Raw genomic sequence first — 230,686 nt, 5'->3', positions numbered from 1 at the left:
GATATTTGTATTGTCTGGATTTAATGCAATAGAAGTTAAAGTTTCTAAGTTGGCAACATCTAAAAAGGTTGGATTTCCATCTTCATCGGTGTAAGTTAATGTTCCGTCGTTGTTGTCGACTAAAGTTGTTAAAGCTTCTAGGTTTGCTACGATTGCCGATAAATCTAATTGTGTAATCACACCATCTTCATCGGTATAATCGATATTTGTATTATCTGGGTTTAATGCAATGGAAGTTAGTGTTTCCAAGTTTGCAACGTCTAAAATAGTTGGGTTTCCATCTTCATCGGTGTAGGTTAATGTTCCGTCGTTGTTATCTACTAAAGTTGTAAGTGCTTCTAAATTTGCTACAATTGCAGATAAATCTAATTGTGTATCAACCATCTCATCGGTATAATCAATATTTGTATTGTCCGTTTAAGCAATGAAGTTAGTTTCAGTTGCAACTCTAAAAGTTGGTTTCCATCTTCATCGGTTAGGTTATGTTCCGTCGTTGTTATCTACTAAAGTTGTAAGTGCTTCTAAATTTGCTACGATTGCCGATAAATCTAATTGTGTGTAACCATCTTCATCGGTTAATCGATATTTGTATTATCTGGTTTAAGCAATGAAGTTAGTGTTTCCAGTTTGCAACGTCTAAAACGGTTGGGTTTCCATCTTCATCGGTTAGGTTAATGTTCCGTCGTTGTTGTCGACTAAAGTTGTTAAAGCTTCTAGGTTTGCTACGATTGCCGATAAATCTAATTGTGTAGTAACACCATCTTCATCGGTATAATCGATATTTGTATTGTCTGGGTTTAATAGTATGGAAGTTACTGTTTCTGCACTATTTGTGTCGATGGTTGTAACTGTCCCGTTTTCGGAAGTGTAAGTGAAAGTCCCGTCTGCATTATCTAAAAGAGAAGTAATAGTTTCCAATGCAGAGACGTCTAATGTTAGTGGAGCGCCATTTCCGCTATCAAATGTAAAAGTTCCATCACCATTGTCTGTAAGTGCTGATTTAATAATGGCAGTAACGGTTCCTTCTTCGTTTGTATAACTTATAGAACCATCATTATTGTCTATCAATGTAGTTATGGTCTCATTTGCCATTACATCTACACATAAGCTTGTCCAAGAAGAATTATTGTATTGGTATAAGCAATCTTCTTCTGTATTATAAATTATTGCTCCATTAATAGGAGTAATAGCATTCATCTGTGCACTTGTTATTCTAGTAACCACAAAGACTTTTTCTGTGCTTTCTAATTCTAAAATAGAATTATTGTCAATCGCGTTAGGATTGTCTCCAATTTTAACTTGAGAAAATAAACTAGAAGAAAGTAGGAAAGTAAATAATATTAGGGCATTTTTCATTTTATAGACTTTTAATTCAAAAAACAAAAGTATTTGATGAAGCCCTATTTGTGTGATTTAGAGCATTAAAACAATATTTTATCGATGAAAGGTTATTTATTCTCGACGAAAAACATGATATTTTTTTTGAAAAAGCTTTTTTATATGATAAAAATAGTTACTTTTGCCATCCGAATGCGAGAGTAGCTCAGTTGGTAGAGCGTCAGCCTTCCAAGCTGAATGTCGCCAGTTCGAACCTGGTCTCTCGCTCAAAAGCTTCATCTAACGATGAGGCTTTTTTGTTTTATATGGTTTTAGGTATTGAAGATTTAAGGTGAGAAGTTTATGCTGAGCGTAGACGAAGTAAACCTGGTCTCTCGCTCAAAAGCTTCATTTAACGATGAGGCTTTTTTGTTTTATATGGTTTTAGGTATTGAAAATTTAAGGTGAGAAGTTTATGCTGAGCGTAGACGAAGTAAACCTGGTCTCTCGCTCAAAAGCTTCATCTAACGATGAGGCTTTTTTGTTTTATATGGTTTTAGGTATTGAAAATTTAAGGTGAGAAGTTTATGCTGAGCGTAGACGGAGTAAACCTGGTCTCTCGCTCAAAAGCTCCATCATTAGATGAAGATTTTTCGTTTTATAGTGTTAAAGCTTGATCTAATGATGAGGCTTTTTTATTTTAAATCACTAAGATCTGTATTTGTATCTACCTCATAAGGAGTTTGATTGTGTTCAAAGATTCTTGCAGGTAATTTTCCTTTTAAAGTTATGGTGTTTCCTAATACTTCTAACCAACTTCCCTCCCTTAAACCAACCACAGGTTGTGAGTTATAGGCATGAAATTCTTTAATTCTGGTTTCTCGAGTTTCTCCTTTATGTGTAGAGTTTGGGATAGGGTCTAAATAATGCGGATTGATATTAAAAGGTACCAAGCCTAGCGTTTTAAAACTTGGCGGTTGTATTATTGGCATATCATTAGTCGTGTTCATGGTTAGGCCACAAATATTACTTCCAGCACTTGTACCTAAATAGGGCGTACCGTTTTCTACCACTTCTTTTATAATAGAAAGTAGTTTGTTTCTATGTAACTGACTTACTAATACAAAGGTGTTTCCGCCACCAACAAAAATAGCTTCGGCATTATTAATGGCTTCCGTTAGGTTTTTAAATGTATGTATACCAGTGATTTGTTTGTTTATTTTTAAAAAGGCTACCCTTACTTTTTGGGTGTATTCGTCATGCGAAATGCCGCCAGGTCTTGCATAGGGGATAAATAAAATAGTAGAGACATTATTAAAAAAAAGAGCTAATTCTTCTAAAAGGTATTCTAAATAATCGCTGTCATGTATGGTAGAAGTACTGGCTATAATTATGTTTTTCATCGTGGTTTTTCTAGGAATAGAAATCGTTTTAATTCCATTAATTTATTGTAAATTTAAGTAATAAAGAGTTTTAACAAAAGTTTAATTGACTCTTGTGTTTTTTTTAAGATTTGAATTCCTTTCTTTAACTCGATAAAACCATATACTATGAAGCATTTATTACTATTATTTACTTTTTTATTTTCTATTTCCTATACTGCATTCGGTCAAGTCCTAGATCGAATTGAGATAAACGGAAAGGTTATTGTTGAAATTAACGAGATAGAAGGTTTAGTGGTTTACAATAAAACTTCAAACAACCGTACTTTAACAGATGGCAATGGTGAATTTAAAATACATGTTGCTTTAAATGATGAAATAGAAATATCCGCTTTACAGTTTAAAACCTTTATGGTAAGCATTAATAAAGATATTATTGCTTCTAAACAACTTACTGCTTTTTTGGTAGAACGTATAAATAATTTAGATGAGGTTGTTATTTTACCCTTTGGGCTCTCGGGTAACTTAACTACAGATTTAAATAAGCTAAGAGCTTTTAATTTAGATATGGATGCCATTTATTCTGATGTTGAAAATTTAGAAGACTTTCAATATACAGAACGACAATATGCTGCAGTTGAAAATATGATACTTAAAAAAGATCAGTTTTATAATGGGGTAGATTTTGTAAAAATTACTAATTGGTTAATTAAGCCAAGATTAAAATCTAAAAACAGTAAGGATAAAAACGACCAAAAGTTTTCAAATTTTAATAATTTAATGACTGGCTACACACATGATTTTATAAGTGAAAATTTTGAAATACCAAAAGAAAAAGTAGAAGCCTTTATTGTTTTTGTTGAAAAAAATAATACAGATAAAAGGCTTTTAGATGCTGGAAAAGATATACAGTTAATAGAATACTTAGTAACCCAAAGTCAATTGTTTTTAAATGAAGAAAAAAACAGGAATTAAGCTTATTTTTCTTTTAATTATTTGTTTACAAACCTCTTGGGCACAAACCGTAGAGATTCAAGGTAAAATAGTTTCAGAATCTTCAGATTTAGAAAATATCAATGTGTACAATAGTACTTCAAAAAAAGGAGTCATTACAAATGTAAATGGAGCATTTACTATTGCTGTAAAACCAAAGGATATTTTGGTTATTTCTGCTATTTCGTTTAAAGAGGTGAAAGTAATTATTAGTGAGGAAATAATTAAAAATAAAGCAGTTATCATTCTAGTAAAAGAAGAGGTGAATACTTTAGATGAGGTTGTTATTCTAACGCATAATTTATCGGGAGAATTAGTTGTAGATGTGGACAATGCAGATTATTTTCAGCCTATTCCTATTAGTATGGGAAATATGGATAATTTGGACTTTGAGGATATTAGAATGAATAAACCAGATAATGTTTTAGTAAAGAAAGGAGAGCTTTATAATGGGTTTGATCCAGTGGAAATATTAAAACTATTTGGTGTTTCCTTTAAAAAGAAAAAGAAACTCACTTACGAAGAGTTAAAAGCAAGAGATGCTAAAAAAATATATGATTTAGCAGATGTATATGCACCAAAGTATATTAGTGATAATTTTAATATTCCATTGGATAAAGTGGAAGCTTTCTATGCCTTTTTAGAAGTAAATCAATTGGATTATGAATTGCTTAAAAAAGAAAACGAAGTACATCTTTTAGAGTTTTTGCTAACGCAAAGTAAGCTGTTTTTAAAAATGCTAAATGAAGAGGATTAAGAATATAATTTTATTTGTTTTTAGCCTGTTTAGTATTTGTGTTTCTTGGTCACAAACCATTGAAATACATGGTGAAATTAAGAGCATAGACGATGTAGAAAATATCCATATCATAAATAAAACTTCGCAAAAGTTCACCATTACAAATGCAAAAGGAAAGTTTGTAATTCCTGTAAAACGGAATGATACGTTGATCGTTTCCTCTATTCAAAACAAATTAGAAACTATAGTAATTGGTATAGAGCATGTTTTGTCTAAAAAAATCACCATTACACTAGAAGAGCAAGTCAATGAGCTAGATGAAGTGGTAATCGGTAAAATGCTAACCGGTGATTTAATGACAGATTTAAATGCTGTGGAAGGAAGGCCTGTAACGTCGTTAAGCCTTGGTATACCAAGTTATCAAGGACCACGAATGACACAAAATGAAAGAATACTTTATGATGCTGGAGATTTTAAACCAATTCATTTATTAGGTATTTTGGCTGGTGGACTCAATTTAAATCCTATTTTAAATGAAATTTCAGGAAGAACAAAAAAATTGAAAAATATTGTAAAAATAGAACGTAATGAAGCGTTAATGTATCAAATGAAAACTAAATTCTCTAAAGATTTATTTGTCGAAAACCCATTACACGAAGATAAAATCATGGATTACTTTTATTTTGTTTCAGAGGATACTAATTTCACCAAAATTTGTAATGGGAAAAGCGATTTAGAAATATTGGTTTTTTTGAAGGAAAAATTAACGGCTTATAAATTAATGATGAATAGCAAAGAAGATTAAGTTGCTTTGGAATGCTTTTTGAAACCTAGTTCATCTAAAAAATAATTACTTTTACGTTTAATAAAAAAGATTTCCGTTTTACGCCATCGTAATAACTTCAGCGCAAGCGGACACAATAATAAATATGAAGAATCTAAAAATCGCCTTACTATTTTTCGTGCTACCTATGCTGGCATTTACAACAGTGCATAAATACTACGTAAGTGTAACAAGTGTAGAATATGTAAAAGAAAAAGAAGCAATACAAATCACTTCTAGAATTTTTATTGACGATTTTGAAAGATTACTTCGGGAACGTTACGATGCAAAAATTACATTAGATGTTGAAAATGAATTATCTACAATAGATATGTATGTAGAACGATATCTAAAGGAAAAAATACAAATAGCAATAAATGGAGAACTTATGCCTTTTCATTATCTAGGTAAGGAATATGAGGATGAAATTATTTTTGTCTACCTTGAAATGGAAGGTGTTAAGGAGGTTAAGAGTTTTGAAATAACTAATAAAGTCTTAATGGATCTATTTGCAGAGCAAGAAAATATTATTAGAACCAACATTAATGGTAAAAATAAAAGTCTTCTATTAAGAAAAGGAAATGCCAAAGGCGTGTTAAACTTTAATTAAAAAAAGGTTAATATTTTTAAAATTTTACTAATTTGGGCATGATTTCTAACCAAATTTTATCCAATGAATAAATTAAAGTACGTATTCCTTTCCGCTTTATTTCTTACTGCTGGTGTGTTCGCACAAGAAGAAGAACCTGTAGAAAGAGAGCAAGGCCACACAAACAACAACAAATTTAAACAACTCTATGATGAGTTCTCTACACCTAATATGTATAGAACCGCATCTGGAGCTCCAGGTGCTGCTTACTACCAGCAGCAGGCAGATTACAAAATGGATCTAGTATTAGACGATGTAAATGCTAAATTATCTGGTTATGAAACCATAACATATACTAACAATTCTCCAGACGTATTAAAATATCTTTGGGTACAGTTAGATCAAAACATGAGAGCTAAAGACTCTAAAACACCTTTAATTAGTGATGACGCTTCACAGCCAGCAGAAACACCAGGAAGTTTCGCAAATAAATACTTAACAGAAGCATTTGATGGCGGATTTAACATTCAAGAAGTAAAAGATACCAACGGTCGTGCATTACAGCACATGATAAACCGTACAATGATGCGTGTAGAGTTACCAACTCCATTAGCAACCGGACAAAAATTTTCGTTCTCTATAAAATGGTGGTACAATATTAACGATCACGTAAACGGAAGAGGAAGATCTGGTTACGAGTACTTTGCAGATAGCGATAATAGAAACTACGTTATAGCCCAATTCTACCCAAGAATGGCTGTGTATAGCGATGTAGAAGGATGGCAAAACTCACAGTTCTGGGGAAGAGATGAATTTGCTTTACCTTTCGGAAACTTTGAAGTAAATATTACCGTTCCTGCAGATCATATTTTAGATGGTACAGGAAAACTTACCAACAGAAAAGAAGTCTTTTCTAAAGAAATGATGAAACGTTATGAGAAAGCAAAAAAATCTTATGATGAGCCTGTTGTAATTGTAACGCAAGCGGAAGCAGAAGCTGCCGAAAAAATGAAATCTACCAAAACAAAAACGTGGAAGCTATACGCAGAAAACGTTCGTGACTTTGGTTTTGCTACTTCAAGAAAGTATATTTGGGATATGATGGCTGTTAAAATTGGAAACAAAGATGTAATGGCTGTTTCTTTATACCCAAAAGAAGGAAACCCACTTTGGGAAGATTGGTCTACTAAAGCAGTAGCAAGTACATTAAAGTCGTATTCTCGTATGACTTTCGATTATCCATACCACAAAGCAATTTCAGTTCACGCAAAACAACAAGGTATGGAATACCCAATGATTTGCTGGAATTATGGTCGTCCAGACGCAGAAGGTAACTATAGCGATAGAACAAAATTTGGTATGATGTCTGTAATCATTCATGAAGTTGGTCATAACTTCTTTCCAATGATTGTAAACAGTGATGAAAGACAATGGACTTGGATGGACGAAGGTTTAAATACTTTTGTACAATACGTAGCAGAACAAGACTTTGGTAAATGGTATCCAGCAGCACTTTCAGAAGGACAAACAGCATATCCTTCTCGTCGTGGTCCAGCCGCTAAAATTGTAAACTATATGGGAGGAGATCAAGATTTTATTGCTCCAATCATGACCAAAGGATTAAATACCTACCAATTTGGTAACAATGCGTATGGTAAGCCAGGAACGGCTCTTAACATTTTAAGAGAAACCGTAATGGGACCAGAATTATTTGATTATGCATTTAGAGAATACTCAAGAAGATGGATGTTTAAACACCCTACACCAGAAGATTTCTTTAGAACAATGGAAGATGCTTCTGCATTCGATTTAGATTGGTACTGGAGAGGTTGGTTCTATACAACAGACTACGTAGATATGGGAATTAAAGATGTGAAAAAATATTACGTTTCTAATGAGCCAAATGCAGAAATTAAAAAAATTGCAGAACAAAGAGGAATGCAGTTAAGTGACTTGCCACCTTTAGTGTTTTTCGTAGAAGAAGGAAGTGAAGATTTTAATGATGCATTAAAAGGTAAATCTGCTTTAGAAAACTCTCCTACATTAAATGAGTATGTAATGGATAACTTTACTCCAGAAGAAAGAGCAAAAATAAAAGAACCTAAATTCTTTTATAAAGTAACTTTCGAGAAACCAGGAGGATTGGTAATGCCTATTATTGCAGAATATACCTATGCAGATGGTACATCTAAAACAGTAACATATCCTGCGCAAATTTGGAGATTAAACGATAAAGAAGTTAGCAAAGCTATCGCTTCAGAAAAAGAAATTGTATCTATTAAAGTAGATCCAAATCTTGAAACTGCAGATGTAGATACTTCTAATAATGCTTGGCCAAGAGAAGTAACGGAAAGCAAATTCGACAAATTTAAAAAAGAAGTAAAAAACTAATTTTAAAATATTTTTTAAAAAGCCGACTTTTAACAGTCGGCTTTTTTTATTTCTAATAAACATCTCACTATATTTGTACCGTGATACTACAAACAACATTTTTATTCATTAGCAGCCCAGAAATAGTCTTAATACTATTTGTTGTGGTAATGGTATTTGGTGCAGATAAAATACCAGAAATCGCTAGAGGTTTAGGTAAAGGTATGCGCACACTTAAAGACGCAACCAATGATATTAAGCATGAAATAACTAAAAGTGCAGAGAAAAATGGTATCGACACCAGCATTACCAAAGATGTGGATGATGAGCTTAAAAAAGTAAAAGAAGATCTAGAAGATTTTACTGGTTCTGTACGTCGTAAATTATAAATTAATTATTTGGGCGTTACCACAAGGGTCGCGTCATACATTATATCTTTTTTTGCCATATATGAAAGCAAAAAAAGGATGCCATTTCTACCGCTAACGCAAATTCAGAACTATTATTAAACTTCAAATGCACAAGCATACATATGTGTATTTGTTATTATTAACACGGTTTATTTGTCAGTTCTCTATTTATTTTATTTTTTTTTAAGAATAATCCATATATTTAAGGACTAACCTTAAATTATATAAAATGAAAAAACCATTACTTAAGCTATCTATTCTTTTGGTAGCCTTTACTTTTTTTAATGCCTGTCAAAATGAAGACTATTTAGAAAATAAAGAAGAAAGCATAATCCTTGAAGAACAAAAAGAAGCGTTAACCATTTCAGAATTAAACGCTATAATAAATGAAAGCCTAACTGCCACAGGAACATTTGACTGGAAAGATGTGGATGAGCATACGCTTTGGAGTGCCGTAGTTAGAGGAAATAATATTTTAACAATTGGTTACGGACAAGAAGGTGAAAGTTTTGCAGAGTTAAAAACAGATCGGTTAAAGTCTACTTTAGAAGATGTTTTGCAAATAGTCGAAGACAACGAAGGCTACACCAGAAATAGAGAATCCGTTGTAGAGCATGATATTATTAATGTGGTAGATGTAAAAGTAGAGCACTTAGAAACTATCAAACAATTATTTAATAAAGAAGGTGTTCGTTATTTAGAACCAAATGGTTATAATCACTATGAAGTTGTAAATAACGCACGTTCTAGTTCTGGATGTGATAAAAACGGAGCTTATATTGATCCGGCACATTACACAACAATAAGTCCAAATAATGCACAAGTTTCGTGGCATTTTCACCAACATAATATTCCACAAGCATGGAACTATAGCACCGGGTCGGGTATTACTATAGGTTTAATAGATACCGGTGTTTCGGCATCCCAGCCTTTATTGAATTCTTCAGGGATTAATGACGGATATTCTAGTGGACGTTTTGTGCAAAAATACGGTACGTTTATAGATTCTAATTGGTGGTGGTCCAGTAATTATGATGGACCGGATGATAAATGTGGACATGGTACAGCTATGGCTTCTACAATGGCTGCTCCTCGTAATGATAATGGTATGCCAGTTGGTGTTGCTTATAATGCTAATTTAGTAGCGTATAGAGCAACCGAAGATGTTTTATTAAATGATTATCACGAACGTAAAGGTGTCTCTTCTGCATTAACAGCGTTAGGAAATAGAAGTGATGTAAAAATAATCTCTATGTCTATTGGTTATTTATGGTCTATTGGTAATATTAAAGATGCCGTAAAATATGCAAATAGCAAAGGGAAATTAATTTTTGCAGCAGGAGGAACTTCCACAAGTTTTACCAATGGTTATGGTGTTATTTTTCCAGCAACAATGAGTGAAACTGTTGCGGTAACAGGAGTAGACGATGGATCCAATTATGAGAGATGTGAAGTGTGCCATAGCGGAAGTAAAATTGATTTTACTATAATTATGGAAGGGGATAATAATACAAGTAAAGCGCCTCCAGTTTTAGGATTTTATAATGGAGATAGACGTTATACTGGTGGTTCCTCTGTAGCAACAGCAACTACTGCAGGTATTGCAGCCTTAGTTTGGGCAAAACACCCAACTTGGACAAAGACACAAGTGCTAAACAAATTAAAACAATCTGCAGAATTTTACCCTAATAAAAATAGTAGTTTTGGTTATGGTAATATTGATGCTCTACAAGCGGTACAATAAAATATAGACTGTAGCATAATATGAAAAAAAGCCCTTCTATAAATTAGAAGGGTTTTTTTATATGATGCTTTTTCAAACATATTTAAATGTAAGTGTAGTCCAAAATAGTGCTTGTAAAATGGTTAAGCATATTCAATATAAAATAAAAGAGTAGGAGTCGTATTACACGTAAATCACTGATATTTTGCAGATAAACTGATTTTTATGTAGTTTTATCGATTTTTTATTTGGTATTCCATTTCCCTTTTGATATATTTGGCACCACCCAAATTAACTAAAATTGAAAAATCACCTACATATATTTTTCTTCTTTTTAGCGCTTAACTCTTTATTCAGTCAGAATGAAAGGGCTATCATAAGTAAAATAGATAGTTTGAATACTATTGGAACAGAGTTGTATGATAATGATAAAATCATACAATCTATTGATTACTTTAATGTTGCAATAAAGCTATCTGATTCTATAGATGATAATTATGGTAAAGCAATAGCTAATAGTACTCTAGGTAATATTTATAGTAGGATGGATGAAAATGCAGATGCGGAAAAATCGTATTTAAAAGCATTAGAAGCAGCATTGCGTATTGACGAAAACTATCTAATAGCAAATGCATATTTAAATATTGGTAAGGTATATTCTCAAGGTTTTCTTAAAAAAGAAGAAGCCATGAATTACTACCAAGAAGCTTTAAGTTTTGCCGAAAAAATAGAAATATTAGCCGAAAAAGATAAGAGAGAAAAAATACATACCATTTCCAATATTCTTTTAAGTATTAGTTCTATCCATTTAGATTATAATGAAACGGATCAAGCTTTTAAGTTGATGCTAAGAGCTAAAGAATTACAAGATTCCATAGAGGTTTCACCAATAGAAAAAAGCCAAATGTTGTTTATGTTTGGTAAATACTATGCACAAAAAGAAGCACTATATAACTCCATTGTTAATTTTGATAATGCTTTAATCATTCTAAAAAAGTTAGATGAAACCAATAATCAAAGAAATTTATTAATTTCAAATATCTATAAAGAATATGCTGCCTCATTAGCAAGCTTAAATAAAAATGAAAGGGCCTATGCTGCGCTATTAAAACATAATATATATAGAGAAAAGGTTATTAATAAAGAAAAGGTTAAACAATCTAAATTCGCTAAAATAAAGTTCGATATAGTAGATTATAAATTGGATGCTACTGTTGCAAATAAAGAAAAAGACGAATTAGTTAAAGTAACAGAAAAAACCCAAAAAGCTAATACCATTTTTGTTGTAGCACTCGTGTTTTTGGTTATTAGTCTAGTTGCATTATTCATAAATTATTTATCTAAAAGAAAATTAAGTACTATTCTTCAAATAAGAAACCAAGAATTAGAAATAGCAAAAAACCAGGCCGAAAAAATTTCTAAATTAAAATCGGGTTTTATTTCTAATGTGAGTCATGAATTGCGTACACCTTTATATGGTGTTGTAGGGTTGACCTCCTTACTGTTAAAGGATAATGGATTAAATAAACAGGATCAAAAATATTTAAAGTCGTTAAAATATTCAGGAGATTATCTCTTAAATTTAATTAATGATGTATTACAAATTGGTAAGATTGAATCCAAAAAAATAGAACTGCAAAACAATTCATTAAACTTAAAGAAAATGGTTGTTAGTATAACCGATTCCTTTGAATATCAGCTAGAAGAAACAGCGAATAAGTTATATTTAGAATATGATAATAAGATACCGCAATTCATCTTTACAGATAATATTCGATTAAGTCAAGTTATCATTAACCTGTTGGGGAATAGCTTAAAGTTTACAAACAAAGGACACGTTTTTTTAAAGCTCATATTATTAAAGAAAAATAATAATTTAGCAAACATACGTTTTGAAATTATTGATGACGGACCAGGAATACCTATAGAACAACAGAAAATGATTTTCGATAACTTCTCCCAGTTAGAAAGAAATCACAATGAAAATTACCAAGGAACAGGTTTAGGGCTTTCCATCGCTAAAAACCTAGTAGATTTATTTGGAAGTCAAATAGAATTAGTAAGTGGGGAAGGTTTAGGTTCTAAATTTGCTTTTAATATTACTTTTAAAATAGATAAAGAAGCCAAAGCTAAAGAAGAGAAAAAATCTTTTAAAGAACGTTTGTTAGAAAACGGAGGAAGAAGCATTTTAATCGTGGAGGACAATAAGATTAATCAAATAGTTACGCAGAATATTCTTAAAAAAGAAAACTTCATAAGTGATGTTGTAGAAAACGGACTTCTAGCAGTCGAGGCTGTGAAAGAAAAAGATTATGATTTAATTCTTATGGATTTAAACATGCCTGTAATGGATGGTTTTCAGGCAACCAAAGCGATTCGAGATTTTAATAAAGAAATACCAATTGTTGCACTTACAGCTTCCAATATTGAAGAGGTTAAAGAACAAGTGTTTTCTAATGGGTTCAATGATATTATTATAAAACCCTATGATGATTATGAATTCTTTAAAACGATTATAAAGAATCTAAACGAAAGAATTATTCCTAGTATAATGCAATAAAATTTTTGTTCCTGCTATTTTAATGCGTATTTATGTAACTTTAAAAATCAATAAGTTACTGTTGATTAGATGAAAATTAATAACCTTGTTCTTGATTTGTATTAATTATCTTGCGCAAAATTAAACGAAACCAAATTGAATATTTTTAAATATATAGCGTTTGCTATACTCGTATCTTCTTTTGCTAAAATTCAAGCGCAATGTAATTTAGAAGAAACCATAATTATTTGTGAAATGACACAAATAGATGGTAATAATGATGGCACTTTAGATGGCATTATAAATCTGTATGAAGAATACACAAATTTAACAGGAAATACAATTCAGCCAGGTACTTGGTTTGACCCTGGATTTAATTTTGCGTTAGATAATAGTACAGGAGACCTTTATTTGTGGGATTTAGATAGTGCTTCAGAAACAAATACAGATTATCAGTTTCAACTTACAAACGCAACCTGCGGTACAGATGACATTGCATTAACCATAAATGTGGTTTTAGGGCCTTTTTCTGGTTTTGCAGTTCCTACAGTAGGAAGCAACGATGTTAATGTCGAAATTTGTGATGAAGGAATAGATCCATGCGGGTCAACAACCATGTTCGATTTAAATCAAGCACTCTTATCTATACCAAGCGCACATACAAATGGAGTTTGGTCTTATGAAGGTTCTAGTCCTAATTTTCTAGGAATAGAAGGGAGTACTTTTCTAGCAGATGTACCTTACCAACCAGGAGTTCCTTTGGTAGATGAAGAAACTTTTGAGCTAGTATATACCGTTCCAGGTATTAGTCCGTGTACGAGTCCTTTGGCAGAAACACGAGTTAAAATTTCTGTTATTCGAGAAGTGTTTTCCGGAGCAGCAAATATTTTTAATATTTGTGAAACAGAATTGATTGCTGGTAATTATGGGGTTATAGATTTACGAGATGATGCCTATTTAGTAAATGAAGACATTGAAGGTATATGGTTAAACGGAGAGGATCCTACAGGACAGCTTTCTGGTCCGGGAGATTCTATTATAGATCTAAGTGTCCTATACAATGATCTATACCAAAGCAATCAACGATTTGGATGTGAAACTTATGATTTCTCCTATTTTGTGGAAAGTCGTTCGCCCGTTTGTACCGATAAAACAAGTACGGTAAGTTTTACTTTTTTCGAGTATATAAGACCTTTTTCACAAGTAGAACCAACGCCAGAATTTTGTGTTGGTGACGAAAGTATAAACACTTTTAATCTATATAGTTTGCTAGGTTTTACAACCGAAAACGGCGTGTTGTATGATTACCCTAATGATGTAGGTGTTACTTGGTCTTTAGTTTCCGGACCTTCACATTTAGGTTTAAATGATAACATAGATAGCCCTTGTGGTGCGTATGCTGTGAATACTTCTTCGGGAACTATTTGTTTGTCCGATTTAACCAATGCAGATGCAGGAACATACACCTTTGAATATTCGGTTTCATCAGACTATAATTGTCCAGTTGGAACACCAGAAACAATTTATGTAACACCAGATGGTTGTGCTTCATCAATGGATACAGCACATCCTTGTCAGTCAGAAACAGCACAAGTAACCATAATTATTCATCCAAAAAATTATGCAGGAGAAGATACAGGGGTTTTAGAGTTTTGCGAGTCTAGCATTACTAGTCCTATAGATTTAATAAGCTTATTAACTACTAATGGTATTGATGATCCTATTTATGTAGGTGATTTAGGAACCTGGCTAGATGCAGATTCAGGAAATCCTATTGCTAATCCATTTACAGTTCCAGAAATTAACGGACAACAAACTTTTAATTTGGTATACAATACTACCACCGAAAATAATTGTGAGGATACCGCAGATTTATCTTTTCTAATTTATGAAGAGTATCAATCCGGAATTGGTGCAACTTTAGATATATGTAACGATAGTACAGCGTTTAATTTATTTGATACATTAACAGGAAACCCAAACACCAACGGAACTTGGTCTGGACCAAACGGATTTTCAGCAACAACAAACAATGTGAATTTTGATCCTGCTACTTTTGAGGTAGGAGATTATATCTATACCGTTCCTGATAATGGAAATGGTGCTGACGTTATTTGTCCCGGGAATCAAGCAATAGTTACCGTTAATATTACCCAGAATGCGAACGCAGGAAGTGCTATGCAAGCCACTTTGTGTCGATCTGATTTACAGATAGATCTTTTAGATTTATTAGATCCTTTGGCAGATTTAGGCGGAACGTTTATAGATACAGATAATACAAATGCGCTAAACGGTAGTATAGTAGATGTGTCTAATTTTAATGTTGGTTCTTATAATTTTGAATATCAAATTCAAGGAAGTCCCGTATGTACTGTCGCTACAGCAAACATCATGTTAAGTATTATTGATGTGGATGCACCTTCTGCTCAAAATCAAGTATTCTGCCTTATTGATGCAGCTAAAATCACAGACCTAGAAATAGATAGTTCTGGTTTTGATTTTAATTGGTATGATACCGCAACCTCTACAATAATTTTGTCGGAAGACGAATTATTAATAAATGGAGAAGATTACCATGTCTCTGTAGTAGATGCTAATGGATGTGAATCTAGAAGAACTCCAATTACAGTTTCCTTATTAACACTTAATGATCCTTCTTGTGACGATTGTATTATCAATGACGGAATTTCAGATAATGATGATAATGAAAATGAAGTACTAGATTTATGTAATCTACCGGAAGTATTTCCAGATTATGAAATTGAAATATTTAACCGATACGGAACAATAGTTTTTAAAGGAAATAAAAATACACCTCTTTTTGACGGAACATCTAATGTGTCACTAACCTTAGGCGATGCTTTACCATCGGGTATTTATTTCTATGTGTTTAACCCTAAAGATGGTAATACCGAGCCTTTTCAAGGAAACGTTTATTTAAGTAGATAATTTATATAGCATGAAATTAAAAATATATATCATAATGTTGTTATGTAGTGCATCTCTTTACGCGCAACAAGAACCGCATTATACGCAGTACATGTACAACATGAATATTATAAATCCTGCGTATATGATTAACGAACCGGGCCTAGTTGAAGTTGGTGCTTTGTATCGTACACAATGGGTTGGTATCGATGGTGCGCCAAAAACAGGAAATGTATTTGCTAATATTCCGTTAAGCGATAGAATAGAAATAAGCATCAACTATCTAAATGATGAGATTGGACAAAGTATTAAACAAACAGAAAATGTGTTTAATGTGGATGCTGCTTATAAAATGAAAATTAATGAAACCTTAGATTTATCCTTTGGTATGAAAGCTGGTTTTGATCATTTAAGTACTAGTTTTAACGAAAGTAATGTAAGTGGTGATCCTTTGTTTGCCAATACGAAGAAGACAGTGCTTAACATAGGTGCAGGAGTATTCCTTTTTCAAGAAAAATACTATGTTGGGTTGTCTGCACCAAATTTACTTCCTAATGAAATAGATGCCAATGAGGAAGTGCAATATCAAAACAAAATGCACCTCTTTTTAATTGCTGGTTATGTGTTTGATATTAATGACGATTTAAAACTAAAGCCTTCCACTGTTATTAAGCAAACTGCGGGTGCGCCTTTATCCTTTGATATTTCTGCAAATGCATTATTTAAAGAAAAATTCGAATTAGGGGTTTCTTATAGATACCAAGATGCTATTACTGCAATGGCGGGAATTGAAGTATTACAGGATTTAAGAATCGGTTATGCATATGATTTTAATACGAGTGCATTAAAAACGTATAATAATGGCAGTCACGAGTTCCTATTATCCTATAGGTTTGATGTGCTCGGTTTAAGTAAAAAATATTCATCTCCTAGATTCTATTAATATGCTGAAGAAAATAGTTATACTAATGACTTTGCTACTTGTAGCACAAACGTCATTCTCGCAACAAAAAACAAGAGCAGATCGCTTTTTTGAAAAAGGAGATTATACCAATGCTGCTAAGTATTATGAAGAAGAATTAGCAAAAGAGTATCATAAAAAGGCCTTAGAAAATATTTCGGTTGCTTATTATAATACTTTTCAATATCGCAACGCTTCCCGGTATTTAAAACAACTGGTAAACGGAAAGTTCGGAGAAAAAGATAAATCTTATGACAACGAATTTAACTTTAAGTTATACCAAGTTTTATCTGTTTTAGGGGATTATGAAACAGGTCTAGATTATTTCAAATTATATAAAGAAAATCTATCTGCTTCCCTTAATAAAGCCGAAGCAATTGAAACTATTGAGGCTTTCAAATTAATGAATGCCGACTATACCATAAAGTTAGCTTCTTTTAATTCCCCTGCATCCGATTTTGGTGCTGTAAAGTTAAAGGATGAGGTGTATTTTACTTCCGATAGAGATAATAAGCAACTGCTACCAAAAAAATATAAATGGACACACCAACCGTTTTTAGATATCTATGCGGTTTCCGTATCCGATAAAAATGAAATGCTAGGTGAGGTGAGATTGTTACCAGAGCACATTAATTCTAAATTACACGAAGGGAATTTTTGTTTTAGTAAAGATGGTGCTACTATATATGTTTCCAGAAGTAATTTTGATGATGGTAAAAAGGAGTTTGATGACAATGTGAACAATAACATTCATTTATATGTTGCAACGCGTACAAATGGAGAATGGTCTGCATTAGAAGAACTAGATTTTAATAAACCTGCATTTTCATACCAACATCCAGCTTTAAGTCCAGATGGTAAAAAGCTGTATTTTTCTTCCAATCAAGAAGGTGGTTTCGGAAGCTTCGATGTATACTATGTAACCGTAAATGTAGATGGTACTTTTGGTGAACCTGTGAATTTAGGCGAAACCATAAATACTGAAAACAGAGAGCATTTTCCTTTTATTTCAGACGATGGTAATTTGTTTTTTGCTTCTAATGGACATTTCGGACTAGGATTATTAGATAATTTTGTTTCCGAATTGGTAGATGGTACATTCAGCAAACCTATAAATTTAGGAGCTCCAATTAATTCCCAATACGATGATTTTAACCTAAACTATTACAATGAAACGGAAGGTTTTTTCGCTTCGAATAGAAATAGATTAGACGATAATATTTATAGTTTCAACCAAATAGGAGAAATTTTTATTAGAGAATATATCAACCTGTTTGAAATTAGAGATAAAGAAACCAAGGAATTCATTCCTAATGCTATGGTGACCTTATTAGACAAAAAAGGAAATGAAATATACACGAATACTTTAGATAGTATAGCGAGTTTTAATAAAAACCTATTAGCAGGTAATTATGTGCTTAAAGCAGCAAACGATGCTTATGAAAACGGCGTAATTAACGTGAAGGTATTAGAGGAGCAAGACCAGAAACATGTTTTGTATTTAACCAAATTACCTCCGGTTTTACCACCAGAACCGCCAAAGCCATTAGATCCTGTGGAGGTTTTAATTGCGGAAAAAGGAATCGATAAAAACTTAAAAGAAGAAGATCCTAAGCGTTTTGAATTACTTACCGATGTTGAAGGCCCTCCAGTTATAGAAAAAGACGGAAAGTTATTTTTTCAATTAGAACCTATTTATTTCGATTTTGATAGGTGGAGTATTCGTGCAGATTCTAAACTAGTTTTAGATGCACTTGCTGCAAAATTAGAACGCTATCCAGATATTCATTTAAAAATTAGTGCGCATACCGATAGTAGAGGAACGGTTCGTTACAATCAGATTTTATCCGAAAGACGTGCCGAAGCAACCAGGAATTATATCGCATTAGAAGGCTTTATAAATGCCAGACGAATGAAATTTCAAGGGTTTGGAGAGTTGTCTCCAATTGTGCCTTGTCCGATGCTAAACTGTACTGATGAAGAACATCAATTAAATAGACGTAGTGAATTTGAAATTTTAGAGTATTAAGCTATTCTGAAGGATTATAATTCCTTTTAAAAACAAAAAAAACCGAAGCAGATTTGCTTCGGTTTTTTTTATCTACTGTGTTGTAAGACGTTTTTATTTTAAATGTCTTTTTATTGCTAGCTCAAATTCTGGATTACTTGGTCTTAAATCCGAATTACTTAAAATTTCTCCATTTGGCGAAATGATTACATATTTTGGAAGTCCCATTAATACCATTTCATTAGCATCACCCATTTTGTGTTTTGAATATAATAAAGAGAAAAATGGTTGGTCCACTTGCATACCAAACCAATAATTTTTTCCTTTCCAACTTTTTTCTAAAATATAGTTTTGCCAATCCAAATAGTCTTGGTCTACTGAAATTGAAATAAATTCCGCATTGGAATTTTTATAACTTTCGGCTATTTCTTTAAAAATCGGTGCTTCTTTTATGCAAGGTGCACACCAAGTAGCCCAAAAATCAATAATTAATAGTTTTCCTCTAAAATATTTTACATCGATTGTAGATTCGTTGATGTCTTTTAAAATACCGTTCGGACTTGATTTTCCTTCAGAAACAATCTCCATTCTTTCTGATTTGGTAAGCGAGGAAATATTTATTTGCATTGATTTTTCTTCCGTAATTTCCGTTTTATTTTTGCAATTAAAACAGACTATCATCAGTATAAAAATTCTAAATTTCATATGGTTTTGGTTAACTGGTTTCTAACGGTCTTGTATATGATACGTTGCGTGTATAAGTAATTAATTTAGTAAATAAAAACCGAATAGAATATTCCGCAGGAATATTCGTAAATAGGCTAGAACTAGCAATGGATTATCTACTTTGTTGTAACACTTTTTTATTCTATTCCAAATGACTTAAGTTCACTATGAGTGAATTTTTTTTGGACGATAATTATTTTAGAATCAGAAATGTCTTTTGGATTATATTCAACCTTATAATACTTGCCTATTATTGGTTCTTCTTCTCTTACATATTTTGGAAATGCTGGGTTTTTAGGGTCTAGTCCATTAATCCATTTTCCATCAACCAAAAATTTAAACTTGATATTTCCTCCTTGTTTATAGCGATAATAAACGTCTGTTACTTTTCCGATTGTTACTTCTTTTGAAGAATCAAATTTTTTATCAATAAACTTTTGATTTATAACAATAATCACAATTGCAAGAAGAATTGCTGGCAAGAAAAGATGTCCTCTTAAATTATTTTTAGATTTCAATTTCGTTTATAAAATTCTGACTAATGTCAATTTTTAATTCATGAAATTATATAAAATTAGCTTGTTAGCCAAAGAAATTAATTCCGTTTTAGTCATACTGTGAATGTGTTACAACATATTATAAATTAAACACCGCTATCAAATCTTATTTCCTTCTACTAATAGTCAATCCATCACGAATTGGCAACAACACCGTTTCAATTCTATCGTCATTTCTAAGAAGCGTGTTAAAGTCTAAAACAGCCTTAGTAGAAATATCTTTATCATTAAGAGGTTCTACCACTTTACCATGCCATAAAACATTATCTGAAAGTATTATTCCTCCTGGGTTTAACTTATCAATCACTAAATGAAAATAGTTGCTATAATTCGGTTTGTCGGCATCAATAAAAACCAAATCATAGGTTTTATCTAAAGTAGGAAGTATATCAATAGCGCTTCCTAAATGCTGCTGTATTTGCGAACCATAACCAGACTTATCAAAATATTTTCGTTGAAAGTCTAGCAACTCTTCATTAACATCAATGGTATCGATCTCTCCTTTTTGTTGTAAGCCTTCCGCTAAACATAAAGTCGCATAACCCGTAAAAGTACCAAGCTCTAAAATAGATTTCGGACGAATTAGTTTAGAAAGCATACTTAATACGCGTCCTTGATACGGACCACTAAGCATAATAGGTTGCAGTATTTTTTGATACGTTTCGCGGGTTAGCGCTTGCAATAATTCCGGTTCTTCTTGCGAATGAGCAACAACGTATTCGTCTAGTTTTTCTGGTAAAAAATACATTATCCTAAAATACGTTTTACTAGTTTGTCTTTAGCGTCTTGGTCATCACCACACAACCATTGTATCACATTGTTTTCCCAAATATCATCACGTTCGGTTTCTGTAATAATGTTTCTTTCTATGGCTAAATCTAAAATTTTACCTGGATACGAACTTTGTTTTTCACTTTCCATTTCTCCTAGCGGATATGGATCATCTAATCCCATGATAACCTGTTTAGATCCTTGGTTTTTTAATAATAAATCTAATCCTCCAGTATCATGAACTAAGGTGTCAAAAAAGATGTTTTTATGTCCAACCGCTTTTCTTGGGTGACTTTTACCTTCAAATAAATCGGGTCTTCCATCAAAACCTTGAATACGTCGTCCTAAGTTTATTTGTGCTAATTGTCCGCCATGCGCAAAACAAGTTCGCATATTCGGATATTTATCTTGGTACCCATTTAAAGTTAGAAAGTGATAGGCATCTGCACATTGTGCAAGCATCCAAATTAAGTGAAAACGCCAAGAAGTATTTTCTAATTTTATAAATTTTTCTCCATCATAAGGATGAATTTCTACCGCTAAATTATACTTGTTTGCCAATTCAAAAATAGGCTCGTTTTCTTCATCAAAAATACAACGCCAAGTACCAATAGTATCCATGTAATGCGTAGGTAAACATAATAAGCGTAAACCTAACTCTTCTACACAACGTTCAATTTCCCAACAAGCACCACGAACAAAACCAGGATGAACCACAAAACCACAGGTAAATTTACTTGGATTTTCACGCTGTACTTTGGCATTAAAATCATTCTGAAATTTTAGCGCTTGCTTCATTTCTTCTACACGCAAACCATTTCCATATAATTGCGATAAGTTTAAAACAACCGCATGGTCAATTTTAAAACGCTCCATCCAAGCTAGCTTTTCATCTAAAAAGAAACTAGAATCTGTAATTGGTCGGTTCCAATCTTTTTGAAGCATAAATTTTCGGTCTTTATCTACCCAAAAAATCTCTTTGTCTTGCATAAACTGAGGGATTTCTTCAGGATATGGCAATAAGTGTGAGTGACCGTTAATTCTAAGTTTACGTTTTTCCATTTTGTCTTTCCTGCGGAGGCAGGAATCTTATTAATGTCTTCTGTCTTATTAAACAGATTGCCACGCCAAAAGGCTTGCAATGACTGGTTTGTTTTTGTTTAATCTAATGTTACTTTTTTTGGTGGTTGCATTACTGCGCTACAATTCGGGCAGCTACGCTTTTCTTCATCACCATAATATTTGTCAAATATTTTAGGCATATCGGTTTCAATATTTTCGACTGTAAAATCTTCCTCATATAATTTGGTAGTGCAGTTTTCGCAAAACCAAAGCAATGCATCTTGAACTCCTTTATCTCTAGGATATTCAATGACTAATCCAACCGTATTTGCGCCACGTTGCGGAGAATGCGGGACTTTTGGAGGTAACAAAAAGATTTCACCTTCCTTAATATGAATATCTTTTGGTGTGCCTTTATCAATTACTTTTAAGACCATATCTCCTTCAATTTGATGGAAAAATTCTGGTGTTTCGTTATAATGATAATCCTTTCTACTGTTTGGTCCACCAACAACCATAACAATAAAATCACCATCTTTCCACACCACTTTATTACCAACTGGTGGCTTTAAAAGATGTCTGTTTTCTTCAATCCAAGCTTTAAAATTTATAGGCGGAAATAATTTACTCATGGTTTTGTATTTTGGGCGTTACACTACTTCGCAATAGCTTCGTAGTGTCAGGCTTTCGGCAGTCGCTCTTTGCAAGGAGCTCCAACAATGCCTCTATCCTTAACGCAGATTCATCAATGCAATAAAATTAGGAATAAAAAACGAAATAAAGAATTATAAAGACTTCGTTCTTCCTCCATCTACCGGAAGATTAATTCCGTTAATATAAGCAGCACGTGCACTCGCTAAAAAGGTAATCGCATCTGCTAATTCTTCAGGTTTTGCAAAACGTTTTGCTGGTACAGCACTTTTCATAGCATTAGCAGATTCTTCTTCTGTGTTGCCAGTTTTAGCCGATTTGTTTTTAATAATCTCTGCCAAACGATCCGTTCCTGTTGCTCCCGGTAACACATTGTTTACGGTAATACCAAACTGACCAAGCTCATTCGCTAAGGTTTTACTCCAATTGGCAACAGCACCACGAATGGTATTGCTCACACCAAGTCCGTCTAAAGGTTGTTTCACCGAAGTAGAAATGACATTTATAATTCTACCATATCCTTCACTTTTCATAAACGGAACAACAGCTTGTGCCAACACGTGATTACATTTTAAATGTTGTGTAAAAGCACTTTCAAATTCTTCTAGGTCTGCCGAAAAAACAGGGCCTCCTTTTGGTCCGCCAGTATTATTTACCAATACATGAAAACCATGATTTTCTTTTACATAGGCCGCTACTTTTTCTTTTAACTCCTTCGGATTAGAAAAGTCAGCCACAATATAATCGTGATTTCTATGCTGAGGTAACTCGGCTAACGTTGCTTTTAATTTGTCTTCATTTCTAGCAATAAGGGTTACTTGTACACCTTCTTCCGCTAAAGCCATTGCTGTTGCTTTTCCTATTCCTGCTGTGCTTCCGCAAACTAATGCGTATTTGTTGTTAAGTTGTAAATCCATATTTCTGTCATCCTGAACTTGATTCAGGATCTATTTAATGTGATTCTGAAATAAACTCAGAATGACGTATTATTAATAATTTCGTTTCAATTTATGAGATTCTCACTTTCGTGGGAACTAGTATTTTATACAAACATTCTTAGCTTCGGTAAAAAAGCGTAAGGCTTCAAAACCACCTTCACGTCCAACACCAGAAGCTTTTACACCTCCAAATGGCGTTCGTAAATCGCGCATCATCCAAGTATTCACCCAAACTATTCCTGCTTGTAATTGGTTACTCATTTTCATGGTGCGTTTTAAGTTGTTCGTCCAAAGGGTAGCCGATAAACCATACTTCACTTTGTTAGCCATTTTTAAGACTTCATCTTCGGTATTAAAAGGCATGATAGTTACTACTGGTCCGAAAATTTCTTCTTGATTCACGCGACATTCGTCGGTTGGTACTTCAATAACGGTTGGTTCTAAATAGTAGCCGTTTTCATAGCCTTTTACCGTAACTTCTTTTCCGCCACAAAGCACTTTTCCGTTTTCTGTTTTGGCTATTTCTATATATTCTTTTACTTTTTCTAAATGGGCTTTAGAAACTAATGCTCCAATATTTGTGGTTGCTTCCGATGGATGACCGACTTTTAAAGCCTTTATTTTTTCGACAAAATCTTTCTTGAATTTTTCATAAATTGAAGCTTCTACAAAGATTCTGCTTCCGCATAAACAAATCTGACCTTGATTCGCAAAAGACGAACGAACTGTGGTGTCCAGCATATCGTCATAATCGCAATCTGCAAAAATGATATTTGGGTTTTTTCCACCTAATTCTAAGGATAGTTTTTTAAACATTGGAGCGGCTACTTTTGCAATATGTGCTCCTGTTGCTGTTCCTCCTGTAAAACTAATCGCTTTGATATCTTCATGTTCTATAATGGCTTGTCCTGTAGAACCGCCAAGTCCGTGAACAATATTTAAAACACCTTTTGGGAGACCTGCTTCGTTACAAATTTCACCTAATAAATAAGCGGTCATTGGAGTTACTTCACTTGGTTTGGCAACTACGCAGTTTCCTGCAGCAATTGCTGGAGCGATTTTCCATGTAAAAAGATAGAGTGGAAGGTTCCAAGGAGAAATACAACCGACAACACCAATAGGTTGACGTAAGGTGTAATTTATGGCTTGTCCGATGCTTTCATGACTTTCACTTGCAAACTGTGTGATCGCATTTCCGAAAAAACGAAAGTTGCTTGCAGCTCTTGGTATATCTACTGCTTTTGCTAAGCTAATCGGTTTTCCGTTGTCTTTACTTTCTGCTTCTGCAAAACGCTGTAAGTTCGCTTCTAGTAACTCTGAAATTTTTATTAATATTCTGCTACGTGCTTCTATACTGGTTTGTGACCAACTTGGAAAAGCCGCTTTTGCAGCGATATATGCGTTTTCTACATCTTCTTTGGAGGAGTTTGGTATTTTTCCGTACACTTCTCCGTTACTAGGATTGTAGTTGTCTATCCACCCATTAGCAATGGGAAGCATAAATTTTCCGTTTATGTAGTTTTGAATGTTCATTGTTTAGCGATTTGCGAATAGAGTGAGCAACTTGTGCCTTTTAACTTTTTACTTTTTTTTATAAGCCATCACCTTTATCTCAACCACTAAATCTGGATGTGGTAATTGATGTACAGCAACGGTTGTTCTGGTTGGTCCTGTTTCTTTTTCAAAAAACTCTGCGTAGGCTTTGTTGTAACCTGCAAAGTCATTCATGTTTACTAAAAAGGAAGTAACATCTACCACGTCTTTTAAACTTGCTCCAACTTTTTTTAAGTTCGTATCTATGTTTTTTAAAACCTCACGTGTTTGTACTTCAGCGTTTAAACGTTTGGTTCCCATTTCGTCAATAATATCTACTCCAGCAATGCTGTTGTCTGCTCTACGTGAACTGGTTCCGGAAACGAAAATGAAATCGCCAACTTGCTTTACATGTGGATATGCTCCTCTTGGTGTTACCTTTGTTCCTGCAGAAGCAGAAATCTCGTTTTTATTGTCACTCATCTTTTTATTTTTTGTCATCCTGAACTTGATTCAGGACCTAGTATTTATTGGTTTTCTTTTATTGTAAAATGTCACACGGAGCGCAGTCGAAGTGCTTTTTTACTTCTCCTTTTTTTGCTGTTTCAAAACAAATCAAAAAAAGATATTCAGGCCAAGGAATTTTCTAAGTTATTGTCTCGTCATTATCCTTTCTTTCTTTCTTTCTTTCTTTCTTTCTTTCTTTCTGTTCATTTTAGTTCATGGTTTTCTATTTTGTTAAATAGGTATTCATGAATGCTTTGCATTTGTCTTGATACACTATTGATATTAAAATGTCTGGTAGACATTTTAATATCAATACAAAACCAAACCAAACCTGCCTACCGGCAGGCAGGAAATCACAGTCAAGTCAAGGAATTTTCAGTTTTGCAAACGGAAACCGATTTGAAAACTCCGTGTCGTCCAGCCTAAAAAGTCTGCACTCCTGTTTTCGGAGCTTTTCTTCATCTATTCTTTGTCTTGACGCTCAATTCTTCCGAATTGATTTGGGACTTTTATTTTTCTTTTGTTCTTGTTTGTCCCAAGTTGTTTTCATTTTTGCTGACTGCTGACTGCTGACTGCTGACTGCTGACTGCTGACTGCTGACTGCTCACTGCTCACTATTTCAGTCCTGCAATTCTATCATCTTTCAAAATCGCCTCGGTTTCTAGTTGTACTTTTTTAAAGATAGTATTTAAATCTTCGTTGGTATCAATTTCTTTATTTGCTATTAGGTTTAGAATCGCTTTGTCTTGCGCTCTTCCTTTGGTCATTGCTGTGTGATACGGAATATCTTCTTTAAAAGTTACCATCGAGTATTTTGAAAAATAGTCATTTGGAAATTCTTTCTCTAAAGCCATTTCAATAGCACGTTTTACTTTAAAAATAGGATTGGCAACATGATCACGCATTTCGTAATAATTGTCGATAGCTAAATCTGCAATAGCGTCGGTATCTGCTTTTCTCGTTTTTTCGTATACTTTAAAAATGGTTTCCCAATCGCCTTCGTGTTGTTCTAAAATAGCATCAAAAACGGTAACATCTTCAAAGGATGCGTTCATTCCTTGTCCGTAAAACGGAACAATAGCATGTGCGGCATCTCCTAATAAAACATTTTTATTTTGGTAATGCCACGGCGAACATTTTACGGTTCCTAAAGCGCCTGTTGGGTTGTTGGCAAACTCTTCTGCTATATTCGGGATTAATGCTAATGCATCCGGAAATTGCGTAGCGAAGAATTCTTTTATGGTTTCTTCTGTTGTTAGATTTTCGAAATTGTATTTTCCTTCTTCGTAACTTAAAAATAGGGTTACTGTAAAGCTTCCGTCTAAATTAGGAAGCGCAATTAACATATAATCACCTCTTGGCCAAATGTGTAAATAATCTTTATTTATAAGGTGTTTTCCTTCCGCGGAAGCGGGAATCTCTAGCTCTTTATAACCATGCGTTAAATAATTTTGTGAATAACTGAATAGGAATTTACGCTCTAAATAATAGCTTTTTCTAAGAGAAGATCCTGCGCCATCGGTACCAAAAATAACATCTCCTGTAACTTCTAATTCGGTTTTGGTTTCGTAATCGTATAAACTAGCCGTGTTGTTTTCGATATCAATTCCGTTGCATTTTTTGTTGAAATGAATGGTAAGGTTATCGTATAAATCGGCTTCAGTTAAAAGCAATCCATTTAGTTCGCCTCTAGAAATGGAGTTGATATATTCGTTATCTCTTCCGGAATAGTTTGAGGGAAAGGTGTTTCCTTCTATATCATGCATTAATCGGCCATACATGGGAATGCAAAGCGGTTTTACTTTGTCTTCAACTCCTGCTAATCGCATAGCTTTTAAACCACGATCGGAAAGGGCTAAGTTTATAGAACGGCCTGCAGAAATATCTGTAGTGCGTAAATCAGGTCTGCTTTCGTAAACGTTTACGGTGTAACCGCGTTGTGCTAGACGTAAAGCTAGGAGGGAACCACAAAGTCCAGCTCCAATGATTAGTATGTTGTCTTTTTTATTACTCATATTTTTTATTTCCGTGAAGGCGGAAATCTCCTTTTTTTTATTTCTGTTCATTTTGTCTTGATACAAAACGAACCAAAAGATCAAGGTCAAGCCAAGGAATTTTCAGTTTTGCAAACTGAAACCGATTTGAAAACTCCGCGTCGAACTACGTTCTCCTGTGTTTCGGAGCTTTTCTTCATCTATTCTTCGCCTTGACTTTCAATTCTTCGAATTGATGTAGGGCTTGATTATTTGTAATGTTAAAGTTTATTTAAAATTAATTTTCATTTTGATAACATCTTCTTTGCTTCTTTTTGCTCATGAATGTTATTCGTTCCTTTTACCGTTTCTTAAATTAATTCCTGTGTACAAATAGGCTTTTAGAGAACAGGAGAAATCTGTCCAACCTTGTGTTTGTTGCATCACTTTTTTTATGCCTTCATCATCTTTGTTAAAGGATTTTTCAGTGATAACAAGTGCTGTTTTATTTTCTTCTACTGCTTTAAAAAGTATTTCTACTTCTGTTTGCGCGTTGTTTCCTTCCCAAGTAAAAATTATCTGTTTGTTGTTTTCCACTTTTATAACATGGACAACAGAACTTGCATTAAAATCTTTCCATTCCCAAGCTATTTTAGCTCCTTGCGTTATGTTGTTGTCGGCATGCGTAACAAAATATTTTGTTATTTCATTTTTGTCTACAATGGCATTAAAAACAGTGCCGATGTCTTTATAGATAATGTCTTTTACTTTTACGTCTAGTTTCATAATAAGGTTTTTAAAATGCTAACCATTCTAAACACATCTTCAAAGGTGTTGTATAATGGAATTGGAGCACAGCGTATTACATCTGGTTCGCGCCAATCGGTTATAATATGTGCTTCCGTTAATTTTTTATGTAAAGTTTTATCTGCATCTTTTACTTGAATAGACAATTGACAACCACGTTCTTTAGGATTGGAAGGTGTTATAATTTTAATCTTATCGTTATTCAGATCGTTAATTAAAAATTCGAAATAGCCCGTTAGTTTTTCAGACTTCTCCCGAAGCGCATCCATTCCTACTTCATTAAACATATCTAAAGACGCTTTAATTGCCGCCATGGATAAAATTGGAGGATTACTAAGTTGCCAACCTTCGGCACCAGGAATCACATCTAATGGTTGTCGCATATTAAATCTAGTCGATTTATTATGACTCCACCAACCAGCAAATCGCTTTAAATCTTTATTATGTGCGTGTTTTTCGTGGACAAATAGTCCGCCTAAACTTCCTGGTCCAGAATTTAAATATTTGTACGTACACCAAGCGGCAAAATCTACACCAGAATCATGTAATTCGGGTTGTATGTTTCCTGCGCCATGTGCTAAGTCAATACCAACCATACAGTTTTTGGCATGCCCTAATTCTGCTATTTTTTTGATATCTAAATATTGTCCGGTGTAATAATTTACACCTCCAATAAGTAATAAAGCGATTTCATCTCCTTGTTCTTCTAGAATGGTTTCTAAATCTTCTATGTTAAGAAGTTCTTCACCTTTTCTAGGTTTCCATTCTATAACACCTTCGTTAGCATCAAAACCATGAAAATCTAATTGTGTTTGTACTGCATAACGATCACTTGGGAACGCATCACTTTCGATTACAATTTTATATTTCTTTTTAGTAGGTTGGTAAAAACTTACCATTAGCAAATGCAAGTTGGTAGTTAAGGTATTCATGATAACTACTTCAATTGGTTTTGCACCTACCACTTTTGCCATCGATTCGGTTAAGAACTCATGATATGGCATCCAAGGATTTTTTGCTTCAAAATGACCTTCTACTCCAAAATTAGCCCAATCTTCTAGCTCTTGCTTAATATATTCTTTTGTAGCTTTTGGTTGTAAGCCTAAAGAATTTCCTGTAAAATATAACCAATCGTTTCCGTCCTTGTCTTTAGGAATGTGAAATGCATCTCTATACTTAGAAAGCGGATCGTTTTGGTCTTGTTGCTGTGCGTAACTTAAAGTGGTTTTATTCATTTTTTAAAGTAAAAAAGTCTTTTTGGATTTGAAAAAAATCTAAAACGTTTCATTATATGAAACACTGTTTCAAAAATAAACATTATTTTTGAATAATGAAATGAATTTCCTAAAAGATAATAAAGGAATTCGTTCCTGTTTTATAATAGTACTTAAACGGTTAGAAGTTTATGAATGAAGATGTTAAAGATCTCAATTTATCTGTGGTGAAAGCTTTTACGCTGTTGGATGCCTTTACTATGGATAAGCAAGAATGGGGTGTTCGCGAACTAGCAATAAAAAAAGGCTATAACAAAAGCACCACATATAGATTATTGAACACATTAGAATCCTTAGGGGTATTGCAGAAGAATGATAATGATAAATATCTTTTAGGACTGAAGTTATTTGAATTAGGAAACTTAGTAGCGATACATAAAACGTTACGAAAATATTCTAGAACACCGTTAGAAAATATTGCTAGAGAAATTAAGGAAACCGTGCATTTTGGTGTTTTGGATAAAAACCAGGTGCTTTATTTGAATAAAACCGAAAGTCCGCAAGGACTTAAAGTAAGCACGCAAATAGGTTCTTATCAAAAAGCATATTGTACTGCAATAGGAAAAGTGCTTTTGGCTTTTTTACCGGAACAAAAAATAGCAGAATATTTAAAAGTAGTTTCTTTAGATGCATGTACCGAAAATACCATTACAAATCCCGAAACTTTACAGAAGGAGTTGCAAAAAATAAGAGCGCAAGAATATGCCTTAGATATGGAGGAATTGGAATTAGGTCTTATTTGTATCGCCATGCCTGTTTATAATAATAGAGGTGAAGTTATCGCTAGTATTAGTGTTTCTGGTCCGTCGAGTAGGTTTAAGCTTGAAAATATTGAGAGTTATATATCCATAATTAAAAAAGGAGCACAAGCTATTGAAGCGAATATGCACTAAAAAAAGAATTATTCGTTTAGAAATAAATCTCGAAATGAAGTACAAAAAACGCCTTGTAAAAAGTATTACAAGGCGTTTTTTTCAATTTATATATAGACGCAATACTAATATTGCGGAGGGTATAATATATACGTGTAGAAGATTCGTTTTAGATGTTTTATTTTAAAACTAATTTGTATCTACTTGGATATTAGTAAAGTTAAGGTTCCAATTTTCTCCTTTTTTAATATGCTCTAAGGCAATCTTAAGACCATTAAAATCTTTTTGACTTTCAAAAGAAGTAATCATAGAAGCTTCTCCTGCATTCCCTCTTCTATAAATCCATTCTTTAATCATATAATTATCATCATAATAAAAATCATACGCATCACCAGGAGTATAGCCGCCTTCATTAGCATATACTAGTGTGATTTTATTTAAAAGCGTTTCACTAATTGGTGCTTTTTCCTTTGTCGGTTCAGTAATCGTTGTGCCACTATCCCAAACCAATTGAAAAGGTGCAAGCAACCAGAATTTATCATTAATAAAGCCTTGATCTGCTTTAATGGAAATACTATCTACGTTTTTTCTATTGTAATAAATAGTGTCTAGATTGCTAATTAAGCGCACATCATTTGTTTTGGGTTTCCAAGTCCAAGATCTTTCAAAATGCGTACTGTCTTTGTCTACATTAAAAGTGAAAGCTATTTCTGAAACCTTATCCCAGTTTTCAAAGCCGTGTGCATTTGCAATTTTTTCTGCTACAGATAATTCTTTTATTGCTTCTTTTTTTTCTTCTTTTTTACAAGAAATTAAAGTTATAAGCGCACAGAGTACAAGGAATGTGTTTTTCATTTTTCTAATTTTCAACAAAGATAAAGAAGATTAGTTGAGAAGTTTTATCTTAGGCATTCAATTTAGTATTATGGATAAGAATCAAGATTATTTTAAGGCGAATAAAGCAACATGGAATGATAAGGTAAAAGTGCATTCTAAAAGCGATATGTATAATATGCAAGCTTTTAAAGATGGTAAATCTTCTTTAACGTCATACGAAACGGAAGCGCTTGGTGATGTTTCGGGAAAGTCTCTTTTGCATTTGCAATGTCATTTTGGACAAGATACATTAAGTTGGTCTAGGCTAGGAGCAACTTGTGTTGGTGTAGATTTAAGTGATGGCGGAATTGCTTTAGCGCAAGAATTAAATGATGAATTAAAGCTAAATGCCAAGTTTGTTTGTTGTAATGTTTTAGATACTTCAAAACATGTAAAGGAAACTTTTGATATTGTTTTTACCAGTTATGGTGTTATTGGTTGGTTGCCAGATTTAAAACCTTGGGGAAAAATGATTGCCGAAAAGCTAAATACTGGAGGAACCTTTTATATGGCAGAATTTCATCCCATTGTTTGGATGTTTGATTATTTAGAAGAGCAGCCTATTATGAAATATGGCTATATGCAAGACGAAGTTATTTATGAAGAATACGAGGGTACGTATGCGAATCAAGAGTCCAAAATGGTAAGCAAAGAGTATGGTTGGAATCATGGATTAAGCGAAGTGATTAATGCGCTAACCGAAGCTGGTTTGAAAATTGAATACCTAAACGAACATGATGAGTCACCGTATAATGTCTTGCCGGGTCTAGAAGAAACAGCATCTGGAATGTATGTTACAAAAGATAAATTGTATCCTTTGATTTTTGAGTTAAAGGCAACAAAGATTTAACGTGTTATTTGTTTTATGTGGTTATTCTAGCTAGCGGTCTAGTTAGAATGTGTTTTAAAGGAGTTTTGCTTCTCATTTCTCTCTGTTATCCGTTATTGTATTAGATAAAAGTATCAATATCTCCATAAACTAAGTGGATATTTTTAGTAGAAATTCTGTCATCAAAACTTTTTGCACCAATATGCCAAGAGTCCAAACTTTGAATACTCTTTTCCATTAGTATTTGGTTGGGAGTACCTTCCAAAAGTTGAATATAAAGTTTTTGTATTCCTAATTCTTTCAGCGCTTGCTTTAGTGTCTTTAAAAATTTAGGAACATTTGTATTTGATGTGAAATTTATAGCACCTAAATGCCCTTCATTTTTTAATTTAAGCCAAATGGAGTTGCCATCTATGTCAAGGAAATAGTGATTTGATGGTAGGTTGTTAAAAAAGTTGTCCTCTTTAACGATGTAGCACGTGTTTTTTGTAATAGGCTTGTTTTCGTATGTAGAGATTAACAAATGGTTAGCTAGTTTTTTTTGAACATAACTATTGTGCCAGTGTTCTATGGACTTTATTTTGCTAAAAAATTTATACCATGGAATATTACTGCCTTTGATGGTATAGCGCCTCATATTTCCAATAATTTCCCAATCTAATTTCTTTTTGTAAGCCCAATAGGAATGCTCATTTAGAAAAGCATAATGAAAAACGATATTGTGATTTAATGCATACTGCTCTAATGCTTTAGATACTTTATGGAAAACTCCTTTTCCTGACCAATTATGCAGGGTCATAGTGTCGCAAAACTGCATTCCTTTAAATGCATAATCATTAAAAGACATATTACAAGGGATGCCTCCACAAAAGGCTATTGGCTCGGAGTTAATATATGCAAAGAATCCGCTGTATGAGGGTAACGAATTAGAAGGAGTGTATTTTCTTTTGAGATATTCAATAGAATGTTCAACATTAAAAACTAATTTAAACAGTTTAGCCAGATCAGCTAATCTACTTTCACTAAGTTTTATTATGGTTATTTCTGTGCTCAATTACTTAATATTTATTATTCAATATAGCCCAAGCTTGATGTGATAAATTGGTGAAAGGGTTAAGGGTAAGTCTGGAATGTATTCTAGAATCGTTAACATCTTCAGGGAATAGATAGTCTACTGCATATTGATTTTTTAAACCTATTTCGGAACAATATTGAACTAGTTCTCTAGTATATGATCCATCTGGATATGCAATGTTTTTAATTTCGCGTTCCAGTAAATTTTCTAAATATGTTTTAGACTTACTAATTAATTTAATAGCTTCTTCATGAGTGCAAACCCCAAGATTTTCATGATAATAGCCATGTAATTCTACAGATGCATAATCTGATTTATCGAGTTTAATGATTTCTTCATCAGATAAATTTTTCCAATAAATCTCCCATTTTTCTTCGTTAATAAAATCTTTTATTATCGGAAAAGCAGAATAGACCTGCTTTTTAAAAGCCCAATTATGTGTTTTACACATGTTTTTTAAGCTTACACCATCTGGGTTTTGATAAGTTCCATTTTTCTTATTATAAGTAACACCTGCTACAACTATATTTCCAGTGTTTAAGTTAGATGCGAGATCTAAATAGTCTGCCCAGAGCATTGGTTGTTGGGTGTCGTTAATTGCTGTAACAAAAAATGTTCCGTGTATTTGCTTTTTTTCTAGTATGGGTAATGCAAGTTGTAAATTGTTTCTATATCCATCATCAAACACAATGGCAATATTCATTCGGTTTTGGTCGGTTTTATTGGATAACAAATCAGATAACGAAACAAGGTTATAGTGTGTTTGTAAAAAATCTAATTGCTTCTCAAAGAGCTGTGCCGAAATGAAACGTCCATTGATATCGGTCTGTCCTACATAATCGATACCATGATATAGTAAAATACATTTTCCAGGTCGATCACGCAATAGCCAGTTGTTTCCTAAAAATCGAGAGATAACATCAATGCCTATTCTACGAACATGGTAACTTATTTTTTTATGTAATGTAGTTATCATAATAAGGATTCATCTATGAATTTGTGCTTTGTTGATTTTTGTTTGAAACTGGGTTTTTATGTCTAGTCCTGAAATACGGTTACAGGTTATAATTGATTTTACGCTGATAATTTGCCCACCTGCCGAACGGGCAGATATACCATATTTGATGTTTTATAGTCTAAAGATAAATGTAATCTTCCTTCATTGTATAAAATAATAGCACTTTTTGCAGCTCTCTTTGCGTGTGCTTTATTTTCAAAGGTTTGATCGAGATAAAATTCTTCTTTTAGTATTCCGTTTACGCGTCTTGCTATCTTGTTTTCTTAGCAATGATTTTCTTCAGTCCGACTAATGTCTACCTTTTTTTTTCGTTTTATAAAATCATATTAAATAGAAATCCTGAAAAGATAATAGCGATTGTAATGACTCCAAAAAAGATAGCGATTAATCGTAATGACATTACTTTTTTTAGCAAGGTAGCTTCGGGAATGGATAAGCCTACGGTTGCCATCATAAAGGCAATGGCAGTACCTAGCGGGACTCCTTTTGCAACAAATACTTCAATAACAGGAACAATTCCCGCGGCATTAGCATACATAGGTACAGCAAGAATTACTGCAAGCGGAACAGTCCACCATTCGCCACCACCAAGATATTGATTAAAAAAGTTTTCTGGAACATAGCCATGCATAGCTGCGCCAATGGCAATACCTATAATCACATAAAGAAGAACACCTCTTACAATGTCCCAAGCACCACGAGTGATTTCTGGTAAGCGTTGGCTGAAAGTTTGTTTTTCTTCTTCATATTCTGCTTGTTTCATTTTATTATCTAGAATCTTTTTTACCCAATCGGAAAGTAAAGGTTCCAAATTGAGTTTGCCAAGTAGCCATCCACCAATAGTTCCTAATAAAATACCTGAAACAGCATAAATTAGCGTAGCTTTTACACCAAACATTCCAAGAAACATTGCAATAGCAACTTCATTTACTAAAGGGGAAGTGATTAAAAAAGAAAAAGTTACCCCTAGCGGAATTCCTCCTTGAACAAAACCAATAAATAAGGGAACGGAAGAGCACGAACAAAAAGGGGTTACCGCACCAAAAACAGCGGAGAAAAAATATTCTAATCCGTAAAGTTTCTTTTTATTTAAATAATTTTTGAGTTTTTCAATAGGGAAATATGCATTTACAATTCCCATTAAAAACACAATAAAAAATAGAAGTATGAGGATTTTAAGTGTATCATACACAAAGAAATTCAGGGATGTACCCAATTTAGTTTCCGCAGCAATCCCAAAAACGGAATAGATTAACCAATCGGCAATATGCTGTAACCAATCAAACATTTTCAATCGTGCTAATGGTCCCTGAAATGGTGCAAGACAATTTTACCGTATTATAGATTGTACCAAACTTTTCAATATTCTTTTTAAGTAATTCTTTATTGAGTTTTTTATCGTTGCTATAAATGGTCAAATTATACAGGATGTTTTCCATCCTTGGCGGATTTTCAAGACGAGTAGCATTTACTTCTATTGCAGCTTTGGAATAGGTGAATTTCATCATCGTTGAAAAACGTTCTACATTTTTCAATATGCAGGAAGCAAAAGAACCCAAGAATAATTCGGCAGGATTTGGCAAGGATTCGGCAGTTTTTGAAGTGGTTCCAAAATCTATATTCGATTGCTTTATATGAAGAGTAGCATCTTGCTTTACAATGGATGAAGCCTGGATATGATAATTCATAGTTGGATTGAATTAGTTTAAAAGTGCCAATACTTCCTCTTTAGAAGGTACTCTGCCTTTTATTTTAATCACATTATCTATTACTAAAGCAGGTGTTGTCATGATATTGAATTTCATGATTTCCATGATGTCTTCTACTTTTTCAATGGTTGCATCTATGTTGTTTGCAGCAACGACATCCTTAACAACAGCTGTCATGGATTGGCATTTTGGGCAACCTGTCCCTAAAATTTTAATTACTTTGCTCATAATATTTGTATTTGTCTATCGGCAATAAGCGATGTGATTATAAAAAAATATCAATCAAAAAATTGTTGAAATAAAGTTTTTGCAATTTTCCAGTTTTCAGGATGAATACAATACTTTATTTTTGGTGGTTTCAATTCCCCTTGAATTAAACCTGCGTTTTTTAATTCTTTTAAATGCTGGGAAACTGTGGATTGAGAAATGGGTAATACATCTACCAAATCTCCCGTAAAACAGCAGGATTGATTTTCAAGATATTTTAGAATGACAATGCGAGTAGGATGTCCTAGCGCTTTTGCAAATTTAGCCAAAGACTCGGTGTCTTCCTTGTACTCTATATGTTCTAAACTTCTTTTCATATTCTCTATCGTAAATGTACGATTGGTTTTTAAACTGAAATATGATAATTGTCATATCCAGCCTATCTTTTATTTAGAATAAGCACCTGAAGAATAGGTAAGCTCATAGCTATGCGTATAGATTTCAAATACAATTCCAAATGGATCTTCAACATAACACATTTTGAAAGGTTTGTCCTTTGGATAGTATTCTCTAATTGGCATTCTTTGCTTTCCTCCATAGTCCAAAATTTTAGCGATAAGTTCTTCAATATTTGGATCTTGAACGCAAAAATGAAATAGACCAGTATTGAAAGGGTTAAATTCAGGAGCTTCTTTAATACCATTCGGAAAAGAAAATAATTCTATTCCAATTCCGTCGGAAGTAGCTAAATGAGCAATTTCAAATTCCGTCCAATCATTTCCAAAAACATCAATACACATTTGGCCAATAGCAGTTTCTTTTTCTTTTTTCACTTTTGAAGGCTCCATAATTACATACCAACCCATTACTTCTGAATAGAATTTTACTGCTTCGTTTATGTTTGGAACTGTTATTCCGATATGCGAAAATGATTTTGGATAATTTTTATTAGTTGTCATAAGTTCTGTTTTAGATTGCAAAATTAATCTATATTTGCCTAATTGGCAATAACTTACTTAAAAGTGGTATAGTTACCCAAACGAGTAAAATAATGATAATCAGTAATATAATAGCGTAATTTTGAATAAAGATAATAGTTGTCCATTAAATTACACCATGAATTTAATAGGTACCAAATGGAAACCTTTAATTCTATTCCATTTATTGGAAGGTAGTTTGCGTTCTGGAATGTTACAAAAGAAAATCCCAGGCATTTCAAATAAAATGTTTACACAAACCGTAAGAGATTTAGAAAAAGACGGGCTTATTTCTAGAAAAGTTTATCCTGTAGTTCCTCCTAAAGTAGAATACAGATTAACAACTCGAGGGAAATCTCTTGAGGATATTTTAAGAAGTTTGGATCAATGGGGTTTGAAAGATTGTTCGAATTAATTAAAAGTGCTCCTTTTCGTTCCAATGAGCCTTCTGGAAGACGAATTACTTGTTTTTAGATTGTGTTTATTTCCATTTTAGATTATTAGAAATCTATAGAATCTACTTTTTTGAAAACTATTGCTTGTTGGTTGGAAAGTAGGGAGTAAGCGAGGGTTTTTACAAGGAAGCTTTAGTTCGTTGTTCTTTTATGCGCTTTTGTAACTAGTTTTTATTCATAAGAAATATTTAGATCTTCTTTTTTTAAATTATCAGTATAGAGGTGAAGAAATTTTTTAGTGAAATCTTCATATTTAACTTTGTCATTAATAACATCTATTTCGTTTAATTTAATTATAAAATTATTTTCTTTTTCGTCCATTTTAAAATGGATATTACTCGTTATATAAGATAAAATGCGATTGTTTTTGATGGTGTATTTATAACTAAAAATGGGTATCGAAAATTCTTTTGGATCTTTATAAAATTCCTCATGATCTATTTTGCCAACAAACCAAGTGTCGGAATTATTATATTCCGTTTTATACATCGTAATGGTGATATTCGAGGACATTAATTTTGAATTATTACTTTCAAAGCTTAGTTTCTTATTAAAAGTAAGACTGTCTAAAATTGCAATCTGATTTTTTTCTAAAATATACTTAAGCACGTTTGTATTACTCTTTCCATTGCCATAATGATACGGACTTAGCGTATTGTAGTAAAACGGATTCCATTGTTTAGTGTTTCCTGAATAGTCCTCTTGGTAGAAGAAAGACATATCTTTATTGAACTGGTGTATGCGTCCGGAAGTAAAACTATCTTTAGATTTAAGTCCGTCTTTCCAAAGAGAAATACTATGTGAAATTAATAGTTGATTTAATTCTAAAGTTGATTTGTATTCTGTGTTTTTTGGAGAACATTGTGTTAGAAGTAAAAGGCATGTAATTCCTGCGAGTATCTTTTTCATATATTGGTTACAACCTATTTTCTGTATGATTAGTGACGTATTTAAGTAACTAATTTAGCAAATAAAAATCGAATAGAAAATCCGCAAGGGTTTTCGTAAGTAGGCGAGGACTAGCCATTAATTATAAACGTTGTTGGCAATAGTTATTTTTTTACATAATAAACTTGATTCCCTTTAGAGAACACAAATTCTTTGCTTAATTCTAATTTAGGAAGTTTAAACACTTTGTCATTTACGGAATGCTTTTTTATTTCTTTAAGAGTCATAGTAATTGTCATCATTCCGTACATTCTTTTCACTATTTTTAATGGTAATGAATTCGATAATTTTAAATATTCCGACCACATATCGTATTTATGGTTATTGTATAAAGTCGAATCCATTTTTAAATAATCTGAATTGAAAAAATACTCATAAGTACCTGTTTCCCATACCACAATTACTTTAGAGCATTTTGTGTTCAGGATAATTTCATCTGTTTGTTCTACTGTAATTTTAGGGCTTTTTTCTTTCAGTTCCGTTTCTAAATCTATTTCAGCTTTAATTGCTGGAACTAATTCCGATTTTTTGTCTATTGTTAAAATCTCATTCCTATCTGATAAGTAAACAACTTTAATTTTTCCTTTATTCGGTTTGCTCAAATAGTTTCCATTTTTATAGGTAATCAGAGTTTCCTCTAAGAATTTGCCGCTTTCCATCATCTTTTCTTTTGTCATTCCTAACTGTTTGGAAAATTTTTCAGCAATCTTAATGTCATTTTCATACACAAGTGTTCCCTCGAAATTTTGACTAAAACCCAAAACTGGAATTAAAAATAAAAGAAGGAGTATGTTTTTCATCGTGTAGGTCTTAATTATTGCTAACATATTATATCATCACTCTTATGAAACCTATTTCGTAAATAAGTCGGGATATAGTGGTTTTTGTGCTGATGTTATCCCGTAAAGATTTTTTTTTTAAGATTGTATGCAATGGGTTTAATCAGCTTAAAAAAGTCTAATGCTTATCTTTTAATATTTCGGGCATTAAAGATTGAAAACGTCTTAATCTTGGTATAGAAACACCTTGAATATATCTGTTTTCTGGATGTAGTCTTTCGTAGTTTTGATGGTAGTCTTCGGCAATCCAAAATTTTTGAAAAGGATATACTTCTGCTGCAATAGTTTTACCTAATTTTTTAGCTAATGCTTCTTTTTTCTTTAAGATGATTTCTTTTTGCACTTCGTTTTGATAAAAAATTATAGAACGATATTGACTTCCTCTATCCGGACCTTGACCATTTACTTGTGTTGGGTCTTGTGATGCAAAATACACATCTACTAAAGTGCTAAAAGATACTACTTCTGGATTGTAAATGATCTCTACAGCTTCTGCATGACCTGTTCTTCCTGTGTTGCTAGCCTCGTAGGTCGGGTTTTTAGTATGTCCGCCAGCATATCCCGAAATAGATTCCTCTACACCTTTTACGCTTTCAAAAACAGCTTCTACGCACCAAAAACAACCACTAGCAAAGTATGCTTTCGCTTTTCCGTTTTCTAATGCAACTTCTATAGGTTCTGCGTTAATTACAGTTTGTTGATCTTCATTAACTTGTGCTGTGTTTTTACAGCTGAATAAAGTTATAAGTAAGAAGGATAATAAAAAGGTCTTGTGCAGTTTCATAACGTATAGGTTTTTGGGTTCAGTCGGAAACAAGTGTTGTTCCTTAAAAAAAAAAGCATAAAAAAAGCCCTTACAAAAGTAAAGGCTTTTAAATATAATTTAAAAATGGATTATAGTTTTGCAAACATTTTTTCCATTTTTTCTTTTTGTTCTTCCGCTAAATTAGCATCTACTAAAATACGTCCAGAATGCTCATCGGTAATAATTTTTTTACGACTAGCAATTTCTACTTGTACTTGTGGTGGAATGGTAAAGTAAGAACCTCCAGCAGCACCTCTTTCGATTGGCACAACAGCTAAACCGTTTTTTACATTTACTCTAATTCTAGTGTAAGCAGCAACTAAACGATCTTCGATAGATTCTTTATAATCATCCGATTTTTTAATAAGTGCTTTTTCTTCTTTTTCTGTTTCTGCTAAAATGGCATTTAATTCACCTTGTTTGTGTTTTAAATGTGTTTGGCGAGCTTTCAAACGATCTTTGTTTTCAGAAATTACTATTTTCTTCTGATCTATTTGCGCTTTAAATTCTTTAATGTGCTTGTCTGCTAATTGAATTTCTAATTCTTGAAATTCAACTTCTTTAGTCAGTGAGTTAAACTCTCTGTTATTTCTAACATTTTTTTGTTGCTCAGCATATTTTTTAATTAAAGATTTTGCTTCTTCAATTAAATTCTTTTTTGAGTCAATGTCATTATTAGTAGCTTCTAAGCTTAATTCAAGCTTTTCTAATCTTGTCTTTAAACCAGTAACTTCATCTTCTAAATCGCGAACTTCTAATGGAAGTTCTCCACGTACATTTCTTATTTCGTCTATACGAGAGTCTATGAGTTGTAAATCATACAACGCTCTTAAGCGATCTTCTACAGTTACTTCTTTCTTTTTTGCCATACTTTAAAAATATTGAACAGGATTGGTGTTTGTCTTTGATAAAACGACTGCAAAATTAGTAATTTTTTTTGTAAGATGCGCTACTAAACCGTTTTTTGTGTACTGTTCGCTCTCATAATGGCCAATATCTGCTAAAACAATGCTATTTTCGGCAGAAAAGAAGTCGTGATATTTTAAATCGGAAGTCACTAATACATCTGCTCCTGAAGCTTTTGCAGCAGAAATAGCGAAACTGCCAGAGCCACCTAAAACAGCTACTTTTTTTATTGGTTTGTTGCGTAAATTAGAGTGTCTAATACAACTAGCTTGCATTTTCGTTTTTAAATACTTTAAAAAGTCTGCTTCTGTCATAGCGTTTTCTAGTTCGCCAAGCATTCCCATTCCTATATGTTGATTATTGTTTTCTAAAGTGACTATTTCATAGGCCACTTCTTCATAAGGATGGGTTTTTAAAAGTGTCTGTAAAATGGTGGATTGTGAGTGTTTTGCAAAAGTTACAGAAATTTGAGTTTCTGCTTCTTGATGTGTTTCTCCTATTTTACCCAATGTCGGATTCGCATTTTCATTGGCTTTATACGTACCAACTCCTTCGGTATTAAAACTGCAATTACTATAGTTACCTATATTTCCTGCTCCTGCCTTAAATAATGCTTTACGCACGTTATCGGCTTGTTCATTAGGAACAAAAGTAGTTAGCTTTTTGATGCTTTGGGTTTGCGGTATTAAAATGCTTCTATTATTAAGTTGTAATTGGTCGCAAATCATGCTATTTACACCTTGCCATGCATTATCTAATGCGGTATGCATAGAATAAATAGCAATGTCATTTTTTATGGCTTTAATAACTACGCGCTCTACATAGGTTTTTCCTGTAATCTTTTTTAAACCTTTAAAAATAATAGGATGAAAGCTTACAATAAGATTACAATTTTCTTTAATTGCTTCATCTACTACTTCTTCTAAAGTGTCTAGTGTTACTAGAACTCCTGTTAGTTTGGTGTTTTTGTTTCCTACAAGTAAACCAACGTTATCAAAACCTTCGGCGTATGCTAAAGGTGAAAACTCTTCAAGGGAATCTATAACATCTTGAATAATCATGTTTTTTCGTATTGGATTTAGAACAAATATAAAATATTTACGTCATGTGCTTGTATTTATTATTTTTTAAATAGTATCTGTAATCTCTATGTGGTTTAAATAATTATTATCTTCGATTTTTAAAAAATTGTCAACCCTTTTTGGTTTCTTTTATATGAAATTATTGCGATACCTTTTATTTCCTGTTGTACCAATTTACTATCTAGTAACTTGGTTGCGTAATGTGTTTTATGATAGAGGCATTTTTAAGTCTAAATCGTATGATTTTCCGGTATTAGCTGTAGGTAATTTAAGTGTTGGTGGTACTGGTAAAACACCAATGATTGAGTATTTAATCGTTTTACTGAAAGATAAAAAACAAGTGGCTACTTTAAGTCGAGGGTATAAACGAAGTAGTGAAGGTTTTTATTTGGCAGATAATAATGCCGATGCAAAATTATTGGGGGATGAGCCTTTTCAATTTTATAGAAAATTTAAAAAAGATATTCAAGTTGCCGTGGATGCAGATAGGCAAAACGGAATTAAAAATTTAATGCAACAAGAAACGGCTCCAGAAGTTATTTTATTAGACGATGCCTACCAACACAGAAAAGTAAAAGCGGGGTTTTATATTTTATTAACTACCTATAGTAATTTATATACGAAGGATTGGGTTTTACCAACGGGAGATTTACGAGAGCCAAGGGCAGGAGCGAAGCGAGCAAATTGTATTGTAGTAACTAAATGTCCTGATAACTTAAGTGCTATAGAAAAAGATGAAATTATAAGAAGTATTAATCCGAAAGCAAATCAAAGTGTTTTTTTTAGTGCTATTCGTTATGCAGATAGTGTTTTTTCTGAAGAAAAGAAACTTGGATTAAAAACGTTACATGATTTTACTTTGGTCACCGGAATTGCAAATGCAACGCCTTTAGTAAATCATTTAAAAACGGAAGGTTTGCAATTTGATCATTTAAATTTTAAAGATCATCATGACTTTACAGCACAAGATATAGAACTGTTTAAAAGTAAGTCACTTATTATTACTACGGAAAAAGATTATGTAAGGTTGTTACAGTTTGATGCTTTAAAAGATAAAGTATTTTATCTACCTATTACTGTAAATATAGATAAACCGGAAGCTTTTAATACTAGCGTTTTAGAGTTTGTAACTATTTAACTATTGCAACTTCTTCCTTTATTAATGCTTGGTATAACTTCTTTTCAAAGTCTTCTTGCTTAAATGGCTTGGATATAATGTCATCAAATCCAGCTTCTTCAAATTCATGCATTTTGTCTTCCAAGGTTACCGCCGTTAAAGCAAATATGGTTAGGTCCTTTTTAAAACCTCTAATGATCTTGGTTGCTTCCAATCCGCTAATTCCTGGCATGTGAATATCCATTAGAACGACATCGTAATTGGTGTTTTTAACTTGCTCTACAGCATCTTCTCCGTTATCAACAATGTCACAATTCAGATTCATTTTATTTAGAATCTTTTTGGTAATCATTTGGTTGATTTTATTGTCTTCGACTACTAATATTTTTATCGTGCTCAACTCTATCTCGCTTATGTTTTTAAAATAATTCTTTTTAGTTTCTTCTTCAATTACTTGGTCGGTATAGTTTAAAGGGATTTCAAAAATAAAGTTGGAACCTTTACCTAATTCACTTTTAAGATAAATTTTCCCTTTTAAGATATCTATTAATCCTTTTACAATAGATAAACCTAAACCAGTACCTCCATATTTTCTGTTAATTTGAATAGAACCTTGTGAGAAGCTTTCAAACATGTGTTCTTGCTTTTCTTTGCTAATACCAATTCCGTTATCCTCTATTTCAAATCGTATAGAGTAGGTTTTACCTGTTTGGTTAAGTTTATATACTCTAACCCAGATATCTCCATCTTTGGTGAATTTAATAGAATTTCCAATAAGATTAATTAGTATTTGAGAAATCTTAAGTTGATCTGCATTATAGTTTTCTGGTAAGTCTTTGTCGTATTCAAAATGGAGTTTTATGCCATTATCTATTGCAGAATTGTTTAACGCAGCAATAACATTCGCTACTTTCTTTTTTAAATTGAATACTTCTGGTTCTACTTCCACTTTATTCGCTTCAATTTTATTTATTTGAAGAATATCATTAATGAAAGTTAATAGGTAATCTCCAGAGAATTTTAAAGACTTTAAATGCTGTACTTGCTCTGGTTTAGGGTTTTCGTCTAAAAGCATATTACTTAATCCAGTAACGGCATATAGAGGTGTTCTCAATTCATGGGTTACCGTAGATAAAAAGTTGGCTTTTGTTTTTGAAGCTAATTCTGCTTTCTCTTTTGCAAGAATAAGTTCGCCATTCTTTTTGTGCAACATATTGTTTGTTTTTAACCTTATTCTGTTGTTTTTGTATAACGACAAAGTTAATAACGATAAAATAGTAATTAAAGCAACACTTAGAATAGCTGTTAGTTTACTAAGGTTTTTTGAATCTTGAAGTTCTTCAAGATCTGCAGCTTGCTTTTTTTGGTACTCTGTTTGGTTTTTTAATAAATATTCAAACCTTCTTTCTGGATTCAGATTTTGTCTTTTTACATTTAAAAGGGAATCTGATAATTTAATGTGTTTTCTTAAGTAAGCATTAGCAAGTTTGTAGTTCTTTGTTTCTTGGTTTAAATCACTTAAAACTAAATAGCCTTCACTTATAACATTGTGAAAATCATTATTAATGGCTTCATTGACACCTTCGTTGGTGATTTCAATAGCTTTGTCAATATTGTTAAGTTTAGCGTAAACAACTCCTAGGTTTATTTGCGCACTACTATGTATTTTTTTTAAATTGTATCTATTAGCTAAAGCGATAGCATTTTCAAATAGTAATTTGGCTTGTTCGTAGTCTTCTAGTGCTAAGAATGTTTGTCCTTTTTTAAGGTCAACTTCTGCAACAAAATCATCTAAACCTTCTTGTTCAAAAAGGTTTTTTGAAGATTTATAGTAGTCTAAAGCAGTTTGGTAATCTTTTTTTGCAACATAAACATTACCAAAGGTTTTGTAAGATTCTGCAAGGTTAATTTTATCATTAGAAAGACGTTGTGTTGCAACTGCTCTTGTTAATTGCTTAATTGCTTCATCTGGTTCTTCAATGATATATTCAATTTTTCCAAGTTTCGAGTAGATTAACCCTATGCTTTTATTGTCTTCAATGGTAGTAGCCGGAATAAGAGCGTTTTCAAGCTCTTTTTGTGCTTCAAAATAATTGGAGTTTTCAATGTTTTTTTGTGCTAACCTTATTAGGTTATTTACATTTTGTTGTATAGTATCTCTCTCTTGAGTAGTGATTTCCTGAGAAAATACACTGCAACTCAACACCATGATAATAGCACATATATAGTAGTTGATTCGGAACATTTTTTTAACAATGATATAAGCAAATATAAATATTTATTCGATAAAAGTTAACTTTTTACCGATAAATTGCTAATTAAATTGATTATTCTACTAGAATAGCCTGTCTCATTATCGTACCAACCAATAATTTTTACCATATTTCCAATGGTTGAAGTCATTTGTGAATCAAATATGCAGGAATGTGTGTTTCCTACAATGTCTATAGATACAATTGGGTCTTCGGTATATTCCAAAATACCTTTGTATTTATTTTGCGAAGCTTTTTTAAATGCATCATTAATCTGCGCAATGGTTACATTTTTCTCCACATTTAATGTGATGTCTGTAAGAGAGCCATTCGCTACAGGAACTCTTATGCCACAACCTCCAATTACATTTGCTAAGTCTGGAAATATCTTTGTTAGTGCCTTTGCAGCTCCAGTAGTAGTAGGTACAATAGATTGACCAGCTGCTCTTGCACGACGTAGATCTCTATGTGGCTGATCGTGTAAACTCTGATCTGTGGTGTAGGAATGGACTGTGGTAATATATGCTTGTTTAATACCGCAAAGTTCTTGCATAATAGCAAGCATTGGTGCCGCATTGTTTGTGGTACATGATGCGTTAGATATTATTTTTTCAGTGCCATCTAAAATAGCTTCATTAACACCTAGAACGACTGTTTTTATATCGTCTTCTAAAGGAGGAACACTTAAAATAACGCGTTTTGCGCCATTTTTAATATGAAGGTTTAGCGCTTCTTTGGTTTTAAACTTTCCTGTAGCTTCAATAACAAAATCGATATCAAAAGGTTTCCAATTAAGATCTTCTAGCTTTTGCTTATTTAATAAAGGAATGTTTTTATTGTTAACTATAATGTGATTTTCATTATAAGAAATGGCTTCATTAAAAATGCCATGAATACTATCATACTTTAAAAGATGGCTTAATGTTCTTGCGTCTGCTAAATCATTTATAGCAACGACTTGTATGTTTGGATTGTTTTGAAGCAGTCTAAAAACGCGTCTGCCAATTCTTCCAAATCCATTTATTGCAACATGAATCATTAATTAATATGTTTTTGTGCTTTGTAAGAGGAACGAACTAAAGCGCTACTTTCTACATGGCGAAAACCAAGACCTAAACCAATTTCTCTATATTCTTCAAATTGATCTGGAGTAATAAATTGCTTTACAGGTAAGTGCTTTTTACTTGGTTGTAAATATTGACCAATAGTTACTACATCTACATCATTAGCTCTTAAATCATGTAAAGTTTCTATAACTTCTTCGCGCATTTCACCAAGACCTAACATAATACCCGACTTTGTACGTCTTTGTCCTTGTTGTTTTAGGTATTTTAAAACGCCTAAACTTCTATCGTATTTTGCTTGAATACGTACTTCACGAGTTAAGCGTCTTACGGTTTCAATATTATGAGAAACTACTTCTGGAGCAACATCTATAATTCTGTCAATATGTAATTCTACACCTTGGAAATCTGGAATTAATGTTTCTAATGTCGTTTCCGGATTCATTCTGCGAACCGCTTTAACCGTTTCACTCCACATAATACTTCCCATGTCTTTTAAGTCATCACGATCTACACTAGTTAAAACGGCATGCTTAATATTCATGATTTTAATAGAACGTGCTACTTTTTCTGGTTCGTCCCAATCTACCGTTTCTGGTCTTCCGGTTTTTACACCACAAAAACCACAAGAACGTGTACAAACGTTACCAAGAATCATAAAAGTTGCGGTACCTTCTCCCCAGCATTCTCCCATGTTCGGACAGCTTCCTGATGCGCAAATAGTATTCAGTTTGTATTTGTCTACTAAACCACGAAGTTCGGTGTACTTTTTACCTGTTGGTAACTTTACACGAAGCCATTTTGGTTTTGCTACTCGTTCCGGAATTATGTTTGAAGCAGTATCTGTATTCATTTAGTTTGTTATTTCTAAATACAAAGATACAAAGTATTCTATTAAAAAAGCCTTTATCAAATAGTGAGATACTATAAATTAAAGCCAATTTTTAGTGGGATTATTTTTTCTGAATAATTTCTGCTAAAAGTTTTTTAGCACGTAAGAGTTTTACCTTAACGTTGTTAATAGGTTCGTTTAATTGGGTGGAGATTTCTTTATAACTTAACTCTTGAAAGTAGCGTAGATTAATCACCTCTTGATAATGTGGTTTTAATTTTTTGATATCCCGAAGTAGTTTGGCTAAGTTTTGCTCTGTAATAAGTTTGTCTTCCGCAGAAGGGGTTTCGTCTAAAATTTGAAACAGCGAATTTTCATCGTCCTTAGACATATCTGCAGAAATAGAACGTTTTTCTTTTCGCAATAAATCGATATGAATGTTTTTAGAAATGGTAATCAGCCAAGTCTTAAACTTATATTCGGTGTTGTACGTCTCTATTTTGTCAAAAGCTCTAGAAAAGGTTTGAATGGTAACGTCTTCGGCATCGTTTTCATTTTGAATACGTTTTAACTGAAAACCATATACGTCATCCCAAAAGGTGTTTAGTAAAAAATTAAATGCCTTTTGTTCGTTTTTTCTTGCTTGTTGTATGGCTTCTTCTATTTCCAATGTTTAGGTTTTGCAATAAGATTAGTTATAAATATAGTTAATTGCATGCCAATTAAAAAAATCTCTAAAAAAGGAAGAAAAATAATAAGGTCTTTTTCGTCTAATTTTTTGGAGGTTTTACCAAATACGATATAAAAGATAAGTATTCTTAAGAGGAATATAGGCAAAACTATTTGCCAGGAATATGTTGTGATAAGAAGTGTAATTGCTAAAGTCCAAAATAGAAATTGTGAAATATAGAAAAGCGCAAGTAAGGTCTTGTGTGTTGCTTTATAATGTTTTGCGGTAGATACGTGTCTTCTTTTTTGTAAAAGCCAGTCTTTAAAAGTTGTTTTCGGATTAGAAATAGTAAAACTTTCTTTTGTAAAACAAATGCTTGTGTTTTTATTCGTTGCTACTTGATTGATAAATAAATCATCATCACCAGAACGGACTTGCATGTGGTTAATAAAGCCATTTGCATTAAAGAATACTTCTTTTTTGTATGCTAAATTTCTACCAACTCCCATAAATGGTATTCCAGATTTGGCATAAGAGAAATACTGTAAAGCGGTTAGCAGTGTTTCAAATCGGATTAATTTATTTAAAAACGAATTTTTAATTTTGGTATAAGCACCATAGCCCAAAACAATAGTTTTTGTTTGGTTAAAATGTGCGCTCATTTCTTGTAACCAGTATTTCGAATTGGGTTGGCAATCTGCATCGGTAAAAAGTAAGAACTCATTTTTGGATGCTTTTATACCAAGGGTTAATGCATACTTTTTGTTTCCAAAAAACGCTTCGGTTGGTATTACATTAACAATTTTAATATTATTGTTTTTTGCAGCAAAATCTTCCATGATGTCTAGTGTATCATCATGAGAGTTGTCGTTAATTAAAACAACTTCAAAATCTGGATATTCTTGATTTAATATATACGGAAGAAATTTCTTTAAATTATCGGCTTCATTTTTAGCACAAATAAGAATAGAAACAGCAATGTCTTTTGGTGTTTCCTGCTTCGGATGTAAAAAAGCAAACTTTGAAAATAAGAAAAGGTAATATATAACTTGAATAGTTACTACGGCTATAAATGCGTAGAAGGCAATATTCAGTAAAATCATGTACTTTAAGAATGTTGTGGTTCGCTACAGTCTTGGTATTGTTCAGGAGTTTTTCCGCAAAAGCCGCAAGATTCTCCTTCTTTATTTAACATTGGGTTTTGGCTAGCACAAGTACCAGCAAATTTTCCGTCTTTTTTTGCCCAAATTTTTATAGCTATTCCAGCGATTGCTAAACCTAAAAGTACTAATGTAATTGCTAGTAATTTCATGTGTGTATTGATCTTAATAATTTCTACAAAGATACTACTTTTTGCGAAATGGGTGTACTAAAAAACCTCGCTTTTTAAAACGAGGCTTCTAAATATGTATCGTGGAAAGTAATTTACTTTTTTAAGCTAATTTCTGCTACAGATTTTTCAACAGAAGCATTTTTATTACCTCCTTTTGGCTCAATAGTAATATTTAAACCTAAAGCATTTTCTGTGTAAGGTAAAGGTATAAGTTGGCTGTCTGTTTCGTTTAAGATACCTAAACTAACCATTTTATCTTGTACTTCTGCCCAGATTTGATAACATTGCTCTTCTGGTAATTGTGGTAAGGAAACCACATCTATCATAGAGGTTTTGTCTATAGGGTTTATATAAGCAACCGTTTTTAAATTCTTAGCTCTAGCGTTTCCTTTTATTATATATTTTTGTGTTTCCGGATTATTAAGCTGTTTAAATTGTTGCATAATATCGCTTAACATGAGATTGTTTTGATCGATGTCGCTACGTAAATCAAAAATTTCGTCTGCTATAACTTGATTTTCACGTTTTAGGTCTTGATTGTTTATGTAAAACATAAAGGTAGAACCTGCAAAAACTAAGGCAGTAATACTTGCTGCTATACTAAACTTATACCAAGATTTTTGTTTTGGTACCGTTTGTAGCGCAATTACTGGTTTTTCGTCAAGCGCAGAAAGTATATCGTTTAATATATGTTCTGGTGCTTCAATGGCATTACTTTTAGCAACAATCTCTAGATGCTGCTGCATGGTATTGTACGCTTCTTTAACTTCAGGATATTTAGTAATGTAAGCTTCTACCTTTGCATTTTCTTCTGTAGTGGTATTGCCTACTAGGTATTTGTCTAATAGATCTGAATTTAAAAATGAAATTATTTTATCATTCATTGCTTTTCAATTCTGGATCGTAAATCTTTTTTAATTCACGTAATCCAATTTTTAATCTTGATTTAATTGTACCAAGCGGAATATTTAATTCGTCACTTGCTTCTTGTTGTGTCATGCCCTCAAAAAAGAGCGCATTAATTACTGTTTGATATTTTACATCTATTGTTTTTAGATGTATTTGAATATCAATAACGTCTTGATTTAAGCTATTGCTTGTTAATTTATATACGTTTGAATTCTCTATTTGGATTTCTTTACTTTGTTTATTCGACACAGAGCGTATTTTATCGATTGCGGTATTGTATGCAATTCGATATAACCAAGTAAAGAGTTTTGCTTTTTTAGCATCGTAGGTTTTGGCTTTTTTCCAAACCTTTATAAAAGTTTCCTGTAATGCATCTTGAGCCAACTCGGGATCTGTGATGACTTTAGAAATAACACCAAATAGCGTATCTGAGTAGTTTTCGTACAACAAAGTAATGGCTTTTTTATCGCCTTGTTTTAGTAAGCTAACTATTTGTTGTTCTATTGGTGTACTCAAAAGATGATTTGTTTAGTGTTTTTCTAACTTATGGGATATCAAAGTTATAGATTTATTTTAAGATTAAATAATATTTACTTCTGCTTCTATATAAATATTAAAGATACGCATTATTGTTTCTTGTATTACTTTGGAAAGTTTTAAAATTTCGGAACCCTTTGCATTATCATAATTCACCAAAACTAATGCTTGTTTTTCGTGTACACCATAGTTGCCAAAACGTTTTCCTTTAAAACCAGCTTTTTCAATAAGCCAACCTGCAGGTATTTTTATAGATGAACTAGAAACTGGATAGTTTGGTATTTCTGGAAAATTTTGTTTTAATTTCTCAAAATCTTGTAAAGAAATCACCGGGTTTTTAAAAAAGCTTCCGCTATTTCCAATTTCTTTTGGGTTTGGTAATTTACTTTCACGAATGGCAATAACCGCTTTAGAAACTTCTTGTATGGTTGGCTCCTCCACTTTCATTACTTCCAATTGCGAAGCGATTGCACCGTAATTTGTACGAAGGATATGGTTGTTTTTGGTTAGTTTAAAAAGAACACTTGTAATAATATATTTTCCTTTTAATGCTTGTTTAAAAACAGAATTTCGATACTCAAAATTACAAGCTTCGTTGGTAAATGTTTTTGTTTCTAGTGTTGCTATTTCCAAGGCTTCGCAAGAAACAAAAGCGTCTTTTAATTCCACGCCGTAAGCACCAATGTTTTGAATTGGGGCTGTACCAACATTACCAGGAATTAAGGATAGGTTTTCTAATCCTCCAAAATCATTTTGCAAACACCAAAGTACAAAGTTATGCCAGTTTTCACCAGCTTGCGCTTTTACTAAAGCAGAAGAATCGTCTTGCGAAACAATTTCAATTCCTTTTAAATGTATATGCATAACTAATGCTTCTACATCTTTGGTGAGTAGCATGTTGCTTCCGCCACCAAGAATAAATCTTTTAGGATATTCTGACAGTTGAAGCACTTCTTTTAACTCTTTGATAGTATTAATGGAAACAAAGTGATTTGCTTTAGCATCGATACCAAAAGTGTTATATTTTTTTAGCGATATGTTATGTTGTATTTGCACTAGTCTTTATACACTTTAAGAGCTTCTTTAATAATCTGTACCGCTTTAATAAGGCTTTCTTTTTTAAGAACATAAGCAATACGTATTTGGTTTAAACCAACGCCTGGCGTAGAATAAAATCCGCCAGCAGGAGCTACCATAACCGTTTCTCCATCTACCTCAAATTCTTCTAAAAGCCATTGCGCAAAAGCATCACTATTTTTTATTGGTAATTGCGCGATACAGTAAAACGCTCCTTTTGGGGTTGCTACTTGTACGCCTTCTATTTTTTGTAATTCGCTTATTAAAACATTACGTCTTTCTACGTATTCTTCAATAACATCATCAAAATAGCTTTGAGGTGTGTCTAAAGCTGCTTCACTTGCAATTTGTGCTAAGGTTGGCGGACTTAATCTTGCTTGTGCAAATTTTAGTGCAGTTTGAATGACTTCTTTGTTTTTAGATACTAAACAACCAATTCTTGCACCACACATACTATATCTTTTAGATACAGAATCAATCATGATGGCGTTTTCTTCTAATCCTTCTTCTTGCATGATGGAATAATGTGTGTTACCATCATAAGCAAATTCTCTATATACTTCGTCTGCAATTAAAAATAAGTCATGCTTTTTTACTATTGCCGCAAGTTTTTTAATTTCTTCTTTAGAATATAAGTAACCTGTTGGATTTCCTGGATTACAAATAAGAATTGCTTTGGTTCTTGGTGTGATAAGTTTTTCGAACTCTTCAATTGGAGGTAATGCAAAATTGTCTTCAATCTTAGAATTTACAGGAACTACTTTTACTCCAGAAGAAGTAGAGAAACCATTGTAGTTTGCATAAAAAGGTTCTGGGATAATAATTTCATCATCTACATCCATAATGCTTCCAAAAGCAAAAAGCAATGCTTCACTTCCTCCTGTGGTTACAATGATGTCCTCATGGCTAACTTGAATGTCATTTTTAGCATAGTAATTTGCTATTTTTTTTCTGTATTGTTCAGAACCTTCCGATCTAGAATACGCTAATACTTCTAAAGAAATAGATTTTATAGCATCTAATGCTATTTGTGGCGTCTTAATATCTGGTTGGCCAATGTTTAAATAGTATATGGATTTTCCATTTTTTACAGCTTCTTCAGCAAATGGAACTAGTTTTCTAATAGGAGATTGTGGCATTAATTGCCCTTTTTTTGAAATAGCTGGCATTTTATATGTATTTGAGATACAAAGTTGCGAAAATTAAATCAAAGTTTTTTTAAAAGTAATACAAAATCGAGATTTAAGAAGAAAGATTTGTAAATTGATACGCGCCGTATTTTGTTTCCTTATGAAAAAAATAGTTTTTACTTTATTGATCGTCTTCAGTTTGCCTTTTTTTGGTTTTTCTCAAGGCACTTTTGTGATTCAAAATAAAAAGAAAAGCGATAAGATAAAGTTTAAATTAATTAATAATTTAATCATAGTTCCTGTAAAAATTAATGGCGTTGAACTCTCTTTTATTTTAGATACAGGAGTGAGTAAACCTATTTTGTTTAACATCTTTAATGTTAATGAAACTTTAAAGATTAATAATTCTGAAAAAATTGTAATTCGTGGTTTAGGAGAAGGAGAACCTGTGGAGGCATTGCGATCTAGAAATAATATAATTGAAATTGGAGATGCGATAAATATTAATGAAGATTTATACGTGGTGTATAATTCTAAACTAAATTTTGCGCCAAAGTTAGGGTTTCCAATTCATGGTATTATTGGATATGATTTTTTTAAAGACTTTGTTATTGATATCAATTATTCTTCAAAAACGATAAAGTTTTTTGAAAATGAAGTGTATCGTTATTCCGATTGTAAAAACTGTGAATCTATCCCTTTAAATTTTTATAATAAGAAACCTTATATACACGCCAATGTTACTATAGAAGATCAAGAAATTCCTGTAAAACTTTTAATAGATTCTGGCGGTAGTGATTCGCTATGGTTATTTGAAGATGTTTCTTTAGGAATTCATGCAAATGAAGCGCATTTTGTTGATTTTTTAGGACATGGATTAAACGGAAGTGTATATGGGAAGAGATCTAAGGTAGATGCATTTAGTATTGGAAGTTTTACATTAGAAAATGCCAATGTAGCCTTTCCAGATTCGACTTCTATTTCCTTTGCGAAAAACCATAAAGATAGAAATGGCAGTCTTGCAGGTAATATTTTAAAACGATTTCATGTTGTTTTTGATTATGAAAGGTCTATGCTTCAGTTAAAAAAAAGCAAGTATTTTAAAGCCCCTTTTAGTTATAATAAAAGCGGTATTGAGTTAGAGCAAAACGGCATTAGGCTAATTAGAGAAAGAAGTTTTGGAGGCTCAAAAAGAACAAAAACAGATAATGTTAATAGTATAAATAATACTTCGGGAATAAGGTTTACGTATAATAATGATTACAAGTTGTATGTTAAACCTTCCTATACTATAGTAGAACTTAGAGAAGGTTCTCCTGCAGAAAGGGTAGGACTAAAGGTTGGAGATATTATATTGAAGATAAATGGTAAAGAAACGTCAGATTTTAGCCTGCAAAATATCACGCAATATTTTTATGAAAAAGATGGAAAAATTATAAAGCTACAAATAAATAGGCTAGGTAAAGAATTCGATTTTGAATTTGAATTAGAAGGAATGTTTTAATAAAAAAAAAGGTTGTCTACTTTATAGTAAACAACCTTTTTTAATTTGTGTTATTATAGAAAATTAGTTTTCCATTACGCTTTTTTCTCTTTTTTCAAGAACGCTTGTTTTACTTGGATCAATAACTTCTCCTTTAATTTTTAATGCTACCGTTGGTGTTTCCGCATTAGAAAGAACCGTAATTGTTTTTCTAATAGGCATTACACGCTTAGTGTCATATTTTACTTGTATTTCTCCAGTAGCTCCAGGCATAATTGGTTCCTTAGGGCTAGATGGTACGGTACAACCACAACTAGAAGATACTTTAGATATAATAAGTGGCGCGTTTCCAGTATTGGTAAATTCAAAAGTTCTAATACCATCGGCACCTTTTTCTATAGTACCATAATCTACTGTCGTTTCTTTAAATTCAATTTTTGCTTGAGCAGTCATTGAAAAACTAAATATTCCGATAAATAAAATTGTAAGTATTTGTTTCATCATTTTTTTATTTAAATTATTCTTATTTTAAAACACAAATAATTGATTTACAGTATTTTGTGTTATTTTGTTTTTTATTTCTATTGTAAATTTACTTACTTTTCACACATTCTACAAAAATAATGGATGTAATGCATAAATCTTAACATAAACTTTAGGCTTAAAGGTACATTAAACCCCATTAATATTTTTCAAAATATAAATTATAAGTACTTTTGCATAATATTATTCAAAAACTATTCCAAAGTATGAACATTCCATCAAAATATGATGCAAATAGTGTAGAAAGTAAGTGGTACAGCTACTGGACAGAACATAATTATTTTCATTCCACACCAGATGAAAGAGAACCATATACCATTGTAATTCCGCCACCAAATGTAACTGGAGTTTTACACATGGGACACATGCTTAACAATACTATACAAGATGTGCTTATACGTCGTGCACGTTTGTTAGGTAAAAATGCTTGTTGGGTTCCTGGAACAGATCACGCATCTATTGCTACAGAAGCTAAGGTTGTTGCAAAGTTAAAGGAACAAGGAATAGATAAAAACGATTTAACAAGAGAAGAGTTTTTAGCACATGCTTGGGAATGGACCGAAGAATATGGAGGAGTAATATTAGAACAACTTAAAAAATTAGGGTGTTCTTGTGATTGGGACAGAACTAAATTTACAATGGATGATGATATGTCTGAATCTGTAATTAAGGTTTTTGTGGACTTACATGAAAAAGGATTAATATACAGAGGTTACCGAATGGTAAACTGGGATCCAGAAGCAAAAACAACCTTGTCTGATGAAGAAGTAATTCATGAAGAACGCCAAGGAAACCTATATTATATCAATTATAAAATTGAAGGAAGCGACGATACATTAACGATCGCAACTACACGTCCGGAAACTATTTTTGGAGATACAGCAATATGTATTAATCCGGAAGACGAACGTTTTGCTCACTTACGTGGAAAAAAAGCGATTGTACCAATTTGTAATCGTGTGATTCCTATTATTGAAGATGCATATGTTGATGTAGAATTTGGAACAGGTTGTTTAAAAGTAACACCTGCACATGATGAGAATGATAAAAATCTTGGAGATAAGCATAAACTAGAAGTGATTGATATCTTTCATGAAGATGCGACATTAAATAGCTTCGGATTGCAATTTGAAGGTCAAGATCGTTTTGTTGCTAGAAAATCAGTAAGCAAAGAATTAGAAAAAATAGGTGCTTTAGTGAAGACTGAAACACATATGAATAAAGTAGGTACTTCAGAAAGAACCAAAGCTGTTATTGAACCGAGATTAAGTGATCAATGGTTTTTAAAAATGGAAGAGTTGGTAAAACCAGCAATTGAAGCTGTTTTAGGGGAAGATGCTGAGATTAAATTATTTCCGAAGAAATTTGAAAATACATATCGTCACTGGTTAGAGAATATTCGCGATTGGAATATCTCTCGTCAGTTACTTTGGGGACAACAAATTCCTGCGTATTTCTATGGCGACGGAAAAGAAGATTTTGTAGTAGCCGAAACTATCGAATTAGCAGTTGAGAAAGCGCAAAAAGTAACAGGTAAAGCCGATTTAAAAGCTTCCGATTTAAAACAAGATACAGATGCTTTAGATACATGGTTTAGCTCTTGGTTATGGCCAATGTCTGTTTTTGACGGCATACGTAATCCGGAAAACGAAGACATAAAATATTACTATCCTACTAATGATTTAGTAACTGGACCAGATATTTTATTCTTTTGGGTAGCACGTATGATTATTGCAGGTTACGAGTATAAGGATGAAAAGCCATTTAACAATGTATATTTAACTGGTTTGGTTCGCGATAAGCAACGTCGTAAAATGAGTAAATCTTTAGGGAACTCACCAGATGCTTTAAAATTAATTGAAGAATATAGTGCAGATGGTGTTCGTGTAGGTATGCTATTTAGTAGTGCAGCAGGAAACGACCTAATGTTTGATGAAGCCCTTTGTCAACAAGGAAAAGCCTTTGGGAACAAAGTATGGAATGCATTTAATCTTACAAATATTTGGGAGGTTAGTGATACTATAGAACAACCAAACTCGAGTAAAATAGCTTTAGATTGGTACGAAGCAAAGTTTCAAACAGCCTTAGTAGAAATTGAAGACCACTTTAGTAAATACCGTTTAAGTGACGCTTTAATGTCTATTTATAAGTTGATTTATGATGATTTCTGCGGATGGTTATTAGAGATTGTAAAACCAGCATACCAACAACCAATTGATGCGGTTACTTATAATAAAGTAATGGCTGCTTTTGAGGATAACTTAAAAATATTACATCCATTTATGCCTTTCTTAACGGAAGATATTTGGCAATATATTGCAGAGCGTACGCCAGAAGAAGCATTAATAATTGCAAAATGGCCAGAATCTAAACCGGTGGACAAGGAGATTATTTCTCAGTTTGAATTTGCTTCGGAAGTAATTTCGGGAATAAGAACGGTTAGAAAAGAAAAGAATATTGCGTTTAAAGATGCTATTGGTTTTTCAGTGATTAATAATGAAAATTCGGATACTACATTTGATGAAGTTATTGCAAAACTAGGAAACTTAGAAGCTATAGAATATGTAAAAGAACCTGTAGAAGGCGCTTTAACGTTTCGAGTAAAATCTAACGAGTATTTTATACCAATGGATGGCGCTATAGATATTGAAGCAGAAATTAAAAAGTTAACCGAAGAATTAGGGTATACGGAAGGTTTTCTTAAATCTGTGCAAAAGAAATTATCTAACGAACGTTTTGTTGCAGGAGCACCAGAACAAGTGATTGCAAACGAACGTAAAAAAGAAGCAGATGCTTTGGCTAAGATTGAAACTCTAAAAGCTAGTTTGGCTAGTTTGAAGTAAACGCTTAGAACATATATTAAATAAAAAAGCCTTTCCAGTTGGAAAGGCTTTTTTTGTTATTCTAACTCATTGAACTAGTAGTCGCTTCTTATAAAAAAGAAATAGATGTTCTGGCTAAGTTAGAACGTTAAAAGTAATTTGACTAGTTTAAAATGGAGATATTATTGGTCTAGCTGGACGACAAAATCCCCAAGGGTTACCGTCTGTTACACATTTATATCCTTCTGGACAAGGAAGGTCTACTCTACAAGCACGTCCACCATTAATAGTTCTTTGTTCTGCTTTAGTTAAAGCTTTTCCTAAGTTTTTTAAATTTTTCATAATAAAAATATTTGTAAATTAAGTTTGCCTAGATCATTTAATGACACTCTAGGTTTGTGTCTATTCCTCGCGAGAGAATGTTTTATTTAAAAATGTCTTTTATTTGGTAAAAGAACCGGTCCATTAAGCGTAAGTCTTCGGTTATAATTTCTGCCGTACCAGACATTTCTTGTTTGAAGTCTATTGGTTTTTTATAAGAGGTTATTAAATGCTCTGGCAACTCAGCTAATACTATATAAAAACCTTCTTTATCAGCAACCAATGAGATGTGATTTACCTTGGCTTGCAGGGTTCCAAATTCAGCTTCGGGATAGTTTTCTAATTTAATATTGACGCTTTGTCCTACTTTTAACTTTCCAGAATTAGTAGCTGGTGTTTTTAATTTTGCAATAAATGTGGAGCTTTCTGTTGGGATAATAGTAAAAATCAGATCGTTTTGATTTACGGTTTGGTTTGTTCTCCAGTAATTAGAAAATGCTACTTTTCCATTTATATTCGATTTTAATACATATTGTGTTTCCCAATCTTTAACCGCTTTTTTAAGTTGCTTGAAAGATTGAATGACACTTTTTAATAGCATCATTTCTTCTTTGGTTCTATTTATTTCTGTGCCTTTAGAAGATTTGTTTCCATTACTAATAGATTCCCGTATTTGAGAAATGGAAGATTCAAAACTTTTTATGTTACCAACGGCTTGATGATATTCTATTTGTTTTTGATCTAAATCTAATTTAGATATTACTCCTTTATTAAATAACTTTTTGTTGCGTTCTAAGTCTATTTTTTTTAGACTTAATTCAGAACGATGTAAAGCTAATTGTTGGTTGGCATTTTGAAGTCTTCTATGTAATTCTGAAATAGAATTTTTATTAGCCATCGCTTCATTAGAGAAAGGTTTTAAATCTTTGTTTAATGTATATTGAAGGTAGCTGTTTTCAAATAAAGCATATTGTGTGTCAATATCTCCTAAAAACAAAACAGGTAATTCATGCACAGGGAAATTAAAAGATTTGGTATTCAGTTTTATAGTATCTATAATGGCTTTTAGTCTGTAAACATCTTCAAAGTTTGAGGTGTTTTCTATAATTGCTAAAGGACTGTTTTTAATAACCAAGTCATTTTCTTTTATTAAAATGGCTTCTAGTTTACCTGTACTTTGTGCAATTAGTTTTTCAGGTGGTATTTTAGTAGTCAATAATACTTCTGTGGCAATGACATCTGGATATTTTATAAGCCAGCTTAAACTAAAGAACAAAAGGATTAAACCTAAAAATAGAAGGTTGCCATAACGTATCATCCAATGAGGTACATAAGACAATATGTCTTGTACCTGCTCACTTCTTAATTCTATTTCTTCAAGTTTTTTTGACATTAATTCCCAAGTTCTAATTGGTTTTTAACCAGGTTGTAATAATTTCCTTTTTTAATTACTAATTCATTATGATTTCCTATTTCTACTATTTTTCCATTATCTAAAACTACAATTTGGTGTGCATTTTTAACAGTACTTAATCTGTGCGCAATCACGACTACGGTTTTGTCTTCAAAAAAAGTATCCAGATTTTCCATGATTACCTTTTCATTATTAGCATCTAAAGCAGAAGTTGCTTCATCAAAAAACAAATAATCCGGATTTTTGTAAACGGCTCTAGCAATAAATAAACGCTGCTTTTGTCCGGTACTTAAACCAGTACCTTCTGCACCTATTTTAGTGTTGTATGCTAGAGGTAAAGACTCTATGTACTCTCTAATATTAGCAACATCAATCGCGTGTGCTAGTCTTTTTTTATCTACAGTGTCTTCACCAATAGCAATATTATTTGCAATGGTGTCATTAAAAATATAACCTTCTTGCATCACCACGCCATAATGATCTCTCCATGATTTTTGAGAAACGTTTTGTAAAGACGACTGATTTATTAAAATGTCTCCTTCATTTGGTTTGTAATAGCCTAAAAGTAATTTCATTAAAGTGGTTTTTCCACTTCCGCTTGTACCAACAATTGCTGTTGTTTTATTAGCTGGAATACTAAGATTTAAGTCTTTTAATACTTCAATATCTGATCCTGTATACTTAAAGGTTAGATCTTTAATGGAGATTTTACCGCTTTTAGGAATGTCTTTTATTTTGTTTTGTGGATCCATTTCTTCGTTTTCCATATTATGGATTTCACTTAAACGATCTAATGATATTTTAGCATCTTGTAATTCTCTAACAAAACCTATAAGTTGCATAACAGGAGAATTTAATTGCCCTACGATGTATGAAATAGCCAACATCATACCTAAGGTGATTTCGCCATCTATTACTAGTTTGGCAGACAATATGGTGATGAAAATATTTTTTAATTCATTTATAAAAGAAGAACCTACACTTTGCGTTTGTTCTAATGCTAAACTTTTTATAGATACTTTAAAGAGTTTTGCTTGTGTATGCTCCCAAGCCCAGCGTTTTTGTTTTTCTGCATTATGCAGTTTAATATCTTGCATCCCGTTTATAAGCTCGATAACAGTACTTTGTTCTTGACTCATTGCGGAGAAACGCTTGTAGTCTAGAGTAGCACGCTTTTTTAGGAAAATCTTAATCCATAGAAAGTATAAAAAACTTCCAATTATAAAAATGGTGAAAATTTGTAAACTATAATAGCACAGTACAAAACTGAATACGATGAAGTTTACCATAGAAAACAATACGTTTAATGATGAGGTAGTTAGTATTTGCTCTATACGTTTATGGTCGTTAATACGTTGCATTAAATCTCCAGTCATTTTTACATCAAAATAGGAGATTGGAAGTAGCATTAATTTGATAAAGAAGTCAGAAATTAATGAAATATTTATCCTAGCACTAACGTGCAATAAAATCCAGCTTCTAATGATTTCAATTCCTGTTCTACCAATAAATAAGGCAATTTGCGCGAATAGGATTAAATAAATAAAGTTGAGGTCTCTGTTTTGTATACCAACATCTACAACACTTTGTGTTAAAAATGGTACAACTAATTGCAATAAACTTGCAGCTAGTAAACCAATACAAAGCTGTATAATAAAACTTTTGTATTTAAATAGGTATTTAGAAAGATACGTGAAGTTGAATTTTTGTTCTTCGTCTTCCTCAAATTCATTATTAAAAAATTTTGGTGTTGGGTCTAATAATAACGCAATACCTTCTTGTGTAGTTTCTGTTGCATTGTTGCCAATCCAAAATTTAAGAAATTCTTCTTTCGTATAATTTATTAAACCATGTCCAGGGTCTGAAATATATAAGGTGTTCTTTTTAATTTTATAAAGCACCACATAGTGATCCTTGTTCCAGTGTAGAATACAAGGTAGTGGTGCTTTTTTTAATTCCTCTAAAGTTAATTTAACGCCCAAACTTCTAAAACCAATAGTCTCACTAGCATCACTTAAATTAAGTAAACTACTACCTTCTCTGGTGGTTTCGCTAATATTTCTAAGCTGATTTACAGATAGTGTTTTGCCATAATGCTTAGCAATAATTTTTAAGCATGTTGGTCCACAATCTTTAGATTCTGCTTGTTTGTATGTTGGGAATTTTTTCAAAAAAAATGTAATTTTTTTAAAGTTAAATAGTACTAAAATTAGAGTTATTATAAATAAAGAGAGTGAGTTTGGTTTAAGCAAACTCGCTCTTTTTAAAAAATAATATTATTTATGATGTTTTGTTACTGGTTTTAGCATCTTTCTTTGCATTTATACCAGCCCTGTTCAGAGCCTTCGTAAGTGAGAAGACAAGGTACTTGACCATCGATACAAAGAATCATTTTTGGGTATCCACCATTAACTTCTTTTTGTTCTGCTTTTGATAAAGCTTTTCCTAAGTTTTTTAAATTTTTCATAATTAAAATGTCTAATAAATTATATCTCCTGTGAACATTAAAGACACTCACAGTTTGTGTCAATTCTTCTAGAGTTAATTTAATTCCCAACAAGCGTTAGCTTCTTTTTTACATGTTTTAAAATTGTTTGTATGTTGGAAATTTTTTCAAAGGCTTTCATTTAAATAATCATTCCTTAAATAGTACTATTTAAAGAATGGTATTAATATAAAATTGTACTATGCCAATCCGTTGCAAGCGTCTCTACAAACATTGCTTCCATTACCACAGGTGAATACCACTGTAGGCCAAGGACCACCCGTACATTGGCAGTAACCGCACCAAACTGGTCTACCTCCATTAACTTCTTTTTGTTCTGCTTTAGATAAAGCTTTTCCTAAGTTTTTTAAATTTTTCATAATAAAAATATTTAATAAATTATATTTGCCGTGAACATTAAAGACACTCACAGTTTGTGTCTATTCTTCGCGAGAGAAATATTGTTCAAAACGCAAAACCCTTTTCATTAAGGGTTTTGCTGTTTTATAGTGTTTTTTGTAATTGCGTTGCCTGCTCATTTGTAGCGCAAAACTCATTTAAATCTTCAATAAAAAAGGCTAAATCAGTTCTGTTATAGGCTTGTGGAAATGATTTTCCGTTTACTAAAATTTCTGGTGTAAAGTTGATGTTGTTATCTAAACACCAATTGTATTCTGCTTCAAGGATGTTTTTATACATTTCTGCATTGGCAGATTTTTTCCATGTAGCCAACCAAGATGTTGCATCTGCATTATTGTAAATGTCATGCATAGCTTCTAAGCATTTTAGTTCCCCTTCTGTATGAAATAACTCTAGCAATCTGCTAGAAACTAATACGCCATCGCTTTCTGCATTACTGGTGTTTATATTAAAGCGTATAGTGACATTGATCTCATTATGGTGTGTTTTTAAAATAGATGTAACCAAACTGTGCACGCTTTTGCAATGTCCGCAAAAAGGATTCGTGATTACTGTAATATTTAATGGCGCATTTTTGTTGCCAAATATTATTTCCGATGTTTCAGGAATTAATGTATTTATTGTTTCTTGTTTTTGCAGTAGCGTATTGAATAATTCAAAGTTTCGTTTAAACTTTGTAGATTCTATTTTTAGAGTATTTAATTCTTGTTGTTGTTTTAGTTTAGAACTAATAAATAACCAAATGGAAGCGATAGTAATAAAAGAGAAACCAATTAGTAAAACAGATTGAAAGCTTAGACTAGTGATAGTAGCACCTGTGATAAAGAAAACAGTAGCTTGTAATACTAAAATGGAAGCAATACCCAAACATAAAACACACCAGTTTTTAGACACTTTCAATTGATAATAAATGGAATATGCAACTATAGGTGAAGCAGCTAAACTTATAAAGTATAGTATATTTAATGATGTTTTTGTGATGCTTAATAATAGACAAGAAATACTAATGGCTATAAAATAAATAAGGCTTACATCACTTAGTTTTATGTTTTTGTAAAGTGTAGCTCCTTTGGAGTTTAAAACCGCATTACAATTAGTTATTTTGCTTTCTTGAGAGCAAATACTTTCTACTATTTTGGAGCTTAATCCTAAATCATGCTGAATGATCAAAAAGCTTATTCCAGCACCTATTAATGATAAAATAAAATAAATGGAGGTGCTTAAGCTTGGGTTTGAAATGAAAAACAATAGAGTGAATAATACTAGTGAGATAGCAACTAATGGTTTTTGAATGTTGCTCGTGTTTTCTTGGTCTGTAGTTTTTGTTTCGTCCTTTTCAACAGCAGCTATAATTCCTGTAAACTGCTTTAAAAATGCTGCTTCAGAAATAGTTTCGTTTTCTTTATTATTATATATGGTTTTGTAGTTTTTTCCTTTTTTTACTACTAAAGCAAAATCTGTAACCTCGTTACGTTTAATTTGTGCTATAAAACTAGGAGGTAGTTGTTCTAGAGTTTCTTTATCTACGGGAACTCTAATAGCCGTATTTTCAATGTCAAAATGACTTAATACTCCTGTTATTGCATGTAAACTAGGGTATGAAGGATGGCTTTGGATTTGAAAATCTAATTCTTCTCCATCAATTTTGATTTTGTTTTTTTGAAGAAGCGATTGTACTAAAAAGGATAAAGTGTCTTTCAAAATAATTAAGAATTAGTTGTTTTCTTAATTGTTCTAGAAGTTTAAGATTTGTTACCCACGATTTTTAATTTTTTTAGAATAAAAAATAAGAATATGAATAGTGAAACACTTAAAATAATGTAATACAGTGGGTTGTTGCTTAAATGTATTGCGGAATTATCACCAATTAAAATTAAAGAAGACCAATAATATGGCGAAACTTCACTTAAACTATGTGTATTTAGGTACTCTAATTTCGCTTGTCTTAAAGCTTGGCTTTTAGAACTCCCTTTTTTTAAGTATTTGTAAAAAGAGGTTGTGATCTCTTGTGTAGATTTATCATTAACATTCCATAAAGAAGAGATTACGCTGTTTGCTCCAGAATAAAAGAAACCTCTTGCTAAGCTATAAACACCTTCCCCAGATTTAATTTCACCTAAAGAACTGTTGCAAGAGTTTAAATAGACTAATTCCGCTTGATTTTTATAGGTGTAAAGTTCATGTAAAAACAGTTTGTTGTTTTTAAAACCTATCCAAGGGTTTTCAATTTCGTTGGAATGCGTTGCTAAATGTATAATTTTACTAGAACTACTGTTCTTGAAAAAAGATTGTTTAGTTGCTAATTCTTTTACATAATTTTTACCGCCAATTTCATCTTCTATTTTGGTAACCTCCTCCAGCGTATTAGGTAGTGTGTTTAGGTTTTCATAATTAAAAGTTACAGGAGCATAACCAACATAGTCTGTTGTTGCATTTCTCTTCATATTGGAATTCTCTATAAGATATGACATGGAGTAGGCATAATGAATATCATGAGTTTCAATAAAATACTTGGTTGTATTGTTTTCGACTATAAGTGATTCAAAAGGAATACTTTGTAAATCACTATCTGGAAAAATAACCAGGTTCGTATTCTTTTTAATAATTTTATTTATTTCTCTATCCGGAAATAAAGATTGATAAAGATTGAAAGAAGTCTTTTTAAAACTTTGTAAATCTTCATTTGTTGTAAGTGGTTTCTTTAAGTAAGAAATATATGCTGTGACTAAAGAATCCATTTTATTTAAACCATCTATTTTGTAAATAGCAGTTGTGTCCTTAGCTATAACTAAACCGTATAATGCATCAAATTGATTTTCTTCTTTTTCCCAAATAAAGGAAAGGTAGGTTGTATTAGGCTTTATTTGTTTTTTAATTTGGTTTAAGGAATACGTGTTTTTACTTTGTTTTAATTTATAAACCTCCGGAAACTCTTTTTTTAAAGAATCTGTAAATTGGCTTAATTCTAATTTCTTTTTAAGAAAGATATCTTGAAGATATTGTTTGTTAGAACTAGTTGTTAGATTGTAAAAAGAATCTTTTTCTTTTTTTAACTTCAATTCTTTTAAAAGTAAATTTTCAGGTAGTGTTTTCTTTAACTTATTTTCTATCGTGTAATCTAGTAATAGATTAGACTTGCTTTTTTCAATAAAATAAACGGCTTCTTCTGGTAAATTTAATTTGAAACATGCAGTAGTTCCTAAATTGTAAAATGAGGCAGCTTCCTTTTTCCAATAAAATTGAGACTCTTCATCATTTACTTGATGAAAACAAGTGTCTAAAATTTGATCAGCAAGATAAATAGTTTTAAGAGCTTTATTTAGATGTTCCTTGTTTTTAGATTGTTTAGATAGTTTTATCCAAGCATATATTTTTTCATATAGAATAAGTAATGCCTCTTTTTGATGGTTTTTTTTAATTTGACCTATTTTTGGTAGATCGGTATTTGTTCTTAACTTAACTGATGTTAAGTCTTCTAAAGCCTTGTTGTGGAAGTTTAAAGCGTCTTCTAGGTTGCCTTGAAGATAATTCACTACGCCTATATTCTTATAAGTTTTGTAATAGTTTTGATTACTGTACTCTAATACTTTAAAATAAGATTTTTTTGTTATTTCAAGATTCTCTTTTGAGGTTCCAATCCCTTCATAAGTTAATAAGGCTTTGTTGAGATATGTAATACGGGTTTTTTCATCATCCTTTAATGAAAGTGCGACTTTTAAAGCTTTTTCATGATTAATCTTAGAATTAGGTAAGTCATTTAAGAATAGATAGAATATTCCTAGATTATTATGTATTCTCCATAAATATGAATCGTCAAGGTTCTTGTTGTTTACTATTAATTTTGCCTCTAATAATTCTTCAATTGCTGACTTGTACAGCTCTTTTTTTTCATATGAAATGTAAATTTTAGAAATTATTAAATAATTATCTATTACTTTTTCAGCATCATTTTTGTTGAGGTTAATGATTTTTTTATACCATAATATAGCATTGTTATAGTCTCCTAATTTTAGAAAAGAATCTGCTAAATAACTAATGTATTTGTTCTCTCTGTTTTTTGATAAATTTTTATTTGTATTAAAAAGAGTGGTGCATTCCTGCACCACTCTTTTGTATTCTTTTCCTAGGAAAAGAGAATCTATATTTGCTTCTTTTTTTGTGATTATTAAATCATTATTTTGACAAAAACTATTAGAATAGTTGAATAAAAATATTGATAAAAATAAAAAAAGATAACGCATAGGTGTTTTAATAATTACTATAAAAATTCATAAGTAAAATCATCATTACCAAGATCAACACCACCTCCGGTAACCCCCATCTTACAACAACCTTTCATTGTCCAGATTTCGCAACCGTTAGAAACCTCTTGTATTAATATTAAATTTTCATTAATCATATTGTCATTTCTAATTGCTTGTTTGTTTGCTTCACTTAGATTAGAGTTATAGCATACTGTTGCCTTTGAGAATGCTTCAATCTCACTTAATTTTACGGTTGTATATGCGTCACATAAATAATCTTGTATGGAATCAAGAATTTGGTTCGTTATTTTTAATAAATCACTATCCTCACTAAGCTCTTTAAATACTATATTTGGATTGATTTCTAAAAGCTGATTTCTAATAATAGCTCTTCTTGCTTGATAATTTGAAGAAGTAGTGTTTGTGTTAATAGGGGTATAATCTATATTGACTGTAATAGGTTTTTGTGGATTATAATAGGTATTTGTTGCTAGTACGTTATATAACGGGCAAATTTTTAGAAGTCTTGAGTTTGTATGAGTTTCACTTGCTTCTATAGAATCTTTTTCTTGGTCTACTGTACATCCAATAAAAAGTAATACTGTTAGGGTTAAAGCTAATTTTAATGTTTTTGTCATCATAATGTGAAGTGTTTTTAATACTCGTTCATAAATATATATATTTGTTACCCAATAATTAATTTTTTTTCAAACAATTAAATGAAAGACCCTAATTACTTTATCACTGGACTAAAAACAAAGAATGAGAAAGTGATCTTAGAAATCTACCAAAAGGTTTTTCCTAACATTAAACATTTTGTATTGCAAAACAAAGGGCAGCAAGCCGATGCAGAAGATGTTTTTCAAAAAGCATTACTGCAAATTATGACACGTGTTGCTGTAAAATCTTTTGAAATCAACTCTTCTTTTGAAGCATATCTCTTTGTTGCATGCAAGAATTTATGGCGTCGTGAATTAAATAAAAGAAAAAGATTGGTAACAAATGATACTTTTAAGGAACAAGGAAGTGAAGCGCGTGAATTAGCAAGTAGTATTTTAGAGCAAGAACGTTGGGAATTTTTTCAAGAAAAACTTGAAGAAGTCTCCGGAAACTGTAAAGAAATTTTAAAACGATTTTTTAATAAAATGCCTTATAAAAAAATTGCAGAAGAATTAGACTATAATAGTGAGTCTGTAGTGAGACAACGTGTTTTTAAGTGTAAAAATAAATTAACCGAAACGATTAAAAAAGACGTACGATTTAAAGAATTAAAAGAATTATGAGCCTGTCTGAAAACCTACAAAACCAAGCAGATGATTATCTAACAGATAAGCTATCTGTAGATGCTAAAAAAGCATTCGAACTGCTTTTACAAGATAATCAAGAATTAGTAGATTACATTTCTGTTAACAAAGAAATGCAAGCGCATTATAATGAAGAAGATTGGTCTTTTGCAGATAAGGATGCAGAAGTAGAAGGGCTGGAGAGTTATTTAAAAAGTGACGATGCTAAAGCCTTAAAAGCTTCTATAAAAAAGGTAAATGATCGTTTTGTAAAAGAAAGCCCTTCCAATAAAAAAAACTACTTTTCTTATTTGGCAATTGCAGCCTCCGTAGTCTTTTTAATTGGCTATTTTGTTTTTAATGATTCTGCCAGTAATTTAGAATTATATGAGAATTATAACTCTTGGCAAGAATTACCTTCCCTAATAAGTAGAGGGGATGTTGAGGATACAACCTTAGCAGAAGCTGAAAATGCTTTTGTAAATAAAAACTACGAAAAAGCACATCTGTTTTTTGATGCTTATATACAAAACAGCTATACTGTTGCAGGTACAGTTCTATTATATCAAGGTATTGTCTTCTTGGAATTAAATGAATATAATAATGCGCTTACTACATTTAATGAACTTATAGAAAGTAATAGTCTCGATAATTCCAAAGGATATTGGTATAAAGCGCTAACCTATTTAAAAATGGATGATACCGACGCTGCTATTGCAACATTAAATGTTTTAGTTAGCGATACCTCAAATTATAATTATAGTAAAGCCCAAGAATTATTAGAAAAACTTCGAGACTAAACGAAATATTTAAATAAAAAAGCCTTTCCAAATCTGGAAAGGCTTTTTTATTAGAAATAAATGCCTATTAAACATATAAAGAAGGACTGTGAGTTCCAATCATCGGCTATACATATCATCTTAGCGAATAAGATCTAAGAGCACTGTTAAATGATTTTTAATAGTGGTTTTGTTACCTACCTTTGCAGCCCCTAAGATTTATAGCATGTTTAAAAAAAACCTATTAGCAATAAAGCTTTTTGCTTTATTGTGCCCTATTTATATATTTTCGCAATCTGGCCCAGGTGGCGTTGGTAATACATCAACTAATGGCCTTTGGTTAAAAGTGGATGATTTAAAATTATTGGATGGAGAAGTCGTTTCTAATTGGCGAGATGCTTCCGGTAATAATAACGATGCGAATCAAACGATTACAGGTGAACAACCATCTTTTATCAGCAACTCTTCTTTAAATAATTACCCTAGTGTAGATTTTAATGGGGTTAGAGATTGGTTAAAAGTAGATGATGCCGATATTTTAGATGGGACTACTGCAATTACTTATTTTTCAGTTTTTAAACCAAAAGGCCTTTATTCCAGTAATAATGTACACGCGATATTAGGTAAAAGACTTACTTATTCTGTAAGTGCGAATTATGCGTATACCTTTTTTCTTTATAACAATAAACTTACAACCGATATTGTAAATTCAAATAACCGTTATAACAGTTCAGCATCTTTTTCTAATGATGAGAATTATATTTTGAGTTTTGATTTTGATGGAAGCAACCCCATTAATTCAAGAAGCTCTATGTCTCGTAATGGTAGCGTTCTATTAACAGCAAGAGAAAATAGTACGAGTATTATAAATTCAAATCAGCCTTTAACCATTGGAACGATGAATGTAGATTATAATCGTTATTCTAAAGGAGAAATGTCAGAGCTTATTCATTTTAATTATAAGCTGAATAAGGCCGAAACTATAATTGTAAATAATTATTTATCAGCAAAATATAATATCGCTTTAACAGCTAGTAATTTTTACACTAACGATAATATTGCTAATGGTGATTTTGATCATCATGTAGCAGGAATCGGGCAAGCTTCAGATGGTAGTAATCATTCCGATTCTCAAGGATCAGGAATTGTTAGAATAAATGCACCTTCTGCTTTATCTAATGGAGATTATTTATTTTGGGGAGAAGACAAAAAGGATCCTTCCTATAATTTTGTTACAGAAACAGTAAATTATAGAGAGCAACTAGATTCAAAATGGCGCGTGAGTAAAATTGGAAACCTGGGAACTGTAAATATGAGTTTTGATATTTCCGCTTTAGATTTAACAGCTAAACAAAGTTGCCAACCTTTACAATTAATTGTAGATAGTAATAGCGCTTTTTCTACAGCAACTAGTTATGATTTAACCATTTCAGGATCTACAGCAACCATTCAGGAGTTTCTTTTTCTGATGGAGATTATTTTACATTAAGTTATTTAGACCAAATTGTTTGGGATGGGACTTCTTATTTTAACGGGTCTGGTATAGGTGATGCACCAGATGCATCAGATTCCTGTTTAAAATTAACGGTAAAATCTGGAGCAATAGGCATTTTAAATGAAGCAGGATATGTTAGAGAAGTTCAAGTAGAATTAGGTGCAACATTACAGGTTAACGATGGTGTGCTATTAGAAGTTGAAAATGGGATATGGAATAATGGAACAATTACGTTTGTAGATGAAGCGCAACTAATTCAAAAGCATACAGGAACCTCTTTAAATTCGGGAAGTGGTGATTTAACCATTACACAGGAAGGTTCTAATAATTTATATAATTATAATTATTGGAGTGCTCCGGTGCATAGAAATGGTAATTGGCAAGTAAATTATTTAGAAACAGAGACAGGGTCTATTGGATTTACAACAAACAAGAATGCTAATCCATTGGCTAGTCCTATGGAATGGAGTAGTCGCTGGTTGTATACTTTTAATGGCTTAGCTGATGCGTATGCAGATTGGCATGGTGTTTCTCCAACAACTCCAATTATACCAGGTCTTGGTTATACCATGAAAGGTTCTGGAAACCTATCTGTTTTAGATCAAAAATATGTTTTTAAAGGTATCGCAAACGATGGCGATATATTTATAGATGTATTAGCAGGGGATGAAATTTTAGTAGGAAATCCATTTCCTTCCGCATTAGATGCCGTTCGATTTATTAATGATAACCTTTCTGTAATAGATGGTTCGCTTTATTTTTATGAGCAATTTACTTCAAATGATACACATGTTTTAAACCAATATCAAGGTGGTTATGCAACCTACAATTTATTAGGGTCTGTTGGTATTCCTGTACCAGTAAATGGAGGAGTATCCTCAAAAGGAGGTCCTAAAGATTATATTCCTGTAGGACAGAGCTTTTTTGTAAAAGCGCATACAGCTGGTAGAATTGTCTTTAAAAATAACCAAAGGGCCTTTAAAAAAGAATCTTTAGGAGAAAGTGTTTTTTATAGAACATCTGATGAAACAACAACAGATACTCGAATTAAATATTGGCTTGCATTTAGAGATGCAGCTAGTAACGAGTCTACCATTGCTTTAGGATATGATACGAATGCGAATGCTGGTTTTAATCATGGTTACGATAGTAGAACGTTTAATGAGCTTTCCAATGAGATTTATTGGGCAATTACAGATGAAGAGTTATGTATTCAAGCGCTTAATAGTTTTGATGTATTAGATGAAATACCTTTAGGAATCCATATTACCGATTCTGGTACTTATACTTTTGAGATTACAGAAACTCTAAATTTTCCGGAAAGTGAAACTATTTATTTGAAAGATAATCAGACAAATATGTTTTATGATATAATGGGTAATGGGATAACTTTAAATTTAAATAGTAGTGTAGATGTATCTCGTTTTTCAATAGTTTATCAAAAAGGACAAGTTTTGTCTTCACAAGATTTGAATGCGAATCCAGTTTCTGTTTTTTATAATATAGAAAAAGAAACATTAGTGTTACATGGTGTTGAAAATTTAAATGAGATTCAAAGCTTGAATATTTATAATCTGTTAGGACAAAATATACAATCTTTAAATAATGTGAATTCTAAAAATGTAGATCTTTCCTTTTTAAATTCAGGAATATATATTGCAGAAATTACGGATAAATCTAATAAAAAGATAAAGCTTAAATTTGTAAAACCTTAATGGCTAATAAAAAAATATATTCTGTAATTGCTATCCTAATCCTTGTTGGAGTTTATGGATACGATGCTTATTTCGATAATGAAATTAAAGTTGGCATCATTGAACAAGGAGGTACAGTAAAAACAAATACCAACGAATATTTTTTACCAACAAGTACCACCGGACAGATAGTACATCATGAAGGGTATAGTTTAAGTTATAGTGAACCCCATGAACAAGCAGAATGGGTAGCTTATGAACTTAAGAAATCACATTTAAGTAGTGCTAATTTTAAACGTCCTTATTTTGAAGTGGATAACGCTGTGAAAACCGGAGCTGCACATTGGCGAAATTATAAGCAATCTGGTTATGATCGCGGACATCTTTGTCCTGCAGGAGATAGAAAATATAGTAAATCTGCACATGACGAAACTTTTTTAACAAGTAATATTTCTCCGCAAAAACACGATTTTAATGCTGGTGTTTGGAATCGATTAGAGCAGAAAACACGGTATTGGGCAAGTAAGTACAATGGCGTTTTTGTGGTGTCTGGCGGAATTTTAAAAGGAAATATGAAAACCATAGGTACCGAAAAAGTATCCGTGCCAAATCAGTTTTATAAGGTGTTGATAGATAACAATTCTGGTAAAACGAAAGTGATTGCATTTTTAATGAATCATAAGGAGTCTAAAGAGCCGCTATATAAGTTTGTCGTTTCTGTAGATGAGGTAGAAGCATTAACCGGAATTGATTTCTTTTCCGAATTGGATGATACTGTAGAAAATAAATTAGAAGCTTCCGCAGATTATAAAAATTGGAGTTTCTAAATAGTAGTTTTTTATTTCCGTGAAGACGGAAATCTCTCTTTTTTTCGATTGTATAAGACAATGGCGTAGTGTTGGAATTTGGAATTTAATTATTTCCATTTATCAAGCATTCCTTCCCAACGTAATTTTCTAATAAAAGTACCTTGATCTTGGGAAACTAGATAGTCTGTTTTGTTACTTTTTGCCTTAAAATAGCCAGACATGTAGTCTTTAAATAAAGTAGAACTTCGCTTTTTATACGCTAGTTTTAATGCCGAAATTAAGGTGATTATAAATCCGTAACGCATTTTATACATCGCTTCTCCTTGCATGTGTTTGGATGCTTTGTTATAGCTTATTCCTGTAGGTTTTAGATGTTTTACGTGCAGGGTTTCGTCGGTTAAAAGTTCCCAATCGTAATATTTAGCTAATAATTCGTCCACAGTATCCCAACCCATAGAAGGTTTTAGTTTTCCTATTTGCTCAAAACACGCTTTTTTATAGGCTTTTAAAGCGCCACGAATATGATCTTTTCGTGTTAAGTTTTCTAATACCCATTGGTTGTCTTTTTCAATATAGCAGAAGCCAGCAGCCATTCCTAACTTCTTATTCCTATTAAAATGTGAAGCTAATTTTTCTAAATAATTATTCGGAAAGATTAAATCGGCATCAAATTTACAAATCACATCATAGTTGGTATCTAGAATTTCTAAGCCTTTGTAAAACGCATTGATGATTTTAGTTCCTGGTAAATGCTCGTTAGAAGAATTAATGTTTACAAGAGAAATCCAACTGTACTTCGATAAATAATACGAAACTATCTTTTGGGTTTTATCTGTAGAATTATCATTTACAATCACAAGTTGCTTTGGACGTAGCGTTTGATTGACCAAAGAAACGATAGTTTTTTCTATAAACTTTTCTTCGTTATGCGCAGGAATGATAATGGAAATGTTCATGAAAACAAATTACAATATTAAAAACTCAAATTCCAAAACCAACCGAGTAAGTTTTTGGTATTTGTTATTTAGTTTTTTGAAATCTTATACGCGTTCTGCGTATATTATATAATATCTAGGAGTAAACCATCTTAGTATTGGTCTAATCCCAATTTTTTTGGTAGGATTAGTCCATTTTTGTCTATCTATTATTTTCCAGCCTGTTTTTTCTAATAACCAATCTAATTGCCAATCTTCAAACTCATGGTAATGTCTGTCCCATGTATCTGTTTTGCTTCGGTAAGCAGGAGAAAACCATAATCGAAGCGGAACGCTTATTACTAGTTTATCTGCTTTTATAGCTTGTAAAACGGTAAAAGGAGAGAGTAGGTGTTCAAAAATTTCGAAAGCCGTTACAACGGTTGCTTCCGAGTTTTGTATGGTTGTCGTATTCGTATCCAAGTCTTCCCCTTTGGTGTTTTTCACAGAAAAACCATTGTCCTTTAAGATTTTGGTAAACGGATTTTCGACTCCTAAATCTAAAATAGCTTCCGATTTAGAAATGTGTTTTTCTAAAAACTGATAGGTAAGTTTGTAGCGTTTATGCGGGAATGTTTGTTCGTACATATTTATTTTCCGCGAAAGCGAAAACCTTTTAAAGTCAGTGATTTAATAACTAGTGCTTATAAACTATGGCATTAATATTCATACCTGCACCAACACTTGCAAACATAATAACATCTCCTTTTTTAATTTCTTGATTTTCAAGTTTTCCTTTTAAAATCATATCATATAAAGTAGGAACCGTTGCTACGCTAGAATTACCAAGCATACCAATAGACATAGGCATAATGCCTTCTGGCATTTCCATATCATGAAGTTTGTAAAAACGCTTTACAATGGCTTCATCCATTTTTTCATTTGCTTGATGGATTAGTATTTTTTTAACGTCGCCTATAACATATCCGCTTTTGTCTAAACACGATTTTAAAGCTAAAGGAACATTGGTAAGCGCGAATTCATAAATCTTTCGCCCATACATTTTAATGTATTTACGTTGGCTAGCAGTTTCTGGTTTATTGGTTTTTCCAAAATAGATGAAATGTGCTTCGTCTAATGCAAAAGTTGCAGTTTCATGGCTAATAATACCACCTTCTTCTGCGGTTTCTTCTATAATAACAGCTCCTGCACCATCACTATAAATCATAGAATCGCGATCGTGTTCATCTACCACTCTCGATAGGGTTTCCGATCCGATAACCAAACAGCGTTTTGCTAATCCGGATTTAATAAATGCATTGGCTTGAATCACACCTTCAATCCAACCCGGACAACCAAAAAGTAGATCGTACCCAACACATCTTGGGTTTTTAATTTGTAACAAGTGCTTTACACGAGATGCAATACTTGGTACGGTATCACTTTGCGCTGTGTTATGTTTTATATCACCATAATTATGGGCAACAATAATATAATCTAATGTTTCTTTATCAATTTTGGCGTCTGCAATTGCTTTTTCTGCAGCATAAAAAGCTATGTCCGAATTATTTAATTCTGGTTTTACATAGCGTCTTTCTTCAATTCCTGTTATCGCTTTAAATTTATGTACGATAACTTCATTTGTACTATTAATTTTAGAACCATCCGCATTTAAAAATTCATGATTATAAAAATCTTCATTTTTTTCTATAGTGCTTGGTATATAACTTCCTGTTCCGGTAATTTTGATATTCATAAAAAAAAGGATTGCCTTTAATTGTTTATCTGCTAAGATAAGCAGTAAAAACTAAAGGCAATTTTATTTAATTAATTATTTACGATGTTCAACCTTTAGTTTGCGTCCATATATGCCTCAATAGGAGCACATGTACAGATTAAATTACGGTCTCCGTACGCATCATCAACACGTCTTACGCTAGGCCAAAATTTATTGTCATGTACGTATTCTAAAGGATATGCAGCAGTGTCTCTACTATATGGGAAATCCCAATTATTAGCAGTAACCATTGCCATGGTATGTGGTGCATTTTTTAAAGGATTGTTTGTATCCTCTTTGGTTGCTAGGTTTATTTCTTTTCTAATAGAAATCATAGCATCACAAAAACGATCAATTTCTTGTTTGCTTTCACTTTCTGTAGGCTCAATCATTAAAGTTCCTGCTACAGGGAAAGATACTGTTGGCGCATGAAAACCATAATCCATTAAACGTTTTGCAATATCTGTAACCTCAATACCATTTGCTTTAAAAGCACGACAGTCTACAATCATTTCATGTGCTGCACGACCACGTTCACCAGAGTATAAAGTGTCAAAATGACCTTCTAATCTTGTTTTGATGTAGTTTGCATTTAATATTGCAATTTTTGTAGATGCTGTTAATCCTTTTGCACCTAGCATTTTTATGTAACCATAAGAGATTAAACATGCTAAAGCAGAACCAAAAGGAGCAGAGGAGATGGCTGTAATAGCATCTTTTCCTCCCGTTTTAATTATAGGGTTTCCTGGTAAAAAAGGAGCCAATTGTTTTGCAACGCAAATTGGTCCAACTCCAGGTCCTCCACCGCCATGAGGAATAGCAAAGGTTTTGTGTAAGTTTAAGTGACAAACATCTGCGCCAATATTTCCAGGATTGGTTAATCCTACTTGTGCATTCATATTTGCACCATCCATATAAACTTGTCCGCCATTATCATGAATAATTTTGGTGATTTCTTTTATGGAAGCTTCGTAAACACCATGTGTAGAAGGGTAGGTTACCATTAAACACGATAAATTATCTTTGTGTAAAATTGCTTTTTCACGTAAATCTTCGACATCGATATTACCTTCGTCTGTAGATTTAGTAACTACCACTTTCATTCCTGCCATTACCGCACTTGCTGGATTTGTACCATGTGCAGAACTAGGAATTAAGCAAATATTTCTATGATGATCTTTACGAGACTCATGATATGCTTTAATAACCATTAGGCCTGCAAATTCTCCTTGTGCACCAGAATTTGGTTGTAAAGATGTTGCAGCGAAACCAGTGATTTCTGTAAGTTGGTCTTCTAATTCTTTTAAAATAGTTGCATAACCTCTAGCTTGTTTTAATGGCACAAAAGGATGAATACTTCCCCATTCTGACTGGCTTAAAGGTAGCATTTCTGCTGCTGCATTTAATTTCATAGTACAAGAACCAAGTGAAATCATAGAATGATTTAACGATAAATCTTTACGTTCTAGTCTTTTAATGTATCGCATTAATTCGGTTTCCGAATGGTACGAATTAAAAATATCTAGTGTTAAGAAATCGGTAGTTCTTTGAAGTTCTTTATCGATATTATTTACTTCTGAAAAAGAAGAAATAGTAAATGCTTTTTTACCTGCAACTTTAGCGAAAATAGAAATGATCTCATTTATATCTCTAACCGAAGTCGTTTCGTTTATAGAAATAGTAACTGTTTCCTTATCTGGATAAAAGAAGTTTACTTTTTTGTCTTTTGCAATTTTCTTTACTTTTTTAGCTTTGGTTTTAATCTGAAGCGTATCAAAGTAAGAAGTATTGGTTTGTTTAAAACCTAGTTTTTCTAGAGCTTCTGCTAGTGAGGAAGCTGCACTATGTACTTGGTTTGCTATAAATTGTAAACCTTTAGGTCCATGATATACAGCATACATTCCGGCCATAACCGCTAATAATACTTGTGCGGTACAAATATTAGATGTTGCTCTATCTCTTTTTATATGTTGTTCTCTAGTTTGTAAAGCCATACGTAACGCTCTATTACCATTTACATCTTTGGTAACACCAATGATACGTCCAGGAATATCACGTTTGTACATCTCTTTAGTGGCAAAATATGCTGCATGTGGTCCACCATAACCCATTGGTATTCCAAAACGTTGTGTGGTTCCAACTACTACATCTGCACCAAATTTACCAGGAGCTTCTAGTTTTACTAAGCTTAAAATGTCTGCAGCAACAGCCACTTTAATTTGTGCTTCGTTAGCTTTAGTTATAAAAGATTTAATATCAGATACTTGTCCATTTTTTCCAGGATATTGTAAGATTGCTCCAAAGAATTCCGAAGAAAAATCAAAAGTATTTTCATCTCCAATAACTAGTTCTACACCAATAGGATTGGATCTGGTTTGTAATAGAGAAAGTGTTTGCGGTAAAATGTTTTCAGAAACAAAAAACTTATTTATTCCTGCTTTTTTTTGCGCTCGTTCTCTAACAGAAAATAGTAAGCTCATAGCTTCAGCAGCAGCAGTACTTTCATCTAAAAGCGATGCGTTTGCCAGTTCCATTCCTGTTAGGTCTGTAATCATGGTTTGGTAATTTAGAAGTGCTTCTAAACGACCTTGCGCAATTTCCGCTTGATACGGTGTGTACGCAGTATACCAACCCGGATTTTCTAAAATGTTACGTTGTATTACTGCTGGTAAAATGGTTGGGTGGTATCCTAAACCAATATATGTTTTGTATACTTTGTTTTTTTTAGCAACCTTATTTAGGTATACTAAATATTCTTGCTCACTCATGGCTTCTGCAAGATCTAGATCTTTTTGTAATCTAATATCATCCGGAATGGTTTCGTAGATAAGTTGGTCTAAACTATCTACACCAATGGTTTTTAGCATTTGTTTTTGGTCTTCTTCTCTAGGACCAATATGACGAAGTGCAAAGGTGTTTGTATTCATTCTTAAATAGTTGTGTTATATTCTCACTTTCGTGAGAATGAGATTTTATTAGGAGCTTTATTAAAATAATAAAGCGTGTTGTTTGCGAGCCCAAAAATACGGAAATAATAGAGTTTTTTAGTTTTGAAATATGAAAGTTTTTAACCAAATGAAATGGTTATTAACAGGTAGCATCTTTTGTAAATTAAATATGTTCAAATAAATAGTGTTTTTTCGTTTATGCTTCAAAATAAAAAGGAAGCTTAACTATTGCTATTGTTGATTTTCTTTGTTTTTAAAATAAATAATAGCACATTTCTTTTTAGTAAATTTAATTCCTAAAAGGTATTGCGTATTTTTGTTTTATGCGAATAGTAAAACACCTTTTCGATTTTTATATAAACGCAAGTATTCATGTGGCTTTAAGTGTATATGCTTTAACATGGATTACCCTTATAGAATTTGGTGTTTCTTTTGATGAGACCGTTTTGTGTTTTAACTTTTTTGCAACCATTACCGGTTATAATTTTGTGAAGTACTTTGGTTTAGCGAGATTTCATCATCGAAGTTTAGCTAGTAAGTTAAAGGCGATTCAAATATTTTCACTTATTTGTTTTATCGCTTTGTGTTATTATGCCTTTCAACTAGAAGTAAAAACCTGGTTGTATATATTGCTACTTGGAGCGATTACTTTTTTTTATGCGATTCCTTTTTTACCAAGAAATATTTTTGTGGATAGTAACCAGAATTTACGTCAAATTAGCGGATTGAAAATTTATGTAATTGGTTTGGTTTGGTCTGCGGTAACGGTATTGCTTCCTATTGTAGATAATGAAATTGCTATAACAACAGATATTCTTATAACCACTTTACAACGTTTTGTTTTTGTGTTAGTACTTATGATTCCTTTTGAAATACGGGATTTACAATATGATAGTTTAAAACTATCTACCATACCACAACGTATTGGAATACGTAAAACAAAGGGTATTGGTGTTTTTTTGTTGGTAATCTTTTTCTTTTTAGAATTTTTTAAAGATCAAACAAATAGAAGCAATGTTTTTGTTTTAGTGATGATTACACTAATAACGCTATTGTTTGTATTGTTTTCTAAAAAGCAACAAGCAACATATTATAGTTCCTTTTTTGTAGAAGGATTGCCAATTATATGGCTAATTTTGATGCTCTTTTATGGCTTGCGTTAGGTTTTCTTTTAAAGCATCTTTTTCATCTTTATGCATACAATCTACCTTTGCCTTTTCTATTGTAACGCTAAGCTTTTTATTGTTTTTAGAGTAATTTCTACAAGCCCTACAGAAAGCTAAATGTATAGTAAGTTTTATTTTCTCTAATATAGAAGCTTCTTTGTATTGCGATTTATCACAAACATGATTTGCTTTTTCGCAAGCTTTACTTATGTTAATCTCTGTATTCATAATTTAAAACCAGTTTTTCTCCATGCAAGATGCCATTGTTGTTCTTGCTCTATGAATGATAACCCAAAGGTTAGACGCAGTAATGTTTAGTTCATTACAAATAGTTTCGGTATCTATTCCTTCAATGGTTTTCATTTTAAAAATAGTAGCTTGTTTCGCAGGGAGTTTATCTAAACAACTATAAATAGCATCGCCTAGTTCTTCATTCTCAATAACACTTTCTGCATTTTTATCAAAAGGATCTGCAACGCGTTCTTCTAGCCAATCGCCTTCGGTTTCTACATCACTGTTGTAGCTCATTCTAACTTCGGCTTTTCCTTTGTTAGAATTTATTTTTCTATAATAATCTATAATTTTTCGTTTTAAAATAGAAATTAGCCAAGTACGTTCGCTAGCTTCTCCTTTAAAATTTTTCATAGATTTTAAACCTGCAAAAAAAGTATCTTGAACCAAGTCTTTAGATAAATCTCTATCGTTAACACGAGAAATGGTGTAATTGAATAGATAATCTGAATATAAATCGATCCATTTATTAGGATCTATTAGATGCTTTGGCATATTCTTTTTTTAGCTAAGTTTTAGCAAAAGTAAGCAAAAGGATTTATATTTAATCTATTAAATTTTTTACGGCGGAAACAATTGTAGGAAATTGAAACTTAAAACCATCCTCTAATAGCTTTTTTGGGACTACATTCCGGCTATTTAAAATGAGTTCCGGTTCTGTTTGCATAAATAAAGCTCCGATTTCTAGGATGAATTTCGGACTAGGAATACCAATAGGAACACCCAATGCTTTTCTAAAGTCTTTCATCATTGTTGCGTTGTCTGTTGGTTTTGGAACACAAAAGTTATAAGCACCTTTAGCACTTTCTTTCTGCATTAGAAAATCTACAGCTCGTGCAAAATCGGTTTTATGAATCCAACTTACCTTTTGCTTTCCATCGCCTTGTTTGCCACCTAAGCCAAATTGTGTTAGCTTTTTTAATGGCACAAAAGCACCATCTTCATTACCTAAAACGATAGAAGTACGTAGTACTATTTTTCTAGTTTCTGGATTTTGCGTTTTATAAAATGCATTTTCCCAAACAGTTGCAACTTCTGCTTCAAAATCGGTACCATACGCTGTGCTATCTTCAGTCATTTCTTTGGTGAAAGAGGCTTTGTATATAGAAGTAGTGGAGGAGTTCATCCATACTTTTGGCGGATTGTTACAGGTGTCAATAGCTTGTCCTAAAAGTGCTGTGGCAACAATTCTAGATTCTTTTATAGCTTTTTTATTAGCGTCGGTAAATCTGCAATTGATTGTTTTTCCGGTAAGGTTAATAAGCACATCTAAATTTTCAAGATGGGTAACCCAAGAGCCTTCCATTGTTTTTGCATCCCAAAGGATTTCATTATCGCGTTTGGGGTTTCTGCTTAATATTTTAACGGAATAGCCTTTACTGGTAAAATGCTTTTCTAATGTTTGTCCGATAAATCCTGTTCCTCCAGCTATAAGTATTGTTTTCATGGGTTTAGTGATTTAAAATATTCACAATAAATAAAAGGGAATAAACTACTGCGAAAAACACAAATAAGGCATTCATGAAATAGCTTCCGATTTTAAATATTTTTTTCTGTGGAATATCATACATAGGATAATATGCAATTTGTGTAAGTACTTTTCCAACCCAATAAGCAGCAATTAAACCAGTAATTGCAATGGCTAGATTGGTGTGGTTTTTTAAATCGGAAGGCATTATTATTGCAATCAAACCAAAGGAAAAATTTAAACCTTGAATATATCTTCCATAGGTTTTAGCGATTTCTTGATTTAATGGCTTCAGTTGCTTAACATCGTTATACCAATCAAAAACCTGATGTCTTATATACGGATAGATTAGTGCCGTGAATATTTGACCAATTCCGCCAAGAATAATAATCCAATTTGGAAGCTCTAGTTTCATGCAACAAAATTAATTTCTATCAATAATTACTTTCACATTAACATCCTCTTTTTCTACTTGTTCATCAAACTTTAGAATAAAACGCTCTATGTTATCTGGGTTGAGTTTGCAATTTTCTATAACTTTATTATCTAAAAGTCTTCTTAAAAGCATTTTTCTAGTGAATACAATAGATTTTGAAGTCAAGGAAATCTTCTGATCAAGAAAAGTCACTTTAGCATAGCTTTCTTCTTTATTCGTTTTGAGGTATTTCATGAAAATAATTTCTTCGCCATCCGCATCATAGAAAGAGGTGTTTACAGGATACCCTTCTGTTGTTAAACAATTTTCGCCATCTATATAGATAACCCCTTTTTTAATTTTAATTTTTTGCGCTTGCATCATGCTAATAGAAAGCATTAAAAATAATACGGTAAGGCTGTGTTTTAATTTCATTTTGAATTTTTATTTAGATTCCTAATATAGGACTTCTATTCCTATTACAACAAATGGGTTATATGCTTATTTAATTAATCCAGCTCTTTTTAAAAGTGCTTCAGGTTTTGGTTCTTGTCCTCTAAAACGTTTATAAAGCGTCATTGGGTTTTCGGTTCCACCTTTGCTTAATACGTTTTCTTTAAATTTTGTAGCAACGGTTTTGTTAAAGATTCCTTCTTCCTTAAAGTATTCAAATGCATCTGCATCTAAAACTTCCGCCCATTTGTAACTATAATATCCAGAAGAATACCCTCCTTGAAAAATATGAGAAAATGCAGTACTCATACAATTTTCTGCAACATCAGGAAATAATTGCGTGTCACCAAAAGCTTCTTTTTCATGTGCTTTTACATTGGTAATAGCCGAAGGGTCTTGTGCATGCCAAGACATATCTAATAAACCAAAGCTTATTTGACGCATGGTTTGCATGCCTTCATGAAAGGTAGCAGATTCTTTTATTTTTTCTACCAATTCCATTGGAATTACTTCTCCTGTTTCATAATGTTTCGCAAAAAGTTCTAATGCTTCTTTTTCAAAACACCAGTTTTCTAAAACCTGACTTGGTAATTCTACAAAATCCCAGAAAACACTTGTTCCAGATAAACTAGGGTAGGTGGTATTGGCAAGCATACCATGTAATGCATGTCCGAATTCATGAAATAAGGTAGTTACCTCGTTAAATGTTAAAAGGGAAGGTTTCGTGTTTGTAGGTTTTGTGAAATTACAAACAATGGAAACGTGTGGTCTGTCATTCACGCCATTTTTTATGCTTTGCGACTTATAACTTGTCATCCAAGCACCATTTCGTTTTCCTTTTCTTGGGAAGAAATCTGCATAGAAAATAGAAACTAATTCTCCGTTTTCATCATTTACTTTATAGGTTAAAACATCTTCATGATATTTGTCTATGGTATGGATTTCTTCAAATTGTAAACCGAATAATTTGTTCGCAATAGTAAAAGCACCTTCAATTACGTTTTCTAATTTAAAGTATGGTTTTAATTGTTCGTCGTCTAAGTTGAAAAGCTTTTGTTTTAATTTTTCGGCATAATAACCAGAATCCCATTTTTGTAAGGTATCAATACCATCCTGTTCTTTTGCGAAGTTTTCAAGATTGGTGAATTCTTCTTGAGCTGCTGGTTTTGCTTTTTCTAATAACTCATTTAAAAAGCTTTCTACCTTTTCAGGAGTTTTTGCCATGCGTTCCTCTAAAACAAAATGTGCATGTGTTTTATAACCTAAAAGATTGGCTCTTTTAAAACGAAGTGTTGCAATTTGTAAAACGTTATCTTGATTGTCTAAAGCGTCGTTATGAAAAGCTTTGCTTCCAGAAGCTAAAGCTAATTCCTTACGTAACTCACGATTGTCGGCATACGTCATAAAAGGAATATAACTAGGATAGTCTAACGTGATAAGCCATCCTTCTTTCTCTTTTGATTCTGCTAATTGCTTAGCCGCTTCTTTAGCGCCTTCTGGTAATCCTGCTAAATCGGCTTCATTGGTGATTAGCATTTCAAACTTGTTGGTTTCTGCTAAAACATTTTCGCCAAACTTTAGTTTTAGTTTACTAAGCTCCTTATCTATTTCGCGAAGTGCTTGTTTTTTGTCTTCTGTTAGATTGGCACCATTTCTAGAAAAGCTTTTATATTTTTTATCTAAAAGTGTTTCTTGTTCTGTTGTTAATTTTAAATCGGCTTTAGAATTATAAACCGCTTTCACACGTTTAAATAAATCTTGATTTAATGTGATGTCATTACCAAATTCTGAAAGTAGCGGTGAAACTTCTTGTGCAATCTTTTGAATATCTTCATTGGTTTCGGCCGAATTAAGATTGAAAAATATACTAGATATTCTATCTAATTGCTCTCCAGAGAAATCTAAAGCTTCAATCGTATTCTCAAAAGTTGGAGCTTCAGGATTATCAATAATGGCATCTATTTCAGCTTTGGCATTTTTTATACCTAGTATAAAAGCAGGAAGAAAGTCTGTAGTCGCTATTTTAGAAAAAGGAGCCGTTTGAAATGCTGTTGTAAATTTTTCTGTAAGTATATTCTTGTTCATTTTTTAAAGTTTTGTTAAAAGAGTGATTTATTATGCATGCATAATAAATATTTTTTTACCTTTGTTGAGAATTTTTCATAGAGTTGGTTACTCATTGACAAAATTATTGATTAATAGCTAAAACCTTGATGCAAGTCAAGGTTTTTTTAATTTGTAAAAACTCGTAATTTACAGTTTAACCGATTTATTTGCTTTTAATCTAAAATAACGAATTGCTTCTTTTTTAAAATAAGAATAACATGAAATAGTTGAATCTTTGCATAGGTTTTTTCATGTGAGTTCAATCTCATATTTAAGAAATTGATTAATAGCGTTATAACCCTGAGAGAAATCTTGGGGTTATTTGGTTATAAACCTTTTGCAGATTCTATAACTTTAACTTTTAAACCTTCTTTATAAGCAATTACTTTTTCTAAAACGGAAGCGTTAGAAGTTGCAATAATTTGTGCAGCAAGTATTCCTGCATTTTTAGCTCCATTTAAAGCTACTGTTGCTACAGGAACTCCTCCAGGCATTTGTAAAATAGACAAAACAGAATCCCAACCATCTATAGAATTACTGCTTTTTACAGGAACACCAATAATAGGAAGTGGAGATAAAGACGCTATCATTCCTGGTAAATGTGCAGCTCCTCCGGCTCCTGCAATAATAACAGCAATGCCGTTTTTATGTGCGTTTTTACCATAATCGAACATTTTTTCTGGTGTTCTGTGTGCAGAAACAATATCTACTTCTACAATAATATCAAAGCTTTTTAAAATATCTATAGCTTCTTGCATTACTGGAAGATCACTTTTGCTTCCCATGATTACTCCTACTTTCATAATATATTTCAAATATTTAATTTCTGAATGATTCTATGTATCTAAATTAGATGGATGTGATTTTACTCGCTTATCACCTTAATCGTATTCTTAACTGCTTCCGCAATTTTACGTGCTTCGTTAATATCTGGATGTACAATAGTAACATGTCCCATTTTACGAAAAGGACGTGTTTCTTTTTTACCATAAATATGCGGAGTAACTCCTTCCATATTCATAATAGCTTCTATATTTTCATAAACAACATTTCCTGTATAACCTTCGGCGCCAACAAGATTTACCATGATTCCACCAGCTTTATTTGCTGTACTTCCTAAAGGTAAATTTAAAATGGCTCTTATGTGTTGCTCAAACTGTGAGGTATAATTAGCTTCAATAGTTTGATGTCCCGAATTATGTGGTCTTGGTGCTACTTCGTTGATTAATATTTCATCGTTTTGTGTTAAAAACATTTCGACAGCCAATAAACCAACATGTTTAAATGCTTCCGATGTTTTTAAAGCAACTTCTTCTGCTTTTTTAGCGATTTCAGGAGCTATTCTTGCCGGACAGATTACATATTCTACCTGGTTTGCTTCTGGATGAAATTCCATTTCTACAACCGGAAAGGTTTTTACTTCGCCTTTTGCATTTCTAGAAACAATAACTGCTAATTCATTTTTAAAAGGAATTAAATCTTCTGCAATACATTCGCCTTTTGGTAAGTCTTTTAAATCTTCCAGGCTTCGTACTACTTTTACGCCGTTACCATCATAGCCAAATTGTGCAGCTTTCCAAACAAACGGAAAATGTAAACCGCCATTATCTATCGCGTCTTCTATTTCCGAAATATATGCAAATCGTGAAAAAGGAGCAGTAGGTAGATTTTTATCTATATAAAACAGTTTTTGTTTTGCTTTATTTTGAATAATGCGAAGTGTTTTCGAAGCCGGATAAACGGTAACGCCTTCTTTTTCTAACTTTTCAAGCGCATCGATATTTACGTTTTCAATCTCAATGGTTAACACATCTACCTTTTTTCCGAATTGGTAAACCGTTTCAAAATCCATTAAGCTTCCTAAATGAAATTCATTGCTTCCTATTTTGCAAGGTGCTTCTGTGCTTCCGTCTAAAATACAGGTGTAAATATCTAGTTTCCTGGTTTCGGTAAGTAGCATTTTACCAAGTTGTCCGCCACCAAGAATTCCAAGTTTAAAATCTGAAGAAAAATAGTTCATATTTATTTTCCGTGAAAACGGAAATCTTTTTAATTAATAAGTCTTATTTTAATTGTAACAAAAATACAGTTTAATATGAAAATATAGCCAATAAAATCGTATCAAAATCGTAAATCATAGTACAAATATGTATCTTTGCAAAGAATTAATAAAAAACAAGTTAGTCTTACATGATTAAGCTAGACGATTTATATTTTAAACCATTTATTTCGGCAGAAAAAATTGATGCTGCTGTACAAAAAATGGCAGATGATATTGCTGCAGATTTAGGAGATGAAGTGCCAGTATTTATAGGTATTTTAAATGGCTCTTTTATGCTGGTAAGTGATTTTGTTAAAAAATACCCGAAACCTTGCGAAGTTACTTTTATAAAACTTGCTTCTTATGAAGGGATAAAATCTACAGACGACATACAAAGACTTATAGGTCTTACACAAGATTTAACAGGACGTACGGTTGTAATTCTAGAAGACATTATTGATTCTGGAAAAACATTAGCAGAAGTACATCGAATTTTTAAAAACGAAAATGCTAAATCTCTAATAATTGCTACCTTATTTTTTAAACCAGAAGCCTATAAAAAAGATTATAAATTAGATTATGTTGGTATAGAAATACCAGATAAATTTATAGTTGGTTATGGATTAGATTATAACGGTTTAGGAAGAGATTTGCCAGAAGTATATCAATTAAAAACAACACAACACATGACAAATTTAGTCCTATTTGGACCTCCAGGAGCAGGAAAAGGAACACAAGCTAATTTTTTAAAAGAAAAATACAATTTAGTACATATCTCTACAGGAGATGTGTTTCGTTATAATATAAAAAACGAAACAGCTTTAGGTATGTTAGCTAAATCTTTTATGGATAAAGGTAACCTCGTTCCTGACCAAGTAACTATAGATATGTTAGAGGCAGAGGTGGATAGGAATGCAGATGCAAAAGGATTTATTTTTGATGGTTTTCCAAGAAATGAAGTACAAGCAGTAGCTTTAGATAAAATATTAGAAGCTAAAGATTCTCAAGTTAATGCTATGGTTGCGCTTGAGGTAGATGATGAAGTTTTAGTACAACGTTTATTAGAAAGAGGGAAAACTAGCGGAAGAAAAGATGATTCTGATGAAACGATTATAAGAAACAGAATAAAAGTTTATTATAATGAAACTGCTATTTTAAAAGATTATTACTCTGCACAAAATAGATATTTTGGTGTGGATGGCGTTGGTAGTATTGAAGATATTACTGTACGATTAAATACCGTTATTGATGCACTTTAGTATCTAATAACAAAAGATTTTACTTCTGTATTGTAAAAGATACAGGGAGTGAAAAATGATATATTAATTAAAAAAGATTTCCGCTTTTGCGGAAAGAAAACATGACTGAGGGAAATTTTGTAGACTACGTAAAAATGCACGTTTCTTCTGGAAAAGGAGGACAAGGATCCACGCATTTACATCGTGAAAAATATTTAGAAAAAGGAGGTCCAGATGGAGGAGATGGAGGTCGTGGTGGTCACGTAATTCTTAGAGGAAGCTCTAATCTTTGGACACTGATACATCTTAAATTTAAGCGACACATTAGAGCTACACATGGTGGTAATGGAAGTAAAGGAAGAAGCTCTGGTGCAGATGGTGAAGATCAATATGTAGATGTGCCTTTAGGAACTGTAGTTAGAGATACAGAAACCAACGAAGTTCTTTTTGAAATCACCGAAGAAGGTGAAGAAAGAATTGTTGCAGAAGGTGGTAAAGGAGGTCGTGGTAACTGGCACTTTAAAAGTTCTACCAACCAAACCCCTCGTTATGCACAACCTGGAATTCCGTTAGAAGAAAAAGATATTACCTTAGAGTTAAAATTACTAGCCGATGTTGGTTTAGTAGGTTTCCCTAATGCAGGGAAGTCAACATTACTTTCTGTAATTACTTCTGCAAAACCAAAAATTGCAGATTATGAGTTTACAACGCTTAAACCCAATTTAGGTATTGTAAAACATAGAGAATTTCAATCTTTTGTAATGGCAGATATTCCTGGTATTATAGAAGGAGCAGCAGAAGGAAAAGGTCTTGGTTATTACTTTTTACGCCATATTGAGCGTAACTCTATTTTATTGTTTTTAATTCCTGCCGATGCAGAAGATATTAAAAAACAATACGATATTTTATTAGATGAGTTAAGACGTTACAATCCAGAAATGCTAGATAAAGATCGTATGATTGCGATCTCAAAATGTGATATGCTGGATGCAGAATTACAAGCCGAATTAAAAGTAGAATTAGATAATAATTTACCAATAGACTATTTGTTTATCTCCTCTGTTGCACAACAAGGTTTAGCAGAACTTAATGATAAGCTCTGGAATATGTTGAATGAATAATTTTTGGGCGTTACACTACTACGCTTTGGCTACGTAGTGTCAGGCTTTTCGTTGTATCTTTTATTTTGAAATAAAATAAAAGGATGCCACTACAATCCTTAACGCAATACATCCTATTTTAGGATTACTTTAAAACTACCATATACATGGTAGTTTTTTATTGGAATAGTTTTTGATTATTTTTACAGAAATACAATTCCTATGAAATCTATTAAAATACTACTATTTACATTTTTCATTACCTCGTGTGCGCCAATTTATCTGACTACAGATTTCGAAAAAGGCACCGATTTTTCTAAATACAAGACCTATAATTACTATTCAGATATAGAAACAGGATTAAGTGCATTGGATGCAAAACGCTTGTTGGATGTGTTAGATAGCCAATTACAACTGCAAGGATTATCGCTTTCTGAAACTCCAGATTTCTTTATTAATATTCAGAGTAAAGAGTATCAAGCGCAACAAAATAGTACGGTTGGAGTAGGTGTTGGTGGAACAGGACGCAATATTGGAGGAGGTGTTTCTATTGGTATTCCTGTTGGAACAGCAAAAATCACGAGAGAAATTATATTCGATTTTATAGACGAAAATGGCATCGGTCTTTTTTGGCAAGCTACTAGTGAAAGTACTTATCAGCCAAATGCTAGTCCAGAAAAACGCGAAGCAAGCTTACAAGCACTTGTAGAAAAAGTGTTTAAAAAATATCCTCCACAACAAAAATAAAGAGACTAGTTCTTAACTAGTTTTTTACTAGCGATTAAAACATTGTTAGTGTAAAAGTTAGTGATGTATAATCCTTGACTTAAAGTACTAATATCTATTGCTGTGTTTTGGTTATTACTAAGGTTTATTGTTTTAACTTCTTTACCATCCATACTTACTATTTTTACAAGAACCGTATTGGCCAAAGTGTTTTCTAATTTAAAATGAACCACATCATTTGAAGGATTTGGATACATGGTTAAACTAAAATCATTAGCAACAACATCCTGAATTCCTAAAGTATTATCAATAGTCCAGGTAACTGTAGCAACGTGAACAGACTCGTGACTGTCTACATTTATTAAAGTAGTTGCATCATGTACCACTGCGGTTAAAGTGTTTGTCCCTGCACTTAAATCGCTTTCTTGTAGGTTTACAGAGTTTACATTGGTAGCAAAACTATTTGTGTTAAGCGTCCAAGTGTTTTCTAAGGTATTTGTAGGAAGTGTTTGTATGGTGTTTATTTGAAAAGCTAAAGGAAATGTAGGGTCACTTATTGTCGCTTCAGTTGGTAAATAAGAATCTAGAGGTGAAACTAAAGTATGAATTTTTTCAATAATACCTTCCTTACAAACCGCACAAAAAGGATAGCCTAAATAACGCATTTTACACCCTTGATGTGGTCTTTTCCAGGAAGGAGCATCTGTTGTTCCAGTATGCGAATAAATACCAATGCCGTCTATGCCAATCCAATTTTTCCATTTTACTAAACTAGGATCTGTTTCTTGCGTCATGTTTATTGCCTCTGCAACTTGATTATCTCCAGGGTAATATTCGTCCTTTAAATCGGCAAAAGAATGTCCGATTTCATGAATAGCAATTTCGCCTCCATCTTGCCCTGTAGAAGCAATAGGATACGTTCCTCCACTTCCTCCATAATGCGGAGAGTTTACTAAAATAAGCGCTTGGTCAAAGGTTTGAAAATTGTTCGCTAAAACCGTGCTAATAGTAGCTTGGCTTTCTGTATAAAGTAATCTATGCACATTATAATAATCATAGGTTGTATCAAAATAACTGTCCACTATTAATGTTGGTATACTATAACTTGATTCGTCGGCAGCAGTTCCTGGATGCGTTGATCCACTCTCGTTAGATGGTACTTTTAATATATGTACATTAAAATAGTTTTCATAACTAGCAAAAGGTTCTTCAGCAAAAAAATCGTTCATGAAATTTGTAGCGTCTATTTCAAACTGTGGTAACTCACTAGTTTGATAACCTTCACTTAAAATAACTAAGTTAATTCGGTGGTTATCATCGCCTGAATTTTTAATAGTAACTTTATCAAAAATTTGTCCTACAACCAAGGATACATTAAATATAAGAAGTAATAAAAGTAATGATTTTTTCATATTTAATCTATTTTGGTGATGATGTGTTCTTTAGAACTTGCATTTGTTAATTCAATAATTTTCATGTGTTTAGCTTCCGGTGGCAATTGTATTCTTATGGTGAATTCTACGCGGTCTAAATCTAATGTTCTTTTTTCAAAATTACCAAAATCGTTAACAAACTCCACTGTTTTTTTTAACGGATTTTTTAAAGCATGTTTTTCAATGCTATTATAGTCTTTATCTAAAAGAATATATTCTAAATCGCCAGAGCTGGTATTTGCTATGTTTTTAGGTTTCCCTTTTAATTTTCCTTCCGTTTTAATTTGATTTATTAGCGTAATGCTTTTTTCGCCTTGGGCATTTTTAACCAATAAATAATTTAGAAAAATAATTTGTGGTTTTGAAATAGATATAGTTTCTTCTTTTGTTATTGCGCTTTTTGGAGTTGCTTGCTTTTTTGATGCACAAGAAAGTATAAAACAGATAAGCGTTAAATAGGATGTGATTTTTATAATGTTTAAAACTTTCATCTGGAAATAGTACTTTTTTTGGATTGCTAAAGTTACGTAATAAAGCATTTGGTTATTCATTTTGCTCAAATTCCACTAGAAATAAAATACGTTTATTCCTTAATTAACTTTTTACTTGAAATTAGAGCATTGTTTGCGTAAAAGTTAATTAGATATAAACCGGAACTTAAAGCACTAATGTCTATTGGCGTGATATCCTTATTTACAGTAGTAAGTGATTTTATTTTCTTTCCATCTATACTTACAATTTCAATACTAATATCTTTTTCTAAAGTATTTTCCATTGCGATATTTATTATATCACTAGATGGATTAGGATATATGGTAATACTATAATTATTAGCTTCAATATTTTCAATTCCTAGAGAGTTATCAATAGACCAAGAAACAGTATACGCATGCGTTGTATTATGATTATCAATATTTATTAAAGAAGTGGCATCCTGCACAACTACAGTTAGATTATTGGTGCCTGAAACTAAATCGTTTAGCTCTAACGAAACTACATCTACATTCGTTTCAATAATAGTATTGTTAAGTGTCCAAGTACTTTCTATAGTGTTGGATGTTGTTTGAATAAGATCTAATTGAAATTCTAAAGGAAAGGTTTCATTACTAATAGATGTTTCAGTTGGTAAATAAGAATCAATAGGAGATACTAAACTGTGAAATTTTTCAATGGTACCTTCTTTACAAACGGAACAAAAATCGGCATACAAAAAACCCATTTTACAATAGGTGCTAGGCTTGTGCCAAGTAGCAGCACTTCCAGATGTTCCGTAAGGATAAATCCCAATTCCGTTGGTTCCTATCCAATTTTTCCATCTAACTAATGCAGGATCTGTTTCCTGAGTCATATTAATATTTTCGTTTGCCCAAGCATCACCTGGGTAGTATTCATCTTCTAAGTCAACCAGAACATGCCCAACTTCATGGACAGCTATTTCTGCAGCGTTAGGGTCTGTAGAAGAAATAGAGAATTCAAATCCAGTTCCTCCATAATGATCTGTGTTTACAATAATTAATGCTAAGTCATATTCCGGGAAATTATTTGCTAATACGTTATAAATTAAAGATGAATTTGGCGTGTAAAGCGCTCTATGAATATTATAATTATCAAAAGAACTTCCAAAGTAATTGTCTACAACACTTACTGGTAAATCATAATTAGCTTCATCTGAAGCATTGCCAGGATGACTTGCTCCACTTTCATTAGAAGGCACTTTTATAATATATACATTAAAGTATTCTGAATATTCATTGTAAGGAGATTGATTGAAAAAATAATTAGTGATTTGCATCGCGTCTGCTTCAAATGTAGCAAATTCACTTTCTTGATAACCATCGCCTAAAATCACGATGTTAATGCGCTTATCCATATCTCCAGCTAACTTTATGTTTTCTACCTCAAAAACTTGAGCATATGTATTACTAAAATGAGAAAACAAGAAAGCTATAATTAAAAGGTTACGCATAGTTAATTATCTTTTGGCTGTATTATTCTTTAGGTTCGTTTTAATTCAAATGTAAAGTTACTGATTAAAGGCATAAAAAAAGAGGCTATTATAGCCTCTTTTTTGTTTGATATATGGTTTGTTATGCTAACAAATCTTTGAATTTGTCTTTATAACCATAAAGTACAGCAATGTTAAGTATTAATAAAACTGCTGCTCCTGCAATTCCTGCTGGATCTAAAACTGCATGAAATAAAACAGCATTTATAGAAACGCTCATTAATATTAGTGCTAATAGTGCACCATACTTATTTAATATTAAGGCCAAACCAGCAACGACTTCTACAGCTCCAACAAGTGTCATAGTTTTTGCTGAAGTTAATGCACCAAAGTAGGCTCCTGCTTCTGCAGATAATTCTGGCATTGGCATAAAACCTAAAAATTTGTTTAGTCCGAAGACCAATACGAAGATTCCAAGTACAATTCTTAGAATCATAAATACTTTTGAATTCATAGTTAATTATTTGTTAGTTAGTATGGTAAGATACAAAATAGAATGTTTCCTATTTCTAACATTAGGTCGTGTTATTAAATGGTTACTAACAAATAAGCGTTTCTATTGAAAAATCCTTCCGTCCTTCATGCACTTTCCCTTGCGAAAAGAGAAGGGAACCTATTGTGATGTTTTGCGTTTATGGGAAGGCGCTTTGTGACTCTCTGTGATAACTTTGTGAACCTCTGTGTAATAATAAAATAATAATATCACTTCGCTACATAAGATTCCTGCCTTCGCAGGAATTTGTTATTCTACAGTGATTTTTACACCTTCGCTATGGCTACTAAATTCTGGAGCATACATGCTTTGTATGGTTGTAATACCATTACTCATGTATCCCGAATTATTTACACGTAAATCATATTCAAAAACATAAACACCTTTTGGTAGATAGTCGAAAAAGAAATTAGTTGCTGCATCTTTAGTGCTTTCATAATATCCCAAACCATCTTGCCATTTGTATTGTGATAATACATTTACAGGTTCTAAACCTGCGGCACGCATATCTTTCATGTGTACAAACTCCATAGCACGATCGCTTCTTAATTCGATACGAACTCTTACCAAATCGCCAACTTGTAATTTGGTTTCTAATGTTACTTCAGAAAGCTCTTCACCAAGATCTGTATTCTTTTTTAGGAAGAGTTTTTTCTTCAATTGTAAAGGCGTTTCGGCAGTAGTGATTTTATCTAAATCTTCAAAATATTGCCAGTACAAACTTCCCCAAGCAATCCCTTTTCCTTTTTTGGTGATTTTAACTTCCGCCATTTCTGGTTTGATTTCTGCACCTTTCCAAGACGTTTTAAAATAACCAGTTCCTGCTTCTACTTGTACATCTTCTAGTTTTTTAGGATCTATTTCTTCATTACCAATAACAATGTCTACCATGTCTGTAACAGATAACCAATCGCTTCCTTGCAACAATAAAGCATATACCGCTTCGGTAGTTGCTTTGGTAGTTTTCCAACGGTTGGTTTGCTTGTTTTTAAGTAACCATATTTTTAGATTATCTATGGTTTCGGTGTTGTTTTTAATTTCAGCAAATGCTTCAATTAATAAAGCTTGTGTTTCAATTGGTGCTTGATACCAATACCAAGAATTGGTGTTTTCTTTCCAGTACATTCCCAGTTCTTCGCTAGTAATGCTATTTTCTTTTAACGATTTTAAAATCGCTTTTGCAGTTTTGCTATCGTCTAATCTTTCACTAATTAAAGCCATCATTCCTTTTGCATACAAGCTTCTAGACAGCCAATACTTCTCTATTTGTGTTTTGTAGTATGCAGTTATGTCTTGTACTTCTTTACTTTTTTTAATTTCTGGGAAAAAGCTTCGCATGTATAAATAATGCAATTGCGTATAGCTTAAATGGTCTTTGCTTAGTTCTACGTCTTTGTTATATTTTTTAATGTCTTTGTATTCTTGAACAAATGCTGCATCTAAATAATGTATTGCTTTTTGAATCATTGGTTCGAGATCTCTCGACTGCGCTCGAGATGACAGATCAATGACATCGAGTTTGCTTAAGTGTCCAAAACCAGTAATAATATGTTGTGTGATGTAACGATTTTCTCTTCCGCCAGCAAACCAAGACCAAGCGCCATTACTCATTTGGTTTTGCTCTAGTTTACGTTTTGCAGTTGCTAACTCGTTATTCATTTTGTTTAAATCGAATAACAAGGCAATTCGTTTTTTCTGTTCGGTTTCACTTTGTGCATCGCGTAACCAAGGTGTTTCCTGAATTAATAAAGATTTTAATTCTTGATTCTTTTCCAGATTAGAAAGTAATGCATCTGTGTTTTTCCACTGATTAAAAACCTCCTGAATTCTAGGATTATTATTTGCAATATGACTAGCCAATGCATTTGCATAATATCTACTGAAGGTTTGCTCATTACAATCGTATGGATATTCCATTAAATACGGAAGTGCTTGCACCGCATACCAAGCAGGATTACTAGTCATTTCTAATGCGAGATTATGATGCTTTAAAGTGGTAGAATTGCTATTCTTTAACTTGTCTAAAGTAAAGGTTTTGGTTTCGTTACTTTTAATCCACATTGGTAATGTTTCGGTAACCAACATTCTATTGGAAAGCACAGGAAGCACATTTTGTTCGCCATCGCTATATGCACCAGATTGTGCAATAACTTTGTATTGTACTGCTTGCACATCTTCAGGAATGTAAAGTAGCCAAGATACTTGTGTGTTTCCGTTGGCGTCTACCGTAAATTGTCTTGTTCCGTATGCGCCAGCGTAATTTCCGATATAATTCGGACTAGGGATTTCAGCTTCAGTGAATAGTTTTTTGTCAATTCGTTCGCCAGTGGTAGCATCAAAAAGTTGCAGTACAGCTTCGCCAGAAATAGATTTTTCGGTAAGGTTTGCAATTTTACTACGGATTACAATTTCATCTCCTTCACGTAAAAAACGAGGTGCATTTGGTATTACCATCAACTCTTTTTGCGTAACCGTTTCTAAACGAGTTACCGTACTTTCTAAGGTTTTGGTATGTGCTAATAATTGTAAGTTCCATTTGGTTAATGCTTCCGGAGTGGTAAAACTAAAACTTATGTTTCCGTCTTTATCCGTTTGTAATTGCGGAAAGAAAAAGGCAGTTTCTTGTAAGTTTTTTCTAATGGTAACAGCAGAGAAGTCGGATTCTTCTTTAGGTTTTTCAGCGTTATCTGTAATTTGTATTCCAGATACTTTACCGCCCAATGCATCAGCTATAGTGACATTATCTAAAACGTCTTCTTCCATTTCTTCTGCAGGAGCAGCTGAGATGTTTGAGTTACCTCTTAAAACTATTTTATTGTTTAAATTAGAACTCTTAATTTGCAGACCGTTTCTATAATAATTATTTCCAAAATGCAATCCAAACCAATCTAGTTGATCATAATTCTGGGGTTTATAATATGCGGTGTTATTATGTTGATTATATACTCTAAAACCATTTGTACCAAAACTTTGTCTGCCATTTATTCTATTACGTGTGTAATAATTTTGTTGACTAATTGGATTAAAACTCCAAGTATGGGCTTTAAATTGATCTAGTGAAGCATCATACATACTTGCTAGTAATTCTGCACTTACTTTTTCTCCTTTTGGTCCTTTAATTTTAAAGCTCCAAGTTTCATCGGTTCCTGGTTGTAATTTATCTCTAAAGGTTACGGTCTCGATTTCCAATTCGGTTTTAGCATACGGAACCACAATATTTATACTAGCACTTTGATAGCTATTAAAAGCCGAAAAACTATAATGCACAATAAAGCCACCAACATCTTCTTTGTTAACAGGAATACTAATGGATTTCTTGTTATTGTTTAAATGAATAGTTTCTTCCTGAATAATTTTATGCTCTTTTTCTACGGAAACTGAAACATATACATCTTGTGCTGCAGAAGCAAAAGTTACTGTAGCAGTTTCACCAGCCTTGTAGGTCTCTTTGTCTGTTGTAATATGAAATAACTGATTGTCTGCTATGCTTTCATCTTTATTACTAAATAGGGTGGTTTTTATTTCGTCTTTTACTTCTTGACCAAATTTATCTTTGCTTTCTAAAAGGATTACATACGTGCCAGATTCCCATTTTTTAATGTTTCCTAATGCTAATTCTTTCTTTTTGGAAGTGTCAAATTTTTCGTCTAAAACCAGTTTTCCTTTTTTCCAAGTGCTATTATCCTGTTCGTCTTTATATGCTTCATGCGGAAACTTGGTTCTAAAATCATTTTCAGAGATGTCTTGATAATCTGGAGCAGTCCAAGGTCTTGGTCTTAAAACTTGTTGAGGAGCTGTTAATTTATAAATTTTAATACTTCCTTTTGCTGGAGCAAATTCGCCATTTAAATTTTTAGTGTCTATTTTTAAAGTATGGGCTTTGTTGTTTTTATCTAGTTTGTCAGCAATGGAAAGATTCGCTAATAAAGCGTGATAACCAACATTTACGTTGGTACTTGCACTTCGGGTTTCACCATTAAGATCGGTTATATCTGCAGTGACTTCATAATGAAAAATAGGTAGGCTTGTTTTGTCTACGCTTTCGTCTGGTTGGGCTTCGAATGTAATTTCAAATTCTCCTTTATCATTGGTTTTACTTTCGCCATGTGTAATTTCTTGAGGTTCGCTAGTGAAAAATGGTCGATACCAATAATACCATCTCGGATATTGCACTTTTCTATGTACGCGATATAGCACTTTAGCATCTGTAATGTTACTTCCTGCATAGGCAAGCGCATTTCCTTTTATGGTGATTTGGTCATTTACTTTATAGGTTTCGGTAACAGGAAGAAATTTTGCTTCAAACTTAGGACGTTTGTATTCTTCGACTGAAATATTAGCGTTTCCGTTTATCTGTACTTTTTCAGAAGAAATACTAATATTAAAATTACCTGTTAATCCTGTGTTTGGTAAAATGAATTCTCCTTGAATGGAACCAAATGCATTGGTAACAAAATCTAAGGATTTTACTTCTTGGCCATTGGCATCTGTGAGACGAACATGCAATTTCGCATCCGGAAATACTTCCGAGACATCGTTATTGGTTTTAATCGCAATCCCTTTAAAGAAAACCGTTTGTCCCGGTCTGTAGATACTTCGATCTGTAAACAAGAATGCGTTATATCTTAGTTTGTCTTCGGTGTCATTATAATGGTTTCTGTAGATGTAGTAGTCACCAAAATAAGCTTTCTCGTCCTTGTATGTAACTTCAATTTTTACGCTTCTATATCGGTCACCATCTTTAGAAATAGTAGCTTTTCCTTTGTTATTAGAAACTGCGTTTTCGGATTGTAAAGTACGATCGTTATTCTTTAAATAGGTGATTTTAAGTTTCGCTTCCGGAATTGGTTTTCCGTTGTTTCTATCGATAACTTGAAACGTTGTTTTGTTGTTTAAAGCGTTTTCTACAACAGCCAAATTGGTGATTTGAATCGTTGCAAAACCAAAAGTGTTGGTGTCGTTATTTGGTGTCGCAAAAATCACATAACGACCATTATTTAATTTAGGTAAAATAACTTCGGTGGTATGGGTTTGGTAGTCCTGTTCGTTACGAAGTGTGCTTTGCCATTTAGTAGTTGGATCTAGTTTATTTATAAGTGCAAGTTGTTCTTCTTGTCTGTAGGTTTTGTTTAGTTTTTCGAATTTGTTTTCTGAAATTTTATAGACTACAAAAGATAAATCCTCCAAGTTTTTATAACGAATTAAAAACCTAGCATCTTTTTGAATGGATAAGTAAGATTCGGTTGTAATCTGAAGTGTTTGCTGAAGAATTTGTTGTTTTAAAACTTCGCATTTTTGTGCCCCAATACTTTTTGGGAATTCCTTTACAACAGCATTGCAAAGGGCAAGTGCTTCTTTGTTTTTCCAACGGTTTTCTACTTTCGTTTCTGGCTGATACTCTCTTCCTTGTTCTACGAATAATATAGCAATTTCAAAATCGTATAAGCCAGAAGCAGCATTGCCTTTTAATCGTTTGCTTTCTGTTTGTAATGCTTTTAAATAAATAGCATCTTTATTAGTAAAAGTAGCATGTTGTTTTACGAATTTTAATCTTTCTAAATTAACATCTGCTAAAGCTTCAGGTGCTTTATCCTTACTATGAAATTGAATAAGATCTTGATATATTTTTAAAGCTTGAAGCTGTAAAGATGTGCTGTCTTTAGAAGTGATTTTTAGTTTAGAAAAAGCAGCTGCTTCACTAATGTATTCTTCTTTATCGATTTCAAATTTATATGCAGGTTTGATGATACTATTCTCGTCTGTTTTGTAAAATTGTAATGCATTATGATTTAGAAAATCGAAAAGGGTAGGTCTAAAAATTTTAGAATTTTCCTGCTCTTGTAAAAGTGCTTCGTAGTTGTCTAGGTTCGTTTGTTGAAGTAGTAAACCGTTTTCTAAAGAAGCTTGGTAATGTGTGTTAATTTCGGCGAATAGCGTTTGTAAATCCCAAGTTCTAAAATCGGTAGCATCTACTTTCTCTTCGGTTTTTGTTCGGTTATAAAACTGATAACGATTCTGATTGAAATATTGCCAATACAAGTTGGCTAGCATATTTTCTAATACGTTTTTGGTAGGAGAAACACTTTCCTTAATTTCTGTTTTAAAATCGTTTATAATTTTTAGTTGCGCATCTTCTTCTAAGGTTAAAGCGTATTTGCTTTTATACAGAAGGGCTTTTACAATTTGTGGCGAATTTTTAGCTGCTTTTGCTTTTGTGCTAATTGCTTCAACAGCTTTTAAAGCCGATTTAGTTAATCCTTCTTTCTCCAATTGTGCTATTTCCTTCCAAAGACTTTCGTAATTGTTGGTTTGTGCTTGAGAGAAATTTGCAAAAAGGATAATCATAAATATAGAGATGGTATGTTTCATGTGTTAAGTCTATTGTTTTTCAATGGTCACATGTAGTATCTGTTAAAACCTTGTTCTTAGTTGTCAAGTTTTAATTCTGGATATTACCTATTCCAAGTTTTGAGTAAAACTAACTTCAAAATGTGTTCCAAAAAACACAGAATTAGAGAATACTGTGTTCGGAAGAGTGAAGTTAACTTTTTTTTAAGGAAACGTTGCTTTTTCCATTTAGTTTTTGAAAGGTTATCTTTGCTAAATCGACTCTAATTATATGCGAATTTTACTTGTTTTTTTACTGTTTCCATTATGTAGCTTTAGTCAGCAAAGCTTGGATAAAGCGGAAGCATATTTACTAAAAAAAAACTATGCAAAGGCAGAACAATTATTATCCGTTTACGTTTCTGAAAATCCGAAAAACGAAAAAGCAATAGAACTTTTTGGCGATGCTTATGGGTATCAAAAAAAATGGGATGATGCCATTACGCAGTATGAAAAATTAGTTTCCGCAAAACCATTAGAAGCAAATTATCATTATAAATACGGAGGTGCTTTAGGTATGAAAGCTTTAAGTGTGAATAAAATAATGGCTTTATCTATAATTGGCGATGTGAAAGAAGCTTTTTTAACAGCCGCTAAATTAGATGCAAAACATATAGAAACACGTTGGGCTTTGGTAGAATTGTATATGCAGTTACCCGGAATTATTGGAGGAAGCCAAAGTAAATCCATGCAATATGCAAATGAGTTAGAAGCATTATCTAAAGTAGATGGTTATTTGGCAAAAGGCTATATTTATGAATATGATGCACAACCAGAACGTGCGGAAAAATATTATAAGCAAGCCATTACCGAAGGAGGATCTTTAACCTGTTACGAAAAACTTTCTAGTTTTTACGAAAATAATAAGGAGCCAGAAAAAGCTTTACAAACTATTGTGGAGTCGGAAGCAAAACACAAACGCAACGCATTGCATTATCAAATAGGAAAAGTGGCTGCAGAGTATAATGTGCAATTACAAAAAGGCGAACAGTGTTTACAGAAGTATATAAAAAATTATTCGGCAGAAGATGGTGTTCCTATTGCTTGGGCGAATTACAGATTAGCACAAATTTATAAGCATAGCCAAAATAAAGAAAAGGCTTTAAAGTATATAGATTTGGCAATTTTAGAACTTCCAAAGATTAAAGTTTTTAAAGCGTTTAAGGAAGGTTTGTGATTTCTAAGTTACTATGCTGAGATGCTCTGAGTTTTCACAGAGTCACATACAGACACAGACACAGAAAGATTATAGTTTCATTTGATAAATTCAGCTAATTTGTAAAATTGTTATATAAAATAGTTTGAATTGTTTACTCCTAAAATTAGATGGTTTTTTGATTTAAGATGTTATCCATTATCTTTCATTTTTTCCTCGAATCTCTGTAAAAACTTAGTTGAACTCTACGAAATAATCCATAAAAAACATTCGTGTATTCGTGGCAAAAAAAGTATCTTTGGTACTTCTTCAAAACAAGTTTATGAACGTACATTTTATAGCTATTGGTGGATCTGCAATGCACAATCTAGCACTAGCATTACATAACAAAGGATATCAAGTAACAGGAAGCGATGATACTATTTTCGAGCCTTCAAAATCTAGATTAGCCGCAAAGGGATTATTACCAGAAAACTTTGGTTGGTTTCCTGAAAAAATAACGGCAGATTTAGATGCTATTGTTTTAGGAATGCATGCTAAAGCAGATAATCCGGAATTGTTAAAAGCACAGGGATTAGGCTTAAAAATCTATAGCTATCCCGAGTTTTTGTACGAACAATCGAAACACAAAACCAGAGTTGTTATTGGTGGAAGTCATGGAAAAACAACCATTACTTCTATGATTTTACACGTCATGCATTATCATGATCGCGATGTTGATTATATGGTTGGTGCACAATTAGAAGGTTTTGATGTGATGGTAAAACTTACCGAAGAAAATGATTTTATTGTTTTAGAAGGAGACGAATACTTAAGCTCGCCAATAGATAGAAGACCAAAATTTCATTTATACAAACCAAATATTGCTTTGTTAAGCGGAATAGCTTGGGATCATATTAATGTGTTTCCAACCTATGAAAACTATGTAGAACAATTTGATATTTTTGTAGATAGTATTGTAAAAGGCGGAAGCATCACGTATAACGAAGAAGATGCAGAAGTAAAACGCGTTGTTGAAGCTAGTCAGAATACCATTAGAAAACTGCCTTACCAAACTCCGGATTATACAGTAGAAAACGGACAAACACTTTTAGAAACTCCGGAAGGACCATTACCCATAGAAGTTTTTGGAAAACACAATCTTAACAATCTGGCAGGAGCAAAGTGGATTTGTCAACACATGGGAATTGATGAGGACGATTTTTACGAAGCCATTGCCACTTTTTCAGGAGCAAGCAAACGATTAGAGAAAATTGCCGAAAGTACTACAAGTGTTGCTTATAAAGATTTTGCACATTCGCCATCTAAGGTAGAAGCAACCACGAATGCGGTAAAAGAGCAATATGAAAATAGAACCTTGGTTGCATGTTTAGAGTTGCATACCTATTCTAGTTTGAATGCCGAATTTTTAAAAGAATATAAAGGCGCTTTAGACGCAGCAGATGTTGCTGTAGTATTTTATAGTCCGCATGCAGTAGAAATTAAAAAGCTAAAAGAAGTATCGCATGAACAAATAGCCAATGCTTTTCAACGAGACGATTTAATTATTTATACCAATCCAGAGGATTTTAAAGACTTTCTTTTCAAACAAAACTTTGATAATAAAGCCTTGTTATTAATGAGTTCTGGTAATTATGGTGGTTTAGATTTTGATGCTGTGAAAGGGTTGATTGGGTAAGATACTCTCACATGGAGCTTGTCGAAATATCTTTTTTATTGGATTCCGTATCCAGTACGAAATGACAAGATTTAGGTTTTGATGCTAAGAAGTCTTTAATCGATTTGAAGTTGTCATACAGAACTTGTCGAAGTATCTCTTTTAATGGATTCCGTATCCAGTACGGAATGACAAGATTTGGGTTTTGATGCTTGGAAGTCTTTAATCGATTTGAAGTTGTCATACAGAGCTTGTCGAAGTATCTTTTTTAATGGATTCCGTATCCAGTACGGAATGACAAGATTTGGGTTTTGATGCTAAGAAATGTTTTATAGGTTAAGAAACTGTCATACTGAGCTTGTCGAAGTATCTCTTTTAATGGATTCCGTATCCAGTACGAAATGACAAGATTTAGGTTTTGATGCTATGAAATGTTTTATAGGTTAAGAAACTGTCATACTGAGCCTGTCGAAGTATCTCTTTTAATGGATTCCGTATCCAGTACGAAATGACAAGATTTAGGTTTTGATGCTATGAAATGTTTTATAGGTTAAGAAACTGTCATACTGAGCCTGTCGAAGTATCTCTTTTAATGGATTCCGTATCCAGTACGGAATGACAAGATTTGGGTTTTGATGCTAAGAAGTCTTTAATCGATTTGAAGTTGTCATACAGAGCTTGTCGAAGTATCTTTTTTAATGGATTCCGTATCCAGTACGAAATGACAAGATTTAGGTTTTGATGCTATGAAATGTTTTATAGGTTAAGAAACTGTCATACTGAGCCTGTCGAAGTATCTCTTTTTTTAGCGGATTCAGCATCTAATTTGAAAATTATTTAGTTTCATAAAATAAAGTAAGCAATTACACGTTAATCTAAAACCAACCAAACCAGTATTTTATAAAGCAAAATTACGTTTTTAATTTATTAACCAAACCAATTAAATATGAAACGTATTCTTTTTACTGTATGCTTTTTTGCCCTTTTCTTTTCTTGTAATTCGGACGATGATAACCGCAATGCAACTGACCCAGAAGCTGGTTTTTATGCATTAACTGTTGGCAATTCTTGGGTGTATAAGAATTTTAAATATAATTCTAATACCATGGAATATGATGATACAGGTATTTTAGACGAAGTTAGTATTGTAGGCACAGAAATATTAGATGGAGAAACTTACTTTAAGTTTAAAACGGTTACTACTGGCAATGATACAGGGGTTTCTTATTTTAATGCAAATGGGGAGAAATTGGAATTAAGACGAGAATTTTCTGGAAACTTAATTAATGAAACAGGAGATATAATTTATACTAATACTAATTATAATGAGCGTTTGGTATCTGAAAATAGTTGGGGAAATATTTATAATAAACTAACAGGTAATATAGAAATAGTTATAGTTGTTGCTGGTTCGTTTCCTTGTTTGGATATGGAGAGCTATGCCAAATCGCCCGATAATACGGAGACTTTTCCAGGATTAGATCATTTTTATTATTCCGATGGAATTGGTTTAATTTCGGATACAACATCATTTGTATCGCAAGGTTTTCCTGTAGGGATAAGACGTTTAGATTCTTATATTATTAACTAAAAACGCTATCTAAAAACACCTGAATACTTTCCTGACTAGCACGAATCAATTCCGCTTTAGCGTTAGCAGTATCCACAGTTTTTTTGTCTTGTGAGAGTTTAAATTTACCTTCCCAAGAATCGATAGTAATTTCAAACATTTTAATATAATCTAAAGCACCTTCCATTCTTGGGTTGTCTGCTTCCAGCACATACTTATGTTCTGGCGCTTCCATAAATTCGGTCATTTTAACTAAAGATTCTATTAAAGCATCTTTATTGTCAATGGCTTTTACGGTTCCTTTGATGTGCACTTTTATGTAGTTCCAAGTGGGCAATTGCGTAGTTGTATAAATGGAAGGAGATATATAACATTGCGGACCAGAAAAGAGTATGGTAAGTTCTTTATTGCCTTGCATTAATTTGGTTTGCGGATTGTAAATATCAATATGACCAATCAATTTACCATCCGATTCTCTATAAATTAAAGGCAAGTGTGTAATGTAAGGTTGGTTGTCTTCCACAGAAATTACAGTCGCAAGCGGATAGGTTTTAATAACCTCCAACATATGAAGGGTATCAGAATCTTGATGGTGTTTTGGTGGATATTTCAAGGATGTATTAATTTAAGATTAGAAATCGGCATGTTTTTTTTATCGAAAATATTCTCTATATTTATTCTCTATAAAAATAGTAATTAACAAGCAATATGTCTAGTAAACCAGAATCCTTTTCTATAAAAAACTGGAGTCAAGACGATCAGCCACGAGAAAAACTTCGCGATAAAGGCAAAGCCGTTTTAAGCGATGCAGAATTGGTAGCTATTTTAATAGGATCAGGAAACCGGCAAGAAAGTGCTGTAGCTTTATGTAAACGTATTTTGGCAAGTGTAGATAATAATTTAAGTGCACTTGGGAAGCTGTCTATAAAACAACTCATGGCGTTTAAAGGAATAGGGGAAGCAAAAGCAATAAGTATTACTGCGGCTTTAGAATTAGGAAGAAGACGTAGAGGAGGAGAAGCTTTAGAGAAAAATAAAATCACATCTAGTGTTTCGGTTTTCGAGTTTATGCAACCTATAATTGGCGAGTTACCACATGAAGAATTCTGGATTGTATATTTAAATAATTCCAATAAAGTGATTCAGAAAAACCAATTAAGTAAAGGCGGTATTACGGGGACTTTAGTCGATGTGCGTTTGGCATTAAAAACAGCTTTAGAAGTTGGAGCAACAGGAATTATCTTGGCGCATAACCATCCTTCAGGAACTTTAAAACCTAGCGAAGCTGATAAACAACTCACCAAAAAACTAAAAATAGCAGCAGAAAGTTTAGATATTAAAGTGCTAGACCATCTTATTATAACCGAAAAAGCATATTTTAGCTTTGCAGATGAATCCCTATTGTGAAAGCAGCAAAAAACTAAAATCTGAAAATTTAGATTTTAAAAATGGAAATTGATTATTTTTGGCTGAAGACGGCAAACAGAATACCGCGACTAAAAACATGCTATTAGTATATACACATAAAATTACACCAAGAGTAAAGTATGTTTTTAAGCATATTTGTACTAGAATTTTAGGCCTTCCAGTTACCTTTACAACTACTATTGAAGATTTTATTGCACACGATAGTTTAAAAATATCGTACACCAAACAACCATTAAGTCACGAGGTCTTTATTCGCAGTAACGAGTTATTGTTTGAGCAAGGTTTAAATGATGTAGATATTCATGTGCAAAATTGGGGAAGCACAAAAGGCTTTTTCCCTACAGGAGAAATTAGCGTTTTACCTTATGATATTTTTGCCGCATCCTTTTATTTGCTTTCTAGGTATGAAGAATATTTACCACATGTAAAAGATGAATACGGACGCTTTACAGCAGAAGAAAGTCTGGCCTTTAAAAATGGTTTTTTACAACAACCAATTGTAGATCTTTGGGCGTACAAGTTTAAAGAAGTACTACAAGAAAATTATCCGGATTATGTATTTGCAACAAAGCATTATCAAGTAAAACCTATTATAGATGTTCCCGAAGCATATACTTTTAAACAAAAAGGTTTAATGCGAAGTTTTGGAGGAACACTTAATGATTTAGTGACCCTTAAGTTTAAAAGACTGTATACTCGATTTTCAGTTTTATTTGGATTGCAAAGAGATCCATTTGATACGTTTAAGTACCTTTTAAATAAGCAGAAACAATCGGATTTTAAATTTATTTTTTTCTTTTTAATTGGAGATTATTCGACATACGATAAAAATATAAATGTAAACAAAGCACAATTTGTTTCGTTAATAAAACAAGTAGCAGATTACAGTATTGTTGGTTTAAAAGCATCCTATTTTGCAGTCTCTAACTTTCAAACCTTAAAAAAAGAAAAGGATAAAATGGAAGCCATAATAAACACATCGTTATTAGCTTCTCGAAATTCGTTTTCTAAATTAAACCTTCCGGAATCGTATAGAAATTTAGTAGAGTTAGAAGTACCAAATGATTATACTATGGGCTTTGTAAACCACATCGGTTTTAGAGCAGGAACATGTACACCTTTTTTCTTTTACGATTTAGATTATGAAGTGCAAACCCCTCTAAAAGTACATTCGTACACGCTTTTAGATTATGCGTTACTTAAAACCAATTCACTTTTAGATAAAAAGAAGGTTTTAAATGAAATTATGAGAGAAGTAAAGAAAGTGAATGGCCATTTTATTCCTGTTTTTCATAATTATACGTTTAGTGATATTGAAAGATGGAAAGGCTTTAAAGAACTTTTTAATATTATTATAGAATCGCCAAATGATGTATAAAAACATAACAGATATTTTTTTTGATTTAGATCACACGCTATGGGATTTTGATAAAAACTCGGGTTTAACTTTCGAGAAAATATTCAAAATAAATAAAGTAGATATAGATGTTTCTGAATTCTTAAAACATTATGAACCAATAAATTTAAACTATTGGAAACTCTATAGAGAAGAAAAGATAGATAAAGAATCTTTGCGATTTGCTAGACTTAATGATACTTTTCAAGCGGTAAATATTTCCGTAGAAAAAGAATTAATTCTGCAGTTATCTGAAGATTATATAACACACCTTTCTAGTTTTAACCATTTATTTGAAGGTACTATAGATCTTCTAGAATATTTAGAACCAAAATATAATCTGCATATTATCACCAATGGTTTTCATCAAGTGCAAAATGAAAAATTAGAAAATGCAAACATTAGTAATTACTTTAAAACAGTGACTAATAGTGAAATGGTTGGTGTGAAAAAACCAAACCCTATAATTTTTAATCATGCATTAGACCTGGCAAAAACTACAAAATCTCAGAGCATCATGATTGGCGATAACTATGAAGCAGATATTATTGGCGCTTTAAACTTTGGTATCGATGCTATTTGTTTTAATTATCATAACTTTCCGTTAGATGCTAAAATTAAGAAAGTAGATAGCCTATTAGAATTGAAAAACTATTTTTAATAATACGGCAATCAAAGCAGATTCTTAGTTTATTAAACGAAGCTGATTTTACAGTGTAGCAAACTGTATATTTGTAAAGAAATTAAAATTTTATATTGAATATAATGAAGACTAAAATTATCCTATTATTGAGCATAGTACTGTTTAGTAGTAATTTTACAAATGCACAATCAAATATTAATGATTACAAATATGTAATTGTACCAAATGCTTTTGACTTTTTAGATGAACCTGATGAATATAGGTTAAATACATTAACAAAATTACTATTAGAGAAATATGGTTTTATCACTGTAATGGAAGAATCTAGAATGCCAGACGAAGCAATTTTAAATCCTTGTTTATCTCTAAAAGCGAATGTACTGGATGCATCCGGATTTTTTTATTCTAAATTAAAGGTAGAACTAAAAGATTGTAAAAATAATATTGTTTTTACTACTGCTGTTGGTGAATCTAAAAATAAAAATTCGCAAGTAGCTTATACCATAGCGTTAAGAGCCGCTTTTAAATCTTTTGAGAGCTTTACTTATCAATATAAAGAGAACCCATCTATTTTGGCTTTTGGTAAAACTGACGATACAGAAAGTAAAGCCGAGATTGAAAAATTAAAGGAGGAAATTAAAACCTTAAAAGAAGAAAAAGTAGCTGTAGTAGAAGTCGCTGAGATAATTAAAGAAAAAAATATAGTTGCTGCTAACCAAGTTAAAGCGGAAGTAGAAATAAAGGAAACAGTTACAGAAGAAGTAGCTCCAGAAGTTGTAGAAAAGGTTGTGGTAAAAGAACCAGCTATTGTGATTACAGAAACAAATAATTCACATATTTTGTATGCACAAAAAGTAGCAAACGGTTTTCAGTTAGTAGATAATACTCCTAAAGTAGTATACAAAATCAAAGAAACAGGAATGTCTTATGTTTTTATTGTAGAAGGTAAAAATGCGATTATCTATAAGTTAGATGCAACTTGGATTTTGGAATATTACGAAAATGAAAAGCTTCAAACAAAAATATTAAATATCAAGTTTTAGTTTCCGCTACAGCGAACCACTAATAACCATATTTATCTTTCCAACGCTGTTTTAAAAACTCACGATGTGCATTTTCTCTAGCATTATTACTAGGGTCGTATAGTTTTGTGTTTTTAATCTCCTCTGGTAAGAATTCTTGTTTCGCGAAATTATTTTCGTAGTTATGTGCATATTTATAATTGTCACCATACCCTAATTCTTTCATTAGTTTGGTTGGTGCATTTCTAATTTCTATTGGCACAGACAAATCGCCAGTTTCTCTAACTAATTGTTGTGCATTACCAATAGCTTGATAGGCAGCATTACTTTTTGGAGAGCAGGCTAAATACGTAGCGCATTGACTTAATATAATTCTGGATTCTGGATAACCAATAGTAGAAACCGCTTGAAAAGTATTATTAGCAATAACCAATGCTGTAGGGTTGGCATTACCAATATCTTCACTAGCAGCAATTAATAATCGCCTAGCAATAAATTTCACATCTTCACCACCTTCAATCATTCTAGCTAACCAGTAAACCGCTCCATTAGGGTCACTGCCACGAATAGATTTTATAAATGCCGAAATAATATCATAATGCTGTTCTCCTGTTTTATCATAACGTACGGTATTGTTTTGTACTTTTTCTAAAACACTATCGTTGGTTATAATTATTTCATCACTATCTTCTGCATTTACGAGTAACTCAAAAATGTTCAATAGTTTTCGTGCGTCACCTCCAGATAGCTTCAATAGAGCATCTGTTTCTTTAAGCGTTATGTTTTTTTTAGAGATGTACTCGTCTTTTTCCATTGCACGTTTTAAAAGCGTTTCTAAATCGTTTTTATCAAATGCTTTTAAAATATATACTTGACAACGTGACAAAAGCGCAGAAATAACTTCAAAACTTGGGTTTTCGGTGGTTGCACCAATTAAAGTTACCCAACCTTTTTCTACAGCTTGTAATAGGGAATCTTGTTGCGATTTACTAAACCTATGAATTTCATCAATAAATAAAATTGGGTTTTTAGTAGTAAATAATCCACCACTTTGTTTCGCCTTTTCTATAACTTCACGAACATCTTTTACGCCAGAATTTATAGCACTTAATGTGTAAAAAGGCCTGCCAGATTCATTCGCAATAATATTGGCAAGGGTTGTTTTTCCAATTCCTGGAGGTCCCCAAAGAATTAAAGAAGGGATTAAACCTAGTTTTATTTGTTTTGTTAACGAACCATTTTCACCAATCAAATGCGATTGACTAATGTAGTCTTCTAAAGATCTTGGTCTTAAACGTTCTGCTAATGGTTCATTCATAATTGTAAAATTACAAATTCCTACGTAGGCAGGAATCTTCTGTGGCATTTTTTATTATAAATTTATTAGAAAATCATGTGCTGACAATTTATCACACTACATTATATTGGATAGTAAATTGCTATCTTTAAAATATGCAAGAACAGTTTAAATTTACAACAGGAGTTTTAGGGTATCCAATAGCATTTGTGTTAGTACTTTGGATTGTTTTTTGGTTTGAAATACGCTTCCATGTAAATCTAAATAGCCATGGTATTTATCCTAAAAGGCTATCCGGATTACAAGGTGTATTTTTTAGTCCGTTTATACATTCCGGGATAAAGCACTTGTATTCTAATAGTATTCCTTTATTTGTGCTTTCTACGGCTTTATTTTATTTCTATAGACCAATTGCTTGGAAGGTGTTGTGTTATGGAATCTTACTCTCCGGTTTTTTAACGTGGTGTATTGGTAGACCCTCTTATCATATAGGAGCTAGCGGACTTATTTACGTGTTGGTAAGTTTTACTTTTTTTAAAGGAATTTTGGCTAAACACTTTAGGCTAATAGCACTTTCACTATTAGTTATATTTCTTTATGGTAGTATGGTTTGGTATACCATGCCAATTGAGGAAGGTATTTCTTGGGAAGGACATTTGTCTGGTTTAATAACAGGATTATTATTCGCATTCCTTTTTAGAAGAGAGATTGCAAAACCTAAAAAATATGTTTGGGAACATAAAGATTTTAATGAAGAAGATGATCCTTTCTTAAAACATTTTGATGCAGACGGAAACTTTATAGAATTGGTAGAACCTGAACCTGAAATACTTCAAGAAATGGAAACCACAACTCAAAAGGAGGGAGGTCCTACAATTCACTATACTTTTAAAGAAAATAAAGATTAGAATCTTCTTTTTCAATTACATAGTATTAAGCCTATGTAAATATTTATTCTTATGTAGATAAGGAAGACTGCTTACTACGAAAGTAAATTTATCTTCGTTGTCTAATCGCTTCGTATAAAAACGCACCACAGGCAACAGAAACATTTAAGGATTCTATTTCACCAAGTAATGGCAGTTTCGCTTTAGCATCCACTAGTTTTAAAACGGAAGGATTAATACCTCTTCCTTCACTACCCATTATGATAGCACATGGTTCTTTAAAGGAAACATCGTAAAGTGTATTCTCTGTTTTTTCTGTAGCAGCAATTACTTTTATACCAGAAGCTTGTAAATGAAACATAGCATCTTTGATATGATCTACTTTACAAATAGGAATTTTGAAAACTGCTCCAGCACTTGTTTTTATAGTATCTCCATTAACAGGAGCACTTCCACTTTTCTGAATGATAATACCATCTACACCTGTACATTCTGCAGTTCTAATAATAGCACCAAAGTTTCGTACATCACTTAATTGGTCTAATAGCAAGAATAAAGGCGTTTTACCAGATTCTATAACGTTTTGTACAAGATCTCTATGTCATAAAATGCAATAGGAGAAATTTGTGCAACAACACCTTGATGGTTGTTTTTAGTAAGTCTGTTTAGTTTTTCTACAGGCACATAGGAGTTATTAATTCCTTCTTTCCTTAATAGCGCTTCTAGTTCATGAGATAACTCTCCATTAAGCCCTTTTTGAATAAAAACTTTATCAATAGCTTTTTTAGCATTTATTGCTTCAATAACTGCTCTGATACCAAATATTTGTGTACTGTTTTCCATTAATGCAAAGGTATAAAAAAACCATCCTTAAAAAGGATGGTTTTCATTTATTTATAATTTTAGAAAATTATTTTCTTCTTCCAAAATTTGCATTTGCTACTTTTCCAGAAGCAAGAACTGCTCCTTCGCTATCTACAACAGAATAAGTTGTTCCAGATTTAAGAATAGTATAAGCTAATAAATCACCAGCATTTGGGTTACCATCTTCACCACCACCGGCAGCTGAGTCATAAAGACCTGAGAACGCAAATTCTTCATACCAGATACCTTGTTTAGCAACAACAAGATTAAATGGAAGATCTTGAGCTTCTGCAGTTAATGGACCACCTAAAGCGAATAAACTTACATATAAGTAATAAGTTCCATCAGCAGCTGTTTCACTAAGAATGATTTCTTCTGGGCAATCGTAGTAACTAGATCCAACAAGAGCGAAAGAAGAATTGTATAATTCAAAATCGAAATCGTTATCACATCCACCAGCAGAGTCTCCATCGTCATCAGTATATACACTATCTTCAAATGCGATTTGAATAATTAAATCATCATTAGGTTGTGCATAGTTATCAATTTGAACATCGATTACGATACCATCACTAGCACCGTTTGGTGTAGTACCAAATTGACTTTTGTTTGGTACAATTCTAATTTGTTTATTTTCTGTTCCTTCAACATCTAAATCGCTAAGTGCGCTTACATCAAATGTGTAAGATGTTGCATAAGCAGGAATTTCGATTTGAAAAGCATCGAAAGGAGGGTATAAATGATCTACAAATTCTATTGCTCCACCAGTTGCATCAGTAAGAGTTAAATCTGCACCACTTTCAGTGAAAGTGTCATTTATAAGTTCCACACGATATTCTAAAACTCTAGTTGAAGGTTTGTCTACTGTTAAAGTAACAGTTTGACCAGCTCCACCTTCTTCTAAAATCATAGAAGAAACACTAGAAGTGATAACAGACCTATCATCAGGGATAGAAATTGTATCTTCTGTCTCATTACACGAAACTAAAGCTAATAAAGCAATAGATATAGGTAATATTTTATTTGTTATTAATTTCATAATATCTATAATGTTTTATTGTTTAATATAAGTCGATGTGTAAAAATCAGGCACTCCACTAAAAGTAATAGCATAAGTAATAGAGAAATCTCCAGTTACTGCATCTACACTTCCAGGACTATCTGTATATACTTGGTTAGTATAAATTCCTGATAAAGCTTGAGGAGCAACAGTAAGTACACCACAAACATCTACGAAGTCATAACCACCATGTCCTTGTAACACACCAGGTGCCCATAGACCAACAGATTCTGTTCTAAATTGGTTAACTCCTATAAAAGTTAAACTTTGAGTACCATGAGCAGTAGTAGCACCATCAGCTCTAACTGTAGTTACATCATAAGTGTAACTATCTAATTGTGATAGACAACCAATAAATACAACTTCTACAGTTTCATTAATACTAGCAATAACATCGCTGCTAGAGTTTGTAACTTCTGTTAAAGTAATAAATAAACTAGTTGGCTCTGTAGGGCTAAAGTTTGCTGTATTGATTTTTAAAGTAAAATCTGTAAACACTTCCCCTGCAGGAATTGTTAAAAGACCACTTGTATCAGAAAAATCAAATTCAACACCTTCTGTAGCAGTACTGTTTGCAGTATCTACAGTATAGGCGATAATGATATCTTGCGTGCTAGCAGTACCATCTGCACCACCTACCATTACTACAGGTAATACTTCATCTAAAACACCTAGGTCTTCAAAATATTGAACACGAGTTGTTGGGTTTTGAAACCCGAATAAACGAGATCCAGTTCCGTCATATACGTAACCTGCTTTGTCGTCTTCCGAACAGGATACTACCGTTATTAGAGCAAATGCTACTAATATACTTTTTAATATATTTTTCATAATTTTCTTTTTTTTTATTGGTTCCAAAAAATTCTTTCGGTAAATACATCTGCTTGAGATTGCTCAGGCACGTTTGATGAGTTACCTACTAACTCAGAATTTGGATACATTAACCTGTATGGCTTATGCGTTTTTTCAGCAACTATAGAAAGAGGAATCTCAGGGAAACCAGTTCTTGTATAGTCAATCCATGATTGGTGCGCATTGATACCGTTTAAAGCAATCCATTTTTGCGTCATAATCGCTTCTCTTTTATTCGTTGAATTCCAACCAATACCATCTGTAGAAGATGTGTTAGCAACTGCTAAGTAAGAAGTTGCATCTGCAGCAGTAAGACCTAATCCTTCAAAAGAACTAACAACAGCCTCTGTAAATAGAGCGGATGCACTTCCTGAAGTTAAGAAACCGTATTCAACTGCTTCTGCTTGTAAAAATTTAGCTTCAGCTAAAGACATGATATATCCATCTTGAGAAGCACTTTGTATTAAACCAGTTCCAACAGGAGATATACTAGAAGGTGCAGTTGCACTTGTTTCTCCTTGAATAACACCACTATAAGTACCATCTGCAGCTACATCATAAATTTCACCTAATCTTGCATCAGATACACCCGTAGATGAACCAGATAAGAAGTCGATAGCAAATTTAGTACCTCTTCTAGATTGGTAACCTTGCTTTTCTGTACCATCTGTATTGTAGAAGATATCGTAGAAAGGACTTTGTCTATCTGTATCCGCAGTATAACCTGGGTTGATAACTACATCAGAAGAAATAAACTCTGCACCACTTGCATTCAATTCATTAAATTTAGAATTAACAAAAGTGATAGATTCACCATCTGTAGCTAAAGATTCTCTAACTAGTAAACGTAATTTAATAGTGTTAGCGAATTTTTTCCAGTTAGCCATATTTCCTGCCATTATAGCATCATTAGCACCAGGATTAAGAGCTTCTGTTGGAGCAGAATCAATTAATTCGATAGCTAAATCTAAGTTAGCATATAAATCTCTGTAGATCTCTTTTGCATCATCATAAGCAGGGAATAAGTTTGCACCCCCTTGAAATGCACCAAAATAAGGCGCATCTCCATATAAATCAACTATATCTTGCATATAGAAAGATTTTAAGATTAAACCAATAGCTCTAAAATTAGTATATACTGGTTGCTCATTTATAGATAAGTTATGGAAGTTTGCTGTTCTTAAGTAGTAACTATCCCATATACCTGCATAAAATGTATTATCAATGTTAAGCGTAAATTCTTGAACGAAACCTGTAGAAAATGATTGAACATTTAATCCCCAGTTATTCATGAATAATTGTCCTAATTGATTAGGCGTTACGGCCTGTGTATCAAAAATTCTTTTTTGCGCACCAGATAAAATAAGCTCAGGAACAATATTCTCAGAGGTTACATTATTCGGGTCATCATTTATGTCTAAGTAATCGCTACAAGACACAAGAAAGATTAAATTTAATAGTAAAATCCCTCCTAATTTTTTATTTATTTTCATTTTGTATATTTTTTATTTGTGTTATGATTAGAAACTTAAGTTTACACTAAAACCATAAAATCTAGTTGACGGGTACTGAGAAAGTGCTGCAATACCAACATCATTTCCTGAAGAATTAGATGATTCTGGATCATTATATCCTTGGTTCTCATCTGCAAATTTAGAGAACAGGTTTCTAGCATTTACTCCTAGAGTTAAATCTGTAATCGCTGTTTGAGAAAGAAGTTTTTCAGGTAAACTATAAGATAATGCAATTTCACGTACTTTAAAAGCAGTAGCATCAAGAATAAAGTTTTCCGGAGTTGTTTGGTATTGTTCTGTGTAGTAACCTACATAACTAGCATAAGAATCTCCACCTGTATGAACAGACGTGTTTGCTGCATATACTCCAGGAGATGTTTCAATTACAGAGTTAGGGAAAATAAATCCACCATTACGACCTGTTTCAACAGATTCTGTTAAATAACCAGAACGCGCTAATTCCGCTTTAGTAGAACTATAGAATGAATGACCAGTTCTGTAATCCATAACTGCAGTTAATCTAAGTCCTTTATAGCTTACTGTTGGAGAAAATCCTAAAATATAATCTGGTGTTGTTTTACCTAAATTAACATATTCAGCAGATTTTTCTGGGTTACCTGTAGCAGCGTTAATAATAACATGACCTTCGTCATCTCTTGCATAACCTGTACCTTTAATTAATGGATACTCTTCACCTTCAACAGCAAAAATACCTAAACCAATATTATAATCTACAATAGCTAATTGATTAGCGTTAGAAGTTAGAGACTCTACAGTAGTTTTGTTTGTAGAATAGCTAAAGTTTAATTGTACATCTAAATCACCTTTTTGTTTTGCTTTGATAGGGTTTAAACCTAAATCTACTTCAAAACCAGTTGATTTTGTTTCACCAATATTAATTGTTGCTGAAGCTAAACCTGAAGTATAAGATGGTGTTGTACCAATAATTTGCTCTGTACTGTTACCAGTATAGTATGATGCATCAATAGTAACCATACGTTTAAACATTTCTAAATTCAAGTTGAACTCAGTAGATGTTACGAATTGATTTTGTAGTAACTGATCTGTAGCAGAAGTTGACTGTATAAATGAATTCACTCCATTAAATGGATATCCAGCTGGTGCTACATATGTTGCATTAATATCATAAGGTTGTACATCTGCACTACCTACTTTTACCCAGTTAGCAGATAATTTCGCGTAATTAAGGATGTTTCCTTTAATTGCTGGAAAAGCTTTAGTAGGAATAAAAGATACACCTACACTTGGGTAGAAAAATGAACGGTTTTCTTGATCTAATACTGAAGTCCAGTCATTTCTTCCTGTTGCAGTTACATAAAGAAAATCTTTATAACCTAAATCAATACTTCCAAAAACACCAATAGCTCTACTTCTTGTAGAAGTATCTACATTACTTGGAGTTGTAGAAATGTTATCAAGGTTAGCAAATCCAGGAACTGTTAAATCATATCCACTTACATTTAGGTATTTAGTACGAGAATCTGTAATGTTTTGTCCTACTGTTGATTTGAATGAGATATCATCCGTTAACATGTAATCAAAGTTTACAAATAAATCAGAGTAAATATCTCTAACGTTATTGTTATATGTTCTGTAGTAAGAAGGCGCAATACGCTTAGATCCAACTATATCTTCAATATAATCAGGGTCTTCATATTTATTTTGATTTCTGTAGTACCCTTGTTGAGAAATTAAAGCATTTGCTCTATAGATAACATTAATGTTATCATTAACTTCATAACCAACTTCAGCAGTAGCGTTTATTCTATCACGATCACTTTGGATACGAGAATTATCTCTTGTCCAGTATGGGTTAAGGTAATATCCATTCCAGTGCGTTTCGTTAGATCCATCTGAATAATCAGATACAACTACGTTAGTTGGAGTTTCAAGAAGTCCTTCAAAGATACTTCCTGCAGATAAACCATCCGCATCAATTGCTCCAGTAGCACTTTTTTGCTTAGAAGCAATATAAGTAGCGTTACCACTTACAGAGAACTTACCAAGTTTTTTACCAGCTTTAAAGCTAAAAGTATTTCTTTTGTAAGTATCGTTAGCAATAATAAATTCTGAATCTTGATTACCTATAAATAAGTTAATATAGCTATCACTTTTACCAGCTGAAAGACTTACACTGTTTTGGTAAGTTACACCTGTTTGAAAGAACTCTTCAATATTATCTTTATCACCAGTATATGGATAGTAGTTATAAGTACCATCAGCGTTAGGTAAACCTACAGGTTGTAAAGAACCATCGAAAGCAGGTCCCCAAGAACCATTTTCATAAGTGTACTGCTCACCAGTCCATCCTTGTCCAAAAGAAGTTTGTCTTTCTGGAAGGAAAGCGATATTCTCAAGAGTTACAGAAGAACTAATGTCAATTTTAAATTTATCTTCATCGTCAGATCCTTTTTTAGTATTAACGATGATTACACCATTACCACCTCTAGAACCGTAAAGTGCAGCACCATTTGCTCCCTTTAAAACGTTTACAGATTCAATTGTTTTAGGATCTAAAGCTTGTAAATAAGAAGCTGTAGAAATAGCACCATCAACAACAATTAAAGCTTCGTTGTTTCCAGTAATAGAACGTATACCTCTTAGTACAATTCTAGTCGTAGGATTTACACCACTATTCGTCATGTTAATCTGTAAACCAGAAACTTTACCTGTTAAACTGGCAACAATGTTAGGAGATTCTGCTTGAGTTAATTCTTCAGCTTTTACAACTTTAGTTGCTGTTGTAAGCTCATCCTTAATTCTCTTAATCCCTAATGCAGTAATAACAACTTCATCTAAAGAGTTGTCAGGTTGTAAAGAAACATCCATTTTGTTAGATGCACCTACAGTTTGATTTTGGTTGGCATAACCAACATAACTAAAAATTAATACATCACCTTGATTCGCAGCTATTGAATAGTTACCATCAAAATCGGTTGATGTCCCAGTAGTAGTTCCTTTGATAATTACTGTTGCCGTTGGAAGAGGCAATCCGTTTTCATCAGAAACTGTTCCCGAAATTGTTTTTCCTTGCGCAAACGTAAATTGCACAACAAACGCCAGTAATAGCGTTAAAATTCCACTAAACTTTGTTTTCATTTTATATTTTATTTGAATTAGTCTATGCCAAAAATCATAATAAAAAGTTAATAAAACAATAATAATTGGTTAAAATTTCGATTTTTTTTTAAAATCAGCACTTTTAAACCCAATATTAAGTTAAAAAACCGCTGTTAAACTTAGGTGGATTTTGGAATTAGAAAATTTGAATTTTTGATTTTCGCTCTTGCCGTTTGCGTAATTAAACTTTAATATACCTGCTTTGGTTAGTAAACCAAAGCCAAAACCAAAACCGTATAGTTTTTCTTTTTGTGTGGTAAGCTCGTTCTCAAAATAAGCGAAGTCAATAATAGAGTGTATGTACAGGGAATTGCTAAGTTGGTACCTGTATTCTGTGTTTGCAAGCCCGTATAGAGAAGCGGTAAGGCTGTTTTCTTCAAAACCTCGAATAGAGTTTATACCACCAAACCTAAATAATTCATTCTCTAGATAGTTTTTAGAAAGTAAGGAGGAACCATTGACTCTCAAATAAGCACTGTTTTTCTTGTTGAGATTGAAAATTTTAAAGGCGTCAATAAATAATAGCGTTTGGTTTTCTGTATTGTTCGCGTAACTTCTTTTACCATTACCTGCTTCAATAGCTAAAAAGAGGTTTTTATTAAATAGATAATTGTTTTGAAGCTTATTATAGGTAAACCTTAAATTGTAAATATTAGAATTGTAATCTTGTATTTGGGATAATGCATTTTCCTCTTGTAATAAGTTATTAGAAGTCGTACTATTAACGCCAAGGTAAATATTTGCTTGCGGATTTATTTGATAAAATACTTTAGCAATTTGATTTACGGTGGTAAAGGAGGAATCTTTTTTAAATATTTTCAAACCAACTTCCGCACCAATTGGAGAATTAAATAAATAAGGTAAATTTAAATTGACATCAAAAGTCTTTTGTTCGTTTTCATCACTTTTGTAAATCAGTTGAAAAGACTCTCCAGAATTTAGGTTGTTGTTTAAGTTTAGATTTAGATACCCCGTAAAATCAATTTTATTGGTTGTCTCATTAGAACCAAATCCTAAAAAACCATCAAAATTGTTACTTTTCGTTTTTTCTACATATATATATAGTATGGTAGAATCTTTAGTAAAAAGTACTTCAGGTTCTTTTATTTGATTCGCAAATTTTAATTCTTTAAAGATTTCTGTCTTCTTTTTGATTTCTGAAAGGTTAAAAGTTTGCTTTCTCTTTAATTTTAAATAATGCTTTAAATACGCTTTAGGGAATTTATCATAACCCTTTAAAATTATTTTGTCGATACTTCTTTTTGTTATGATCTCTTTGGAAACTAAAAAAGCTTTTAATGAAGTTGTATTTTTTATAGTGATATTTTGAAGTGTAATTTCGCTAAACGGAAAACCTAGATCACTAATTTTAGTGTTTAAGGAATAGAGGGAAGTTTCGATCTCATTAAAAGGTAAAACAAAATAATCATCATAAACTTCCGAAGAAATTTCTTCAAGTATAGATTTCTTAATGAAGTCCTCCTTATAGTATATATGGATGTCTTTATAATTTTGTTTTAAATCGAAAATCCCGAAGTAGGTAGAATCATTTTCTTTACGAAGTTGTTTCAACTCATTTTCAATATAGCCAATTTTATAAAGTTGCTTTTGAAGGGAATCTATTTCCTGTTTAATGGAATTTAATTCCAGATGTATTTTTTTGTAAGTTATAGAATCTAGAATACTTGTTTCTCTATCCGATTGACCAGTAACTTTTAAGTATAGATTTTGACTAATTGCTTCTGAAGCGAATAGAAAAGATAGGAATAGGAATAAAAAGAAAGGCTTAGTCACAGATATATGAAAACTTTTTTATAATGTAAATCTAACGGAAAAACCACAAAAATAATATAGTTTGAAACTTAAATTTTAAATTCTCTGAAAAATTAATGGGTTGAAGTTTGATTTTTTCAAATTAATTCCTACATTTGCAGCCCTCTAAGAAGAGGATTTTAAAATTTATATATAATATATATGCCAACAATTTCACAATTAGTACGAAAAGGAAGAGCCAAAATAACCAAGAAGAGTAAATCGGCTGCTTTAGATTCGTGTCCACAAAGACGTGGTGTGTGTACTCGTGTTTACACGACGACACCTAAAAAACCAAACTCAGCAATGCGTAAGGTAGCAAGGGTTCGTTTAACAAACGGTAACGAGGTTAATGCATACATCGGTGGTGAAGGACACAATTTACAAGAGCACTCGATAGTATTGGTTAGAGGTGGAAGGGTAAAAGATTTGCCAGGAGTTAGATATCACATCGTTCGTGGTGCCTTAGACACAGCAGGTGTTGCAGGTAGAACACAACGTAGATCTAAGTATGGAGCAAAACGCCCTAAGAAGTAATTTAAACTTTAAGAAGAAGACATGAGAAAAAGAGCAGCGAAGAAAAGACCGCTTTTGCCAGATCCAAAATTTAACGACCAGTTAGTAACTCGTTTCGTTAATATGATGATGTGGGATGGTAAAAAGTCTATAGCTTTTAAAGTATTTTACGATGCAATTGCAATTGTAGAAGAAAAGAAAACAGATGACGAAAAAACAGCTTTAGAAATCTGGAAAGATGCCTTATCTAACGTTATGCCTCACGTAGAAGTACGTAGTCGTAGAGTAGGTGGTGCAACATTTCAAATTCCAATGCAAATCCGTCCAGACAGAAAAGTATCAACAGCAATGAAGTGGTTAATTAGTTATTCTCGTAAAAGAAATGAGAAATCTATGGCACAACGTTTAGCATCAGAAGTTTTAGCAGCAGCTAAAGAAGAAGGAGCAGCTGTTAAGAAGAAGACAGATACTCATAAAATGGCAGAAGCAAATAAAGCATTCTCTCACTTTAGATTTTAATAAGAAATGGCAAGAGATTTAAAATATACAAGAAACATAGGTATCGCAGCTCATATTGATGCAGGTAAAACTACAACAACAGAGCGTGTACTTTATTATACAGGAGTTTCACATAAAATTGGTGAGGTACATGATGGTGCAGCAACAATGGACTGGATGGAGCAAGAGCAAGAACGTGGTATTACTATTACGTCTGCAGCTACAACTTGTACTTGGAAGTTTCCATTAGAGAATGCAGAACCAACTCCTGATACTAAGGATTATCACTTTAATATTATTGATACTCCTGGTCACGTTGATTTTACTGTAGAGGTAAATAGATCGTTACGTGTATTAGATGGTTTAGTATTCTTATTTAGTGCAGTAGATGGTGTTGAGCCTCAATCTGAAACTAACTGGAGATTAGCAGATAACTATAAAGTGCCAAGAATTGGTTTCGTTAATAAAATGGACCGTCAAGGATCTGACTTTTTAGGAGTTTGTCAACAAGTAAAAGATATGTTAAAATCTAATGCGGTGCCAATCGTTTTAAACATTGGTGACGAAGAAGATTTTAAAGGTATTATAGATTTAGTAAAGAATCGTGCTATTGTATGGCATGATGAGACTCAAGGAGCAACTTTCGATGTTATCGAAATTCCTGAGGATATGAAAGAAGAAGCTCGTAAATATCGTGCACTTTTAATTGAAGAAGTAGCAAGTTATGATGAGAATCTTTTAGAGAAATTCATGGAAGATGAAGATTCAATTACAGAAGAAGAAGTGCATAAAGCACTTAGAGCTGCTGTAATGGATATGGCTATCATTCCTATGATTTGTGGTTCTGCTTTCAAAAATAAAGGTGTTCAGTTCTTATTAGATGCTGTATGTCGTTACTTACCTTCTCCAATGGACAAGGAAGGTATTGTTGGTGTGAATCCAGATACAGATAAAGAAGAAATTCGTAAGCCAAGTGTAGATGAGCCTTTCGCTGCATTAGCATTTAAGATTGCTACAGATCCTTTTGTAGGTCGTTTAGCATTCTTTAGAGCTTATTCTGGTCGTTTAGATGCAGGTTCTTATGTGTTAAATAACCGTTCTGGTAAAAAAGAACGTATTTCTCGTATTTATCAAATGCACGCTAACAAGCAAAATGCAATTGATTATATCGAAGCTGGAGATATTGGAGCTGCTGTTGGATTTAAATCTATCAAAACAGGAGATACACTTTCTTCGCAAGATCATCCTATCGTTTTAGAATCGATGGACTTCCCAGATCCAGTAATTGGTATCGCAGTGGAGCCTAAGACTAAAGCAGATGTGGATAAGTTAGGGATAGGATTAGCTAAATTAGCGGAAGAAGATCCTACCTTTACTGTTCGTTCAGACGAAGCTTCAGGACAAACTATTATTTCAGGAATGGGTGAACTTCACCTTGATGTAATTGTAGATCGTTTAAGACGTGAGTTTAAAGTAGAAGTAAACCAAGGGCAACCTCAGGTTGAATATAAAGAAGCTATTACACAAGCAGCAGATCATAGAGAAGTTTATAAGAAACAATCTGGTGGTCGTGGTAAATTCGCAGATATCGTATTTACGGTTGAGCCAGCTGATGAAGGTGTTGTAGGTTTACAATTCGAATCCGTAATTAAGGGTGGTAACGTTCCTAAAGAATTTATCCCTTCTATTGAAAAAGGATTTAAAATGGCAATGGTAAATGGACCATTAGCAGGTTTTGAAGTAGATGCAATGAAAGTAACATTGAGAGATGGTTCTTATCATGATGTCGATTCAGATCAACTTTCTTTCGAATTAGCTGCAAAATTAGGATTTAAAAACTGTGCTAAAGCTGCAAAAGCGGTAATCATGGAGCCTATTATGAAGCTAGAAGTTATTACTCCAGAAGAAAATATGGGTGATATTGTAGGTGATTTAAACAGAAGAAGAGGTCAAGTAAGTGATATGGGAGATAGAGCTGGTGCAAAAACTGTAAAAGCAACTGTACCATTATCTGAAATGTTTGGTTATGTAACCACATTAAGAACATTATCTTCAGGTCGTGCAACATCAACAATGGAATTTTCACATTACGCGGAAACTCCTTCAAATATTTCTTTAGAAGTAATTAAAGCAGCTAAAGGAGAACAATCTTAAAAAGTTAAGAAAATGAGTCAAAAAATTAGAATCAAATTAAAGTCTTACGATCATAACTTAGTAGACAAGTCTGCTGAAAAGATTGTAAAAACAGTAAAAAGTACAGGTGCTGTTGTAACTGGACCAATTCCATTACCAACACACAAAAAGATTTTCACTGTATTACGTTCACCTCACGTAAACAAGAAGTCAAGAGAACAATTTCAATTAAGCTCTTATAAGCGTTTATTAGATATTTACTCTTCATCTTCTAAAACAATTGACGCTCTTATGAAATTAGAGTTGCCAAGTGGTGTTGAAGTAGAGATCAAAGTTTAAGTTTTAAACTTACATGTCCTTAACGATGGTTAAGGAAAAACGGTAAAAATACAATTCAAGGCTGAAACGTATTTTCAGCCTTGTTTTTTAATAAATAGTAACAAATAAATAAATAATAATATGTCTGGGTTAATTGGAAAGAAAATCGGTATGACCAGCATCTTTGATGAAAACGGGAAAAATATTCCTTGTACAGTAATCGAAGCTGGGCCATGTATCGTTACCCAAGTCAGAACTGAAGAAGTTGATGGTTATAAAGCTATTCAACTTGGTTTCGATGACGCGACAGAAAAGAGCGCTACTAAAGCTGACTTAGGTCATGCTAAAAAAGCGGGTACTTCTGTTAAGCGTAAAATCGTTGAATTTCAAGGTTTTGATGCGGAGTACAAATTGGGAGATGCTATAACAGTAGAACACTTTGCAGAAGGTGAGTTTGTTGATGTAGCTGGAACTTCAAAAGGTAAAGGATTTCAAGGGGTTGTAAAACGTCATGGATTCGCCGGGGTTGGTCAAGCTACGCATGGTCAACATAACCGTTTAAGAGCTCCAGGTTCTATTGGTGCAGCTTCATATCCTGCGAGAGTATTCAAAGGAATGAAAATGGCCGGAAGAATGGGTGGAGACACAGTAAAAGTTCAAAATTTAAGAGTTTTAAAAGTAGTTGCTGATAAGAATCTACTTGTGGTTAAAGGATGTGTTCCTGGTCATAAAAACGCTTATGTAATTATTAGAAAATAATGAAAGTAGCAGTTGTAGATATTAACGGAAAAGACACAGGAAGAAAGGTAGACCTTTCTAAAGATGTGTATGCTATTGAACCTAATAATCATGCTGTATATTTGGATGTTAAACAATATTTAGCAAACCAAAGACAAGGTACTCACAAATCGAAAGAAAGAGCTGAGATTACTGGAAGTACACGTAAGATTAAAAAGCAAAAAGGAACTGGTACTGCAAGAGCAGGATCTATCAAATCTGGTGTATTCAGAGGTGGTGGTCGTATGTTCGGTCCAAGACCAAGAAACTATAGCTTTAAATTAAACAAAAACCTTAAGCGTTTAGCACGTAAATCGGCTTTAAGTATTAAGGCTAGTGAAAAGTCAATTGTAGTTATTGAAGACTTAAATTTCGATACTCCAAAGACAAAAAATTTCACTTCAGTTTTAAAAGCTTTAGGATTAGAAAACAAAAAATCACTGTTTGTGTTGGGTGCGTCAAATAATAATGTATATTTGTCGTCACGCAATTTAAAAGGCACTGAAGTGTTAATTAACTCAGAGTTAAGCACTTATAAGATTTTAAACGCAAATCAAATAGTTCTTTTAGAGAGTTCTTTAGAAGGAATTGAAACGAATTTAAGTAAATAAGAAACAAATGAATATCTTAATTAAACCGATAATCACGGAAAAAGCGACAGCGAATAGCGAGTTAAACAACTGCTATACTTTCCAAGTGAATACAAAGGCGAACAAGGTAGAAATCAAAAAAGCGGTGGAAGCTGCTTATGGAGTTTCTGTTGAAAAAGTTCGTACTATAAATGTCCGTCCAGATAGAAGTACTAAGTTTACAAAAACTGGTATTCAACATGGTAAAACAAATGCTGTTAAAAAAGCAATTGTACAACTGGCGGAAGGTGAGATAATTGATTTATACACTAACATGTAATTAAAGAGAAATGTCAGTAAGAAAATTAAAACCAATCACACCAGGACAGCGATTTAGAGTAGTAAATGGGTATGACGCCATAACTACTGATAAGCCGGAGAAAAGTTTATTAGCTCCGAAAAAACGTTCAGGTGGTAGAAACAGTCAAGGTAGAATGACCATGCGCTATATAGGTGGAGGTCATAAAAGAAAGTATCGTATTATCGATTTTAAACGTGATAAAACAGGAGTTCCTGGTGAAGTTATGTCAATCCAATACGATCCAAACAGAACTGCCTTCATCGCATTATTGAATTATCAAGATGGCGAGAAAAGATACGTTATTGCTCAAAATGGCTTACAAGTAGGTCAGAAATTAGTATCAGGAGATGCAGCAAGTCCAGAAGTTGGAAATGCTATGCCTTTAGGTAAAATTCCTTTGGGAACTATTATCTCTTGTATTGAGTTACGTCCAGGTCAAGGAGCTGTTATGGCTCGTAGTGCTGGTGCATTCGCTCAATTAATGGCAAGAGACGGTAAGTTTGCAACTATAAAATTACCGTCAGGTGAAACACGTTTAGTGTTAATCACTTGTATGGCTACAATAGGAGTTGTTTCTAACTCAGATCATCAATTGTTAGTATCAGGTAAAGCTGGTAGAACAAGATGGTTAGGTAGACGTCCACGTACTAGACCAGTAGTAATGAATCCTGTCGATCATCCAATGGGTGGTGGAGAAGGTAAGTCTTCTGGAGGTCATCCTCGTTCTAGAAATGGTATACCGGCTAAAGGTTATAGAACCCGTTCTAAAACAAAAGCGAGTAATAAATATATTGTAGAACGTAGAAAGAAATAAGATATGTCAAGATCATTAAAAAAAGGACCTTACGTTCATTATAAATTAGAGAAAAAAGTTGCAGCTAATGTAGATGCTAACAAAAAAACAGTAATCAAAACTTGGTCAAGAGCAAGTATGATTACTCCAGATTTTGTTGGACAAACTATAGCAGTACATAACGGTCGTCAATTTGTGCCAGTTTACGTAACAGAAAACATGGTAGGACATAAGTTAGGAGAATTTTCACCAACAAGATCTTTTAGAGGTCACGCTGGTGCTAAAAATAAAGGTAAAAAGTAGAGCTATGGGAAGTCGTAAAAAACAAATGGCAGACGCTATTAAGGAAGCAAAAAAGGAAATCGCTTTTGCAAAACTTAATAACTGTCCTACATCACCAAGAAAAATGCGTTTAGTAGCCGATTTAGTAAGAGGTGAACGCGTAGAAAAAGCACTTAACATATTAAAGTTTAGTCAAAAAGAAGCTTCAAATCGTTTAGAGAAATTATTGTTGTCTGCAATTGCAAACTGGCAAGCTAAAAACGAAGATGCATCTATTGAAGAAGCAGAATTATTTGTTAAAGAGATTAGAGTAGATGGCGGATCTATGTTAAAAAGATTACGTCCAGCACCTCAAGGTCGCGCACACAGAATTAGAAAAAGATCAAATCACGTTACAATCGTGGTAGGAGCTAACAATAACACACAAAGCTAAGATAGATATGGGACAAAAAACAAATCCAATCGGAAATCGCTTAGGAATTATCAGAGGATGGGAATCTAACTGGTATGGAGGAAATGATTATGGTGATAAGCTTGCTGAAGATTATAAAATCAGAGAGTATGTTCATGCACGTTTATCTAAAGCTAGTGTATCAAGAGTAATTATTGAAAGAACTTTAAAACTTGTAACCGTTACTATCACTACTGCTAGACCTGGTATTATTATCGGAAAAGGTGGCCAAGAGGTAGACAAGTTAAAAGAAGAGCTTAAAAAAATTACAGGTAAAGAGGTTCAAATAAACATATTTGAAATCAAAAGACCAGAACTTGACGCATTTTTAGTAGGATCAAGTATTGCTCGTCAAATTGAAAACAGAATTTCATACAGACGTGCAATCAAGATGGCAATTGCTGCTACAATGCGAATGAATGCAGAAGGGATTAAAATCCAAATTAGTGGTCGTTTGAATGGTGCTGAAATGGCACGTTCTGAACATTACAAAGATGGACGTATTCCTTTATCAACCTTCAGAGCTGATATTGACTATGCTTTAGTTGAAGCACATACTACTTATGGTAGATTAGGTGTGAAAGTATGGATCATGAAAGGTGAAGTGTATGGTAAAAGAGAGCTTTCTCCGCTTGTTGGATTATCTAAGAAGCAAGGAAAAGGTGGAAGAGGCGGAAGAGATAATAAGAATCAATCTCGTCGTAGAAAGTAATTTTTTAAAGAAAAGGAAAAATGTTACAGCCTAAAAGAACAAAATTTAGAAAAATGCAAAAGGGACGTATGAAGGGGAACTCTGGTAGAGGTCACCAATTATCATACGGTACTTTTGGAATAAAATCATTAGATTCAAACTTTTTAACTTCACGTCAAATTGAAGCTGCACGTATTGCTGCTACTCGTTACATGAAAAGAGAAGGATCATTGTGGATAAAAATCTTTCCAGATAAGCCAATCACAAAGAAACCTCTTGAAGTACGTATGGGTAAAGGTAAAGGTGCTGTAGAATATTGGGCAGCAGTAGTTAAACCAGGAAGAATCTTATTCGAAATTGGTGGAGTGCCATTAGAAGTAGCTCAAGAAGCTTTACGTCTAGCAGCACAAAAATTACCAGTAAAAACTAAGTTTGTAATTGCTAGAGATTATCAAGCATAATAATTTAAGATGATGAAACAATCAGAAATTAAAGAATTATCTATTGCTGAGTTACAAGAGAAACTTAGTGAGACGAAAAAAAGTTATTCAGACCTTAAAATGGCTCATGTAGTATCTCCTTTAGAGAATCCAATACAGTTACGTTCTGTAAGAAGAGCAGTAGCTAGAATTGCGACTGAATTAACTAAAAGAGAATTACAATAATTCAGCTGAAAAGATGGAAAAAAGAAACTTAAGAAAAGAACGCGTAGGTGTAGTTACTAGTAACAAAATGATGAAATCAATCGTTGTTGCCGAAGTAAAAAAAGTAAAACACCCTATGTATGGAAAGTTCGTGTTAAAGACAAAGAAATATGTTGCACACGACGAAACAAACGACTGTAATATTGGAGATACAGTAAAGATCATGGAAACAAGACCTTTATCTAAATCGAAATGTTGGAGATTAGTTGAAATAATAGAAAGAGCTAAATAATTATGATACAAACAGAATCAAGATTAAAGGTAGCTGATAACACTGGGGCGAAAGAGGTTTTAACCATTCGTGTTCTAGGTGGTACAAAGAGAAGATACGCTTCTGTAGGTGACAAAATTGTTGTTGCCGTAAAAGATGCAACTCCTAATGGAAACATTAAAAAAGGAGCTGTTTCTACTGCAGTAGTAGTACGTACAAAAAAAGAAGTAAGACGTCCAGACGGATCTTATATAAGATTTGATGACAATGCTTGTGTGCTTTTAAACCCAACGGGTGAAATGAGAGGAACACGTGTATTTGGACCTGTTGCTAGAGAACTTCGTGATAAACAATTCATGAAAATTGTATCATTAGCACCAGAAGTGCTTTAAGACAATATATTAAGATGACAAAGCTTAAAATAAAATCAGGAGATACTATTAGAGTAATTGCTGGAGATCATAAAGGATCAGAAGGTAAAGTACTTAAAGTATTAACCGATAAGAACAAAGCGATCGTTGAGGGAGTAAACATGGTGAAGAAACATACTAAACCAAGTGCTCAAAGTCCTCAAGGTGGAATCGTAGAAAAAGAAGCTGCAATTCAAATATCTAACTTATCGTTGTTAACTTCGAAAGGAGAGACAACAAGAGTTGGTTATAGAATGGAAGGCGATAAGAAAGTAAGATTTTCAAAAAAATCTAATGAAGTAATATAGTTATGGCATATTCACCAAGACTTAAAGAAGAGTATAAAAGCAAAATAGTTGCTGCTCTTACAGAAGAATTTAGTTATAAAAATGTAATGGAAGTTCCAAAACTTAAAAAGATAGTTTTATCTAAAGGAGTTGGAGCTGCAGTTGCAGATAAAAAGTTAATCGACTACGCGTTAGAAGAATTAACTACTATAACTGGACAAAAAGCTATAGCAACAATTTCTAAAAAGGATGTTGCTACATTTAAATTACGTAAAGGGATGCCAATTGGCGCAAAAGTTACTTTACGTGGTGAAAGAATGTATGAGTTTTTAGACCGTTTAATAACATCTGCCTTACCTCGTGTAAGAGATTTTAACGGGATTAAAGCTACAGGATTTGACGGAAGAGGTAACTACAACTTAGGTGTTGTAGAACAAATTATCTTTCCAGAGATAAATATCGATAAGGTAAACAAAATCTCAGGAATGGATATTACATTTGTAACTTCTGCCGAAACAGATAAAGAAGCAAAATCATTATTAACAGAACTAGGGTTACCTTTTCAAAAGAACTAAGTTATGGCTAAAGAATCAATGAAAGCCCGCGAGGTGAAAAGAGCAAATACAGTAGCAAAGTATGCTGAGAAACGTAAAGCTTTAAAAGAAGCTGGAGATTACGAAGCATTACAAAAGTTACCTAAGAACGCTTCGCCAGTGCGTATGCATAATAGATGTAAATTAACAGGAAGACCAAAAGGTTACATGCGTACCTTTGGAATTTCTCGTGTTACATTTAGAGAAATGGCAAATCAAGGGTTAATCCCAGGCGTTAGAAAAGCAAGTTGGTAAAATTAAATATAATCAGATTTTAGGTTCAACACCAACGTTGAAAACCGAGATCACAAAATCAATTAGTTATGTACACAGATCCAATAGCGGATTATTTAACTAGAGTTAGAAATGCTGTAAGAGCAAACCACAGAGTGGTAGAAATTCCTGCATCTAACTTGAAAAAAGAAATCACTAAAATATTATTCGATCAAGGATATATTTTAAGCTACAAGTTTGATGATTCTTCAGTACAAGGGACAATTAAGATTGCCCTTAAGTACAATAAAGAAACAAAAGAACCTGTAATCAAGAAAATTCAAAGAATCAGTAAACCAGGTTTACGTAAGTATGCAAGTTCAAAAGAACTGCCTAGAATCTTAAACGGTCTTGGTATTGCCATCGTTTCTACTTCTCATGGAGTAATGACAGGTAAACAAGCAACAAGAGATAATGTAGGTGGTGAAGTACTTTGCTACGTTTACTAATTTAAAGCCCAAAAGAAATGTCAAGAATAGGAAATAATCCGGTAGCCATTCCAGAAGGCGTAACAGTAGACATTAAAGATAATGTTGTTACTGTAAAAGGTAAATTAGGAGAATTAACACAAAACTTTGATACCATTGATATCAAAGTTGAAGATGGTAACGTTTTAGTTACTCGTTCTTCAGACTCTAAAGATCAAAAAGCCAAACATGGTTTATATAGATCATTAATGAATAACATGATTGAAGGTGTATCTAAAGGATGGACTAAAAATCTAGAGTTAGTAGGTGTAGGATATAGAGCATCAAACCAAGGGCAAAAATTAGATTTAGCTTTAGGTTTTTCGCATAACATAGTATTGGATATTGCTCCAGAAGTCAAAATTGAAACAGTTTCAGACAAAGGAAAAAATCCAATTATAAAATTAACATCTTTCGACAAACAATTAGTTGGTCAAGTAGCTGCAAAAATACGTGGCTTCCGTAGACCAGAACCTTACAAAGGAAAAGGTGTGAAATTTGTTGGAGAAGTACTAAGAAGAAAAGCAGGTAAATCAGCTTAATAAGTTAATTATGGCACTATCAAAATTCGAAAGAAGAATAAGAATAAAAAACAGAATCCGTAAGACTGTATCAGGTACAGGATCTAGACCGAGATTATCTGTTTTTAGAAGTAATAAAGAAATTTATGCTCAAATAGTTGATGATGTAACTGGTAATACTATCAGTGCTGCATCTTCAAGAGATAAAGACATTAGTTCTGCTAAAGGGAATAAAACAGAAATAGCTACATTAGTAGGTAAGGCTGTTGCCGAAAGAGCAATAAAAGCTGGTATAAATACAATCTCTTTTGATAGAGGTGGATATATATATCATGGTAGAGTAAAATCATTAGCTGATGGAGCTAGAGAAGCAGGACTTAAATTCTAAGAAATTATGTATCAAAAATTCAAAAGCGCAGAGCTAGTTAAACCAAGTGGATTAGATCTTAAAGATCGTTTAGTTGGTGTACAAAGAGTTACTAAAGTAACTAAAGGTGGTAGAGCATTTGGTTTTTCAGCAATCGTAGTGGTTGGTGATGAAGCAGGTGTAGTAGGACACGGTTTAGGAAAATCTAAAGACGTTGCTAGTGCAATTGCAAAAGCAGTAGAAGACGCAAAGAAAAACCTAGTACGTATTCCTTTAATAAAAAGTACATTACCACATGAACAAAAAGGAAAATTTGGTGGAGCAAGAGTAAACATCATTCCTGCAGCTCCTGGTACAGGAGTAATTGCTGGTGGAGCTGTAAGAACAGTTCTTGAGGCAGTTGGAGTACATGATGTATTATCAAAATCTCAAGGTTCATCAAACCCTCATAACGTAGTAAAAGCAACTTTTGATGCTTTATTACAATTAAGAGATGCAAGAACAATTGCTCGTGATAGAGGAATTTCTCTTGAAAAAGTTTTTAAAGGATAATAAAGGAAAACGATGGCAAAGATAAAAGTTAAAAAAGTAAAGAGTGCAATCAATCGTACACAAAGACAAAAGAGAACATTATTGGCTCTTGGACTTAAAAAGATTGGTCAAGTAGTAGAGCACGATGCCACACCAAATATCCTTGGTATGGTTGCTAAAGTTTCACATTTAGTTTCTGTTGAAGAAGCAAAATAATATAACACTTACAAATGGATTTAAGTAATTTAAAACCTGCAGAAGGTTCAGTAAAAAATCAAGGTAAACGTATAGGACGTGGACAAGGTTCTGGGAAAGGTGGTACTGCTACACGTGGTCACAAAGGAGCAAAATCTCGTTCTGGTTACTCTAAGAAAGTTGGTTTTGAAGGAGGTCAAATGCCTATTCAACGTCGTGTACCTAAATTTGGTTTTACTAATATTAACCGTAAAGAATATCAAGGTGTAAATCTTGATAAACTACAACAGTTAATTGATGACAAAGTAATTAAAGATACTCTTGATCTAGATACAATGATTACGTTACGTTTAGCTGGCAAAAATGAGCTAGTTAAAATTTTAGGACGTGGTGAATTAAAATCTAAATTAACAGTAACAGCTCATAAATTTACAGCAACTGCAAAAGCAGCTATCGAAGCAGCTGGAGGAGAAGCAGTAACTTTATAATTAATTAAGAAGCATGAAATTTATAGAGACATTAAAAAATGTTTGGAAAATTGAAGAACTAAGAAACCGAATAATATTAACATTAGGTTTACTTTTAGTATATCGTTTCGGAGCACAGGTAGTACTTCCAGGTATTGATGCTTCACAATTAGAAGGTATACAAGGTAATACAGAAGATGGTTTATTAGGTTTATTAAATGCATTTACAGGTGGAGCATTTGCTAACGCATCTGTTTTTGCTCTTGGTATCATGCCTTACATTTCTGCTTCTATTGTAGTTCAGTTAATGGGAATAGCAATTCCTTATTTACAAAAACTGCAAAAAGAAGGAGCAAGTGGACAAAAGAAAATCACGCAAATAACAAGATGGTTAACTATAGGAATATGTTTGGTACAAGCACCAGGATATTTAGCAAGTTTACCAGCATTAGGTATTCCGCAATCGGCCTTTTTATTAGGTCAAGGAGGTTTATTCTATTTCTCTTCTGTTATTATTTTAGTAACAGGATGTGTATTTGCAATGTGGTTAGGTGAGAAGATTACAGATAAAGGTATTGGTAATGGTATTTCATTATTAATTATGGTTGGTATTATTGCAACTTTACCTAAAAACTTCTTATTAAATGCATCTTCTAGATTAGAAGGAAATAACGTAATGTTAATTCTTTTCGAACTGGTAATTTGGTTAGCAATTATTGCAGCATGTATCATGTTAGTAATGGCGGTTAGAAAAATTGCAGTACAATATGCTAGAAGAACAGCATCTGGAGGGTATGAGAAAAATGTATTTGGTGGAGCAAGACAATTTATTCCATTAAAACTTAATGCTTCAGGAGTTATGCCAATTATCTTTGCACAAGCAATTATGTTTGTACCAGGTTTAATAGGTAGCTCTTCTTTCTTAAAAGATACAGCAGCTGGACAATGGATGCAAACTAATTTTTCAGACATGTTTGGTTTTTGGTACAATTTAATATTTGCTTTATTAATTATTATATTTACATATTTTTATACAGCAATTACAGTACCTACAAATAAAATGGCAGATGATCTAAAACGTAGCGGAGGATTTATCCCTGGTATACGTCCTGGATCTGAAACTTCAGAGTATTTAGATAAGATAATGTCTCAAATTACATTACCTGGTTCTATATTCTTAGCACTTATAGCAATATTTCCAGCATTTATTGTTAAGCTAATGAATGTGCAATCTGGTTGGGCATTATTTTTTGGAGGTACATCTCTATTAATTATGGTAGGTGTAGCAATAGACACTATGCAACAAGTAAATTCTTACTTGTTAAATAGACACTATGATGGCTTGATGAAGACTGGTAAAAATAGAAAAGCAGTAGCTTAATTTATATACTATGGCAAAACAAGCAGCAATAGAACAAGACGGAACAATTATAGAAGCATTATCAAATGCTATGTTTCGTGTAGAATTAGAAAACGGTCACATTGTGACAGCGCACATCTCCGGTAAAATGCGTATGCATTATATTAAATTACTACCAGGAGATAAAGTGAAATTAGAAATGAGTCCTTATGATTTAACTAAGGCTCGTATAACTTATAGATACTAAATACCAATACTAATACGATGAAAGTAAGAGCATCAATTAAAAAAAGAAGCGCAGATTGCAAAATAGTGCGTAGAAAGGGTAGACTTTACGTGATTAACAAAAAGAATCCTAGATTCAAACAAAGACAAGGATAATTATGGCAAGAATTGCAGGTGTAGACATACCAAAACAGAAAAGAGGAGTAATATCTCTAACTTATATCTACGGAGTAGGTAGAAGCAGATCAAAAGAAATTTTAGCGGAAGCTAAAGTTGACGAAAGTATTAAAGTTCAAGATTGGGACGATGATCAAATAGCAGCCATTCGTGATGCTGTTGGAACGTTCACAATTGAAGGTGAATTACGTTCTGAAACACAATTAAACATTAAGCGATTAATGGATATTGGATGTTACAGAGGTATTCGTCATAGATCTGGTCTTCCATTAAGAGGACAACGTACTAAGAACAACTCTAGAACTAGAAAAGGTAGAAGAAAAACTGTTGCTAACAAGAAGAAAGCAACTAAATAATAATATAGTCTTTAGTCTTTAGACGTTGGAAAGAATCTGTTTGAAATTAAGGTTTAGGATTCTAGCGACTATTAACTAATACTAAAAGCTAAAATAATATGGCAAAGTCAAGTACTAAAAAACGTAAAGTTATAGTAGATGCTGTTGGAGAAGTACACATTACGGCTTCTTTTAATAACATCATTATTTCACTTACCAACAAAAAAGGAGACGTGATTTCATGGTCTTCAGCTGGTAAAATGGGATTCAGAGGTTCTAAAAAGAATACTCCGTATGCTGCGCAATTAGCTGCAGAAGATGCTGCAGGTGTAGCAAAAGAAGCAGGTTTAAAGAAAGTGAAAGCTTACGTTAAAGGACCAGGAAATGGTAGAGAATCTGCTATTCGTTCTATCCACAATTTAGGAATAGAAGTAACAGAAATTATTGATGTTACTCCATTACCTCATAATGGATGTCGCCCTCCAAAACGTAGAAGAGTATAATTTATATATGTAATAATTTAATAGCAACTGTATTTTTATAGTTGCTATTAAGTTTTTTATACGTAAATTTGCAAACTGAAAAATAATAATCAAGTATCAACAAGAGATTCACGTTTGTCGAAGGATAAGATTAAGACCTTAATTCACAAACACTCTTAAAAAAACAATTTAAAATGGCAAGATATACTGGTCCTAAAACTAAAATAGCACGTAAATTTGGCGAAGCTATATTTGGAGAAGATAAATCTTTTGAAAAAAGAAATTACCCTCCAGGACAACACGGAAACGCTAGACGTCGTGGAAAAAAATCTGAATACGCAATCCAATTAATGGAAAAACAAAAAGCTAAATATACATATGGTATTTTAGAGCGTCAATTTAGAGGTTTATTCAAAAAAGCAACAGCTGCACAAGGTATTACAGGTGAAGTTTTATTACAACTTTGCGAGTCTAGATTAGACAACGTAGTATTTAGAATGGGGATTGCTCCTACTAGAAGTGGAGCTAGACAATTAGTATCTCACAGACATATTACTGTAAATGGTGGATTGGTAAACATTCCTTCATATTCTTTAAAAGCTGGAGATGTTGTTGCTGTTAGAGAAAAATCAAAATCACTTGAAGCTATTGATAGATCTTTATCAAACTCAAGTAATGTTTACGAATGGATTACATGGAACAATGATACAAAGCAAGGAACTTATGTTTCTGTACCTGCTAGACTTCAAATTCCAGAAAACATCAACGAGCAATTCATCGTAGAATTATATTCTAAATAATAAATTAATCATATTGGTATTTAGCCAAAGGATTTATTAGTCTTCTTCATACTTTTAAATCGCGCAACTAAATAACAATTAAAACGAAGAGCAAAATGGCAGTATTTAATTTTCAAAAACCAGATAAAGTAATCATGATAGATTCTACTGATTTCGAAGGTAAATTCGAATTCAGACCACTAGAACCTGGTTATGGTTTAACCGTTGGAAACGCTTTAAGAAGAGTATTACTTTCTTCTTTAGAAGGATTTGCAATCACATCTGTTAGAATGGAAGGTGTAGATCACGAGTTTTCTACTATCGCAGGAGTTGTTGAAGATGTAACAGAAATGATATTAAACTTAAAACAAATGCGTTTTAAGCGTCAAATAGAAGATGTAGACAACGAAGCTGTTTCTATCTCTATTTCTGGTCAAGATAAAATTACAGCTGGTGATTTTCAAAAATTTATTTCAGGATTCCAAGTATTAAATTCAGAATTAGTAATCTGTAATTTAGATCCTAAAGTAAATATTAACATGGAAATTACAATTGAAAAAGGAAGAGGTTATGTTCCTGCTGAAGAAAATAAAAAGTCTTCTGCACCAATAGGTACAATCTTTACAGATTCAATTTACACACCAATAAAAAATGTTAAGTATAGCATTGAGAATTTTCGTGTAGAACAAAAGACAGATTACGAAAAATTAGTTTTCGAAATCCAAACAGATGGTTCTATTACTCCTCAAGATGCATTAACAGAAGGAGCTAAAACTTTAATTCACCACTTCATGTTATTCTCAGATGAGCGTATTACATTAGAAGCGGATGAAATTGCACAAACAGAAACTTATGATGAAGAATCGCTTCACATGAGACAACTACTAAAAACTAAATTAGTAGATATGGACTTATCTGTACGTGCTCTTAATTGTTTAAAAGCTGCAGAAGTAGATACATTAGGAGACTTAGTTTCTTTTAATAAAAACGACTTAATGAAATTCCGTAACTTCGGTAAAAAATCATTAACAGAGCTTGAAGAGCTTGTAAATGTTAAAGGTTTGAACTTTGGGATGGACCTTTCAAAATATAAACTAGATAAAGATTAATTACTTCATAATTTGCTCCTCAATAATGAGTAGAGCAAGATGAAGCTAAAACAAAAATGTCATGAGACACGGAAAAAAAGTAAATCACTTAGGTAGACAAACTGCTCACAGAAAAGCAATGTTAGCTAATATGGCTTGTTCTTTAATAGAACACAAACGTATTAACACAACTGTTGCTAAAGCTAAAGCATTAAAAGGTTTTGTTGAGCCAATGATTACAAAATCTAAGGAAGATACTACACATAACAGACGTATTGTTATGTCTAGATTAAGACAAAAAGAAGCAGTTACAGAACTTTTTAGAGAAGTAGCTACTAAAGTTGGTGATCGTCCTGGAGGTTATACTCGTATTATCAAACTTGGAAACAGACTTGGTGATAACGCTGATATGGCAATGATTGAACTTGTAGATTACAATGAAATCTATAATGCTGATAAAAAAGCTAAGAAAACTACACGTAGAAGTAGAAGAGGTGGAAACAAAACTGTTGCTCCTGCTGTAGATACTAAAGCAACAAGCGAAGAAGAAGAATAGACAACATATTTAACATGTTAAAAAAAGGCAAACTTATTTAAGTTTGCCTTTTTTCGTTATATTTACATTCTATATTAATCAAAACAAGTTAAAATGAAAAAACATATTCTATTTTTATTGTCCATTTTATGTGCTACAATAGTTTCTGCACAAAACATAACTAATACTACTTCTGCTGATGTTCTTAGTGATATACATAACGGATTAGGTAGATATGTAAATAACCCAAATAAACAAGTAGATATTGATGGTAACAAATATCTATATGATAATTGGAATACGGTAGGAGAAATGCATTCATTAACAGGAGAAGTGTTTCGTGTTAAAAATTTAAATTTAAATTTAAAAACAAATCAATTTGAAGCACAAATTAAAGATGAAACCACTAAAACTGAAAAGGTTTTTATTTTTGATTCTAAAAATATTGCTAGTGTAAAAATCTTTAATGACAATTTTGTAAAATATAAGAATCCTAAAACAAATAAAACTTGTTTTATGGAAGAGCTAGCAGTAGCAGATAAGGTTAAAATTCTTAAATATTCTTCTGTAAGAATTAAAGATGCAACCGTTAATCCACTTACACAGCAGATTGAAACGAATGCGAAGTATCTTAAAGATGGAAATTATTTTAAAGCCCAAGACAATATAGTTACTGCATTTAAACCTAAGAAAAAGAGTGTTGTGACACTATTCCCTAATAAGAGTTCTGAAGTTAGCGACTATATAAAAGGAAATAATCTTAATGTAAAAGATGAAAATGATTTAGTTAAAGTATTTAACTACTACAATACATTATAGTAAATGTTAATAAGCATTAATAATATAAAGGATAAACTATTTTAGTTTATCCTTTTTTTTATGCAATTTTGCAAACCAAACAACACTACAAAAACTACACAATGAAATACCAATCTCTTAGAAAAGCGCTTATTCTATTAGCAGATGGAACCATTTTTCATGGTAAAGCAGTTGCTAATAAAGAAGGTACTGCCTTTGGCGAAGTATGCTTCAATACTGGAATGACAGGCTATCAAGAAATTTTTACAGACCCTTCTTACTTTGGGCAACTCATGGTAACAACCAATGCACATATTGGTAACTATGGTACTAAAGTAGATGAAGTAGAATCGGATGGTATAAAAATTTCCGGACTTATTTGTAAGAATTTTAGCTATGATTATTCCCGTGATGCTGCAGATGCTTCCTTAGAAAGCTTTTTAGAACAAAACAACCTTTTAGCCATTTCAGATATAGACACAAGAGCACTTGTAAGCTATATAAGAGATAATGGAGCTATGAACGCTGTAATATCTACAGATGTAGATAATGTAGAGTCACTTAAAAAGCAACTTGCAGAAATTCCAAACATGCAAGGTTTAGAGTTAGCTTCAAAAGTTTCAACTAAAGAGCCTTATTTCTATGGCGATGAAAATGCTTCCTTAAAAATTGCTGCTTTAGATATAGGAATTAAAAAGAACATCCTTCGTAATTTGGCAAAAAGAGATGCTTACATCAAAGTATTTCCATATAATGCAAAGTTCGAAGAATTAGAAGCATGGAATCCAGATGGCTATTTCTTATCTAACGGACCAGGTGATCCAGAACCTTTAGTAGAAGCACAACAAGTGGCCAAAGAAATAATCAAAAGAGATTTACCACTATTCGGTATTTGTTTAGGGCACCAAGTAATTGCATTGGCAAATGGAATATCTACCTATAAAATGCATAACGGACACAGAGGAATTAACCATCCGGTGAAGAACTTAATTACAGGAAAAGGTGAAATTACTTCTCAAAATCATGGATTTGCCGTGAATAGAGAAGAAACAGAAGCACATCCAGATCTTGAAATAACTCATGTGCATTTAAATGATGATACGGTAGCAGGAATTAAAATGAAAAACAAAAACTGTTTTTCTGTACAATATCATCCAGAAGCAAGTCCTGGACCGCATGATTCATCTTATTTATTTGATGAATTTATTAAAAATATTAAAACTAAATAATACATAAAAGACAACGGAAATAGAAATTTGTTGTCTTTTTTGTTTTACTAAAACGTTATCGAAACAATTTTAAACAATTCTTTAATTAACTTATACTATAAAAGAGAATTAAAAGGTAAATTTGAAGAACAAAAACATATTTTATGAGCATTATAATAAATATTCACGCAAGACAAATTTTTGATTCAAGAGGAAACCCAACAGTAGAAGTTGATGTTATTACCGAAAACGGATTTATGGGAAGAGCTGCAGTACCATCTGGAGCTTCAACAGGAGAACACGAAGCTGTAGAGTTACGTGATGGAGGAAAAGCATTTATGGGTAAAGGAGTTACCAAAGCCGTAAAGAATGTGAATACTATAATTGCAGAAGAGTTATTAGGTGTTTCTGTTTTTGATCAAAATGAGATTGATCAAATTATGATTGATTTAGATGGCACGCCAAACAAATCCAAATTAGGAGCAAATGCAATTCTTGGAGTTTCTCTAGCTGCTGCAAAAGCTGCCGCAAATGAGTTAGCTTTGCCTTTATACAGATATGTTGGTGGAGTTTCAGCAAATACGCTTCCTGTTCCAATGATGAATATTATTAATGGAGGTTCACATAGTGATGCACCAATTGCATTTCAAGAATTTATGGTAATGCCTGTAAAAGCTAAAAACTTTTCACATGCAATGCAAATGGGGACTGAGATTTTTCACAACCTAAAGAAAGTATTACACGATAGAGGTTTAAGTACCGCTGTAGGTGATGAAGGTGGTTTTGCACCAAACTTAGAAGGAGGAACAGAAGATGCTTTAGAAACTATAGCGAAAGCAGTAGACAACGCTGGATATAAATTAGGGGATGATGTAATGATTGCTTTAGATTGCGCTGCTGCGGAATTTTTTGTTGACGGAAAATACGATTACACAAAATTTGAAGGAGACAAAGGAAAAGTAAGAACAAGTAAAGAGCAAGCAGATTACTTAGCAGAATTAGCAGCGAAATACCCAATTATTTCTATTGAAGATGGAATGGATGAAAACGATTGGGAAGGTTGGAAATACTTAACAGAAAAAATAGGGGATAAAGTACAGTTAGTTGGTGACGATTTATTTGTTACAAACGTAGAACGTTTATCTCGCGGAATTGAAAGCGATACAGCAAATTCTATTTTAATTAAAGTAAACCAAATTGGTACTTTAACCGAAACTATTGCTGCTGTAAACATGGCACACAATGCAGGATATACTTCTGTAATGTCACACAGATCTGGTGAAACTGAAGATAATACTATTGCAGATTTAGCGGTAGCTTTAAACTGTGGTCAAATTAAAACAGGATCTGCTTCTCGTAGTGATAGAATGGCAAAATACAACCAATTACTTCGTATAGAAGAAGAATTAGGGACTGTTGCTTACTATCCAGGATTAAAAGCTTTTAAAGTAAAATAATACTATTTATCGTATTAGAATGAAGTGCTTATTTGTATAAAATAAGCACTTTTTTTATGCTATCAATTTTTTCAATATTAATATTGTTAAAAGCTTTGTTAATTCGCTTTAAAAATTGAGTGGTTTTTCGTAATTTAGCATTCCGCAAAACAAATAATATTCAAAATTAAATATGTCAAAAACAGCTACATTAGAAATTGATGGAAAAAAATACGAGTTTCCTTTAATAAAAGGAACAGAGAACGAAGTTGCTATAGATATTAAAACGCTAAGAGGAGTAACTGGAGGAGTAACAACTATAGATCCTGGTTTTAAAAATACAGGTTCTTGTGAAAGTGCCATCACGTTCTTAAATGGTGAAGAAGGTATTTTAAGATACAGAGGTTATTCTATTGAAGAGTTAGCTGAAAAAGCTGATTTTCTAGAAGTAGCGTTTTTATTGATTTTTGGTGAATTACCAAATAAAGAAGAGTTAGAAAAATTTCAAAAAGACATTAAAGAACAATCTGTTGTTGATGATGATATAAAGAAAATTTTAGACGCTTTTCCTAAGTCAGCACACCCAATGGGAGTTTTGTCTTCTTTAACAAGTGCATTAACAGCATTTAATCCTTCTTCTGTGAATGTAGATTCTGAAGAAGAGATGTATAAAAGTGTTGTAAGAATATTAGGTAAGTTTCCAGTATTAGTAGCTTGGACAATGCGTAAAAAACAAGGGTTGCCATTAGATTATGGAGATAACTCTTTAGGTTATGTAGAGAACATCTTAAAAATGATGTTTAAAAAACCAAACGAAGAATATGTACAAAGTCCAATTTTAGTTAATGCTTTAGATAAGTTATTAATATTACATGCAGATCATGAACAAAACTGTTCTACGTCTACAGTACGTATAGTTGGTTCTGCACATACCGGTTTATTTGCATCTATTTCTTCTGGTATTTCTGCACTTTGGGGACCACTTCATGGTGGCGCAAACCAAGCGGTTTTAGAAATGTTAAGTGGTATTGAAGAAGATGGTGGAGATACTAAAAAATACATGGCGAAAGCGAAGGATAAGAATGATCCTTTCCGTTTAATGGGCTTCGGACATAGAGTATATAAGAACTTTGATCCAAGAGCAAAAATTATTAAAGTTGCTGCGGATGAAGTTTTAGGTGACCTTGGAGTAGAAGATCCAATTTTAGATATCGCTAAAGGTTTAGAAAAAGAAGCTTTAGAAGATAAATACTTTGTAGATAGAAAATTATATCCAAATGTAGATTTCTATTCTGGAATTATTTATAGAGGTATGGGAATACCAACAGATATGTTTACCGTAATGTTTGCACTTGGTAGATTACCAGGTTGGATTGCACAATGGCGCGAAATGCGTTTACGTAAAGAGCCAATTGGTAGACCAAGACAAATTTATATTGGAGAAACGCAAAGAGCTTTTAAAGACATAAAAAACAGATAAGATTAAATATTTTTAATCCAAAAAAAGCTTCATAAGAAATTATGAAGCTTTTTTATATATTTACATTATGCTAAAACTAAACGTAAAAAACGAAACATCTAGACTAAGAGCTGTTGTTCTTGGTACTGCAATAAGTAATGGTCCAACACCAAGTTTGTCCGAAGCTTATGACCCTAAATCTGCACTACATATAAAAGCAGGAACCTATCCTGTGGAAGCAGATATGGTTAAAGAAATGGAAGCAGTAGCTAACGTTTTTAAAAAATATGATGTAACGGTTTATAGACCCGAATTAATTGAAAATTGTAATCAAATTTTTGCAAGAGACATCGCGTTCGTAATAGATGATGTTTTTGTAAAAGCGAATATTTTACCAGATAGAGAAGAGGAGTTAGACGCGATACAATATATTGTTGATAAAGTGGATCCGGCTAAAGTTATTCGTCCGCCAGAAGAAGTACATATTGAAGGAGGAGACGTGATGCTTTGGAACGATTATATTTTTGTTGGTACCTATAGAGAAGAAGATTATGCAGATTATATCGTTGCTAGAACCAACATACAAGGTGTTGCTTTTCTAGAAAAAACCTTTCCGCATAAAAAAGTAAAGTCCTTTAATCTTAGAAAATCGCAAACCAATCCAAGAGATAATGCATTGCATTTAGATTGCTGTTTTCAACCAATAGGAACCAATAAAGCTATCTTACATAAAGAAGGTTTTTTGGAAGAGGAAGAGTATGAATGGTTGTTGAATTACTTCGGAAAAGAAAATTGCTTCATTATTACTAAAGAAGAAATGTTTAATATGAATAGTAACGTATTCTCTATTTCGGAAGAAGTAGTAATTTCTGAAAAGAACTTCACAAGATTAAACACTTGGTTACGTGAAAACGGAATTACTGTAGAAGAAGTACCTTATGCCGAAATTGCAAAACAAGAAGGCTTGCTACGTTGTAGTACCATGCCATTAATAAGAGATTAACTATAAACGAAAGTTTAAAAATAAGTTTCTGTATCCTTCTTAATGAGATAAAGTATTTTCATTTTATTTGTTTTAAGATACATATCGAAAGTAACGTATTTGCAATCAAAGCATGAGGATGGAAGTCCGAAAAATAGACTACGACAATTTTTATTTGGATGCTATTTATAGATGAAAATTAGAATTAATTAGTTTAGCTTTGCTCTACTAAAAAGTAAGATCATGCAACAAACAACAAATACTATATTGATGATTCGTCCTATTAATTTTAGGAGGAATGAGCAAACTGCAGTTAATAATTTCTACCAAAAAGAAGCAGATAATGTATTGCCAGAAACCGAGAATGTAAAAGCGCAAAGAGAGTTTGATGCGTATGTAGAAAAGTTACGTAGTATTGGTGTTCATGTTGTAGTTGTTAGTGATACGGAAGAATTTGATACTCCAGATTCTATTTTTCCAAACAATTGGATTTCTTTTCATGAAAACGGAACCGTTGGCATATACCCAATGTTTGCCGAAAACAGAAGAAACGAAAGACGAGAAGACGTTTTGGAGGAATTAGAAAAACAAGGTTTTATAATTGAAAACATTGTTGATTATACAAGTGCTGAAGACGAAGGCGTTTTTCTAGAAGGAACAGGAAGCTTACTTTTAGATCGTGTAAATAGTATTGCATATTGTGCTTTATCTGCTCGTGCAGACGAAGCTTTGTTTATAGAGTTTTGCGAAGATTTTGAATATACTCCAGTAGTCTTTTCGGCAAACCAAACCGTTAATGGTAAGCGCGAAGCTATTTATCATACCAATGTAATGATGTGTCTAGCAGAAACTTTTGCTGTGATATGTTTAGATACTATAGATGATAAAAAAGAGCGTAAAAACGTTGTTAAACACTTGCAACAGAGTGGTAAAGAGGTAATCTCAATAACCGAAGAGCAAGTCAGTAATTTTGCTGGTAATATGTTACAAGTAAAAGGGACAGACGATCAACGCTTTTTAATTATGAGTCAAGCAGCTCATGATTGTTTAACTCCTGCACAAATTAAGACAATTACAAAACATTGCGAAATTGTTAGTAGTAGTTTAGATACTATTGAATCTTGTGGTGGCGGAAGCGCACGTTGTATGATGGCAGAAGTATTTTTACCTAAAAATTAAACGCCTCCCGTAGGATTTGTCTTTGGTAGTTCTACATAAAAAGTACTGCCAACCTCTTCTGTGCTTTCTACCCAGATTTTACCATGATTAAGTTCTACTAACTCTTTACAGATTGTTAAACCTAAACCAGTACCTTTTTCATTTTTAGTACCTATGGTAGTAAAAGAATTGTTTTTAAATAACTGGTCTTGATTTTCTTTAGAAATACCAACTCCTGTATCGCCAATACTAATTAAACACTGTCCATTACTAATATGGTTTTGTATGGTTATGGTGTCACCAGATTTACAAAACTTGACAGCATTAGTAAGTAGGTTTTGTACAATAATTTCTACCATACTTCTGTCTGCATAAACAAAATCACGTAAAGAATTATCTTCTATAGTAATGTTTTTCTTTTCCGTTTTTTGTTCAATGAGCTTTAATTTATCTAAAAACACCTCTTGTACATCAAACAAGCTTGGTTTAGATTCTAAAGATTGCATTTGCGATTAGACCAATTTAATAGATTGAATAAAAGCAAAGATGCATTATTGGCATTCTCACTCAGTTCTGGTATTAAATGATTAAACTCCTCTTTACTTAAGGAACCATCTTTTAATAAATCGATAAAACCTTTAATAGAAGTAAGGGAGTCTTTTAAATCATGAGATACTATAGAAAAAAGCTTATCCTTTACTTTATTAATGTCTTCTAGATTTTTTGTCTGATCTAAAATTGCAATGTTTTGGATGTTAATTTGCTTGTTTTTATCTTCTAAATCCTTGGTGTATTTAATCCTATTGTTTCTTTTTAAGTAGATTAAAATTAAAAAAGTAGATACTACTAATAGAGCAAGTAGCATGGAATAAAAAATAATATTTAACCTTTTTATTTCTTCCTTATTCGCTTTCTTTTCTTCTTGGTGTTGATCAATTAATGCTTGATTTACTGCATTATTGTTGCTGTTTAAATCTTTTATTTCCACAGGAACTACAATAGCTTCTTTTTCTAATTTTTTAGTAGATGCTTGCTGCTTTTGTTTTTCTACATCATTTTTAAGCTCAAAATATCTTTTCTGCCAAATATAAGCTAGTTTAAAATTACTTTCAACAGAGTCAAGTTTCGCTCTTAATCCATAATTTATTATTAGCTGTTCATTGTCTTCTAAAGCTCTTCCTAAAGTAGTTGCTTCATAAAGTAAGCGTTCTGCAACGATTGGTTTCTTTTCTCTTAAATATAACTCTCCAGCGGTATTAAGACCTATTAAAGTACCTTTATCATTGTTGAGTCTTCTATTTAATCGTAAACCTTGTGTAATATATTCTTTAGCTTGATCTAAATTATTAAGCGATAAATAGGAACTTCCTATTTTGGTTAAAACATCACCTCTTAATACAGTATCACTTGTATCTATACTTGTTAGTACACTATTAAAATAGTAAAGCGCTTTTTTAAATTCTTTTTTGTTGTAATATAAATCTCCTAGATTCTTATTGGTTTGTATAATTTCTTCTTCCTTACCAAGGGATTCTTCTAAATCAAGTGTTTTTTTGTAAAACGTAATTGCTTGATCATAAGCTTCCATTTTGTGGTAAGCGGTAGCTAAATTTCTATACGCATCACAAAGTTCCTCTTTTAAATCACGTTTTTCAAGTACATCAATTGCAGAAAGAGAAAACTGTAAACCTTTATCATAGTTACCCCTTGCTATTTCAATTAAACCAATACTATTATTAATTTTAGCAACACCTAATGTGTCTGCTAATGCTATATAAAGATCTTTCGATTTTGTGTAGTAGTCAATAGCATTAATATAATCTTCTTTTTTTGCAAAAATAAGTGCTTTGTAATAGGTGATTTCAGCAATACCAGCATCATAGTTTAAATCATTAGATAGTTTTTCACTTTCTCTAATAAATTGTAATGCTTTGTTGTAATCTTTAGTGTGGTATAATAACTTAATTATTTGTAAAGATGTAATAACCTTTGAAGTATCCGGTTTCTGAAACGCTAGTTGAATAGTAAGATTGTCGAGGTCCTCGGATTGTGAGAAGCCCAAAAGTGCACTAAAACAAAATAAAAGAGTAATCAGTTTCCTCATTTAATACATTTACAATAGTAAGGTATTAACTAAGAGTCTTTTTTGAGGGAATCAAAAACACTTTGTTAAATTATAATTAGTTAATAGTTATTAAAAAAATATCTAGTTTTTTAGGGATAAGATAAAATTTCTTGAAGGACAAAACTCAATAAAACAGATTTAATAAACTAATTAAAGCGATTTAATGCAGAAAAATTAGATAAAGTGAGCGTTTATTTTGGTGAACAATAATTTTACAGACAAAACACTAAAAACTAGGACTAAAAGAGCCTGTTTTTCACTCTAAAAAACCGAAATCTTATAGCTTTTTGTGTTTTAGTTTATGGTTTTGCTAAATTTTTCCGGCAATAAAATGCTATATTTGCAACCTTAAAATGAAATGCAAAATGAGCCTTCAAAACACGTTATCCAATCATATAAAACAAGCAGTTACTTCTATTTATAAAGTAGATTTAGAAACAGTAGAATTTCAAGCAACCAGAAAAGAGTTTGCAGGAGATATTACGGTTGTGGTTTTTCCTATGCTACGCGCAATAAAAGGGAACCCAATGCAAATAGGGGAAGCTATTGGTAATTACTTGGTGGAAAATGTAGAAGATGTGAAAGCTTTTAATGTGGTTAAAGGTTTTTTAAATGTGGAAATTAATGAAGGCTATTATGTCGATTTTTTCAACACTATTAAAAGCGATACTACTTTTGGTTTTGTAAAACCTGCTGCAAATGAAAAAGCGGTAATGGTAGAATATTCTTCACCTAATACCAATAAACCTTTGCATTTAGGACATGTACGTAATAACTTGTTAGGATATAGTGTTGCCGAAATTATTAAAGCTTCTGGTAAAAAAGTATACAAAACACAGATTATTAATGACAGAGGAATTCATATTTGTAAATCTATGCTGGCTTGGCAACGTTTTGGAAATAACGAAACGCCAGAATCTACAGGATTAAAAGGCGATAAATTAGTTGGTAATTACTATGTGAAATTTGACCAAGAATATAAAAAGGAAATTCAAGATTTAATAGCTAAAGGACAAACCGAAGACGAAGCTAAAAAGAATGCTCCAATTTTATTAGAAGCACAACAAATGCTGATTAAATGGGAAGCAGGAGATGAAGACGTAGTGGCACTTTGGACTAAGATGAACAATTGGGTGTATGACGGATTCAATATTACGTATAAAAATTTAGGAGTAGATTTTGATACCTTATACCACGAAAGCAAAACCTATTTATTAGGAAAAGAATTTGTTGCCGAAGGTTTAAAAACAGGCGTTTTCTTTGCGAAAGAAGATGGTTCCGTTTGGTGTGATTTGACTGAAGATGGTTTAGACGAAAAAATTGTATTGCGTAGTGATGGTACTGCAGTTTATATGACCCAAGATATTGGTACTGCAATACAACGTGTAAAAGATTATCCCGATGTTGGAGGAATGGTATATACCGTTGGTAATGAACAAGATTATCACTTTCAAGTATTGTTTTTAATTCTGAAGAAACTCGGATTCGATTGGGCTAAAAACCTATTTCATTTAAGTTACGGAATGGTAGATTTACCTTCCGGAAAAATGAAAAGTAGAGAAGGTACCGTTGTCGATGCCGATGATTTAATTACAGAAATGGCGAATACTGCTGGCGAAATTTCACAAGAACTTGGGAAACTAGAAAGCTATTCTACCGAAGAAAAGCAAGAACTTTATAAAACCATTGGACTTGGTGCATTAAAATATTATATATTAAAAGTAGACCCTAAAAAACGTATTTTGTTTGATCCTAAAAGTTCTATCGACTTTCAAGGAAATACAGGTCCTTTTATACAATATACCTACGCTAGAATACAATCTATTTTACGTAAAGCAGATGTAGACGCTACTGTCACATTGAGCGCAAAAGAAGTTTCGTTACACGAAAAAGAAAAAGAATTAATTAAACAATTACAGCTTTTTCCAGAAGTAATACAAAACGCAGCAGCAAATCATAGCCCTGCTTTAGTTGCAAATTATACGTATGACTTGGTAAAAGAATTTAACTCTTTTTACCAAAATGTATCTATTCTTGGAGCAGACACAGCAAATGAAAAAGTGTTTAGAGTACAATTAGCACAAACGGTTTCAAATACTATTAAAAATGCCTTTGGTTTACTAGGAGTGCAAGTTCCAGAAAGAATGTAACAAAATTCCTGCGTAGGCAAGAATCTTATGATTTTTGGTTATTTCTTTTAATGTATTAGCTTGCGAGGGAATCTTGAAAGAAATTAAGAAGTCGCAAATGTGTAACTGCCTTTGTGGAAGATCAAAACAAGTAGCTTTTTATTAAGGTTATGAGTTAATTGTGTTTTTAGTTTTTTTCTTCAGCTTTATTCTTTTCATATACTAGTTTCGGAACTCTTTCTCCAAACCAATAATAAACCTCTTTATCATAAAACAACCCAATTCCGTGTAGAATGCCATTGGAATATGGAATTTTTCGCATTATTGTTTTTCCTGAATCTTCATATTCTATCCAAAGACCATTTGGAAGTCCGTTTTTAAAATATTTTTCTCTAATGGTCGTCTCATTATAAATGGTTGTAGATTTTCCTTCCGCTTTTCCGTTTATAAATTCAGTAAGGCTGTATTGGTTTGGTAAAACTCCCGATATTTTATACATTCCAGATAATAATTTTCCGTTTTTAGAAACAGTCATTTCTGTGGAGTCGATATTCGATTCAAATTTCAAATCACACATTTCAACTTTCTTATATTCTTGAGCAGATGTATGGTAAATAAATAATAAAAATAAAATGGTTAATGTCTTTTTCATATTAGTGAGTTATATTATTGCTAATGTTTCATTGGTATAAAATTGTTTCTACATTTTTTATTACCAATGCTATGAAGTTAATTAATTTCCTTCACTAAGTCAAATAGATAAACTATTTTTGCTTTCATGCAAAACACGCTTCAAAATCACATTCCAGCGCAAGCGATACCCTATGTTTTAAACTTATTAAAACAGGATAATTTGGTCGTTAAAATAAAAAAAGAACGTAAAACCAGACATGGAGATTATAGAAGACTTCCAAATAACAAACACCAAATAACTATTAACGCGAATCTAAATAGCTACCGATTTTTAATTACTTTAATTCACGAAATAGCACATTTAGAAGCCTTTACCAATTACGGAAGATTTATAAAACCACATGGCAAAGAGTGGAAGCAAACGTTTCAGCATTTAATGCTTCCTGTTTTAAACCCAGAAGTGTTTCCAATGCAATTATTGCCTTTATTAGCAAACCACTTTAAAAACCCAAAAGCGTCAAGCGATACAGATACGCAATTGGCCTTAGCTTTAAAGCAATTCGACGAACCAAATGATAAGCATTACGTTTTTCAAGTACCTTTGGGTAAATCCTTTAAGCTTTACAATGGTAAAGTGTTTACTAAAGGACAAAAACGAGTTAAACGTATTGAGTGCATAGAAGTTGCATCCGGAAAAATGTATCTTTTTAATCCCAATGCTGAAGTAGAATTATTAAATTAGTAATATGAATAAAAATAATTATGCCATATTAATGGCTGGAGGAGTAGGATCAAGGTTTTGGCCAATAAGTACCAAAGAATTTCCAAAACAGTTTCACGATATGTTAGGAACTGGAGAAACGCTTATTCAAAAAACATTCCATCGTTTAGCAAAAATAATTCCGCAAGAGAATATATTCATATTAACTAATGAAATTTATAATGATTTGGTGTTTGCCCAATTGCCACAAGTAACCAAACGTCAAGTAGTTTTAGAGCCAGCAATGCGTAATACAGCTCCATGTATTTTGTATGCTTCTTTAAAAATTCAGAAAGAAAATAAAGATGCAGTTATGATTGTTGCACCAAGTGACCACTGGATTGAAGATGAAAATGCATTCACACAAAACGTACAACAAGCTTTTGATTTTTGTGCAGAAAATGATGCACTAATGACTCTTGGTATTCAACCTACATTTCCGAATACGGGATTTGGTTATATTGAGTTTGATAAAGAAACCAAGGATGCCATTAAAACGGTAGAGCAATTTAGAGAAAAGCCAGATTACAAAACAGCTAAAGAGTTTATTGCACAAGGTAATTTTTTATGGAATGCAGGGATTTTTATGTGGAGTGCAAATAGTGTGGTAAATGCTTTTAAAAACAATCAGCCAGAATTATTTAGTCTGTTCGAGCAAGGTTATGAGGTTTATAATACCGACTTTGAAGACGATTTTATTCTAGAGAATTACGCTAAAGCGGAAAACATTTCGGTGGATTATGCCATTATGGAAAAATCGGAAAATGTATACGTATTACCAGCAACCTTTGATTGGAATGATCTAGGAACTTGGGGAAGCTTGTATGATAAATTAGATAAAGACGAAAACAACAATGCCGTTGTAAACGCTAGAACGCTAACCGAAGATGCTTCTGGAAATATGATACGTACCAAAAAAGATAAAATTGTGGTAGTAGATGGTTTACAGGATTATATAATTGTAGATAAAGACGAAGTTTTGCTTATATTTCCGAAAGCAAAGGAACAAGATATTAAAAAAGTACTCCAAAAGGTGAAAGATAATTTTGGTGAGAATTATGGTTAATTATGAGCGAAGAAAATAAATTTAATTTTTCTGAAGAAGAAAACACAGCCAAGGAAAAGGCTGCTAAAGATAATGCAGCTAAAGACAACATCGCTAAAGATGAGGCTGTAAAGCAATCTAAAAAGGCTGTACAAGATGGAGCAAAAGGTTTATTGCAAAGTATCAAACAGTTTTTTAGTGAGCTTTTAGACTTTAGAGAAGACACGGATAGAGATGCAACTATTGAAGCCATAAAATTAGATATTCCCTTTAAAGGTGCAACAGCTTGGATTTTAATTTGCTCTATTTTTGTGGCATCGGTTGGTTTAAATGCAAATTCTACAGCAGTTGTAATTGGAGCCATGTTAATTTCACCATTAATGGGGCCAATTCTTGGTATCGGACTTTCAGTAGCCATTAATGATATAGACACCTTAAAAAAATCACTGATCAATTTTGGTGTCATGATTTTATTAAGTGTACTTACTGCATTTTTATTTTTTAAGTTTTTTCCATTACAAGAACAGTCTTCAGAATTATTAGCCAGAACAAAACCAGATATTAGGGATGTTTTGATAGCCTTTTTTGGAGGTCTTGCCTTAATTATTGCTAGAACAAAAAAGGGAACTATTGCCTCTGTTATTTTTGGTGTAGCAATTGCCACAGCATTAATGCCTCCTTTATGTACGGTTGGTTACGGATTAGCATATGCAATGAATGATGATTTTTCTGTAGGAATACAATTTGCTACAGGTGCCATGTATTTGTTTACTATAAACACCATATTTATTGCTTTAGCTACGTTTTTAGTACTTAAAGTACTTCGTTTTCCTATGCTTAAATATGCGAATTCGGCAAAACGTAAACGTATTTCTAGATTGGCTTCGTTTGTGGCTATTTTAGTAATGATTCCTGCAGTACTTACTTTTTTAAATGTATTACGTGAAAGTAATTTTACTAATGATGCAAAACGTTTTATCTCGCATGAGTTAGAAGCATTACCTAATGCAAACTATATTAAAAAGAATGCGACTTATATTTATAACCCTACCGATGTTTCTACTATTGAATTAACCACTTTTGGTGCAGATGAAATTCCGGAAGCTACCGTTGCTGTTTTAGAACAACGTTTTAATAATTACAATGCTTTAAAAGATGTTAAGTTACAGGTAAATCAAGTGAAAAATAGAATTGTAAATAACCTGGAATATATGGAAGAATTGCGTACTCGTGATTCTTTAGATATGATGTCGCAACAGCAAAAAATTACGTATTTAGAAGATAAGGTTAGACAATTATCTAAGTTTGAACATGACTATATTCCTTTTGAGGAATTAAGCCAAGAAGTGAAGATTAACTACGAAACCGTAGAACAATTTTCTTATGCAAATGTTATCAATTCTGACTTTTTAAAAGTGGATACACTTTCGGTATTCACCGTAAAATGGAATGATTCTTTAACAACTCCTGAAAGCAGGATAAAAGATAAAACAAAACTGGAAAACTGGTTAAAACTAAAGTTGAAATTGGATACTTTAGTGGTGCAGCAGAAGTAATTATTTATAGAAAAAATTTCTTAGAACTAAAGAAACGTATTGAAAGCGAAACAGACATATTTAAAAGGAAAATCCGTTTTTATAGTTTCAATACTAGTACTCGTTGTTACCATTCTAACCGTTTATTTTACAGGAGAAAATTATAATAGAACGGTAACTTCTAATTTGTATTTTTCATTAGCAATCATAGGAATATTTCTGTTTCTATTTATGACTTACGGACTTTATAAAGGAATCGCATTAACGGATAATTTTCCAAAATTCAAGAACTTTAAAACAGGCAATATTATTGCTCAGTCAGGCACGTTTCCTGACTTGCGAAGCATTGAAGTTGGAGATGGGATTGTTGGTTTGATAATGTCCATACTATTATGGATTGGAATGACAATAGTGGTTTTTATCCTTTTGATTTTGTTAGAAGCTGTCTTTTGGATTTCCATATTTATAATTTTAGCAATGCTATATTGGGTGTTCTTTAGAGCATTAAAACTGGTGTTTTCTAAAGGCGAACAAACAAAAGGAGATCTTGGCGCTTCGGCAAGCTATTCTATAGCGTACACAGTATTTTATTTAGGTTGGATATTTGGAATAGTATATCTGTCAGCCTTACTAAGATGAGATTTTTAGTAGCCAACCATTTTTATAATGAAATTGCTATAGATTTATTTTACGGAGACTGAAAACTATTTCTTATGCTCTTCTAAGTACATTTTACGTACTTTCTTAAAAAGTTCAGACGAGTATACAAAGTCCGTTACGACTTCATTATCAGTAATGAAAATGTTTTCTTTAGAACCTTCCCAAGCTTTTAAACCATCTTTTAAAAACACAATTTTTTCACCAATTTCCATTACAGAATTCATGTCATGTGTATTAATAATGGTAGTGATATCGTATTCGTCTGTAATTTCTTGAATCAAGTTGTCAATAACAATTGCTGTTTTTGGATCTAATCCAGAATTTGGTTCATCACAAAACAAATACTTCGGATTGTTTACAATTGCTCTAGCAATAGCTACACGTTTTTGCATTCCACCAGAAGCTTCACTTGGCATTTTATTATGCGCATCGGGAAGATTAACACGTTTTAAAACAAAATTGACACGATCTTCCATTTCGCTTTTACTTTGCTTGGTAAACATGCGTAAAGGAAACATTACATTTTCTGCAATCGTCATAGAATCAAATAAAGCAGAACCTTGAAAAACCATTCCCATTTCGCTACGTAAATCTCGTTTTTGATCTGTGCTTAATTCTGAATATATTTTACCATCATACGAAATAGATCCTTCATCTTTTTCAAATAATCCTAAAAGACATTTTAAAAAAACCGTTTTACCAGAACCACTTTGCCCAATAACTAAACTGGTTTTTCCATTTTCAAAAGTGGTAGTAATTCCTTTTAAAATATGGGCATCTCCAAACGACTTATGTAAATCTTTAACTTCTATCATTAGCTTAACAACATTTGGGTTAGTATATAATTTAAAAGAATAATAACCACACTGGTCCAAACAAAGGCAGTGGTACTTGCTTTACCAACTTCTAATGCACCACCTTTCATATAAAAACCATGAAAAGAAGGTATGGTTGCTAAAAGAAAAGCAAAAGCAAAGGTTTTAATAAATGCATAAGCAATATGAAAGGGTATAAAATCGGTTTGAATACCAACAATATAATCATCTATAGAACTATAACCACCAAAAAAGCATGCTGCCATTCCGCCAACGATACCTAAAAACATTGCGATAGAAATCACAAAAGGATACAACATAAGTGCAATAAACTTAGGGAAAACTAAATAGTTTACGGCATTAATTCCCATAACTTCTAAAGCATCAATTTGTTCTGTAACTCGCATGGTACCTATACTAGAAGTAATAAAAGAACCCACTTTTCCTGCCATAATAATGGAAATAAAAGTAGGTGCGAATTCTAATATAATCGATTGCCTAGTCGCAAAACCAACTAAATATTTTGGTATTAAAGGATTGTCAATGTTTAATGCCGTTTGTATAGTAACAACACCACCAACAAAAAAGGAAATAAATGCTACAATACCAAGAGAACCCATGATTAGGTCATCTATATCTTTAAAGATTAATGTTTTCATCACAGACCATTTTGTTGGTTTGCGAAACATGTCTTTAATCATTAAAAAATAAGCTCCTATATTATGAAGGTATGTCATAAATAAATTTGTTAATGCTAAAGTATAAAACTATGACGTATTTAACGATAAATTAATTGAAAAAGGAAAATTTAAAAGCTATAAATCTGTATTTTTGATGCTATAAATCTAATCATACTATTATGAAGTCTTTATTATACGTTTTTGTATTTGCCTTATTTTTTAGTTGCAAAGCACAAACAGAGTACACCGCACAAGTAAATCAAGAAAGTAAAACAGCAACTGCAACCGATGAAAACTCTAGGCCAAAACTAGTGGTTGGTATTGTTGTAGATCAAATGCGTTACGATTATTTAACGCGTTTTTACAGTAAGTTTGGTGATGGTGGTTTTAAGAAATTAATAAATCAAGGTTTTAATTGTAAAAACAATCATTATAATTATATCCCAACATACACAGGACCTGGACACACTTCGGTTTATACGGGAACTACACCAAAATATCATGGCATAATTGCTAATAATTGGTACGATAAGGAAATTAAAGAGATGGTGTATTGTGCAGGAGATGACACTGAAAGTTCTGTTGGTACAGAAGCTACAGCAGGGCAAATGTCGCCGCGTAGAATGAAAACAACAACCTTTGCAGATGAAAACAGATTGTTTACGCAAATGCGAGGAAAAACGATTGGAATTTCTATGAAAGATAGAGGTGCCATTTTACCCGCAGGACATACCGCAAATGCAGCATATTGGTTTCACGGAAGAGATGAAGGAAATTGGATAACAAGTACTTTTTATAGAAGTGATTTGCCAAAATGGGTTACTAATTTTAATGCTTCGGAAGCTGCAGAGTCTTACTTAAAGCCTTGGAATACATTATATGATATTAATACTTATACAGAAAGTGGTGCCGATTTAAATACTTTTGAAGGTGGTTTTAAAGGAAAAGAAACAGCAACATTTCCTTATGATTTAAAAGCATTAAGCAAAGACAATAGAGGATTCGATATTTTAAAGGCTACCGCTTACGGAAACGCTTTAACTGCAGATTTTGCAATAGCTGCACTAGATGGAGAGCAACTAGGTCAAGACGCAATTACAGATGTTTTAACGGTTAGTTTTTCTAGTACAGATTATGTCGGACATAATTTTGGTGTAAACTCTAAAGAAGTTCAAGATACCTACTTGCGTTTAGATAAAGATTTAGAGCGTTTAATTAATGCTTTAGATGCTAAAGTAGGAAAAGGGGAGTACACACTATTTTTAACCTCAGATCACGGTGCAGTAGATGTGCCTTCTTATTTACAAAGTGTCCATATTCCAGCAGGTTATTTTGATTCTAAAGATTTTAGAGGCAAATTAAACAGTTTTTTATCTAAAAAATATGGAGCAAGTGATTTGATAGAAAACAGAAGTAATAATCAAATATTTTTAAATAGATCGCGTATTGCATTACTAGGTTTAGATTTAGAAGAAGTACAAGAAGCATTAGTTGGTGAAATTATTACCTACAAGAAAATAGATAAAGTATATTCTGCAACTACGATGCGAACTACAGACTTTACTAGCGGTATAGAAGAATTATTGCAAAACGGATTTAACCAAAAGCGTTCTGGAGACGTTTTAGTGGTTAATGACCCAGCAGTTATCTCCTATAGTAAAACAGGATCTACACATGGTTCTGGTTTAAACTATGATACCCATGTGCCTCTTTTATTCTACGGAAAAGGAATTAACCACGGAAGCACTTTTAAGAAAACATATATTACCGATATAGCACCAACTATTTCTGCGCTTTTAGGAACTAGTTTTCCTAATGGAGCAACGGGAATTCCTTTGGAGTTTGTGATTGAAGAATAGGTGAATTACTGCGAAGGCAGAAATCTAATCTAAAAAAACAAGCGTTTTATAAAGTAGTAATCTACTTTGTAAAACGCTTTTTATTTTAAATACTACTTCTTTCTTATGAAGGCAGGAATCTAATCAAAAAAAAATACTGGGGAATGTTTTATTTTTCAGAAGTAAAAGAAACGCTTATATATCTTTAAGCTTACTTTCTGTTTTAATAACTAAGAAAATAACAGAACCAATTATTAAAATAGCGCTTATTATTTTCTCTAAATCATCTGGAATAGTAAAGAAGATATTTAAAGTGGAAATTAGAACAAGAGCAAGGCCAAGAACCGCTAATAGTTTCGCAGAATATTTTTGAGAAAAATCCCATTTCTGCTGATTTTGCATAGAACGTCGCGTTCTATAACCATAAAGAGGATTGATTTTCTTTGGTGGAAATACCTGCATAAGAATTCCTGTTATTATAAAAATAATGCCAACTAATGCAGGTATTTCTAACAAGAAATCTAGAGATATCATTTTCTATATAAAAAGTAGTTATTTACTAAGTCTATGTAGGTTTGTTTCGCTTCGTCTTGGGTAATCTTTTGAATTTGAAATAAAGCATTTGTTTTAAATGCGTTTATTATTTCCTTCTTGCTACTAGGTCTGCTGTAGTCATTAGTAGATTTTTTATAGTATGCGTATAGACGTAACAATAGGTCTGCAGGAAAAGGCTCTTTATGCGCATTTATTCTTGCAACAGCATCTCTAAACGTTATTTCTAATTCTTCAGAAGTCATTATTTTTCTGCTATAATACTTTCACCACCACGAACCTTTTGATTCAGTGAAACTTTAATTTTAGTATCTAAAGGTAAATATAAATCTACTCTCGAACCAAATTTAATAAAACCAGAGTCACCACCTTGTATTGCAGTATCTCCTTCTTTTGCATAATTTACAATACGTTTTGCTAATGCTCCAGCAACTTGTCTGTATAATACTTTACCATAAGAAGTGTTTTCTACAACGACTGTAGTACGTTCGTTTTCTTCACTAGACTTTGGATGCCAAGCTACTAAAAACTTTCCTGGATGGTATTTGCTAAATATTACTTTTCCGTTAATAGGATATCTTGTTACGTGCACATTTAAAGGCGACATAAATACACTTACTTGTAGTCTTTTTTCATTGAAAAATTCTTTTTCAAAAACCTCTTCAATAACCACCACTTTACCATCTACAGGCGAAACTACGTTGTTGTCATTGTGGATTGTATTTCTTTTAGGGTTTCTAAAAAATTGAAGTATTAAATATAAGAATACGCCAGCTACAGTAAATAATAGTATTTGAAGCCAATAGAAGCCAACAAACTTATCTATTAACAAACAGGAAACAAGTACAAGTATGAATGTAATTGTTATAATTTTATAACCTTCTTTATGAAACATAATGTAAAATTCTTAAAAATAAATAAATAAAAGGAGCAGCAAATATAATACTATCAAACCTATCTAGCAATCCGCCATGTCCTGGCATAATTACACCACTATCTTTTACTTTGGCTTGACGCTTAAATTTAGACTCTATTAAATCGCCTAAAGTACCAAAGACACTAACTATTATACTTAATATTAACCAGTACGTAAAAGTTAATGTGTGTGTGTATTCTGCAATAAAATAACTAGATATACATGCAAATAGTAAACCTCCAAGAAAGCCTTCTACTGTTTTTTTTGGTGAAATACTAGGGAAAAGTTTTTGTTTTCCAAAACGTGATCCAACCAAGTAAGCAAAAGTATCATTAACCCAAACTAAGATGAAACATCCTAATAGTATGTTCGGATTATATACGGTAAAGTAATTAGCAATAAGTATTAAAAATACAAATGCACTTGAAATATAAAAGGTAGTAAGTATAAATCTTTTAGAGCTAAAAAGAGGGATTGTTTTTTCTGAAAACAAATCTTTAATTAATAATAAAAGAACAAAAATGGTAATTACTTGTAGTATTTGTGTGGCTTCGTCTAGTCCTACAGAAGAATTCATTACTAACTGCCAATAGCCAAAAATAAAATAGATAATGGTAAAAACAATATAAGAAATAAAACCTTTAAACTGAATAAGCTTTTTAAATTCGGCTAAACAGATAAGGCCAAAAACAAAAAATAGAATGATTAATGCATGTTTATTATACAAAGAAAAGACTAGTAATAGTACATAAATTAATCCTGAAAATGCGCGAATAGCAATGTCTTTCATCTGTTGAGTTTGGTTTTTTTTAAAGGACAGATGTAATGTCTCTACCGTTTTTGTCTAATAATAGTAAATGCATTTTTTTACATTTCATTTTAAAGATCTTCTAAAAGCAGCAAATATAGGTTTTTTGAACTACTTCCATAGGTTAAGAAGTCTTTTTCATCACAAGATTTAAAGTGTTTAATAGTCGTGATGTTTGTAGGGATTCTTTGTTTGTTTTTCTTTTTAATTCCTTTTAAGCCTTCTCCAATATTTTCTACAATCTGACTTGTGGTAGAGAATATAATAAAGTTATCTGGTAATTCATTTAGCTTTTTTTCTGCAATTTGATTAGAAGAAATAAGTAGTGAGCCATCATCTGCTATAAGATTTTCGCAAGTGGTAAGCATGTATTCTGCTTCAGGAATTTTTTTGGTAACTTTTAAATTAGAGGAGGAAAACTTGTCTTTTAGATTATCGTCTAGAATAAACGCGCTAGCTTCTTGCCAATTATTTTCACTAATAATGTGCTGCATACAATCAAAAACTTCATTTAAATTTTCGCAATACAAGAACTTTCCGCCATTAGATTTAAAGTTTATAGTAAACTTTTCATCTATTGGTAGCTTTATTTCTGGCATATATTTGCCACGTTTGTCCGATTGTAATTCTTCCTCTTTTGTGTCAGATTTGGAACCAAAAATTTTTCTAAAAAGACTCATTTAAATTATAGCAGGTTATGCTTTCGCTATAGCGTTTATCAAAGATAAAAAATCTTAAACTAACCAATGGGTTAATTTAAGATTTTAAATTAATGTTAACATTTTTTTTTGAAAAAATTACTTATCTATAAGCACTTCTTTTTCTGTATCAAAAGGACGTTTTCCTAAAAGTTCTTCTAAATCATCTTTAAAAATAACTTCTCTTTCTATAAGTCTATTTGCTAATTTATCTAGTACATCTCTTTTAGACTCTAATAAATCTAATGCACGTTGAAACTGCGTTTCGATAATGTTTTTAATTTCACCATCAATTAACTCTGCTGTTTTTTCGCTATATGGTTTTACAAATCCGCCTTCTCCTGCAGGATCGTAATAAGTGATATTTCCTATTTTTTCGTTTAAGCCATAAATCATAACCATCGCTTTCGCTTTTTTGGTAACACTTTCTAAATCGCTTAAAGCACCTGTAGAAATTTGATTAAAGACTATTTTTTCGGCAGCACGTCCTCCCATAGTTACACATATTTCATCTAGAAACTTTTCTGTTCTAGTAATATATGCTTCTTGTGGCAAGTACCAAGCAGCACCTAAAGATCTTCCTCTTGGTACAATAGTTACTTTTACTAAAGGATCTGCATGTTCTAAAAACCAGCTTACTGCTGCGTGACCAGCTTCGTGGTATGCAATAGTTTTCTTTTCTTCCACAGAAAATAAGTTGCTTCTTCTTTCCAGTCCACCAACAATTCTATCTACAGCGTCTAAGAAATCTTGCTTTTCTACTGCTTTTTTATCTGTTCTTGCTGCTATTAATGCCGCTTCGTTACAAAGGTTTGCAATGTCTGCTCCAGAAAACCCTGGTGTTTGTTTTGCTAAGAAATCGATATCTAACCCTTCTACCTTTTTAAGAGGTCTTAAATGCACATCAAAAATGGCACGTCTTTCTGTTAAATTTGGTAAGTCTACAAAGATTTGTCTGTCAAAACGTCCAGCACGCATTAATGCTTTATCTAAAATATCTGCTCTATTGGTAGCAGCTATTACAATCACATTGGTATTGGTACCAAAACCATCCATTTCTGTTAGTAATTGGTTTAATGTGTTTTCACGCTCGTCATTACTTCCAGACATGGCGTTTTTACCTCTTGCACGACCAATAGCATCTATTTCATCAATAAAAATAATTGCTGGTGATTTTTCTTTTGCTTGTTTGAATAAATCTCTAACACGAGAGGCACCAACACCTACAAACATTTCCACAAAATCTGATCCAGATAGTGAAAAGAAAGGAACTTTCGCTTCTCCTGCTACTGCTTTTGCTAATAAGGTTTTTCCTGTTCCAGGAGGTCCTACTAGTAAAGCTCCTTTTGGTATTTTACCCCCTAGGTTTGTATATTTTTCTGGGCTTTTTAAGAAATCTACAATTTCTTGAACCTCTTCTTTAGCACCTTCTAAACCAGCAACATCTTTAAAGGATGTTTTTACTTCTGTGTTTTCGTCAAAAAGTTTTGCTTTAGATTTTCCTATATTGAATATTTGTCCGCCAGCACCACCTCCAGAACCTCCAGACATGCGTCGCATAATAAATACCCAAACACCAATTAAAAGTATAAATGGTATTAAACCAATAATTAAATCTCCCCAAGCATTAGAAACGGTTTTGTTACTTAAAATATCGTATTTACCGATTGCTTTAAGGTCGTTTTCAAAGTTTTGTAAGTCACCAATCTCAAAACTGTAATTTGGTAGTTTTGTAGAACTAGGTATAAAACTAGAAGGTTTCGATTTTTTATGTGTTTCTTTTTCTTGCGCTTCTTTTGTTAAATAAACGTTTGCTTCGTGCCTGTTTATTATTTCAACTTTTGCAACTTCATTATCTTTTGCGTATTCAAAAAATTGTGAAGGAGTAATTGTTTTAGCGTCTTGTAAACCACTTCCGCCTAAAAATTGCATTGCAATAAAAATGGCTATTATGCCACCATAAATCCAATAGTAATTAAACTTAGGTTTTTTGCTATTTGTATTTTTTTCGTTTGCCATATGTATTTCCCACAAAAGTGGTAATCCTGTTTAGTATTTAGATTCTATAACTGTCGTTTTTGCGTCTCCCCAAAGACTTTCAATGTCATAATACTCTCTAATGTGTTTTTGAAATACGTGAACAACAACGTTTACATAATCCATTAAAACCCATTCGGCATTATCTAAACCTTCAATATGCCAAGGTTTATCTTTTAAATCTTTGCTAACTTTTTTCTGTACAGAATTAACAATAGCACTTACTTGTGTGTTTGAAGTACCTTCACAAACTATAAAATAGTCACATACTGTGTTTTCTATTTCTCGTAAATCTAGAATATTTATATTTTGTCCTTTTACATCTTCAATTCCAGATAAAATTCCTGCAATTAGTTGGTCTGGATTTGTTTGTTCTTTTGTCATTAATATGAATTAAATTTGTGCAAAGTTATTATTTTTTTAGTTCTTTATAGTGTTAAAAATCTATAAGATTTAAAACCACTAATATAATGCGTATAATCAAACTTAATGCCATCAACTCTACGAATACTTTTTTAAAAGAATTAAGTAGTGAAGAAGGGGTTGTAGATTATACGGTTGTACAGACAGATTACCAAACTAAAGGTCGCGGACAAATGGGGACTTTGTGGACTGCTAATTCTGGTGAAAACCTTATGTTTAGTGTGTTTAAAGATGTTTCATTTTTAAATTTTAATCAGCATTTTTATATAAGTATCTCTGTTTCAATTGCTCTTATTAAGACGCTTGAAAAACATCAAATTTCTAAATTAAGTATCAAATGGCCGAACGACATTTTGTCAGAAAATAAAAAGATTTGTGGTGTTTTAATTGAAAACAGCATCAAACAAAGCCGATTTAAAGATTCTATTATAGGAATTGGTCTAAATGTAAATCAAACTAATTTTGAAAACTTACCACAAGCATCGTCCTTAAAATTATTAACAGGAAGGCTTTTTAATGTAGATGAAATTTTATTGGATTTTATTGAAAACCTAAAGCATTACTTCATGCTTTTAGAAAATGGTAATTTAGAAACATTGAAAACAACGTATGAAACGTATTTGTTTAGAAAAAATAAACCTTCTACGTTTAAAGACATAGAAGGTGAAATGTTTTCTGGTATTATACAATCTGTTTCGCAAAACGGAAATCTTCAAGTACTTTTAGAAGATAACGTTTTAAAGGAATATGATTTAAAAGAAATTAAACTCTTGTACTAAACCGCTTCTGGCATATTAGCAGCTAATGTTTCAATAAACTTGCTAATTGGTTTTTTTATCATCATTGCCATCATTGTATTAAACTCACCAGCAAAAGATAATTGTACTTCACTTGAGTTTTCTGTAATTTCAATAATATTTGCTGTTAAAGAAAAATCTAATTTTCCTCCGGCTGCACCTAGAACAACTTTATTTGGCGCTACGGTTTCTTTCTTTTTTAAGACAATTTCTGGCATACCTTTTAAAGCAAAAAGAAATTTATCTTCACCTAAAACTTCAAACTTGCTAATGTTTTCAGGCATTAAAGTTTCAAAGTTTTTGATATCGCATAAAAAATCAAAGGTTTCCTGTGCCGATTTTTCAATGGTTGCTTTTGGAGATTGTAAATTCATTGTATTGTTTGTTGTTATTAGTTTACTTGTTTATTGTTTTTACAATATAACATTATTTCTGTTACTTCAAAAAGCGTTCCATTCGCTTGGGTTAGCATTCCAATCAGACAAAGTCTTTAATTGATCTTCGGTAATATACTTTGTGTCTAAAGCTTGCTCCAATAGATTTTCGTAATTACTTAAGGTGTGTAAGGTTACGTTTTCTTCTTTAAAGTTTTCATCTGCAATTGCAAATCCGTAAGAAAAAATGGCAACCATTCCTTTTACATTTACTTTAGCTTCTTTTAAAGCTCTAACTGCATTTAAGCTGCTTTTTCCTGTGCTAATTAAATCTTCAACAACCACAACGTTTTGTCCAGATTCTATAAATCCTTCAATTTGGTTTTTTCTACCATGTGCTTTTGCTTCCGGTCTAACATAAACAAAAGGAAGTCCTAGATACTCTGCAACCAACATACCAATACCAATGGCACCAGTAGCAACTCCAGCAATGACATCTGGTTTACCATATTGAGATTCAATATGTTTTCCCATCGTTTCACGAATGTAATTTCGTATTGGAGGGAATGATAAAATGATTCTGTTGTCGCAGTAAATAGGAGATTTCCATCCCGAAGCCCAAGTGAATGGGTCTTTCGGACTAAGTTTTATAGCATTAATTTGCAATAAAACTTCTGCGGTTTTTTTGGCGGTGTCTTTGTTAAAAATCATAGATACAAAACTAATATAAATTTAATTTTAATGCTATTTGTTTTGTGCAAAAAAATGATATTTTTACAAAACTAAACCAAACTAAAATAATGTATCAAGTTTTTGTAAGTGATAAACCTATAGTACTTACTAATATTGTAGAGAAAGAATCTGGTTTTAAAAACTATTTGCTTGACTCTGTGGATATTGGAAAGGTGATTAAAGAGCTTAATACTACTTCTCTAAAAGAGGTTAGGCTAATACATAAAAAACCAGAAAAGCTTCTTAAAAAATTTTTAAAACTGTTGCCTAATGTAGTTGCTGGAGGAGGGAAAGTTTTTAATGATTCTGGCGAAATTCTTTTTATTTATAGAAATGATAAATGGGATTTACCTAAAGGAAAAACAGAACCGCATGAAACTATAGAAGAAACTGCAGTTCGTGAAGTTGCTGAAGAAACTGGAGTTGCAGGTTTGAAAATAGTAAAACCTTTACAAACTACCTACCATATTTTTAAACGTAATGGAAAACATAGAATAAAGATTACCTATTGGTTTGAAATGAAAACTAGCTTTACAGGTAAATTATACCCTCAGGAAAATGAAGGTATAACGAAGGTAGAATGGCTAAACACCGAAGAGAGTAAAAAAGCTTTAGAAAATAGTTATGCTAATATTAAATTGTTAGTTTAAGAGATACTATTTTTTATTGCTGAAAAAAGCACCGCTTTTAGATCTTCATTTATTTTATTATTTATAGAGAATTTCTGATTGACTTCTAACTCTACACCAATATAATTTTTGTTACATTGTTTACGTAAATAGGAGGTAAACCCATCTGCTTTTCCTAAATACGGATAGTTATATCTTACGTTGAGCGTGTTATCTATCTTTAATATTTCTTTTTTTAACTGTTTGCAGAACCCTTTTTCCGAAGCATTTCTAGAATCATATAACAATCCAATATCACATTTTCTGGTTACCGAATTTAAAACAGGAGTAAAGGAGTGCACTGAAAGATGTACTACTTTTTTACTGGTTTTTAAATATTTTTTAATCACCGTTTCTACCTCGTCTCTATACTCTAAATAATAGCGAGATATTATTTCTTCTTTTTCGTTTTCGGAAAGGGATTTAGACACCTCTGAAAACAAATTTTTATGATGTAAACTTCGGTTTAGTTCAATTAATAAGCGACTAGTTTCACTAAACGCTGAAAAATGAGCAAGCGATTTTAAATGATTAAAAAGATTTAAAGCGCCTAAGTCATAGCCACGATGGGAGTTTAAAATAGTGGCATGATTATCAAAATACGATGGATATGGTTTCGGAATTTTATTGCCGCCATGCTCACAAGTTAATATCAGTTTCATGGTAAAAATAGTTTGTTTTCCTGTAAACAAGAAGCTAATTTTCTATACGTTTTTTTGATGTTTTCTTCCGAGTAATCGTCGTTTACCGCTTTTAATATTCTTGTTGCCAAAGTGCCTTCATTTAAAATAATATCTAATGCTTCATAATGCGAAGCATCTATATTTGGTTTTGCTAATTGATACAGATGTTTCCAAATGTTTTGAACCGTTGTACTATCTTCTAATTGAAACAACTCTAAGTATTCTAAATTAGAAATGGTATAGGTTTCCGCATCTTTAATAATCGGGTTTAAAATGGCAAACAAATCCTGTTTTAACCATTTTTTCTGATTTTGTAAAGAGCCAAGTTCTTTGTTTACCAGCAGTTTTAAAACTTCAATAATTAATACGCAAATAGCAATATCTGCTTTTGGGCATTCTTGAATATCAACTAGACGAATTTCGATCGCATTTCTATCAAAACGAGCAATGGCACCTCGAGAGTTTAAAAAATGATGATCTAAAATCTTTTTAGTGTCATGAGGTTTTATGGCTCTTTTTATTGGTTCAAAAATGGTTGCATAATAATCTACTTTACTAAAAACACGTTCTGGAATTACCAAACCAGTCATTTCTGGGATTTCCTTTTGGTTCGTTTTATAATACTCTAATCTGGTGTCTTTAAAACCTGTTTTTTTGCCTTCTAAAATTGGAGAACTTGCACATAGTCCTGGGATTAATGGTAAGATGACGCGAATTGCTGCATGTAATTTTTCAAACTCTTTATCATCAAAAAAAGGTAAATTGATATGTGTACTTTGTACGTTACTCCAACCATGTCCTTTACAATTAAATATTCTGTTGTATAACTCGTATACTTCACTATAACTGTGTTTCCAAAGCTGGGTGTCTATTAACGGATTCATTAAAGGATGACATGCCGTTGGTAATAATTGGGAGTCTTCCGATTTTAAAATCTGGTTTATCTCTATTACATTCTTATGAAACAAATTAGACAATGCATTTAAATCTGCCGTTGGCCCGTTGGTTTTTAACTCCACGACATGACCAACCAGTTCATTGCTCCATGCAATTTCTCCGTTGTCAATATCTGCAGAAATTTCTCCTGCCTTTTTGGTTAATAAGGTATCTACAATAGGAGCAACTTTAAAATTGCTATTGTGTATTAGCATGTATTCTAGTTCTATTCCAAAAACTTCGAACAAATGATATCTTTTACTCATGATTATACTAGTCGGTTTTTAAATGCTGTAAGAATCTCAGTGTATACTGCATCGCCATAATGCAAATCTTCTACACCAAAATCAATATTTGGGTTGTCGTTAATTTCAATTACCATTGGTTTGTTATTGACTACTTTAATGTCAATACCATACAATCCTTTACCAATAAGTCGTGCCGATTTTAAAGCCATATCTAAAACCTTTTTTGGTACATCTTCAATTGGTAAACAATCGGCATCGCCATCTTGATCATTTTTCTTCTTTGCTTTCCAATTATATATTTGCCAATGTCCTTTTGCCATATAATATTTACAAGCGAAAAACGGTTTATCGTCTATAATACCAATCCGCCAATCGTAATCTGACGGACAAAATTCTTGTGCGATAATAAGATCCGATTCTTTAAGCATCTCATTTACTAGAATGTTGTACTCTTCTTCTGTCTTTGCTTTTTTCACACCAAAGGAGAACGTAGAATCTGGAGCTTTCAAAACACAAGGCAAGCCTACTTCCTTTAAAACCTGATTTCTATTGTCTTTATGAACAATAATAGTTTTTGGAGTTGCAATATTAGCGTTGTTTAGAGCTTCTGCCATATACACTTTATTGCAGCACTTTAAGATGGCATCCGGATAATCAATAATAGCAATACCTTCTTGTTGTGCTTTTCTTGCAAAAGCATAGGCTTCGTTATTTACTTCTGTGCTTTGTCTAATAAATAGCGCATCAAAAGAAGATAAACGGGAAAGGTCTTTTGGTTCTATGATTTCTGCATAAATATTCATTTTTTCAGCAATATCAATAAACTTTTTTAAGGCTTTTGCATTACTTGGTGGCGCAGGATCATTAGGGTTTACAAGTATGGCTAAATCGAAATCCGATTTTGCTAATTTTGGCGTATCATACCTTTTTTTTGAAAAATACTGATTTGCAAATTCATGTACACTTTCTAAATGTTCTTCGGGAATCTCCGATTCGGAAATAGCCTTGATGCTTTGTATGTTCCATTTCGTGTTATAATTAAATTTAACACGCAAAAAAGGTACTTGAAAGTGTTTGTAAAATAAGCCGCTTAACTCTTTGTATTTTTGCGCTACGTTTTGTCCGAAATAAATACTTAAAGTAAACTCCCGAGATTTAATGTTTTTTAAGCTTTGTTGAATCACATCTTCAAATTCATCCGATACAATTCTAACCAATTTTAAAGTTTTTAAATCTACAATGTTTTTAACAGTTGGAATTGCTAAATGCCCTCTGGCTTCCGCTAAAAGCGAAACATAATAGCCTTTGGATTGGTAGGAGTAATCTTTACAAAGATTAAAAATTCTAGCCTTTTTTAAAAGGGAGAATGTAGGATTAGTAAGATACTCTTGCGAGGAAATTACAGTAATATTCTCAATCGAAAAATTCCATTTTTCAGGTTGATTGACAACAATGTATTTGTTCATTAAAAGCGATAATCGCGATATAAATTTTAAACAAAATTAGATTATTTTTTGATTGGTTTTACAAAAGTTTAAAAATATTTTTAATTCTTCTAACTCGTTCTATTTTAGTCGGTAAACCGGATATTGTAAGTGTGCTTTTTCATAATTTTCACTCTGTTTGTGTAGCCAATCTAATTGTGCATACCAATTATTTGCAAAGTCTTTATCGAAAGATTTTTTGGTGTTAAAAGCGATTTGCAATTTCGGATTTTGTTTTAACAATGTTTGTGCTTTGTCTTCCCAAACATAAGGTGAGAAACCTTCTTTTTGCTGTAAAATAGTATCGAAGAAATTCCAATTAAAGAAAGAATCTGGTGCTTGTGGTTCTAAAGTTTCTAATAAATAACGAAGAGCTCTTTGATTGGTATTAATCATATAATCTCCTTTACGGAAAGCGATTTTTTCAATAGAAGATTTTACCGAAGTATTATAATGTTGGTAATGGCCTTCATAGGCTTGTTTTCTAGTTTCAAAATCATCCATTTTATACGATTCTACTTCTAGTAGCGTATCGTTTTCTAGTTGTGACATTTCTACTTGATTTAACTTTAATAAATCTATAACGTTCCACCAGCCTTGGGGAATGACATAAGCATTTGGAATAGTAACGCTATCTGTGGATTTAAAATAATTCTGATACCTTATCGCTTTGGTAAACGGTTTTGTGGTGTCGAATTTTAATCGATCTTTTCCTGTTATAGTACTCGGAATTCTTTTTCCTTCAAAACCTTTAAAGTTCAAGACGGAAGATTTAGTAGTATCTACTTTCCAGTTTAAAGGATAAGTTTTATTTGCTAGTAGCTTTTGATGATAATCTTTACGAAGATTTTTAATATTTTCTCCATCTTCTTCGGTAATTTCTAACATGCTTTTCATTAACTCATAAGTACCTTCCACTCTTTGTTTATATGGTTTTAGCATGTGTGTTTCTACCATCATTCCTAAAGTGTTAAACAAAGTCGTGTAACCAGTCGAGTATCTTGGCGAATCTAGAAATTGACTAAATCCAGATTCTGGTACTTGATTAAATACATTTACATAAGGCGTAATATCCCAATCCTTTTCGGAGAGTTTCTTTTCTAACTCAGGCATCATTTTGGTATGCAGATAATTTCCTAAATCGCCACCAAGTTTATTATGTTGCGTAAATAAATGGGTAAGTGTGTATTGGTAATCTGCGCCATTACTAACATGATTGTCTATAAAAACATCTGGTTGTACTAAGTGAAAAATTTCAGCAAAGGCTTTAGCATTTTTAGTATCACTCTTTATAAAGTCTCTGTTTAAATCATAATTTCTAGCATTTCCTCTAAAACCATATGCTTTTGGTCCGTTTTGGTTGGTTCTAGTACTGGTATTTCTATTTAAGCTTCCGCCAACATTATACACAGGAATGGTAACTAATACCGTGTTTTTTGGAGCTTCAATTTTTCCGTTAGCAATATCTCTAAATAATAGCATCGTGGCATCAATACCATCCGATTCTCCTGGGTGAATACCATTATTGATAAATAGAATACGTTTATTCTTTCTTATTTCTGAAAAATTAAAATCCGCATCCATATTAAGTGTTATAATATGTAACGGTTTTCCAGAATCTGTGCTTCCAATAGAATCGAAATGGATTTCCGGATAAGTCTTCGCTAAATTGGAGTAGTATTTTATTACTTCATTATAAGTTGCGGTTTCTAAACCTTTACTTTTTTCAAAAGTAGTTTCAAAATTAAAGCTTGTTTTGTTTTTTGGAGTATGACAAACTGTGAATAAAATGAATAAGAAAATTATTTTCTTCATTTTTCAAACGTTTTAGTAAGTTATTGAAAGACAAATATAACAATATGCACTTGCGTTTCTGTTAATTAACAGTACTTTTGCTCCCTCAAAAAGAAAGAAATGACTGAGTTTATAAGAAAAATAGTACCAAATGCAAAGGATGATGTTTTAGCAGGAATAACTGTGTCTTTGGCTATGATACCAGAAGTTGTAGCTTTTGCTTTTGTTGCGCAAATAGATCCGTTAATGGCTTTGTCAGGAGCATTTATTATTGGATTAATTACCGCAATTTTTGGAGGAAGACCAGGTTTAATTTCTGGTGCTGCAGGAGCTGTTGCTGTGATTTTTGTGACTATGATTGCAGACGGGCACACCAAAGGTATGTTAATGGATACACCTATTGAAAATATGGGTTTTTTCTACCTAATGGCTTGTGTGGTACTTATGGGAATCATTCAAATTTTTGCAGGAGTCTTTAAATTAGGACGCTTTGTACGTTTAATTCCGCATCCAGTAATGATGGGGTTTGTTAACGGTTTGTCGATTGTTATTTTTATGGCGCAAGTAAAAATGTTTTCACATAAATCGATGGAAGTTTCGGATGCAGGTGTAAAAGAATATGTAGGGACCTATATGCAAGGATCTGAACTGTACGTTATGATTGGTTTGGTGTTATTAACTATGGGGATTATTTGGGGTTTACCAAAAATTACTAAAAAATTACCAGCTGCATTAACGGCCATTTTAGTTACCAGTCTTATTGTTATTGGTTTTAATATGGATGTTTCTACTGTTGGATCTTATATTGTTGAAGGAGGAGGAACTGGTCTAAAAGGAGAGTTTCCAACACCAAATATGGAGCTTTGGGAAAAATTACCTTTTAATTTAGATACCTTAAAATTTATTGCATTACCTGCGTTTTTAGCAGCTTCAGTTGGATTGATAGAATCTTTAATGACCATGAATTTAGTCGATGAATTAACAGAAACTAGAGGAAACGGAAACCGAGAATGTGTTGCACAAGGAGCTGGAAATATTGTTTCTGGTTTATTTGGAGGAACTGGAGGTTGTGGTATGATTGGCCAAACGGTAATTAATGTAAATGCTGGAGGACGCGGAAGATTATCTGGAATTATGATGGCTGTTACTTTATTATCCTTTATTCTATTTGCAGATAAATTAATTGAAATGGTACCAATTGCAGCTTTAGTAGGTGTGATGTTTATGATGGTTATTGAAACTTTTGCATGGTCCAGCTTTAGAATATTAAAGAAAATACCAATGGCGGATGCTATTGTACTTATTACAGTATCCTTGGTTACTGTGTTTGTTGATCTAGCAGTTGCAGTATTTGTAGGTGTAATTATTTCGGCTTTAGTATTTGCTTGGGAAAATGCTAAGAAAATTAGAGCTAGAAAACGTATAAGAGAAGATGGGACTAAGGTTTATGAAATTTGGGGCCCTTTATTCTTTGGAAGTATTCAAGCATTTAACGATAAGTTTGATGTGAAAACCGATCCTGAAAAAGTAGAAATAGATTTTGTAGAATCTCGTATTAGTGATCACTCTGCAATTGAAGCTATTTTTAATTTAGTTGAAAAATATGAAGCTGAAGGAAAAAGTATCAAGCTGAAACATTTAAGTGAAGATTGTAAAATCTTATTATACAAATCAAGTCCTAAGTTTAGAGATGTTGTTGTAGAAGATATAGATGATCCACGATACCATCTAGCGGCAAATCCAGAAGACTTTCCTAAGCCTTTATCCGAATATAAATTATAGATTAACATTTGTAAATAACTGTAAAACACGATAAAGTGTAATTTAATACCGATTAAGCGCTTGGTTGTCCTGTGTTTTTTTTATCTTGCGAAATATGAAAACGTGCCTAATAAAGTATTTTTACTTTAGTTTGGTTATTGTTGCTTGTTTAACCGCCCCAGTTTACGCGCAACAGGAACCTGATCTTTCCAAATATATGCTTACGGAAGTAGATAGAGCTTTTGAGCTCAATCAACGCGCTAAGTATGGAGAGTCCATTGAAATTAGTAGTAAGGTGTTAGTCTATGCTAACAAGGTAAATGACGATTATCTTAAAGCAAGTGCCTTCAATAATTTAGGGGCTTCTCACTACTATATGGATAACGAATCGGAAAGTTTTGATTATCTATTTAAGTCTAAAGATTTATTCCTAAAATTAAAAGATACTTCCGAAATCATAATTGCCTATAACAATCTTGGCGTTAATTACAGGGCATATAACAAATTAGAGGAATCTAATGTCTACTTTAAAAAGTCTTTAAATCTAGCAGAAATAAGTAATGCGCAAGCCGAATTAGTATATCCTTTATATAATATGGGGGTTAATTTAATTGAAAAGGAAGCACCAACGCCTAACGATTATAAAGAAAGCTACGGTTATATGAAAAGAGCTGAAGTTTTGGCGTACGAGCATTATCCGAAAGATGCAATTGTAGCCGAAGTGTTGGAGGTTCTAAGTTTCTTGCATCATAAACTTGGTGATGAAGAGAAATCGTTAGAATATTATCAAAAGGTTTTAGAGTATTCTGAAAAATACAATTTCTTGGAAGTTAGGTCGGAAGCGTATTCTAATAGAGCTGATATTTATGTAGAGAAAGAAGATTTTAAGAGTGCTTTTTATGTTTTAGAGGATTATATCACAACTAATGATTCCATCAACTCTATGAAACAATATGAGAAGGCGAAACAAATCGAAGCAGATAATTTTATTAGAGAGAATGAACTTAAATTAACACTTGTAGAAAAAGAAAAAGCACTGCAAGATCGAGATATCGCTAAAACTAGAATATTTAATGGCGTGCTAATTTTTTTCACTTCCGCTTTATTGCTTTTAGCCTTTTTTGGATATAAGAAAAATAAACAACTCCAGAAAGCTAGAGATAAAGCCGAAAATTTGTCTCGTGAAAAGAGTGATTTTTATTCTGAAATTAGCCATGAATTACGAACGCCTCTTTATGCGGTAACCGAACTATCTAATTTATTACTAGAAGAAGATGTTAGTCCAGATCACAAAGAATACCTAGAATCCTTAAAGTTTTCAGGAAATCATTTATTGTCGTTAATTAATAATGTATTAGAATTGAATAAAGTGGAATCAGGTACCATGAAAATTCAATTATTAGACATGGATCTGAAGAATATTATATCCAATATTATTGATAGTTTAGAATTCGCGTTACGAGATAGTTCCAATACTATCCGATTAGATTATGATAATTCTATTCCAGATTTATTGGTAGGAGATTCTTTAAAATTGTCTCAAATATTTATAAACTTAATTTCTAATGCAATAAAATTTACCAATAATGGTAACATTACAGTTTCTGTTAGAAAGGAAAAAGATAAAGGGGATGAGGTTCGCATTTATTTTGAAGTTTCCGATACAGGAGTGGGTATTTCAAAAGAAAAGCAGGGTCAAGTTTTTGAGAATTTCTACCAAGAACATGCAAAAATTGAAAAATCTTATAAAGGTACCGGTTTAGGATTGTCTATTGTGAAGCGCATGGTGACAGCAATGGGTGGTGAAGTGAGAATTGACAGTGAGCAAGGCAAAGGAAGTACTTTTTATTTTGAATTATGTTTTAAGAAGAGTCGTAAAATCAATGTGTCTAGCGAGCAGTTTTCGCTTCAGTTAAATCAGCTTAGAGACTATAAAATTTTGGTGGTTGATGATAACAAGATAAATAGATTAGTAACTAAGCGTGTATTAGATCAACTTAAAATGGAATCTAAAGTGCTAGATTCTGGTGAAAAAGCAATAGAGTTAGTGAAAATAGAACACTTTGATTGTATTCTAATGGACTTACACATGCCAGAATTGGATGGTTATGAAACTACAAAACGCATACGTGAGTTTAATAAAGAAATAGCGATTGTTGCTTTAACAGCAGCTTCCACAGATGAAGTACAGGTAAAAATTGTTGAGTATGAATTAGATGGATATATCCTTAAGCCATTTATTACTTCAGAGTTTATAGAGGTATTAAGCAAAGCGATAAAAAAGGACCGAGTTAATCTTGTTTAACGCGTACGCTATCTGGAACTAAAACGGTATAATCACCATTGTTTCGTATCACTTCTCTAACAATACTAGAGCTTATGTAAGAAGTTCTTGCAGCGGTTAAAAGGAAAACAGTTTCTATTTTAGATAATTTTCTATTGGTATGTGCAATAGCTTTTTCAAATTCAAAATCGGCAGGGTTTCGTAAGCCACGTAAAATAAATTGGGACTTTACTTCTTTGCAAAAATCGATAGTTAAACCTTTATACGTAACCACTTTTACTTTTGGTTCATCTTTAAAAGATTCTTCTAAAAAACGCTTTCTTTCTTCTAAAGAAAACATATATTTTTTTTCGGAGTTTACACCAATAGCAACAATCACTTCATCAAATAGTTTTACACCACGTTTAATGATATCGTAATGTCCTAGCGTTATTGGATCGAAGGATCCCGGAAAAAGTGCTCTTTTCATTGAAAAATTTATTATTCATTTCCGAGTAGTCGGAAATCTTTTCTTTTTAATTTAAAATCTCTATTGTCAAATATAATAATTTATTAACTGGATACTGTCACTGTAAACAGTATACTACTTTAATGCTTCCACAATAGCATTATCAAATAATTCAGGAAGTGTTATTCCTGCAACTGCTGCTTGTTGTGGTAAAATGCTTTGTTTGGTTAAGCCAGGAATTGTATTTACTTCTAATAGATGCGGTTCGCCATCTTTAAAAATATATTCGCTTCTACTAAAACCTTTCATTTTTAGAATTTCGTAGACCTTTTTAGCTAGTACATTTACTTTTTCTTCTTGTTCTTTGGTTAATCTAGCAGGAGTAATTTCTTGTGATTCGCCTAAATACTTCGCCTTATAATCAAAAAAGTCATTGTTAGGTACAATTTCGGTAATTGGTAATACTTTGGTTTCTCCTTTATAGGTAATTACTCCAACAGAAACTTCGGTACCATCTAAAAAAGATTCAATAATAATCTCGTCATCTTCTTTAAAAGCAACGTCAATGGCGTTTTGCAAATCTTCCTTTTTGTACACTTTTGTAATACCAAAGCTACTTCCCGCTTTATTTGCTTTTACAAAACAAGGCAAGGCTACTTTTTCTATAATAGCATCTTCATCAATGGTATCGCCAAGATTAATGTAAAAACTTTCCGCAGTTTTAATTCCGTAAGGTCTTAAAATACTTAAACAATCCCGTTTGTTAAAAGTTACGCTAGCTTGGTACATACCACAACTGGTTTGCGGTATTTTAAGTAAATTAAAGTACGCTTGCATGTAACCATCTTCTCCAGGAGCACCATGAATGGCGTTAAAAACACAATCGAAAGTTATTTTTTCATTATTTATTGTAACCGAAAAATCGTTTTTATCGATTGCAAATTCCTTATCCTTTGCATCTACATAAACCCATTTGTTTTTAAAAATGTGTATTCTGTAGGAATTATATTTATTCGCGTCAAGTAGCTCATAGACTACGTTTCCGCTTTTTAAAGAGATCTCATATTCGCTAGAATATCCTCCCATTATAATGGCTATGTTTTTTTTTGCAGACATACTTTTATCTTTTCCGCAAGAGCGAAATCTTAATTATTTTATACTAAATCTTCATTAATTAGAGTTAAGCTAAAATATCATTAATTAATCAAAAGTAAAAACAGTTCTGTTTTTATATATTTGCCTATCTAAAATAAGATCATGAGCATTGTTAAATTTATTACCAGTAAAACGTTTTTAAAACAACTAGCGTTAGCCATTATAGCTATAGTAGTACTGACTTTCCTTATGTTAAGATGGTTGAGTTATACCACTAATCATGGCAAGTTTGAAACCGTTCCAGAATTAAAAGGAAAGTCTATTGCAGTAGCAGAAATAGAGTTAAATGAGAATAACTTGGTGATGCAAATTCAAGATTCGGCAAATTTTAACCCTAAATATCCAAAATTTTCGGTAATCGATCAAGATCCTCCTTCTGGTGAAAAAGTAAAAGAAAACCGAAAGATCTATTTAACACTAAACCCTTCCGGTTATAGAAAAATACAAGTTCCAGATTTAAGAGAGCGTACCTACAGACAAGCAAAACCAATGTTAGAAGCCTTAGGGTTTACTATTGGTAAAATTACGTATATTGATTACTTAGGAAAAGACGAAGTAGTGCGATTAAGTTTTAAAGGCGAAAAAATAAATGCTGGAGATTTATTGCCAAAAACATCTAAAATTGATTTGGTTTTAGGAAACGGAAAAAGACCATAGTCTAAATTAAATCAAACAATTACAAGATAACCGATGAAGATTATCTTGACAACCGTCGAAAGACAAAACGAATAATGACAGAAGATTACACACCAGAAAGCCAGAACGAACAAGATGATCTTTATGAGCATCATGCTTTTACTGTAGATAAAGGACAAGCGCCTTTACGAATAGACAAATATTTAATGAATCGCATAGAAAATGCCATTCGTAATAAAATACAAACAGCTGCCAAAAACGGAAACATTTTTGTTAATGACGAAGCTGTAAAATCAAGCTATAAAGTAAAACCATTAGATGTGATTCGTGTAAAATTTGCACATCCACCTTTTGAAAACCTTTTGGTTGGTGAAGATATTCCATTAGATGTTGTGTATGAAGATGACGAACTACTTGTAGTAAACAAACCAGCAGGAATGGTGGTGCATCCAGGACATGGAAACTATTCAGGGACGCTTATAAACGCACTTATTCACAGATTTGATAATCTGCCAAATAACTCTAGCGAACGTCCAGGATTAGTACATAGAATTGATAAAGATACTAGCGGACTTCTAGTAGTTGCAAAAACCGAAGAAGCCATGGCGCATCTTTCTAGTCAGTTTGCCAAAAAAACAAGTGAGCGTGAATACGTAGCACTAGTTTGGGGAAATATGGATGAAGACGAAGGTACCATAGAAGGTAATATTGGTAGACACCAAAAAAATAGATTGCAAAACACCGTGTATCTAGAGGATGAAGAAGGGAACGGAAAACCAGCAGTTACACATTACAAAGTAATTGAGCGTTTAGGCTACATTACTATGGTGGCTTGTAAGTTAGAAACCGGTAGAACGCACCAAATTCGTGTGCACATGAAACATATTGGTCATACGCTTTTTAACGATGAGCGTTATGGAGGAAACCTTATTTTAAAAGGAACCACTTTTACTAAATACAAACAATTTGTAGATAACTGTTTTAAAATATTACCAAGACAAGCGCTGCATGCTAAGACCTTAGGATTTGTACATCCTAAAACCAATGAATTTATGCGTTTTGAGTCCGAAATCCCAGAAGATATCCAACAATGTATCGAAAAGTGGAGACACTATTCGAAGCATGTAGATCATTAATAAATAGGTGTTTAAAGAATAGGATTGCCCAACGGAACTAATGTGAAGTTGGGCGTTCCATTTTTATACCTACAAGGTTTTAAAAACCTCGTAGGAAAAAAATGTCGTGCTTTCCGTTAAATCTTTTTTTAGTGTTCTCGATACAATGCTCCTTTGGTCGCATCACTCGAACGGACACAAAAAAGGATATCACTGCAATCACTAACGCAAATTCCATTTCATAGCAAACACTTATACAAGCATAGAATATTTCAGTTTACATCTTTAAAAAGTAAAGAAGTAAGTTGTAAATTTGAGGTTATAGAAATAGAATTTTACCTAAATGATGAGATTTCCGTTTTCACGGAAATGAAAAAATAAATTTTCAATGAAACTAGTACTATCTCCAGCAAAGTCCTTAGATTTTGAAACGCAATTGCCAACAACAAAAAGCACAGAAGCAACTTTTTTAAACGAAGCCGAACGCTTAAATAAATTACTAAAAAAGAAATCTGCAAAAAGCCTATCTACGCTTATGCATATTTCCGATAATTTAGGACAACTAAATTACGAGCGTAATCAAGAATGGCAATTACCGTTTACTAAAGAAAATGCAAGACCAGCAGTTTATACGTTTTCAGGAGATGTGTATAAAGGTTTAAATGCGAGTACCATTCCGGTAGAAAAACTAGATACTTTACAAGATACGGTTCGTATCCTTTCTGGTTTATATGGTGTTTTAAAACCATTAGATTTAATGCAAGCCTACCGATTAGAAATGGGTACGAAAATGCCTATTGGTAAAAACAAAAACTTGTATGAGTTCTGGAAAAAGAAAGTGACAAAAGCATTAAATGAGGAACTGGAAGACGACGAGTTGTTTTTAAACCTTGCTAGTAACGAGTATTTTAAAGCTGTAGATGTAAAAGCATTAAAAGTACCAGTGATTACTGCGAATTTTAAAGATTTAAAAAATGGCGAGTATAAAGTGATTTCGTTTTTTGCAAAGCAAGCAAGAGGTGCTATGGCAAGATATATTGTAGATACCAATGCCAAAACCATAGAAGATTTAAAAGGTTTTAATTACGAAGGTTATGGTTTTAGCGAAGCCATGTCTACAGAAAACAATTTAATGTTTATTAGGTAGTCCAGTTTCTGCGAAGGCAGGAATCTATTGGTAAATAGTTTTAAAAAAAAATGCAGTAATTAAATCTTTACTTTTTTATTCACATTAATTTTATTTTCTGTTCGAACGCGTTTTTTAATTCTTGGTCTTCTAGCTCCAAAAGTACCTCTGTTTATTTTTCCGCGTTTTGTTTTTTTATCTCCTTTTCCCATAAATAATGTTTGTAAATTTGATTTACTCTTAAAATACAAAACTTTTAACTTTTACTTTGCTATTTTTAATGCTTTAAAAATTATTTAACATTTATGCCTTATTATCTAATAGTAGCTTTACAAGCCTATTGTATTTATCACCTCATTAAAAATAGAAATGAATACTATTGGATATTCTTAATTATTTTTTTACCATTTATTGGATGTGTTATTTATTTAATAACCCAAGTGTATAACAAACGTGATGCAGAAAAAGTGACGAATGAATTGGTAACACTAATTAATCCAACAAAAAAAATAAAAGATTTAGAAAAGAAACTGGAGTTTTCAGAAACGTTTCAGAATAAAATAAATCTAGCAGATGCTTATTTAGAAAATAAAGAATATCAAAAAGCTATTTCCCATTATGAATTAGCATTAGATAGTGATTATAAAAATGATTTTTACGTAATTAAAAATCTAATTACCGCTTATTATAACCTAAATGATTTTAATCAAGTAGTTCATTATTCAGAAAAAATAAAAGAACATCCTGAATTTAAAAAGTCTAAAGCGCAATTTGTGTATGGTTTAGCCTTAGAAAAATCAGGAAGAATAGAAGAAGCCGAAAGTCAGTTACGTGCTATTGATAATAGATACTCCAACTATGAGGAGCGTTTTATATTAGCTAAGTTTTTAATAGCAATAAATAAAACCGAAGAAGCAAAAGAAATATTAAACGAGATGTATATAGAATCGCAGCACATGACAAAAAGGAACGGTAAAAAATACAGAACCACCTTTAGGAATGTAGAAAAACTTTTAAAAAGTGTATAGTTGTTTCTGTTTGTGGAACGAGAAAAAATAATAAGACATGAGTTCGGAAGATAAAAAAGTAGTTTGGTCCTTACAAAATAATAAACGTACCGAAGCAGAGCGCAATGTTTTTAAACCAACAGGTATAAAGAAAAAACAGCTTTCGGGTAAACAGTATTTAGTCATCAGTGTATTTGTGATTTTAATTTCTAGTTTTTCTCTTACATTTATGGTTGAGGAATCTTCAGAAGTATGTTTTATCTCCAGTTTTTGTTTTCAGTCTAAAGAAAATATTTTTCTATATACACTTTATATTTTTTTTAATATTATTATTGTTTTACTAACTATTATTGTGGCTTATATTATTGGTAAAAAAATCGGAAATAAAATAAAAGTATAAACGTGTTTCTTCATAAACATCCATATCCGCCATTTATACAAAAAGACACCAAGAAATTAATTGTAGGTACGCTTCCGCCGCCAAGATTTAGTATTGGAGAACTTTTAGAAAAAGATGTGAATTTCTGCTATGGGAGTTATTACAATTCCTTGTGGTTGTATATTGAAAAGATTCACGGTTTAAGTTTGCGTTATGATAATTCCCAAGAAGCAATAGACCAACGTAAAGCATTCCTAATAAAACATCAAATAGGGGTTTGTGATATTGTAGCAAGTGCAGAACGGGAAAAGATAGATGCTTCCGATTTAGGCATGCAAAATATGCAGCTTCGGAATGTGATCGATTATATAAAAAAGTATCCAAGCATTGAAACGCTATTATTCACAGGAGGAAACAGTAAAAATGGTCCGGAGTATTTCTTCCGAAAACACATAAAAGAACACAATATAAAATTAGAATTGGTTTCTAATGAGATACCAAGAGTGCATCAATTCGTCATTCCAGTAGATAACGAAATGTCACCTCGAGCGCAGTCGAGAGGTCTCAAAGAAAGAATAATTAAAACCGTTTCGCTAACCTCTTCTTCAGGATCTGCAAATAGAGCCATTGGTAGTATGCCTTTATACAAACATCTAAAGGCTAGTAATCCTGCATTTAATACGTTTGATTTTAGAGTGATGCAGTATCAAGAATATTTGTAATCTAAAAAGTGTTTTTGTAACTACTTGAAATATAATGATGTGTGTTTGAATACTGTTTTTTTTATGAAAAATTATGACTATATTTAATTTTAATTTTTAAAGGGAAAATCATGAAAAAAACAATCAATCTTGCAATGTTACTTTTGTTTGCGTTTACACTCCTTTCTTCTACCTGTTCGTCTGATGATGACGATGGAAACAGTAACAACAATTCAGCTGAAATAAATGCTATTACGAATAGTATGGAATCTGGAAATTGGACTATCACTTATTTTTACGATACAGATAGTGATGAGACAAGTGATTTTAATGGGTATACCTTTAATTTTGCAACTAATGGTGTTTTAACTGCCACTAATGGAGTAAATACTTATACGGGTACTTGGTCTGTTACAGATGATAGCAGTAGTAGCAGCGATAGTGATATCGATTTTAATATAGCTTTTTCTTCACCTCCAGATTTTGAAGAATTAAGTGATGATTGGGATATTATTTCATATAGTTCTACAGAAATAAAACTTGTGGATATAAGTGGTGGAAATGGAGGGACAGATTATCTTACTTTTCAAAAGTAATTTAAAAAAAAGCTGCTAAAGCTTGCGTTAGTTTTTAATGTAGTGACACAAATTCATCTATTTAATTTAGAGAATAGTAATGTTAAGCATATTTATCATCTAAAAATACACACGTAAACTTACATTTGGTGTAATGCCTAGCGATTGGTTTTCTACTTTCGAAATATTGTCATCTGCATCCAGAACATAGTATCTATTAATCGTGTTATTGGTGTTTAAAAGATTCCATACAGAAGCGCCAATTTTAGCGTGTATTACTTCCGAGATTTTTAAATCTCTCGTCGCCGAAAAATCCACCCGTAAATAATCTTTTAAATTATTACTGTTTGGTGCATTGTAATCAATAGTGCCAGCTGTAATGGTGTTGTCATGTGTTGTGTAAGGTTTCCCAGAATGCCAATTTACACCTAAGGCAAACTGGAATTTGTTTACGGTGTAGGTATTAGAAAAATTAACAGCGTGAGTAATGTCGGCATTATTAGGAAAAGGATTTCCGTTATTCAAGTTCTTAAACGTATAATCGTTTTTGCTATACGAATAACTTAACCACGTATTCAAATTGGTAAACTGTTTATTAATTAAGAAATCCATTCCTTTTACTTGATAGCTTCCTATCGCTTTTTCATACTGAAACTGGTTTTGAAAGCCTTGGCTTCTGGTGGTGATGCCGTCGACTTCTTTATAAAAAGCTTCGGCACTAATTAATAATTTATTCTTGTTGTAATTGAATCCTAAAGATGCTTGTTTGCTTTTTATAATTGGAATATCGGTGTTGTTTGCTAAAATCCAACGACGTTTTTCTATTCCTAAAAAGTCATTCTGTAAATCGATGATTTGTGAGGTCATCTGACTTTTAAATTCTCCAAGAAGTTCTACTCTAAAATGATTCGCAAACCGTTGACTAAAACTTATTCTTGGTTCTGCTAAAAAAGCGTCTAATTTAGGAATGTAGTTAAATCGTATTCCTGCTTTTGCGTTGGTGTTTTTGTTGTTAGATGTTAGTTGGCCTTCCGCGAAAGCGGAATGACTTCTAATAACTTCCTTGATATAACTTCTAAATACAGGATTATTAACGTTTTCTAAATTACTAATTCCGACTTCAAAAAACTGATAGCCAATTTGAAGGTTGGTGTTTTTATTAATATGCCATTTGGTGTCTAGTTTTAAAGCGCTATCAAATACTTTATTTTCTTGAATTAATCGTTGCTCGTTTAAAATGTCAAAATTCTTGGCATCTAATTCGTAGTTAGAAAGCGATACGTGTAGGTTAGAGCTTAATTTAGAATGCCATTTTCTGGTGTAGCTAATGCCACTTGCCAAATTACGCTGAATAAGTTTACTATTTAAAGATTCGTTAATATTGTTAATAGTAGATTGTTCTTCGTAATCTAAATTATTATGAATGGTTAAAAAACGGATTTGGAGTTTGTTTTTTTTAGAAAGATTTAATAGCAATTTTCCCGAGAAATCATAAAAGTAAAAGTTTTCGTTTTTAGAGATCGTATTGTTTTGTTCTTCCTGATTACTTTCAAAATCGGAATCTTGAAAAATGCGTTTAAAATACTGCTTGTAGGTTGGAGCAGTTACTAAATCGGTAAACGAACGTCTTGCCGAAAGTTGTAATTCTGCATGTTTACCAATTGGCGTTTTAGCATACCCATCTGCATGCACTAAGTTGAAACCAGCTCCAGCTTTAAAATCATTTTGAAGCGTGTTCGATAATTGCATGTCTATCACACTAGAAACGCCATCTCCATATTGCGCTGAGGTTCCGTTTTTAGATACATTTACTTGATTGGTTAAATACGGATTGAATGCAGATATAAGTCCGAAAAAATGACCAGATTGATACATTTTAATACCATCCCAGAGGATGAGGTTTTGGTCGTGTGTTCCGCCTCTAATATTAATATTCGAAACCGTTTCATCGACACTTAAAACGCCAGGAAGTGCTTGAATGGTTTGCAATACATCTGGTTCTATTAAACCTGGTAAAATGCCAAATTGTTCTGGTCTTATGGTGATGCTTCCCGTGGTATTTTTATTTATTCCTGTAGTTAAATAGTTGGTGATTACTACTTCTTCTAACTTCTGAATGGTAAAAGGTTGCGCTTCTTGTCTTACAATGGTAATAAACTGGTTGTTTAATTTGTTGAACTTTAATTGCGTTTGTTTTTCTAAAGCAGTTAGAATTACCTCTAAGTTATCATTGCTATCTAAAAACACGTCAATATCTTTAATCGTGCTATCGGCATAAGAAAAGCTAACTTTAAATTGTTGCTCGATTATAGCCAATACTTGCGCTAGAGGTTGCTTTTTGTTTTGCGAAAAAACAGTCGAGTAACCCAAAAAAAAGAAAATTAATAATAGCGCAATTTTTAGCGATTTATTCACGCGATAAAATAATGGTTTTGTTGTTTTTTGTATAGCTTAATTGTAAAGGTTGCGTAATCGATTTTAGTGCAATATCTATGTTTTTATGTGTGAATTTCCCAGTAAATAAAGTACTTGTCTCTATATTGGAAGTTTCAAATTTAACGTTGTATTGTCTTTCAAACTCTGCTAAAACTTCGCTTAATGGTACGCTGGAAAAAGCACTAATATGGTTTAGCCATTCTGGTTCTTTAACGTTAGTGGTTGTGGCTGTTGTCATGTTTCCATTTAATATTAAAAAAGAATCGCTAGCTTTTAAAATAGACTTTCCGGTATTGTAGTTTATTTGCACGGTGCCTTCATAACAAACTACTTCAAAATAATCCGTACGTTGTTTTACATTAAATTGAGTACCTAAAACAGTTATGGTTCCTGCATCTGTTTTTACCTGAAACGTGCTGCCTTTTTCCACTTTAAAAAAAGCTTCACCATCTAGTGTAATGGTTCTCTTTGTATTCCAATTCTTTTTATTGAAGGTAATTTCTGAAAGTGCATTTAAATGTACAGACGAATGATCCGGAAGCTCGATAGTCGATTTTTCAGCAAAATCTGTAGTAAAAGAACTGTCTAAAGTTGTGGTGTAATAGTAGCTGCCCAAACAAATAGCTAGAATAGCGGCGACTTTAAGCATGGGTTGAAACCATTTTTTTGTAGTCGATTTTTTCGCATTTATACCGCGTAACGTGGTTTCTAAAGCAGCTTCGGTATTAAATTCTGGTGCTTTAAAACCTTTGCTGTACTCGGCTAATTTAGTTAACGACTCATAATCTTCAAGCGCTTTAAATACTTCAAGTTCTTGCGGACTTAAGTCGTTATCTAACCATTTTAAAATTAATTCTTCTTTATTCATTGTATGCTATTCAAGTATATAACAGATAAGGTTTAAAAACTCCTACCTCGAAATTAAAATTATTATTCCTGTAAAAACAGAAATCATAATTCATCAATGTCTTCTCGTAATTTTTTTAAGGCACCATAAATTCGTTTTTCAACAGCTTTGGTGCTAATATCTAAAAGCGATGCAATTTCTTTAAATCGTTTTCCTTCCACACGATTCATTAAAAAAGCAACACGTTGTGCTTCGGTTAAATTTGCAATGGCATTTTCTAGTTTTTTACGGTATTCCTTTTCTTCCATCAAAAACTCTGGAGACTCGTTAGAATGTTCGGTTGGTTTTATTTTTTGATGTTTTAAAACTACTTTTTGATGTGCAACGGCATTCAGCATTAAATTATTTGCTACCGTATATAAATAGCTTTTCGCTTTTTCGGGAGAAACGGTACTGCAATTTTGCCAAAGTTTTATAAAAGCATCTTGCACTTTATCTTTAGGGTTTAAATGATCCCCAAATTTATAATACAAAAAGTGATGCAAGTCTTTAGCGTATTTGTTAAATAGGCTATTGAAACGGTTTTCATTACAGACATTATTGTTTAAAGACTTTTGCATGTATAGTTAAAAAGGTTTCTGCAAAGTAGTAACAATTTTTTTTAAAAGTCAAGGTAGGAGTTTTTTAAACGAAGATGTTATAGTAGTATACAGCAATTAAAAGTTGCTATGAAAAGAAACAATTATTAATAAAAAACGAAACCATGAAAACCATCCATTCCAAATTTATCCTTTTTTTATTCTTACTTTTTTTGATGTTATTTTCGGCATGTCAAGAAGAAGTCGTAGAAATTACAGAGGCCGATAATGAAGAAACGATTGCTCCAAATTCTAACTTAGCTAATTTAATGCGCAATGTAGCTTCTAACGATGGTTCAAGAGATAATATTGTAGATTATGCCAATTGCTTAGAGGTTGCTTTACCGGTAACCGTTACTGCAAATGGCGTAACAATAACTATAGAAAGTATTACAGATTATGATGCGTTAGAAACTATTTTAGACGCTTTTACAACTGACGACGACGACGTAGAAATAACATTTCCAATAACGATTATTTTTAACGATTATTCCGAGTTAGTTATTAATAGTCAAACCGAATTAGAAGCACAGATAGAAAATTGTAATGATGAAGATGAAGAAGATGACGATATTGAATGTATCGATTTTCAATTCCCTATAACTATTTCTATGTATAATACAGATTTTCAGGTTATAGATACTATTACTATAAATAATGATGAAGCTTTATATGCTTTTATTGAAAATTTAGAAGGAGGCGTTTTAGCAAGTATAAACTTCCCAATTACTATGGTGTTTGTTAGTGGAGACGCAATTGTTGTAGAAAATAATGCAGAAATGGAAGCTGCTATTGAAGCCGCAGAAGATACTTGTGATGAAGATGATGATTACGATTGGAATGACGATGATATAGAAGATTGCGATGTTAGTTTGTCCGAATTAGAAACGTACCTATTAGCATGTAATATTACAGCACCAACCTATGATGCGTCCGGTAATATTTTAGATGAAAATTATTTAATGTTTGATGCTAATGGAGAAGTAACTGTTAATGGGGAACCAACTATTACAGAATTTGGCTCTTGGTCTCTTTTGGAAACGAATTCTGGATATACATTAACGATTGGTGGATTGTCTACTTTTGATCTGTTAAATGGAGAATGGTTGCTTTTGGGTTGTGATGAAGATGAATTTATCTTTAGTCAGGAAACAAATTTGGGTAATGTAACCATTATGGAACTTGAGCAAGATTGTGAAGATTGCAATACCCCAGAAGTTTTAATAAACGATTTGGTGATATATATGCCTTTTGCTGAAGAAGCTCACGATTTAATAAGTGGTTTCAACGCTGAAAACATTACCAACACATTTGTAGAAGATAGAGCAGGAAACTCTTCTTGTGCTATAGCTTTTACCGGAAATGACACCTTTGAGATTCCTGTAAATACAGATAGTGAGCTGGAACAAGGAGATAGTTTTTCTATAAGTTTATGGTTTAAAATGCAAAATACAGAGGCTGGAGATTTAGAGCTGTTTTTTAGATCACCAGGAAATGCAACACAAGGATTTCAATTAGGAGTTTATGATTTAAATACGCCTTTGTTTTCAGATAATACAAGTTTTTATCTTTGGGATAACGACTGGAATGACGGAGTAGATGTAGTATGGGAAAACACAGACTGGCATCATCTAGTAATGACCGTAGATGCAGATAATACCATTAGATTATATAGAGATGGAGTGCAAAGAGATATCGATGAGAATTCGAGTTTAAATATTGGTTCTCAAGCTTCAGATAGATACCTTATTGGGGAAGGTTTTGTTGGTCATTTGGATGATTTAAGAGTGTATAAAAGAACTTTAAGTCCAAACGAAGTAGGAGAATTATTTAATTTAGAAGGGGAATGTTATACTTGTTTATAAGTTAAGTGTAACGAGTGAATTATTAATGAAAAAGAGGCTTCTTAAAAGAAGTCTCTTTTTTTTATTTTTAATTGTGAAAACTAAAATAGAGACAGTTGTTTTTTATGGATGTGGTAAATATGCTTTAATTCCAATTAAACAAGCTTTTCCATTAAAGAAAAACAAAATATTTCTTTACTTTTGCAACTATTGAAATAAAAAAAATATGTTTAATAATTTAAGTGAAAAGTTAGATAAAGCGTTACATGTACTAAAAGGGCATGGAAGCATTACAGAAGTTAATGTTGCCGAAACCTTAAAAGAAGTACGTAGAGCGTTACTAGATGCCGATGTTAACTTTAAAATTGCTAAAGATTTTACGAATAAAGTAAAAGAAAAAGCACTTGGACAAAACGTTTTAACAAGCTTACAGCCAGGACAATTAATGGTGAAGATTGTTAAAGACGAACTTACCCAGTTAATGGGAGGTGATGTAGAAGGTCTTAACTTAACAGGAACACCAAGTATTATTTTAATGTCTGGTTTACAAGGTTCTGGTAAAACAACATTTTCTGGAAAACTTGCTAACTATCTTAAAACCAAAAAAACAAAGAAACCTTTATTGGTAGCTTGTGATGTATATCGTCCTGCGGCTGTAGATCAATTACATGTTGTTGGAGATCAAATCAAAGTAGATGTTTATAGCGATAGAGGAAATACAGATCCTGTAGCTATTGCACAAGCTGGTATTGCTCATGCAAAAGCAAACGGACATAATGTAGTGATTATTGATACTGCTGGTCGTTTGGCTGTAGATGAAGCCATGATGGCCGAAATATCTAACATTCATAAAGCTATTCAACCACAAGAAACTTTGTTTGTTGTAGATGCTATGACAGGTCAAGATGCTGTAAATACAGCAAAAGCCTTTAATGATATTTTAAATTTTGATGGTGTTATTCTTACCAAATTAGATGGGGATACACGTGGTGGAGCAGCAATCTCTATTAAATCTGTAGTAAACAAACCAATTAAGTTTATTGGTACAGGGGAGAAAATGGAAGCAATTGATGTTTTCTATCCTTCTCGTATGGCAGATCGTATTCTTGGAATGGGAGATGTTGTATCTCTTGTAGAAAGAGCACAAGAGCAGTTTGATGAAGATGAAGCTAGAAAATTACAAAAGAAAATTGCCAAGAATCAATTTGGTTTTGATGATTTCTTAAAGCAAATTCAGCAAATCAAGAAAATGGGGAACATGAAGGACCTTATCGGAATGATTCCTGGAGCTGGAAAAATGATGAAAGATGTAGATATTGATGATGATGCTTTTAAAGGTATTGAAGCGATTATACATTCTATGACAGTAAAAGAAAGAACAAACCCTTCTATTATAGACGCAAGCCGTAAAAAAAGAATTGGTAAAGGATCTGGTACTTCGGTTCAAGAAGTAAATCAGTTGCTAAAACAATTCAACCAAATGTCGAAAATGATGAAGATGATGCAAGGTGGTGGCGGAAAACGAATGATGAATGCAATGAAAAACATGAAGTAATTTCATGTTTTTTTTGTTTGAAATAGACCCTGGATATAAAATGTGTCACCTCGAGCGCAGTCGAGAGGTCTCATTTCTAATTTGATATTAAACTAGGTATCGACTGCGTTCGACCTGATAGATTTAAAACAACAACATGACAATCTTAGACGGAAAAAAAGTAAGTAACGACATTAAAGACGAAATTACCGATCAGGTAAAAAAAATGGTTGCTAAAGGCGAAAAGGTGCCACATTTAGCTGCAATTATAGTTGGTAATGATGGCGCAAGTTTAACCTATGTTGCTAGTAAAGTTCGTGCTTGCGAACGTGTTGGTTTTGAGTCTACAATGGTAAGAATGTCTAATACTACAAGTGAAGTAGAATTATTAGATAAAATTGAAGAATTAAACACTAATAGTGATGTGGATGGTTTTATTATTCAATTACCATTACCGCCACAAATTAATACGCAAAAAGTATTAATGGCTGTAAATCCAGATAAAGATGTGGATGGTTTTCACCCAATGAATTTTGGTAAAATGGCATTAGATATGTCTACTTTTATTCCTGCAACTCCATTTGGTATTCTAGAACTTATGGATCGTTATGGTGTAGAAACGAAAGGAAAACACACTGTTGTAATTGGTCGTTCGCATATTGTGGGAAGACCAATGAGTATTTTAATGGGAAGAAAAGGTTTTCCAGGAAACTCTACAGTAACCCTTACACACAGTCACACTAAAAATATTACACAAATTACAAGTCAAGCAGATATTATTATCTCTGCATTAGGAGTGCCAAATTTCTTAAAAGCAGAAATGGTAAAAGATGATGTTGTTATTATTGATGTTGGTATTACTCGTGTTCCAGATGAAACTGCAGCCAAAGGTTATGTAATAACAGGAGATGTTGATTTTGAAAACGTAAGTAAAAAAGCGAGTTATATTACGCCCGTTCCAGGAGGAGTAGGACCAATGACTATTGCGATGTTACTTAAAAATACACTTTTAGCAAGAGAAAGACATATGCAATAAACTGCTTATATTGCAGTATGAATTTTCTGATAATTTTATTAATAAACATACAGCGAGTAACTATTGGTAGTGCACAACATGTTCTACCAATAGTACTCGCTGTTTTGTTTTGTGTGGTTTTGTTTCGTTTTGCTAAAAGAGGCCCTCAAAAGCAAAAAGAAGTCCTATTTCAAGCTTTAGGTATTTTTGTTTCTCTAACTATTATTGTTTTTCATAGTTATAAAATTAGCCAAGGGGATTATTCCGTTTCCGTAGATTTACCTTTGTATTTATGTAGTTTTTTGGCTTTGATTATTCCGGTTTTCACATACTACAGGAAATATTGGATGTATGAAATTCTATTGTTTTGGATTATTGCAGGAACCTCGCAAGGAGTGATTACTCCAGATATTGCGGTAGGTTATCCTAGTTTCGACTTTTTTAGATATTGGATTGCGCACTTGGGTTTACTAACTATTATTTTTTACGCCACTTTTGTTTTAAGAATGCGTCCAAAACTAAAAAGTGTTTTTAAATCGCTTGTCGCAATACAAGGCTATTTAATCGCTTCATTTGGTATAAATGCGCTTTTAGGCTCTAATTATTCGTATTTAAATAGAAAACCAGAATCCGCTTCCGTTTTAGATTACTTGCCAGATTGGCCTTATTATATTATAGTTGTTGAGGTTGCTTTAATTCCTTTGTTTCTGCTTATTTACTTGCCTTTTTATTTAACAAGAAAGAAGATTACTTAGCAAACAGCTGCTTCATATCTTTAAACGCTTTAAACTCTAAAGCATTACCAGAAGGGTCGTTGAAAAACATGGTTGCTTGTTCGCCTACTAATCCCTCAAAACGAATATATGGTTCAATAATAAAATGTATGTTTTTTTGTTTTAAGTCTTCCGCGAAAGCGTGAAAAACATCCCAATCTAAAACAACACCATAATGAGGTATAGGTACCGATTTGCCATCTACAGGATTGGTTGACGTGTCCTCTATAATTTTTGCTTTGAAGTGAATAACCAATTGGTGACCAAAGAAATTAAAATCTACCCAATGATCGCTACTTCTGCCTTCTTCACAATTTAAAACTTCTCTGTAAAATGTTCTACACGCTTCTAAGTTATGCACCGGAATTGCAATGTGAAAAGGAGAAAGTTTAGCCATTATTTTCGAGATAGGTTTTCGTAGAACTTTCTAAAAGAGCATTTAAATCTTCTAATTCTTCTGTAGTAAATTCTCTGTATTCGCCAACAGGAACATCTAGTTCGATATTCATAATACGAACACGTTTTAAACTATTTACTTCGTAGTTTAAATATTCACACATTCTACGAATTTGTCTGTTTAAACCTTGTGTTAAGATAATTTTAAACTTGTAAGTTCCTAGTTTTTCAACAATACAAGATTTAGTAGTTCTGTCTAATTCTTCTAAGTAAATACCATTAGACATTCTTTCAATAAATGTTTGTGAAATAGCTTTGTCAACGGTTACAATGTATTCTTTATCGTGATTGTTACTTGCGCGAAGTATTTTATTTACTATATCTCCATCATCTGTAAGAAAAATTAAACCTTCACTAGGTTTATCTAATCTACCAATAGGGAAAATACGTTTTTGGAACTTTATAAAATCTATAATATTGTCTTTTTCTACTCTAGTGTCTGTAGTACAAACAATACCAACAGGTTTGTTAAATGCTAAATACGTAAAAGAGTCTTTAGTATTTACAATGGCTTTTCCGTCTACATGCACTTCATCATTTGGAGCTATTTTAGTTCCCTTTTCTGGCACAACACCGTTTATGGTAACTCTTCCTGCTTCAATAAGTCTGTCTGCTTCTCTACGCGAGCAATAACCAACTTCGCTTAAATATTTGTTTATACGTTTAAGATTCTCTTCCATGTGGCAAAGATACTATAAGTTTAATCACTAAGTGAAATTTAAAATGCTAGACTCTAGCTTAATTTGCAAGGTATTTATTAATATACTCCGTTATGGTTTCATTGTTTAATGAATGTCCGAAACCTTGCGTAGTTATTAATTGTGCGTTTACGTAATGTTGTTCAAAATGTTTTGCGTCTTGATACGGTATAATTCTATCGCGCTCATCGTGTATTAAAAGAGCAGAGGTCTTGATTTCTTTAGTGAAATCTGCAGCAGAAAAATGATCCGGTAAGTGGCCGTATTTTTCTAATACAATTTTTCCCATTTGTTTGTCTACTTTTTTATTGTAGCCCATCATTTTTACATAGCGATTAAAAACACCTGTAAAGTTGGAAGGTGCTCCCAATAGAATTAGTTTTTCGAGTTCTGTGTTTTGGTATTTATGCTGATAAAACACAGTAGCCATACCACCAACAGAATGACCAATAATGATATCTGGATTAAATTTTTTGGAAACGATATTTATAAATTCGGAATATAGAATAGCGTTGAATTTTTTACTTCCTGAACGACCATGTGCTGGAGCGTCTAGTGCAATAACGTTATAGTTTTGAGTTTTTAAACTTTCGACTAAAGGCTGCCATCTTGTGGCATTACTTTCCCAACCATGTGCAAGTAATATGGTTTTGTTTTTACCAAGCCATCTATAGGTCATGATACTTAAGTCTTCGTGTTGTAATTCTTCTTTAAACGCCGTGTCTAGAAAGTCGGATTCTTTTTCATTAAATTTTTTCCCTCTTAAAGGAGTAGAAAATAAGGATAATGCTAGGTTTCCAGCAGCTTTTGGTGAAATATAGCTTAATAAGTTAATCAGTAAGCCAATAGTTTTAGATATGAAATTCATTTTTAATCTTCTCTGTTTACTAAATCCATTGAAAATGCAGGAAGGCAAATAGCTATATATTCGCAAGCAATTGTAAATGGATTTGAATACTGCACACGAGTATTCTTGTTTATTTTAATAGATTGTCCAGCTTCCAAAATTACAACTTCATCTTCAATTATAAATTGTTTTTTGCCTTTAATTATATAGGTATACTCGTCAAACTCTGGGGTTTGAAAAGGTTCACTCCAGCCAGCAGGAGCAATCATACGTGCGATGCTTATTTGCGAATCTTTGTTAGTCGCTAAGCCAAAGTGTTCTTCTATAACTTTCCCGTCTGTGGTTGGAACAACAAATGGGGAGTCTTGAATGGTGTATTTTTTTTTCATAATTAAAAATAGTCTTGTAATAGTATATACGTAACTTTTAGAATAATAGTTTTATTTTAAAGGCTTACGTTTAATCATTCCTCCTTTTAAATCTTTTACTATACCAATGGTGACAAAAGCATTTTTATCTATTTTGTCTATTTCGGTGTATAGTTTTGCTAGTTCTAGCCTAGTCATTACAGTGTAAATAATGTCTTTGTCGTAACTCTTTCCGTGTACACCAAAACCGCCTTTTCCTGCATATATTGTGCATGCTCTACGTAGTTTTTCGGTAACCATGATTCTAATCTCTTCATGTTTTTCAGAAATAATAGTAATACCTAGATATTCTTCAACACCATCTACTACAAAATCAACGGTTTTAGCTGCCGACAAATACGTTAGTATCGCATAAAGTGCTGTTTCAATGGATAAGACATAAGCGCCAAAAGAAAAAATAACAATATTTATAAGTAGCAATACATCGCCAACCGTGATCGACATTTTTCTACTCAAGTATATGGCTAAAACTTCTGTGCCATCTATAACACTGCCGCCACGCATGGCTAAACCAATTCCTAAACCTAAAAAGAAACCACCAAACACAGCTATTAGTAGCTTGTCTTCTGTGATTGTTGGGTAATTGACAAAGTGAACTACTAGTGCTAAAAAGGCTATGGCAATGACACTTTTTATAGCGAATTTTTTACCTATTGTTTGGGTTGCTAATATTAGAAAAGGAATGTTCACTAAAAGCAATAAAACACCAAGAGATAAAGAGGTGATATTTTGAAGAAGTAAAGAAATACCTGTTGCTCCTCCATCAATAAAATGATTTGGTAATAGAAAACCTTTTAAGCCAAAACCCGCAGAGAAAACACCAATGATAATAAAAACGGATTCTTTTATAGCGTGTGAAACTTCTACTTTAATATTGTCAATTACTGGAGTTATTTCTTTTTCGGTATATGGAATAGGGGCGTGTTTCGCTTTAAGCCTTTGCTTAGCTATATCTACTAATAGTTTGCCAAATAATGGATTCATAACTTTTTAGTATTGATTCCAGCCTATCATGAAATGTTTAATTTTTGCGTTGTCAGGAATCTGTATTGCTTCAATTTTCTTGTTTACATCCATGCGTAATTCAGAAGGTAGTTCCATTTTGTCAATCGTGAAAAAACCATTTATTTCATTAACAAAGACTACTACGTTTCTTAATGTATTTTGAATACTAGAAATGGTGTAGTTGTTTTTTATATCTGCAAATGTGCTGGCAGTATTTAATCCTTTGTCTGTTTTAAATCTTGGGTCTACTACTTGAATGGTAGTAATAGTCGCTGTAGAATCTAAAGCTTGGTTAGGCGAAAGTATTAATAACTGCTTTCCTGTTTTGTCATAAATTTTTATGTCGTTGATGCTTCCTGTAAATTCATCGCCATCTATTCGTTGTACAACAGAATCATTAGCGTAAATAGCTTCAATATCTTTTACTTGTGTCGAGTCTGTTAAAAGTCCGATATTGTTTTTAGAGATTAAAAATGGGTTTACTTCTTTTTTACATGAAGTAAAAGCGATACTTAATAGACAAAGCGTAAAAATGGTGTTTTTCATATTTGTTTTCCGAGAAAGCGGAAATCTTATTTGTTTTTTATTTCCGTGAAAACGGAAAAGATATGGGTTGTTATTTTGTGTTTGTTTTATTCTGAAACTTTAGCGAAATACTACAATACTTTTTTTAGAATTCCGAAAACAGAACGTATAAAGGTCGCGCTTGTAAGTACTTTTACAATCGGATTCATTCTTGTACTGCTTCTACTAGAACTAGAGCGTGTCGCTTTTTTTTGTTCTTTTTCCTTCGCTTCTCTAGCGTCTTCTTTAATTTGTAAAGCTTCTGCTTTTTCAATCTTTTTATTCAGCATTTCATAGGCAGATTCTCTATCTATGGTTTCGTTATATTTCATAACCAGTTTAGAATCGTCTAACAGATTGTTTAGTTCTGTTTCTGTTAGTACATCCATTCTGCTCATTGGAGCTCGTAGCATGGTTGCTGCAAGTGGTGTTGGTCTTCCTTTTTCATCTAAAGCAGAAACTAAAGCCTCTCCAATCCCTAAGGAAGTTAAAATTTCAGCGGTATCATAATAATCGGTGTCGGGATAGTTTTGTGCAGCAAGTTTGATTGCTTTTCTATCTTTTGCTGTAAAAGCACGTAAGGCATGTTGTATTTTTAAACCTAACTGACTTAATACACCTTCTGGAACATCGGTTGGGTTTTGGGTTACAAAGTATAAACCAATTCCTTTACTACGTATTAATTTTACGATGCTTTCAATTTGATTCAATAAGGCTTTCGAAGCTTCATTAAAAATAAGATGCGCCTCGTCTATAAACATAATTAGTTCTGGCTTGTCAGCATCTCCTTGTTCTGGGAAAGTTTCATAAATCTCCGCCAATAAGCTTAACATAAATGTAGAGAATAATTTAGGCTTATCTTGAATATCTGTTAATCTAATAATATTGATATAGCCTTTTCCATCTCTTGTGGTACGGACTAAATCTTCTACATCAAAACTTTTTTCACCAAAGAAAAGCTCTCCACCTTGTTGTTCAATTTCTACCACTTTACGTAAAATAGCTCCTGTTGATGCAGAAGAAATTCTACCATAGGCATCCGAGAATTCTTCTTTTCCTTCTTTGGTAGCGTATTGTAGTATTTTTTTGAAATCTTTTAAGTCTAATAAAGGTAATTTGTTGTCGTCACAATATTTAAAAATAACAGCAACAACACCAGATTGCGTATCGGATAAGTCTAAAATTCTAGATAGTAAAACTGGTCCGAATTCACTAACAGTAGCTCGTAAACGAACACCTTCTTGCTCAGATAATGACATGATTTCTACAGGAAATCCCTTGGCTTCAAATGGTAAGCCTATTTTTGCGTGACGTTCATCTATTTTTGCATGTCCAGGACTTGGTTGTGCTAAACCACTTAAATCCCCTTTAATATCCATAAGTAAAACTGGGATTCCTTTTTCGCTTAAGTTTTCTGCTAAAACCTGTAGTGTCTTTGTTTTACCAGTCCCTGTAGCTCCAGCAATTAAACCATGTCTGTTCATGGTTTTTAAAGGTATTTTTACAAAAGCATCTTTAATGGTTTCTCCATCTAACATTGCAGAACCTAAGGTTATAAAATCTCCTTTGGTTGTGTTTCCTTCTTCTATATGTTTAAAAAAATCTTCCTGTCTGCTCATAGTATTCTTCAAAATTTGCATAAAAATAGTAATCTTTAATGTAAAACCTTTTAAAAAAGCAAGCAACTTTTCAACTAAAAGATCCAAATGTCTTAAGTGTGAAGTACCTTATCTTTTTATATTGAAAATGAAATCCGAAGCTTTTAACTTTAAATATTACGGACACGATTAAACTTTAAATACTTAAATAACTATCTTTGCAAGCTATGACAAGAAGTGAAAGACAAGAGTTGCTAGATAAAGGGTTATTATTACCTTTAATGGAAGAGTTTTATACTATTCAAGGAGAGGGTTTTCATAAAGGAACAGCTGCGTATTTTGTACGAATTGGTGGTTGTGATGTTGGATGCCATTGGTGTGACGTTAAAGAAAGTTGGTTACCAGAATTGCATCCTGCAACAGAAACAGTGCAAATAGCTGATAATGCTGCAAAACACAGTAAAACAATTGTAGTTACTGGAGGAGAGCCTTTAATGTGGAATATGGATCCGTTAACCAATGCCTTAAAAGAAAGAGGATTACAAGTACATATAGAAACTTCTGGAGCGTATAAGTTAACTGGAGTTTGGGATTGGATTTGCCTTTCACCAAAAAAGAATAAACTACCAACCGAAGAAGTATATGCGCAAGCACACGAGTTAAAATGTATTATTTACAATAAAGATGATTTTAAGTTTGCTGAAGAACAAGCAGCAAAAGTAAATAAAGATTGTATTTTATATTTACAACCAGAATGGAGTAAGCGCGATAAAGTAGTGCCGCAAATTGTAGAGTATGTAATGGCCAATCCCCAATGGAAGGTGTCTTTACAAACACATAAATATTTAAATATACCGTAAAAACCTGAAAGTCAATTGGTTATTTCGTGAAGGGTAAACTAAATTAGTGTAAGTTTTAATTTAGAGTCTTAAATTTCTATCTTACTAGTCTATTTAGTTCTCATGAAATATAAGCTTCTAGCTATTACCCTCTTATTTAGCTTTCACATATTTGCGCAAGATCAAGACGCAGTCCTACAATCTAAACTGGATATTTTTAATTCAAAAATTCAGCAAACCGAGAAAGGGGAACGCCTGCGTTGGATGGATAGCTTAGCGACTACTATTTATTTTGAAAGGGTCTTCAATAACTCAAAATTTAAATATGATTCTATCACAACCCAAACCATCAAGTATGCTATATCACTAGATTCTCTAAATAAAGCAGCAGAGCATGTAGCTAACTTAGTATGGTACAATAGCTATTTTTTAAAGAAACCTAAAGCAAGCGTATTACTATACAATACTTACAAAAACGACTTTAAAAATATAGAAAACAATAATACATTGTCAAGACTATATTTATATCTTGGAGATAGTTTCTTTGAAGTAGAAGGTATAGACAAATCTTTGGAATATTATATTAAAGCAAAAGAAAGTAGTACAAAATCAGGAAATGATACATTCTTAGGTCTTGCTAACCTAAATAAAGGGCAGCTAGAATCTATTAAAGGTCAGTTTTCAGAAGCTTCTATAAGTTATAAAACGGCCATCGATTTGTTTATTAAAGTTGAAAACACCAGCTATATAATCAATACAAAAAATTCATTAGCAAATCTGTATAGTAAAAATGCTTTTTATGAAGAAGCCATAGAAGAGCGGAATGAAGCTATTGAAATTGCAAATAATTTTGGTGAATCAGGTCTTTTAGTGGGGATTTATATGAGTGCTGCAGAAAATTATAAGCAAATAGGAAATCATGTAAAACAAATAGGATATTTAAAAGCAGCAATTAATGTTTTTAACAATAATAGTAAATTAGAAAACTATTCTTACCTAAAAACGGAATTACTAGCTGATTTATCAAATGCTTATGTAGATAGTGATAGTTTAAACCTCGCTGAGCAAAAATTTAAAGAACTAGAAGCCATTTATTTCAAAGAGACATCTAAACAAAGTAAACCATATTATGTAAATGCAAGAAAGACTTTGGCTTATGCAAAAGGGCATTATAAAGAGTCTTTAAAATATTGCAAAGAGTATATAGAAATTCAAAAGGAAAATAAGAATATCGATGGCTTAATGAAAGGGGAAAAGTCTTTATCTTTAACCTATAAAGCATTGGGAGAGAGTACCAATAGTAATATACATTTAATTAATTTTTATAGGATTAAAGATTCTGTTTCTAGCATTCAAAATGTAAAATCTTTAGCCTATTACCAAACGCTCTACGAAACAGAAAAACGCGATCTTAAAATTGAAAACCAAAGGGCCAGTATTGGTCTATTAAATCTTAAGAATAAAAACAAAAACCAATTGTTGATTTTTGGAGCCTTAGGCTTGCTAGTGCTATTTGGAGGTATTGTATTTTATCGTTCTTTTTTAAGTGCAAAGCGAAGACAGTTAAGACAACAATTGTTTTCGCAAGAGCTAATTAAAACCCAAGAGAAAGAACGTACACGTATAGCTAAAGATTTACACGATGGCGTTGGGCAGCAAATAACACTTATTAAAATGAGGGCACAGAATACAAATCAAATAGAATTGTCTAGTCTTGCTCATAATGCCTTAGAAGAAGTGCGCAGTATTTCTAGAGACTTATATCCTGTAACCTTAGCGAAACTTGGTCTTACCGATAGTATAGAACAACTACTCTTAGAGTTAGACGAAGAAACCGATTTGTTTGTCTCCGTAGAAATCGACGATGTTAATGAGCGTTTTAATGAAATAGAATCGCTTAACTTGTACAGGTTTATTCAAGAGTCCGTAAACAATGTATTGAAGCATGCCAATGCAAAAACTTTAATTGTAAATATTTTGAAGAAGAGTGACAGTATTAAAATACTAATTAAGGACAATGGTGAAGGTTTTGAGGTGACTGATAAGGTAAATCAAAATAGTTTAGGTTTAAAAACGATGGCGGAACGCATCAGTATGCTCAAAGGTAGCTTTACTATAAAAAGTAAAAGAACAGAAGGCACGTCTATATTAGTAAAAATACCAGTATAAAAAATGAATAGTAGCATCTCCATATTTGTAGCAGACGACCATCCTTTATTATTAAAAGGTTTAGTAGATCAGTTAAAGGATTATAATTATAATATCATCGCTACTGCAGAGAATGGAGCTATAGCGCTCAATAAGATTATAGAGCTACAACCAAAAATTGCCATTCTAGATGAAGAAATGCCACTACTTACAGGGTTTGAAGTGATACAAAAATGTAAGGAGAAACAGGTGGATACCAAGTTTATTATCTTGACTTCACATAAAGAAAAAGCCTTTATTTATAAAGCAAAGAAATTAAATATCTCCGGCTATATTATAAAAGATGAGTCTTTTACAGAGGTCCATAATTGTCTACAAAGTGTCAGTAAAGGCACTCCTTATTTTAGTGCTGTTTTCGATAGTGTATTTGACAATGAAGTCGCGCCACAATTACAAAAAATGAAACTGCTTTCTCCTTCAGAACGCACTATTGTGAGGTTGGTAGCACAAGAAAATACGTCTAAAGAAATTGGCGAACTATTATCTCTATCTTATAGAACCATAGAAAAACACCGTTCTAATATTATTGATAAGTTGGGGCTTGTTAAAGAGAAAGACATCCTTGCCGTTTGGGCAAAAGCCAATTTAGAGTTCATTAGTTAGCTACTAGTTACAAAACATTATTTTTATAAACTACGTGGTACCACGTAGTTTTTGCATTCACCTCGTATTGTTTGCCTATAGGTCTGCTTGTACATTGCGTATTGAATTGGTGCTCCGCCATTTTCACTAGCTATATATAATCATAAACTTATAATCAAATGAAAACCAAAAATCTATTCTTAACAATTGCATTGCTTTTTATAGCAACACTTAATTATGCACAAACCTCAGCAGAAGCTTCTGGCATTGCTATACAAGGTATTGCAAGAGATGCTAATAATACAGCAAGGATTGATGCGGCAATTACCCTCACGGTTGAGTTGTATTATATAAATGCTAGTAATCAACCAGTAACTATTGCGGGTCCAGAAGACAAAAATTTAACTACAGATAATTTTGGAGTATTTTCTTTTGTTTTAGAACCAGGTGCTGCAAATAATGCTACTATAGCAAACCAGCAGGCCTATCTAAAAATAAGCGAAGATGGTACTACAATTTCTGATGAAAAACTAAACCATGTGCCGTATGCAATTGCTGCAAACAATGGTGTGCCAACAGGTTCTATTATGCCATGGGTTGGTTCTGAAAATGCAGTGCCTACAGGTTGGGTGCTCTGTAATAATCAGTCTTTAACTAGTGTAGTTGGATCAGCTAACTTAATTGCTTTAGTAGGTAACAATGCGCCAGACTTAAGAGGTCGGTTTTTAAAAGGTGCAGGTACAGATGTAGAAGCTAATGTTGAGCCTATATTAGTTGGTGACACACAAAATCAATCAACAAAAACACTAAATCACAAACATGGTAATGGTACTCTAAAAGCTAGTTTAAATCAATCAACAACTGGAAATGAATATGTTCCAACAGCAACTGTTGGAGGTAGTAGCACGCCTTGGGGAGGATTGCAATATATCACAGGAACAACTCCTCTAGTTCTTAATATACCTGCTACTCTGCTAGATACGTCCGTTTCAAATTCTAACCTTTCTCATGATCATAATACATCTGGAGAAACTGGAAACCCAACTACGGGAGATACTTCTGAAGTAAGACCAAGTACTTACGGTGTACACTATATTATAAAACTATAAACCGTATAATTATGAAAAAACTAATTATACTAGGCTGCTTAAGCTTTCTGGCAACAGGGCTTTGGGCACAAAACGACGATGGTGCTAAGGTGGTTACCGTATCACAGGCCAAACAAAATGCAGAAGGTGCTAATGGTAATCGGTATACTCTTCAAGTGGGGGTTCCATATGCAGTTTCAGAAAATAATAATTACGACATTAGATTCCCTTGGGATATAAAATACCTCTATGGCACTTTTGCCGATGAATCTTTTGATGTGTCTAAAGGGTATTTTGGAGATAAAATTTTAATAAGTTGGGAGCTAAGAAATAATTACGATCTTATTACAAGTCTAAAAATATACCGAAGAGAATATACAGATGCTGGTACTAATGGTTATGATTTTGTTAGTAATGTCTCTAGAGATGTAACACAATACGAAGACCAATATATAGAAGGTGGTGTATTATACGAATATAAAATAGTTGCAGATGGTGTAGATGCTTCAGAAATAAGATACACTAATTTTATTACAGATTTAGGATTTAGAAATCCTACAGCTATTGTAACAGGTAATGTAAGTTATGCAGGTGGTAGTCCCGTAAAAGATGTGACTATACTTGCCGAATCTGATGGTTCAGCAACAAATCTAGGATCTGCCTTAAAAATTCCTAATAATGGTTTTTTAGAAATAAGAGACATGAGTAGCACTATAACCACAGCTGCAACATTGCAGGCTTGGTTAAAACCAGAAATTGCTTTTGTTGACGATGCTGGCGTGCCAATACGTTTATTTAGACTTAAAGAATCTACAAATACCTTAGATGTTAATGTGAGACTTTTAGCAGCTTCAAATGCATTAGAAGTGAATATAGAAGGCGCTATTTACACCTTAGATACTTATTTTCCGTCAGGTAATATTGATCCAAGAGGGGATGATATTTTAGTGCCAGTTTCAGATTTTAATACCACATATACGCACTTTTCAATACAAATTGTAGATGGGCAAGTCCCTGTATTATATATAAATGGTAGAGCCATAAATACGGAATACAGTGCGTTAATGCTCTTAATTGAAAATGAAGAAGAAGAAAGTATATATGAAGGTTTTAATGTTGTGGTACCAACCGCTATAAGTACTTTAACTAATATTGAAGCATGGACTAATGTACATGTTGGAGGAAATAATACAGCATTTATTGATGAGATAAGAATTTGGGATGCTGTCATAGAAGATAATATTAGAACAGATTATAGACGTTATATAAGCGGAAATGATTCGCGATTAATATCGTATTTAAGCGCAAATGAAGGAGCTGGTGATTTTGCTTACGATTTTTCAAGAAATGGATTTAACTATAATAAAAATAATGGAAGGCTAAGATTAAATGCAGCAGATGCTAATGCAGTTTTGTGGGAAAATTATAATCCTGCTATTCCAGGTTCTGCTAATAATGTGCCAAACGCAAGTCAATTAGGTGTTTTAGGGGTTACAGATGATAATGGTAATTACGAAATTACATCCATACCCTATTCTGGTACAGGAGAATCGTTTACTATTACACCTTTGTTTAATGGGCATCAATTTGATCCAACACAACAATTGGTGTTTTTAGGTCAAGGTTCTGAGGTTGTAAATCAAATTGATTTTGTAGATCAATCCTCATTTGTATTTAAAGGTAAAGTATTATTTGATACACGTGGAGTATTCCCTTCATATGCGGAAGCAGCTGGTGGGGATTTAGGAAACGGAAATACCATTCCTGGTCAAGGGGCTATTATTGATGAAGGTTACAATCAATACAATATACTAGGTGCATTCTATGATAAAGGGGAGTATTGGTTTAATGATGCAGGCACACCTGCAGATCCTTCAGATGATTATTTAGATAAATATGCTACAGTAGCATCTCAAGGTGTTCAAATTCTTATCGATGGTCAATTGGTATTAGATGAAAACAATCAACCTGTACTTACTGATTTTAATGGTGAGTTTGAAATAAATGTACCTATAGGGGAACATTTTATTAAACTAGAAAAAAACGGTTATGAGTTTGAGTTTAATGGAAGGTTTCCAGCAGAATCAGGAACGTTTTACGAATTTTTTGAAGATGCTTTAAACCAGGTTGTATTTATAGATAATTCAAGAGTAACCGTCGTTGGTCGTGTTGTAGGTGGCTCCGTGGAGCCTCAAAAACCAATTGGTTTTGGGGGTCAAGGTACCTATGCACCAACATATACAGATGCTGATGGTATGGACCAAACCTACGAGGTAAGCTCAAAAAATAATATTGGTACGGCCACTATTACTTTAGAATACCAACCATTTGACGAAACACGGTTTGTTTTTGAGACCAATGCCGAAACTGGTGAATACCGTAAAGATATTTTACCAATAAACTATACAATTAGTCAATTAGGAGGCGTGAATATTAATAATAACACGTTAAATATTAGTATATTAGATGCTGAAGAAACTTTAAATGCAGCTGTTGTTGGCGATTTAATAACTCCAGAGTTTACGTATCCTAATGGTGATGTAGAGCTAGGAGATGTATATCATCATTTTAAGACTTTTACCTATCGTTCTGATCCTGTTTTGCAAGTTCTTGAACAAACTTCAGATACAGAAGTGGTTTTAAATGCTGGAGATCCAAATGAGGTTTCGGTTTCTACTGAAGGTTTTGATCATCCAATTTATACACAGTTTGTATCCTATGAAATTACCTTAAGTAGTTTTGAACGCTATGTAAATCACGATTCAGGTAGTGGAGTAGAAGACTTAGTGCCAATTGTCGATGGTGAATTGGTAGTAACTAATAATTTAGCATTACCTAATAGTGAGACAACGACACGTAGTGAAACGGATCAAAGTATTATTCTGTATGGGTTTCAAGCTGGTATGCCAAACATTTTTACACCTTTCACGAATACCATAAACATTAGTTATAATATTTTAGGTCAAAATCCAGCAGCTGAAAATTTAATAACAACAGGTATTATTCTTGGAGGACAATCAGATAGTGAGCAAGCATTTATTACAACAGCTCCCGAAATTCCAGACATCATCTTACGTGATCCCCCAGGATCTAACAGTTTTGCTTCTATTCAAGAAGGCGAAAGTGTAACCTTTACAAAAAGAAATGATTTTACATCAACGGAAAGTTCTCTTTTAGAAACAAGCATAAGTGCTGGAGCAGATTTTGCTTTTGGTGGAGGTCTTGCTGGGCCGGTTTTTACAGTAGATCTTACACTTGATGCATCCTCCGGAGTAGGGGTTTCAACAACATCACAAACAGGAAAAGAGTTAACAAAAACCTATACTTTTTCTCAAGCGATTTCTACAAGAAGTGATCCAGAATTCGTTGGGTCTGAAGGTGATTTGTACATTGGTCAATCCAATAATTACTATTATGGGTCATACGATAATGTGCAAGCATCAGCTGAAGTAATTGGCGATTCAGATTATATAACACTCACAAATGATAATGGCGATGCGCTAAATTTAAGCACTCAAAAGGCTTTGTCTTTTGTAGAAGAACCTGGTGCTACGCTATTTGTCTATTCTCAAAAATATATTATTGATACCCTTATTCCAGATATATTAGTCATAATTAATAACATTGATATCGGACAATCAATTCCGGGAGAAGATGGTGTTTTAGAGCGCGATTTTTATGTGCAACAAATTAATTTGTGGCGTTTAACTATTTTAAAAAATGAACAAAGTAAATATCGTGCACTTTATGATAGAGAAAATCTAAAAGCGGAAACATTGGCAATCCTTGATGCATATTTGGATAATATTCAGGATGCTATTGCTAATGATGAAGATGGCCCATTTACTGGCGATAATTTTACATCAGCAACAAATATTAGAGCATTAATTGATGCTAATTTTGCTGAAAATATATCTTTCGATTCTGGTGTAGGGGAAATAGTAAGAACTGTTGAAACCATTATAGTTAATAATAATTCAACATTTTTTAATCAAAAACTAGACGAATCCATTGGAGTTGCTTTAGGGGTTGAGATAAATGGAATAGGTATAGAAAATAATATAGAAGGGTTTTCTAGTAAAGAGTCCAATTCCGAATTAAGTGAGTCAGAAACTTCAACGGTAACGGTAAGTTATACGTTTAGTGATAATGATCCTGCAAATGTATTAAGTGTAGATGTCATTAATATGTTTGATGGCTATGGACCAATATTCTCAACTATTGGAGGAAGAACGTCTTGTCCTTACGAAGGTGCAGAATTATCAAATTATTATGATCATGCAGCATACAGTAGTTATTTAACAACCTTGCAAGCTTATATTGATGCAAATCCTTCCGATTTGTATGGTCCAAATAGGCCAGTATATAGTATCCCTGGATTACTTGGTGATGATGGTGAACAATTAAGTTTTGCAACACAGTCTGCAGAAGATCCGCAAATAACGGTTGAAATTGCAGAAGTGTTCAACGTACCCGAAAGTAATAATGCAGAATTTACCTTATTACTTCAAAACTTGGCAGATGCTACTAGTGATGCTGCAAGTTTTAATTATTTTGAACTAGCTGTTGTATCTGGTACCAATCCATTTAGTGCCGATATAAATTTAGCTTCTAATGGAACACTCGTTTTCGTACCATATGGGGAAACAGTAGAATATACACTAACACTAGCTAAGGTTGCTGAAGCACAATTTGATTATGAAGATATTATGATTGTTGTACAATCACGTTGCGATCCCGTTAATGTGTTTGATCAAGTTGCAATTTCTGCACATTTTGTACCGTCTTGTACAGAAGTAGAAGTTAGCGCACCTTTAGAAAATTGGGTATTCAACAATGATGTAGCCTTTAATACAGATGGATCTTCAAATGCATTAAATGTTACAATGACAGGATTTAATCAAGCTTTTAATAGTTTTAAAAGTATTGATTTACAATACAGAATTTCTGGGTCACCAACATGGACGCGTTTATCAACGTATTATAATACACAAGAACTTTATGACGCTGCTTTAGCTGCTGGTGAAACAGAAATTGCGCTTATTGAAACACCAGATCTAACATTTCCATTCGATATTATTGGCTTGCAGTTGCAAGATGGTGATTATGAATTTAGAGCGAAGTCTGATTGTTTAAGTGGATCAGAATATATTTCTGAAGTCATTACAGGTTCCATAGACGTTAATGCACCAAAACGATTTGGAACACCATTACCAATTGATGGAACTCTATCTGCAGGTGAAGATTTAAAAGTAGCGTTTAATGAGAATGTTTTTTATAATAATGCCATAAGTACAATTGAAATTACAGGAGAGACCAATCAATTACCTATTAATAATAATGTGTCTTTATATTTTGATGGTGCTTCTAACACAGCAACAATTGAAAACCCGAGAATTATTACTGGAGACTTCTCATTAGAATTCTGGTTAAAAAATGAAACCATTTCACCTTCGGCAACGATTATGTCGCAACAAAATGGAATGGATGTGTCATTAATTGGTGGAGAGATTATTTTTACTATTGGAGGATCTATAGTTAGTGGACCCATAAATGATGACGGATTGTTTCATCATTATTCGTTTACACACACTAATGCTTCCGGTGATCTTCAAATCATTGAAGACGCTACTGTAATTGGTACAGCTTCTGGAACACCAAATGCGCAATTTACGAATAGTAGTGCTTTAGTAATAGGCGGTAATACATTTATAGGTAATATTCACGATTTAAGATTATGGAGCAAATCGCTCACATTATCAGAGTCTGCTGCTAATATTTTTACTAAAATTATTGGTAATGAATCTAACCTTTTAGGCTTTTGGCCAATGAATGAAGGTCATGGTGATATTGCATATGATTTAGCATTCTTTAAGCATGCAGCAGTAAACACATCTTGGGATATAAAGCCAAAAGGGAACTCCTATGAGTTTGCGAGTTCGCAATATTTAGAACTAGACAATGTTGGTTTTGTGCAACTTAATACAGAAATGGATGCAACATTATCCTTCTGGGTAAAAACGAGCACAGCACAAGAGGCTACCTTGTTTTCTAATGGAAAAGGAGATGGTACTGATGTTGTGCAATCTAATGGTTTTGCAAATAAGTGGGCTATAGATATTAATATGTCTGGACAACTCTCTTTAGAAAGTGAAGGGAACTCAAGTTTATTAGTTTCAGAGAATGTAGCAGATGGCAATTGGCATCACGTTGCACTATTTTTTAATAGAGTAGGTTCTTTAAGAGCTTACTTAGACGGTGACCAAGTATCATCTAATCAAATGGCAGATATTGGAGGTTTTTCTGGTAATAAAGCATGGCTAGGTGCTCGTGGTTCTATTGATTTAGCAGGTATAGAAATCGTAGATCGTGAGTTTGCTGGTAAAATAGATGAATTCCGTTTATGGAATACGCTTCGTAATGTAGATCAAATCCAAAGAGATCGCTACAACGAAGTAGACATTGAAAGTACGGGTTTATTACTCTATGCTACAATGAATGCACCTGATCCTGCAACTGGTAATGCCCCAAGGTATTATCATGCATTTACAAACGAAAGTATCATACCAAGTCTTGCTGTTTTAAATAGTGGGGCAGTTAACTATTCTAACGATGTGCCACCAATTAAGCCAGCACGTCAATTAATTAATTTTCAGGTCAGTTATGTTATTAACGGAGATGAGATAATTATAGAACCTGTTATTAATAACTGGGCAGAGTTAGAAGGACAAATATTAGATATTACGGTTAATAATATGCTTGATAATTCTAATAATAGACAAGAGTCACCAATAACATGGACCGCTTTTGTACAACAGAATGATGTAGATTGGTATGCACAAGGTTATAATGATGTTGTAGATATTGTTATGGATAGTGGAGAAGAAGAGCACTTTGATTTTGTAATTGTTAACAGAGGAGGAAATACGCAACCTTATAGTATTACGGATGTGCCAAGTTGGTTAACAATAAGTAGTGCATCAGGATCTATTGCTCCAAATAGTCAAGTTACAATAACGGCAACTATAGATTCGCAATTGTCTGTTGGAGAGTATCTTGAAAATATTCGTTTAGAAACAGATTTTGGTTTTGATCAAGTGATACAATTAGATCTTAAAGTTCTGAGTGAAGGACCAGATTGGGTAGTTAATCCTAATGATTTTGATTATTCCATGAATATTGTTGGTAAAATTAAAGTCGATGGCACATTCTCAGATGATTTATATGACCAAGTTGCTGCAATATCAAATGGTGAGATTCGCGGATCTGTAAATCTGATATATCAAACCAACTATCAGGAGTATTTTGTATTCCTAACAGTATATAGCAATTCGCCTTCTGGTGATGCTATTGAATTTAGGATTTGGGATGCTTCCGATGGAAATGTTTTACATGCCACTATAGGCGGTAATGCTTCGGTATCATTTTTAGATAATGAAGTTGTTGGAACATTAAATGATTCAGAAATTTTTGAAAATACAGATGTATTCAGCAAGAAATTATTTTAAATCAAGGATGGACATGGATTTCAGCAAATGTTAACGATCCAAACTTCTCCGATTTAAATGCACTAACTCAAGGTATGCAGTTAGAAACATCCGATCGTATCTTAAGCCATTCACCTTCTTTATTGGAAACGTATTATAAAGACGATGCACAACCGCAGAACAGTTCTTGGAACGGAACCGTTAGTTCAAATGGTGGTATGTCTAGTCAATTTATGTATAAGGTTAATGTATCACATGGGCAGCTATTAGATTTAACAGGAAATCCAGTAGATATTAATTCATGGAGTTTCCCAATCCAAGCAAATTGGAATTGGGTACCATTTCCTGTAAGCGCTAATGTACAAGTCAATGCGGCATTAGCATCTTTTAATGCACAAGACGGCAATGTTATTAAGTCGCAAAATTTGTTTGCAATTTATGATGCGGTAAGCGGTTGGAGTGGAACATTGAATTACTTAGTGGAAGGGCAAGGTTATATGTTGAAGTCTAGTGATAATCAAACCCTGGTATATCCAAATTATTTTGGAAGGTTTACAAGTGATTCTAATAGTATAGCAGAGCAGCGTGTAATTGCCTCAGAATTTGCACAATATGCAGAAAATATGAATGCTGTGGTATTGATGCCTTCAGGATATGATAATTTGTTTGTGTATGATGCTAACGGAATAGTAAAAGGACAGGTAACAAGTCAAAATGTTGGAGATAACGAATTAAGCTTTATCACCATATATGGAGATTTGCCTGAAGCGTTAATCTTTCATATAGGTAATGCGTCAGAAACTAAACCAACAACGAAAGTGTTCTCTTTTAAGAGTAATCAGGTGCTTGGTACAATTGCAGATCCAGTTATTTTAGAAGATGAGATGTTGTATGGAATTACGGTATTTCCAAACCCATTTGAGAACCATTTAAATCTTAAAGTAAATTCAAAACAGAGTCAAATGGTAAGTGTTCAAATACATAATATGTTAGGACAGGTAGTGTTTAGTGATGAAATTAGTGTAGAGGAAGGAGAGAACGATTTAAGAATTGTACCGAATCTCTCTTTAGGAGCTTATTTTTTAAATGTGAATGTCAATAATAATACCTCGGTTTTTAGAGTGATTAAAAATTAATCTTGACGATACTAAAATCTTAAAAATGATAAAAAAAACAATAAGAATACTAATTGCAATGCTATTGTTCACAACAATGGTTAATGCACAAGACCCTAATTGGTTGGTAGACGAAAATAATTTTGAATATACAATGTCATTTGTGGCATTTGTAAATATTGACGGCACAACTTTATCCAGTGAAAACGATAAGGTTGGCGCTTTTGTAAACAACGAGTTAAGAGGTGTGTCCAGTTTAACATATGCCTCTAGTAATGGCAGGTATTATGCCTATTTAACCGTTTTTTCAAACACGAATGATGAGGTTGTAAGTTTTAAAGTTTATGACTCTAATACGGACCAAGTTTTTGATATTTCAGAAACTACAAATTTTGAAATAAATGCACATCATGGTAATTTGTTTCAAGCATTTAGTATCGCTAGCCCAGCATTAAATAATGAAGCAGATATATTAGATTTTGGATTGGAAGGAACAACGGTGAATTCGGTGGTTTTGAACAACCAACAAATTGTGCTTTATGTTAATAATGATGTTGATGTTTCGGCACTCAACGCTACATTTCAATCTAGTGAAGGAGCTCAATTGTTTGTTGATTCTGCACTTGAAATATCTGGAAACAATAGTTTTGATTTTACCAACCCTATTACTTGTAAAGTGCGATCAGAAGATGAGTTTCAGGTTAAAGACTGGCTAGTTTCTGTTCAGAATAGTTCCATAACAGGAGATGATTTAATCTATTATAAAAAAGATGCAGTATGTTATAATGGAGGAGAGATAAAAGTAGAATATAATACTTCAGGAATAGCAATTCAATTACTATCAAATCAAGCCGTTATTGCAACGCAGACTATTGTGAATGGTAAAGCAATTTTTACTAATTTAAATGTAGGTAGTTATGTCGTTAGAACGGAAGGTATAGATAGAGAAATACTAATTAATTTAAAAGAATAATTATGAAATCGAAATTTATATGTGTAATAGTCTGTAGCTTTTTTATGATTGCTACAAGTTGTTCTAGTGATGATGATGGAGGTGGTGGCGCAGATGCAAGTCTTATACCAATTTCAATACAATTTGTAAATGAAAATGGAACACCAATTACATCAGATTGTTTAGACATCAACGAGAATTATGCCGTTCAAATAGAAACTGAGATGGCTGGTTCAGGCGCGATTGCTGCAACTCAAATCCAGTATACGCTAAACGGGATTTTGTACAGTATGACTTTTAATCAGATAGGTGTGCAAAGACAACCTGTAGTATTAGCTGATGGTCAAAATATTGCTCAGTTGGTAACAATAGGTGTTGCAGACGAAATTAGATTTGTAATTCAAGATGATTTTGAATTAGTATTCTAATATTATTATTAAAATAGACTACTAGTTCTTGCAAATAAAAAAGCCTTAGAATAATTCTAAGGCTTTTTTGTATACTATAATATGTGTTTCTTATTTCGTGAACGGTACCGCTACTACTGTTGTATCCCAACCTAAAAACATATCTACCCCTTTATCGCTTTCTTTAAAAGCGATAGAAAAAGCTTCAATAGATTTTTTGCTAGATCCAACAGGAACCGTGATTCTTGCTACGTCGTTAGCTTCATTATAAAAATAACTTCCCCAAGTGTTTAAATCTTTGTTTAAAATGATAGTCCATTCTTTTTCTCCTGGAATAGTTGCTAAAGAGTAAGTGCCAGCTTTAACTAAAGTACTTCCTAATTTCATGTCTGTGTATAACGTGATTTCGGTAGCTTCATTTGCACCAGTACGCCAAACCTTACCGTTTGGAGCAAGCTTGTCTAAGCTTCTTTCTTTTAATTGTGGTCTACTATAAACTACTTTTATTAATTTGTCCGGGTTTTTATAATCTGTAGGGAATGCTGCTGCATCCATTGGGCTCTTGTTTAATTCTGCAAAATCTTGCGCGCTTAAATTAAAGCTTACTAGCATAATAAGTGTAAATGCTAAGGTTGTAATAAATGGTGTTTTTTTCATGATTAATTATTTTAAGTTTTCTTAGTAGTCGTAACAAGATGTTTAAATTTACAAATTATGATAAATAGTATTATTTTTTCTTTTAGTTGATTTCATTTAATTATAAAAATTCATTTTATTGTTATAATGTGTAAGTGTTTTGGTGTTTTATGTTTTTAATATGAAACAACAATCGCATATTTGCTTCAGTAATGATAACAACAAAGAATAAAAAATTAAAAATATATAAGTTATGTGTGGAATTGTATGTGCTTTCGACCTTAAACAAAAGAGTGAAGATTTAAGACCTCAGGTTTTAGAAATGTCTAAAACAATTCGTCATCGTGGACCAGATTGGTCTGGGATTTATAGTGACGATAAAGCCATTTTGGCACATGAGCGTTTAGCAATTGTTGATCCAGCTTCTGGAAAACAACCTTTGTTTAGTCCAGATAATAAATTGGTTTTAGCAGCAAATGGTGAAATATATAACCACAGAGAATTACGTAAGCAATTTGAAGGTAAGTATGATTTTCAAACCGAAAGTGACTGCGAAGTTATTTTAGCATTATACCAAGAAAAAGGGGTGGACTTTGTAGATGAGATGAATGGTATCTTCGGGTTTGCAATTTATGACGTGGAAAAAGACGAATACTTTATCGCTCGTGATCATATGGGGATTATTCCTTTATATATTGGTTGGGATCAAAATGGAACTTTTTATGTGGCTTCCGAATTAAAAGCACTAGAAGGTATTTGTACAAAAATTGAATTATTTCCTCCAGGACATTATATGTCTAGTAAAGATGGCGAATTTGTAAAATGGTACAACAGAGATTGGAGTGAATACGATGCCGTAAAAGAAAACGAAACAAGTATTGCTGAAATTAAAGAAGCTTTAGAAGCAGCGGTACACAGACAATTAATGAGTGATGTACCTTATGGTGTATTATTATCTGGTGGATTAGATTCTTCCGTGGTATCGGCAATTGCAAAAAAATATGCGCAAAAACGTGTGGAGAGTGATGATACTTCCGATGCTTGGTATCCACAAACACATTCATTCGCAGTAGGATTAGAAGGTTCTCCAGATTTGGCAGCAGCTCAAAAAGTTGCAGATCATATTGGAACAGTACATCATGAAATTAAGTTTACTATCCAAGAAGGTTTAGATGCTATTAAAGATGTAATTTATAACATTGAAACCTATGACATTACTACGATTCGTTCTTCTACACCAATGTATTTAATGGCAAGAGTTATTAAGTCTATGGGAATTAAAATGGTATTATCTGGTGAAGGTGCAGATGAGATTTTTGGAGGCTATTTATACTTTCATAAAGCGCCAAATGCACAAGAGTTTCATGAAGAAACGGTTAGAAAATTAGATAAATTACACATGTACGATTGTTTAAGAGCGAACAAAAGTTTAGCTGCTTGGGGAATTGAAGGACGTGTGCCATTTTTAGATAAAGAATTTATGGATGTTGCTATGCGCATCAATCCTCAAGATAAAATGATTAACGGAGAACGCATGGAAAAATGGGTGATTCGTAAAGCATTTGAAGACATGTTACCAGAAAGTGTAGCTTGGAGACAAAAAGAACAATTTAGTGATGGTGTTGGTTATAGTTGGATTGATACCCTTAAAGAAGTGGTAGATGAAGCGGTTACCGATGAACAAATGGCAAATGCTAAATTTAGATTTCCAATACAAACACCACAAAACAAAGAAGAGTTTTATTACCGTTCGATCTTTGAAGAACATTTTCCAAGTGATGCAGCTGCTTTAAGTGTGCCGCAAGAAGCAAGTGTAGCTTGTAGTACTGCAACTGCTTTAGAATGGGATGAGGCGTTTAAAAACATGAATGAGCCTTCTGGTCGTGCCATTGCAAACGTGCATGACAAGTCTTATGCGACTTCTTAATTTGACTATATTTCAATAAATGATTAAAGATTATTGACTTAAAAACCTCGCTTCTGCGAGGTTTTTTGTTTTTAGTATTTTTTACGGTAGTATAAAATTGCTAAAATCATTTTTAAGATGCGTTTTAGAGCTTTTAAGGGGTTATTGCAGTTTTTAACAAATGTTAATAATTATTGCGTTCCATCGATAAAAAGCTTTTAAAATGCATCTTATTTTTGTATCTTTGGTTGTATTCAAAAGGATGCTTCAATGCGTCTTTTTTTATGCGTTAAATAATTAGAAATAGATCATAAACATTATATAAATATGAGCGAAAAAAAAGAAGGCTTTAACGAACACGGTTATTCGGCAGATAGCATTCAAGCATTAGAAGGAATGGAGCACGTACGTATGCGTCCATCCATGTATATTGGAGACGTTGGAGTACGTGGTTTACACCATTTAGTATATGAAGTTGTAGATAACTCGATTGATGAAGCTTTAGCTGGACATTGTGATAATATTACAGTTACGATTAACGAAGATAACTCGATTACTACAGAAGATGATGGTCGTGGTATCCCTGTGGATTTACATAAGAAAGAAGGTGTTTCTGCACTTGAGGTTGTAATGACCAAAATTGGAGCAGGTGGTAAGTTTGATAAAGATTCGTATAAAGTATCTGGTGGACTTCACGGTGTTGGTGTAAGTTGTGTAAATGCTTTATCGGAACATTTAACTGCTACTGTTTTTAGAAATGGTAAAATTTGGGAGCAAGAATATTCAAAAGGAAAAGCGTTATATCCTGTTAAAGCAATTGGAGATACAGATAAAAGAGGAACAACCGTTACTTTTAGACCAGACCCAACAATATTTAAGCAAACTTTAGAGTATAATTATGATACTCTTGCTAGTAGAATGCGTGAATTAGCGTATTTAAATAAAGGAATTACAGTACATTTAGTAGATAGAAGAGCAACGAAAGAAGATGGTTCTTTTGAAGGGGAAACGTTTCATAGTGAAGAAGGTCTTAAAGAGTTTATCAAGTTTTTAGATGCAACTAGAGATCCTTTAATGAAAGAGGTTATTGCTTTTGAAGGAGAGAAAAATGGAGTGCCTGTAGAAGTTGCAATGATTTATAATACATCGTATGCAGAAAACCTGCACTCGTATGTAAATAACATTAATACGCATGAAGGGGGAACACATTTATCTGGTTTTCGTCGTGGATTAACACATACTTTAAAAAAGTATGCAGATGAATCTGGAATGTTAGACAAGTTAAAGTTTGATATTGCTGGAGATGATTTCCGTGAAGGGCTAACCGCAATTATTTCGGTAAAAGTTCAAGAACCACAATTTGAAGGGCAAACCAAAACAAAGTTAGGTAACAGAGAAGTTTCGGCAGCAGTAAGTCAGTCGGTTTCTGAAATGTTAACCAACTATTTAGAAGAAAATCCAGACGATGCTAAAATTATCGTTCAAAAAGTAATACTTGCTGCACAAGCACGTCACGCTGCACAAAAAGCGCGTGAAATGGTACAGCGTAAAACGGTAATGAGTATTGGTGGTTTACCAGGGAAATTATCCGATTGTTCTGAACAAGATCCAGCAAAATGTGAAGTATACTTAGTCGAGGGAGATTCGGCAGGTGGAACTGCAAAACAAGGTCGTGATAGAGCATTTCAAGCTATTTTACCATTACGTGGTAAGATTTTGAATGTCGAGAAAGCGATGACACATAAAGTGTTTGAAAACGAAGAAATTAAAAATATCTTTACTGCTTTAGGGGTTACTATTGGTACCGAAGAAGATAGTAAAGCATTAAATCTTTCTAAATTAAGATACCATAAAATAGTAATCATGTGTGATGCCGATATAGATGGTTCTCACATTGAAACTTTAATTCTAACCTTCTTTTTCCGTTATATGAAAGAGTTGATTGAAAATGGTCATATTTATATTGCAACGCCACCTTTATATTTAGTTAAAAAAGGAGCGAAAAAGCAATATGCTTGGAGTGATGAAGAGCGTATCGCTATTATGGAAGACTTCGGAGAATCTTCAAAAATTCAACGTTATAAAGGTCTTGGGGAAATGAATGCATCACAACTTTGGGATACAACCATGAATCCGGAATTTAGAACATTACGTCAAATTTATATAGACAATGGTGCAGAAGCAGATCGTGTATTCTCTATGTTAATGGGAGATGAGGTTCCGCCTCGTAGAGCATTTATTGAGAAAAATGCCATCTATGCAAATATTGATGCGTAATTGTATTTTTGTAGGTTTTTAAAACCTACAAAGTATTTGTATCAACAACATTTTAAAACCTGTAAAGTTTCATTTCTTTACAGGTTTTTTTTATATTTAGTATCTATGATATACTCCGGAAAAATATATAGGATTTTAATTGTTTTTAGTATCTTTTTGTTTGCTTGTGAAAGTAAAGAAGAACTAAAAAATAGCGCTAAAAATCTGAAGGATTCAGAAATAAATACACCGCAAAATAAGGACCTTGCTTTAACTTCTTTTGAAACAGATTCTATAGCCAAGTTAGTGCTTTATAAAGCAGGTAGATATCCTTTAAATTCTGAAAAAAGAAGAAATATTTTAGATTCAGCAATAACAAAACACCCAAAGATTGCATATCTCTATCAGCAAAGAGTAATGCCTTTGTATAAAGAAGATAAAGACGAACTTGGCTTGCCTTTTTTGGAAAAAGCAGCAGCATTAGATCCTGAAAAATGGTTAGATTATATGGCTTTTATGAAATGCATATTTTCTAAAAACTACAAAGATGCTATTGTAGATTTTAATAAGGCTTTAGAATTAAATGGGGAATCTTATGTGATGGATCATTCCTATTATTTTTATTTAGGATTATGCAATCTGCAATTAAATGCATTTGAAAAAGCAAAAGATTTTTTTGAAAAAAGTATCGCGCAATCCGTTAAAGAAGACGGTGAAGAGTGGATTCATTTTACCGATTTAATGTACTTAGGAATTGCGAATTACGAATTAAATAATTTTGAAGAAGCCATTAAAATATTTGATGAAGCATTACTTCTTCAGCCAAAATTTAGCGATGTAAAATATTATAAAGCAATATGCTTAGGAAGGATAGGAGAAATAGAAAAAGCAGAAAAGACGTTTATAGAAGCTAAAGAAGATTTTATAAACGATGACATTATGTATGAAGACAATACCATATATGAACGTTATCCTTATCAAGTGCGTAAAAGCTGGTTTGGATTATAGTAAAAGTCATTAGAAATCATTAATTTTACACTTATAATAAATCAACACAAATTAAAAACATAAAAAATGAAAGTAACAGTAGTAGGAGCAGGAGCAGTAGGAGCAAGTTGTGCAGAATATATTGCTATTAAAAACTTTGCTTCAGAAGTAGTTTTATTAGACATTAAAGAAGGTTTTGCGGAAGGTAAAGCTATGGATTTAATGCAAACTGCATCTTTAAACGGATTCGATACAAAAATAACAGGAATTACGAATGATTATTCTAAAACAGCAGGTTCTGATGTTTGTGTAATTACTTCAGGTATTCCTAGAAAACCAGGGATGACTCGTGAAGAGTTAATTGGTATTAACGCAGGAATTGTAAAAATGGTGTCTTCTAGCTTAATAGAGCATTCGCCAAATACCATTATTATTGTAGTATCTAATCCAATGGATACGATGACGTATTTAGTACATAAAACTACTGGTTTACCAAAAAGTAAGATTATTGGAATGGGAGGAGCTTTAGATTCTGCTCGTTTTAAATACAGATTAGCAGAAGCTTTAGGTGCGCCTATTAGTGATGTAGACGGAATGGTAATTGGTGGACATAGCGACAAAGGTATGGTGCCATTAATTGGTAAAGCCGTAAGAAATAGTGTTGTTGTTTCTGAATTCTTATCGGAAGAACGTATGGATCAAGTAGTACAAGATACTAAAGTAGGTGGTGCAACACTTACTGGTTTATTAGGTACTTCTGCTTGGTATGCTCCAGGAGCAGCTGTATCTGGAATGGTACAAGCAATTGCTTGTGATACTAAAAAGATTTTCCCTTGTTCAGCTTTATTAGATGGTGAATTTGGATTAAGCGATTTAGCTATTGGTGTTCCTTGTGTTTTAGGTGCTAACGGAATTGAGAAAATTGTTGAAATTAGCTTAACAGATGCTGAAAAAGCAAAATTAGCAGAATCTGCTGAAGGTGTAAAAGCAACTAACGGATTATTAGAATTATAATCCAATTATAAGTGTTATAATAAAAACCTCAATAACAATAGTTGTTGAGGTTTTTTGTTTTTAACAAGTAAATGAGTAAGTTGTAACACGTAAAAAAGAAATAATTTAAAATGAGAAAAATGAAAAAATATCTATTTGTATTATTAGTAGCTTTTAGCTTATCTGCTGTAGCTCAAGAGCAATTGTTAGAAGGTGTTATCGCTTCTAAAATGACCATGTCCAGTGAGAGTCCTGAGGTGCAAGCGCAATTAGCAATGATTGGCGATATAAATTCTGTAACCTATTTCAAGGATAATAAAACGCGTACAGAAGTGAATAATCCAATGACTGGAGAGGCTGTTAATATTATTGATTCTGAAGCTAAAAAAATGTTGGTTATGATGAATAACCCAATGGCTGGAGGAAAGCAATATGCTATAAAAGATATAACGCAACCTAGCGAAGAAGATTTAAAAGGAATGACCATTACTAAAGCGGATGAAACAAAAACCATTCTTGGTTATGTTTGTAATGTGTATCATGTTGTTATGAGTAAAGATGGTGTGAATATGACAATGGATATTTTTTCTACAGAAAAAATTAATGCAGTAAATCAACAAACAACAACTTTTAGTGAGGAGTTTAAAGGTTTTCCTATGTATATGAAAATGACCATGAACCAAATGGGAATGGACATTATTATGATTAACGAAGTGACCGAGGTTAAAGGAGAAGCTGTAGATGCAGAGAAATTTAATATGACACCATTAGAAGGCTATAAAAAAGTAGATAAAATTCAAGGTATGTAAGTAAATTACACCACTTTAAAGGTTAATTTTAGAAGTCTGAGATGTTTATTAAACACCTCAGGCTTTTTTTTTAGATATACTATCTTATTTTCTTATATTTGGCGCATGAAAAAGTGGTACATCTGTACTTTAGTTATTGCTTTCACCTTACTAGGTTATATTAGTAAGGAGCAATCTGCTTTGCCAAATCAGAAAATTGTACTGCAGTTTTCCGATACTACTATCACTTCCAATGAAATTGAAAACACGGTTGCTATTGTAAAAAAGCAATTGTTTGACCTAGGCGTCGATAATATTCAAATTCATAAAATTGAAAACAATCAGCTAAAAATCACCTATTATAGTGATGCAGATGTTGTTCTAGTAAAGAAAATACTTTCCAACGAAAAAAATCTAGCAATAGATTATCCTTCCAAAAGTAAAGAAGAAAAAGTACCTTCAAATAAAGATACTGCTAATTATAATCTGGATGTTTTTAAAATTCAAGATGCTAAGGATGCAAACTCTGGCTTTGATGGTAAAGTTGCTATAGAACCTAAATTAGAAAGCGATCGTTATTCTAATCCAAATGTGTATTTTTCAGCTTCTATTGTAGAAATAATTGAGATCCATACAGATATACAGGTTGCCTATAAAGTGAATACAAATATTGCAATAGCAATAGATTATACTTCGTATAAAATACCTGAAGTTAGAGCAGGACCAAATACTAACAAAACTTCATAAAACTAGCTAATTAATTTCTTAACACATACTTGTGTCTAAGAATAAACAAGCTAAAATCTTATTTAAACATTAAAAAAGTGTCAAAAAACTACGCGTAAACTATATATTTGCACGTTCAAAAAATTGACCATAAAAAATTATTAAAATGCAAAACAAAGGATTAGTAAAATTATTTGCGCTATTGTTTGGTTTGGTAAGTATTTACCAATTATCATTCACGTTTAAAAACAGTAGTATAGAAAGTAATGCAGCAGCTTATGCAAATGGAGATTCTGCAAAAGAAACAAGGTATTTAGATTCACTAGCTAATACAGAGGTCTATAATATTGGAGTCGCAAAATATACCTACAACGAGGTAAAAGAAAATGCGATGAACTTAGGACTTGACCTTAAAGGTGGGGTTAATGTAATCTTACAAGTTTCAGTAAAAGATATATTAAAAGGATTAGCGAATAATACAGCAAACCCTATTTTTAATAAGGCATTAGATGATGCTACAGAACTTCAAAAAGATAGTCAGAATACATATTTAGAAGATTTTTATACTTCTTTTGAAGCTATAAAAGGAGATTCTAAATTAGCTTCTCCAGACATATTCTATACCAGAGCACTAGATGGTGAGATTGATGGAAATATGACAGATTCTGAAGTAAAGCCAGTGATCTCTAGAAAAATTGATGAGTCTATTGTTTCTGCTTTCGAAGTATTACGTAAACGTATTGATGAGTTTGGTGTAACATCACCAAATATTCAACGTATGGGGAACTCAGGGAGAATTCTAGTAGAATTACCAGGAGTTAAAGATGCAGAACGTGCTACTAAATTATTACAAAGTACTGCACAGTTAGAGTTTTGGGATGTATATAACAAAACCCTTTTTAACAACTTTTTAGTTCAGGCTAACGAAACGATTAAGAGCATTCAAAAATCGAATGAAGTAAATACAGAAGAGGTTAAAGAAACAACTTCAGAAGAAGATAAAATTGCAGACCTTTTAGGAGATGATCCAGATTCTACAGTTGTAGTTGCAAATCCGCTTTTAGACAAGTTAATAGGTTCTCAAGATCCTGCAGCAATTGCTTTAGTTAATATTAACGATAGAGAAATTATTAGTGAGTATTTAAATATGCCACAAGTAAGAAGCTTACTTCCAGCAGAACAACGTTATGTGAAATTCGCCTTCGGAAAACAAAAAGGAGATAGTGAGTTAGTAGACTTATATGCATTAATTGCAAACAGAGAAAACGTACCAGAATTAGGTGGTGGTGTTGTTGTAGATGCAAGACAAGATTATGATCCTTTAGGAAAACCTCTTGTAAGTATGCAAATGAATAGTAAAGGTGCTAAAATCTGGGAAGAAATGACTGGAAGAGCTTTTACACAAAGAAGCCAAATCGCTATTGTTTTAGATGACGTAGTGTATTCTGCACCTGGAGTAACAACAGGAGCAATTGCAGGTGGTAACTCTCAAATTTCTGGAAACTTCACACTTAATGAAGCAACCGATTTAGCAAACGTTTTAAGAGCAGGTAAATTACCAGCTAGAGCAGATATTATTCAAAGTGATGTAGTTGGTCCTTCTTTAGGACAAGAAGCTATTGATAGTGGTAAAAACTCTTTCGCTATTGCATTAGCATTAGTATTAGTATGGATGTTCTTATACTACGGTAAAGCAGGTTTATTTGCAGATATTGCAATGGCATTAAATATCTTATTAATATTTGGTATCCTTTCTGGTTTAGGAGCAGTATTAACACTTCCTGGAATTGCAGGTATTGTATTAACTATTGGTATGTCTGTAGATGCAAACGTACTTATTTTTGAGCGTATTCGAGAAGAACTTGCTAAAGGTAAAGACCAAGCAACATCTATTAAAGATGGTTTCTCAAATGCATTATCTTCTATTTTAGATGCCAACGTTACTACTGGTTTAACCGCATTAATTTTATTTGTATTTGGTACAGGACCAATTAAAGGTTTCGCAACTACATTAATTATTGGTATTGTAACTTCATTATTTACAGCAATCTTTATTACTAGATTATTAGTAGATTGGTATGCTAATAGAGGTGGTAAATTAGATTTCTCAACAAGCTTAACTAAAAACTTATTTAGAAACATTAATATCGATTTCTTAAAGAAACGTAAGATTGCTTATATTGTTTCTGGAGCTTTTATTCTTATCAGTTTAGGATCTTTATTTACAAACAAATTAGATCAAGGTGTAGACTTTGTGGGAGGAAGAACATACCAAGTACGTTTTGAGCAACCAGTTAGTGCTTCAGAGATTTCTGGAATTCTTTCTGCTGAAGAAGTATTTGGAAGTGCAGATGCTAAATTAATTGGTACTAGTAATGATGTGAAAATTACTACTAAATATAAAATTAATGAAGCTTCTTCAGAAGTAGATGAAGAAATCAGACATAAATTATTTAACGCATTACAACCACATTTATCAAACATTAGTTATGATGAGTTTATCAATCTTAACGATGAGGATAAACAAATTGGTGTAATGGAATCTTACAAAGTAAGTCCTTCTATTGCAGATGATATTAAAAGAGCTTCATTCTGGGCAATTTTAGGATCTCTAATCGTAGTATTCTTATATATCTTATTCCGTTTCAAAAGATGGCAATTCTCACTTGGTGCAGTAGCAGCAGTATTTCATGATGTATTAATTGTATTAGGTGTTTTCTCTCTTACTTACAAATTCATGCCTTTTACAATGGAAATTGACCAAGCATTTATCGCAGCAATCTTAACGGTTATTGGGTACTCATTAAATGATACGGTAGTTGTATTTGATAGAATTAGAGAATTCTTCAACGAGCATACTACTTGGGATTTTGACAAAGTAATTAACGCATCATTAAGCAGTACATTAAGTAGAACATTAAATACTTCTTTAACTACTTTAGTAGTGTTATTAGCTATCTTTATCTTTGGTGGAGATTCTATTAGAGGATTTATGTTCGCATTAATAGTAGGTGTAGTTGTAGGTACATACTCATCATTATTTATTGCAACGCCAATCATGTACGATTCTGTAAAAAGAGGTGGTGCAACAGATGCATTAAAAATTAAAGAAAAAGAAGACGAAGCGTTAGAAGCATAAGCAACTAGCAATTCCATTCTTATTATATTAAAAAACCTTTCCGTGTTATGCGGAAAGGTTTTTTTTATTTCTTCTAGTTTCATAATTTGGGCGTTACCCTACTACGTGAAAACTCCGTAGCGTCAGGCTTTCCGCTGTATCTTTTGTTGCTGGCGTATTGCAATCAAGATATTCTTTCTTAGCATGTCTATATGTGCTTTTAAAATGCTATTGTATCCAAAACAAAAGGATGCCGCATCAATCCTTAACGCGGGGCCTATTTGCTTTCTTTCTCTTTCGGACTAAACTTATTGACAAAGGAAGTTAAGTTAGTCGCGTAACCTACCATAAGTTGCGGATAAACTTCATAGTTTTGTGTGTGATAAAAAGCACCTAACCTAGCAAAAACACCGCCTTTTTTTCCTTTTTCAGGATTTGTAAGCCAGTAAAAATCCGCTTTAATATTTACAATATTGTATTCCACTCCAAAATAGTCTACCCCTTCACTATCCATCGTCTCTCTAATATTAATATCATTTATGGTGTTTACGCCACTATACGAAAGTTTATTAAGACTTATACTTACGTCTGCTCCAAAGTTGGTTTGTGGTCTTATTTCTACATTTAAATAAGGGCCATGACTTGTAGATATTAAAGAAGAAATACTCGAGTCGTCTATGGCACTATCTCCATCACCAGAATTGATTTCCGATATTTTTAATGCAGTTCTATAAAATGTCCCTTGATAACCTAAAGAAATATGAGAGAAAAAACGTTTCGCTTCGTGAGATAGTACGTCTACATGTAAGGTTCCATTAATGTTGTTTTTGGTTAATAAATCAAAATTACTAAAGCTACCATTTTCTGTGCTGTTTTTAGTAATTTCAATAGTTCTAAAAGTATCATTAGATCCATTATAGAGCGCAATATTAGCCTCAGCAAGAACTTGTCTAAAAAGCGTGTAATTAGCATTTTTAATAGTTGAGTTTTTCTGGTTTAATGGTAAAAGTAATTTCGCTTGCGCATTAACAAGACTGTTGCTATTGTTGTTGTCAAAAGCCATAACGTCTGTGTATAGAACTGCTGTAAAGAAATCAAAAAATTGTCTTTGTATAACCGGTTGTACTAAAGTGTCTTTGTCAAAATGTAACTCGTCATTAGCAATAGAATAATTAAAGTGTTGGTCAGAGTCAAAATCAAATACATCATTATAATCTAGTTCATAACACGTATTTTTATTCGTTTTAAATGGCGTCTTACTTCCATAATTATTAAAAAAACGAATGGGAACGCTAAAGTTATTATTAACTACTGTTACTTTATCGTCATTTATATATCCTTCTAATACGATAGTGGAAGCCTTATTGTTGAAAAAATTGATGTACGCTTTCTTAATATTAAGAATATCATCCGTTTTAGCGATATTGGCTTGGTCCTGACCAATATTAGAGCATTTGTCAGAGCCTTTAGTTAACTTAACCTCATTGTTTAAAGTTATTTTTCCTGAATATTGCGCAGGCTCGCCATCAATTATTTCTGTTGTTGTTCGTAAGGCTTTTTTTTTCTTTTTTATCTTTTCTAAAAGCGCATCTAATTTTGCTGTTTCTGTTTTAGATGGTATATAACCATCAGGAAGTGTGTCTAGCCCTTTTATTAAAGGAATAATAGTATTGGAAACAATTGTGCTGTCTATGTCATAGGTGAAATTAATACTGCTTTGTGCATTTTGTCCAGCGTTATTTATAATCTGAATTTTAAATGTTGCTGATTTTATCTCCGCTTTAACTTCATAATTGTTTTTATTAACAGTTACAACATCAACAGTATGATAATCTTGACTATAACAATAAAAACTGATTAGAAATACGAGTACTGTGGTTAGTTTTTTCATGGTTTAAAAGATTAATTAGCAACTTAAAAGTACTAAAAAAGGAATAAACCTAAATACCTAATACTAGGTATTTTAGAAAAATACTGTTTTGAAATTTAATTGGTATCTATCCAATTTTCAGTGAGTTGCCAAAGAGAGTCTTTAAATTTCTCTCTAAAAAAACCAAAATGCTGTACGTCCTCTATGTGTAAATCTTCAGGAATAAGATGCCTTCTGTCTACTTTGGTATTTGTGAATTTGGAAGCTAACCAATCTGCAGATGCTTTAGAAGCATAACTATCTCTAGGAAAACTAAGCGACAAAACGTTACATTTTATATTACTGAATTGTAAGTCGTTAAATTCTCCAAACATGTACTCCGGATGCGTTCCCCATTTTCGCCATTGGTACACTACGTGTTTTGGTAGGTTTTCAAATAATCCAATTTTTTTAGCAGGAAAGTATCCAAATAGAGGAGTGATAATAGGAATCAATACGTACCAAAAAGCTATTAGCCTATATTTAGGGATTCCTTTAAAATGCTTCCAGTAACCGCTTTGCGATGCAATAGTTATTATGGAATCTGCTAGGTGTATTTCAGGGTTCAAACCTATTAGTTGTCCGCCAATACTATGTGTTAATAAGATTATTTTATGTTGTACTTGCTCTTCTTTAGCAAATTTTAAAACGGCAGCTTGGTCTAAAGCCCAAGTGTTCACAGTGGCAGTGTTATGCTTTATGTGTTTTGTGTTTGAGGCTCCAATTCCAAAATAATCAAAAGTATAAACCGTAAAACCTAAATAGCTAAAATGAACAGCAAATTTAGCATAGAACTTTTGTAAAACACCAGTGGCAGAAGAAATAACGATACTTTTATTATTCGATTTTTCTGGTGAAAAAATGGTGACACTTATAGTGTGTCCTGAAGTAGTTTTTAAAAATGTACTACGGACATTATTTTTCATTGATTTCCGTGTATTCTATTCGGTCACCAACTTCTAAAAGCCATTTTTCAGATAATCCAGCATTTATTTCTAAAACATATTGCGCAGGAACTCTAGACGGCAAAGAAGCTTCGTCAAAAGGTACCGCGTTTTCTTGAAAACTGACAATGTGTTTATTGTTGTCTAAATAGATAAGGTCTAAAGGGATTCTGGTGTTTTTCATATAGAAAAAACGTTCACGCATAGTAGGAAACACAAATAACATTCCTTGGGTTTTTTGCATAGAATTTCTATACATTAATCCCGTTTGTACATCGTAATCCGTATCTGCAATTTCTATATCTAATCGCGCTACAATAGAATCTGTAGCGGCTTTATAAATTGTAAGACTTCCTTCTTTGGTAAAGGAAACCTCAATAGGTGCTATATCTTTTTTTTGTTCTTTACAAGCGCTTAAAAATAAGGTAGCGCATAAAATAGTTGTAGCGAATATTCTTAATTTCATAGTAATTTATTTTACAGCAGTTTTTGGTTTGTAAACAAACATAAAGTATAAACCAATGATAACAAATGGTATGCTTAGCCATTGTCCTGTGTTTAATGCCCAAGTGGCACGATCATCTACTTGCGCTTCTTTTACGAACTCCACAAAGAAACGAACCGTCCAAAGTAGTACTAAAAATAAACCAAATAAGAAACCTGTTTGCTTGTCTTTATTGGTTTTGGTGTAGAAATACCAAAGTATTAAAAACACAAATATGTAACTAAAAGACTCGTATAATTGTGCAGGATGTCTAAAAGGTACTGCATCTAGTAAGTTTTGAAATTGCGGATTGTTAGCAATGGCATTATATGCTTCCTTTGGCGTTTTCATTCCGGTTAGTTGCATGGCTTCGTACTTGTTGTATTCTTCTTGAATAAAGCGAACACCAAAAGCAGAATCGGTTACTTTTCCTATAATTTCAGAATTGATAAAATTTCCTAAACGAATAAATATGGCACCACTTGCAACCGGAATTACCACTCTGTCTAAAATCCACATTAAAGATTTGTAATTATATTTTCTTCGGTATAAATACATACCAATGATAATTCCAATGGCAGCACCATGACTAGCTAATCCTTGAAAACCTGTGAATTCGAATTTTGGTACAAAACGGAAAGGTAAAAAGATGCTAAAAAAATCTTGAGAAATAAGTTCCGACTGGTAAAAAATCACATGACCTAAACGTGCACCAAGCATGGTTGCGATAATGGTATATAAAAAAAGAGGATCTAAATATTCTTCCTTTATATTATCTCTTTTAAAGATGCGTTTCATAATTTGTAATCCTAGCAGAAATGCAATAATCCACATAACACTGTAAAAATGTAATTTGAAATTACCAATGATGTCAATTCCTGTTGTAGGATTCCAATCGAATATTAAAAAATGCATAGAATTTATTTTGAAAACGTAAATATAAACGATTCTAAAGACTTAGCTCGTTAAGGAAATACTATTTTTTTGTGAGCCTTGCTTTTCATCAGCAGGTAGATTTCTCGACAAGTTCGAAATGACAAAACGATATGAAGTTGTGGGAATGCAAGATGTTTTTTGATGCTGTCATTCCGACTACAATGGAGGAATCTCTTTTTAGTTGTCCTCCTTTTCCGGAATATATAGATTTCTCGACAAGTTCGAAATGACAAAACGATATGAAGTTGTGGGAATGCAAGATGTTTTTTGATGATGTCATTCCGACTGCAACGGAGGAATCTCTTTTTAGTTGTCCTCCTTTTCAGGAACAGGGTCGTAACCGGACTTTCCCCAGGGCGATGGAGCGTAAAGGAAATGTACAGTGTACATTTTTAGAGAACAGGCGAGCTGGCGCGTTGGAAAATTTTTAGTTGTCATCCTTTTCAGGAACAGGGTCGTAACCGGACTTTCCCCAAGGATGACAACTAAAAATCCTTTTTATTGCTAATTTCCCACCTTTTAACAAGCCATGTTTTTGCAAAGCTTCTTTCGTGTAATGCGAACAGGTTGGCTGAAACCGACAAGTAGAAGGTGTTAATGGCGAAATTAACGTCTGATACACTTTAATTAAAAATAGGAAAGGAGCTATTAATAACTTTTTCATCTGTTATTACTGCGAAGGCAGGAATCTTATTAATTGAACATAAATTTTTAAAAATAGATTCCTGCTTCCGTAGGAATTACAAAACACCTAGTTCGTAGAAAAAGTTGTTCCTTCTCTACCATCTTTAAGTTGAATACCAACAGCAGCTAATTCGTCTCTAATTTTATCAGACATAGCAAAGTCTTTGTTTGCTTTAGCTTCTTGACGTAGTTTCATTAAGATGTCCATAGCTCCAGAAAGTTTATCTGTTCCTTTTTCGTCTTTACTCACATTTTTAAGTCCAAGAATATCAAAAACAAAACTGTTTATGGTGTTTTTTAATACTTCTAAATCTGCTTTTGTAATGGTTGCACTTTCGTCTTTAATCTGATTGATATATTTAACGGCTTCAAATAAAGTAGCAATTAAAATAGGCGTATTAAAGTCGTCATTCATCGCATCATAACATTTCTGTTTCCATTCCGAAACATTAAATGTAGATGTGCTAGATGTAGGTAATGTATCTAATGCGTTAACGGCGTCTAAAAGTTTGTGAAATCCTTTTTCACTTGCTAATAAGCCATTATCTGTTAAATCTAAAACGCTTCTGTAAGAGGCTTGCATCATAAAGAAGCGAACCACACTCGGACTGTACGCCTTAGACATAATGTCATTTTGTCCAGAAAGTAATTCCGCAGGATTTATATAATTCCCTGTAGATTTACTCATTCTAGCACCATTAAGTTCTAGCATATTGGCATGCATCCAGTATTTTACAGGATCTTTTCCTTTTGCTGCTTTATTCTGAGCAATTTCACATTCGTGATGTGGGAATTTTAAATCCATTCCGCCACCATGAATATCAAAATATTCACCAAGATATTTAGTACTCATCGCTGTACATTCTAAATGCCAACCAGGAAAACCATCGCTCCAAGGAGAAGGCCAACGCATAATGTGTGTTGGTTCTGCTTTTTTCCAAAGGGCAAAATCTTGCGGGTTTTTCTTATCGCTTTGTCCGTCTAATTCACGTGTATTGTGGATTAAATCTTCTAGTTTGCGCTTGCTTAAAATACCGTAATCATTGGTTTGATTGTACTTGTGTACATCAAAATAAACAGAGCCATTAACCTCATATCCAAAACCGTTATCTATAATGGTTTGAATAAGATCAATTTGCTCTATAATATGACCAGTTGCAGTAGGTTCTATGCTAGGAGGAAGAAAATTAAAAGTGTTAAGTACATTATGAAAATCTACAGTATAACGCTGTACAATTTCCATAGGCTCAATAGCTTCTAATCTTGCTTTTTTAGTAATTTTATCTTCACCAACATCTGCATCATTTTCTAAATGTCCAGCATCTGTAATGTTTCTAACATAACGTACTTTATAACCTAAATGTAATAGGTAACGAAAGATCATATCAAAAGACATAAAAGTTCTTACATTTCCTAAATGTACATTACTATAAACCGTAGGTCCACATACGTACATACCAACATAACCATCTGTTATAGGTTTGAATTGTTCTTTTTTACCAGAAAGGGAATTGTATATTTCTATGTTTTGTTTTGTTGAAATTTGCATAAAGTAGGCTGTTTCCATGAACTACTAAAAAGTAGTGTCTAATTTAATATAATCTAAAAATTCTCTACGTGTATCTTTTTCTTTGAATTTACCTCCAAACTCACTAGTTACAGTACTAGAATCTACATCTCTAATACCTCTAGAATTTACACATAAATGTTTCGCATCAATAACGCAAGCAACATCTTCCGTATTTAAAACTTCTTGTAATTCTTTTACAATTTGAATCGTTAAACGTTCTTGTACTTGTGGTCTATTTGAAAAATAATCTACAATACGATTCATTTTCGATAAACCAACAACAGTTCCGTTAGAAATGTAAGCAACATGTGCTCTACCAACTATAGGAAGTAAATGGTGCTCGCAAGTAGAATACACAGTAATGTTTTTTTCAACAAGCATTTCACCATATTTATACTTGTTATCAAAAGTAGAAGCGTTAGGCTTATTTTTAGGATCTAAACCACTAAAAATTTCTTTAACAAACATTTTAGCTACTCTATTCGGAGTGCCTTTAAGGCTATCGTCCTCTAAGTCAAGCCCCAATGTTTCCATGATATGTTTCACATCATTCTTAATACTATCTATTTTTTCCTCATTTGTAAGAGTAAAAGCATCTTCACGCATTGGTGTGTTTGTAGATGTACCAACATGGTTGTCTCCTAATGAGTTAAATTCGTCTAATTTGCTATCCAGTTTCATTAAAAATAAAAATAATTATAATTGGCAAAGATAAGTAATTCCCGTTTGTTATGGTTTGAATTGAAGTAGAATTAATTTCTAATTGATTTCGGTTTTTTTGCTTATTTTTTTATAACTTTTAATGCTAATTACTTTAAGTTAAGTATTTTGCGATATAAATAAGGTTTTTCTAATTACTTAAAAAATGTCAAGTCCTTTTTTTTTATGAAGAGATTTTTAGTTGTTATTTGTTTATTTGCTGCTCAGCTTGCAATTGCTCAAGGACCAGGTTGCTCTAATGTAGACGCTGGACCTGCGCAAATAAGTGCAGATTGTTCTACCGGCTGTACAGATTTAACTGCTACTTTTCTTGAAACAGGGGAAACTACATTTTATACTATTTCATCCATACCTTATGCTCCTCCATCTTCTTTTTCAGGATTAACGAATCAATTATTTTTAACGGATGATTATTGGTCGGATGTAATAGCCCTACCTTTTGAGTTTTGTTTTTTCGGGAATCAATATAATCAATTGTTAGTTGGAGCTAATGGTGTGTTAAGCTTTCAATTAGGGTATGCAAATACGAATAGTGATTTCCTTTTTACCGATATATTGCCAGATAATTCGAATCCAACTCTTGCGGAAGCTAATATTTTTGGTGCTGGTCATGATATGGGGCCAGGGTTAAATTTTACAAATGAAATTGGTTGGGAAATACAAGGCACTTATCCTTGTAGAAGATTTGTTGCGGCCTATTATAATGTACCTCATGTTTTATGTTCTACAAATTTAACCACGCAAATGATGGTGCTTTATGAAGGCACGAATACTATTGAGGTATATATAGAAGAAAAACCAACATGTGATTTTTGGGTTTTTGGTAATGGAATTGTTGGTATACAAAATGATAATGGAACCCAAGCATTTCCAGCTCCAGGAAGAAATACTACCAATTGGGTTGCATCAGATGAAGCATGGCGTTTTACGCCTAGTGGAACACCTAATTATACGGTAACTTGGTATAATGGTGCTAATCTTCCAGTTGGTAATACACCTATTATTAATGTTTGTCCAGCTGCGGATGAAACTTTTACAGTAGAAGTGGAATATACGAATTGTGATGGTACAATGTTTACCGATAGTGATACTATTGATGTTATTGTAAGCGCCAACCCAAGCGTAACATTAAGTAGCAATACTTCCACTTGTTCAGGAGGAACAGCAAGTTTCACCATCACAGGAACAGCAGGAGACATCGTCGATTACACAGGAGTAACAGGTTCGCCAGCAAGTCCGGTAACTTTGGATGCATCAGGAATAGCAACAATCATTGTGGCAGGAGTAACCACAGATCAAACGATGACTTTAACGAATGTTACTAATCCTAGTACGAGCTGCTTTGGAGCCTTGGTCAACAGTGAAACCGTAACGATTAATGCAAATCCAACAGTTACCTTAAGTAGTAATAGTTCTACTTGTTCTGTCGGAACAGCAAGTTTCACTATTACAGGAACCGCAGGCGACATCGTAGATTATACCGGAATTACAGGTTCGCCAGCAAGTCCAGTAACTTTGGAT

General features: G+C 32.7%; 218 protein-coding genes, 1 tRNA gene and 2 pseudogenes (1 of these 221 cut by a window edge). 110 read left to right on the top strand and 111 right to left on the bottom strand.

Annotated elements, in window-relative coordinates; translation table 11 throughout:
* Both AMD28_RS04585 and AMD28_RS04580 read right to left on the bottom strand, forming a co-directional pair.
* Window positions 1-384, bottom strand: the 5' portion of a protein-coding gene (locus AMD28_RS04585; protein ID WP_055442980.1) for a hypothetical protein. The gene continues 111 nt to the left of window position 1, outside the view; the window shows 384 of its 495 coding nt (coding positions 1-384); it begins with the start codon at window positions 382-384; its stop codon lies off the left edge, out of view.
* Between the two features lie 282 nt (window positions 385-666).
* Entirely contained in the window at window positions 667-1,356 is a 690-nt protein-coding gene (locus AMD28_RS04580; RefSeq protein WP_055442979.1) for a hypothetical protein, read from the bottom strand.
* 176 nt (window positions 1,357-1,532) lie between these two features.
* On the opposite strand from AMD28_RS04580, the gene AMD28_RS04575 reads away from it, so the two are divergent.
* Window positions 1,533-1,605: transfer RNA gene (locus AMD28_RS04575), tRNA-Gly, on the top strand.
* 407 nt (window positions 1,606-2,012) lie between these two features.
* Here AMD28_RS04575 and pepE read toward each other — a convergent pair.
* Entirely contained in the window at window positions 2,013-2,720 is a 708-nt protein-coding gene (gene pepE, locus AMD28_RS04570; protein ID WP_055442978.1) for a dipeptidase PepE, read from the bottom strand.
* 147 nt (window positions 2,721-2,867) lie between these two features.
* Here pepE and AMD28_RS04565 point away from each other — a divergent pair, with 147 nt between their 5' ends.
* The 11 genes from AMD28_RS04565 to AMD28_RS04515 all read left to right on the top strand — a co-directional run bounded on the left by AMD28_RS04565 (window position 2,868) and on the right by AMD28_RS04515 (window position 18,803).
* Window positions 2,868-3,674, top strand: coding sequence for a carboxypeptidase-like regulatory domain-containing protein (locus AMD28_RS04565; RefSeq protein ID WP_055442977.1), 807 nt, complete (start codon window positions 2,868-2,870; stop codon window positions 3,672-3,674).
* Complete coding sequence (locus tag AMD28_RS04560) at window positions 3,652-4,449, top strand: carboxypeptidase-like regulatory domain-containing protein (protein ID WP_055442976.1); 798 nt, start codon at window positions 3,652-3,654, stop codon at window positions 4,447-4,449. Before AMD28_RS04565 ends, AMD28_RS04560 begins: the two co-directional genes overlap by 23 nt.
* Entirely contained in the window at window positions 4,436-5,236 is an 801-nt protein-coding gene (locus tag AMD28_RS04555; protein ID WP_055442975.1) for a carboxypeptidase-like regulatory domain-containing protein, read from the top strand. Before AMD28_RS04560 ends, AMD28_RS04555 begins: the two co-directional genes overlap by 14 nt.
* Before the next feature lie 124 nt (window positions 5,237-5,360).
* Window positions 5,361-5,864, top strand: coding sequence for a DUF6702 family protein (locus tag AMD28_RS04550; RefSeq protein WP_055442974.1), 504 nt, complete (start codon window positions 5,361-5,363; stop codon window positions 5,862-5,864).
* Window positions 5,865-5,927: 63 nt separating this feature from the next.
* The gene (locus tag AMD28_RS04545; protein ID WP_055442973.1) at window positions 5,928-8,234 is read left to right on the top strand and encodes a M1 family metallopeptidase; all 2,307 of its coding nucleotides are present in this window, start codon (window positions 5,928-5,930) and stop codon (window positions 8,232-8,234) included.
* Between the two features lie 80 nt (window positions 8,235-8,314).
* A complete protein-coding gene (locus tag AMD28_RS04540) occupies window positions 8,315-8,602 on the top strand; it encodes a Sec-independent protein translocase subunit TatA/TatB (protein ID WP_055442972.1) in 288 nt (95 codons plus the stop codon).
* 250 nt (window positions 8,603-8,852) lie between these two features.
* Window positions 8,853-10,367, top strand: a complete 1,515-nt coding sequence (locus tag AMD28_RS04535) for a S8 family peptidase (protein ID WP_055442971.1) — start codon at window positions 8,853-8,855, stop codon at window positions 10,365-10,367.
* Between the two features lie 280 nt (window positions 10,368-10,647).
* Window positions 10,648-12,906: a response regulator gene (locus tag AMD28_RS04530; protein WP_152975543.1), complete on the top strand. Its 2,259-nt coding sequence runs from the start codon at window positions 10,648-10,650 to the stop codon at window positions 12,904-12,906.
* Window positions 12,907-13,041: 135 nt separating this feature from the next.
* Complete coding sequence (locus AMD28_RS04525; protein WP_055442969.1) at window positions 13,042-15,834, top strand: gliding motility-associated C-terminal domain-containing protein; 2,793 nt, start codon at window positions 13,042-13,044, stop codon at window positions 15,832-15,834.
* Between the two features lie 10 nt (window positions 15,835-15,844).
* Window positions 15,845-16,756: a PorP/SprF family type IX secretion system membrane protein gene (locus tag AMD28_RS04520; protein ID WP_055442968.1), complete on the top strand. Its 912-nt coding sequence runs from the start codon at window positions 15,845-15,847 to the stop codon at window positions 16,754-16,756.
* Between the two features lies 1 nt (window position 16,757).
* A complete protein-coding gene (locus tag AMD28_RS04515; RefSeq protein WP_055442967.1) occupies window positions 16,758-18,803 on the top strand; it encodes an OmpA family protein in 2,046 nt (681 codons plus the stop codon).
* A 93-nt stretch (window positions 18,804-18,896) separates the two neighbouring features.
* Here AMD28_RS04515 and AMD28_RS04510 read toward each other — a convergent pair whose 3' ends face one another.
* The 11 genes from AMD28_RS04510 to kynU all read right to left on the bottom strand — a co-directional run bounded on the left by AMD28_RS04510 (window position 18,897) and on the right by kynU (window position 29,543).
* Window positions 18,897-19,409: a TlpA family protein disulfide reductase gene (locus tag AMD28_RS04510; RefSeq protein ID WP_161804617.1), complete on the bottom strand. Its 513-nt coding sequence runs from the start codon at window positions 19,407-19,409 to the stop codon at window positions 18,897-18,899.
* Between the two features lie 236 nt (window positions 19,410-19,645).
* Window positions 19,646-20,026 carry a hypothetical protein gene (locus tag AMD28_RS04505; protein ID WP_055442965.1) on the bottom strand — a complete coding sequence of 127 codons (381 nt, stop codon included), beginning with the start codon at window positions 20,024-20,026 and terminating at the stop codon, window positions 19,646-19,648.
* A 145-nt stretch (window positions 20,027-20,171) separates the two neighbouring features.
* A complete protein-coding gene (locus AMD28_RS04500; RefSeq protein ID WP_055442964.1) occupies window positions 20,172-20,813 on the bottom strand; it encodes an O-methyltransferase in 642 nt (213 codons plus the stop codon).
* Window positions 20,813-21,898: an amidohydrolase family protein gene (locus tag AMD28_RS04495; protein ID WP_055442963.1), complete on the bottom strand. Its 1,086-nt coding sequence runs from the start codon at window positions 21,896-21,898 to the stop codon at window positions 20,813-20,815. Before AMD28_RS04495 ends, AMD28_RS04500 begins: the two co-directional genes overlap by 1 nt.
* 98 nt (window positions 21,899-21,996) lie before the next feature.
* The gene (locus AMD28_RS04490; RefSeq protein WP_055442962.1) at window positions 21,997-22,530 is read right to left on the bottom strand and encodes a 3-hydroxyanthranilate 3,4-dioxygenase; all 534 of its coding nucleotides are present in this window, start codon (window positions 22,528-22,530) and stop codon (window positions 21,997-21,999) included.
* A gap of 153 nt (window positions 22,531-22,683) precedes the next feature.
* The gene (locus tag AMD28_RS04485) at window positions 22,684-23,466 is read right to left on the bottom strand and encodes an SDR family oxidoreductase (protein ID WP_055442961.1); all 783 of its coding nucleotides are present in this window, start codon (window positions 23,464-23,466) and stop codon (window positions 22,684-22,686) included.
* 117 nt (window positions 23,467-23,583) lie between these two features.
* Entirely contained in the window at window positions 23,584-25,020 is a 1,437-nt protein-coding gene (locus tag AMD28_RS04480) for an aldehyde dehydrogenase (protein WP_055442960.1), read from the bottom strand.
* A gap of 48 nt (window positions 25,021-25,068) precedes the next feature.
* The gene (locus tag AMD28_RS04475; RefSeq protein WP_055443000.1) at window positions 25,069-25,503 is read right to left on the bottom strand and encodes a RidA family protein; all 435 of its coding nucleotides are present in this window, start codon (window positions 25,501-25,503) and stop codon (window positions 25,069-25,071) included.
* 639 nt (window positions 25,504-26,142) lie between these two features.
* Window positions 26,143-27,543, bottom strand: coding sequence for an FAD-dependent oxidoreductase (locus tag AMD28_RS04470; protein WP_055442999.1), 1,401 nt, complete (start codon window positions 27,541-27,543; stop codon window positions 26,143-26,145).
* A 306-nt stretch (window positions 27,544-27,849) separates the two neighbouring features.
* Entirely contained in the window at window positions 27,850-28,287 is a 438-nt protein-coding gene (locus AMD28_RS04465; protein WP_055442959.1) for an SRPBCC domain-containing protein, read from the bottom strand.
* Window positions 28,284-29,543, bottom strand: a complete 1,260-nt coding sequence (kynU, locus tag AMD28_RS04460; protein WP_055442958.1) for a kynureninase — start codon at window positions 29,541-29,543, stop codon at window positions 28,284-28,286. The genes AMD28_RS04465 and kynU overlap by 4 nt, the downstream gene beginning before the upstream one ends.
* Window positions 29,544-29,713: 170 nt before the next feature.
* Between kynU and AMD28_RS04455 the strand changes: the two genes are divergently transcribed.
* Window positions 29,714-30,475: an IclR family transcriptional regulator gene (locus tag AMD28_RS04455; RefSeq protein ID WP_055442957.1), complete on the top strand. Its 762-nt coding sequence runs from the start codon at window positions 29,714-29,716 to the stop codon at window positions 30,473-30,475.
* 168 nt (window positions 30,476-30,643) lie between these two features.
* On the opposite strand, the gene AMD28_RS04450 is transcribed toward AMD28_RS04455, so the two are convergent.
* Entirely contained in the window at window positions 30,644-31,309 is a 666-nt protein-coding gene (locus tag AMD28_RS04450) for a hypothetical protein (RefSeq protein ID WP_055442956.1), read from the bottom strand.
* Window positions 31,310-31,379: 70 nt separating this feature from the next.
* Here AMD28_RS04450 and AMD28_RS04445 point away from each other — a divergent pair, with 70 nt between their 5' ends.
* Window positions 31,380-32,180, top strand: coding sequence for a class I SAM-dependent methyltransferase (locus AMD28_RS04445; protein WP_055442998.1), 801 nt, complete (start codon window positions 31,380-31,382; stop codon window positions 32,178-32,180).
* 100 nt (window positions 32,181-32,280) lie between these two features.
* Here the strand turns inward: AMD28_RS04445 and AMD28_RS04440 are convergent, their stop codons facing one another.
* The 8 genes from AMD28_RS04440 to AMD28_RS04410 all read right to left on the bottom strand — a co-directional run bounded on the left by AMD28_RS04440 (window position 32,281) and on the right by AMD28_RS04410 (window position 37,127).
* Window positions 32,281-33,213, bottom strand: coding sequence for a GNAT family protein (locus AMD28_RS04440; RefSeq protein WP_083478235.1), 933 nt, complete (start codon window positions 33,211-33,213; stop codon window positions 32,281-32,283).
* Between the two features lie 4 nt (window positions 33,214-33,217).
* On the bottom strand, window positions 33,218-34,210 hold the full coding sequence (locus AMD28_RS04435) for a polysaccharide deacetylase family protein (protein ID WP_055442954.1): 993 nt from the start codon (window positions 34,208-34,210) through the stop codon (window positions 33,218-33,220).
* A 98-nt stretch (window positions 34,211-34,308) separates the two neighbouring features.
* Window positions 34,309-34,506, bottom strand: a complete 198-nt coding sequence (locus AMD28_RS19150; protein ID WP_152975545.1) for an integrase core domain-containing protein — start codon at window positions 34,504-34,506, stop codon at window positions 34,309-34,311.
* Window positions 34,507-34,565: 59 nt separating this feature from the next.
* The gene (locus AMD28_RS04430; RefSeq protein WP_055442953.1) at window positions 34,566-35,540 is read right to left on the bottom strand and encodes a permease; all 975 of its coding nucleotides are present in this window, start codon (window positions 35,538-35,540) and stop codon (window positions 34,566-34,568) included.
* Window positions 35,533-35,940 carry an OsmC family protein gene (locus tag AMD28_RS04425; protein ID WP_055442952.1) on the bottom strand — a complete coding sequence of 136 codons (408 nt, stop codon included), beginning with the start codon at window positions 35,938-35,940 and terminating at the stop codon, window positions 35,533-35,535. The genes AMD28_RS04430 and AMD28_RS04425 overlap by 8 nt, the downstream gene beginning before the upstream one ends.
* 12 nt (window positions 35,941-35,952) lie before the next feature.
* A complete protein-coding gene (locus tag AMD28_RS04420; RefSeq protein WP_055442951.1) occupies window positions 35,953-36,189 on the bottom strand; it encodes a thioredoxin family protein in 237 nt (78 codons plus the stop codon).
* Between the two features lie 50 nt (window positions 36,190-36,239).
* Entirely contained in the window at window positions 36,240-36,545 is a 306-nt protein-coding gene (locus AMD28_RS04415) for an ArsR/SmtB family transcription factor (RefSeq protein ID WP_055442950.1), read from the bottom strand.
* Window positions 36,546-36,614: 69 nt separating this feature from the next.
* Window positions 36,615-37,127, bottom strand: coding sequence for a VOC family protein (locus AMD28_RS04410; protein WP_055442949.1), 513 nt, complete (start codon window positions 37,125-37,127; stop codon window positions 36,615-36,617).
* Window positions 37,128-37,284: 157 nt separating this feature from the next.
* Between AMD28_RS04410 and AMD28_RS04405 the strand changes: the two genes are divergently transcribed.
* Entirely contained in the window at window positions 37,285-37,560 is a 276-nt protein-coding gene (locus AMD28_RS04405) for a winged helix-turn-helix transcriptional regulator (RefSeq protein WP_055442948.1), read from the top strand.
* 211 nt (window positions 37,561-37,771) lie between these two features.
* On the opposite strand, the gene AMD28_RS04400 is transcribed toward AMD28_RS04405, so the two are convergent.
* The 5 genes from AMD28_RS04400 to AMD28_RS04380 form a co-directional block, all read right to left on the bottom strand.
* Window positions 37,772-38,509 carry a hypothetical protein gene (locus AMD28_RS04400; protein WP_055442947.1) on the bottom strand — a complete coding sequence of 246 codons (738 nt, stop codon included), beginning with the start codon at window positions 38,507-38,509 and terminating at the stop codon, window positions 37,772-37,774.
* A gap of 143 nt (window positions 38,510-38,652) precedes the next feature.
* Window positions 38,653-39,348 (bottom strand): hypothetical protein, encoded by a 696-nt coding sequence (locus AMD28_RS04395; protein WP_152975542.1) that lies wholly within the window; start codon window positions 39,346-39,348, stop codon window positions 38,653-38,655.
* A gap of 157 nt (window positions 39,349-39,505) precedes the next feature.
* Window positions 39,506-40,171 (bottom strand): peptide-methionine (S)-S-oxide reductase MsrA, encoded by a 666-nt coding sequence (gene msrA / locus AMD28_RS04390; RefSeq protein WP_055442945.1) that lies wholly within the window; start codon window positions 40,169-40,171, stop codon window positions 39,506-39,508.
* Between the two features lie 110 nt (window positions 40,172-40,281).
* A complete protein-coding gene (locus AMD28_RS04385) occupies window positions 40,282-41,061 on the bottom strand; it encodes a zinc ribbon domain-containing protein (RefSeq protein WP_055442944.1) in 780 nt (259 codons plus the stop codon).
* 3 nt (window positions 41,062-41,064) lie between these two features.
* On the bottom strand, window positions 41,065-42,159 hold the full coding sequence (locus tag AMD28_RS04380) for a Nif3-like dinuclear metal center hexameric protein (RefSeq protein WP_055442943.1): 1,095 nt from the start codon (window positions 42,157-42,159) through the stop codon (window positions 41,065-41,067).
* Between the two features lie 127 nt (window positions 42,160-42,286).
* On the opposite strand from AMD28_RS04380, the gene lpxK reads away from it, so the two are divergent.
* A complete protein-coding gene (lpxK, locus tag AMD28_RS04375) occupies window positions 42,287-43,318 on the top strand; it encodes a tetraacyldisaccharide 4'-kinase (protein WP_338035221.1) in 1,032 nt (343 codons plus the stop codon).
* Here the strand turns inward: lpxK and AMD28_RS04370 are convergent.
* From AMD28_RS04370 to AMD28_RS04325, 10 genes are all read right to left on the bottom strand, one after another.
* On the bottom strand, window positions 43,311-45,542 hold the full coding sequence (locus AMD28_RS04370) for an ATP-binding protein (RefSeq protein WP_055442941.1): 2,232 nt from the start codon (window positions 45,540-45,542) through the stop codon (window positions 43,311-43,313). The two genes, lpxK and AMD28_RS04370, sit on opposite strands and share 8 nt — an antisense overlap.
* Window positions 45,543-45,589: 47 nt before the next feature.
* Window positions 45,590-46,588, bottom strand: coding sequence for a type I glyceraldehyde-3-phosphate dehydrogenase (gene gap / locus AMD28_RS04365; protein ID WP_055442940.1), 999 nt, complete (start codon window positions 46,586-46,588; stop codon window positions 45,590-45,592).
* Window positions 46,588-47,466 carry a lipoyl synthase gene (lipA, locus tag AMD28_RS04360; RefSeq protein ID WP_055442939.1) on the bottom strand — a complete coding sequence of 293 codons (879 nt, stop codon included), beginning with the start codon at window positions 47,464-47,466 and terminating at the stop codon, window positions 46,588-46,590. The genes gap and lipA overlap by 1 nt, the downstream gene beginning before the upstream one ends.
* 100 nt (window positions 47,467-47,566) lie before the next feature.
* Entirely contained in the window at window positions 47,567-48,115 is a 549-nt protein-coding gene (locus AMD28_RS04355) for an RNA polymerase sigma factor (RefSeq protein ID WP_055442938.1), read from the bottom strand.
* Window positions 48,106-49,218 (bottom strand): glycosyltransferase, encoded by a 1,113-nt coding sequence (locus AMD28_RS04350; RefSeq protein WP_055442937.1) that lies wholly within the window; start codon window positions 49,216-49,218, stop codon window positions 48,106-48,108. Before AMD28_RS04350 ends, AMD28_RS04355 begins: the two co-directional genes overlap by 10 nt.
* 5 nt (window positions 49,219-49,223) lie before the next feature.
* Window positions 49,224-49,427, bottom strand: a complete 204-nt coding sequence (locus tag AMD28_RS04345; protein ID WP_055442936.1) for a hypothetical protein — start codon at window positions 49,425-49,427, stop codon at window positions 49,224-49,226.
* Window positions 49,428-49,540: 113 nt separating this feature from the next.
* Window positions 49,541-50,332 carry an anti-sigma factor gene (locus AMD28_RS04340; protein WP_055442935.1) on the bottom strand — a complete coding sequence of 264 codons (792 nt, stop codon included), beginning with the start codon at window positions 50,330-50,332 and terminating at the stop codon, window positions 49,541-49,543.
* The gene (locus tag AMD28_RS04335) at window positions 50,325-50,873 is read right to left on the bottom strand and encodes an RNA polymerase sigma factor (protein WP_055442934.1); all 549 of its coding nucleotides are present in this window, start codon (window positions 50,871-50,873) and stop codon (window positions 50,325-50,327) included. Before AMD28_RS04335 ends, AMD28_RS04340 begins: the two co-directional genes overlap by 8 nt.
* A gap of 63 nt (window positions 50,874-50,936) precedes the next feature.
* A complete protein-coding gene (gene murB / locus AMD28_RS04330) occupies window positions 50,937-51,950 on the bottom strand; it encodes a UDP-N-acetylmuramate dehydrogenase (protein ID WP_055442933.1) in 1,014 nt (337 codons plus the stop codon).
* Window positions 51,950-53,140 (bottom strand): pyridoxal phosphate-dependent aminotransferase, encoded by a 1,191-nt coding sequence (locus AMD28_RS04325; protein WP_055442932.1) that lies wholly within the window; start codon window positions 53,138-53,140, stop codon window positions 51,950-51,952. Before AMD28_RS04325 ends, murB begins: the two co-directional genes overlap by 1 nt.
* Before the next feature lie 121 nt (window positions 53,141-53,261).
* Here AMD28_RS04325 and AMD28_RS04320 point away from each other — a divergent pair, with 121 nt between their 5' ends.
* Window positions 53,262-54,605: an aspartyl protease family protein gene (locus tag AMD28_RS04320; protein WP_055442931.1), complete on the top strand. Its 1,344-nt coding sequence runs from the start codon at window positions 53,262-53,264 to the stop codon at window positions 54,603-54,605.
* A 63-nt stretch (window positions 54,606-54,668) separates the two neighbouring features.
* Here the strand turns inward: AMD28_RS04320 and AMD28_RS04315 are convergent, their stop codons facing one another.
* Window positions 54,669-55,085 carry a DUF1573 domain-containing protein gene (locus AMD28_RS04315; protein WP_055442930.1) on the bottom strand — a complete coding sequence of 139 codons (417 nt, stop codon included), beginning with the start codon at window positions 55,083-55,085 and terminating at the stop codon, window positions 54,669-54,671.
* Window positions 55,086-55,333: 248 nt separating this feature from the next.
* Between AMD28_RS04315 and AMD28_RS04310 the strand changes: the two genes are divergently transcribed.
* Window positions 55,334-57,970: a valine--tRNA ligase gene (locus AMD28_RS04310; protein ID WP_055442929.1), complete on the top strand. Its 2,637-nt coding sequence runs from the start codon at window positions 55,334-55,336 to the stop codon at window positions 57,968-57,970.
* 147 nt (window positions 57,971-58,117) lie between these two features.
* Here AMD28_RS04310 and AMD28_RS18585 read toward each other — a convergent pair whose 3' ends face one another.
* From AMD28_RS18585 to AMD28_RS04275, 8 genes are all read right to left on the bottom strand, one after another.
* A complete protein-coding gene (locus AMD28_RS18585) occupies window positions 58,118-58,291 on the bottom strand; it encodes a hypothetical protein (RefSeq protein WP_161804616.1) in 174 nt (57 codons plus the stop codon).
* A gap of 82 nt (window positions 58,292-58,373) precedes the next feature.
* Complete coding sequence (locus AMD28_RS04305) at window positions 58,374-59,663, bottom strand: HlyD family secretion protein (RefSeq protein WP_055442928.1); 1,290 nt, start codon at window positions 59,661-59,663, stop codon at window positions 58,374-58,376.
* Entirely contained in the window at window positions 59,663-61,855 is a 2,193-nt protein-coding gene (locus AMD28_RS04300; RefSeq protein ID WP_055442927.1) for a peptidase domain-containing ABC transporter, read from the bottom strand. Before AMD28_RS04300 ends, AMD28_RS04305 begins: the two co-directional genes overlap by 1 nt.
* Window positions 61,856-61,986: 131 nt before the next feature.
* Window positions 61,987-62,151, bottom strand: coding sequence for a hypothetical protein (locus AMD28_RS18580; RefSeq protein ID WP_161804615.1), 165 nt, complete (start codon window positions 62,149-62,151; stop codon window positions 61,987-61,989).
* Window positions 62,152-62,369: 218 nt separating this feature from the next.
* A complete protein-coding gene (locus AMD28_RS04290) occupies window positions 62,370-62,549 on the bottom strand; it encodes a hypothetical protein (RefSeq protein WP_055442925.1) in 180 nt (59 codons plus the stop codon).
* A 124-nt stretch (window positions 62,550-62,673) separates the two neighbouring features.
* Window positions 62,674-64,290 carry a vitamin K epoxide reductase family protein gene (locus AMD28_RS04285; RefSeq protein WP_055442924.1) on the bottom strand — a complete coding sequence of 539 codons (1,617 nt, stop codon included), beginning with the start codon at window positions 64,288-64,290 and terminating at the stop codon, window positions 62,674-62,676.
* Between the two features lie 41 nt (window positions 64,291-64,331).
* Window positions 64,332-66,830: a CHAT domain-containing protein gene (locus AMD28_RS04280; RefSeq protein WP_055442923.1), complete on the bottom strand. Its 2,499-nt coding sequence runs from the start codon at window positions 66,828-66,830 to the stop codon at window positions 64,332-64,334.
* A 17-nt stretch (window positions 66,831-66,847) separates the two neighbouring features.
* Complete coding sequence (locus tag AMD28_RS04275) at window positions 66,848-67,474, bottom strand: hypothetical protein (protein WP_152975541.1); 627 nt, start codon at window positions 67,472-67,474, stop codon at window positions 66,848-66,850.
* A 78-nt stretch (window positions 67,475-67,552) separates the two neighbouring features.
* Here AMD28_RS04275 and AMD28_RS04270 point away from each other — a divergent pair, with 78 nt between their 5' ends.
* The 5 genes from AMD28_RS04270 (at window position 67,553) to AMD28_RS04250 (ending at window position 72,911) form a co-directional block, all read left to right on the top strand.
* Window positions 67,553-68,116, top strand: coding sequence for an RNA polymerase sigma factor (locus tag AMD28_RS04270; RefSeq protein ID WP_055442921.1), 564 nt, complete (start codon window positions 67,553-67,555; stop codon window positions 68,114-68,116).
* Window positions 68,113-68,916 carry a tetratricopeptide repeat protein gene (locus AMD28_RS04265; RefSeq protein ID WP_055442920.1) on the top strand — a complete coding sequence of 268 codons (804 nt, stop codon included), beginning with the start codon at window positions 68,113-68,115 and terminating at the stop codon, window positions 68,914-68,916. Before AMD28_RS04270 ends, AMD28_RS04265 begins: the two co-directional genes overlap by 4 nt.
* Before the next feature lie 205 nt (window positions 68,917-69,121).
* Window positions 69,122-70,384 carry a DUF8202 domain-containing protein gene (locus AMD28_RS04260; RefSeq protein ID WP_055442919.1) on the top strand — a complete coding sequence of 421 codons (1,263 nt, stop codon included), beginning with the start codon at window positions 69,122-69,124 and terminating at the stop codon, window positions 70,382-70,384.
* A 191-nt stretch (window positions 70,385-70,575) separates the two neighbouring features.
* The gene (locus AMD28_RS04255) at window positions 70,576-72,105 is read left to right on the top strand and encodes a T9SS type A sorting domain-containing protein (RefSeq protein WP_055442918.1); all 1,530 of its coding nucleotides are present in this window, start codon (window positions 70,576-70,578) and stop codon (window positions 72,103-72,105) included.
* Window positions 72,105-72,911, top strand: a complete 807-nt coding sequence (locus tag AMD28_RS04250) for a DNA/RNA non-specific endonuclease (RefSeq protein ID WP_055442917.1) — start codon at window positions 72,105-72,107, stop codon at window positions 72,909-72,911. Before AMD28_RS04255 ends, AMD28_RS04250 begins: the two co-directional genes overlap by 1 nt.
* Window positions 72,912-73,000: 89 nt before the next feature.
* Here AMD28_RS04250 and AMD28_RS04245 read toward each other — a convergent pair whose 3' ends face one another.
* The 4 genes from AMD28_RS04245 to gcvP all read right to left on the bottom strand — a co-directional run bounded on the left by AMD28_RS04245 (window position 73,001) and on the right by gcvP (window position 78,511).
* Entirely contained in the window at window positions 73,001-73,849 is an 849-nt protein-coding gene (locus tag AMD28_RS04245; RefSeq protein WP_055442916.1) for a glycosyltransferase family 2 protein, read from the bottom strand.
* Between the two features lie 84 nt (window positions 73,850-73,933).
* Window positions 73,934-74,455 carry a class I SAM-dependent methyltransferase gene (locus tag AMD28_RS04240; protein WP_055442915.1) on the bottom strand — a complete coding sequence of 174 codons (522 nt, stop codon included), beginning with the start codon at window positions 74,453-74,455 and terminating at the stop codon, window positions 73,934-73,936.
* 49 nt (window positions 74,456-74,504) lie between these two features.
* The gene (locus AMD28_RS04235) at window positions 74,505-75,563 is read right to left on the bottom strand and encodes a 3-oxoacyl-ACP synthase III family protein (protein ID WP_055442914.1); all 1,059 of its coding nucleotides are present in this window, start codon (window positions 75,561-75,563) and stop codon (window positions 74,505-74,507) included.
* Between the two features lie 95 nt (window positions 75,564-75,658).
* Window positions 75,659-78,511 carry an aminomethyl-transferring glycine dehydrogenase gene (gene gcvP, locus AMD28_RS04230; RefSeq protein ID WP_055442913.1) on the bottom strand — a complete coding sequence of 951 codons (2,853 nt, stop codon included), beginning with the start codon at window positions 78,509-78,511 and terminating at the stop codon, window positions 75,659-75,661.
* Window positions 78,512-78,855: 344 nt separating this feature from the next.
* On the opposite strand from gcvP, the gene AMD28_RS04225 reads away from it, so the two are divergent.
* Window positions 78,856-79,695 (top strand): UbiA prenyltransferase family protein, encoded by an 840-nt coding sequence (locus AMD28_RS04225; RefSeq protein WP_055442912.1) that lies wholly within the window; start codon window positions 78,856-78,858, stop codon window positions 79,693-79,695.
* Here the strand turns inward: AMD28_RS04225 and AMD28_RS04220 are convergent.
* From AMD28_RS04220 to AMD28_RS04185, 8 genes are all read right to left on the bottom strand, one after another.
* Window positions 79,663-79,926 carry a hypothetical protein gene (locus AMD28_RS04220; protein ID WP_055442911.1) on the bottom strand — a complete coding sequence of 88 codons (264 nt, stop codon included), beginning with the start codon at window positions 79,924-79,926 and terminating at the stop codon, window positions 79,663-79,665. The two genes, AMD28_RS04225 and AMD28_RS04220, sit on opposite strands and share 33 nt — an antisense overlap.
* Before the next feature lie 3 nt (window positions 79,927-79,929).
* Window positions 79,930-80,484 (bottom strand): sigma-70 family RNA polymerase sigma factor, encoded by a 555-nt coding sequence (locus AMD28_RS04215; RefSeq protein ID WP_055442910.1) that lies wholly within the window; start codon window positions 80,482-80,484, stop codon window positions 79,930-79,932.
* 49 nt (window positions 80,485-80,533) lie between these two features.
* Window positions 80,534-81,436 carry a TIGR01777 family oxidoreductase gene (locus tag AMD28_RS04210; protein WP_055442909.1) on the bottom strand — a complete coding sequence of 301 codons (903 nt, stop codon included), beginning with the start codon at window positions 81,434-81,436 and terminating at the stop codon, window positions 80,534-80,536.
* A 4-nt stretch (window positions 81,437-81,440) separates the two neighbouring features.
* On the bottom strand, window positions 81,441-81,872 hold the full coding sequence (locus AMD28_RS04205; RefSeq protein WP_055442908.1) for a hypothetical protein: 432 nt from the start codon (window positions 81,870-81,872) through the stop codon (window positions 81,441-81,443).
* Window positions 81,873-81,881: 9 nt separating this feature from the next.
* Window positions 81,882-82,307, bottom strand: coding sequence for a hypothetical protein (locus tag AMD28_RS04200; RefSeq protein ID WP_152975540.1), 426 nt, complete (start codon window positions 82,305-82,307; stop codon window positions 81,882-81,884).
* 66 nt (window positions 82,308-82,373) lie between these two features.
* Window positions 82,374-84,410, bottom strand: coding sequence for a M3 family metallopeptidase (locus AMD28_RS04195; RefSeq protein ID WP_055442906.1), 2,037 nt, complete (start codon window positions 84,408-84,410; stop codon window positions 82,374-82,376).
* Between the two features lie 347 nt (window positions 84,411-84,757).
* A complete protein-coding gene (purE, locus tag AMD28_RS04190; RefSeq protein WP_055442997.1) occupies window positions 84,758-85,237 on the bottom strand; it encodes a 5-(carboxyamino)imidazole ribonucleotide mutase in 480 nt (159 codons plus the stop codon).
* A 59-nt stretch (window positions 85,238-85,296) separates the two neighbouring features.
* Window positions 85,297-86,451: a 5-(carboxyamino)imidazole ribonucleotide synthase gene (locus tag AMD28_RS04185; protein WP_055442905.1), complete on the bottom strand. Its 1,155-nt coding sequence runs from the start codon at window positions 86,449-86,451 to the stop codon at window positions 85,297-85,299.
* A gap of 170 nt (window positions 86,452-86,621) precedes the next feature.
* Here AMD28_RS04185 and AMD28_RS18320 point away from each other — a divergent pair, with 170 nt between their 5' ends.
* From AMD28_RS18320 to AMD28_RS04170, 3 genes are all read left to right on the top strand, one after another.
* Entirely contained in the window at window positions 86,622-87,731 is a 1,110-nt protein-coding gene (locus tag AMD28_RS18320) for an adenylate kinase (RefSeq protein ID WP_083478234.1), read from the top strand.
* 101 nt (window positions 87,732-87,832) lie between these two features.
* Entirely contained in the window at window positions 87,833-88,831 is a 999-nt protein-coding gene (gene obgE / locus AMD28_RS04175; RefSeq protein WP_055442904.1) for a GTPase ObgE, read from the top strand.
* A gap of 201 nt (window positions 88,832-89,032) precedes the next feature.
* Window positions 89,033-89,557 carry a DUF4136 domain-containing protein gene (locus tag AMD28_RS04170; protein ID WP_055442903.1) on the top strand — a complete coding sequence of 175 codons (525 nt, stop codon included), beginning with the start codon at window positions 89,033-89,035 and terminating at the stop codon, window positions 89,555-89,557.
* A 5-nt stretch (window positions 89,558-89,562) separates the two neighbouring features.
* Here the strand turns inward: AMD28_RS04170 and AMD28_RS04165 are convergent, their stop codons facing one another.
* From AMD28_RS04165 to AMD28_RS04145, 5 genes are all read right to left on the bottom strand, one after another.
* Entirely contained in the window at window positions 89,563-90,948 is a 1,386-nt protein-coding gene (locus tag AMD28_RS04165; protein WP_055442902.1) for a T9SS type A sorting domain-containing protein, read from the bottom strand.
* Between the two features lie 2 nt (window positions 90,949-90,950).
* Window positions 90,951-91,460, bottom strand: a complete 510-nt coding sequence (locus AMD28_RS04160) for a hypothetical protein (protein ID WP_152975539.1) — start codon at window positions 91,458-91,460, stop codon at window positions 90,951-90,953.
* Between the two features lie 92 nt (window positions 91,461-91,552).
* Window positions 91,553-92,935: a T9SS type A sorting domain-containing protein gene (locus tag AMD28_RS04155; protein WP_055442900.1), complete on the bottom strand. Its 1,383-nt coding sequence runs from the start codon at window positions 92,933-92,935 to the stop codon at window positions 91,553-91,555.
* 121 nt (window positions 92,936-93,056) lie between these two features.
* Window positions 93,057-93,428: a DoxX family membrane protein gene (locus AMD28_RS04150; RefSeq protein WP_055442899.1), complete on the bottom strand. Its 372-nt coding sequence runs from the start codon at window positions 93,426-93,428 to the stop codon at window positions 93,057-93,059.
* Window positions 93,429-93,716: 288 nt separating this feature from the next.
* The gene (locus AMD28_RS04145) at window positions 93,717-99,836 is read right to left on the bottom strand and encodes an alpha-2-macroglobulin family protein (RefSeq protein WP_055442898.1); all 6,120 of its coding nucleotides are present in this window, start codon (window positions 99,834-99,836) and stop codon (window positions 93,717-93,719) included.
* A 250-nt stretch (window positions 99,837-100,086) separates the two neighbouring features.
* Between AMD28_RS04145 and AMD28_RS04140 the strand changes: the two genes are divergently transcribed.
* From AMD28_RS04140 to AMD28_RS04130, 3 genes are all read left to right on the top strand, one after another.
* Window positions 100,087-101,031, top strand: a complete 945-nt coding sequence (locus AMD28_RS04140; RefSeq protein WP_055442897.1) for a tetratricopeptide repeat protein — start codon at window positions 100,087-100,089, stop codon at window positions 101,029-101,031.
* Between the two features lie 301 nt (window positions 101,032-101,332).
* Window positions 101,333-102,688, top strand: coding sequence for a UDP-N-acetylmuramate--L-alanine ligase (locus AMD28_RS04135; protein ID WP_055442995.1), 1,356 nt, complete (start codon window positions 101,333-101,335; stop codon window positions 102,686-102,688).
* A gap of 925 nt (window positions 102,689-103,613) precedes the next feature.
* Window positions 103,614-104,258, top strand: a complete 645-nt coding sequence (locus tag AMD28_RS04130; RefSeq protein WP_055442896.1) for a hypothetical protein — start codon at window positions 103,614-103,616, stop codon at window positions 104,256-104,258.
* On the opposite strand, the gene AMD28_RS04125 is transcribed toward AMD28_RS04130, so the two are convergent.
* Window positions 104,251-104,850 (bottom strand): FMN-binding negative transcriptional regulator, encoded by a 600-nt coding sequence (locus tag AMD28_RS04125; protein ID WP_055442895.1) that lies wholly within the window; start codon window positions 104,848-104,850, stop codon window positions 104,251-104,253. The two genes, AMD28_RS04130 and AMD28_RS04125, sit on opposite strands and share 8 nt — an antisense overlap.
* A gap of 95 nt (window positions 104,851-104,945) precedes the next feature.
* Here AMD28_RS04125 and radC point away from each other — a divergent pair, with 95 nt between their 5' ends.
* The 4 genes from radC (at window position 104,946) to AMD28_RS04105 (ending at window position 108,747) form a co-directional block, all read left to right on the top strand.
* Window positions 104,946-105,644, top strand: a complete 699-nt coding sequence (radC, locus tag AMD28_RS04120; protein WP_055442894.1) for a RadC family protein — start codon at window positions 104,946-104,948, stop codon at window positions 105,642-105,644.
* 97 nt (window positions 105,645-105,741) lie between these two features.
* Window positions 105,742-107,043, top strand: a complete 1,302-nt coding sequence (locus tag AMD28_RS04115) for a polysaccharide deacetylase family protein (protein WP_055442994.1) — start codon at window positions 105,742-105,744, stop codon at window positions 107,041-107,043.
* Window positions 107,033-107,722, top strand: a complete 690-nt coding sequence (locus AMD28_RS04110; RefSeq protein ID WP_055442893.1) for a YjjG family noncanonical pyrimidine nucleotidase — start codon at window positions 107,033-107,035, stop codon at window positions 107,720-107,722. The genes AMD28_RS04115 and AMD28_RS04110 overlap by 11 nt, the downstream gene beginning before the upstream one ends.
* Window positions 107,723-107,850: 128 nt before the next feature.
* Window positions 107,851-108,747 (top strand): hypothetical protein, encoded by an 897-nt coding sequence (locus AMD28_RS04105; protein WP_152975538.1) that lies wholly within the window; start codon window positions 107,851-107,853, stop codon window positions 108,745-108,747.
* A gap of 19 nt (window positions 108,748-108,766) precedes the next feature.
* On the opposite strand, the gene AMD28_RS04100 is transcribed toward AMD28_RS04105, so the two are convergent.
* On the bottom strand, window positions 108,767-110,044 hold the full coding sequence (locus AMD28_RS04100; protein ID WP_055442993.1) for a replication-associated recombination protein A: 1,278 nt from the start codon (window positions 110,042-110,044) through the stop codon (window positions 108,767-108,769).
* Window positions 110,045-110,178: 134 nt separating this feature from the next.
* Here AMD28_RS04100 and AMD28_RS04095 point away from each other — a divergent pair, with 134 nt between their 5' ends.
* The gene (locus tag AMD28_RS04095) at window positions 110,179-110,931 is read left to right on the top strand and encodes a rhomboid family intramembrane serine protease (RefSeq protein WP_055442891.1); all 753 of its coding nucleotides are present in this window, start codon (window positions 110,179-110,181) and stop codon (window positions 110,929-110,931) included.
* An 88-nt stretch (window positions 110,932-111,019) separates the two neighbouring features.
* Here the strand turns inward: AMD28_RS04095 and rlmB are convergent.
* From rlmB to AMD28_RS04065, 6 genes and pseudogenes are all read right to left on the bottom strand, one after another.
* A pseudogene (gene rlmB / locus AMD28_RS04090) lies at window positions 111,020-111,753 on the bottom strand (23S rRNA (guanosine(2251)-2'-O)-methyltransferase RlmB).
* Window positions 111,754-111,820: 67 nt separating this feature from the next.
* Complete coding sequence (locus AMD28_RS04085) at window positions 111,821-112,813, bottom strand: hypothetical protein (RefSeq protein ID WP_055442890.1); 993 nt, start codon at window positions 112,811-112,813, stop codon at window positions 111,821-111,823.
* Between the two features lie 15 nt (window positions 112,814-112,828).
* A complete protein-coding gene (locus AMD28_RS04080; protein ID WP_055442889.1) occupies window positions 112,829-113,665 on the bottom strand; it encodes a hypothetical protein in 837 nt (278 codons plus the stop codon).
* 14 nt (window positions 113,666-113,679) lie between these two features.
* Window positions 113,680-115,179, bottom strand: coding sequence for a SusD/RagB family nutrient-binding outer membrane lipoprotein (locus AMD28_RS04075; RefSeq protein WP_055442888.1), 1,500 nt, complete (start codon window positions 115,177-115,179; stop codon window positions 113,680-113,682).
* A 27-nt stretch (window positions 115,180-115,206) separates the two neighbouring features.
* The gene (locus AMD28_RS04070) at window positions 115,207-118,320 is read right to left on the bottom strand and encodes a SusC/RagA family TonB-linked outer membrane protein (RefSeq protein WP_055442887.1); all 3,114 of its coding nucleotides are present in this window, start codon (window positions 118,318-118,320) and stop codon (window positions 115,207-115,209) included.
* Window positions 118,321-118,440: 120 nt separating this feature from the next.
* Complete coding sequence (locus AMD28_RS04065; protein WP_241492437.1) at window positions 118,441-120,135, bottom strand: BamA/TamA family outer membrane protein; 1,695 nt, start codon at window positions 120,133-120,135, stop codon at window positions 118,441-118,443.
* 180 nt (window positions 120,136-120,315) lie between these two features.
* Between AMD28_RS04065 and rpsL the strand changes: the two genes are divergently transcribed.
* The 38 genes from rpsL to ctlX all read left to right on the top strand — a co-directional run bounded on the left by rpsL (window position 120,316) and on the right by ctlX (window position 144,611).
* Window positions 120,316-120,690, top strand: coding sequence for a 30S ribosomal protein S12 (gene rpsL / locus AMD28_RS04060; protein ID WP_008269190.1), 375 nt, complete (start codon window positions 120,316-120,318; stop codon window positions 120,688-120,690).
* Between the two features lie 21 nt (window positions 120,691-120,711).
* On the top strand, window positions 120,712-121,188 hold the full coding sequence (gene rpsG, locus AMD28_RS04055) for a 30S ribosomal protein S7 (protein WP_055442886.1): 477 nt from the start codon (window positions 120,712-120,714) through the stop codon (window positions 121,186-121,188).
* Window positions 121,189-121,194: 6 nt separating this feature from the next.
* Complete coding sequence (fusA, locus tag AMD28_RS04050; RefSeq protein ID WP_055442885.1) at window positions 121,195-123,321, top strand: elongation factor G; 2,127 nt, start codon at window positions 121,195-121,197, stop codon at window positions 123,319-123,321.
* Between the two features lie 12 nt (window positions 123,322-123,333).
* Window positions 123,334-123,639: a 30S ribosomal protein S10 gene (gene rpsJ, locus AMD28_RS04045; protein WP_010181931.1), complete on the top strand. Its 306-nt coding sequence runs from the start codon at window positions 123,334-123,336 to the stop codon at window positions 123,637-123,639.
* A gap of 120 nt (window positions 123,640-123,759) precedes the next feature.
* Window positions 123,760-124,377, top strand: a complete 618-nt coding sequence (rplC, locus tag AMD28_RS04040) for a 50S ribosomal protein L3 (RefSeq protein WP_055442884.1) — start codon at window positions 123,760-123,762, stop codon at window positions 124,375-124,377.
* Complete coding sequence (rplD, locus tag AMD28_RS04035; RefSeq protein ID WP_055442883.1) at window positions 124,377-125,006, top strand: 50S ribosomal protein L4; 630 nt, start codon at window positions 124,377-124,379, stop codon at window positions 125,004-125,006. The genes rplC and rplD overlap by 1 nt, the downstream gene beginning before the upstream one ends.
* 7 nt (window positions 125,007-125,013) lie before the next feature.
* On the top strand, window positions 125,014-125,304 hold the full coding sequence (gene rplW / locus AMD28_RS04030; protein ID WP_055442882.1) for a 50S ribosomal protein L23: 291 nt from the start codon (window positions 125,014-125,016) through the stop codon (window positions 125,302-125,304).
* Window positions 125,305-125,314: 10 nt separating this feature from the next.
* Entirely contained in the window at window positions 125,315-126,139 is an 825-nt protein-coding gene (rplB, locus tag AMD28_RS04025) for a 50S ribosomal protein L2 (protein WP_055442881.1), read from the top strand.
* A 3-nt stretch (window positions 126,140-126,142) separates the two neighbouring features.
* Complete coding sequence (gene rpsS, locus AMD28_RS04020; RefSeq protein WP_055442880.1) at window positions 126,143-126,421, top strand: 30S ribosomal protein S19; 279 nt, start codon at window positions 126,143-126,145, stop codon at window positions 126,419-126,421.
* A 4-nt stretch (window positions 126,422-126,425) separates the two neighbouring features.
* Entirely contained in the window at window positions 126,426-126,833 is a 408-nt protein-coding gene (rplV, locus tag AMD28_RS04015) for a 50S ribosomal protein L22 (protein ID WP_055442991.1), read from the top strand.
* 7 nt (window positions 126,834-126,840) lie between these two features.
* Window positions 126,841-127,563 carry a 30S ribosomal protein S3 gene (gene rpsC, locus AMD28_RS04010; RefSeq protein ID WP_055442879.1) on the top strand — a complete coding sequence of 241 codons (723 nt, stop codon included), beginning with the start codon at window positions 126,841-126,843 and terminating at the stop codon, window positions 127,561-127,563.
* 20 nt (window positions 127,564-127,583) lie between these two features.
* A complete protein-coding gene (gene rplP, locus AMD28_RS04005; RefSeq protein WP_055442878.1) occupies window positions 127,584-128,003 on the top strand; it encodes a 50S ribosomal protein L16 in 420 nt (139 codons plus the stop codon).
* A gap of 12 nt (window positions 128,004-128,015) precedes the next feature.
* Window positions 128,016-128,207, top strand: coding sequence for a 50S ribosomal protein L29 (rpmC, locus tag AMD28_RS04000; RefSeq protein ID WP_055442990.1), 192 nt, complete (start codon window positions 128,016-128,018; stop codon window positions 128,205-128,207).
* A gap of 13 nt (window positions 128,208-128,220) precedes the next feature.
* A complete protein-coding gene (gene rpsQ, locus AMD28_RS03995; RefSeq protein ID WP_055442877.1) occupies window positions 128,221-128,478 on the top strand; it encodes a 30S ribosomal protein S17 in 258 nt (85 codons plus the stop codon).
* Window positions 128,479-128,480: 2 nt separating this feature from the next.
* On the top strand, window positions 128,481-128,849 hold the full coding sequence (rplN, locus tag AMD28_RS03990) for a 50S ribosomal protein L14 (RefSeq protein ID WP_055442876.1): 369 nt from the start codon (window positions 128,481-128,483) through the stop codon (window positions 128,847-128,849).
* A 14-nt stretch (window positions 128,850-128,863) separates the two neighbouring features.
* Window positions 128,864-129,175: a 50S ribosomal protein L24 gene (gene rplX, locus AMD28_RS03985; RefSeq protein ID WP_055442875.1), complete on the top strand. Its 312-nt coding sequence runs from the start codon at window positions 128,864-128,866 to the stop codon at window positions 129,173-129,175.
* Between the two features lie 2 nt (window positions 129,176-129,177).
* Window positions 129,178-129,729 (top strand): 50S ribosomal protein L5, encoded by a 552-nt coding sequence (gene rplE / locus AMD28_RS03980; RefSeq protein ID WP_055442874.1) that lies wholly within the window; start codon window positions 129,178-129,180, stop codon window positions 129,727-129,729.
* A 3-nt stretch (window positions 129,730-129,732) separates the two neighbouring features.
* A complete protein-coding gene (gene rpsN / locus AMD28_RS03975) occupies window positions 129,733-130,002 on the top strand; it encodes a 30S ribosomal protein S14 (protein ID WP_055442873.1) in 270 nt (89 codons plus the stop codon).
* Between the two features lie 68 nt (window positions 130,003-130,070).
* Window positions 130,071-130,469 (top strand): 30S ribosomal protein S8, encoded by a 399-nt coding sequence (gene rpsH, locus AMD28_RS03970; protein ID WP_055442872.1) that lies wholly within the window; start codon window positions 130,071-130,073, stop codon window positions 130,467-130,469.
* Between the two features lie 17 nt (window positions 130,470-130,486).
* Window positions 130,487-131,029 (top strand): 50S ribosomal protein L6, encoded by a 543-nt coding sequence (gene rplF / locus AMD28_RS03965; protein ID WP_055442871.1) that lies wholly within the window; start codon window positions 130,487-130,489, stop codon window positions 131,027-131,029.
* A gap of 10 nt (window positions 131,030-131,039) precedes the next feature.
* Window positions 131,040-131,396 carry a 50S ribosomal protein L18 gene (rplR, locus tag AMD28_RS03960; protein ID WP_055442870.1) on the top strand — a complete coding sequence of 119 codons (357 nt, stop codon included), beginning with the start codon at window positions 131,040-131,042 and terminating at the stop codon, window positions 131,394-131,396.
* A gap of 6 nt (window positions 131,397-131,402) precedes the next feature.
* Window positions 131,403-131,927 (top strand): 30S ribosomal protein S5, encoded by a 525-nt coding sequence (gene rpsE, locus AMD28_RS03955; protein WP_055442869.1) that lies wholly within the window; start codon window positions 131,403-131,405, stop codon window positions 131,925-131,927.
* Between the two features lie 12 nt (window positions 131,928-131,939).
* Complete coding sequence (gene rpmD, locus AMD28_RS03950) at window positions 131,940-132,122, top strand: 50S ribosomal protein L30 (protein ID WP_055442868.1); 183 nt, start codon at window positions 131,940-131,942, stop codon at window positions 132,120-132,122.
* Window positions 132,123-132,136: 14 nt separating this feature from the next.
* Window positions 132,137-132,589: a 50S ribosomal protein L15 gene (gene rplO / locus AMD28_RS03945; RefSeq protein WP_055442867.1), complete on the top strand. Its 453-nt coding sequence runs from the start codon at window positions 132,137-132,139 to the stop codon at window positions 132,587-132,589.
* A gap of 13 nt (window positions 132,590-132,602) precedes the next feature.
* A complete protein-coding gene (secY, locus tag AMD28_RS03940) occupies window positions 132,603-133,949 on the top strand; it encodes a preprotein translocase subunit SecY (RefSeq protein ID WP_055442866.1) in 1,347 nt (448 codons plus the stop codon).
* A gap of 10 nt (window positions 133,950-133,959) precedes the next feature.
* Window positions 133,960-134,175, top strand: a complete 216-nt coding sequence (gene infA / locus AMD28_RS03935; protein WP_007094967.1) for a translation initiation factor IF-1 — start codon at window positions 133,960-133,962, stop codon at window positions 134,173-134,175.
* Window positions 134,176-134,192: 17 nt separating this feature from the next.
* Window positions 134,193-134,309: a type B 50S ribosomal protein L36 gene (gene ykgO / locus AMD28_RS18315; protein ID WP_010519235.1), complete on the top strand. Its 117-nt coding sequence runs from the start codon at window positions 134,193-134,195 to the stop codon at window positions 134,307-134,309.
* Between the two features lie 2 nt (window positions 134,310-134,311).
* Complete coding sequence (gene rpsM / locus AMD28_RS03930) at window positions 134,312-134,686, top strand: 30S ribosomal protein S13 (protein ID WP_055442865.1); 375 nt, start codon at window positions 134,312-134,314, stop codon at window positions 134,684-134,686.
* 98 nt (window positions 134,687-134,784) lie between these two features.
* Window positions 134,785-135,168: a 30S ribosomal protein S11 gene (rpsK, locus tag AMD28_RS03925; RefSeq protein WP_055442864.1), complete on the top strand. Its 384-nt coding sequence runs from the start codon at window positions 134,785-134,787 to the stop codon at window positions 135,166-135,168.
* A 173-nt stretch (window positions 135,169-135,341) separates the two neighbouring features.
* Window positions 135,342-135,947 carry a 30S ribosomal protein S4 gene (gene rpsD / locus AMD28_RS03920; RefSeq protein WP_055442863.1) on the top strand — a complete coding sequence of 202 codons (606 nt, stop codon included), beginning with the start codon at window positions 135,342-135,344 and terminating at the stop codon, window positions 135,945-135,947.
* Between the two features lie 95 nt (window positions 135,948-136,042).
* On the top strand, window positions 136,043-137,035 hold the full coding sequence (locus AMD28_RS03915; protein ID WP_055442862.1) for a DNA-directed RNA polymerase subunit alpha: 993 nt from the start codon (window positions 136,043-136,045) through the stop codon (window positions 137,033-137,035).
* Between the two features lie 61 nt (window positions 137,036-137,096).
* On the top strand, window positions 137,097-137,570 hold the full coding sequence (rplQ, locus tag AMD28_RS03910; RefSeq protein WP_055442861.1) for a 50S ribosomal protein L17: 474 nt from the start codon (window positions 137,097-137,099) through the stop codon (window positions 137,568-137,570).
* A 93-nt stretch (window positions 137,571-137,663) separates the two neighbouring features.
* The gene (locus tag AMD28_RS03905) at window positions 137,664-138,368 is read left to right on the top strand and encodes a hypothetical protein (protein WP_055442860.1); all 705 of its coding nucleotides are present in this window, start codon (window positions 137,664-137,666) and stop codon (window positions 138,366-138,368) included.
* Between the two features lie 101 nt (window positions 138,369-138,469).
* The gene (gene carA / locus AMD28_RS03900; protein WP_055442859.1) at window positions 138,470-139,576 is read left to right on the top strand and encodes a glutamine-hydrolyzing carbamoyl-phosphate synthase small subunit; all 1,107 of its coding nucleotides are present in this window, start codon (window positions 138,470-138,472) and stop codon (window positions 139,574-139,576) included.
* A 143-nt stretch (window positions 139,577-139,719) separates the two neighbouring features.
* Window positions 139,720-141,012, top strand: a complete 1,293-nt coding sequence (eno, locus tag AMD28_RS03895) for a phosphopyruvate hydratase (RefSeq protein WP_055442858.1) — start codon at window positions 139,720-139,722, stop codon at window positions 141,010-141,012.
* 172 nt (window positions 141,013-141,184) lie between these two features.
* Window positions 141,185-142,471, top strand: a complete 1,287-nt coding sequence (locus AMD28_RS03890; protein ID WP_055442857.1) for a citrate synthase — start codon at window positions 141,185-141,187, stop codon at window positions 142,469-142,471.
* Window positions 142,472-142,538: 67 nt separating this feature from the next.
* Complete coding sequence (locus tag AMD28_RS03885) at window positions 142,539-143,453, top strand: dimethylarginine dimethylaminohydrolase family protein (RefSeq protein WP_055442856.1); 915 nt, start codon at window positions 142,539-142,541, stop codon at window positions 143,451-143,453.
* 222 nt (window positions 143,454-143,675) lie between these two features.
* Window positions 143,676-144,611 carry a citrulline utilization hydrolase CtlX gene (ctlX, locus tag AMD28_RS03880; protein WP_055442855.1) on the top strand — a complete coding sequence of 312 codons (936 nt, stop codon included), beginning with the start codon at window positions 143,676-143,678 and terminating at the stop codon, window positions 144,609-144,611.
* Here the strand turns inward: ctlX and AMD28_RS18840 are convergent.
* Window positions 144,608-145,096: a sensor histidine kinase gene (locus AMD28_RS18840; protein WP_241492435.1), complete on the bottom strand. Its 489-nt coding sequence runs from the start codon at window positions 145,094-145,096 to the stop codon at window positions 144,608-144,610. The two genes, ctlX and AMD28_RS18840, sit on opposite strands and share 4 nt — an antisense overlap.
* Entirely contained in the window at window positions 145,084-146,694 is a 1,611-nt protein-coding gene (locus tag AMD28_RS03875) for a tetratricopeptide repeat protein (RefSeq protein ID WP_241492434.1), read from the bottom strand. Before AMD28_RS03875 ends, AMD28_RS18840 begins: the two co-directional genes overlap by 13 nt.
* A gap of 386 nt (window positions 146,695-147,080) precedes the next feature.
* Here AMD28_RS03875 and argS point away from each other — a divergent pair, with 386 nt between their 5' ends.
* Entirely contained in the window at window positions 147,081-148,865 is a 1,785-nt protein-coding gene (argS, locus tag AMD28_RS03870; protein ID WP_055442854.1) for an arginine--tRNA ligase, read from the top strand.
* A 166-nt stretch (window positions 148,866-149,031) separates the two neighbouring features.
* On the opposite strand, the gene AMD28_RS03865 is transcribed toward argS, so the two are convergent.
* Window positions 149,032-149,496: a toxin-antitoxin system YwqK family antitoxin gene (locus tag AMD28_RS03865; protein ID WP_055442853.1), complete on the bottom strand. Its 465-nt coding sequence runs from the start codon at window positions 149,494-149,496 to the stop codon at window positions 149,032-149,034.
* Window positions 149,497-149,622: 126 nt separating this feature from the next.
* On the opposite strand from AMD28_RS03865, the gene AMD28_RS03860 reads away from it, so the two are divergent.
* The 4 genes from AMD28_RS03860 to AMD28_RS03845 are packed head-to-tail and all read left to right on the top strand — an operon-like array spanning window position 149,623 to window position 153,456.
* On the top strand, window positions 149,623-150,219 hold the full coding sequence (locus tag AMD28_RS03860; RefSeq protein ID WP_055442852.1) for a SprT-like domain-containing protein: 597 nt from the start codon (window positions 149,623-149,625) through the stop codon (window positions 150,217-150,219).
* Between the two features lie 4 nt (window positions 150,220-150,223).
* Window positions 150,224-151,303, top strand: a complete 1,080-nt coding sequence (locus AMD28_RS03855) for a mannose-1-phosphate guanylyltransferase (protein WP_055442851.1) — start codon at window positions 150,224-150,226, stop codon at window positions 151,301-151,303.
* A gap of 2 nt (window positions 151,304-151,305) precedes the next feature.
* A complete protein-coding gene (locus AMD28_RS03850) occupies window positions 151,306-152,838 on the top strand; it encodes a DUF389 domain-containing protein (RefSeq protein ID WP_055442850.1) in 1,533 nt (510 codons plus the stop codon).
* A 39-nt stretch (window positions 152,839-152,877) separates the two neighbouring features.
* Window positions 152,878-153,456 (top strand): hypothetical protein, encoded by a 579-nt coding sequence (locus AMD28_RS03845; protein WP_055442849.1) that lies wholly within the window; start codon window positions 152,878-152,880, stop codon window positions 153,454-153,456.
* 65 nt (window positions 153,457-153,521) lie between these two features.
* Here the strand turns inward: AMD28_RS03845 and AMD28_RS03840 are convergent, their stop codons facing one another.
* On the bottom strand, window positions 153,522-154,292 hold the full coding sequence (locus tag AMD28_RS03840; RefSeq protein WP_055442848.1) for an ABC transporter ATP-binding protein: 771 nt from the start codon (window positions 154,290-154,292) through the stop codon (window positions 153,522-153,524).
* Window positions 154,292-155,029: an MlaE family ABC transporter permease gene (locus AMD28_RS03835; RefSeq protein WP_055442847.1), complete on the bottom strand. Its 738-nt coding sequence runs from the start codon at window positions 155,027-155,029 to the stop codon at window positions 154,292-154,294. The genes AMD28_RS03840 and AMD28_RS03835 overlap by 1 nt, the downstream gene beginning before the upstream one ends.
* 122 nt (window positions 155,030-155,151) lie before the next feature.
* Between AMD28_RS03835 and pafA the strand changes: the two genes are divergently transcribed.
* Window positions 155,152-156,831, top strand: coding sequence for an alkaline phosphatase PafA (gene pafA, locus AMD28_RS03830; RefSeq protein ID WP_055442846.1), 1,680 nt, complete (start codon window positions 155,152-155,154; stop codon window positions 156,829-156,831).
* Between the two features lie 174 nt (window positions 156,832-157,005).
* Here the strand turns inward: pafA and AMD28_RS03825 are convergent, their stop codons facing one another.
* From AMD28_RS03825 to rsfS, 7 genes are all read right to left on the bottom strand, one after another.
* Window positions 157,006-157,344, bottom strand: a complete 339-nt coding sequence (locus AMD28_RS03825) for an SdpI family protein (RefSeq protein ID WP_055442845.1) — start codon at window positions 157,342-157,344, stop codon at window positions 157,006-157,008.
* Window positions 157,341-157,607, bottom strand: coding sequence for an acyl-CoA-binding protein (locus AMD28_RS03820; RefSeq protein ID WP_055442844.1), 267 nt, complete (start codon window positions 157,605-157,607; stop codon window positions 157,341-157,343). The genes AMD28_RS03825 and AMD28_RS03820 overlap by 4 nt, the downstream gene beginning before the upstream one ends.
* Window positions 157,607-158,257, bottom strand: coding sequence for a phosphatidylserine decarboxylase family protein (locus AMD28_RS03815; protein ID WP_055442843.1), 651 nt, complete (start codon window positions 158,255-158,257; stop codon window positions 157,607-157,609). The genes AMD28_RS03820 and AMD28_RS03815 overlap by 1 nt, the downstream gene beginning before the upstream one ends.
* Window positions 158,247-159,068: a phosphatidate cytidylyltransferase gene (locus AMD28_RS03810; RefSeq protein ID WP_055442842.1), complete on the bottom strand. Its 822-nt coding sequence runs from the start codon at window positions 159,066-159,068 to the stop codon at window positions 158,247-158,249. Before AMD28_RS03810 ends, AMD28_RS03815 begins: the two co-directional genes overlap by 11 nt.
* Window positions 159,069-159,157: 89 nt before the next feature.
* Complete coding sequence (locus AMD28_RS03805; RefSeq protein WP_055442841.1) at window positions 159,158-159,766, bottom strand: LUD domain-containing protein; 609 nt, start codon at window positions 159,764-159,766, stop codon at window positions 159,158-159,160.
* Between the two features lie 117 nt (window positions 159,767-159,883).
* Complete coding sequence (gene ftsH / locus AMD28_RS03800; protein WP_055442840.1) at window positions 159,884-161,803, bottom strand: ATP-dependent zinc metalloprotease FtsH; 1,920 nt, start codon at window positions 161,801-161,803, stop codon at window positions 159,884-159,886.
* A gap of 30 nt (window positions 161,804-161,833) precedes the next feature.
* Complete coding sequence (gene rsfS / locus AMD28_RS03795) at window positions 161,834-162,205, bottom strand: ribosome silencing factor (protein WP_055442839.1); 372 nt, start codon at window positions 162,203-162,205, stop codon at window positions 161,834-161,836.
* Window positions 162,206-162,291: 86 nt separating this feature from the next.
* On the opposite strand from rsfS, the gene AMD28_RS03790 reads away from it, so the two are divergent.
* A complete protein-coding gene (locus AMD28_RS03790) occupies window positions 162,292-163,023 on the top strand; it encodes a biotin--[acetyl-CoA-carboxylase] ligase (protein WP_055442838.1) in 732 nt (243 codons plus the stop codon).
* Here the strand turns inward: AMD28_RS03790 and AMD28_RS03785 are convergent.
* On the bottom strand, window positions 163,020-163,415 hold the full coding sequence (locus tag AMD28_RS03785) for a hypothetical protein (protein WP_055442837.1): 396 nt from the start codon (window positions 163,413-163,415) through the stop codon (window positions 163,020-163,022). The genes AMD28_RS03790 and AMD28_RS03785 overlap by 4 nt on opposite strands.
* A 66-nt stretch (window positions 163,416-163,481) precedes the next feature.
* Window positions 163,482-164,126: an orotate phosphoribosyltransferase gene (gene pyrE, locus AMD28_RS03780; protein ID WP_055442836.1), complete on the bottom strand. Its 645-nt coding sequence runs from the start codon at window positions 164,124-164,126 to the stop codon at window positions 163,482-163,484.
* Between the two features lie 89 nt (window positions 164,127-164,215).
* Between pyrE and AMD28_RS03775 the strand changes: the two genes are divergently transcribed.
* Window positions 164,216-164,797, top strand: a complete 582-nt coding sequence (locus tag AMD28_RS03775; RefSeq protein WP_055442989.1) for an NUDIX hydrolase — start codon at window positions 164,216-164,218, stop codon at window positions 164,795-164,797.
* Here the strand turns inward: AMD28_RS03775 and AMD28_RS03770 are convergent.
* The 4 genes from AMD28_RS03770 to AMD28_RS03755 form a co-directional block, all read right to left on the bottom strand.
* Window positions 164,794-165,477: an N-formylglutamate amidohydrolase gene (locus AMD28_RS03770; protein ID WP_055442835.1), complete on the bottom strand. Its 684-nt coding sequence runs from the start codon at window positions 165,475-165,477 to the stop codon at window positions 164,794-164,796. The genes AMD28_RS03775 and AMD28_RS03770 overlap by 4 nt on opposite strands.
* Window positions 165,474-166,700 (bottom strand): glutamate-cysteine ligase family protein, encoded by a 1,227-nt coding sequence (locus AMD28_RS03765; protein WP_055442834.1) that lies wholly within the window; start codon window positions 166,698-166,700, stop codon window positions 165,474-165,476. Before AMD28_RS03765 ends, AMD28_RS03770 begins: the two co-directional genes overlap by 4 nt.
* 2 nt (window positions 166,701-166,702) lie before the next feature.
* The gene (locus AMD28_RS03760; protein WP_055442833.1) at window positions 166,703-168,148 is read right to left on the bottom strand and encodes a RimK family protein; all 1,446 of its coding nucleotides are present in this window, start codon (window positions 168,146-168,148) and stop codon (window positions 166,703-166,705) included.
* Between the two features lie 99 nt (window positions 168,149-168,247).
* Window positions 168,248-169,981 carry a M14 family metallopeptidase gene (locus AMD28_RS03755; RefSeq protein ID WP_055442832.1) on the bottom strand — a complete coding sequence of 578 codons (1,734 nt, stop codon included), beginning with the start codon at window positions 169,979-169,981 and terminating at the stop codon, window positions 168,248-168,250.
* A gap of 99 nt (window positions 169,982-170,080) precedes the next feature.
* On the opposite strand from AMD28_RS03755, the gene AMD28_RS03750 reads away from it, so the two are divergent.
* A complete protein-coding gene (locus AMD28_RS03750) occupies window positions 170,081-171,742 on the top strand; it encodes a SulP family inorganic anion transporter (RefSeq protein WP_055442831.1) in 1,662 nt (553 codons plus the stop codon).
* Between the two features lie 94 nt (window positions 171,743-171,836).
* Window positions 171,837-174,026: a tetratricopeptide repeat-containing hybrid sensor histidine kinase/response regulator gene (locus AMD28_RS03745; RefSeq protein WP_055442830.1), complete on the top strand. Its 2,190-nt coding sequence runs from the start codon at window positions 171,837-171,839 to the stop codon at window positions 174,024-174,026.
* Here AMD28_RS03745 and coaD read toward each other — a convergent pair.
* Together coaD and AMD28_RS03735 are read right to left on the bottom strand one after the other, a co-directional pair.
* A complete protein-coding gene (coaD, locus tag AMD28_RS03740; RefSeq protein ID WP_055442829.1) occupies window positions 174,013-174,474 on the bottom strand; it encodes a pantetheine-phosphate adenylyltransferase in 462 nt (153 codons plus the stop codon). The two genes, AMD28_RS03745 and coaD, sit on opposite strands and share 14 nt — an antisense overlap.
* Window positions 174,475-174,588: 114 nt before the next feature.
* On the bottom strand, window positions 174,589-175,569 hold the full coding sequence (locus AMD28_RS03735; RefSeq protein WP_083478233.1) for a D-alanine--D-alanine ligase: 981 nt from the start codon (window positions 175,567-175,569) through the stop codon (window positions 174,589-174,591).
* Window positions 175,570-175,710: 141 nt separating this feature from the next.
* On the opposite strand from AMD28_RS03735, the gene AMD28_RS03730 reads away from it, so the two are divergent.
* From AMD28_RS03730 to yaaA, 3 genes are all read left to right on the top strand, one after another.
* Window positions 175,711-176,265 carry a PASTA domain-containing protein gene (locus AMD28_RS03730; protein ID WP_055442828.1) on the top strand — a complete coding sequence of 185 codons (555 nt, stop codon included), beginning with the start codon at window positions 175,711-175,713 and terminating at the stop codon, window positions 176,263-176,265.
* Between the two features lie 74 nt (window positions 176,266-176,339).
* Window positions 176,340-177,380, top strand: a complete 1,041-nt coding sequence (locus tag AMD28_RS03725) for an RluA family pseudouridine synthase (RefSeq protein ID WP_055442827.1) — start codon at window positions 176,340-176,342, stop codon at window positions 177,378-177,380.
* Between the two features lie 367 nt (window positions 177,381-177,747).
* The gene (yaaA, locus tag AMD28_RS03720; RefSeq protein ID WP_055442826.1) at window positions 177,748-178,506 is read left to right on the top strand and encodes a peroxide stress protein YaaA; all 759 of its coding nucleotides are present in this window, start codon (window positions 177,748-177,750) and stop codon (window positions 178,504-178,506) included.
* 59 nt (window positions 178,507-178,565) lie between these two features.
* Here yaaA and AMD28_RS18310 read toward each other — a convergent pair whose 3' ends face one another.
* Window positions 178,566-178,697, bottom strand: a complete 132-nt coding sequence (locus AMD28_RS18310; RefSeq protein ID WP_083478232.1) for a 30S ribosomal protein THX — start codon at window positions 178,695-178,697, stop codon at window positions 178,566-178,568.
* A gap of 93 nt (window positions 178,698-178,790) precedes the next feature.
* On the opposite strand from AMD28_RS18310, the gene AMD28_RS03715 reads away from it, so the two are divergent.
* From AMD28_RS03715 to AMD28_RS03700, 4 genes are all read left to right on the top strand, one after another.
* Window positions 178,791-179,513 carry a TRAFs-binding domain-containing protein gene (locus AMD28_RS03715; RefSeq protein WP_055442825.1) on the top strand — a complete coding sequence of 241 codons (723 nt, stop codon included), beginning with the start codon at window positions 178,791-178,793 and terminating at the stop codon, window positions 179,511-179,513.
* Between the two features lie 37 nt (window positions 179,514-179,550).
* Entirely contained in the window at window positions 179,551-179,892 is a 342-nt protein-coding gene (locus tag AMD28_RS03710) for a hypothetical protein (RefSeq protein WP_055442824.1), read from the top strand.
* 2 nt (window positions 179,893-179,894) lie between these two features.
* Window positions 179,895-180,593, top strand: coding sequence for a uracil-DNA glycosylase family protein (locus AMD28_RS03705; RefSeq protein ID WP_055442823.1), 699 nt, complete (start codon window positions 179,895-179,897; stop codon window positions 180,591-180,593).
* A gap of 110 nt (window positions 180,594-180,703) precedes the next feature.
* Window positions 180,704-181,168: a hypothetical protein gene (locus AMD28_RS03700; RefSeq protein WP_083478231.1), complete on the top strand. Its 465-nt coding sequence runs from the start codon at window positions 180,704-180,706 to the stop codon at window positions 181,166-181,168.
* A 99-nt stretch (window positions 181,169-181,267) separates the two neighbouring features.
* On the opposite strand, the gene AMD28_RS03695 is transcribed toward AMD28_RS03700, so the two are convergent.
* From AMD28_RS03695 to AMD28_RS03685, 3 genes are all read right to left on the bottom strand, one after another.
* Window positions 181,268-183,562 (bottom strand): TonB-dependent receptor plug domain-containing protein, encoded by a 2,295-nt coding sequence (locus AMD28_RS03695; RefSeq protein WP_055442822.1) that lies wholly within the window; start codon window positions 183,560-183,562, stop codon window positions 181,268-181,270.
* Window positions 183,555-184,451: a FecR family protein gene (locus AMD28_RS03690; RefSeq protein WP_055442821.1), complete on the bottom strand. Its 897-nt coding sequence runs from the start codon at window positions 184,449-184,451 to the stop codon at window positions 183,555-183,557. The genes AMD28_RS03695 and AMD28_RS03690 overlap by 8 nt, the downstream gene beginning before the upstream one ends.
* A gap of 83 nt (window positions 184,452-184,534) precedes the next feature.
* Window positions 184,535-185,050, bottom strand: coding sequence for an RNA polymerase sigma factor (locus tag AMD28_RS03685; protein WP_055442820.1), 516 nt, complete (start codon window positions 185,048-185,050; stop codon window positions 184,535-184,537).
* 143 nt (window positions 185,051-185,193) lie between these two features.
* Here AMD28_RS03685 and AMD28_RS03680 point away from each other — a divergent pair, with 143 nt between their 5' ends.
* The 4 genes from AMD28_RS03680 to AMD28_RS03665 all read left to right on the top strand — a co-directional run bounded on the left by AMD28_RS03680 (window position 185,194) and on the right by AMD28_RS03665 (window position 190,216).
* Window positions 185,194-186,933, top strand: a complete 1,740-nt coding sequence (locus AMD28_RS03680; protein WP_083478230.1) for a LamG domain-containing protein — start codon at window positions 185,194-185,196, stop codon at window positions 186,931-186,933.
* A gap of 205 nt (window positions 186,934-187,138) precedes the next feature.
* Window positions 187,139-188,467 (top strand): signal recognition particle protein, encoded by a 1,329-nt coding sequence (gene ffh, locus AMD28_RS03675; RefSeq protein WP_055442818.1) that lies wholly within the window; start codon window positions 187,139-187,141, stop codon window positions 188,465-188,467.
* A gap of 136 nt (window positions 188,468-188,603) precedes the next feature.
* Window positions 188,604-189,482 (top strand): bifunctional 5,10-methylenetetrahydrofolate dehydrogenase/5,10-methenyltetrahydrofolate cyclohydrolase, encoded by an 879-nt coding sequence (locus tag AMD28_RS03670; protein ID WP_055442817.1) that lies wholly within the window; start codon window positions 188,604-188,606, stop codon window positions 189,480-189,482.
* A gap of 17 nt (window positions 189,483-189,499) precedes the next feature.
* Window positions 189,500-190,216 carry a YwaF family protein gene (locus tag AMD28_RS03665; protein ID WP_055442816.1) on the top strand — a complete coding sequence of 239 codons (717 nt, stop codon included), beginning with the start codon at window positions 189,500-189,502 and terminating at the stop codon, window positions 190,214-190,216.
* On the opposite strand, the gene AMD28_RS03660 is transcribed toward AMD28_RS03665, so the two are convergent.
* The 7 genes from AMD28_RS03660 to AMD28_RS03630 all read right to left on the bottom strand — a co-directional run bounded on the left by AMD28_RS03660 (window position 190,209) and on the right by AMD28_RS03630 (window position 195,851).
* Window positions 190,209-190,631, bottom strand: coding sequence for a VOC family protein (locus AMD28_RS03660; RefSeq protein WP_055442815.1), 423 nt, complete (start codon window positions 190,629-190,631; stop codon window positions 190,209-190,211). The two genes, AMD28_RS03665 and AMD28_RS03660, sit on opposite strands and share 8 nt — an antisense overlap.
* Window positions 190,624-191,370 (bottom strand): pseudouridine synthase, encoded by a 747-nt coding sequence (locus tag AMD28_RS03655; protein WP_055442814.1) that lies wholly within the window; start codon window positions 191,368-191,370, stop codon window positions 190,624-190,626. Before AMD28_RS03655 ends, AMD28_RS03660 begins: the two co-directional genes overlap by 8 nt.
* A gap of 58 nt (window positions 191,371-191,428) precedes the next feature.
* Window positions 191,429-192,256, bottom strand: coding sequence for an alpha/beta hydrolase (locus AMD28_RS03650; RefSeq protein WP_055442813.1), 828 nt, complete (start codon window positions 192,254-192,256; stop codon window positions 191,429-191,431).
* Window positions 192,257-192,258: 2 nt separating this feature from the next.
* Complete coding sequence (locus AMD28_RS03645; protein ID WP_055442812.1) at window positions 192,259-192,624, bottom strand: cupin domain-containing protein; 366 nt, start codon at window positions 192,622-192,624, stop codon at window positions 192,259-192,261.
* Window positions 192,625-192,675: 51 nt separating this feature from the next.
* Complete coding sequence (locus AMD28_RS03640) at window positions 192,676-193,647, bottom strand: YitT family protein (RefSeq protein WP_055442811.1); 972 nt, start codon at window positions 193,645-193,647, stop codon at window positions 192,676-192,678.
* 6 nt (window positions 193,648-193,653) lie between these two features.
* Window positions 193,654-194,214, bottom strand: coding sequence for a hypothetical protein (locus AMD28_RS03635; RefSeq protein WP_055442810.1), 561 nt, complete (start codon window positions 194,212-194,214; stop codon window positions 193,654-193,656).
* 110 nt (window positions 194,215-194,324) lie between these two features.
* The gene (locus tag AMD28_RS03630) at window positions 194,325-195,851 is read right to left on the bottom strand and encodes a helicase HerA-like domain-containing protein (RefSeq protein ID WP_055442986.1); all 1,527 of its coding nucleotides are present in this window, start codon (window positions 195,849-195,851) and stop codon (window positions 194,325-194,327) included.
* A 206-nt stretch (window positions 195,852-196,057) separates the two neighbouring features.
* Between AMD28_RS03630 and AMD28_RS03625 the strand changes: the two genes are divergently transcribed.
* The 8 genes from AMD28_RS03625 to AMD28_RS03590 all read left to right on the top strand — a co-directional run bounded on the left by AMD28_RS03625 (window position 196,058) and on the right by AMD28_RS03590 (window position 210,529).
* On the top strand, window positions 196,058-196,690 hold the full coding sequence (locus AMD28_RS03625) for a 7-carboxy-7-deazaguanine synthase QueE (RefSeq protein WP_055442809.1): 633 nt from the start codon (window positions 196,058-196,060) through the stop codon (window positions 196,688-196,690).
* A 102-nt stretch (window positions 196,691-196,792) separates the two neighbouring features.
* Window positions 196,793-198,838: a tetratricopeptide repeat-containing sensor histidine kinase gene (locus AMD28_RS03620; protein WP_055442808.1), complete on the top strand. Its 2,046-nt coding sequence runs from the start codon at window positions 196,793-196,795 to the stop codon at window positions 198,836-198,838.
* 3 nt (window positions 198,839-198,841) lie between these two features.
* A complete protein-coding gene (locus AMD28_RS03615; protein ID WP_055442807.1) occupies window positions 198,842-199,480 on the top strand; it encodes a response regulator in 639 nt (212 codons plus the stop codon).
* A 158-nt stretch (window positions 199,481-199,638) separates the two neighbouring features.
* Entirely contained in the window at window positions 199,639-200,568 is a 930-nt protein-coding gene (locus AMD28_RS03610) for a tail fiber protein (protein ID WP_055442806.1), read from the top strand.
* Between the two features lie 11 nt (window positions 200,569-200,579).
* The gene (locus AMD28_RS03605; protein ID WP_055442805.1) at window positions 200,580-208,055 is read left to right on the top strand and encodes a LamG domain-containing protein; all 7,476 of its coding nucleotides are present in this window, start codon (window positions 200,580-200,582) and stop codon (window positions 208,053-208,055) included.
* 74 nt (window positions 208,056-208,129) lie between these two features.
* Window positions 208,130-209,170 carry a T9SS type A sorting domain-containing protein gene (locus tag AMD28_RS18495; RefSeq protein ID WP_055442804.1) on the top strand — a complete coding sequence of 347 codons (1,041 nt, stop codon included), beginning with the start codon at window positions 208,130-208,132 and terminating at the stop codon, window positions 209,168-209,170.
* Between the two features lie 25 nt (window positions 209,171-209,195).
* A complete protein-coding gene (locus AMD28_RS03595) occupies window positions 209,196-210,122 on the top strand; it encodes a hypothetical protein (RefSeq protein ID WP_206542230.1) in 927 nt (308 codons plus the stop codon).
* A 2-nt stretch (window positions 210,123-210,124) separates the two neighbouring features.
* Window positions 210,125-210,529 carry a hypothetical protein gene (locus AMD28_RS03590; RefSeq protein ID WP_152975537.1) on the top strand — a complete coding sequence of 135 codons (405 nt, stop codon included), beginning with the start codon at window positions 210,125-210,127 and terminating at the stop codon, window positions 210,527-210,529.
* A 90-nt stretch (window positions 210,530-210,619) separates the two neighbouring features.
* Here AMD28_RS03590 and AMD28_RS03585 read toward each other — a convergent pair whose 3' ends face one another.
* The gene (locus AMD28_RS03585) at window positions 210,620-211,165 is read right to left on the bottom strand and encodes a DUF2911 domain-containing protein (protein WP_055442802.1); all 546 of its coding nucleotides are present in this window, start codon (window positions 211,163-211,165) and stop codon (window positions 210,620-210,622) included.
* A gap of 232 nt (window positions 211,166-211,397) precedes the next feature.
* Here AMD28_RS03585 and asnB point away from each other — a divergent pair, with 232 nt between their 5' ends.
* The 7 genes from asnB to secDF all read left to right on the top strand — a co-directional run bounded on the left by asnB (window position 211,398) and on the right by secDF (window position 221,939).
* The gene (gene asnB / locus AMD28_RS03580) at window positions 211,398-213,071 is read left to right on the top strand and encodes an asparagine synthase B (protein ID WP_055442801.1); all 1,674 of its coding nucleotides are present in this window, start codon (window positions 211,398-211,400) and stop codon (window positions 213,069-213,071) included.
* 306 nt (window positions 213,072-213,377) lie between these two features.
* Window positions 213,378-215,327 carry a DNA topoisomerase (ATP-hydrolyzing) subunit B gene (gene gyrB, locus AMD28_RS03575; protein WP_055442800.1) on the top strand — a complete coding sequence of 650 codons (1,950 nt, stop codon included), beginning with the start codon at window positions 213,378-213,380 and terminating at the stop codon, window positions 215,325-215,327.
* Between the two features lie 105 nt (window positions 215,328-215,432).
* Window positions 215,433-216,314 carry a tetratricopeptide repeat protein gene (locus AMD28_RS03570; protein ID WP_241492433.1) on the top strand — a complete coding sequence of 294 codons (882 nt, stop codon included), beginning with the start codon at window positions 215,433-215,435 and terminating at the stop codon, window positions 216,312-216,314.
* Window positions 216,315-216,380: 66 nt separating this feature from the next.
* Window positions 216,381-217,307 (top strand): malate dehydrogenase, encoded by a 927-nt coding sequence (locus AMD28_RS03565; RefSeq protein WP_055442799.1) that lies wholly within the window; start codon window positions 216,381-216,383, stop codon window positions 217,305-217,307.
* A 119-nt stretch (window positions 217,308-217,426) separates the two neighbouring features.
* The gene (locus AMD28_RS03560) at window positions 217,427-218,095 is read left to right on the top strand and encodes a hypothetical protein (protein WP_055442983.1); all 669 of its coding nucleotides are present in this window, start codon (window positions 217,427-217,429) and stop codon (window positions 218,093-218,095) included.
* 105 nt (window positions 218,096-218,200) lie between these two features.
* Window positions 218,201-218,821 carry a hypothetical protein gene (locus AMD28_RS03555; protein WP_055442798.1) on the top strand — a complete coding sequence of 207 codons (621 nt, stop codon included), beginning with the start codon at window positions 218,201-218,203 and terminating at the stop codon, window positions 218,819-218,821.
* A 145-nt stretch (window positions 218,822-218,966) separates the two neighbouring features.
* Window positions 218,967-221,939, top strand: coding sequence for a protein translocase subunit SecDF (secDF, locus tag AMD28_RS03550; RefSeq protein ID WP_055442797.1), 2,973 nt, complete (start codon window positions 218,967-218,969; stop codon window positions 221,937-221,939).
* Between the two features lie 256 nt (window positions 221,940-222,195).
* Here secDF and AMD28_RS03545 read toward each other — a convergent pair whose 3' ends face one another.
* From AMD28_RS03545 to folE, 7 genes are all read right to left on the bottom strand, one after another.
* Window positions 222,196-223,809: a hypothetical protein gene (locus tag AMD28_RS03545; RefSeq protein ID WP_055442796.1), complete on the bottom strand. Its 1,614-nt coding sequence runs from the start codon at window positions 223,807-223,809 to the stop codon at window positions 222,196-222,198.
* A 95-nt stretch (window positions 223,810-223,904) separates the two neighbouring features.
* Window positions 223,905-224,753 carry an alpha/beta hydrolase family protein gene (locus AMD28_RS03540; RefSeq protein WP_055442795.1) on the bottom strand — a complete coding sequence of 283 codons (849 nt, stop codon included), beginning with the start codon at window positions 224,751-224,753 and terminating at the stop codon, window positions 223,905-223,907.
* A complete protein-coding gene (locus AMD28_RS03535) occupies window positions 224,743-225,237 on the bottom strand; it encodes a DUF192 domain-containing protein (protein WP_055442794.1) in 495 nt (164 codons plus the stop codon). Before AMD28_RS03535 ends, AMD28_RS03540 begins: the two co-directional genes overlap by 11 nt.
* Before the next feature lie 6 nt (window positions 225,238-225,243).
* Window positions 225,244-226,170 carry a prolipoprotein diacylglyceryl transferase gene (lgt, locus tag AMD28_RS03530; protein ID WP_055442793.1) on the bottom strand — a complete coding sequence of 309 codons (927 nt, stop codon included), beginning with the start codon at window positions 226,168-226,170 and terminating at the stop codon, window positions 225,244-225,246.
* Between the two features lie 448 nt (window positions 226,171-226,618).
* Window positions 226,619-226,855, bottom strand: coding sequence for a membrane protein insertion efficiency factor YidD (gene yidD / locus AMD28_RS03520; protein ID WP_055442791.1), 237 nt, complete (start codon window positions 226,853-226,855; stop codon window positions 226,619-226,621).
* 87 nt (window positions 226,856-226,942) lie between these two features.
* On the bottom strand, window positions 226,943-228,424 hold the full coding sequence (gene cysS, locus AMD28_RS03515; protein WP_055442982.1) for a cysteine--tRNA ligase: 1,482 nt from the start codon (window positions 228,422-228,424) through the stop codon (window positions 226,943-226,945).
* A 24-nt stretch (window positions 228,425-228,448) separates the two neighbouring features.
* Entirely contained in the window at window positions 228,449-229,126 is a 678-nt protein-coding gene (gene folE / locus AMD28_RS03510; RefSeq protein WP_055442790.1) for a GTP cyclohydrolase I FolE, read from the bottom strand.
* A 204-nt stretch (window positions 229,127-229,330) separates the two neighbouring features.
* Between folE and AMD28_RS03505 the strand changes: the two are divergent.
* Window positions 229,331-230,686, top strand: a pseudogene (locus AMD28_RS03505) (hypothetical protein); the annotation flags it as partial.

The organism is Lacinutrix himadriensis, from assembly GCF_001418105.1.
GTDB lineage: Bacteria > Bacteroidota > Bacteroidia > Flavobacteriales > Flavobacteriaceae > Oceanihabitans > Oceanihabitans himadriense.
Note: the sequence above shows the minus strand (reverse complement) of the source record. Positions and strands in the feature narration are given on the sequence as shown.

Excerpts from the sequence above, each read along its gene's own strand:
- AMD28_RS04580 (WP_055442979.1), bottom strand. The coding sequence starts at position 1,356 with ATGAAAAATGCCCTAATATTATTTACTTTCCTACTTTCTTCTAGTTTA.
- pepE (WP_055442978.1), bottom strand. The coding sequence starts at position 2,720 with ATGAAAAACATAATTATAGCCAGTACTTCTACCATACATGACAGCGAT.
- AMD28_RS04565 (WP_055442977.1), top strand. The coding sequence starts at position 2,868 with ATGAAGCATTTATTACTATTATTTACTTTTTTATTTTCTATTTCCTAT.
- AMD28_RS04560 (WP_055442976.1), top strand. The coding sequence starts at position 3,652 with ATGAAGAAAAAAACAGGAATTAAGCTTATTTTTCTTTTAATTATTTGT.
- AMD28_RS04555 (WP_055442975.1), top strand. The coding sequence starts at position 4,436 with ATGAAGAGGATTAAGAATATAATTTTATTTGTTTTTAGCCTGTTTAGT.
- AMD28_RS04550 (WP_055442974.1), top strand. The coding sequence starts at position 5,361 with ATGAAGAATCTAAAAATCGCCTTACTATTTTTCGTGCTACCTATGCTG.
- AMD28_RS04545 (WP_055442973.1), top strand. The coding sequence starts at position 5,928 with ATGAATAAATTAAAGTACGTATTCCTTTCCGCTTTATTTCTTACTGCT.
- AMD28_RS04535 (WP_055442971.1), top strand. The coding sequence starts at position 8,853 with ATGAAAAAACCATTACTTAAGCTATCTATTCTTTTGGTAGCCTTTACT.
- AMD28_RS04520 (WP_055442968.1), top strand. The coding sequence starts at position 15,845 with ATGAAATTAAAAATATATATCATAATGTTGTTATGTAGTGCATCTCTT.
- AMD28_RS04515 (WP_055442967.1), top strand. The coding sequence starts at position 16,758 with ATGCTGAAGAAAATAGTTATACTAATGACTTTGCTACTTGTAGCACAA.
- AMD28_RS04510 (WP_161804617.1), bottom strand. The coding sequence starts at position 19,409 with ATGCAAATAAATATTTCCTCGCTTACCAAATCAGAAAGAATGGAGATT.
- AMD28_RS04500 (WP_055442964.1), bottom strand. The coding sequence starts at position 20,813 with ATGTATTTTTTACCAGAAAAACTAGACGAATACGTTGTTGCTCATTCG.
- AMD28_RS04495 (WP_055442963.1), bottom strand. The coding sequence starts at position 21,898 with ATGGAAAAACGTAAACTTAGAATTAACGGTCACTCACACTTATTGCCA.
- AMD28_RS04490 (WP_055442962.1), bottom strand. The coding sequence starts at position 22,530 with ATGAGTAAATTATTTCCGCCTATAAATTTTAAAGCTTGGATTGAAGAA.
- AMD28_RS04485 (WP_055442961.1), bottom strand. The coding sequence starts at position 23,466 with ATGGATTTACAACTTAACAACAAATACGCATTAGTTTGCGGAAGCACA.
- AMD28_RS04480 (WP_055442960.1), bottom strand. The coding sequence starts at position 25,020 with ATGAACATTCAAAACTACATAAACGGAAAATTTATGCTTCCCATTGCT.
- AMD28_RS04475 (WP_055443000.1), bottom strand. The coding sequence starts at position 25,503 with ATGAGTGACAATAAAAACGAGATTTCTGCTTCTGCAGGAACAAAGGTA.
- AMD28_RS04470 (WP_055442999.1), bottom strand. The coding sequence starts at position 27,543 with ATGAGTAATAAAAAAGACAACATACTAATCATTGGAGCTGGACTTTGT.
- AMD28_RS04465 (WP_055442959.1), bottom strand. The coding sequence starts at position 28,287 with ATGAAACTAGACGTAAAAGTAAAAGACATTATCTATAAAGACATCGGC.
- kynU (WP_055442958.1), bottom strand. The coding sequence starts at position 29,543 with ATGAATAAAACCACTTTAAGTTACGCACAGCAACAAGACCAAAACGAT.
- AMD28_RS04455 (WP_055442957.1), top strand. The coding sequence starts at position 29,714 with ATGAATGAAGATGTTAAAGATCTCAATTTATCTGTGGTGAAAGCTTTT.
- AMD28_RS04450 (WP_055442956.1), bottom strand. The coding sequence starts at position 31,309 with ATGAAAAACACATTCCTTGTACTCTGTGCGCTTATAACTTTAATTTCT.
- AMD28_RS04445 (WP_055442998.1), top strand. The coding sequence starts at position 31,380 with ATGGATAAGAATCAAGATTATTTTAAGGCGAATAAAGCAACATGGAAT.
- AMD28_RS04435 (WP_055442954.1), bottom strand. The coding sequence starts at position 34,210 with ATGATAACTACATTACATAAAAAAATAAGTTACCATGTTCGTAGAATA.
- AMD28_RS04430 (WP_055442953.1), bottom strand. The coding sequence starts at position 35,540 with ATGTTTGATTGGTTACAGCATATTGCCGATTGGTTAATCTATTCCGTT.
- AMD28_RS04425 (WP_055442952.1), bottom strand. The coding sequence starts at position 35,940 with ATGAATTATCATATCCAGGCTTCATCCATTGTAAAGCAAGATGCTACT.
- AMD28_RS04420 (WP_055442951.1), bottom strand. The coding sequence starts at position 36,189 with ATGAGCAAAGTAATTAAAATTTTAGGGACAGGTTGCCCAAAATGCCAA.
- AMD28_RS04415 (WP_055442950.1), bottom strand. The coding sequence starts at position 36,545 with ATGAAAAGAAGTTTAGAACATATAGAGTACAAGGAAGACACCGAGTCT.
- AMD28_RS04410 (WP_055442949.1), bottom strand. The coding sequence starts at position 37,127 with ATGACAACTAATAAAAATTATCCAAAATCATTTTCGCATATCGGAATA.
- AMD28_RS04405 (WP_055442948.1), top strand. The coding sequence starts at position 37,285 with ATGAATTTAATAGGTACCAAATGGAAACCTTTAATTCTATTCCATTTA.
- AMD28_RS04400 (WP_055442947.1), bottom strand. The coding sequence starts at position 38,509 with ATGAAAAAGATACTCGCAGGAATTACATGCCTTTTACTTCTAACACAA.
- AMD28_RS04395 (WP_152975542.1), bottom strand. The coding sequence starts at position 39,348 with ATGAAAAACATACTCCTTCTTTTATTTTTAATTCCAGTTTTGGGTTTT.
- msrA (WP_055442945.1), bottom strand. The coding sequence starts at position 40,171 with ATGAAACTGCACAAGACCTTTTTATTATCCTTCTTACTTATAACTTTA.
- AMD28_RS04385 (WP_055442944.1), bottom strand. The coding sequence starts at position 41,061 with ATGGCAAAAAAGAAAGAAGTAACTGTAGAAGATCGCTTAAGAGCGTTG.
- AMD28_RS04380 (WP_055442943.1), bottom strand. The coding sequence starts at position 42,159 with ATGATTATTCAAGATGTTATAGATTCCCTTGAAGAGTTTTCACCTTTA.
- AMD28_RS04370 (WP_055442941.1), bottom strand. The coding sequence starts at position 45,542 with ATGTTCCGAATCAACTACTATATATGTGCTATTATCATGGTGTTGAGT.
- gap (WP_055442940.1), bottom strand. The coding sequence starts at position 46,588 with ATGATTCATGTTGCAATAAATGGATTTGGAAGAATTGGCAGACGCGTT.
- lipA (WP_055442939.1), bottom strand. The coding sequence starts at position 47,466 with ATGAATACAGATACTGCTTCAAACATAATTCCGGAACGAGTAGCAAAA.
- AMD28_RS04350 (WP_055442937.1), bottom strand. The coding sequence starts at position 49,218 with ATGATTTTACTGAATATTGCCTTCTACGCATTTATAGCCGTAGTAACT.
- AMD28_RS04345 (WP_055442936.1), bottom strand. The coding sequence starts at position 49,427 with ATGAAATTACTAGCAATTACATTAGTACTTTTAGGTTTAGCAATCGCT.
- AMD28_RS04340 (WP_055442935.1), bottom strand. The coding sequence starts at position 50,332 with ATGAATGATAAAATAATTTCATTTTTAAATTCAGATCTATTAGACAAA.
- AMD28_RS04325 (WP_055442932.1), bottom strand. The coding sequence starts at position 53,140 with ATGCCAGCTATTTCAAAAAAAGGGCAATTAATGCCACAATCTCCTATT.
- AMD28_RS04320 (WP_055442931.1), top strand. The coding sequence starts at position 53,262 with ATGAAAAAAATAGTTTTTACTTTATTGATCGTCTTCAGTTTGCCTTTT.
- AMD28_RS04315 (WP_055442930.1), bottom strand. The coding sequence starts at position 55,085 with ATGAAACAAATACTTACAATTTTATTTATCGGAATATTTAGTTTTTCA.
- AMD28_RS04310 (WP_055442929.1), top strand. The coding sequence starts at position 55,334 with ATGAACATTCCATCAAAATATGATGCAAATAGTGTAGAAAGTAAGTGG.
- AMD28_RS18585 (WP_161804616.1), bottom strand. The coding sequence starts at position 58,291 with ATGAAAAATTTAAAAAACTTAGGAAAAGCTTTAACTAAAGCAGAACAA.
- AMD28_RS04305 (WP_055442928.1), bottom strand. The coding sequence starts at position 59,663 with ATGTCAAAAAAACTTGAAGAAATAGAATTAAGAAGTGAGCAGGTACAA.
- AMD28_RS18580 (WP_161804615.1), bottom strand. The coding sequence starts at position 62,151 with ATGAAAAATTTAAAAAACTTAGGAAAAGCTTTATCAAAAGCAGAACAA.
- AMD28_RS04290 (WP_055442925.1), bottom strand. The coding sequence starts at position 62,549 with ATGAAAAATTTAAAAAACTTAGGAAAAGCTTTATCTAAAGCAGAACAA.
- AMD28_RS04280 (WP_055442923.1), bottom strand. The coding sequence starts at position 66,830 with ATGCGTTATCTTTTTTTATTTTTATCAATATTTTTATTCAACTATTCT.
- AMD28_RS04275 (WP_152975541.1), bottom strand. The coding sequence starts at position 67,474 with ATGATGACAAAAACATTAAAATTAGCTTTAACCCTAACAGTATTACTT.
- AMD28_RS04270 (WP_055442921.1), top strand. The coding sequence starts at position 67,553 with ATGAAAGACCCTAATTACTTTATCACTGGACTAAAAACAAAGAATGAG.
- AMD28_RS04265 (WP_055442920.1), top strand. The coding sequence starts at position 68,113 with ATGAGCCTGTCTGAAAACCTACAAAACCAAGCAGATGATTATCTAACA.
- AMD28_RS04260 (WP_055442919.1), top strand. The coding sequence starts at position 69,122 with ATGTTTAAAAAAAACCTATTAGCAATAAAGCTTTTTGCTTTATTGTGC.
- AMD28_RS04250 (WP_055442917.1), top strand. The coding sequence starts at position 72,105 with ATGGCTAATAAAAAAATATATTCTGTAATTGCTATCCTAATCCTTGTT.
- AMD28_RS04245 (WP_055442916.1), bottom strand. The coding sequence starts at position 73,849 with ATGAACATTTCCATTATCATTCCTGCGCATAACGAAGAAAAGTTTATA.
- AMD28_RS04240 (WP_055442915.1), bottom strand. The coding sequence starts at position 74,455 with ATGTACGAACAAACATTCCCGCATAAACGCTACAAACTTACCTATCAG.
- AMD28_RS04235 (WP_055442914.1), bottom strand. The coding sequence starts at position 75,563 with ATGAATATCAAAATTACCGGAACAGGAAGTTATATACCAAGCACTATA.
- gcvP (WP_055442913.1), bottom strand. The coding sequence starts at position 78,511 with ATGAATACAAACACCTTTGCACTTCGTCATATTGGTCCTAGAGAAGAA.
- AMD28_RS04225 (WP_055442912.1), top strand. The coding sequence starts at position 78,856 with ATGCGAATAGTAAAACACCTTTTCGATTTTTATATAAACGCAAGTATT.
- AMD28_RS04220 (WP_055442911.1), bottom strand. The coding sequence starts at position 79,926 with ATGAATACAGAGATTAACATAAGTAAAGCTTGCGAAAAAGCAAATCAT.
- AMD28_RS04215 (WP_055442910.1), bottom strand. The coding sequence starts at position 80,484 with ATGCCAAAGCATCTAATAGATCCTAATAAATGGATCGATTTATATTCA.
- AMD28_RS04210 (WP_055442909.1), bottom strand. The coding sequence starts at position 81,436 with ATGAAAACAATACTTATAGCTGGAGGAACAGGATTTATCGGACAAACA.
- AMD28_RS04205 (WP_055442908.1), bottom strand. The coding sequence starts at position 81,872 with ATGAAACTAGAGCTTCCAAATTGGATTATTATTCTTGGCGGAATTGGT.
- AMD28_RS04200 (WP_152975540.1), bottom strand. The coding sequence starts at position 82,307 with ATGAAATTAAAACACAGCCTTACCGTATTATTTTTAATGCTTTCTATT.
- AMD28_RS04195 (WP_055442906.1), bottom strand. The coding sequence starts at position 84,410 with ATGAACAAGAATATACTTACAGAAAAATTTACAACAGCATTTCAAACG.
- AMD28_RS04185 (WP_055442905.1), bottom strand. The coding sequence starts at position 86,451 with ATGAACTATTTTTCTTCAGATTTTAAACTTGGAATTCTTGGTGGCGGA.
- AMD28_RS18320 (WP_083478234.1), top strand. The coding sequence starts at position 86,622 with ATGATTAAGCTAGACGATTTATATTTTAAACCATTTATTTCGGCAGAA.
- obgE (WP_055442904.1), top strand. The coding sequence starts at position 87,833 with ATGACTGAGGGAAATTTTGTAGACTACGTAAAAATGCACGTTTCTTCT.
- AMD28_RS04170 (WP_055442903.1), top strand. The coding sequence starts at position 89,033 with ATGAAATCTATTAAAATACTACTATTTACATTTTTCATTACCTCGTGT.
- AMD28_RS04165 (WP_055442902.1), bottom strand. The coding sequence starts at position 90,948 with ATGAAAAAATCATTACTTTTATTACTTCTTATATTTAATGTATCCTTG.
- AMD28_RS04160 (WP_152975539.1), bottom strand. The coding sequence starts at position 91,460 with ATGAAAGTTTTAAACATTATAAAAATCACATCCTATTTAACGCTTATC.
- AMD28_RS04155 (WP_055442900.1), bottom strand. The coding sequence starts at position 92,935 with ATGCGTAACCTTTTAATTATAGCTTTCTTGTTTTCTCATTTTAGTAAT.
- AMD28_RS04150 (WP_055442899.1), bottom strand. The coding sequence starts at position 93,428 with ATGAATTCAAAAGTATTTATGATTCTAAGAATTGTACTTGGAATCTTC.
- AMD28_RS04145 (WP_055442898.1), bottom strand. The coding sequence starts at position 99,836 with ATGAAACATACCATCTCTATATTTATGATTATCCTTTTTGCAAATTTC.
- AMD28_RS04140 (WP_055442897.1), top strand. The coding sequence starts at position 100,087 with ATGCGAATTTTACTTGTTTTTTTACTGTTTCCATTATGTAGCTTTAGT.
- AMD28_RS04135 (WP_055442995.1), top strand. The coding sequence starts at position 101,333 with ATGAACGTACATTTTATAGCTATTGGTGGATCTGCAATGCACAATCTA.
- AMD28_RS04130 (WP_055442896.1), top strand. The coding sequence starts at position 103,614 with ATGAAACGTATTCTTTTTACTGTATGCTTTTTTGCCCTTTTCTTTTCT.
- radC (WP_055442894.1), top strand. The coding sequence starts at position 104,946 with ATGTCTAGTAAACCAGAATCCTTTTCTATAAAAAACTGGAGTCAAGAC.
- AMD28_RS04115 (WP_055442994.1), top strand. The coding sequence starts at position 105,742 with ATGCTATTAGTATATACACATAAAATTACACCAAGAGTAAAGTATGTT.
- AMD28_RS04110 (WP_055442893.1), top strand. The coding sequence starts at position 107,033 with ATGATGTATAAAAACATAACAGATATTTTTTTTGATTTAGATCACACG.
- AMD28_RS04100 (WP_055442993.1), bottom strand. The coding sequence starts at position 110,044 with ATGAATGAACCATTAGCAGAACGTTTAAGACCAAGATCTTTAGAAGAC.
- AMD28_RS04095 (WP_055442891.1), top strand. The coding sequence starts at position 110,179 with ATGCAAGAACAGTTTAAATTTACAACAGGAGTTTTAGGGTATCCAATA.
- AMD28_RS04085 (WP_055442890.1), bottom strand. The coding sequence starts at position 112,813 with ATGAAATTAATAACAAATAAAATATTACCTATATCTATTGCTTTATTA.
- AMD28_RS04080 (WP_055442889.1), bottom strand. The coding sequence starts at position 113,665 with ATGAAAAATATATTAAAAAGTATATTAGTAGCATTTGCTCTAATAACG.
- AMD28_RS04075 (WP_055442888.1), bottom strand. The coding sequence starts at position 115,179 with ATGAAAATAAATAAAAAATTAGGAGGGATTTTACTATTAAATTTAATC.
- AMD28_RS04070 (WP_055442887.1), bottom strand. The coding sequence starts at position 118,320 with ATGAAAACAAAGTTTAGTGGAATTTTAACGCTATTACTGGCGTTTGTT.
- rpsL (WP_008269190.1), top strand. The coding sequence starts at position 120,316 with ATGCCAACAATTTCACAATTAGTACGAAAAGGAAGAGCCAAAATAACC.
- rpsG (WP_055442886.1), top strand. The coding sequence starts at position 120,712 with ATGAGAAAAAGAGCAGCGAAGAAAAGACCGCTTTTGCCAGATCCAAAA.
- fusA (WP_055442885.1), top strand. The coding sequence starts at position 121,195 with ATGGCAAGAGATTTAAAATATACAAGAAACATAGGTATCGCAGCTCAT.
- rpsJ (WP_010181931.1), top strand. The coding sequence starts at position 123,334 with ATGAGTCAAAAAATTAGAATCAAATTAAAGTCTTACGATCATAACTTA.
- rplC (WP_055442884.1), top strand. The coding sequence starts at position 123,760 with ATGTCTGGGTTAATTGGAAAGAAAATCGGTATGACCAGCATCTTTGAT.
- rplD (WP_055442883.1), top strand. The coding sequence starts at position 124,377 with ATGAAAGTAGCAGTTGTAGATATTAACGGAAAAGACACAGGAAGAAAG.
- rplW (WP_055442882.1), top strand. The coding sequence starts at position 125,014 with ATGAATATCTTAATTAAACCGATAATCACGGAAAAAGCGACAGCGAAT.
- rplB (WP_055442881.1), top strand. The coding sequence starts at position 125,315 with ATGTCAGTAAGAAAATTAAAACCAATCACACCAGGACAGCGATTTAGA.
- rpsS (WP_055442880.1), top strand. The coding sequence starts at position 126,143 with ATGTCAAGATCATTAAAAAAAGGACCTTACGTTCATTATAAATTAGAG.
- rplV (WP_055442991.1), top strand. The coding sequence starts at position 126,426 with ATGGGAAGTCGTAAAAAACAAATGGCAGACGCTATTAAGGAAGCAAAA.
- rpsC (WP_055442879.1), top strand. The coding sequence starts at position 126,841 with ATGGGACAAAAAACAAATCCAATCGGAAATCGCTTAGGAATTATCAGA.
- rplP (WP_055442878.1), top strand. The coding sequence starts at position 127,584 with ATGTTACAGCCTAAAAGAACAAAATTTAGAAAAATGCAAAAGGGACGT.
- rpmC (WP_055442990.1), top strand. The coding sequence starts at position 128,016 with ATGAAACAATCAGAAATTAAAGAATTATCTATTGCTGAGTTACAAGAG.
- rpsQ (WP_055442877.1), top strand. The coding sequence starts at position 128,221 with ATGGAAAAAAGAAACTTAAGAAAAGAACGCGTAGGTGTAGTTACTAGT.
- rplN (WP_055442876.1), top strand. The coding sequence starts at position 128,481 with ATGATACAAACAGAATCAAGATTAAAGGTAGCTGATAACACTGGGGCG.
- rplX (WP_055442875.1), top strand. The coding sequence starts at position 128,864 with ATGACAAAGCTTAAAATAAAATCAGGAGATACTATTAGAGTAATTGCT.
- rplE (WP_055442874.1), top strand. The coding sequence starts at position 129,178 with ATGGCATATTCACCAAGACTTAAAGAAGAGTATAAAAGCAAAATAGTT.
- rpsN (WP_055442873.1), top strand. The coding sequence starts at position 129,733 with ATGGCTAAAGAATCAATGAAAGCCCGCGAGGTGAAAAGAGCAAATACA.
- rpsH (WP_055442872.1), top strand. The coding sequence starts at position 130,071 with ATGTACACAGATCCAATAGCGGATTATTTAACTAGAGTTAGAAATGCT.
- rplF (WP_055442871.1), top strand. The coding sequence starts at position 130,487 with ATGTCAAGAATAGGAAATAATCCGGTAGCCATTCCAGAAGGCGTAACA.
- rplR (WP_055442870.1), top strand. The coding sequence starts at position 131,040 with ATGGCACTATCAAAATTCGAAAGAAGAATAAGAATAAAAAACAGAATC.
- rpsE (WP_055442869.1), top strand. The coding sequence starts at position 131,403 with ATGTATCAAAAATTCAAAAGCGCAGAGCTAGTTAAACCAAGTGGATTA.
- rpmD (WP_055442868.1), top strand. The coding sequence starts at position 131,940 with ATGGCAAAGATAAAAGTTAAAAAAGTAAAGAGTGCAATCAATCGTACA.
- rplO (WP_055442867.1), top strand. The coding sequence starts at position 132,137 with ATGGATTTAAGTAATTTAAAACCTGCAGAAGGTTCAGTAAAAAATCAA.
- secY (WP_055442866.1), top strand. The coding sequence starts at position 132,603 with ATGAAATTTATAGAGACATTAAAAAATGTTTGGAAAATTGAAGAACTA.
- infA (WP_007094967.1), top strand. The coding sequence starts at position 133,960 with ATGGCAAAACAAGCAGCAATAGAACAAGACGGAACAATTATAGAAGCA.
- ykgO (WP_010519235.1), top strand. The coding sequence starts at position 134,193 with ATGAAAGTAAGAGCATCAATTAAAAAAAGAAGCGCAGATTGCAAAATA.
- rpsM (WP_055442865.1), top strand. The coding sequence starts at position 134,312 with ATGGCAAGAATTGCAGGTGTAGACATACCAAAACAGAAAAGAGGAGTA.
- rpsK (WP_055442864.1), top strand. The coding sequence starts at position 134,785 with ATGGCAAAGTCAAGTACTAAAAAACGTAAAGTTATAGTAGATGCTGTT.
- rpsD (WP_055442863.1), top strand. The coding sequence starts at position 135,342 with ATGGCAAGATATACTGGTCCTAAAACTAAAATAGCACGTAAATTTGGC.
- AMD28_RS03915 (WP_055442862.1), top strand. The coding sequence starts at position 136,043 with ATGGCAGTATTTAATTTTCAAAAACCAGATAAAGTAATCATGATAGAT.
- rplQ (WP_055442861.1), top strand. The coding sequence starts at position 137,097 with ATGAGACACGGAAAAAAAGTAAATCACTTAGGTAGACAAACTGCTCAC.
- AMD28_RS03905 (WP_055442860.1), top strand. The coding sequence starts at position 137,664 with ATGAAAAAACATATTCTATTTTTATTGTCCATTTTATGTGCTACAATA.
- carA (WP_055442859.1), top strand. The coding sequence starts at position 138,470 with ATGAAATACCAATCTCTTAGAAAAGCGCTTATTCTATTAGCAGATGGA.
- eno (WP_055442858.1), top strand. The coding sequence starts at position 139,720 with ATGAGCATTATAATAAATATTCACGCAAGACAAATTTTTGATTCAAGA.
- AMD28_RS03890 (WP_055442857.1), top strand. The coding sequence starts at position 141,185 with ATGTCAAAAACAGCTACATTAGAAATTGATGGAAAAAAATACGAGTTT.
- AMD28_RS03885 (WP_055442856.1), top strand. The coding sequence starts at position 142,539 with ATGCTAAAACTAAACGTAAAAAACGAAACATCTAGACTAAGAGCTGTT.
- ctlX (WP_055442855.1), top strand. The coding sequence starts at position 143,676 with ATGCAACAAACAACAAATACTATATTGATGATTCGTCCTATTAATTTT.
- AMD28_RS18840 (WP_241492435.1), bottom strand. The coding sequence starts at position 145,096 with ATGCAATCTTTAGAATCTAAACCAAGCTTGTTTGATGTACAAGAGGTG.
- AMD28_RS03875 (WP_241492434.1), bottom strand. The coding sequence starts at position 146,694 with ATGAGGAAACTGATTACTCTTTTATTTTGTTTTAGTGCACTTTTGGGC.
- argS (WP_055442854.1), top strand. The coding sequence starts at position 147,081 with ATGAGCCTTCAAAACACGTTATCCAATCATATAAAACAAGCAGTTACT.
- AMD28_RS03865 (WP_055442853.1), bottom strand. The coding sequence starts at position 149,496 with ATGAAAAAGACATTAACCATTTTATTTTTATTATTTATTTACCATACA.
- AMD28_RS03860 (WP_055442852.1), top strand. The coding sequence starts at position 149,623 with ATGCAAAACACGCTTCAAAATCACATTCCAGCGCAAGCGATACCCTAT.
- AMD28_RS03855 (WP_055442851.1), top strand. The coding sequence starts at position 150,224 with ATGAATAAAAATAATTATGCCATATTAATGGCTGGAGGAGTAGGATCA.
- AMD28_RS03850 (WP_055442850.1), top strand. The coding sequence starts at position 151,306 with ATGAGCGAAGAAAATAAATTTAATTTTTCTGAAGAAGAAAACACAGCC.
- AMD28_RS03840 (WP_055442848.1), bottom strand. The coding sequence starts at position 154,292 with ATGATAGAAGTTAAAGATTTACATAAGTCGTTTGGAGATGCCCATATT.
- AMD28_RS03835 (WP_055442847.1), bottom strand. The coding sequence starts at position 155,029 with ATGACATACCTTCATAATATAGGAGCTTATTTTTTAATGATTAAAGAC.
- pafA (WP_055442846.1), top strand. The coding sequence starts at position 155,152 with ATGAAGTCTTTATTATACGTTTTTGTATTTGCCTTATTTTTTAGTTGC.
- AMD28_RS03825 (WP_055442845.1), bottom strand. The coding sequence starts at position 157,344 with ATGATATCTCTAGATTTCTTGTTAGAAATACCTGCATTAGTTGGCATT.
- AMD28_RS03820 (WP_055442844.1), bottom strand. The coding sequence starts at position 157,607 with ATGACTTCTGAAGAATTAGAAATAACGTTTAGAGATGCTGTTGCAAGA.
- AMD28_RS03815 (WP_055442843.1), bottom strand. The coding sequence starts at position 158,257 with ATGTTTCATAAAGAAGGTTATAAAATTATAACAATTACATTCATACTT.
- AMD28_RS03810 (WP_055442842.1), bottom strand. The coding sequence starts at position 159,068 with ATGAAAGACATTGCTATTCGCGCATTTTCAGGATTAATTTATGTACTA.
- AMD28_RS03805 (WP_055442841.1), bottom strand. The coding sequence starts at position 159,766 with ATGAGTCTTTTTAGAAAAATTTTTGGTTCCAAATCTGACACAAAAGAG.
- ftsH (WP_055442840.1), bottom strand. The coding sequence starts at position 161,803 with ATGGCAAACGAAAAAAATACAAATAGCAAAAAACCTAAGTTTAATTAC.
- rsfS (WP_055442839.1), bottom strand. The coding sequence starts at position 162,205 with ATGACAAAAGAACAAACAAATCCAGACCAACTAATTGCAGGAATTTTA.
- AMD28_RS03790 (WP_055442838.1), top strand. The coding sequence starts at position 162,292 with ATGCGTATAATCAAACTTAATGCCATCAACTCTACGAATACTTTTTTA.
- AMD28_RS03785 (WP_055442837.1), bottom strand. The coding sequence starts at position 163,415 with ATGAATTTACAATCTCCAAAAGCAACCATTGAAAAATCGGCACAGGAA.
- pyrE (WP_055442836.1), bottom strand. The coding sequence starts at position 164,126 with ATGATTTTTAACAAAGACACCGCCAAAAAAACCGCAGAAGTTTTATTG.
- AMD28_RS03775 (WP_055442989.1), top strand. The coding sequence starts at position 164,216 with ATGTATCAAGTTTTTGTAAGTGATAAACCTATAGTACTTACTAATATT.
- AMD28_RS03770 (WP_055442835.1), bottom strand. The coding sequence starts at position 165,477 with ATGAAACTGATATTAACTTGTGAGCATGGCGGCAATAAAATTCCGAAA.
- AMD28_RS03765 (WP_055442834.1), bottom strand. The coding sequence starts at position 166,700 with ATGAGTAAAAGATATCATTTGTTCGAAGTTTTTGGAATAGAACTAGAA.
- AMD28_RS03760 (WP_055442833.1), bottom strand. The coding sequence starts at position 168,148 with ATGAACAAATACATTGTTGTCAATCAACCTGAAAAATGGAATTTTTCG.
- AMD28_RS03755 (WP_055442832.1), bottom strand. The coding sequence starts at position 169,981 with ATGAAGAAAATAATTTTCTTATTCATTTTATTCACAGTTTGTCATACT.
- AMD28_RS03750 (WP_055442831.1), top strand. The coding sequence starts at position 170,081 with ATGACTGAGTTTATAAGAAAAATAGTACCAAATGCAAAGGATGATGTT.
- AMD28_RS03745 (WP_055442830.1), top strand. The coding sequence starts at position 171,837 with ATGAAAACGTGCCTAATAAAGTATTTTTACTTTAGTTTGGTTATTGTT.
- coaD (WP_055442829.1), bottom strand. The coding sequence starts at position 174,474 with ATGAAAAGAGCACTTTTTCCGGGATCCTTCGATCCAATAACGCTAGGA.
- AMD28_RS03735 (WP_083478233.1), bottom strand. The coding sequence starts at position 175,569 with ATGTCTGCAAAAAAAAACATAGCCATTATAATGGGAGGATATTCTAGC.
- AMD28_RS03730 (WP_055442828.1), top strand. The coding sequence starts at position 175,711 with ATGAGCATTGTTAAATTTATTACCAGTAAAACGTTTTTAAAACAACTA.
- AMD28_RS03725 (WP_055442827.1), top strand. The coding sequence starts at position 176,340 with ATGACAGAAGATTACACACCAGAAAGCCAGAACGAACAAGATGATCTT.
- yaaA (WP_055442826.1), top strand. The coding sequence starts at position 177,748 with ATGAAACTAGTACTATCTCCAGCAAAGTCCTTAGATTTTGAAACGCAA.
- AMD28_RS18310 (WP_083478232.1), bottom strand. The coding sequence starts at position 178,697 with ATGGGAAAAGGAGATAAAAAAACAAAACGCGGAAAAATAAACAGAGGT.
- AMD28_RS03715 (WP_055442825.1), top strand. The coding sequence starts at position 178,791 with ATGCCTTATTATCTAATAGTAGCTTTACAAGCCTATTGTATTTATCAC.
- AMD28_RS03710 (WP_055442824.1), top strand. The coding sequence starts at position 179,551 with ATGAGTTCGGAAGATAAAAAAGTAGTTTGGTCCTTACAAAATAATAAA.
- AMD28_RS03700 (WP_083478231.1), top strand. The coding sequence starts at position 180,704 with ATGAAAAAAACAATCAATCTTGCAATGTTACTTTTGTTTGCGTTTACA.
- AMD28_RS03690 (WP_055442821.1), bottom strand. The coding sequence starts at position 184,451 with ATGAATAAAGAAGAATTAATTTTAAAATGGTTAGATAACGACTTAAGT.
- AMD28_RS03685 (WP_055442820.1), bottom strand. The coding sequence starts at position 185,050 with ATGCAAAAGTCTTTAAACAATAATGTCTGTAATGAAAACCGTTTCAAT.
- AMD28_RS03680 (WP_083478230.1), top strand. The coding sequence starts at position 185,194 with ATGAAAACCATCCATTCCAAATTTATCCTTTTTTTATTCTTACTTTTT.
- ffh (WP_055442818.1), top strand. The coding sequence starts at position 187,139 with ATGTTTAATAATTTAAGTGAAAAGTTAGATAAAGCGTTACATGTACTA.
- AMD28_RS03670 (WP_055442817.1), top strand. The coding sequence starts at position 188,604 with ATGACAATCTTAGACGGAAAAAAAGTAAGTAACGACATTAAAGACGAA.
- AMD28_RS03665 (WP_055442816.1), top strand. The coding sequence starts at position 189,500 with ATGAATTTTCTGATAATTTTATTAATAAACATACAGCGAGTAACTATT.
- AMD28_RS03660 (WP_055442815.1), bottom strand. The coding sequence starts at position 190,631 with ATGGCTAAACTTTCTCCTTTTCACATTGCAATTCCGGTGCATAACTTA.
- AMD28_RS03655 (WP_055442814.1), bottom strand. The coding sequence starts at position 191,370 with ATGGAAGAGAATCTTAAACGTATAAACAAATATTTAAGCGAAGTTGGT.
- AMD28_RS03650 (WP_055442813.1), bottom strand. The coding sequence starts at position 192,256 with ATGAATTTCATATCTAAAACTATTGGCTTACTGATTAACTTATTAAGC.
- AMD28_RS03645 (WP_055442812.1), bottom strand. The coding sequence starts at position 192,624 with ATGAAAAAAAAATACACCATTCAAGACTCCCCATTTGTTGTTCCAACC.
- AMD28_RS03640 (WP_055442811.1), bottom strand. The coding sequence starts at position 193,647 with ATGAATCCATTATTTGGCAAACTATTAGTAGATATAGCTAAGCAAAGG.
- AMD28_RS03635 (WP_055442810.1), bottom strand. The coding sequence starts at position 194,214 with ATGAAAAACACCATTTTTACGCTTTGTCTATTAAGTATCGCTTTTACT.
- AMD28_RS03630 (WP_055442986.1), bottom strand. The coding sequence starts at position 195,851 with ATGAGCAGACAGGAAGATTTTTTTAAACATATAGAAGAAGGAAACACA.
- AMD28_RS03625 (WP_055442809.1), top strand. The coding sequence starts at position 196,058 with ATGACAAGAAGTGAAAGACAAGAGTTGCTAGATAAAGGGTTATTATTA.
- AMD28_RS03620 (WP_055442808.1), top strand. The coding sequence starts at position 196,793 with ATGAAATATAAGCTTCTAGCTATTACCCTCTTATTTAGCTTTCACATA.
- AMD28_RS03615 (WP_055442807.1), top strand. The coding sequence starts at position 198,842 with ATGAATAGTAGCATCTCCATATTTGTAGCAGACGACCATCCTTTATTA.
- AMD28_RS03610 (WP_055442806.1), top strand. The coding sequence starts at position 199,639 with ATGAAAACCAAAAATCTATTCTTAACAATTGCATTGCTTTTTATAGCA.
- AMD28_RS03605 (WP_055442805.1), top strand. The coding sequence starts at position 200,580 with ATGAAAAAACTAATTATACTAGGCTGCTTAAGCTTTCTGGCAACAGGG.
- AMD28_RS18495 (WP_055442804.1), top strand. The coding sequence starts at position 208,130 with ATGCAGTTAGAAACATCCGATCGTATCTTAAGCCATTCACCTTCTTTA.
- AMD28_RS03595 (WP_206542230.1), top strand. The coding sequence starts at position 209,196 with ATGATAAAAAAAACAATAAGAATACTAATTGCAATGCTATTGTTCACA.
- AMD28_RS03590 (WP_152975537.1), top strand. The coding sequence starts at position 210,125 with ATGAAATCGAAATTTATATGTGTAATAGTCTGTAGCTTTTTTATGATT.
- AMD28_RS03585 (WP_055442802.1), bottom strand. The coding sequence starts at position 211,165 with ATGAAAAAAACACCATTTATTACAACCTTAGCATTTACACTTATTATG.
- asnB (WP_055442801.1), top strand. The coding sequence starts at position 211,398 with ATGTGTGGAATTGTATGTGCTTTCGACCTTAAACAAAAGAGTGAAGAT.
- gyrB (WP_055442800.1), top strand. The coding sequence starts at position 213,378 with ATGAGCGAAAAAAAAGAAGGCTTTAACGAACACGGTTATTCGGCAGAT.
- AMD28_RS03570 (WP_241492433.1), top strand. The coding sequence starts at position 215,433 with ATGATATACTCCGGAAAAATATATAGGATTTTAATTGTTTTTAGTATC.
- AMD28_RS03565 (WP_055442799.1), top strand. The coding sequence starts at position 216,381 with ATGAAAGTAACAGTAGTAGGAGCAGGAGCAGTAGGAGCAAGTTGTGCA.
- AMD28_RS03560 (WP_055442983.1), top strand. The coding sequence starts at position 217,427 with ATGAAAAAATATCTATTTGTATTATTAGTAGCTTTTAGCTTATCTGCT.
- AMD28_RS03555 (WP_055442798.1), top strand. The coding sequence starts at position 218,201 with ATGAAAAAGTGGTACATCTGTACTTTAGTTATTGCTTTCACCTTACTA.
- secDF (WP_055442797.1), top strand. The coding sequence starts at position 218,967 with ATGCAAAACAAAGGATTAGTAAAATTATTTGCGCTATTGTTTGGTTTG.
- AMD28_RS03545 (WP_055442796.1), bottom strand. The coding sequence starts at position 223,809 with ATGAAAAAACTAACCACAGTACTCGTATTTCTAATCAGTTTTTATTGT.
- AMD28_RS03540 (WP_055442795.1), bottom strand. The coding sequence starts at position 224,753 with ATGAAAAATAATGTCCGTAGTACATTTTTAAAAACTACTTCAGGACAC.
- AMD28_RS03535 (WP_055442794.1), bottom strand. The coding sequence starts at position 225,237 with ATGAAATTAAGAATATTCGCTACAACTATTTTATGCGCTACCTTATTT.
- lgt (WP_055442793.1), bottom strand. The coding sequence starts at position 226,170 with ATGCATTTTTTAATATTCGATTGGAATCCTACAACAGGAATTGACATC.
- yidD (WP_055442791.1), bottom strand. The coding sequence starts at position 226,855 with ATGAAAAAGTTATTAATAGCTCCTTTCCTATTTTTAATTAAAGTGTAT.
- cysS (WP_055442982.1), bottom strand. The coding sequence starts at position 228,424 with ATGCAAATTTCAACAAAACAAAACATAGAAATATACAATTCCCTTTCT.
- folE (WP_055442790.1), bottom strand. The coding sequence starts at position 229,126 with ATGAAACTGGATAGCAAATTAGACGAATTTAACTCATTAGGAGACAAC.